Annotated in this window: 187 protein-coding genes, 2 tRNA genes, 4 pseudogenes and 1 riboswitch (1 of these 194 cut by a window edge); of the genes and pseudogenes, 111 read left to right on the forward strand and 82 right to left on the reverse strand. The window is 61.3% G+C overall.

Annotated features, from left to right (window positions below; translation table 11 throughout):
* Positions 1 to 147 precede the first annotated feature (147 nt).
* From hutI to ACK6BI_RS00055, 11 genes are all read left to right on the forward strand, one after another.
* Entirely contained in the window at positions 148 to 1,353 is a 1,206-nt protein-coding gene (gene hutI / locus ACK6BI_RS00005) for an imidazolonepropionase (protein WP_409315506.1), read from the forward strand.
* 10 nt (positions 1,354 to 1,363) lie between these two features.
* Positions 1,364 to 2,167 carry an N-formylglutamate deformylase gene (gene hutG / locus ACK6BI_RS00010; protein WP_409315507.1) on the forward strand — a complete coding sequence of 268 codons (804 nt, stop codon included), beginning with the start codon at positions 1,364 to 1,366 and terminating at the stop codon, positions 2,165 to 2,167.
* Positions 2,168 to 2,460: 293 nt separating this feature from the next.
* Complete coding sequence (locus ACK6BI_RS00015; protein ID WP_409315508.1) at positions 2,461 to 3,408, forward strand: choline ABC transporter substrate-binding protein; 948 nt, start codon at positions 2,461 to 2,463, stop codon at positions 3,406 to 3,408.
* The gene (locus ACK6BI_RS00020) at positions 3,408 to 4,325 is read left to right on the forward strand and encodes an alpha/beta hydrolase (RefSeq protein WP_409315509.1); all 918 of its coding nucleotides are present in this window, start codon (positions 3,408 to 3,410) and stop codon (positions 4,323 to 4,325) included. Before ACK6BI_RS00015 ends, ACK6BI_RS00020 begins: the two co-directional genes overlap by 1 nt.
* Positions 4,326 to 4,428: 103 nt before the next feature.
* A complete protein-coding gene (gene pip / locus ACK6BI_RS00025; protein ID WP_260521883.1) occupies positions 4,429 to 5,400 on the forward strand; it encodes a prolyl aminopeptidase in 972 nt (323 codons plus the stop codon).
* Positions 5,397 to 5,834 carry a D-aminoacyl-tRNA deacylase gene (gene dtd, locus ACK6BI_RS00030; RefSeq protein ID WP_065260939.1) on the forward strand — a complete coding sequence of 146 codons (438 nt, stop codon included), beginning with the start codon at positions 5,397 to 5,399 and terminating at the stop codon, positions 5,832 to 5,834. The genes pip and dtd overlap by 4 nt, the downstream gene beginning before the upstream one ends.
* A gap of 321 nt (positions 5,835 to 6,155) precedes the next feature.
* Positions 6,156 to 7,970 (forward strand): glucan biosynthesis protein, encoded by a 1,815-nt coding sequence (locus tag ACK6BI_RS00035; protein ID WP_409315510.1) that lies wholly within the window; start codon positions 6,156 to 6,158, stop codon positions 7,968 to 7,970.
* The gene (gene mdoH / locus ACK6BI_RS00040) at positions 7,963 to 10,533 is read left to right on the forward strand and encodes a glucans biosynthesis glucosyltransferase MdoH (protein ID WP_409315511.1); all 2,571 of its coding nucleotides are present in this window, start codon (positions 7,963 to 7,965) and stop codon (positions 10,531 to 10,533) included. The genes ACK6BI_RS00035 and mdoH overlap by 8 nt, the downstream gene beginning before the upstream one ends.
* 208 nt (positions 10,534 to 10,741) lie before the next feature.
* The gene (locus ACK6BI_RS00045) at positions 10,742 to 11,539 is read left to right on the forward strand and encodes a transporter substrate-binding domain-containing protein (protein ID WP_065260936.1); all 798 of its coding nucleotides are present in this window, start codon (positions 10,742 to 10,744) and stop codon (positions 11,537 to 11,539) included.
* A 184-nt stretch (positions 11,540 to 11,723) separates the two neighbouring features.
* Entirely contained in the window at positions 11,724 to 12,683 is a 960-nt protein-coding gene (locus tag ACK6BI_RS00050) for an amino acid ABC transporter permease (protein ID WP_409315512.1), read from the forward strand.
* Positions 12,676 to 13,410, forward strand: coding sequence for an amino acid ABC transporter ATP-binding protein (locus tag ACK6BI_RS00055; protein ID WP_409315513.1), 735 nt, complete (start codon positions 12,676 to 12,678; stop codon positions 13,408 to 13,410). Before ACK6BI_RS00050 ends, ACK6BI_RS00055 begins: the two co-directional genes overlap by 8 nt.
* Positions 13,411 to 13,557: 147 nt before the next feature.
* On the opposite strand, the gene ACK6BI_RS00060 is transcribed toward ACK6BI_RS00055, so the two are convergent.
* The 11 genes and pseudogenes from ACK6BI_RS00060 to ubiE form a co-directional block, all read right to left on the reverse strand.
* Positions 13,558 to 14,430, reverse strand: a complete 873-nt coding sequence (locus tag ACK6BI_RS00060) for a methyl-accepting chemotaxis protein (protein WP_409315743.1) — start codon at positions 14,428 to 14,430, stop codon at positions 13,558 to 13,560.
* Positions 14,413 to 15,474: pseudogene (locus ACK6BI_RS00065) on the reverse strand (methyl-accepting chemotaxis protein); the annotation flags it as partial. The pseudogene ACK6BI_RS00065 and the gene ACK6BI_RS00060, both read right to left, overlap by 18 nt.
* Positions 15,475 to 15,716: 242 nt before the next feature.
* A complete protein-coding gene (locus tag ACK6BI_RS00070; protein ID WP_409315514.1) occupies positions 15,717 to 16,424 on the reverse strand; it encodes a 16S rRNA (uracil(1498)-N(3))-methyltransferase in 708 nt (235 codons plus the stop codon).
* Positions 16,421 to 17,209 carry a twin-arginine translocase subunit TatC gene (gene tatC / locus ACK6BI_RS00075; protein ID WP_065261773.1) on the reverse strand — a complete coding sequence of 263 codons (789 nt, stop codon included), beginning with the start codon at positions 17,207 to 17,209 and terminating at the stop codon, positions 16,421 to 16,423. The genes ACK6BI_RS00070 and tatC overlap by 4 nt, the downstream gene beginning before the upstream one ends.
* Positions 17,206 to 17,658 carry a Sec-independent protein translocase protein TatB gene (gene tatB, locus ACK6BI_RS00080; RefSeq protein WP_409315515.1) on the reverse strand — a complete coding sequence of 151 codons (453 nt, stop codon included), beginning with the start codon at positions 17,656 to 17,658 and terminating at the stop codon, positions 17,206 to 17,208. The genes tatC and tatB overlap by 4 nt, the downstream gene beginning before the upstream one ends.
* A 10-nt stretch (positions 17,659 to 17,668) precedes the next feature.
* Positions 17,669 to 17,947, reverse strand: coding sequence for a twin-arginine translocase TatA/TatE family subunit (locus ACK6BI_RS00085; protein WP_007952423.1), 279 nt, complete (start codon positions 17,945 to 17,947; stop codon positions 17,669 to 17,671).
* A gap of 25 nt (positions 17,948 to 17,972) precedes the next feature.
* Positions 17,973 to 18,305 carry a phosphoribosyl-ATP diphosphatase gene (locus ACK6BI_RS00090; RefSeq protein WP_007952422.1) on the reverse strand — a complete coding sequence of 111 codons (333 nt, stop codon included), beginning with the start codon at positions 18,303 to 18,305 and terminating at the stop codon, positions 17,973 to 17,975.
* Positions 18,306 to 18,574: 269 nt separating this feature from the next.
* A complete protein-coding gene (gene hisI, locus ACK6BI_RS00095) occupies positions 18,575 to 18,967 on the reverse strand; it encodes a phosphoribosyl-AMP cyclohydrolase (RefSeq protein ID WP_409315516.1) in 393 nt (130 codons plus the stop codon).
* Between the two features lie 80 nt (positions 18,968 to 19,047).
* Entirely contained in the window at positions 19,048 to 20,652 is a 1,605-nt protein-coding gene (gene ubiB, locus ACK6BI_RS00100; RefSeq protein WP_409315517.1) for a ubiquinone biosynthesis regulatory protein kinase UbiB, read from the reverse strand.
* Positions 20,649 to 21,272: an SCP2 domain-containing protein gene (locus ACK6BI_RS00105; RefSeq protein ID WP_409315518.1), complete on the reverse strand. Its 624-nt coding sequence runs from the start codon at positions 21,270 to 21,272 to the stop codon at positions 20,649 to 20,651. The genes ubiB and ACK6BI_RS00105 overlap by 4 nt, the downstream gene beginning before the upstream one ends.
* Positions 21,272 to 22,042, reverse strand: coding sequence for a bifunctional demethylmenaquinone methyltransferase/2-methoxy-6-polyprenyl-1,4-benzoquinol methylase UbiE (gene ubiE / locus ACK6BI_RS00110; protein ID WP_065261768.1), 771 nt, complete (start codon positions 22,040 to 22,042; stop codon positions 21,272 to 21,274). The genes ACK6BI_RS00105 and ubiE overlap by 1 nt, the downstream gene beginning before the upstream one ends.
* 165 nt (positions 22,043 to 22,207) lie before the next feature.
* Here ubiE and ACK6BI_RS00115 point away from each other — a divergent pair, with 165 nt between their 5' ends.
* The 3 genes from ACK6BI_RS00115 (at position 22,208) to ACK6BI_RS00125 (ending at position 23,917) form a co-directional block, all read left to right on the forward strand.
* Positions 22,208 to 22,483: a polyhydroxyalkanoic acid system family protein gene (locus tag ACK6BI_RS00115; RefSeq protein WP_065261767.1), complete on the forward strand. Its 276-nt coding sequence runs from the start codon at positions 22,208 to 22,210 to the stop codon at positions 22,481 to 22,483.
* Positions 22,484 to 22,644: 161 nt separating this feature from the next.
* A complete protein-coding gene (locus ACK6BI_RS00120) occupies positions 22,645 to 23,067 on the forward strand; it encodes a phasin family protein (RefSeq protein ID WP_065261766.1) in 423 nt (140 codons plus the stop codon).
* A 10-nt stretch (positions 23,068 to 23,077) separates the two neighbouring features.
* Positions 23,078 to 23,917, forward strand: coding sequence for a phasin family protein (locus tag ACK6BI_RS00125; protein WP_409315519.1), 840 nt, complete (start codon positions 23,078 to 23,080; stop codon positions 23,915 to 23,917).
* Positions 23,918 to 23,975: 58 nt separating this feature from the next.
* Here the strand turns inward: ACK6BI_RS00125 and ACK6BI_RS00130 are convergent, their stop codons facing one another.
* From ACK6BI_RS00130 to ACK6BI_RS00175, 10 genes are all read right to left on the reverse strand, one after another.
* Positions 23,976 to 24,596, reverse strand: coding sequence for a TetR/AcrR family transcriptional regulator (locus ACK6BI_RS00130; protein WP_409315520.1), 621 nt, complete (start codon positions 24,594 to 24,596; stop codon positions 23,976 to 23,978).
* Positions 24,597 to 24,624: 28 nt separating this feature from the next.
* Positions 24,625 to 26,307, reverse strand: coding sequence for a class II poly(R)-hydroxyalkanoic acid synthase (gene phaC, locus ACK6BI_RS00135; protein WP_409315521.1), 1,683 nt, complete (start codon positions 26,305 to 26,307; stop codon positions 24,625 to 24,627).
* 150 nt (positions 26,308 to 26,457) lie between these two features.
* A complete protein-coding gene (gene phaZ / locus ACK6BI_RS00140) occupies positions 26,458 to 27,312 on the reverse strand; it encodes a poly(3-hydroxyalkanoate) depolymerase (protein ID WP_409315522.1) in 855 nt (284 codons plus the stop codon).
* A 154-nt stretch (positions 27,313 to 27,466) separates the two neighbouring features.
* Positions 27,467 to 29,146 carry a class II poly(R)-hydroxyalkanoic acid synthase gene (gene phaC / locus ACK6BI_RS00145; RefSeq protein WP_409315523.1) on the reverse strand — a complete coding sequence of 560 codons (1,680 nt, stop codon included), beginning with the start codon at positions 29,144 to 29,146 and terminating at the stop codon, positions 27,467 to 27,469.
* Positions 29,147 to 29,404: 258 nt separating this feature from the next.
* Entirely contained in the window at positions 29,405 to 29,776 is a 372-nt protein-coding gene (locus ACK6BI_RS00150; protein ID WP_260521895.1) for a DUF971 domain-containing protein, read from the reverse strand.
* A gap of 143 nt (positions 29,777 to 29,919) precedes the next feature.
* On the reverse strand, positions 29,920 to 31,257 hold the full coding sequence (hslU, locus tag ACK6BI_RS00155; RefSeq protein ID WP_085732563.1) for an ATP-dependent protease ATPase subunit HslU: 1,338 nt from the start codon (positions 31,255 to 31,257) through the stop codon (positions 29,920 to 29,922).
* 55 nt (positions 31,258 to 31,312) lie between these two features.
* Positions 31,313 to 31,843 carry an ATP-dependent protease subunit HslV gene (hslV, locus tag ACK6BI_RS00160; RefSeq protein ID WP_007968352.1) on the reverse strand — a complete coding sequence of 177 codons (531 nt, stop codon included), beginning with the start codon at positions 31,841 to 31,843 and terminating at the stop codon, positions 31,313 to 31,315.
* A 257-nt stretch (positions 31,844 to 32,100) separates the two neighbouring features.
* Positions 32,101 to 32,817, reverse strand: a complete 717-nt coding sequence (locus ACK6BI_RS00165) for an SPOR domain-containing protein (protein ID WP_409315524.1) — start codon at positions 32,815 to 32,817, stop codon at positions 32,101 to 32,103.
* 1 nt (position 32,818) lies between these two features.
* Positions 32,819 to 34,555, reverse strand: coding sequence for an arginine--tRNA ligase (gene argS, locus ACK6BI_RS00170; protein WP_409315525.1), 1,737 nt, complete (start codon positions 34,553 to 34,555; stop codon positions 32,819 to 32,821).
* Positions 34,556 to 34,697: 142 nt separating this feature from the next.
* Positions 34,698 to 36,917 carry a primosomal protein N' gene (locus tag ACK6BI_RS00175; protein ID WP_409315526.1) on the reverse strand — a complete coding sequence of 740 codons (2,220 nt, stop codon included), beginning with the start codon at positions 36,915 to 36,917 and terminating at the stop codon, positions 34,698 to 34,700.
* Between the two features lie 282 nt (positions 36,918 to 37,199).
* Between ACK6BI_RS00175 and rpmE the strand changes: the two genes are divergently transcribed.
* From rpmE to ACK6BI_RS00190, 3 genes are all read left to right on the forward strand, one after another.
* Positions 37,200 to 37,418, forward strand: a complete 219-nt coding sequence (rpmE, locus tag ACK6BI_RS00180) for a 50S ribosomal protein L31 (RefSeq protein WP_007952398.1) — start codon at positions 37,200 to 37,202, stop codon at positions 37,416 to 37,418.
* Between the two features lie 41 nt (positions 37,419 to 37,459).
* Entirely contained in the window at positions 37,460 to 38,242 is a 783-nt protein-coding gene (locus ACK6BI_RS00185) for a thermonuclease family protein (RefSeq protein WP_409315527.1), read from the forward strand.
* A 183-nt stretch (positions 38,243 to 38,425) separates the two neighbouring features.
* Positions 38,426 to 39,694 carry a malic enzyme-like NAD(P)-binding protein gene (locus ACK6BI_RS00190; RefSeq protein WP_409315528.1) on the forward strand — a complete coding sequence of 423 codons (1,269 nt, stop codon included), beginning with the start codon at positions 38,426 to 38,428 and terminating at the stop codon, positions 39,692 to 39,694.
* A 159-nt stretch (positions 39,695 to 39,853) separates the two neighbouring features.
* On the opposite strand, the gene ACK6BI_RS00195 is transcribed toward ACK6BI_RS00190, so the two are convergent.
* Positions 39,854 to 42,298 (reverse strand): penicillin-binding protein 1A, encoded by a 2,445-nt coding sequence (locus ACK6BI_RS00195; RefSeq protein ID WP_409315744.1) that lies wholly within the window; start codon positions 42,296 to 42,298, stop codon positions 39,854 to 39,856.
* Between the two features lie 219 nt (positions 42,299 to 42,517).
* Here ACK6BI_RS00195 and ACK6BI_RS00200 point away from each other — a divergent pair, with 219 nt between their 5' ends.
* From ACK6BI_RS00200 to hemE, 11 genes are all read left to right on the forward strand, one after another.
* Positions 42,518 to 43,582, forward strand: coding sequence for a pilus assembly protein PilM (locus ACK6BI_RS00200; RefSeq protein ID WP_409315529.1), 1,065 nt, complete (start codon positions 42,518 to 42,520; stop codon positions 43,580 to 43,582).
* Complete coding sequence (locus tag ACK6BI_RS00205) at positions 43,582 to 44,148, forward strand: PilN domain-containing protein (protein ID WP_409315530.1); 567 nt, start codon at positions 43,582 to 43,584, stop codon at positions 44,146 to 44,148. The genes ACK6BI_RS00200 and ACK6BI_RS00205 overlap by 1 nt, the downstream gene beginning before the upstream one ends.
* Positions 44,145 to 44,768 (forward strand): type 4a pilus biogenesis protein PilO, encoded by a 624-nt coding sequence (gene pilO / locus ACK6BI_RS00210; RefSeq protein ID WP_409315531.1) that lies wholly within the window; start codon positions 44,145 to 44,147, stop codon positions 44,766 to 44,768. Before ACK6BI_RS00205 ends, pilO begins: the two co-directional genes overlap by 4 nt.
* Positions 44,765 to 45,289 (forward strand): pilus assembly protein PilP, encoded by a 525-nt coding sequence (locus tag ACK6BI_RS00215; protein ID WP_409315532.1) that lies wholly within the window; start codon positions 44,765 to 44,767, stop codon positions 45,287 to 45,289. The genes pilO and ACK6BI_RS00215 overlap by 4 nt, the downstream gene beginning before the upstream one ends.
* A gap of 13 nt (positions 45,290 to 45,302) precedes the next feature.
* Complete coding sequence (pilQ, locus tag ACK6BI_RS00220) at positions 45,303 to 47,381, forward strand: type IV pilus secretin PilQ (RefSeq protein WP_409315533.1); 2,079 nt, start codon at positions 45,303 to 45,305, stop codon at positions 47,379 to 47,381.
* Between the two features lie 4 nt (positions 47,382 to 47,385).
* Complete coding sequence (gene aroK / locus ACK6BI_RS00225; protein WP_011332081.1) at positions 47,386 to 47,904, forward strand: shikimate kinase AroK; 519 nt, start codon at positions 47,386 to 47,388, stop codon at positions 47,902 to 47,904.
* 141 nt (positions 47,905 to 48,045) lie between these two features.
* The gene (gene aroB / locus ACK6BI_RS00230; RefSeq protein ID WP_409315534.1) at positions 48,046 to 49,146 is read left to right on the forward strand and encodes a 3-dehydroquinate synthase; all 1,101 of its coding nucleotides are present in this window, start codon (positions 48,046 to 48,048) and stop codon (positions 49,144 to 49,146) included.
* 10 nt (positions 49,147 to 49,156) lie between these two features.
* Complete coding sequence (locus ACK6BI_RS00235; protein ID WP_409315535.1) at positions 49,157 to 50,755, forward strand: AAA family ATPase; 1,599 nt, start codon at positions 49,157 to 49,159, stop codon at positions 50,753 to 50,755.
* Positions 50,756 to 51,104: 349 nt separating this feature from the next.
* The gene (gene gltB, locus ACK6BI_RS00240; protein WP_409315536.1) at positions 51,105 to 55,550 is read left to right on the forward strand and encodes a glutamate synthase large subunit; all 4,446 of its coding nucleotides are present in this window, start codon (positions 51,105 to 51,107) and stop codon (positions 55,548 to 55,550) included.
* 33 nt (positions 55,551 to 55,583) lie between these two features.
* On the forward strand, positions 55,584 to 57,002 hold the full coding sequence (locus ACK6BI_RS00245) for an FAD-dependent oxidoreductase (RefSeq protein WP_007909438.1): 1,419 nt from the start codon (positions 55,584 to 55,586) through the stop codon (positions 57,000 to 57,002).
* A gap of 253 nt (positions 57,003 to 57,255) precedes the next feature.
* Complete coding sequence (hemE, locus tag ACK6BI_RS00250) at positions 57,256 to 58,323, forward strand: uroporphyrinogen decarboxylase (RefSeq protein WP_409315537.1); 1,068 nt, start codon at positions 57,256 to 57,258, stop codon at positions 58,321 to 58,323.
* A gap of 71 nt (positions 58,324 to 58,394) precedes the next feature.
* Here the strand turns inward: hemE and ACK6BI_RS00255 are convergent, their stop codons facing one another.
* Positions 58,395 to 59,669, reverse strand: a complete 1,275-nt coding sequence (locus tag ACK6BI_RS00255; RefSeq protein ID WP_409315538.1) for an MFS transporter — start codon at positions 59,667 to 59,669, stop codon at positions 58,395 to 58,397.
* A gap of 119 nt (positions 59,670 to 59,788) precedes the next feature.
* On the opposite strand from ACK6BI_RS00255, the gene ACK6BI_RS00260 reads away from it, so the two are divergent.
* On the forward strand, positions 59,789 to 60,685 hold the full coding sequence (locus tag ACK6BI_RS00260) for a LysR family transcriptional regulator (RefSeq protein ID WP_409315539.1): 897 nt from the start codon (positions 59,789 to 59,791) through the stop codon (positions 60,683 to 60,685).
* On the opposite strand, the gene ACK6BI_RS00265 is transcribed toward ACK6BI_RS00260, so the two are convergent.
* The 22 genes from ACK6BI_RS00265 to ACK6BI_RS00370 form a co-directional block, all read right to left on the reverse strand.
* Entirely contained in the window at positions 60,686 to 61,123 is a 438-nt protein-coding gene (locus tag ACK6BI_RS00265; RefSeq protein WP_409315540.1) for an excinuclease, read from the reverse strand.
* 267 nt (positions 61,124 to 61,390) lie between these two features.
* Positions 61,391 to 61,831 (reverse strand): excinuclease, encoded by a 441-nt coding sequence (locus ACK6BI_RS00270; protein ID WP_409315541.1) that lies wholly within the window; start codon positions 61,829 to 61,831, stop codon positions 61,391 to 61,393.
* A gap of 20 nt (positions 61,832 to 61,851) precedes the next feature.
* Complete coding sequence (locus ACK6BI_RS00275; RefSeq protein ID WP_409315542.1) at positions 61,852 to 63,087, reverse strand: beta-ketoacyl-ACP synthase; 1,236 nt, start codon at positions 63,085 to 63,087, stop codon at positions 61,852 to 61,854.
* On the reverse strand, positions 63,087 to 63,815 hold the full coding sequence (gene fabG / locus ACK6BI_RS00280) for a 3-oxoacyl-ACP reductase FabG (RefSeq protein WP_409315543.1): 729 nt from the start codon (positions 63,813 to 63,815) through the stop codon (positions 63,087 to 63,089). Before fabG ends, ACK6BI_RS00275 begins: the two co-directional genes overlap by 1 nt.
* A complete protein-coding gene (locus ACK6BI_RS00285) occupies positions 63,808 to 64,272 on the reverse strand; it encodes a hotdog family protein (protein ID WP_409315544.1) in 465 nt (154 codons plus the stop codon). The genes fabG and ACK6BI_RS00285 overlap by 8 nt, the downstream gene beginning before the upstream one ends.
* Positions 64,269 to 65,465 carry a beta-ketoacyl-[acyl-carrier-protein] synthase family protein gene (locus ACK6BI_RS00290; RefSeq protein WP_409315545.1) on the reverse strand — a complete coding sequence of 399 codons (1,197 nt, stop codon included), beginning with the start codon at positions 65,463 to 65,465 and terminating at the stop codon, positions 64,269 to 64,271. The genes ACK6BI_RS00285 and ACK6BI_RS00290 overlap by 4 nt, the downstream gene beginning before the upstream one ends.
* Positions 65,462 to 65,944: a hypothetical protein gene (locus tag ACK6BI_RS00295; RefSeq protein WP_409315745.1), complete on the reverse strand. Its 483-nt coding sequence runs from the start codon at positions 65,942 to 65,944 to the stop codon at positions 65,462 to 65,464. Before ACK6BI_RS00295 ends, ACK6BI_RS00290 begins: the two co-directional genes overlap by 4 nt.
* 113 nt (positions 65,945 to 66,057) lie before the next feature.
* Entirely contained in the window at positions 66,058 to 66,783 is a 726-nt protein-coding gene (locus tag ACK6BI_RS00300; protein ID WP_409315546.1) for a class I SAM-dependent methyltransferase, read from the reverse strand.
* Positions 66,780 to 68,027: an NAD(P)/FAD-dependent oxidoreductase gene (locus ACK6BI_RS00305; protein WP_409315547.1), complete on the reverse strand. Its 1,248-nt coding sequence runs from the start codon at positions 68,025 to 68,027 to the stop codon at positions 66,780 to 66,782. The genes ACK6BI_RS00300 and ACK6BI_RS00305 overlap by 4 nt, the downstream gene beginning before the upstream one ends.
* On the reverse strand, positions 68,014 to 69,174 hold the full coding sequence (locus ACK6BI_RS00310; protein WP_409315548.1) for a sodium:proton antiporter: 1,161 nt from the start codon (positions 69,172 to 69,174) through the stop codon (positions 68,014 to 68,016). The genes ACK6BI_RS00305 and ACK6BI_RS00310 overlap by 14 nt, the downstream gene beginning before the upstream one ends.
* A complete protein-coding gene (locus ACK6BI_RS00315; RefSeq protein WP_409315549.1) occupies positions 69,171 to 71,510 on the reverse strand; it encodes an MMPL family transporter in 2,340 nt (779 codons plus the stop codon). Before ACK6BI_RS00315 ends, ACK6BI_RS00310 begins: the two co-directional genes overlap by 4 nt.
* Entirely contained in the window at positions 71,494 to 72,096 is a 603-nt protein-coding gene (locus ACK6BI_RS00320; protein ID WP_409315550.1) for an outer membrane lipoprotein carrier protein LolA, read from the reverse strand. Before ACK6BI_RS00320 ends, ACK6BI_RS00315 begins: the two co-directional genes overlap by 17 nt.
* A complete protein-coding gene (locus ACK6BI_RS00325; RefSeq protein ID WP_409315551.1) occupies positions 72,093 to 72,518 on the reverse strand; it encodes an acyl-CoA thioesterase in 426 nt (141 codons plus the stop codon). The genes ACK6BI_RS00320 and ACK6BI_RS00325 overlap by 4 nt, the downstream gene beginning before the upstream one ends.
* On the reverse strand, positions 72,511 to 74,055 hold the full coding sequence (gene hutH / locus ACK6BI_RS00330; RefSeq protein ID WP_409315552.1) for a histidine ammonia-lyase: 1,545 nt from the start codon (positions 74,053 to 74,055) through the stop codon (positions 72,511 to 72,513). Before hutH ends, ACK6BI_RS00325 begins: the two co-directional genes overlap by 8 nt.
* Positions 74,036 to 74,983 (reverse strand): glycosyl transferase, encoded by a 948-nt coding sequence (locus ACK6BI_RS00335; protein ID WP_409315553.1) that lies wholly within the window; start codon positions 74,981 to 74,983, stop codon positions 74,036 to 74,038. The genes hutH and ACK6BI_RS00335 overlap by 20 nt, the downstream gene beginning before the upstream one ends.
* Positions 74,980 to 75,714 (reverse strand): glycosyltransferase family 2 protein, encoded by a 735-nt coding sequence (locus tag ACK6BI_RS00340; protein WP_409315554.1) that lies wholly within the window; start codon positions 75,712 to 75,714, stop codon positions 74,980 to 74,982. Before ACK6BI_RS00340 ends, ACK6BI_RS00335 begins: the two co-directional genes overlap by 4 nt.
* Positions 75,707 to 77,386, reverse strand: coding sequence for an AMP-binding protein (locus ACK6BI_RS00345; RefSeq protein WP_409315555.1), 1,680 nt, complete (start codon positions 77,384 to 77,386; stop codon positions 75,707 to 75,709). Before ACK6BI_RS00345 ends, ACK6BI_RS00340 begins: the two co-directional genes overlap by 8 nt.
* Positions 77,383 to 77,928 carry a hypothetical protein gene (locus ACK6BI_RS00350; protein ID WP_409315556.1) on the reverse strand — a complete coding sequence of 182 codons (546 nt, stop codon included), beginning with the start codon at positions 77,926 to 77,928 and terminating at the stop codon, positions 77,383 to 77,385. The genes ACK6BI_RS00345 and ACK6BI_RS00350 overlap by 4 nt, the downstream gene beginning before the upstream one ends.
* Complete coding sequence (locus tag ACK6BI_RS00355) at positions 77,925 to 78,179, reverse strand: acyl carrier protein (RefSeq protein ID WP_007909503.1); 255 nt, start codon at positions 78,177 to 78,179, stop codon at positions 77,925 to 77,927. Before ACK6BI_RS00355 ends, ACK6BI_RS00350 begins: the two co-directional genes overlap by 4 nt.
* 9 nt (positions 78,180 to 78,188) lie before the next feature.
* The gene (locus tag ACK6BI_RS00360; protein ID WP_065259494.1) at positions 78,189 to 78,449 is read right to left on the reverse strand and encodes a phosphopantetheine-binding protein; all 261 of its coding nucleotides are present in this window, start codon (positions 78,447 to 78,449) and stop codon (positions 78,189 to 78,191) included.
* Positions 78,430 to 79,239, reverse strand: coding sequence for a lysophospholipid acyltransferase family protein (locus ACK6BI_RS00365; RefSeq protein WP_409315557.1), 810 nt, complete (start codon positions 79,237 to 79,239; stop codon positions 78,430 to 78,432). Before ACK6BI_RS00365 ends, ACK6BI_RS00360 begins: the two co-directional genes overlap by 20 nt.
* On the reverse strand, positions 79,215 to 79,940 hold the full coding sequence (locus ACK6BI_RS00370) for a beta-ketoacyl synthase chain length factor (protein WP_409315558.1): 726 nt from the start codon (positions 79,938 to 79,940) through the stop codon (positions 79,215 to 79,217). Before ACK6BI_RS00370 ends, ACK6BI_RS00365 begins: the two co-directional genes overlap by 25 nt.
* 369 nt (positions 79,941 to 80,309) lie before the next feature.
* Here ACK6BI_RS00370 and ACK6BI_RS00375 point away from each other — a divergent pair, with 369 nt between their 5' ends.
* Entirely contained in the window at positions 80,310 to 81,080 is a 771-nt protein-coding gene (locus tag ACK6BI_RS00375) for a ParA family protein (RefSeq protein ID WP_065259497.1), read from the forward strand.
* Between the two features lie 44 nt (positions 81,081 to 81,124).
* On the opposite strand, the gene trxC is transcribed toward ACK6BI_RS00375, so the two are convergent.
* Positions 81,125 to 81,559: a thioredoxin TrxC gene (gene trxC / locus ACK6BI_RS00380; RefSeq protein WP_409315559.1), complete on the reverse strand. Its 435-nt coding sequence runs from the start codon at positions 81,557 to 81,559 to the stop codon at positions 81,125 to 81,127.
* 231 nt (positions 81,560 to 81,790) lie between these two features.
* Here trxC and ACK6BI_RS00385 point away from each other — a divergent pair, with 231 nt between their 5' ends.
* Positions 81,791 to 82,060: a PbsX family transcriptional regulator gene (locus tag ACK6BI_RS00385; RefSeq protein WP_409315560.1), complete on the forward strand. Its 270-nt coding sequence runs from the start codon at positions 81,791 to 81,793 to the stop codon at positions 82,058 to 82,060.
* A complete protein-coding gene (locus tag ACK6BI_RS00390) occupies positions 82,060 to 82,422 on the forward strand; it encodes a type II toxin-antitoxin system PemK/MazF family toxin (protein WP_409315561.1) in 363 nt (120 codons plus the stop codon). Before ACK6BI_RS00385 ends, ACK6BI_RS00390 begins: the two co-directional genes overlap by 1 nt.
* A 6-nt stretch (positions 82,423 to 82,428) precedes the next feature.
* On the opposite strand, the gene selO is transcribed toward ACK6BI_RS00390, so the two are convergent.
* The 5 genes and pseudogenes from selO to ACK6BI_RS00415 form a co-directional block, all read right to left on the reverse strand.
* Entirely contained in the window at positions 82,429 to 83,892 is a 1,464-nt protein-coding gene (gene selO, locus ACK6BI_RS00395) for a protein adenylyltransferase SelO (protein ID WP_409315562.1), read from the reverse strand.
* Between the two features lie 48 nt (positions 83,893 to 83,940).
* A complete protein-coding gene (gene mscK, locus ACK6BI_RS00400) occupies positions 83,941 to 87,294 on the reverse strand; it encodes a mechanosensitive channel MscK (protein WP_409315563.1) in 3,354 nt (1,117 codons plus the stop codon).
* A 34-nt stretch (positions 87,295 to 87,328) separates the two neighbouring features.
* Complete coding sequence (locus ACK6BI_RS00405) at positions 87,329 to 89,071, reverse strand: potassium/proton antiporter (RefSeq protein WP_065259501.1); 1,743 nt, start codon at positions 89,069 to 89,071, stop codon at positions 87,329 to 87,331.
* 301 nt (positions 89,072 to 89,372) lie between these two features.
* The gene (locus tag ACK6BI_RS00410; RefSeq protein ID WP_409315746.1) at positions 89,373 to 90,245 is read right to left on the reverse strand and encodes a methyl-accepting chemotaxis protein; all 873 of its coding nucleotides are present in this window, start codon (positions 90,243 to 90,245) and stop codon (positions 89,373 to 89,375) included.
* A 30-nt stretch (positions 90,246 to 90,275) separates the two neighbouring features.
* A pseudogene (locus ACK6BI_RS00415) lies at positions 90,276 to 91,025 on the reverse strand (MCP four helix bundle domain-containing protein); the annotation flags it as partial.
* 251 nt (positions 91,026 to 91,276) lie between these two features.
* On the opposite strand from ACK6BI_RS00415, the gene ACK6BI_RS00420 reads away from it, so the two are divergent.
* From ACK6BI_RS00420 to ACK6BI_RS00435, 4 genes and pseudogenes are all read left to right on the forward strand, one after another.
* Positions 91,277 to 91,507: a hypothetical protein gene (locus ACK6BI_RS00420; protein WP_085685455.1), complete on the forward strand. Its 231-nt coding sequence runs from the start codon at positions 91,277 to 91,279 to the stop codon at positions 91,505 to 91,507.
* Positions 91,504 to 91,806 carry a cell division protein ZapA gene (locus tag ACK6BI_RS00425; RefSeq protein WP_065259504.1) on the forward strand — a complete coding sequence of 101 codons (303 nt, stop codon included), beginning with the start codon at positions 91,504 to 91,506 and terminating at the stop codon, positions 91,804 to 91,806. The genes ACK6BI_RS00420 and ACK6BI_RS00425 overlap by 4 nt, the downstream gene beginning before the upstream one ends.
* 145 nt (positions 91,807 to 91,951) lie before the next feature.
* Positions 91,952 to 92,977 (forward strand): annotated as a pseudogene (locus ACK6BI_RS00430) (cache domain-containing protein); the annotation flags it as partial.
* Positions 92,978 to 93,112: 135 nt separating this feature from the next.
* Entirely contained in the window at positions 93,113 to 93,844 is a 732-nt protein-coding gene (locus ACK6BI_RS00435) for a methyl-accepting chemotaxis protein (protein WP_409315747.1), read from the forward strand.
* An 81-nt stretch (positions 93,845 to 93,925) separates the two neighbouring features.
* On the opposite strand, the gene ACK6BI_RS00440 is transcribed toward ACK6BI_RS00435, so the two are convergent.
* Complete coding sequence (locus ACK6BI_RS00440) at positions 93,926 to 95,728, reverse strand: acyl-CoA dehydrogenase (protein WP_409315564.1); 1,803 nt, start codon at positions 95,726 to 95,728, stop codon at positions 93,926 to 93,928.
* Positions 95,729 to 95,984: 256 nt separating this feature from the next.
* Positions 95,985 to 99,938, reverse strand: a complete 3,954-nt coding sequence (gene putA, locus ACK6BI_RS00445; RefSeq protein WP_409315565.1) for a trifunctional transcriptional regulator/proline dehydrogenase/L-glutamate gamma-semialdehyde dehydrogenase — start codon at positions 99,936 to 99,938, stop codon at positions 95,985 to 95,987.
* 458 nt (positions 99,939 to 100,396) lie between these two features.
* Here putA and putP point away from each other — a divergent pair, with 458 nt between their 5' ends.
* The 5 genes from putP (at position 100,397) to ACK6BI_RS00470 (ending at position 106,438) form a co-directional block, all read left to right on the forward strand.
* Entirely contained in the window at positions 100,397 to 101,881 is a 1,485-nt protein-coding gene (putP, locus tag ACK6BI_RS00450) for a sodium/proline symporter PutP (RefSeq protein ID WP_409315566.1), read from the forward strand.
* Positions 101,882 to 102,109: 228 nt separating this feature from the next.
* On the forward strand, positions 102,110 to 104,125 hold the full coding sequence (locus tag ACK6BI_RS00455; protein WP_409315567.1) for a type VI secretion system tip protein VgrG: 2,016 nt from the start codon (positions 102,110 to 102,112) through the stop codon (positions 104,123 to 104,125).
* The gene (locus tag ACK6BI_RS00460; RefSeq protein WP_409315568.1) at positions 104,115 to 104,822 is read left to right on the forward strand and encodes a DUF4123 domain-containing protein; all 708 of its coding nucleotides are present in this window, start codon (positions 104,115 to 104,117) and stop codon (positions 104,820 to 104,822) included. Before ACK6BI_RS00455 ends, ACK6BI_RS00460 begins: the two co-directional genes overlap by 11 nt.
* 319 nt (positions 104,823 to 105,141) lie before the next feature.
* Entirely contained in the window at positions 105,142 to 105,462 is a 321-nt protein-coding gene (locus tag ACK6BI_RS00465) for a hypothetical protein (protein WP_409315569.1), read from the forward strand.
* A gap of 136 nt (positions 105,463 to 105,598) precedes the next feature.
* Positions 105,599 to 106,438, forward strand: a complete 840-nt coding sequence (locus ACK6BI_RS00470; protein WP_065258322.1) for a 23S rRNA (adenine(2030)-N(6))-methyltransferase RlmJ — start codon at positions 105,599 to 105,601, stop codon at positions 106,436 to 106,438.
* A gap of 66 nt (positions 106,439 to 106,504) precedes the next feature.
* On the opposite strand, the gene msrA is transcribed toward ACK6BI_RS00470, so the two are convergent.
* The 5 genes from msrA to aceE form a co-directional block, all read right to left on the reverse strand.
* Positions 106,505 to 107,170 (reverse strand): peptide-methionine (S)-S-oxide reductase MsrA, encoded by a 666-nt coding sequence (gene msrA, locus ACK6BI_RS00475; RefSeq protein ID WP_409315570.1) that lies wholly within the window; start codon positions 107,168 to 107,170, stop codon positions 106,505 to 106,507.
* Between the two features lie 104 nt (positions 107,171 to 107,274).
* Positions 107,275 to 109,971 (reverse strand): EAL domain-containing protein, encoded by a 2,697-nt coding sequence (locus ACK6BI_RS00480; RefSeq protein ID WP_409315571.1) that lies wholly within the window; start codon positions 109,969 to 109,971, stop codon positions 107,275 to 107,277.
* A gap of 239 nt (positions 109,972 to 110,210) precedes the next feature.
* Entirely contained in the window at positions 110,211 to 111,608 is a 1,398-nt protein-coding gene (locus ACK6BI_RS00485) for an alkaline phosphatase D family protein (protein ID WP_409315748.1), read from the reverse strand.
* 277 nt (positions 111,609 to 111,885) lie between these two features.
* Positions 111,886 to 113,859, reverse strand: coding sequence for a dihydrolipoyllysine-residue acetyltransferase (gene aceF, locus ACK6BI_RS00490; protein ID WP_409315572.1), 1,974 nt, complete (start codon positions 113,857 to 113,859; stop codon positions 111,886 to 111,888).
* Between the two features lie 11 nt (positions 113,860 to 113,870).
* Entirely contained in the window at positions 113,871 to 116,516 is a 2,646-nt protein-coding gene (gene aceE, locus ACK6BI_RS00495; protein WP_065258718.1) for a pyruvate dehydrogenase (acetyl-transferring), homodimeric type, read from the reverse strand.
* Between the two features lie 262 nt (positions 116,517 to 116,778).
* Here aceE and ACK6BI_RS00500 point away from each other — a divergent pair, with 262 nt between their 5' ends.
* The 18 genes and pseudogenes from ACK6BI_RS00500 (at position 116,779) to ACK6BI_RS00585 (ending at position 136,264) form a co-directional block, all read left to right on the forward strand.
* Positions 116,779 to 116,904, forward strand: coding sequence for a hypothetical protein (locus ACK6BI_RS00500; protein WP_256574488.1), 126 nt, complete (start codon positions 116,779 to 116,781; stop codon positions 116,902 to 116,904).
* Positions 116,901 to 119,840 carry a bifunctional [glutamate--ammonia ligase]-adenylyl-L-tyrosine phosphorylase/[glutamate--ammonia-ligase] adenylyltransferase gene (gene glnE / locus ACK6BI_RS00505; RefSeq protein WP_409315573.1) on the forward strand — a complete coding sequence of 980 codons (2,940 nt, stop codon included), beginning with the start codon at positions 116,901 to 116,903 and terminating at the stop codon, positions 119,838 to 119,840. Before ACK6BI_RS00500 ends, glnE begins: the two co-directional genes overlap by 4 nt.
* Positions 119,841 to 119,891: 51 nt before the next feature.
* Entirely contained in the window at positions 119,892 to 120,926 is a 1,035-nt protein-coding gene (waaF, locus tag ACK6BI_RS00510) for a lipopolysaccharide heptosyltransferase II (RefSeq protein WP_409315574.1), read from the forward strand.
* A gap of 1 nt (position 120,927) precedes the next feature.
* On the forward strand, positions 120,928 to 121,989 hold the full coding sequence (gene waaC / locus ACK6BI_RS00515) for a lipopolysaccharide heptosyltransferase I (protein WP_409315575.1): 1,062 nt from the start codon (positions 120,928 to 120,930) through the stop codon (positions 121,987 to 121,989).
* Positions 121,989 to 123,110, forward strand: coding sequence for a glycosyltransferase family 4 protein (locus tag ACK6BI_RS00520; protein ID WP_409315576.1), 1,122 nt, complete (start codon positions 121,989 to 121,991; stop codon positions 123,108 to 123,110). Before waaC ends, ACK6BI_RS00520 begins: the two co-directional genes overlap by 1 nt.
* The gene (gene rfaP, locus ACK6BI_RS00525) at positions 123,111 to 123,917 is read left to right on the forward strand and encodes a lipopolysaccharide core heptose(I) kinase RfaP (RefSeq protein ID WP_409315577.1); all 807 of its coding nucleotides are present in this window, start codon (positions 123,111 to 123,113) and stop codon (positions 123,915 to 123,917) included. It begins immediately after the preceding gene.
* Positions 123,917 to 124,651: a lipopolysaccharide kinase InaA family protein gene (locus tag ACK6BI_RS00530; protein ID WP_409315578.1), complete on the forward strand. Its 735-nt coding sequence runs from the start codon at positions 123,917 to 123,919 to the stop codon at positions 124,649 to 124,651. Before rfaP ends, ACK6BI_RS00530 begins: the two co-directional genes overlap by 1 nt.
* Positions 124,648 to 125,400 carry a lipopolysaccharide kinase InaA family protein gene (locus ACK6BI_RS00535; RefSeq protein WP_409315579.1) on the forward strand — a complete coding sequence of 251 codons (753 nt, stop codon included), beginning with the start codon at positions 124,648 to 124,650 and terminating at the stop codon, positions 125,398 to 125,400. Before ACK6BI_RS00530 ends, ACK6BI_RS00535 begins: the two co-directional genes overlap by 4 nt.
* A complete protein-coding gene (locus tag ACK6BI_RS00540) occupies positions 125,400 to 126,851 on the forward strand; it encodes a lipopolysaccharide kinase InaA family protein (protein WP_409315580.1) in 1,452 nt (483 codons plus the stop codon). The genes ACK6BI_RS00535 and ACK6BI_RS00540 overlap by 1 nt, the downstream gene beginning before the upstream one ends.
* Before the next feature lie 159 nt (positions 126,852 to 127,010).
* Entirely contained in the window at positions 127,011 to 127,346 is a 336-nt protein-coding gene (locus tag ACK6BI_RS00545) for a YceK/YidQ family lipoprotein (protein ID WP_409315581.1), read from the forward strand.
* 20 nt (positions 127,347 to 127,366) lie between these two features.
* Positions 127,367 to 128,143: pseudogene (locus ACK6BI_RS00550) on the forward strand (DUF3800 domain-containing protein); the annotation flags it as partial.
* 225 nt (positions 128,144 to 128,368) lie between these two features.
* Positions 128,369 to 130,126 carry a carbamoyltransferase gene (locus tag ACK6BI_RS00555; RefSeq protein WP_409315582.1) on the forward strand — a complete coding sequence of 586 codons (1,758 nt, stop codon included), beginning with the start codon at positions 128,369 to 128,371 and terminating at the stop codon, positions 130,124 to 130,126.
* Positions 130,110 to 131,240: a glycosyltransferase gene (locus ACK6BI_RS00560; protein ID WP_409315583.1), complete on the forward strand. Its 1,131-nt coding sequence runs from the start codon at positions 130,110 to 130,112 to the stop codon at positions 131,238 to 131,240. Before ACK6BI_RS00555 ends, ACK6BI_RS00560 begins: the two co-directional genes overlap by 17 nt.
* A complete protein-coding gene (locus ACK6BI_RS00565; RefSeq protein ID WP_409315584.1) occupies positions 131,240 to 132,136 on the forward strand; it encodes an antimicrobial resistance protein Mig-14 in 897 nt (298 codons plus the stop codon). Before ACK6BI_RS00560 ends, ACK6BI_RS00565 begins: the two co-directional genes overlap by 1 nt.
* A gap of 8 nt (positions 132,137 to 132,144) precedes the next feature.
* Complete coding sequence (locus tag ACK6BI_RS00570; RefSeq protein ID WP_409315585.1) at positions 132,145 to 133,590, forward strand: PIG-L deacetylase family protein; 1,446 nt, start codon at positions 132,145 to 132,147, stop codon at positions 133,588 to 133,590.
* Positions 133,587 to 134,741 (forward strand): glycosyltransferase family 4 protein, encoded by a 1,155-nt coding sequence (locus ACK6BI_RS00575; protein ID WP_409315586.1) that lies wholly within the window; start codon positions 133,587 to 133,589, stop codon positions 134,739 to 134,741. The genes ACK6BI_RS00570 and ACK6BI_RS00575 overlap by 4 nt, the downstream gene beginning before the upstream one ends.
* 14 nt (positions 134,742 to 134,755) lie before the next feature.
* Entirely contained in the window at positions 134,756 to 135,640 is an 885-nt protein-coding gene (locus tag ACK6BI_RS00580) for a glycosyltransferase (RefSeq protein ID WP_409315749.1), read from the forward strand.
* Between the two features lie 3 nt (positions 135,641 to 135,643).
* Positions 135,644 to 136,264 (forward strand): CatB-related O-acetyltransferase, encoded by a 621-nt coding sequence (locus ACK6BI_RS00585; protein ID WP_409315587.1) that lies wholly within the window; start codon positions 135,644 to 135,646, stop codon positions 136,262 to 136,264.
* Positions 136,265 to 136,268: 4 nt separating this feature from the next.
* Here ACK6BI_RS00585 and ACK6BI_RS00590 read toward each other — a convergent pair whose 3' ends face one another.
* Together ACK6BI_RS00590 and ACK6BI_RS00595 are read right to left on the reverse strand one after the other, a co-directional pair.
* A complete protein-coding gene (locus ACK6BI_RS00590; protein ID WP_409315588.1) occupies positions 136,269 to 137,489 on the reverse strand; it encodes an acyltransferase family protein in 1,221 nt (406 codons plus the stop codon).
* A gap of 2 nt (positions 137,490 to 137,491) precedes the next feature.
* Positions 137,492 to 139,357 (reverse strand): O-antigen ligase family protein, encoded by a 1,866-nt coding sequence (locus ACK6BI_RS00595; RefSeq protein ID WP_409315589.1) that lies wholly within the window; start codon positions 139,355 to 139,357, stop codon positions 137,492 to 137,494.
* 155 nt (positions 139,358 to 139,512) lie between these two features.
* On the opposite strand from ACK6BI_RS00595, the gene msbA reads away from it, so the two are divergent.
* The 4 genes from msbA to hldE all read left to right on the forward strand — a co-directional run bounded on the left by msbA (position 139,513) and on the right by hldE (position 144,309).
* Positions 139,513 to 141,315 (forward strand): lipid A export permease/ATP-binding protein MsbA, encoded by a 1,803-nt coding sequence (gene msbA / locus ACK6BI_RS00600; protein ID WP_409315590.1) that lies wholly within the window; start codon positions 139,513 to 139,515, stop codon positions 141,313 to 141,315.
* Positions 141,316 to 141,479: 164 nt separating this feature from the next.
* Entirely contained in the window at positions 141,480 to 142,184 is a 705-nt protein-coding gene (locus tag ACK6BI_RS00605) for a sulfotransferase family 2 domain-containing protein (RefSeq protein ID WP_409315591.1), read from the forward strand.
* Positions 142,177 to 142,785 (forward strand): adenylyl-sulfate kinase, encoded by a 609-nt coding sequence (gene cysC / locus ACK6BI_RS00610; protein WP_409315592.1) that lies wholly within the window; start codon positions 142,177 to 142,179, stop codon positions 142,783 to 142,785. The genes ACK6BI_RS00605 and cysC overlap by 8 nt, the downstream gene beginning before the upstream one ends.
* 102 nt (positions 142,786 to 142,887) lie before the next feature.
* On the forward strand, positions 142,888 to 144,309 hold the full coding sequence (gene hldE / locus ACK6BI_RS00615) for a bifunctional D-glycero-beta-D-manno-heptose-7-phosphate kinase/D-glycero-beta-D-manno-heptose 1-phosphate adenylyltransferase HldE (protein ID WP_409315593.1): 1,422 nt from the start codon (positions 142,888 to 142,890) through the stop codon (positions 144,307 to 144,309).
* A 160-nt stretch (positions 144,310 to 144,469) separates the two neighbouring features.
* On the opposite strand, the gene ACK6BI_RS00620 is transcribed toward hldE, so the two are convergent.
* The 4 genes from ACK6BI_RS00620 to ACK6BI_RS00635 form a co-directional block, all read right to left on the reverse strand.
* A complete protein-coding gene (locus tag ACK6BI_RS00620; protein ID WP_409315594.1) occupies positions 144,470 to 145,432 on the reverse strand; it encodes a metal ABC transporter ATPase in 963 nt (320 codons plus the stop codon).
* Positions 145,433 to 145,463: 31 nt separating this feature from the next.
* On the reverse strand, positions 145,464 to 146,276 hold the full coding sequence (locus ACK6BI_RS00625; RefSeq protein ID WP_409315595.1) for an aldo/keto reductase: 813 nt from the start codon (positions 146,274 to 146,276) through the stop codon (positions 145,464 to 145,466).
* Positions 146,273 to 147,448, reverse strand: a complete 1,176-nt coding sequence (locus ACK6BI_RS00630; protein ID WP_409315596.1) for an NAD(P)/FAD-dependent oxidoreductase — start codon at positions 147,446 to 147,448, stop codon at positions 146,273 to 146,275. Before ACK6BI_RS00630 ends, ACK6BI_RS00625 begins: the two co-directional genes overlap by 4 nt.
* Positions 147,449 to 147,649: 201 nt before the next feature.
* The gene (locus ACK6BI_RS00635; protein WP_065258738.1) at positions 147,650 to 147,982 is read right to left on the reverse strand and encodes a multidrug efflux SMR transporter; all 333 of its coding nucleotides are present in this window, start codon (positions 147,980 to 147,982) and stop codon (positions 147,650 to 147,652) included.
* Positions 147,983 to 148,084: 102 nt separating this feature from the next.
* On the opposite strand from ACK6BI_RS00635, the gene ACK6BI_RS00640 reads away from it, so the two are divergent.
* Positions 148,085 to 148,987 carry a LysR family transcriptional regulator gene (locus ACK6BI_RS00640; RefSeq protein ID WP_409315597.1) on the forward strand — a complete coding sequence of 301 codons (903 nt, stop codon included), beginning with the start codon at positions 148,085 to 148,087 and terminating at the stop codon, positions 148,985 to 148,987.
* Between the two features lie 11 nt (positions 148,988 to 148,998).
* Positions 148,999 to 150,279 (forward strand): lipid IV(A) 3-deoxy-D-manno-octulosonic acid transferase, encoded by a 1,281-nt coding sequence (waaA, locus tag ACK6BI_RS00645; RefSeq protein ID WP_409315598.1) that lies wholly within the window; start codon positions 148,999 to 149,001, stop codon positions 150,277 to 150,279.
* Positions 150,280 to 150,309: 30 nt separating this feature from the next.
* On the opposite strand, the gene ACK6BI_RS00650 is transcribed toward waaA, so the two are convergent.
* Complete coding sequence (locus tag ACK6BI_RS00650) at positions 150,310 to 151,743, reverse strand: TolC family outer membrane protein (protein WP_409315599.1); 1,434 nt, start codon at positions 151,741 to 151,743, stop codon at positions 150,310 to 150,312.
* 219 nt (positions 151,744 to 151,962) lie between these two features.
* Positions 151,963 to 152,068: riboswitch (TPP riboswitch) on the forward strand.
* A gap of 146 nt (positions 152,069 to 152,214) precedes the next feature.
* On the opposite strand from ACK6BI_RS00650, the gene thiC reads away from it, so the two are divergent.
* Positions 152,215 to 154,104, forward strand: coding sequence for a phosphomethylpyrimidine synthase ThiC (gene thiC, locus ACK6BI_RS00655; RefSeq protein ID WP_409315600.1), 1,890 nt, complete (start codon positions 152,215 to 152,217; stop codon positions 154,102 to 154,104).
* A gap of 181 nt (positions 154,105 to 154,285) precedes the next feature.
* On the forward strand, positions 154,286 to 155,578 hold the full coding sequence (gene cytX / locus ACK6BI_RS00660) for a putative hydroxymethylpyrimidine transporter CytX (RefSeq protein WP_409315601.1): 1,293 nt from the start codon (positions 154,286 to 154,288) through the stop codon (positions 155,576 to 155,578).
* Here cytX and ACK6BI_RS00665 read toward each other — a convergent pair.
* Positions 155,547 to 156,293, reverse strand: coding sequence for an RsiV family protein (locus ACK6BI_RS00665; RefSeq protein ID WP_065258744.1), 747 nt, complete (start codon positions 156,291 to 156,293; stop codon positions 155,547 to 155,549). The genes cytX and ACK6BI_RS00665 overlap by 32 nt on opposite strands.
* Positions 156,294 to 156,522: 229 nt before the next feature.
* On the opposite strand from ACK6BI_RS00665, the gene ACK6BI_RS00670 reads away from it, so the two are divergent.
* The 9 genes from ACK6BI_RS00670 to ACK6BI_RS00710 all read left to right on the forward strand — a co-directional run bounded on the left by ACK6BI_RS00670 (position 156,523) and on the right by ACK6BI_RS00710 (position 165,902).
* Positions 156,523 to 157,140 carry an NUDIX domain-containing protein gene (locus ACK6BI_RS00670; RefSeq protein WP_409315602.1) on the forward strand — a complete coding sequence of 206 codons (618 nt, stop codon included), beginning with the start codon at positions 156,523 to 156,525 and terminating at the stop codon, positions 157,138 to 157,140.
* On the forward strand, positions 157,131 to 157,583 hold the full coding sequence (locus ACK6BI_RS00675) for a DUF1249 domain-containing protein (RefSeq protein ID WP_065258746.1): 453 nt from the start codon (positions 157,131 to 157,133) through the stop codon (positions 157,581 to 157,583). Before ACK6BI_RS00670 ends, ACK6BI_RS00675 begins: the two co-directional genes overlap by 10 nt.
* A 126-nt stretch (positions 157,584 to 157,709) precedes the next feature.
* Positions 157,710 to 158,525 (forward strand): 3',5'-cyclic-AMP phosphodiesterase, encoded by an 816-nt coding sequence (cpdA, locus tag ACK6BI_RS00680; RefSeq protein WP_409315603.1) that lies wholly within the window; start codon positions 157,710 to 157,712, stop codon positions 158,523 to 158,525.
* A gap of 96 nt (positions 158,526 to 158,621) precedes the next feature.
* Complete coding sequence (locus tag ACK6BI_RS00685; protein ID WP_409315604.1) at positions 158,622 to 159,230, forward strand: YqiA/YcfP family alpha/beta fold hydrolase; 609 nt, start codon at positions 158,622 to 158,624, stop codon at positions 159,228 to 159,230.
* Positions 159,231 to 159,272: 42 nt separating this feature from the next.
* On the forward strand, positions 159,273 to 161,180 hold the full coding sequence (gene parE / locus ACK6BI_RS00690) for a DNA topoisomerase IV subunit B (protein ID WP_409315605.1): 1,908 nt from the start codon (positions 159,273 to 159,275) through the stop codon (positions 161,178 to 161,180).
* Entirely contained in the window at positions 161,180 to 162,169 is a 990-nt protein-coding gene (locus tag ACK6BI_RS00695; protein WP_409315606.1) for an esterase-like activity of phytase family protein, read from the forward strand. The genes parE and ACK6BI_RS00695 overlap by 1 nt, the downstream gene beginning before the upstream one ends.
* Complete coding sequence (locus ACK6BI_RS00700; RefSeq protein WP_409315607.1) at positions 162,166 to 162,690, forward strand: TIGR02281 family clan AA aspartic protease; 525 nt, start codon at positions 162,166 to 162,168, stop codon at positions 162,688 to 162,690. Before ACK6BI_RS00695 ends, ACK6BI_RS00700 begins: the two co-directional genes overlap by 4 nt.
* A 7-nt stretch (positions 162,691 to 162,697) precedes the next feature.
* Complete coding sequence (parC, locus tag ACK6BI_RS00705) at positions 162,698 to 164,962, forward strand: DNA topoisomerase IV subunit A (protein ID WP_065258752.1); 2,265 nt, start codon at positions 162,698 to 162,700, stop codon at positions 164,960 to 164,962.
* Positions 164,963 to 165,191: 229 nt separating this feature from the next.
* Positions 165,192 to 165,902 (forward strand): membrane integrity-associated transporter subunit PqiC, encoded by a 711-nt coding sequence (locus tag ACK6BI_RS00710; protein WP_409315608.1) that lies wholly within the window; start codon positions 165,192 to 165,194, stop codon positions 165,900 to 165,902.
* Between the two features lie 217 nt (positions 165,903 to 166,119).
* On the opposite strand, the gene ACK6BI_RS00715 is transcribed toward ACK6BI_RS00710, so the two are convergent.
* Positions 166,120 to 167,631 carry an AhpA/YtjB family protein gene (locus ACK6BI_RS00715; RefSeq protein WP_409315609.1) on the reverse strand — a complete coding sequence of 504 codons (1,512 nt, stop codon included), beginning with the start codon at positions 167,629 to 167,631 and terminating at the stop codon, positions 166,120 to 166,122.
* A gap of 134 nt (positions 167,632 to 167,765) precedes the next feature.
* Between ACK6BI_RS00715 and serB the strand changes: the two genes are divergently transcribed.
* Positions 167,766 to 168,980, forward strand: coding sequence for a phosphoserine phosphatase SerB (gene serB / locus ACK6BI_RS00720; protein ID WP_409315610.1), 1,215 nt, complete (start codon positions 167,766 to 167,768; stop codon positions 168,978 to 168,980).
* A gap of 39 nt (positions 168,981 to 169,019) precedes the next feature.
* Here the strand turns inward: serB and ACK6BI_RS00725 are convergent, their stop codons facing one another.
* Positions 169,020 to 170,774 (reverse strand): molecular chaperone, encoded by a 1,755-nt coding sequence (locus ACK6BI_RS00725; protein ID WP_409315611.1) that lies wholly within the window; start codon positions 170,772 to 170,774, stop codon positions 169,020 to 169,022.
* Positions 170,775 to 170,996: 222 nt separating this feature from the next.
* Between ACK6BI_RS00725 and ACK6BI_RS00730 the strand changes: the two genes are divergently transcribed.
* A complete protein-coding gene (locus ACK6BI_RS00730; protein ID WP_065258757.1) occupies positions 170,997 to 171,398 on the forward strand; it encodes a lectin OAA in 402 nt (133 codons plus the stop codon).
* A gap of 60 nt (positions 171,399 to 171,458) precedes the next feature.
* Here ACK6BI_RS00730 and asd read toward each other — a convergent pair whose 3' ends face one another.
* The 3 genes from asd to ACK6BI_RS00745 are packed head-to-tail and all read right to left on the reverse strand — an operon-like array spanning position 171,459 to position 174,731.
* Positions 171,459 to 172,319 carry an archaetidylserine decarboxylase gene (gene asd / locus ACK6BI_RS00735; protein WP_409315612.1) on the reverse strand — a complete coding sequence of 287 codons (861 nt, stop codon included), beginning with the start codon at positions 172,317 to 172,319 and terminating at the stop codon, positions 171,459 to 171,461.
* Between the two features lie 18 nt (positions 172,320 to 172,337).
* Positions 172,338 to 173,153 carry a rhodanese-like domain-containing protein gene (locus ACK6BI_RS00740; RefSeq protein WP_409315613.1) on the reverse strand — a complete coding sequence of 272 codons (816 nt, stop codon included), beginning with the start codon at positions 173,151 to 173,153 and terminating at the stop codon, positions 172,338 to 172,340.
* Between the two features lie 39 nt (positions 173,154 to 173,192).
* On the reverse strand, positions 173,193 to 174,731 hold the full coding sequence (locus ACK6BI_RS00745; RefSeq protein ID WP_409315614.1) for an HDOD domain-containing protein: 1,539 nt from the start codon (positions 174,729 to 174,731) through the stop codon (positions 173,193 to 173,195).
* 166 nt (positions 174,732 to 174,897) lie between these two features.
* Here ACK6BI_RS00745 and motA point away from each other — a divergent pair, with 166 nt between their 5' ends.
* A complete protein-coding gene (gene motA, locus ACK6BI_RS00750) occupies positions 174,898 to 175,749 on the forward strand; it encodes a flagellar motor stator protein MotA (protein WP_065258761.1) in 852 nt (283 codons plus the stop codon).
* A 3-nt stretch (positions 175,750 to 175,752) separates the two neighbouring features.
* Positions 175,753 to 176,841: a flagellar motor protein MotB gene (motB, locus tag ACK6BI_RS00755; RefSeq protein ID WP_409315615.1), complete on the forward strand. Its 1,089-nt coding sequence runs from the start codon at positions 175,753 to 175,755 to the stop codon at positions 176,839 to 176,841.
* A gap of 47 nt (positions 176,842 to 176,888) precedes the next feature.
* Here the strand turns inward: motB and rsgA are convergent, their stop codons facing one another.
* Entirely contained in the window at positions 176,889 to 177,920 is a 1,032-nt protein-coding gene (gene rsgA, locus ACK6BI_RS00760) for a small ribosomal subunit biogenesis GTPase RsgA (protein ID WP_409315616.1), read from the reverse strand.
* A gap of 107 nt (positions 177,921 to 178,027) precedes the next feature.
* Between rsgA and orn the strand changes: the two genes are divergently transcribed.
* The 6 genes from orn to ACK6BI_RS00790 all read left to right on the forward strand — a co-directional run bounded on the left by orn (position 178,028) and on the right by ACK6BI_RS00790 (position 188,241).
* Positions 178,028 to 178,570, forward strand: coding sequence for an oligoribonuclease (gene orn / locus ACK6BI_RS00765; RefSeq protein ID WP_065258764.1), 543 nt, complete (start codon positions 178,028 to 178,030; stop codon positions 178,568 to 178,570).
* 125 nt (positions 178,571 to 178,695) lie between these two features.
* Positions 178,696 to 179,307, forward strand: coding sequence for a trimeric intracellular cation channel family protein (locus ACK6BI_RS00770; protein ID WP_409315617.1), 612 nt, complete (start codon positions 178,696 to 178,698; stop codon positions 179,305 to 179,307).
* Between the two features lie 115 nt (positions 179,308 to 179,422).
* Positions 179,423 to 180,451 (forward strand): hypothetical protein, encoded by a 1,029-nt coding sequence (locus tag ACK6BI_RS00775; RefSeq protein ID WP_409315618.1) that lies wholly within the window; start codon positions 179,423 to 179,425, stop codon positions 180,449 to 180,451.
* Positions 180,452 to 180,803: 352 nt separating this feature from the next.
* Positions 180,804 to 182,156 (forward strand): leucine-rich repeat domain-containing protein, encoded by a 1,353-nt coding sequence (locus ACK6BI_RS00780; RefSeq protein WP_409315619.1) that lies wholly within the window; start codon positions 180,804 to 180,806, stop codon positions 182,154 to 182,156.
* A gap of 293 nt (positions 182,157 to 182,449) precedes the next feature.
* Positions 182,450 to 183,400 (forward strand): hypothetical protein, encoded by a 951-nt coding sequence (locus ACK6BI_RS00785; RefSeq protein WP_409315620.1) that lies wholly within the window; start codon positions 182,450 to 182,452, stop codon positions 183,398 to 183,400.
* 107 nt (positions 183,401 to 183,507) lie between these two features.
* Positions 183,508 to 188,241 (forward strand): RHS repeat-associated core domain-containing protein, encoded by a 4,734-nt coding sequence (locus tag ACK6BI_RS00790; protein ID WP_409315621.1) that lies wholly within the window; start codon positions 183,508 to 183,510, stop codon positions 188,239 to 188,241.
* A 22-nt stretch (positions 188,242 to 188,263) separates the two neighbouring features.
* Here ACK6BI_RS00790 and queG read toward each other — a convergent pair whose 3' ends face one another.
* Positions 188,264 to 189,346 (reverse strand): tRNA epoxyqueuosine(34) reductase QueG, encoded by a 1,083-nt coding sequence (gene queG / locus ACK6BI_RS00795; protein ID WP_409315622.1) that lies wholly within the window; start codon positions 189,344 to 189,346, stop codon positions 188,264 to 188,266.
* Between the two features lie 63 nt (positions 189,347 to 189,409).
* Between queG and ACK6BI_RS00800 the strand changes: the two genes are divergently transcribed.
* The 12 genes from ACK6BI_RS00800 to ACK6BI_RS00855 all read left to right on the forward strand — a co-directional run bounded on the left by ACK6BI_RS00800 (position 189,410) and on the right by ACK6BI_RS00855 (position 204,399).
* Positions 189,410 to 190,909 (forward strand): NAD(P)H-hydrate dehydratase, encoded by a 1,500-nt coding sequence (locus ACK6BI_RS00800; protein WP_409315623.1) that lies wholly within the window; start codon positions 189,410 to 189,412, stop codon positions 190,907 to 190,909.
* Entirely contained in the window at positions 190,897 to 191,367 is a 471-nt protein-coding gene (gene tsaE, locus ACK6BI_RS00805; RefSeq protein WP_065258770.1) for a tRNA (adenosine(37)-N6)-threonylcarbamoyltransferase complex ATPase subunit type 1 TsaE, read from the forward strand. The genes ACK6BI_RS00800 and tsaE overlap by 13 nt, the downstream gene beginning before the upstream one ends.
* 51 nt (positions 191,368 to 191,418) lie before the next feature.
* Positions 191,419 to 192,804 (forward strand): N-acetylmuramoyl-L-alanine amidase, encoded by a 1,386-nt coding sequence (locus ACK6BI_RS00810; RefSeq protein ID WP_409315750.1) that lies wholly within the window; start codon positions 191,419 to 191,421, stop codon positions 192,802 to 192,804.
* Complete coding sequence (gene mutL, locus ACK6BI_RS00815) at positions 192,801 to 194,702, forward strand: DNA mismatch repair endonuclease MutL (protein ID WP_409315624.1); 1,902 nt, start codon at positions 192,801 to 192,803, stop codon at positions 194,700 to 194,702. The genes ACK6BI_RS00810 and mutL overlap by 4 nt, the downstream gene beginning before the upstream one ends.
* The gene (gene miaA / locus ACK6BI_RS00820; protein WP_409315625.1) at positions 194,702 to 195,673 is read left to right on the forward strand and encodes a tRNA (adenosine(37)-N6)-dimethylallyltransferase MiaA; all 972 of its coding nucleotides are present in this window, start codon (positions 194,702 to 194,704) and stop codon (positions 195,671 to 195,673) included. The genes mutL and miaA overlap by 1 nt, the downstream gene beginning before the upstream one ends.
* Before the next feature lie 93 nt (positions 195,674 to 195,766).
* Positions 195,767 to 196,027 carry an RNA chaperone Hfq gene (gene hfq / locus ACK6BI_RS00825; protein ID WP_409315626.1) on the forward strand — a complete coding sequence of 87 codons (261 nt, stop codon included), beginning with the start codon at positions 195,767 to 195,769 and terminating at the stop codon, positions 196,025 to 196,027.
* 12 nt (positions 196,028 to 196,039) lie between these two features.
* A complete protein-coding gene (gene hflX / locus ACK6BI_RS00830; RefSeq protein WP_409315627.1) occupies positions 196,040 to 197,341 on the forward strand; it encodes a ribosome rescue GTPase HflX in 1,302 nt (433 codons plus the stop codon).
* A gap of 96 nt (positions 197,342 to 197,437) precedes the next feature.
* Entirely contained in the window at positions 197,438 to 198,607 is a 1,170-nt protein-coding gene (gene hflK, locus ACK6BI_RS00835; RefSeq protein ID WP_409315628.1) for an FtsH protease activity modulator HflK, read from the forward strand.
* A complete protein-coding gene (hflC, locus tag ACK6BI_RS00840; RefSeq protein WP_065258776.1) occupies positions 198,607 to 199,476 on the forward strand; it encodes a protease modulator HflC in 870 nt (289 codons plus the stop codon). Before hflK ends, hflC begins: the two co-directional genes overlap by 1 nt.
* Before the next feature lie 313 nt (positions 199,477 to 199,789).
* A complete protein-coding gene (locus tag ACK6BI_RS00845) occupies positions 199,790 to 200,977 on the forward strand; it encodes an ATP phosphoribosyltransferase regulatory subunit (RefSeq protein WP_114881212.1) in 1,188 nt (395 codons plus the stop codon).
* Between the two features lie 54 nt (positions 200,978 to 201,031).
* Positions 201,032 to 202,324, forward strand: a complete 1,293-nt coding sequence (locus ACK6BI_RS00850; RefSeq protein ID WP_085701309.1) for an adenylosuccinate synthase — start codon at positions 201,032 to 201,034, stop codon at positions 202,322 to 202,324.
* A 140-nt stretch (positions 202,325 to 202,464) separates the two neighbouring features.
* The gene (locus tag ACK6BI_RS00855; RefSeq protein WP_409315629.1) at positions 202,465 to 204,399 is read left to right on the forward strand and encodes a methyl-accepting chemotaxis protein; all 1,935 of its coding nucleotides are present in this window, start codon (positions 202,465 to 202,467) and stop codon (positions 204,397 to 204,399) included.
* A 40-nt stretch (positions 204,400 to 204,439) separates the two neighbouring features.
* On the opposite strand, the gene ACK6BI_RS00860 is transcribed toward ACK6BI_RS00855, so the two are convergent.
* The 4 genes from ACK6BI_RS00860 to ACK6BI_RS00875 form a co-directional block, all read right to left on the reverse strand.
* The gene (locus ACK6BI_RS00860) at positions 204,440 to 206,005 is read right to left on the reverse strand and encodes an ABC transporter permease (protein WP_409315630.1); all 1,566 of its coding nucleotides are present in this window, start codon (positions 206,003 to 206,005) and stop codon (positions 204,440 to 204,442) included.
* Positions 206,005 to 207,015 carry an extracellular solute-binding protein gene (locus tag ACK6BI_RS00865; protein ID WP_409315631.1) on the reverse strand — a complete coding sequence of 337 codons (1,011 nt, stop codon included), beginning with the start codon at positions 207,013 to 207,015 and terminating at the stop codon, positions 206,005 to 206,007. The genes ACK6BI_RS00860 and ACK6BI_RS00865 overlap by 1 nt, the downstream gene beginning before the upstream one ends.
* Positions 207,016 to 207,202: 187 nt before the next feature.
* A tRNA-Leu gene (locus tag ACK6BI_RS00870) sits at positions 207,203 to 207,289 on the reverse strand.
* Between the two features lie 182 nt (positions 207,290 to 207,471).
* Positions 207,472 to 207,558, reverse strand: a tRNA-Leu gene (locus ACK6BI_RS00875).
* Positions 207,559 to 207,783: 225 nt separating this feature from the next.
* Between ACK6BI_RS00875 and rnr the strand changes: the two genes are divergently transcribed.
* From rnr to dnaB, 7 genes are all read left to right on the forward strand, one after another.
* The gene (rnr, locus tag ACK6BI_RS00880; RefSeq protein ID WP_409315632.1) at positions 207,784 to 210,414 is read left to right on the forward strand and encodes a ribonuclease R; all 2,631 of its coding nucleotides are present in this window, start codon (positions 207,784 to 207,786) and stop codon (positions 210,412 to 210,414) included.
* Positions 210,411 to 211,178 (forward strand): 23S rRNA (guanosine(2251)-2'-O)-methyltransferase RlmB, encoded by a 768-nt coding sequence (gene rlmB / locus ACK6BI_RS00885; protein WP_409315633.1) that lies wholly within the window; start codon positions 210,411 to 210,413, stop codon positions 211,176 to 211,178. Before rnr ends, rlmB begins: the two co-directional genes overlap by 4 nt.
* 304 nt (positions 211,179 to 211,482) lie before the next feature.
* Entirely contained in the window at positions 211,483 to 211,911 is a 429-nt protein-coding gene (gene rpsF, locus ACK6BI_RS00890) for a 30S ribosomal protein S6 (protein WP_065258783.1), read from the forward strand.
* A gap of 28 nt (positions 211,912 to 211,939) precedes the next feature.
* Positions 211,940 to 212,170, forward strand: a complete 231-nt coding sequence (gene rpsR, locus ACK6BI_RS00895) for a 30S ribosomal protein S18 (RefSeq protein ID WP_002551829.1) — start codon at positions 211,940 to 211,942, stop codon at positions 212,168 to 212,170.
* A 36-nt stretch (positions 212,171 to 212,206) separates the two neighbouring features.
* Positions 212,207 to 213,097 (forward strand): hypothetical protein, encoded by an 891-nt coding sequence (locus ACK6BI_RS00900; RefSeq protein WP_065258784.1) that lies wholly within the window; start codon positions 212,207 to 212,209, stop codon positions 213,095 to 213,097.
* Positions 213,098 to 213,118: 21 nt separating this feature from the next.
* Positions 213,119 to 213,565 carry a 50S ribosomal protein L9 gene (rplI, locus tag ACK6BI_RS00905; RefSeq protein WP_260522003.1) on the forward strand — a complete coding sequence of 149 codons (447 nt, stop codon included), beginning with the start codon at positions 213,119 to 213,121 and terminating at the stop codon, positions 213,563 to 213,565.
* A 121-nt stretch (positions 213,566 to 213,686) separates the two neighbouring features.
* A complete protein-coding gene (gene dnaB / locus ACK6BI_RS00910; protein WP_065258786.1) occupies positions 213,687 to 215,084 on the forward strand; it encodes a replicative DNA helicase in 1,398 nt (465 codons plus the stop codon).
* A 6-nt stretch (positions 215,085 to 215,090) separates the two neighbouring features.
* Here dnaB and ACK6BI_RS00915 read toward each other — a convergent pair whose 3' ends face one another.
* The gene (locus ACK6BI_RS00915) at positions 215,091 to 217,685 is read right to left on the reverse strand and encodes a hypothetical protein (protein WP_409315634.1); all 2,595 of its coding nucleotides are present in this window, start codon (positions 217,683 to 217,685) and stop codon (positions 215,091 to 215,093) included.
* Between the two features lie 159 nt (positions 217,686 to 217,844).
* Between ACK6BI_RS00915 and ACK6BI_RS00920 the strand changes: the two genes are divergently transcribed.
* From ACK6BI_RS00920 to ACK6BI_RS00930, 3 genes are all read left to right on the forward strand, one after another.
* Positions 217,845 to 220,148: a YgiQ family radical SAM protein gene (locus ACK6BI_RS00920; protein WP_409315635.1), complete on the forward strand. Its 2,304-nt coding sequence runs from the start codon at positions 217,845 to 217,847 to the stop codon at positions 220,146 to 220,148.
* A 283-nt stretch (positions 220,149 to 220,431) separates the two neighbouring features.
* Positions 220,432 to 222,918 carry a circularly permuted type 2 ATP-grasp protein gene (locus ACK6BI_RS00925; RefSeq protein ID WP_409315636.1) on the forward strand — a complete coding sequence of 829 codons (2,487 nt, stop codon included), beginning with the start codon at positions 220,432 to 220,434 and terminating at the stop codon, positions 222,916 to 222,918.
* Positions 222,918 to 223,808 (forward strand): transglutaminase N-terminal domain-containing protein, encoded by an 891-nt coding sequence (locus tag ACK6BI_RS00930; RefSeq protein ID WP_409315637.1) that lies wholly within the window; start codon positions 222,918 to 222,920, stop codon positions 223,806 to 223,808. The genes ACK6BI_RS00925 and ACK6BI_RS00930 overlap by 1 nt, the downstream gene beginning before the upstream one ends.
* Positions 223,809 to 223,820: 12 nt before the next feature.
* Here the strand turns inward: ACK6BI_RS00930 and ACK6BI_RS00935 are convergent, their stop codons facing one another.
* Positions 223,821 to 224,408 (reverse strand): TIGR00730 family Rossman fold protein, encoded by a 588-nt coding sequence (locus tag ACK6BI_RS00935; protein ID WP_409315638.1) that lies wholly within the window; start codon positions 224,406 to 224,408, stop codon positions 223,821 to 223,823.
* Between the two features lie 338 nt (positions 224,409 to 224,746).
* On the opposite strand from ACK6BI_RS00935, the gene azu reads away from it, so the two are divergent.
* Complete coding sequence (gene azu, locus ACK6BI_RS00940) at positions 224,747 to 225,193, forward strand: azurin (RefSeq protein ID WP_409315639.1); 447 nt, start codon at positions 224,747 to 224,749, stop codon at positions 225,191 to 225,193.
* A 223-nt stretch (positions 225,194 to 225,416) separates the two neighbouring features.
* Positions 225,417 to 226,337 carry a hypothetical protein gene (locus ACK6BI_RS00945; protein ID WP_409315640.1) on the forward strand — a complete coding sequence of 307 codons (921 nt, stop codon included), beginning with the start codon at positions 225,417 to 225,419 and terminating at the stop codon, positions 226,335 to 226,337.
* Positions 226,338 to 226,413: 76 nt separating this feature from the next.
* Here the strand turns inward: ACK6BI_RS00945 and nadE are convergent, their stop codons facing one another.
* The 3 genes from nadE to ACK6BI_RS00960 form a co-directional block, all read right to left on the reverse strand.
* Positions 226,414 to 227,241 carry an ammonia-dependent NAD(+) synthetase gene (gene nadE, locus ACK6BI_RS00950; RefSeq protein WP_409315641.1) on the reverse strand — a complete coding sequence of 276 codons (828 nt, stop codon included), beginning with the start codon at positions 227,239 to 227,241 and terminating at the stop codon, positions 226,414 to 226,416.
* Positions 227,242 to 227,245: 4 nt separating this feature from the next.
* Positions 227,246 to 228,469, reverse strand: a complete 1,224-nt coding sequence (gene pncB / locus ACK6BI_RS00955; protein WP_065258794.1) for a nicotinate phosphoribosyltransferase — start codon at positions 228,467 to 228,469, stop codon at positions 227,246 to 227,248.
* Between the two features lie 107 nt (positions 228,470 to 228,576).
* Entirely contained in the window at positions 228,577 to 229,482 is a 906-nt protein-coding gene (locus ACK6BI_RS00960) for a LysR family transcriptional regulator (RefSeq protein WP_409315642.1), read from the reverse strand.
* Between the two features lie 162 nt (positions 229,483 to 229,644).
* On the opposite strand from ACK6BI_RS00960, the gene ACK6BI_RS00965 reads away from it, so the two are divergent.
* A protein-coding gene (locus tag ACK6BI_RS00965) for an aldehyde dehydrogenase family protein (RefSeq protein WP_409315643.1) crosses the window boundary here: on the forward strand, positions 229,645 to 230,686 show its 5' portion. 449 nt of this gene lie beyond the right edge of the window; the window shows 1,042 of its 1,491 coding nt (coding positions 1–1,042); it begins with the start codon at positions 229,645 to 229,647; its stop codon lies beyond the right edge, outside the window.

Consider the following 230,686-nt stretch of genomic DNA (forward strand, 5'->3'; position numbering starts at 1 on the left):
GGTTCTGACCGATCTGGTTCCGGCCAGGTTGCTGCCCAGCCTTTGATGGCCTCTTCGCGAGCAGGCTCGCTCCCACTTTGGAATACGTCCCCCTGTGGGAGCGAGCCTGCTCGCGAAATCGATTTTGCATACTGTGGAGACTAAGGGATGAAAACCCTCTGGCAAAACTGCCACGTCGCAACCATGGCGCAAGGCGTCTACTCGATCATCGAGGACGCGGCCATCGTGACGTCCGGTGCGCTGATCGAGTGGATCGGTCCGCGCAGCCAATTGCCGTCCGGCGAATACCCGGCGGTCAACGATCTGCAAGGCGCGTGGGTGACCCCCGGCCTGATCGACTGTCACACCCACACCGTGTTCGGCGGCAACCGCAGCGGCGAGTTCGAGAAACGCCTGCAAGGCGTCAGCTACGCCGAGATCGCAGCGGCTGGTGGTGGCATCGCCAGCACCGTGCGTGCTACGCGCGAAGCGTCGGAAGACGAGTTGTTCGCCAGCGCTGCCAAACGCCTGAAAAGCCTGATGCGCGACGGCGTGACCACGGTCGAAATGAAGTCCGGCTACGGCCTCGATCTGGCCAGCGAGCGCAAGATCCTGCGGGTCATCCGCCGCCTCGCCGCCGAGCTGCCGATCAGTGTGCGCAGCACCTGTCTGGCCGCCCACGCGATGCCGCCGGAATACAAGGATCGCGCCGACGATTACATCGATCACATCTGTGCCGAAATGCTGCCGGCACTGGCTGCCGAAGGGTTGGTGGATGCGGTGGACGCATTCTGTGAATACCTGGCGTTCTCGCCGGAGCAGGTCGAGCGGGTGTTCATCGCCGCGCAAAAACTCGGTCTGCCGGTGAAACTGCACGCCGAACAACTGTCGTCGCTGCATGGTTCCAGCCTTGCGGCCCGCTACAAGGCGTTGTCCGCCGATCACCTGGAATTCATGGATGAAGACGACGCCATTGCCATGGCCAGGTCCGATACCGTCGCGGTATTGCTGCCGGGGGCGTTCTATTTCCTGCGTGAAACCCAATTGCCGCCGATGGAAGCCCTGCGCAAGCACAAGGTGAAAATCGCCATCGCCAGTGACCTCAACCCCGGCACCTCGCCGGCGCTGTCGTTGCGCCTGATGCTGAACATGGCCTGCACCTGTTTCCGCATGACCCCTGAAGAAGCCCTGGCCGGCGCCACCCTTCATGCGGCGCAAGCCTTGGGCATGGCTGATACCCACGGCTCGCTGGAAGTCGGCAAGGTCGCGGATTTCGTCGCCTGGCAGATCGACCGGCCAGCGGATCTGGCGTACTGGCTGGGCGGTGAGCTCGACAAGCGCGTCGTGCGTCACGGCGTTGAATCAAGTCTGTAGGAGAGCGGTTGTGGAAAAGGTTCTGAACTTCAAACAAGGCCGCGTGCCGCTGCTGATCAGCATGCCGCATGCCGGCGTGCGCCTGACCCCGGCGGTCGAGGCCGGATTGATCCCGGATGCGAAAAGCCTGCCGGACACCGACTGGCACATTCCGCAGCTCTACGATTTTGCTGCCGAACTGGGCGCCAGCACCCTGGCAGCGGAATACTCGCGGTTCGTCATCGACCTGAACCGGCCTTCCGACGACAAACCGCTGTACGCCGGCGCCACCACCGGTCTGTACCCGGCGACGCTGTTCGATGGCATTGCGTTGTTCAAGGAAGGCAAGGAACCTTCGAAAGAAGAACGGGCGACGTACCTGGAGCAGATCTGGGCGCCCTACCACCGTACCTTGCAGGAAGAGCTGGCGCGGCTGAAGGCCGAGTTCGGTTACGCACTGCTGTTCGATGCGCACTCGATCCGTTCGGTGATCCCGCACCTGTTCGACGGCAAGTTGCCGGACTTCAACCTCGGCACCTTCAACGGCGCCAGTTGCGATCCTCAACTGGCTTCGCAACTGGAAGCGATCTGCGCCCGTCACGGCAATTACAGCCATGTGCTCAACGGTCGCTTCAAGGGCGGCCACATCACCCGTCACTACGGCAACCCGGCCGAAAACATCCACGCCGTGCAACTGGAGCTGGGCCAGTGCACGTATATGGAAGAGTTCGAACCCTATCGCTACCGCACCGATCTGGCGGAGCCGACGCGGGTGGTACTCAGAGAGTTGCTGCAAGGGCTGCTGGCCTGGGGCAAAAAGCACTATCAGCGCTGAAATACCTTTGTGGCGAGGGAGCTTGCTCCCGCCGGGCTGCGAAGCGGCCCCGAAACCGGAAACCGGGATTCGTCGGCTAAATCCGGCCACCCGGTTTTGCGACGGCCTCGCCATCGAGCGGGAGCAAGCTCCCTCGCCACAGGTTCGCTTCATTCCGGGTAGAGGGTCGCCACCGTGCAAATCCCGGTCGCCACAGTTCGCTTTTCCGTCTCGTCTGCTGCGTAATGTTTCGGCCACGGTGCAAGAAGACACCGATCAGAACAATAACCCGCTGCCGCACGAGACGATCCCACATGAAAAAACTGTTCACTCGTTGTGCGTTAATCCTCACCGGCAGTGCGCTGCTCAGCGCCGGCGCCATGGCTTCCGACGATGCCTCCTGCAAAACCGTGCGCATGGGCGTGGTCAACTGGACCGACGTGATCGCCACCAGCGGCGTGGCCGACGTGCTGCTCAATGGCCTCGGCTACGAAAGCAAACAGACCAGCGCCGTGCAGCAAATCATCTTTGCCGGCATCCGCGACAAGCGTCTGGATATCTTCCTCGGCTACTGGAAACCGGCAATGGACAAGAATATTGCGCCGTTCCTCGCCGCCAATCAGGTCAAGGTCATGGACAAGCCCAGCCTGGCGGATGCCCAGGCAACACTGGCAGTGCCGGACTACGTCGCGGCGGCAGGGCTGAAAACCTTTGGCGATATCGCAAAATTCAAGGATCAGCTCGGCGGCAAGATCTACGGCATCGAGCCCGGCAGCGGCGCCAATACCACGATCAAGACCATGATCGAGACCAACCATTTCGGCCTGAAGGATTTCAAGATCATCGAATCCGGTGAGGCCGGCATGCTTGCCGCCGTGCAACGGGCGGTGAACCGCAAGGAGTTCGTGGTGTTCGTCGGCTGGACCCCGCACCCGATGAACATCAACATGAAAATCACCTACCTGACCGGCAGCGAAGATGTCTACGGCCCGAACGAAGGCGCTGCCACCGTTTCCACCGTCACCGCGCCGGACTACGCCGAACGTTGCCCGAATGTCCATCGCCTGCTGGAAAACCTGACCTTCACCGCCGCCCAGGAAAGCCAGTTGATGGTGCCGATCATGGAGCGCAAGACACCTCAGGAAGTGGCGAAGGCCTGGTTGCGTGAGCATCCCGAAGACCTGCAACGCTGGCTGGCGGGTGTCAGCAGTTTCGACGGCAAGGACGGTGTGGCCACGGTTCAGGCCAGTCTGAAAAACTGATGGGCACTTATCCACTGTCGCCGGCGATGGCCGCGTTTGTCACCAGGACCGAAAGCTTTGCCAGCGATGACAGCAGTCTCGCGGGGTTGCGCAGGTCCTACGACGAGATGTGCCGGGCTTTCACGCCTTCGAGGCCGGCGGGGCTGGATGTCGTGGATTTTCAGTTGAGCGGGGTGGCGGTGCGCTCGTATCGCCCGCCCGTCAAACCAGCGTCCGGCGGCTGGCCGTGCGTGTTGTACCTGCACGGCGGTGGCTGGGTGGTGGGTGGGCTGGATTCTCACGACTTCATTTGCAGCGAACTGGCCATGACACTGGGGGCGATGGTGGTGGCGGTGGATTACCGGTTGGCCCCGGAATATCCGTTCCCGGCCGGGTTCGATGATTGCCTGAGTGTCTGGCGTGCCTTGCGCAGCGGGCCGTTCTGGTTCGATCCCGAACGCATGCTGGTGGCCGGTGACAGCGCCGGAGGCAATCTGGCAGCCGCGTTGTGCGTGGCCTTGCGCGATGCCGGCGAGCCGCTGCCCACGGCCCAGGTGTTGATCTATCCCGGGCTGGGTGGTGATGAAACGCTGCCGTCGCGCAGCGAATGCGCCGATGCGCCGCTGCTTTCCAGTAGTGACGTGGATTGTTATCACGCGTTGTACCTGCGCGGCACGCCACAATCCAATGCCCGCGCCATGCCGTTGCTCGTCGATGACTTCAGCGGACTGCCCCCGGCCTGGATCGCTGTGGCGCAGTTCGATCCGTTGCGCGACGACGGTGTGCTTTACGCCGAACGACTGTCCGCCGCCGGGTGCGAAGCCACGCTTTATTACGGTGAAGGGCTGGTTCACGGTTGCCTGCGGGCCCGCCATCAGGTCGCCGAAGTCGATCGTCTGTACGAAAACCTGCTGGCGTTCATGGCTGACAAAATGTGACAGCGCACGGGCATGCTCATTGACGTAAATCGGGTTTATGATGCCGGACGGCAGAATAATAGAAGTCCCCCCAGGGATGACCTCGACCCTTACGGAGCGCGCAATGCAGACTTTGTTTCCGCAGATCAAACCTCACGCACGGCACGATCTGGCCGTCGACGACACCCACACGCTGTACGTCGACGAAAGCGGTTCACCGGAAGGTTTGCCGGTGGTGTTCATCCATGGTGGTCCCGGCGCCGGGTGCGATGCCCAGAGCCGTCGCTACTTCGATCCGAATCTGTATCGCATCGTCACCTTCGACCAGCGCGGCTGCGGACGCTCCACCCCGCATGCCAGTCTGGAAAACAACACCACCTGGGATCTGGTCGAAGACCTCGAGCGCATCCGCAAACATCTGGGCATCGATAAATGGGTCCTGTTCGGCGGCTCGTGGGGCTCGACCCTGGCGCTGGCTTATGCGCAGACCCACCCGGAGCGCGTGCATGGTCTGATCCTGCGCGGGATCTTTCTCTGCCGTCCGCAGGAAATCGAATGGTTCTACCAGGCCGGTGCCAGCCGTCTGTTCCCCGATTACTGGCAGGACTACATTGCGCCGATCCCGCTGGACGAGCGCGATGACCTGCTCGGCGCGTTCCACAAACGCCTGACCGGCAATGACCAGATCGCCCAGATGCATGCCGCCAAGGCCTGGTCGATCTGGGAAGGACGCACCGCGACCCTGCGACCGAACCCGCTGGTGGTCGACCGTTTCTCCGAGCCGCAGCGCGCCCTGTCGATTGCGCGGATCGAGTGCCACTATTTCACCAACAACGCCTTCCTCGAACCGGACCAGTTGATCCGCGACATGGGCAAGATCGCCCATCTGCCGGGCGTGATCATCCATGGCCGCTACGACGTGATCTGCCCGCTCGACAATGCCTGGGAGCTGCATCAGGCCTGGCCGAACAGCGAGCTGCAGGTCATCCGTGATGCCGGGCACGCCGCGTCCGAACCGGGTATCACCGATGCGCTGGTGCGCGCCGCCAGCAAAATGGCCCGGCGCCTGCTCGACCTGCCGCCCGAAGAAGCATGAAGGGGCTTTTGCAGCGCGTGAAGGGCGCGCGGGTCGAAGTGGCGGGAGAGGTGGTCGGCAGTGTCGATCAGGGCCTGCTGGTGCTGGTGGCGGTCGAACCCGACGACACGCAGGCCAGCGCCGACAAACTTCTGCATAAGCTGCTTAACTATCGTGTATTCAGTGACGCCGAAGGCAAGATGAATCTGTCTTTGGCGGATGTGGGCGGCGGGCTGCTGCTGGTCTCTCAGTTCACCCTGGCTGCCGACACCAAAAGCGGGTTGCGCCCGAGTTTCTCGACCGCCGCCCCTCCGGCACTGGGCGAGGAATTGTTCGACTATCTATTAAGTAAAGCGAAACAGATGCATGGCACTGTGGCATCAGGTAGATTCGGCGCGGATATGCAGGTGCACCTGGTCAACGACGGCCCGGTAACCTTCCTGTTACAGACATGAAAGTGCTTGAAACAAGTTTTTAAGGGCTTTTCGACTGATAACAGGGAATTTTCGCGATAAATACTTTGTTACCCCTGATGCGTTGTCACGCGGGCTGCTAGATAATCGCGCGCTACGGGGATCAGCGTTCGTTGGTCCATTTTGACTTAGGTAGAGACTTGTCCGGATCCGATTGGGGAATCATTTTGCCCCAGCGGAGTCGGAACAATGCTCGCCAACTTGGCAAGGGTGTTCTGCAGGAGCGGTTTTTTTGTACCGGATCCCTGACAGACACTTCATCTGGCCGTTGGTTTTTTGATCTGTTTTCGGCGAGGGTTGCTCGTGATTGTTAGTCCCTGTAATGCAGCAAAATTGTCTGCCAAACGCTTGCGAAGCGCTCTGGTAGCGGGCTCGGCACTCGTCTGCCTGCTCAGCGCCGGTCAGCTTTGGGCATTCAATCTTGACGATGTGTCGGCCAAGGCCAAAGAGCTGGCCGGGCAGAAATTCGAAGCCCCGCGCAGCAACCTGCCAAACGAATTCCGCGACATGAAATTCGCGGACTACCAGAAAATTCGTTTCCGCACCGAAAAAGCCGAATGGGCCGATCAGAAGACGCCGTTCAAGCTGTCCTTCTATCATCAGGGCATGCACTTCGATACGCCGGTGAAAATCAACGAAATCACGGCGAACACCGTCGAAGAGATCAAATACGATCCGTCCCGTTTCGATTTCGGCGATCTGCAGTTCGATCCGAAGGCCACTGAACAACTGGGCTACGCCGGTTTCCGCGTGCTGTACCCGATCAACAAGGCCGACAAGCAAGACGAAATCATGACCATGCTGGGCGCGAGCTACTTCCGCGTTGTCGGCAAGGGCCATACCTATGGTCTGTCCGCCCGTGGCCTGGCCATCGATACCGCTTTGCCGTCCGGTGAAGAATTCCCGCGTTTCCGCGAGTTCTGGGTGCAGCAGCCAAAACCGGGCGACAAGCACCTGGTGATCTTCGCCCTGCTGGATTCGCCACGTGCCACCGGTGCGTACCGTCTGATCGTGCGTCCGGGCAGCGATACCATCGTCGACGTCAAGGCGCAGATGTTCCTGCGTGACAAGGTCGGCAAGCTCGGTATCGCGCCGCTGACCAGCATGTTCCTGTTCGGCGCCAACCAGCCGTCGAAAGTGCTCAACTACCGTCGCGAGCTGCACGACTCCAGCGGTCTGTCGATCCATGCCGGCAACGGTGAGTGGATCTGGCGTCCATTGAACAACCCGAAACATTTGTCCGTCAGTCAGTTCAGCGTCGAGAACCCGCGTGGTTTCGGTCTGCTGCAGCGTGGCCGCGACTTCAGCCACTACGAAGACCTCGACGACCGCTATGACAAGCGTCCGAGCGCCTGGATCGAGCCGAAGGGCGAGTGGGGCAAGGGTACTGTCGATCTGGTAGAGATCCCGACTGCCGACGAAACCAACGACAACATCGTTGCCTTCTGGAACCCGGAAAAACAGCCGGAGCCGGGCCAGCCGCTGGACTTCGCGTACCGCATGCACTGGACCAACAACGAGTCCAACATTCACGCCATCGACAGTGCCTGGGTCGAGCAGACCCTGCGTTCGACCGGTGACGTCAAGCAATCGAACCTGATCCGTCAGCCGGATGGCACCGTGGCCTACCTGGTGGACTTCGAAGGTCCGTCCCTGGCAGCGTTGTCGCCGGATGCCGATGTACGTAGCCAGGTCAGCGTCGGCGACAACGCCGAGCTGGTCGAGAACAGCGTGCGTTACAACCCGGAAACCAAAGGCTGGCGCCTGACCCTGCGTCTGAAGGTCAAGGACGCGAGCAAGGCTACCGAAATGCGTGCGGCGCTGGTGCAGCACGTGATTCCTGTGGATCTGGCCAAGACCTCGGTGCCGGCGTCGAACTCGTCCGTCGCCAAGGCTGACAAGGTTGCCGCCAAGCAACAGGAAAAAACCGACAAGGACGCCCAGGCGGCCGAGGCCAAACAGGCCGACGCCAAGCCAGCGGCACAAGCCAGGGACAAGGCCAACAAAGACGCCAAGCAGCCAGCCGCTGCAGAAGCGGCCCCAGCCACACCGGAACCGGCCGCGACTGAACAAGTCCTGACCGAGACCTGGAGCTATCAGTTGCCTGCCGATGAGTAATTCTCAAGTACAGCCAGAGTCTCTGTCCGAGTACCTGGCGCATCTGCCGATGACCGACGAGCAGCGCGCGGAACTCGCGGGCTGCCAGTCCTTCAGCGAATTGCATCAACGCCTGTCGTCCTCGACGTTCGACGCCCCGACCGAAGCCGCCCAGGCTTCGGTGGGCAAGCGCCTGACCCTGAGCACTGCCGAAGAGCTGGAAGACGCGGAAATGCTGGTGCTCGACGCCAGCGGCCGGGTCAGCCTCAAGGCCACGCCGCCGATCCGTCGGACCAAGGTCGTGCCGGAGCCGTGGCGCACCAACATCCTGGTGCGTGGCTGGCGCCGCCTGACCGGCCGGACCAATCCGCCGCAGCCGCCCAAGGACCAGAACGTGCTGCCGGCCGCCCGCTGGCGCACCGTCGGTTCGATCCGTCGCTACATCCTGCTGATCCTGATGCTCGGCCAGACCATCGTCGCCGGCTGGTACATGAAAGGCATCATGCCGTATCAGGGCTGGTCGTTCGTCGACCTGGAAGAAGTCCTGCATCAACCGCTGCTGCAAACCGCCACGCAAGTGCTGCCGTATGCGCTGCAGACCAGCATCCTGATCATGTTCGGGATTCTGTTCTGCTGGGTGTCGGCCGGTTTCTGGACCGCGCTGATGGGCTTCCTCGAGCTGCTCACCGGCCACGATAAATACCGGATCTCCGGTAAAAGTGCCGGTAACGAGCCGATTCCGAAAGACGCGCGCACCGCACTGGTAATGCCGATCTGCAACGAAGACGTGCCTCGGGTGTTCGCGGGTCTGCGGGCGACCTTCGAGTCCGTCGCGGCCACCGGTGACCTGGATCGTTTCGACTTCTTCGTGCTCAGCGACAGTAACGACACCGATATCTGCGTTGCCGAACAGCAGGCCTGGCTGGACGTCTGCCGCGAAGCCAAAGGCTTCGGCAAGATCTTCTATCGTCGCCGTCGTCGTCGCGTCAAACGCAAGAGCGGCAACCTCGACGACTTCTGCCGTCGCTGGGGTGGCGATTACAAGTACATGGTCGTGCTCGACGCCGACTCGGTAATGAGCGGCGAGTGCCTGACCAGCCTGGTGCGCCTGATGGAAGCCACGCCGGACGCCGGTATCATCCAGACCGCGCCGCGTGCTTCGGGCATGGACACGCTGTATGCGCGCATGCAGCAATTCGCTACGCGGGTTTACGGTCCGCTGTTCACTGCCGGCCTGCACTTCTGGCAGTTGGGTGAATCCCACTACTGGGGTCACAACGCGATCATCCGCATGAAGCCGTTCATCGACCACTGCGCCCTGGCGCCGTTGCCGGGCAAGGGTGCGTTCTCCGGTGCGATCCTCTCCCACGACTTCGTCGAAGCCGCGCTGATGCGTCGCGCCGGCTGGGGCGTGTGGATTGCCTACGATCTGCCGGGCAGTTACGAAGAACTGCCGCCGAACCTGCTCGACGAGCTCAAGCGTGACCGTCGCTGGTGCCACGGCAACCTGATGAACTTCCGCCTGTTCCTGGTCAAAGGCATGCACCCGGTGCACCGCGCGGTGTTCCTGACCGGCGTGATGTCCTACCTGTCGGCGCCGTTGTGGTTCTTCTTCCTGGTGCTGTCGACGGCGCTGCTGGCGGTGAACACGCTCATGGAACCGCAGTACTTCCTCGAGCCGCGCCAGCTCTATCCGCTGTGGCCGCAATGGCACCCGGACAAGGCCATCGCGCTGTTCTCGACGACCATCGTGCTGCTGTTCCTGCCGAAGCTGTTGAGTGTCATCCTGATCTGGGCCAAGGGCGCGAAAGAGTTCGGCGGCAAGTTCAAAGTGACCCTGTCGATGCTGCTGGAGATGCTGTTCTCCATGCTGCTGGCGCCGGTGCGGATGATTTTCCACACCCGTTTCGTTCTGGCCGCGTTCCTCGGCTGGGCCGCGACCTGGAACTCGCCGCAGCGTGACGACGACTCCACGCCATGGAGCGAAGCGATCAAGCGCCACGGTCCGCAGACCCTGCTGGGCTTTTTCTGGGCGCTGCTGGTGATCTGGCTGAACCCGAGCTTCCTGTGGTGGCTGGTGCCGATCGTCGGTTCGCTGATGCTGTCGATTCCGGTGTCGGTGATTTCCAGCCGCGTGGGCCTGGGCCTCAAATCCCGTGACGAGAGCCTGTTCCTCATCCCCGAGGAATACAATCCGCCACAGGCGCTGCTGGCCACCGATCAGTACACCCACGAAAACCGCTGGCATGCGCTGAACGACGGCTTCGTCCGCGCCGTGGTCGATCCGCAGCAGAACGCTTTGGCGTGCTCGCTGGCGACCTCGCGTCACGGTCAGGCCGAGCCGATCGAGTGGTTGCGTCAGGAACGTGTGCGTCACGCGATCAAGGTCGGCCCGGCCGGGCTGAACAACCACGATCGCCTGCAACTGCTGAGCGATCCGGTGGCCCTGTCCCGTCTGCACGAGCAGGTGTGGGCCGAAGGTCACGCCGAGTGGCTGGACGCGTGGCGGGCCTCGGTGAAAGCCGATCCCCATGCGCCGCTGCTGCCGCTCAAGCCTGTGAGCCTGCAGGCGCAACCGGCCTGATGAAGAAACCCCGCGAAAGCGGGGTTTTTTTTGATCTCGATAAAAGAGCCCTTTAACCAGGCCCTTGATTGTTAAACAAATCGTCCATTAAACCTTGTGCAAAAAATCGAGTGCGTTAGCATCCGTCCCCGAATTGGCGCACCCGGACACTTTTGTCCATCTCTGTCGGTTTTCGCGCCGCAAACGCAATGGTTTTGGGGACTTGAAGATGAAGAAGTATCTGTCGATGCTGCTGGTCGGCGTCACGGCACTGGTTGCAGTCAATGCGGCGCAGGCCGGCGCAATCGATGACGCGGTCAAGCGCGGCACGTTGAAAGTCGGCATGGACCCGACCTACATGCCGTTCGAGATGACCAACAAGCGCGGCGAAATCATCGGTTTCGAAGTCGACATCCTCAAAGCCATGTCCAAGGCCATGGGCGTCAAGCTGGAACTGGTGTCCACCGGTTACGACGGCATCATCCCGGCACTCATGACCGACAAGTTCGACATGATCGGCAGCGGCATGACCCTGACCCAGGAACGCAACCTGCGCCTGAACTTCAGCGAACCGTTCATCGTGGTCGGCCAGACCCTGCTGATCCGCAAGGAGCTGGAAGGCACCATCAAGTCCTACAAAGACCTGAACACCGCCGACTACCGCATCACCTCCAAGCTCGGCACCACCGGCGAAATGGTCGCCAAAAAACTTATCGCCAAGGCCAAGTACCACGGCTACGACAACGAGCAGGAAGCCGTGCTCGACGTGGTCAACGGCAAGGCCGACGCCTTCATCTACGACGCGCCGTACAACGTGGTCGCGGTGAACAAGGTCGGCGCTGGCAAACTGGTGTTCCTCGACAAGCCGTTCACCTACGAGCCGCTGGCCTTCGGCCTGAAGAAGGGTGACTACGACAGCCTCAACTTCATCAACAACTTCCTGCACCAGATCCACGAAGACGGCACCTACGATCGCATCCATGACAAGTGGTTCAAGAGCACCGAGTGGCTCAAGGACATGGAATAAGCCCGGTCATTGTGGCGAGGGAGCTTGCTCCCGCTCGGCTGCAAAGCAGTCGAAGTCCCCGGTTGACTCGTTCTACCCGATGTTGCGCAGAGGCCGGTTTCAGGGCTGCTTCGCAACCCAGCGGGAGCAAGCTCCCTCCCCACAGAGGGAGTGAGCGCCCTGATCGTTATGGATTTACCTCTAGATGAAACAGAAAAAAGCCCAATGGCCCTGGCACGTCCTGACCGTGCTGGTGCTGGTCGGCCTGGCGGGCGCGCTGTATTACGCCACGTCGCTGATGTCCTACGAATGGCGCTGGAACCGCGTGCCGCAGTACTTCGCCTATCAGGCCGAGGAAACCCAGCGCGCCACTGACATTTCCACCGTCAGTGAACTGGTGCGCAAGGGCGGCAGCGCCCAGGTCACCCTGCGCAATGATGCCGGTGACGAGCAGCACCTGACCGTCGACGAAAACAGCCTGCAATTCGCCCAGGGCGACGATGTGGCCGAAGGCGACGTCGTGGGCGTGACCCGGCACTGGGCGGCGGGTCCGCTGCTGTGGGGCCTCTGGACGACACTCTGGCTGTCGGTGGTGTCCGGTGTCCTCGGTCTGCTGATCGGTCTGGCCACCGGCCTGTGCCGGTTGTCGAGCAACCCGACCCTGCGTGACCTGTCGAACATTTATGTCGAACTGGTGCGCGGTACACCGTTGCTGGTGCAGATCTTCATTTTCTATTTCTTCATCGGCACGGTGATGAACCTGTCTCGGGAGTTCGCCGGGATCGCCGCGCTGTCGCTGTTCACCGGCGCCTATGTGGCGGAAATCATCCGTTCCGGCGTGCAGTCGATTGCCCGTGGGCAGAACGAAGCGGCGCGTTCGCTGGGTCTGAGCGCTGGCCAGTCGATGCGTCATGTGGTGCTGCCGCAAGCGTTCAAACGCGTGCTGCCACCGTTGGCCGGGCAGTTCATCAGTCTGGTGAAGGACACTTCGCTGGTGTCGGTGATCGCGATTACCGAGCTGCTGAAAAGCGGTCGTGAAGTCATCACCACCTCGTTTTCGCCATTCGAAATCCTGTTCTGCGTGGCCGGCCTGTACCTGTTGATCAACCTGCCGCTGTCGAAAATCGCCAGCCGGCTCGAGCGGAGGCTCGCGCAAAGTGATTGAAGTCCGCGATCTGGTAAAAGTCTTCGACACCCGTGGTCAGGTGGTGCGTGCGGTGGATAACGTCAGCACCAACGTCGCCAAGGGCGAGGTGCTGGTGGTGCTCGGCCCGTCCGGTTCCGGCAAGTCGACCTTCCTGCGTTGCCTCAATGGGCTGGAGGAATTCGATTCCGGTTCGGTGAGCATCGACGGCCTGCAGCTGGCCGACCCGAAAACCGACATCAACGCCTATCGCCGTGAAGTCGGCATGGTGTTCCAGCACTTCAACCTGTTTCCGCACATGACGGTGCTGGAAAACCTCTGCCTGGCACAGAAAGTCGTGCGCAAGCGTGGCCAGAAGGAAAGCGAGGCCAAGGCGATGGCGTTGCTGGAAAAAGTCGGCATTGCGCAGAAGGCCCGCGAATACCCTTCGCGTCTGTCCGGCGGTCAGCAGCAGCGCGTGGCGATCGCCCGGGCGCTGGCGATGGACCCGAAGGTCATGTTGTTCGATGAGCCGACCTCGGCCCTCGACCCGGAAATGGTCGGTGAGGTGCTGGATGTGATGAAGAACCTGGCCGTGGAAGGCATGACCATGGTCTGCGTGACCCACGAAATGGGCTTCGCCCGGGAGGTAGCGGACCGGGTGCTGTTCTTCGATCACGGCAAACTGCTGGAAGACGCCTCGCCGACGGAATTCTTCGATGCGCCGAGGGATCCGCGAGCCCAGGCCTTCCTGCGGCAAGTCCTGTAACTGCGACGTCTCTCGGGACGCCTTCGCGAGCAGGCTCGCTCCCACATTGGACCGCGTCCGCTCGGACAACTCAGTCAACTGTGGGAGCGAGCCTGCTCGCGAATGGCATCACCTCGGTCCACACTGAGCCGAGGCAGATGAATCACCTCAAACCTTGAACCGGCCCACCAGCGCTTGCAGGTGAGTGCCCAGGCGTGCCAGCTCGACGCTGGAGGCCGCCGTCTCTTCACTGGCCGCCGAGGTCTGGTCCGACACATCCCGCACGTTCAGCACGCTGCGGTTGATCTCTTCGGCCACGGCACTCTGCTGTTCGGCGGCCGCGGCGATCTGCTGGTTCATCGCCTGAATCGCCGAAACGGTGCGAGTGATGCTGTCCAGCGAGCCACCGGCGCGGCGGGTCAGCTCGACGCTGCTGTCGGTCAGCGTGCGGCTGTTGTCCATGATCGTCGCCACCTGCTGGGTGCCGTTCTGCAGGCCGACGATCAGTTCTTCGATCTCTTCGGTGGACTTCTGGGTGCGCTGGGCGAGGCTGCGCACTTCATCGGCGACCACCGCAAAACCACGTCCGGCCTCACCGGCACGGGCCGCTTCGATGGCGGCGTTGAGGGCCAGCAGGTTGGTTTGCTGGGCCACGGATTTGATCACGTCGAGGACGCTGCCGATCTTGTCGCTTTCGCGCTTGAGCTCGCCCATGGCCTCGGTGGAGTGGCCGACTTCAGTGGCCAGACGTTCGATCTGGGCAATGGCTTCACCGACCACCTTGTCGCCTTCGCGGGCCTGCTGGTCAGCCGCGACGGCGGCTTCCGAAGCTTCCTCGGCGTTGCGCGCGACTTCCTGCACGGTGGCGGCCATTTCGTTCATGGCGGTGGCGACCTGATCGGTCTCGACTTTCTGATTGTTCACGCCGGCGCTGGTCTGCTCGGTCACGGCGGACAGCTCCTCGGCGGCGCTGGCGATCTGGGTCACGCCGTCGCTGATGCCGCTGATCAGCTCCCGCAGGCCCTGGGTCATGCTCTGCATCGAACGCTGCAACTGGCCGAGTTCGTCGCGACGCAGGGAGATCAGGTTGTGCGTCAGGTCGCCGGAGGCTACGCGCTCGGCCACTTTCAGGGTCTGGTTCAGCGGAATGATGATCTGCCGGGTGATCGCCCACGCCGCCAGCAGGCCGAAGGCCACGGCCAGCAGGGTGGCGATCAGCAACTGGCGCTTCGCGCTGGCGGCATCGGTGTCGCGAACGACGGTCTGGGATTCGGTAAGTTGCTTGCTGACATCGAGCAGGATGTCACCCTGCACCGACATGCGGGCCAGAGCCTTGGCGCTGGCCACCTGGGAGTCGCGGAACTGGCTGACGGCGGCACGATAGGCCTTGAGTGAGTCAGTGGCCTGCTGGAGGTTGGCGATGTGTTGCTCAGGCAGCTTGGCCGGCAGGGTCTCGAGGTTTTTCAGGGCGTTGTCGATGGCGTCCAGGGCCGGCTGCTCGGCTTCGGTCTTGCCGCTGTAGGTGTACCCGCGAACCTGGAAGCGGGCCTGCTGGATGAGTTTGCTCAGGTCGATCACTGCGTTGAACTGGGCAACGCTGTCGCCCTGCAACATGGATTTTTCGACTTCGGCGACTCTGGCCACGGCGTTGTCGGCGGTGGCGCCGAGCTTGCTGCGAGCGTCTTCACGGTTGGCCCCGGCCTGCACCATGTCGGCGAAGGCGCGTTTGTACTCGGCGACAGCCGCCAGTTGCTGATCGACTTTCGCCGCGTCGGCGGGTTGTTCGATCAGACCGCGAGCAGTCTGCAGGCCGCTGTCGAGTTTGCCCAGCAGGTCGTTGACCGTGCCCGGACCTTGTTCGCCTCGACGCATTTCGTAATCCAGGCGCGCCAGGCGCAGGTCCTTGGTCAGCTCGTTGAGGCTGGAGATGAAACCGAGTTTGTCGCCGCGGCTGATGATGCCGCTCATGCCGGTCCAGCCGGTGAAGGTGATCAACAGCGTCAGCAGCAACACCAGGCCGAAACCGATACCCAGCTTGCGTTTGACGCTGACGTTTCCAAGATTCTCGGCTAACCAACGGTACATGCGACGACTCCCCTCGGACCACTAATTGGACTTATGGAGACTGTATCGGCTGGATGATGGCAATCTGTAACTTCATTTATTTGGTGTGATGCCGGGTTTTGTGGCGAGGGAGCTTGCTCCCGCTTGGGCGCGAAGCGGCCATCGCTCTTTCTTCAGATGAGCAAGAAGTGGTTGCCGTTTTTGCGACGGCTACGCCGCCGAGCGGGAGCGAGCTCCCTCGCCACAGTGGCTTCGTGTGAGCTTTAGAAAAGGCGAGCGAGCAGGGCGGTGACGGCGGTTTCTACGCGCAGGATGCGCTCACCCAGTTGTACCGGTTGCAGTCCGGCCTTGGCCAGCAGGTCGATTTCGTAGGGAATCCAGCCACCCTCGGGGCCGATGGCCAGCGTCACCGGTTCGTTCAGTGCGCGGGGGCAGGGCGGGAAGTTGCCCGGATGACCGACCAGACCAAGGGTGCCTTCGGTGATGGCCGGCAACCGATCTTCAACAAACGGCTTGAAGCGCTTCTCGATGATGATCTCAGGCAGAACAGTATCGCGGGCCTGTTCGAGACCGAGGATCAGATTCTCGCGAATCGCCTCCGGCTCCAGGAACGGCGTCTGCCAGAAACTCTTCTCGACCCGGTAGCTGTTGACCAGAATCACCTTCGACACACCCATGGTCGCCACGGTCTGGAATACCCGACGCAGCATTTTCGGGCGCGGCAGGGCCAGTACCAGCGTCAGCGGCAGCTTGGCCGGTGGTGGCTGATCGAGCGACACGCGCAGTTCAGCTTCATTGGCATCCAGGCGCAGCACTTGCGCCGAACCCATCAAACCATCGATACGCCCGACCCGCAGGCTGTCGCCGACTTCCGAGCGGTGGACTTCCTGCATGTGGATCAGGCGCCGGTCGCGCAGCACGACGCGGTCGGCCGCAATGAAATCGGCCTCTTCGAGCAGCAGCAGGTTCATGGCTGGGTCGCTGGCGGCTGGTCGTTGTGGTCGTCGACGGTTTCGTCCGGGCGCTCGCGCTTGCTGACCAGGCTGCCGAACAGGATGCCGACTTCAAACAGCATCCACATCGGTACGGCCAGCAGGGTCTGGGAGAAGATGTCCGGCGGGGTCAGGATCATGCCGACCACGAAGCAGCCGATGATCACGTACGGGCGGATCTTCTTCAGGTATTTGACGTCGACCACGCCGATCCACACCAGCAGCACCACGGCCACCGGGATTTCGAACGCCACGCCGAAGGCGAAGAACAGCGTCATGACGAAATCGAGGTAGCTGGTGATGTCGGTCATCATTTCCACGCCGGCCGGGGTGGCCGAGGCGAAGAACTTGAAGATCAGCGGGAATACGAAGAAGTAGGCGAACGCCATGCCGGTGTAGAACAGCAGGATGCTGGAAATCAGCAGCGGCACCGCGACACGCTTCTCGTGCTTGTACAGACCCGGCGCGATGAAGCCCCAGATCTGGTGCAGGATTACCGGTATCGCCAGGAACAGCGATACCATCATCGTCAGCTTCAACGGCGTCAGGAACGGCGACGACACGTCGGTGGCGATCATCGTCGCGCCGGCCGGCAGGTACTGGCGCAGCGGCGTCGAGACGAAGGTGTAGATCTGCTGGGTGAAGGCGAACAGCCCGGCGAAGATGATGAAGATCGCCGCGACGCAACGCAGCAGGCGGGTGCGCAACTCGGTGAGGTGCGAAACCAGCGGCATGTGCTGGTCGTTTTCGGGGAGATCGCTCATGGGGCTCGCGGCGGCAAAGTGGAGTCTTGAGGAGCTGGCGCAACAGGCGCAGCCGCAGGTGCAACGGGGTCAACAGGCTTCATGATCGGCGCAGCTTCAGCGGCTGCGGCAGAGACGTGTTCGACACTCGCCGGCTGCTCCGCAACGGGAGCCGCAGGCGTCTGTTCTGCCACTGGCTGCACCGGCGTCGGCTCCTGCTGAACCGGTGGCGTGAAGATTTTCCGCGCCTCCTGCTCCAGCGACAGGATGTGTTCGTTGTGCAGTTGCCGACGGATTTCGTCGGCACCGATTTCACGTTCAACTTCCTGTTTGATCGCGTTGAAGCTGCGCTTCAGCCGCCCGACCCACAGGCCGGCGTTGCGCGCAGCGCCCGGCAGGCGCTCGGGGCCCAGCACCAGCAGGGCAACGAGGCCGACGAGCAGCAGTTCAGAGAAGCTGATACCAAACATTAGTCAGTGCTCACACGTCTTTGCGGATCGGCTCTTCGACTTTCTGCGCCTGCACGTCGATGGTGTGCGGCGGGTTGGCCTGAGCGGTGGCTTGCGGCTGGACCGGTGGTACCGGTTGCGCAGGCGTGACGGTCGGATCGGCCGGTTTTTCGTCGTCGTTCATGGCTTTACGGAAGCCCTTGATCGACTCGCCGACATCGGTGCCGAGGTTTTTCAGTTTCTTGGTGCCGAACACCAGCACCACGACAACCAGAATGACGATCCAGTGTTTCCAGTCAAAAATGCCCATGTTGCTGTTCCTCTCTAAAAGTTGTTCAGGCGGACGGACGCGAGGCTTTCTCGACGTGTCCGGACAGGCCGAAGCGACGATCCAGTTCGTCGAGTACAGCCTGCGGGTGCTGCCCCAGCTGGGCGAGCATGACCATGCTGTGGAACCACAGGTCGGCGGTCTCGTAGATCACGTCGCTGCAGTCACCGCTGACGGCGGCGTCCTTGGCGGCGATGATCGTTTCGACCGACTCTTCGCCGACCTTTTCCAGAATCTTGTTCAGGCCCTTGTGATACAGACTAGCTACATATGAGCTGTCGGCCGCTGCGCCTTTGCGCTCTTCGAGCACTTGGGCCAGACGAGTCAGGGTGTCACTCATAGGAGGATGTGTCATCAGTCATTTCCTGAGCTGCGCCGGAGCCTGATTTTGTGCAGGGCAAGGCGCGAGGAGTGTAGTTTGGCATTTCAAATAAACGACGAGTAACGCAGCCCTGCACAAAATCAGGCCCGGCCCTTCGGGTTGCCGGCTGAAAGCGCGCCATGCTGCGTTGCAGGCCTTGGCAAGGAAAAGACATTCCCTGCGGCCTGCGCCTTGCCTGGCGCGCTTTCAGCCGGCAACGCAGCTCATTAAATGACTGATGACACATCCTATTGTCCTGCGGAATAGATAGCGTGCGGGTCTTTCAGGACCGGGTCGACCGTTTTCCAGTCGCCGTTTTCGAAGACGCGGTAGAAGCAGCTCTGACGACCGGTATGGCAAGCGATGTCGCCGATCTGTTCAACCATCAGGATGATCACGTCGGCGTCGCAGTCCAGACGCATTTCATGCAGGGTCTGCACATGGCCGGACTCTTCGCCCTTGCGCCACAGCTTGCCACGGGAACGTGACCAGTAGATGGCACGGTTTTCGGATGCGGTCAGCTCCAGGGCTTCGCGGTTCATCCAGGCCATCATCAGCACGCGTCCGGTCTTGTGATCCTGGGCAATCGCCGGCACCAGGCCATCGGCGTCCCACTTGATCTCGTCCAGCCAGTTTTTCATCTTCGACTCCGACAGCGAACCCACACTTCAATAGTCGGGTTCAGGCGTTGAAACAGTGTGCCAGCCGATTACGCAACTGGCTATCGGCGAACGACCAGATACAAGCCGACTGCCACCATGATCCCGGCGGGCCAATGTCCCAGTTCGTTCAACGGACCGCCGGCGGCGAGGATCGTGCCGCCCGCCAGATGGGCGCTGCCGAGCAGGCGCAGGAACCAGTCGTCCTTGCGTTTCTGCCACGGTGGCGGCGGGTCGCTGGCGTGGGGCTGGGACATGCGTTCGAGCAGGTCGCGGGCCATGTTGGCCAGGTGCGGCAGCTGTTCGAGCTGGCTCTGCACATTGCCGATCAAGGCTTTCGGGCTGACACGCTCGCGCATCCAGCGCTCGAGGAACGGCTGCGCGGTGTTCCACAGATCCAGCTCCGGGTACAGCTGACGGCCCAGGCCCTCGATGTTCAGCAGGGTCTTTTGCAACAACACGAGTTGTGGCTGCACTTCCATGTTGAAGCGGCGCGCGGTCTGGAACAGGCGCATCAGCACCTGGCCAAATGAAATATCTTTTAACGGTTTTTCGAAGATCGGTTCGCACACGGTACGGATCGCCGCTTCGAATTCGTTGAGCTTGGTTTCCGCCGGCACCCAGCCCGAATCGATGTGCAATTGCGCCACGCGACGGTAATCGCGCTTGAAGAAGGCGAACAAGTTGCGCGCCAGGTAGTCCTGGTCTTCCGGGGTCAGGCTGCCGACGATGCCGCAGTCGATCGCAATGTACTGCGGGCTCCACGGGTTGACGGTGCTGACGAAGATGTTGCCCGGGTGCATGTCGGCGTGGAAGAAGCTGTCGCGGAACACCTGGGTGAAGAAGATCTCCACGCCGCGCTCGGCGAGCATCTTCATGTCGGTGCGCTGGTCGGCGAGGGTCGCCAGGTCCGTCACCTGAATTCCGTAGATGCGCTCCATCACCAGCACTTTCGGCCGGCACCAGTCCCAATAGACCTGTGGCACGTAGAGCAGCGGCGAGCCTTCGAAGTTGCGCCTCAGCTGGCTGGCGTTGGCCGCCTCGCGCAACAGGTCGAGTTCGTCGTAGATGGTTTTTTCGTAGTCGCTGACCACGTCCACCGGGTGCAGCAGGCGGGCGTCGGCGGAGAGCTTTTCGGCGGCGCGGGCGAGGATGAACAGCCACGCCAGATCCTGGGCGATCACCGGTTTCAGGCCAGGGCGGATCACCTTGACCACCACTTCTTCGCCGGTCTTCAGCTGTGCGGCGTGCACCTGCGCCACCGAGGCCGAGGCCAGCGGCTCGACGTCGAAACGGCTGAACACTTCGTTGATCTTCTTGCCCAGTTGCTCTTCGATCAACTTGACCGACAGCTGCGAATCGAACGGCGGCACGCGGTCCTGCAACAGCATCAGCTCATCGGCGATGTCTTCCGGCAGCAGGTCGCGGCGGGTCGAGAGGATCTGCCCGAACTTGATGAAGATCGGTCCCAGGTCCTGCAAGGCCAGGCGCAAGCGTGCGCCACGGCTCAGGTCCAGCGACCTGCGCGGGAACCAGCGCCATGGCAGGACGTAGCGCAGCGCCAGCAGGAACCACGGCAAGGGCAGATCGAACAGCAGGTCATCGAGGCGGTAGCGGATCACGACGCGCTGGATGCGCAACAGACGGCGGACGGCGAGCAGCTTCATGCGTTATCGCTTGGGTCGAGGGATCGGGAAAGGCGCTCGAAGCGCGCCTCGAGACGTTCCAGATCGAGTTTGATCCGGTCCAGTTCGCTGAAACGGGCTTCGGCTTCGCGCTGCCCGACGAGGGTGCGCGATTCTTCGGCCAGGTATTCGGCGAGGTTCTGGTTGAGGCTGGCAAATCCTTGTTGATACCAGCGAGCGCGGCTGCGCAGGTGACCGCCGATCAGTTGCGTGGCGACCGGGCCGAGCCAGCGCGAGAGTTCGTACTCCCAGTCCAGCTCAAGGTCCTGCAGCACGTTCGCCAGATCCAGCAGCACGCCGCTGTCGCCGTCGAGTTCGACTTCCGGCGCGTGCAGCACTGCGGTCTTGTCCTTGCTCAGGGCCAGTTTCAACAGGCTCGAAGCCGGGGCGCGCAAGGTGCAGTCGACGCCGGTTTCCCAGTGAGAGGCCAACATCAGGCCTTCGTCGCTCGGCAGGATGAACAGTTGCAGCGCCGGGCTGCGGCAATCCACGGCAATCACTTTGCCGGTCAGATGCGCCAGCCTCGGCAGCGCGGTGCTATCGAGACGCAGCACCCGATTCAGGCCGAGTTCGACGCTGGCCAGCAGCCCGGTCAGCAGCATCAGGGCTTGATGCCGCGGTGCAGGGCGACGATGCCTGCGGTCATGTTGTGATAGGTCACGCGGTCGAAACCGGCGTCGACCATCATCGACTTCAGGGTTTCCTGATTCGGGTGCATGCGGATCGACTCGGCCAGGTAGCGATAGCTTTCCGAGTCGTTGGTGATCAGCTTGCCCATCAACGGCATGAAAGCGAACGAGTAGGCGTCGTAGGCCTTGGACATCAGCGCGTTGGTCGGCTTGGAGAATTCCAGCACCAGCAGACGTCCGCCCGGCTTGAGCACGCGCAGCATCGAGCGCAGGGCGTCTTCTTTATGCGTTACGTTGCGCAGGCCGAAGGCGATGGTCACGCAATCGAAATGGTTGTCCGGGAACGGCAGTTTTTCCGCGTCCGCCTGGACGAATTCGACGTTGCCCGACACGCCTACATCCAGCAGGCGGTCACGGCCGACCTTGAGCATGGATTCGTTGATGTCCGCGAGAACGACCTGACCGGTGGGGCCGACCAGGTGCGAGAATTTCTTGGTCAGGTCGCCGGTGCCGCCGGCGATGTCCAGCACGCGGTTTCCTGGGCGCACGCCCGACAGTTCGATCGCGAAGCGCTTCCACAGACGGTGCATGCCGCCCGACAGAAGGTCGTTCATCAGGTCGTACTTGGCGGCCACGGAGTGGAACACCTCAGCGACTTTTTCCGCTTTCTGGCTTTCCGGAACGTTTTTGAAGCCGAAGTGAGTGGTGGGTTCGGCATCGCTGCCTTTGCGCTGATCAGTCATATCGCTGTCACCAAAAGAGAATGCGCGACATTCTAATCCCCAAGCCATGCTTTGTCTTGGAATGGCTAAAGGTAAGATGGGCAACCTTCGGGACGATTTGCCGCAGTGGCGGTCAAGATTCGTTGCAGGCATTCATAGCCCCATTCAAAAAGCAGGAGTCATTCAATGGCCCAAATCAGTGTTGAGCGTGCCCACAGTCTGGGCAAGGAAGCGGCCCGCGAGAAAGCCGACAAACTGGCGAAGAAACTCTCCGATCAGTATGGCCTGGAGCCGCAATGGTCGGGCGACACCCTGAACCTCAAGCGTTCGGGCGTGAAGGGCGCGGTGCATGTGGCCGAGGATTCGATCCGGGTCGACGTGGAACTGGGCCTGATGATGTCGGCCATGAGCGGCATGATCAAAGCCGAGATCGAGAAGGCGCTGGATAAAGCGCTGGTCTGAACGATGCCATGGGGGAGCTTCGAGTTCCCCCGTTTGTTTTTGTTGCCCCTGCCTTTTATGTCAGTTGTTAGGGTGCCGTTTCTAATTTTTCTCCCTACTTTGTGCCTGAGCCCGACACTCGTCAGGGCAGTTCCTCAAACCTTCTGCGCGTGAGGTGCACCATGGCCAAAGCTGTTTTGAAGAAAAAAATCGACGCCTCGACTTCCGCCTTGAGCGACGTCAAATCCTATGCCCGCAAGATCTGGCTGGCTGGCCTGGGTGCCTACACCAAGGTCGGTCAGGAGGGCAGCGAGTACTTTCAGGAGTTGATCAAGGCGGGTCAAACCGTTGAAAGAAAAGGCAAAAAAGCCGTCACCGAAAAACTCGAAGCGGCCAACGCCGAGATCGATGAGGCCAAGAGCGAAGTCAGCTCTTTCAAAGGTCGTGTCGAAGTTCAGCTCGACAAGGTCGAGAAGGCGTTCGACACGCGTGTCGCCAGTGCCTTGAATCGTATCGGCATTCCGTCTAAACATGACGTTGAGGCACTCTCTGCTAAGCTCGATGAGCTGACGGCATTGCTCGAACGCGCCGCGCGTAAATCTTAAGGAGAACGGGATGGCTGGTAAAAAGAACACCGATAAAGAAGGCAGCTCGTGGATCGGAAAAGTCGAAGACTATTCCCGCAAGATCTGGCTGGCTGGTTTAGGCGTGTACTCGAAGATCGACACTGACGGCAGCAAGCTCTTCGAGACATTGGTCAAAGACGGCGAGAAAGCCGAGAAGCTCACCAAGGCAGCGGTCGGCAAGAAAGTCGATGCCGCCAAGGACTCCGCTTCTTCGGCCAAGTCGCGCATCAGTGGCGTGAAAGATCGTGCGCTGGGTACGTGGGATCAACTGGAAGGGGCCTTTGACAAGCGCCTGAACAGTGCGATTTCGCGCCTGGGCGTACCGAGCCGCAACGAAGTGAAGGATTTGCACAAGAAGGTCGATGCCCTGACCAAGCAGATCGAAAAACTCACCGGCCTCAAAGCACAACCTGTGGCGGCCAAAACCGCAGCAGCCAAACCGGCGGCAAAACCTGCTGCCAAGCCATTGGCCAAGGCGGCTGCCAAGCCTGCAGCCAAGCCAGCGGCCAAAACCGCAGCCGCCAAACCGGCAGCGAAAGCCGCGGCCAAACCGGTTGCAGCCAAGGCCGCCGCCAAACCTGCTGCAAAACCGGCGACCAAGCCAGCAGCGAAGACCGCTGCCGCCAAACCCGCTGCCAAGCCTGCGGCCAAACCGGCAGCAGCGAAAAAGCCTGCAGTGAAAAAACCGGCCGCGCCGAAAGCCGCCGCGCCGAAACCGGTGAGCGTACCGCAAGCACTGGCCAGCACGTCGAACTCCGCCTCGGCTCCAACCCCGGCGCTTGTTTCGACGGTTGCATCGACCCCGTCGACGCCGACCAGTCAGTCCTGATTTTCAGGGCTCAGGAAAACGCCCGGCCTGTGAAGGTCGGGCGTTTTTGTATGTGCGGTTACTCGTGATCTTCAAGATATTGCAGCGCCATACGCTCCGTCGCCACCTTCACCGGCGGTAACAGATGCGGCGCCACCAGCATCATGATCTGGTAAACCACCAGCCGCACTTCGCCCTCGCGATCGAGAATCCGCTGATAGTCCAGCGAGAACAGCAGGGTCATGGTGATCTGTTCCACCAGTTGCCCTAACGCCTGGGTATCGCTGACCAGTTGCCCCGATGCTTTCAACCGCGCAAGCAGTGACGCCAGCGTGCGCTTCAGGATATTGAGGAACTGGCGAATGCCCTTGGCCAGTTTCGGCAGGCGTCCGGCCAGGTTCGACAGGTCCTGGAACAGGAACCGGTACTGAGCCAGGCGTTCGACGATCAGGTGCAGGAACAACCAGTAATCCTCTGGCGCCAGTTCGACATCGGCGGGCGGGTCGAGCAGTGGCGCCAGTTCGATCTGGAAACGCTCGAACAGCCCGAGAATCAGCGGTTCCTTGCCATGGAAGTGGTAGTAGAGGTTGCCCGGGCTGATCCCCATTTCATTGGCAACCTCCATGGTGGAGACGTTCGGCTCGCCCTTTTCGTTGAACAACTGCAGGGCACATTCGAGGATCCGTTCGCTTGTTTTCATCCAGTCTTCTTAACAGGGTCGGGGCCGGTCAGCGCACGCGCACGTAAGTGCCGGGCGCCGCCTCCATCGGTGGATAGTTCGCGTTGCCAAGGGTCATCTGGGTTTCGCGCAGGGTGCCGGAACGTTGCTGGATCCATTCCAGCCATTGCGGCCACCAGCTGCCGTCGACTTTTTTCGCGTCGTAGTACCAGGCGCGCGGGTCGCTGCTCAGCTTGCCGTTCTCGACGTAGGTGGCTTTCGGGTTGCTCGGCGGGTTGAGAATGCTCTGTACATGGCCGCTGCTGGACAGCACGAAACGCCGCTCGCCGCCCAGCAGCAGGGTCGAGCGATACACCGCGTCCCACGGCGTGATGTGATCGTTGATGCCGGCCACGCTGAAACTGTCGACCGTGACTTTCTGCAGGTCGATCGGCGTGCCGCAGACTTCCAGGCCTCCTGAATGAATCAGCGGGTTGTGCTTGAAGAAGTCCAGCAGATCGCCATGAAACGCCGCCGGCAGGCGAGTGCTGTCGTTGTTCCAGTAGAGGATGTCGAACGCCGGCGGCTCCTTGCCCAGCAGGTAGTTGTTGACGAAGTAGCTCCAGATCAGATCGTTGGGTCGCATCCAGGCGAATACCTTGGTCATGTCGCGACCATCCAGCACGCCTTTCTGATAGGAGCGACGCTTGGCCGCTTCGAGGGTCTGTTCATCGGCGAACAGTGTCGCCGGAGAGTCGATCTGACTGTCCAGCAGGCTCACCAGATAGGTGGCGCTGGAGACCCGCCGCAACTGCCGCTTGGCCTGCAAGTGCCCTTGCAGCGCGGCGATGGTCAGCCCGCCGGCGCAGGCGCCCATCAGGTTGACCTCGCGGGCACCGGTGATCGCCCGGCAGATGTTCATCGCTTCTTCCACGGCCTCGACGTAGGTCGACAGGCCCCATTCGCGATGGCGCACGTCCGGATTGCGCCAACTGATCATGAAGGTCTGCAAGCCGTTTTTCAGGGCGTACTGGACGAAGCTGTTGTTCGGGCTCAGGTCGAAAATGTAGTACTTGTTGATTTGCGGCGGCACTACCAGCAACGGTTTCGAGTACTGCTTTTCGCTCATTGGCCTGTACTGGATCAGCTCGAGCAATTCGTTGCGAAACACCACCGAACCGGTAGTGGTGGCAACCGTCTTGCCGACCTCGAAAGCCTGTCTGGTTACCTGGCGCGGCAGGCCGTCGTTGTGCAGCAGGTCATCGAACAGATGACTCAAGCCGCGCACCAGGCTGTGGCCGCCGGAGTTGAACAGCTCCTTGATCGCCAGCGGATTGAGCAGCGTGTTGGAAGGCGCCATGGCGTCGTTGATCAGGGAAAAAGCGAAGTGCGCACGGGCGCGATCGTCGTCGCTCATGCTGCTTTCGTCGATCCAGCTCTTGACCTGTTTCTGCCAGCTCAGATAGGCCTGCAGGCTCCGGCGGTAGAACGGATTGAGGCTCCAGGCCGGGTCGGCAAAGCGGTTGTCGTTGGGGTTGGTCGGGTGCAGGGTTTCGCCGAGCAGCACGCGTCCCAGCGCGCCGCCAAGTTTCAACGCGTGTTTCGCGCTGTGGATCGGATTGCGCAGACCATGGTAGGCGACGCTGCGCAGCGTCGATATCAGATCGCGGCCACGCAGGCCGGCAATTGCACTCTGTGCATTGATGAACACGGCAGGACTGGGCACTGCACCCGTCGCTGGTTTGTCGCGCATGACTCAACACTCCTTCGTCTTCAGGTCAATAACAAACACACCGGACCAGAACACCATAGACGCTGTTGCGGGTTGTTGCCTGCGCGGCGTCCTGCCACGCACTTGCAAAAAGCCCTGCAAGGAACTGTCCAGAAAACCGTGTCCGAACGGTTATCCGCCCAGCGGTGTCGGGTGAGGATGCATCACTGCGCGAAGGCGTTCCTCCTGGAGAAATTTCATGATGATCGGCGCCACGGCTTCAGCACGGGTGATGAGGAACAGATGCCCGTCATCGATAATGTGCAATTGCGCGTTGGGAATGCGCCAGGCGAGCAGACGCATGTTGATCAGCGGGATCAGCGGATCGTCGTCGCCGGCCAGCACCAGAGTCGGCTGGTGGATCTTGTGCAGCCAGTGAATGCTGGTCCAGCCGAGGCCCGCAAACAGTTGCCAGTAGTAGCCGAGCTTGCCCGCCGAACGCACCTTGGCCGCATGGCTGGCGGCGAGGGTGGGGTCACGCCGGAACGAACCGCCGTAGATCATCGGTGCGATGCGGATCACATGGGACGGCTGGATGTAGCGGCGCGGACTGGCCATCATCCACAACACCTTCGGCTTGCCCGGCACCATCACCGCGCCCGCCGCCGTGGCGGCCAGTACCAGCTTCTTGCAGCGCTCGGGATAGTCATGGGCGAACTGCTGCGCCAGCGCGCCGCCCCAGGACACGCCGATGACGTTGACCTGACCGTAGTCGAGGTAATCGAGCATTCGCGCCGTGAGCTTGGCCAGCCCCGGGAAACGATACGGCCGGCTCGGCGTCGAAGAACCGCCGACACCTGGCACGTCGAAGGCGATCACCTCCAGGTCGGGGTCCAGCGCCGCGACAAAAGGAAACACCAGCTCCAGGTTGGCGCCGATGCCGTTGAAAATCAGCAAGGGCGTCAAGTGAGGCTTGCCGGGGCGTACGGCGGTCCGGATGGTCTGGCCATCCAGCTCGACGGTACGGAAGATGAACGGTTGCGGCATGCTTCAGGGCCCTGTGGGTCAATCTCGATATCACCTCGTCCCCCTTGTGGGAGCGGGCTTGCTCGCGAAGGCGTCGTGTCAGTCGCCATTGATGTTGGCTGATCAACCACTTTCGCCAGCAAGCCCGCTCCCACAGGGGAGTGAGATGCGTCAGTTACCGCTCGTGTACGTAAGTGCCCGGCGAGGCTTCGCCCGCCGGATACGCCTTGTTGCCCAGTTTCGTCGGCGCCTTTTTCAGCTCGCCCGAACGCGCCGCCTGCCAAGCCTGCCAGTACAGCCACCAGGAGTCGGTGTGCTTGGTCGAGTTTTCCTGCCAGTCATCGGCATTGGCGGTCATTTCGTCGCTGGTCATGTAACGGGATTTCGGGTTGCCCGGCGGGTTCAGGATGCTCTGGATATGCCCACTGCTGGACAGCACGAATTCCACCTTGCCGCCAAACAGCTGCGCCGACTTGTAGCAGGACTTCCACGGGGTGATGTGGTCGTTGGTGCCGGCCAGCGAGAAGATGTCGGCCGTGACCTTCTTGAGGTCGATCGGCGTGCCGCACACTTCCAGTGCATCGGGGCGGGTCAGTGGATTGTTTTTGAACATCTCGATCAGGTCGCCATGGAACGCGGCCGGCAACCGGGTGGTGTCGTTGTTCCAGAACAGGATGTCGAACACCGGCGGTTCGTTGCCCAGCAGGTAGTTGTTGACCCAGTAGTTCCAGATCAGGTCGTTGGGGCGCATCCAGGCGAAGACCTTGGCCATGTCTTTGCCTTCCAGGACGCCGGCCTGATACGAATGACGCTTGGCCATCTCCAGGGTCTGCTCGTCGACGAAGAGTGCGATGTCGCTGTCCAGGGTGGTGTCGAGCACGCTGACCAGCAGGGTCAGGGCATTGACCTTGTTCTCGCCGGTGGCGGCGTAGTGGCCGAGCAGGGCGGTGCAGGTGATGCCGCCGGAGCAGGCGCCGAGCATGTTGACGTCCTTGCTGCCGGTGATCGCGGTGACCACGTCGACCGCTTCCTTCAGGGCTTCGATGTAGGTCGACAGGCCCCACTCGCGCTGTTCCTTGGTCGGGTTGCGCCAGCTGACGATGAAGGTCTGCACATTGTTGCGCAGGCAGAAGCGCGCCAGGCTCTTGTCCGGGCTCAGGTCGAATACATAGAACTTGTTGATTTGCGGCGGCACCACCAGCAGCGGACGCTCGTGAACCTGCTCGGTGATGGGTTTGTACTGGATCAGCTCCAGCACATCGTTGCGAAACACCACTGCGCCTTCGCTCACGCCCAGGGTCTTGCCGACCTCGAACGCGCCCATGTTGACCTGGCTCGGCATGCCGCCGTTGTGCACCAGATCCTTGGCCAGATGGGAGAGGCCGTCGAGCAGGCTTTTGCCGCCGGTCTCGAAGAAGCGCTTGACCGCCGCCGGATTGGCCATGCTGTTGGTCGGCGCCATGGCTTCGGTCATCAGGTTGATCACGAAGTGGCCGCGCGCGATGTCCTTGGGCGAGAGGCTGCTGTCGTCGATCCAGGCATGGAGCTCCTTGCGCCATGCCAGGTAGGTTTGCAGGTAACGTTTGTACAGCGGGTTCTGGCTCCACGCCGGATCGACGAAGCGACGGTCATCGCCAGCCGGTTGCAGTTCTGATTTGCCGAACAGCACGTTCTTCAGTTCGAGGCCGAAATGAGTGACGTGTCTGACGCTATGGATCGGTTGTTTGATGGCCTGGGTCAGCACCATTCGAGCAGAGGCCAGCAGATCCTTTCCGCGTAGCCCAACGACGGGATTCAGCCCCAGGGTGTTCTCCGAGGCCTGGTACTTCAAATCATCGTTATTCTTGTTACTCATCTACGACGCTCCATTGTCCTGAGACGAGTACCCGGTTTTCTGCTGCGCAGTTCCACAGCCAATGCCAGGTACTACTGCTCGGGTGACCGTTGATTCTGCATAGCTGCTTTACAGTCGTAGAGCACTGCAGGGAACTTGCCAGTTCCATTGGTTACCCGAGATTGATTTTTTTCGCAAGCAGCCGATCCCGGGCCGCTTTAGCGGAGCATTCAAACAGATGAATCTAGAAAATGCCTTCTAAACAGTCCGAGGCGCGGACTAGAGCATCAGCTTGACGACGGACTGATCCGGGTCACGGGTTTTGCCGGCGGCCTTGAGCTCGGCCAGATAATCCGCCCAGAGTGCGTCATAACGTCGCCCCAGCTCGTACAGGTAATCCCAGGTGAACAGGCCGCTGTCATGACCGTCGTCGAAGGTCAGTTTCAGTGCGTACTGACCGGCCGGTTCTACCTTGGTCAGGCCGACGTGCAGCTTGCCGGATTGCAGGATCGGTTTGCCGTGGCCCTGGACCTCGGCGGAGGGGGAATGCACGCGCAGGAATTCGGCGGGCAGGGTGTATTCCTCGCCGGACGCGTATTTGAGCGACAGGGTTTTCGAGGCCTTGTGCAGTTTGATGTCGGTGGGCAGCATGATCAGGTATCCGTCTAGTGCGGAACCTTGTGGGAGCGAGCCTGCTCGCGAAAGCGGTGGTTCAGTCAACACAATGGTTGAGTGTACGGCCATCTTCGCGAGCAGGCTCGCTCCCACAGTTCCGTTACATCTGTAAGAGTTGCTTACAGGATATAACGGGACAGATCTTCGTTCTGCGCCAATTCACCCAGGTGGCTGTTGACGTACTCGGCGTCGATCAGGATCGCCTTGTCGTCATGGGCGCTGGCCAGGTCGCCGGCACTGAACGACACCTCTTCCAGCAGACGCTCGAGCAGCGTGTGCAGGCGACGGGCACCGATGTTCTCGGTCTTCTCGTTGACCTGCCAGGCGATTTCCGCCAGGCGCTTGATGCCTTCAGGCTGGAACTGGATGTTCAGGCCTTCGGTCTTCAGCAGCGCGCAGTATTGCTCGGTGAGCGAAGCGTGCGGTTCGCTGAGGATGCGTTCGAAATCTTCCGGGCTCAGGGCCTTGAGTTCGACGCGGATCGGCAGACGGCCTTGCAGCTCCGGCACCAGATCGCTCGGCTTGCTCAGGTGGAACGCGCCGGAGGCGATGAACAAAATATGGTCGGTCTTGACCATGCCCAGTTTGGTGTTGACGGTGCAGCCTTCGATCAGCGGCAGCAGGTCGCGTTGCACACCCTCGCGGGACACATCGGCGCCGCCGACGTTGCCGCGCTTGGCGACCTTGTCGATTTCGTCGATGAACACGATACCGTGCTGCTCGACCGCTTCCAGGGCCTTGGCCTTCAACTCTTCTTCGTTGACCAGGCGACCGGCTTCTTCATCGCGCACCAGTTTCAGCGCTTCCTTGACCTTCAGCTTGCGGGACTTCTTCTTGCCCTTGCCCATGTTGGCGAACAGGGACTGCAGCTGGTTGGTCATTTCTTCCATGCCCGGCGGCGTGGCGATCTCGATGCCGGCCATCTCGGCGACTTCGATCTCGATTTCCTTGTCATCCAGCTGACCTTCGCGCAGCCGCTTGCGGAACAACTGGCGGGTGTTGGAGTCCTGGGTCGGTGCATCTTCGTTGCTGAAACCCATGCGTGCTGGTGGCAGCAGGGCGTCGAGGATGCGATCCTCGGCGGCGTCTTCGGCGCGGTGGCGTACGCGGGTCATTTCCTGCTCGCGCAGCATCTTGATCGCGGCATCGGCCAGATCCCGGATGATCGATTCGACGTCGCGGCCAACGTAGCCGACTTCGGTGAACTTGGTCGCTTCGACCTTGATGAACGGTGCGTTGGCCAGCTTGGCCAGGCGACGGGCGATCTCGGTTTTACCGACACCGGTCGGGCCGATCATCAGAATGTTCTTCGGGGTCACTTCAACGCGCAGCTCTTCAGGCAGCTGCATGCGGCGCCAGCGGTTGCGCAAGGCAATCGCGACAGCGCGCTTGGCATCGTCCTGGCCGATGATGTGGCGGTTGAGTTCGTGGACGATTTCGCGGGGAGTCATGGACATAGTAATTGACGGTCCTCAAGCAGAAACAAGCCGTGGCACAGGGGCCGCGTCAGGCTCATTCAGCGAGATCCTGCTCCTCAATGGTCTGGGTGTGGTTGGTGAATACACAGATGTCGCCGGCGATGCCAAGAGCGGTCTCGACGATTTCGCGGGCCGACAGGTCGGTCTTCTTCAGCAGGGCGCTGGCGGCGGCTTGCGCATAGGCGCCGCCGGAACCCATGGCGATCAGGCCGTCTTCGGGTTCGACCACGTCACCGTTGCCGGTGATGATCAGCGAGGCATCCTTGTTGGCGACCGCAAGCATCGCTTCGAGGCGGCTCAGGGAACGGTCGGTGCGCCATTCCTTGGCGAGTTCGACGGCGGCGCGGATCAGGTGGCCCTGATGTTTCTCGAGCTGGCCTTCGAAACGTTCGAACAGGGTAAAGGCGTCGGCGGTGGCACCGGCGAAACCGGCAATGACCTGGCCGTGGTACAGGCGACGAACTTTCTTCGCGTTGCCTTTCATCACGGTGTTGCCGAGAGAAACCTGGCCGTCGCCGCCCATGACGACTTTGCCGTGGCGGCGGACTGAAACGATGGTGGTCAAGGGAAGAGTCTCCACACTGCGGGGCGAAAATGCCTTATGCCCCTTCATATGGGGGTGGTGGAGAGGATTTCAACTGCGCGGCGGGAGAGGGGACGAGCGGTGGTTTGTACATGAACGCTCCCACGCAGAGAGACATGATCGTTCCCATGCTCCGCGTGGGTGCCTCAATGGACGCTCCGCGTCCTTGCGGCAAGAGACGCGGAGCGTCCCGGGCTGCATTCCCACGCGGAGCGTGGGAACGATCAGTGGGGCGTTGTTTAGCGGCTCTGGCGTTGTTGTAACAACAGGTTGCTGAAACCGGCACCCGCCAGTTGCTTCTGCGCGGTGGTCAGCTGTTCGCGGTTGCTGAACGGGCCGACCAGTACGCGGTACCAGGTTTCTTCCTTGACCGTCCCGGATTCAACCGCCACCGCCTGGCCGAGCAGGATGATCTGCGCGCGAACCTTGTCGGCATCGGCCTCTTTGCGGAACGAGCCGGCCTGCAGGAAGAACTTGGTCACCGGCGCTGCCTTGGTTACCGGCGGCGCTGGCGGCGGAGTGATTCCGGCCAGAGCAGCCTGGGCGCGTGCGGTGTCGATCTTCGCCGCTTCGGCCGGGGTGACCGGCGTGGTCGGGATCGCCGGCACCTGCGGCGTCGGCAAGGTTTTCTCCGGCACAGCGTCAGGCGGAACGATCACTTCCGATTCCGGCAGCAGGGTGTAGAAGTCGTACTTCGGCTTCACCGGTTGCGTCGGGCTCGGCGGGGTCTTGTTGGCCTCGGCGATCTTGCTGGCTTTCTGTTGTTGCTGTTGCTCGACCTTCTCGCGCTTGACCGTGTCGCTGCCCTTGCCCGGCTCCAGTTTCATCAGGAACACGATGAACGCACCGACCGTCAGGCCGATGGCCATCCACAGCCAGCCCGGAATCGGTTGCTTCGCAGGAGCTTGGTAACGGCTGGCGCCACGCTTGGGTGCAGGTTTTTTCTTGGCAGCCAACTTACATACGCTCCAGGGTTTCCAGGCCGAGCAGTTCCAGGCCTTGCTTGAGGGTACGGCCGGTCAGCGCGGCAAGGCGCAGGCGGCTCTGCATTTGTGCCGGGGTGTCCGCGGCGAGGATCGGGCAGTTCTCGTAGAAGCTGGAGAACAGGCCGGCGACGTCGTACAGGTAGGTACACAGGGTGTGTGGTGTGCCCTTTTCCGCAACGTTGTTCAGCACTTCACCGAACTGCGCCAGTCTGGCCGCCAGTTCCTGCTCGTGCGCCGCTTCGAGGACGATCCGACCGTCGACTTCGCTGAAATCCTTGCCCAGCTTGCGGAATACGCCGGCCACGCGGGTGTAGGCATACAGCAGGTACGGCGCGGTGTTGCCTTCAAAATTGAGCATCAGGTCGAAGTTGAAGCTGTAGTCGCTGGTGCGGTGCTTGGACAGGTCGGCGTATTTCACCGCGCCGATGCCCACAACCTTGGCGATGCTGCGCAGTTCGTCGTCGGCCAGTGTCGGGTTTTTCTCTTTTACCAATGCGTAGGCACGTTCCTGCGCCTCGGTCAGCAAGTCGATCAGCTTCACGGTGCCGCCGTCACGGGTCTTGAACGGACGACCGTCGGCGCCGTTCATGGTGCCGAAGCCCATGTGTTCCATTTCCATCGGATGGGTCACGAAACCGGCCTTGCGTGCCACGGCGAACACTTGCTGGAAGTGCAGGGCCTGACGCTGGTCGACGAAGTACAGTGCACGGTCGGCCTTGAGTTTGCCGCTGCGGTAGCGCACGGCGGCCAGGTCGGTGGTGGCGTACAGGTAGCCGCCGTCGGCCTTGACGATGATCACCGGCAGCGGCTCGCCTTCGGCGTTCTTGAATTCGTCGAGGAACACGCACTGCGCGCCGTTGCTTTCAACCAGCATGCCGGCGGCTTTCAGGTCGTTGACCACATTGATCAGGTCGTCGTTGTAGGCGCTTTCGCCCATCACGTCTGCCATGGTCAGCTTGACGTTCAGCAGTTCGTAGATCTTCTGGCAGTGCGACAGAGAAATGTCCTTGAACTTGGTCCACAGCGCCAGGCATTCGGCATCGCCGGCCTGCAGCTTGACCACCAGGCCACGGGCGCGGTCGGCGAATTCCGGGGACTCGTCGAAACGCTGCTTGGCGGCGCGGTAGAAATTTTCCAGGTCCGACAGTTCGTCGCTGGTGATCGGGTTTTCCTGCAGATACGCCATCAGCATGCCGAACTGGGTGCCCCAGTCGCCGACGTGGTTCTGACGGATCACGGTGTCGCCGAGGAATTCGAGTACCCGGGCCACGCCGTCGCCGATGATGGTCGAGCGCAAGTGGCCGACGTGCATCTCTTTGGCCAGGTTCGGTGCCGACAGGTCGACCACGGTGCGTTGCGCCGGGCCGGCCTTGCGCACGCCGACGCGAGCGTCGGCCAGGGCCGCGTCGAGGCGCAAGGCCAGTGCCTGGGTGTTCTGGAAGAAGTTGATGAAGCCGGGACCGGCGATTTCGGCCTTGCTGACGTTCTCGTCAGCCGGCAGGGCGGCGATGATTTTTTCCGCCAGGTCACGTGGCTTCATGCCTGCAGGCTTGGCCAGCATCATCGCGATATTGCTGGCGAAGTCGCCGTGGGTCTTGTCTCGGGCATTTTCCACCTGGATCGCCGGCGTCAGGCCTTCAGGCAACACACCTTCGTTGACGAGTTGGGTGAGGGCTTGTTGGATCAGCTGGCGAATGGTGTCTTTCATGGTCTTCTCTTTCGACCGCAAGCGCGGCGGCGCATCGATGCGCGGGTGGAAAAACTGGGCATTATCCGTTGCGAAGACGGGCTTGCCAACCTTAGCAGGCAGGATGTGGATGTGTGGTGACAATTCGAGCGGTTTTGCCCGGTCAGTACAGATCCACCGGATCAACGTCCAGCGACCAGCGCACCGCCCGGCCGCTCGGCATCTGCTCCAGCACCAGCAACCAGCTCGCCAGCAACCGGTGCAGCGGCGCCCGGGCCGTGGCCTGCAGCAGCAGCTGCGCGCGAAAGCGTCCGGCGCGGCGTTCCATCGGTGCCGGCACCGGTCCCAGCAGCTCGATGCCGCTCAGGTTCTGTTCGGCCAGCAAGCGCTCGGCTTCGCTGCACGCCTCGTCGAGAAAACCTTCCGCTTGCCCCGGCTTGTGCGCTTCGGCGCGCAACAGTGCCAGATGAGCGAACGGCGGCAGGCCAGCGGCGCGGCGCTCGCTGAGGGCCTGTTCGGCGAAGGCGAAATAACCCTGCTCGGTCAATTGCACCAATAAAGGATGGTCGGCCAGATGGGTCTGGATGATCACCTTGCCCGGTTCCTCAGCCCGCCCGGCGCGCCCGGCAACTTGCACGATCAATTGCGCCATGCGTTCGCTGGCACGGAAGTCGCCGGAGAACAGGCCGCCGTCGGCATCGAGGATCGACACCAGCGTCACCCGGGGAAAGTGGTGACCCTTGGCCAGCATCTGGGTGCCGACCAGAATGCACGGCTGGCCTTTCTGGATCGTGGCGAACAACTGGTTCATCGCGTCCTTGCGCGAGGTGCTGTCGCGGTCGACACGCAGCACCGGGTAATCCGGGAACAGAATCGCCAGCCGCTCCTCGGCCCGTTCGGTGCCGGCGCCTACTGGCCGCAGGTCGACCTTGTTGCATTTCGGGCACTGGCGCGGCATGCGCTCGACGTAACCGCAATGGTGGCAGCGCAATTCGCCATAACGCTGATGCACGGTCATCCGTGCATCGCAGCGCTGGCACTCGGACATCCAGCCGCAATCGTGGCACAGCAGCGTCGGAGCAAAGCCGCGGCGGTTGAGGAACACCAGCACCTGCTGGCCGGCGGCGAGGGTCTGGCCGATGGCTTGTTGCATCGGTCCGGAAATGCCGCTGTCCAGCGGGCGACTTTTTACATCCAGGCGCAGGAATCGTGGCGGTTTGGCGCCGCCAGCCCTTTCGTTCATTCGCAGCAGTCCGTAACGACCGGTGTAAGCGTTGTGCAGGCTTTCCAGCGATGGCGTTGCGGAGCCGAGGACAATCGGGATGTCTTCCTGTCGTGCCCGCACCAGCGCCAGATCCCGGGCGTGATAGCGCAAGCCCTCCTGCTGTTTGTAGGAGCTGTCGTGCTCTTCGTCGATGATGATCAACCCCGGATTTTTCATCGGGGTGAACAGCGCCGAACGGGTGCCGATAATAATGTCGGCCTCACCATCACGGGCAGCGAGCCAGGCATCCAGTCGGTCGCGGTCGTTGACTGCCGAGTGCAGCAAAGCGATGCGGGCGTTGAAGCGTTGTTCGAAACGGGCCAGGGTTTGCGGGCCGAGGTTGATCTCCGGGATCAGCACCAGCGCCTGCTTGCCGGCCTCGAGGGTTTCGCGGATCAGTTGCAAATAAACTTCGGTCTTGCCGCTGCCGGTAACCCCGGCCAGCAGGAACGCGTGATAGCTGTCGAAACCGGCGCGAATCGCTTCATAGGCGGCGCGCTGTTCGCCGTTGAGCGGCAGTTCCGGCTGGGCCAGCCAGTGCTCGTGACGCACGCCGGGAGCGTGGCGGCGCACTTCGACCTGCACCAGATCCTTGGCCAGCAGCAGGTCGAGGCTGTCTTTGCTCAGCATCAGTTTGCTCAGCAACTGATGGGCGACGCCATGAGGGTGCTGGGCCAGCGTCGCCAGGGCTTCACGCTGGCGCGGGGCGCGGGCGATGCGCGGGTCATCGAGGCTGGCGCCGGGAGCGACGGACCAGAAGCGTTCCTGGCGCGCCTCGGCCAGTTCGCCCTGACGCAGCAGCACGGGTAGCGCCCAGCTCAATGTGTCGCCGAGGCTGTGCTGATAATACTGGGCGGTCCACAGGCACAGCTTGAACAGCGCCGGCGGCAGGGGCGCGGTGGTGTCGAGCAGGGCCAGTGCCGGCTTGAGTTTGTCCGCCGGGACTTCGCTGGTGTCGCTGACTTCCACCAGAATCCCGATCATCTCCCGACGACCGAACGGCACCCGCAGGCGCATGCCCGGTTGCAACTGCGAACGCCGGACACCGGCCGGGGCCCGGTAATCGAACAGGCGGCGCAGGGGCGAAGGCAGGGCGAGGCGCAGAATGGCGTCGGGCACGCGGGATCTCGATCAAACAGGAAGAAGGGTTTGGCTTATAACCCTGTGGGAGCGAGCTTGCTCGCGATGGCATTCTGTCTGTCAGCCTCTTTATTGACTGACACGGCGCCTTCGCGAGCAAGCTCGCTCCCAAAGGGATCGCGCAATGGCCGGGAGCCTAGCAGACGGTCGGTCTCAGTGACAGCTTGCGTGATTGGCATTGTCTGGTAGAATCCGCGGCCTAATTACGTGCGGTATTCAACAATCGTGTTGGATGGCGGCACGCCAGCTGAGGAAAACACCATGAAAGCCGATATCCACCCGAATTACCCAGAAGTTGCAGTAACTTGCAGCTGCGGCAACAAGTTCGAAACCCGTTCGACCTTCGGCAAAGCCCTGGCGATCGACGTTTGCAACGAGTGCCACCCGTTCTACACCGGTAAGCAGAAGACTCTGGACACCGGTGGTCGCGTTCAGAAGTTCGCCGACCGTTTCGGTGCTTTCGGCGCGAAAAAGGCCTGAGGCCCTTCATTCTGGAAAACCTCAGCGGCTTTTCCGGACTGATGAAAAAGGCGTCCCTTGCGGGCGCCTTTTTTGTGTCCGCGATTTGGCTGTCCGCTGCCCAAGCCTTTTGTCCGGCGCCTTCGGGCGTGTCCAGCGTTGTGGTGCAACAGGTCGTCGATGGCGACACGGTGCGCCTGAGTGATGGTCGCAGCGTACGCTTGATCGGTCTCAACACACCTGAATTGGGCAAACAGGGTCGCAGCGACGAGCCATTTGCCGTGGCGGCGCGCAAACGCCTGGAAGCCCTGGTGGCTGACAGTGGCGGACGGGTCGGTTTGCGCCTTGGTGCGCAAGAAAGAGACCATTACGGGCGTACGCTCGCCCATCTCTACAGCGTCAGCGGCGTCAGTCTCGAAGCGCAAATGCTCGCCGATGGCCTGGGTTTCCAGGTCGCGGTGGCGCCGAATGTCGATCTTGTCGATTGTCAGCAGGCCGCCGAACGCAGTGCGCGGCAAGCCCGGACGGGTCTGTGGAAGCGCTCGCCTGTACTGAAAGCGGAGCAGATCGAGCGCTCGGGTTTCGCCATCGTCAGCGGGCGTGTGAGCAAGGTTCAGCGCAATCGTGGCGGAATCTGGATCGAGTTGCAGGACAAGCTTGTACTGCGTGTTGCACCCAATCTGCTGGATCGCTTCGATGGAAATGCCTTGCAAGCGCTGAAGGGCAGGCAGATAGAGGCCCGGGGCTGGGTGGTCGATCGTTCGCGAAGGGGCGGACTGAAAGCGGGTCAGGCTCGTTGGCTGTTGCCGCTGAGCGATCCTTCCATGTTGCAGACATCTCGCTAAAGAAAAATTGTAGACATTTTTTCTGTTGATTGTGAACAGTCGAGCCCTTGTGCGCCGTGGCTCTTGGCCCAAAGTCGTAGGGCAGGGCGCTTGACAGGGGTGACCGGGCAGTCTTGTGGGGACTTTGCGAGGCGCGTATCCTCGCTGACCAGTCTGTCCAACAGTAAAAAGCGGAATGCCAAAATGTCTGATCTGAAAACTGCCGCTCTCGAATATCACGCCAATCCTCGTCCAGGAAAGCTGAGTGTCGAGCTCACCAAGGCCACTGCTACCGCCCGCGACCTGTCGCTGGCCTACAGCCCCGGCGTAGCTGAACCAGTGCGCGAGATCGCCCGCGATCCTGAGCTGGCCTACAAGTACACCGGCAAGGGCAACCTGGTTGCAGTCATTTCCGATGGCACCGCGATTCTCGGTCTGGGTAACCTCGGCCCACTGGCTTCCAAGCCTGTGATGGAAGGTAAGGGCGTGCTGTTCAAGCGCTTCGCCGGCATCGACGTGTTCGACATCGAAGTCGACTCCGAAAGCCCGCAAGCCTTCATCGACACCGTAAAGCGCATTTCCATCACCTTCGGTGGCATCAACCTGGAAGACATCAAGGCTCCGGAGTGCTTCGAGATCGAACGTGCCCTGATCGAGCAGTGCGACATTCCGGTATTCCACGATGACCAGCATGGCACCGCGATCGTGACCGCTGCGGGCATGATCAACGCCCTGGAAATCGCCGGCAAAACCCTCGGCGAAGCCAAGATCGTCTGCCTGGGCGCAGGCGCTGCCGCCATCTCCTGCATGAAACTGCTGGTGAGCATGGGCGCCAAGGTCGAGAACATCTACATGATCGACCGTACCGGCGTGATCCACGCTGGCCGCGACGACCTGAACCAGTACAAGGCTGTGTTCGCTCACGCTACCGAGAAGCGCACCCTGGACGACGCCATCGAAGGCGCTGACGTATTCGTCGGCCTGTCGGGCCCGAATCTGCTGAGCGCCGAGCAACTCAAGCGCATGGCGGCCAACCCGATCGTCTTCGCCTGCTCCAACCCGGATCCGGAAATCTCCCCGGAACTGGCTCACGCCACCCGCAACGACGTGATCATGGCCACCGGCCGTTCGGACTACCCGAACCAGGTCAACAACGTATTGGGCTTCCCGTTCATTTTCCGTGGTGCCCTGGACGTTCGCGCCAAGCGCATCAACGAGGAAATGAAGATCGCTGCCGCCAACGCCCTGAAGGACCTGGCCAAGCTGCCGGTGCCGAAGGAAGTCTGCGCCGCCTACGGCGTCGACGCGCTGGAGTTCGGCCGTGAGTACATCATTCCGAAGCCGATGGACGCACGTCTGATCACCATCGTCTCCGACGCGGTGGCCAAGGCCGCCATCGAGACCGGTGTGGCGACCCTGCCGTATCCGAAGCACTATCCGCTGAAAAGCGTGGATGACGTGTTCAACGGCTAAGTCGTTGTAACGCTTCAAACGAAAGCCCTGGCTCGTGAGAGTCGGGGCTTTTTTGTGCCTGAGGGTTTTGTATTGGGGCCGGTTCATCCACTGTAACTCCCTCAAGCAATAAAAAGCCCCGCACTTCTCACGAAGGCGGGGCTCTTTAGCGGATCCGGATCAGAACAAATCGATCGGCGCCTGTTCATCCGCCGGCAGCGGGCTGCCCGGCACGGCGCCGTTGCCGATCTCGTTGACCGACGGCGGCGTGTCTTCGGCCTTGAACAGTTCGAAGTAGGCGCCAGGAGTGCTCGGTGAAGCTGCACGGCCGCTGACCGGGTCTACCCGCAGGCTGAGGATGCCTTCCGGCTCCGGCTGGACATGCGGTGGCTTGTCCTTGAGTGCCGCGCTCATGTAGTTCATCCAGATCGGCAGTGCCACGGTGCCGCCGAATTCCCGTCGACCGAGGCTTTCCGGCTGATCGAAACCGGTCCACACGGTGGTCACGTAATCGGCGTTGTAACCGGAGAACCAGGCATCCTTGGATTCGTTGGTGGTACCGGTTTTACCCGCGATGTCGCTGCGGCCCATGGCCAGTGCACGACGGCCGGTACCGAGCTTGATCACGTCCTGCAACATGCTGTTGAGGATGTAGGTGGTGCGGCCATCGACGATGCGCTCGGCGACTGCCGGTGCTTGCGGCACAGCGGCGCTGCCCGGTGCTTCACCCGGAACCGGTGCTGCGTCGACGGTGATCGATTGGGTCGCCGGTGCCGCGATGCCGTCGGTGGCCGCGCCGCCCTGCGGTACGGTCGGCGGGTTGGCGACGAACAGCGTTTCGCCGTTGCGGCTTTCGATCTTGTCGATGATGTACGGGGTGATCTTGTAGCCACCGTTGGCGAAGGTGCTCCAGCCGGTGGCGATTTCCATCGGAGTCAGGGTCGCGGTGCCCAGCGCCAGGGACAGGTTTGGCGGCAGGTCCTGCTTGTTGAAACCGAAACGGGTGATGTAGTCGATGGTCTTGCCTACGCCCATGGCTTGCAACAGACGGATCGAAACCAGGTTGCGCGACTTGTACAGGGCCTCGCGCAGGCGGATCGGGCCGAGGAAGGTATTGGTGTCGTTCTTCGGACGCCAGACCTTGTCCAGGTACTCGTCGACGAACACGATCGGTGCGTCATTGACCAGGCTGGCAGCGGTATAGCCGTTATCCAGTGCGGCGCTGTAGACGAAGGGCTTGAAGCTCGACCCCGGCTGGCGCTTGGCCTGCAATGCCCGGTTGTAATTGCTCTGCTCGAACGCAAAGCCGCCAACCAGCGAGCGGATTGCTCCGTTCTGCGGGTCCAGCGATACCAGTGCGCCCTGGGCCTGCGGAATCTGGCTGAACTTCAGCGAATTGTTCGGCTGGCGCTGTACGCGCACCAGGTCGCCGACCTGCGCGACATCCGATGGCTGACGCGGTGCGGCGCCCATGCTGTTGGTATTGAGGAACGGACGGGCCCATTTCATGGTGTCCCAGGCCACGTGCTCTTCACCGGTGCGGGTCAGCACTTGCAGGCCGTTCTTGTCGACCTGGGTGACGATGGCCGGTTCGAGGCTGCTGATGGTGCGTTGTTTGGTCAATTCGACGGCCCAGGCTTCACGGGTCTTGCCTGGCAGGCGCGATTCGGGACCACGGTAGCCGTGACGCTGGTCGTAAGTCATCAAGCCTTCGTGCAGCGCGGTATTGGCCATTTCCTGCAGGTTGCTTGGCACCGTAGTGGTGACGCGGAAACCTTCGGTATAGGCGTCGCTGCCGTAGCGGCCGACCATTTCGGCACGGGCCATCTCGGCGATGTACGGCGCGTTCACTTCCGGAGTCGGTACGTGATAGCTGGCATTCAGCGGTTCGTTGATCGCGGCGGTGTAGTCGGCTTCGGTGATCTTGCCGAGTTTGTACATGCGCCCGAGGATCCAGTCGCGACGCTCCTTGCTGCGAGCGGGGTTGGCCAGCGGGTTGAAGCGCGACGGGGCTTTCGGCAGGCCGGCGATCATCGCCATCTGCGCCAGGCTGACCTCGCGGATCGACTTGCCGTAATACACCTGCGCCGCCGCCTCGATGCCGTAGGCGCGGTTGCCCAGATAGATCTTGTTCACGTACAGCTCGAGGATCTCGTCCTTGGTCAGCTGCCGCTCGATCTGCAGGGCCAGGAGGATTTCAGTCGCCTTGCGCGAGAAGCTGCGTTCGCTGGTCAGGAAGAAGTTCTTCGCTACCTGCATGGTGATGGTGCTGCCGCCGGACTGAATGTGCCCGCTCTTGACCAGTTGGGTCGCGGCACGCATCAGGCTGCTCGGATCGACGCCATAGTGGTTGGCGAAATTGTCGTCTTCAGCACTTAGTAACGCATTGATGAAATTGGGGGGAATGTCGGCGAAACGGATTGGTGTGCGGCGCATTTCGCCAAATTCTGCGATCAACTTGTTGTCGCTGCTGTACACCCGGAGCGGAATCTGCAACTGAATGCTTCTCAGCGCCTCCACAGATGGCAAACCCGGACTAAGGTAAAGAAATGCGCCGCTGAGAACTAAAAGCAGTCCGCAGAAAACGGCGACGATGGACCAACCGAAGAATTTCAGCAGACGAATCAAGGCTTTTGAACATCCAGGGCAAAGAATGAATTTGGCGCCAGGGTTCCGGGAACACACAGAACGGCCCGCGCTGGCGGTACAAAGCGGAAAAAATCGCTGGGCATTATAAGCACTTTTCCGCTGGGGGCGTCATTTGCGCTTCTGTCAAGACGGGGCGAGGGAACGCAATGCGCATTACAGAGTCCGTAACTCACGGAAAGTCATAGGGAATTGGTAGTGCTAGGACTCTTCAATAAAAAGACCAATACGTTGCTGGGGATCGATATCAGCTCCACTTCGGTGAAGTTGCTGGAGCTCAGTCGCCAGGGCGAGCGCTACCGAGTCGAGGCGTACGCGGTGGAGCCGTTGCCGGCCAATGCCGTGGTCGAGAAGAACATCGCCGAGCTCGAGGGCGTCGGGCATGCCCTGTCCCGGGTGCTGATCAAGGCGCGCACCGGGCTGAAATCCGTGGCAGTGGCGGTGGCCGGCTCTGCGGTGATCACCAAGGTCATCGAGATGGATGCCGGCCTGTCCGAGGACGAGCTGGAAAACCAGCTCAGGATCGAGGCCGACCAGTACATTCCCTATCCGCTGGACGAAGTGGCCATCGATTTCGAAGTCCAGGGCGTTTCGCCGCGCAACCCCGAGCGGGTCAATGTGCTGCTGGCCGCCTGTCGCAAGGAAAACGTCGAGGTCCGTGAGGCGGCCCTGGCCCTGGCGGGTCTGACTGCGAGGGTGGTGGACGTCGAGGCTTATGCGCTGGAGCGCTCGTTCGGCCTGCTGGCCACGCACCTGGCAACCTCGCAGGAGCGCCTCACCGTCGCGGTGGTCGACATCGGCGCCACCATGACCACCCTCAGCGTCCTGCATAACGGGCGGATCATCTATACCCGCGAACAACTCTTCGGCGGTCGCCAGCTGACCGAGGAGATCCAGCGTCGATATGGCCTGACCCTCGAGCAGGCCGGGCTGGCCAAGAAGCAGGGCGGCCTGCCGGACGATTACGTCAGCGAAGTCCTGCAGCCATTTCGCGAGGCGCTGGTGCAGCAGGTTTCGCGCTCCCTGCAATTCTTCTTCGCTTCCGGTCAGTACAACGCGGTCGATCACATAATGCTGGCCGGCGGCACGGCTTCGGTGCCTGGTCTGGACCGCTTGATCGAAGAGCGCCTGGGCACGCCGACCCAGGTTGCCAATCCGTTTTCCGACATGGCCTTGAGCAGCAAGGTCAACGCCGGGGCACTGGCCAGTGACGCGCCGGCCCTGATGATTGCCTGCGGGCTCGCGCTCAGGAGTTTCGACTGATGGCGCGGATCAACCTTCTCCCCTGGCGCGAGGAGCGCCGCGAAGAACGGCGCAAACGCTTTCTGCTGGCCCTGACCGGGGTGGTGGTCGGCTCGATCGGTGCTCTTTTCATTGCTGCGCAGGTGTTCAGTATGGCCATCGAGCATCAACAGGCTCGTAACGACTACCTCGGCAAACAGATCGCTGTGATCGATGAGCGGATCAAGCAGATCAGCGAACTGAAGGCGCGTCGTCAGCAACTGGTGGAACGCATGCGCATCATCCAGGACCTGCAGGGTAACCGGCAGGTCAGCGGGCGGATTTTCGATCAACTGGCGCGTACCCTGCCTGACGGTGTGTATTTCACCAGCGTGAAAATGGTCGGCAAGACCCTGTCGATCAGTGGTGCGGCGGAATCGAACAATCGGGTATCGGACCTGATGCGCAACCTTGAAGCGTCCGACTGGTTCGATGCGCCGACCCTGAATGAAGTCAAGGCGACCACGGCAGGGCAGCTGGATCAGGCCAACGTTTTCCAGTTGACAGTTCATCAGACCCGGCCGAAGAACCTGGAGGACGAGCCATGAAACCGTCCGAATGGCTGGCCAGCCTGCGCAATATCGATTTCAACGATCTGGACACCAGCAACATCGGCTCGTGGCCGCCGGAAGTGAAAGGCCTTGCCGGGGCGCTGCTGATGATTCTGGTGCTGGCGCTGGGTTACAACTTCTTCATCAGTGACATGGAAAGCGGGCTCGAAACCAAACGTACGGAAGAAGTCACGCTCAAGGAACAGTTCGCCAGCAAGGCGCGCATGGCGGCCAACCTGGAGCTTTACACGCAGCAGATGCGCGAGATGGAGAACTCGTTCGGTGTGCTGCTGCGACAATTGCCCAGCGATACCGAAGTGCCCGGGTTGCTGGAGGATATCACCCGCACCGGACTGGGCAGCGGTCTTGAATTCGAAGAGATCAAACTGTTGCCCGAGGTGACGCAGCAGTTCTACATCGAGCTGCCGATCCAGATCACCGTTACCGGGGCCTACCATGACCTCGCCACCTTCGTCAGCGGTGTGGCGGGTCTGCCGCGGATCGTGACCCTGCATGATTTCGAACTGGCGCCGGCCAACCCTGAGGGCGGGACGAAGCTGCGCATGAGCATCCTCGCCAAGACTTACCGCTACAACGACAAGGGGCTGCAGAAATGAGCCCGATCCGATTCCTTCTATTGTCGACATTGACCCTGGGCTTGTGCGGTTGCGGCGACAGTGACTTCAGCGATCTCGATGCCTATATGAATGAGGTGCGCCTGCGGCCGCCAGGCAAGATCGAGCCGACACCGACCTTTCGTTCCTACCCGACGTTCACCTACAGCGCAGCAAATCTGCGCAGTCCGTTCTCGCGTCAGGTTCGGGTCGATCTGGCCGGGCAGCAGCACGGTTCACGTAACGTCAAACCCGATCCGAACCGGGTCAGGCAATACCTCGAAGGTTTCAACATCGAGCAGTTCGAGATGGTCGGCACGATTGCCAATGCCTCCGGCTTCTATGCGCTGTTGCGCGGTGCGGGCGGGGTGCATCGGCTGAAAGTCGGCGATTACCTGGGGCGCAACGAGGGGCGGATCGTCGCCATCAGCGCCTCCCAGGTCGATGTGATCGAGATCGTTCCCGATGGCGAAGGCGCCTGGCTGGAGCGGCCGCGCACCATTCCTTTGAAAGAGCACTCATAGTGGAAGTCGAACAATGAACAGGATTTTCTCCACCCTCGGTTTTTCGCTATGGATAGCGCTGTTGTCGCCGATGGTTGAAGCGGCCAACCTGAAGATGCTGGACGTGGCGGCGTTGCCGGGGGATCGCGTCGAGTTGAAGCTGTCGTTCGACGGCCCGCCGCCGCAACCCAAGGGTTACACCACCGACTCGCCGGCGCGGATCGCCCTTGACCTGCCGGGAGTGGCCAGCCAGCTTGCGAGCAAGACCCGCGACCTTGGCAGCGGCAACGCGCGCTCCGCCACGGTGGTCGAGGCCAACGACCGTACCCGATTGATCATCAATCTGACGCAACTGGCACCCTATGACGCCCGGGTCGAGGGCAACACGCTGTTCGTGGTGGTCGGACAAGGTGCCAGGGCCACTGCGCCGCGACCCGCCGCGAAGACGCCGCGTGCCACGCCGGTCGCGGCGCCGGCGCGGGCTTACGCGCCAGTCGCCAGGGCCATCCGTGGTGTGGACTTCCAGCGCGGTACTGCAGGCGAGGGCAACGTCGTCATCGACCTGTCCGATCCGGCCATCGCGCCGGACATCCAGGAGCATGACGGCAAGATCATTCTCAACTTTGCCCGTACCCAGTTGCCGGAACCGTTGCGGGTGCGTCTCGACGTCAAGGATTTCGCCACCCCGGTGCAGTTCGTCAACGCCGCCGTCAGCGGGGATCGGGCGATCATTACCGTCGAGCCTGGCGGCACGTTCGACTATTCCACCTACCAGACCGACAACAAGCTGACCGTGAGTATCCGGCCACTGACCATCGACGATCTGCAAAAACGCAACGCCGACCGCAACAACTACAGTGGTGAGAAACTGTCCCTCAACTTTCAGGACATCGACGTGCGTTCGGTGCTGCAGCTGATCGCGGACTTCACCAACCTCAACCTGGTGGCCAGCGACACGGTTCAGGGCGGGATCACCTTGCGCCTGCAAAACGTGCCGTGGGATCAGGCGCTGGATCTGGTGCTCAAGACCAAAGGACTGGACAAGCGCAAGGTGGGCAATGTGTTGCTTGTGGCACCGGCAGATGAAATTGCCGCTCGCGAACGGCAGGAGCTGGAGTCGCAGAAGCAGATCGCCGAGCTGGCGCCACTGCGTCGTGAACTGCTGCAGGTGAACTACGCCAAGGCAGCGGACATTGCCAAACTGTTCCAGTCGGTCACCAGCGCCGAGGCCAATGTCGACGAGCGGGGCTCGATCACCGTCGATGAGCGCACCAACAACATCATTGCCTATCAGACCCAGGATCGCCTGGACGAGCTGCGGCGGATCGTGGCGCAGCTGGACATTCCGGTGCGCCAGGTGATGATCGAGGCGCGGATCGTCGAGGCCAACGTCGATTATGACAAGAGCCTGGGCGTGCGCTGGGGCGGTTCGATCCAGAACAAGGGCAACTGGAACACTTCCGGGGTGAGCAATGGTTCGTCGACCACCATCGGTACACCGGGCAGCACCAGTACCAACTCGCCGTTCGTCGACATGGGCACGGTCAACAACACCTCCGGGATCGGCATCGCCTTCATCACCGACAACGTCCTGCTGGATCTCGAGCTGACGGCGATGGAGAAGACCGGCAACGGTGAAATCGTCTCGCAGCCCAAGGTGGTCACCTCCGACAAGGAGACAGCGAAGATCCTCAAGGGCACCGAGATCCCGTATCAGGAGGCCAGCTCCAGTGGCGCCACGTCGGTGTCCTTCAAGGAGGCCTCGCTGTCGCTGGAAGTCACGCCGCAGATCACGCCGGACAACCGCATCATCATGGAGGTGAAGGTCACCAAGGACGAGCCGGATTACCTGAACAAGGTGCAGGATGTGCCGCCGATCAAGAAAAACGAGGTCAATGCCAAGGTGCTGGTGAACGACGGCGAGACCATCGTGATTGGCGGGGTTTTCTCAAATACTCAAAGCAAGGTCGTAGATAAGGTGCCATTTCTTGGCGATGTGCCGTATCTTGGCCGCCTTTTCCGGCGTGATGTGGTTTCGGAGAAAAAATCCGAGCTGCTGGTATTCCTCACTCCGCGTATCATGAATAACCAGGCGATTGCTGTGAGTCGTTGATTCTGTGCGAAATTTGATTCTTGTAGGACCGATGGGCGCTGGGAAAAGCACCATCGGCCGATTACTGGCCAAAGAGCTGCGCCTGCCGTTCAAGGATTCCGACAAGGAAATTGAACTGCGTACGGGCGCCAATATTCCGTGGATCTTCGACAAGGAAGGCGAGCCCGGTTTTCGTGATCGAGAACAGGCGATGATTGCCGAGCTGTGCGCGTTTGACGGTGTTGTGCTGGCAACCGGCGGCGGCGCGGTGATGCGCGATGCCAACCGCAAGGCGCTGCACGAAGGCGGGCGGGTGGTATACCTGCATGCCTCCGTCGAGCAGCAGGTCGGTCGCACCTCCCGCGATCGCAACCGCCCGCTGTTGCGCACGGCCAATCCCGAAAAGACGCTGCGCGATCTGCTGGCGATCCGTGATCCGCTCTATCGGGAAATCGCCGATCTGGTGGTGGAAACCGACGAGCGGCCACCGCGCATGGTGGTACTCGACATTCTTGACCGCCTGGCACAGCTTCCGCCCCGTTAAAGCCTCGCCGGAAATGCGCTATCCTCGGCGTCCTGTCGAGGGTTGTGGCGGATCGCACGCAAGCGGCGTCACACCCTCAAGACCGGGGACATCCGATAATTCAAGGCAGGACGCCTGCTTCCATCTTCACTGTGGGGACACATGCAGACACTCAAGGTCGATCTAGGCGAGCGCAGCTACCCGATTCATATTGGCGAAGGCCTGTTGGATCAGCCTGAACTGCTGGCTCCGCACATCCACGGGCGGCAAGTGGCAATCATCTCCAACGAGACCGTTGCGCCGCTCTATCTCGAGCGTCTGACCCGCAGCCTGGCGCAGTACTCGGTGATTTCCGTGGTACTGCCTGACGGCGAAGCCTTCAAGAACTGGGAAACCCTGCAATTGATCTTCGACGGTCTGCTGACCGCTCGTCATGATCGTCGCACCACAGTGATCGCCCTGGGGGGCGGTGTGATCGGTGACATGGCCGGATTTGCGGCCGCCTGCTACCAGCGCGGTGTCGATTTCATCCAGATTCCTACCACGCTGCTGTCCCAGGTCGATTCGTCGGTGGGCGGCAAGACCGGGATCAACCATCCGCTGGGCAAGAACATGGTCGGCGCCTTCTACCAGCCGAACGTGGTGTTGATCGATACGGCATCCCTGAAAACCCTGCCAGAGCGAGAATTGTCGGCGGGCCTTGCCGAGGTCATCAAGTACGGTCTGATCTGCGACGAACCGTTCCTGAGCTGGCTCGAAGACAACATCGACGCCCTGCGTGCGCTGGACCAGAAAGCCCTGACGTATGCCATCGAGCGCTCCTGCGCTGCCAAGGCTGCGGTGGTCGGTGCCGATGAAAAGGAAACCGGTGTGCGCGCCACGCTCAATCTCGGCCACACCTTCGGCCACGCCATCGAGACCCACATGGGCTATGGTGTCTGGTTGCACGGTGAAGCGGTCGCTGCTGGCACCGTAATGGCGCTGGACATGTCAGCGCGTCTCGGCTGGATCAGCGAGCAGGAGCGTGATCGTGGCATTCGTCTGTTCCAGCGGGCCGGCCTGCCGGTCATTCCGCCGGAAGAAATGACCGAGGCCGATTTTCTCGAACACATGGCAATTGATAAAAAAGTGATCGACGGTCGTTTGCGCCTGGTGCTGCTGCGCCGGATGGGCGAAGCGGTGGTGACCGACGATTATCCGAAAGAGGTTCTACAGGCCACGCTGGGAGCGGACTACCGCGCTCTGGCTCAGCTTAAAGGTTAATAAGATTCCGATGACTAGTTTGCATGCCGACGAGGCGTTTCTCGGCCATTTTCAGTTAAGTCACGACCCTTTCGCTCCACGGGTCCCGGGCTTCAAGTTTTTTCCGGCCCAGCGCAAACCCGTGCTGGGGCAACTGCATCATCTGGCGCGTTACAGCCAGTTGCTGCTGGTGGTCACCGGCCCTCAGGGCAGCGGCAAGACGCTGTTGCGCCAGGCACTGGTGGCCAGTACCAACAAACAGTCGGTTCAAAGTGTCGTCGTCTCCGCCCGTGGCGCCGGCGATGCGGCCGGTGTGCTGCGTCAGGTCGCCCAGGGACTGGACGTTGCCCAGGCCGAGGTCGGGGCGATTCTCGATCAGGTCGTACAGCTGGCGCTGACCGGCCAGGAAGTCTATCTGCTGGTGGATGACGCCGAGCAGCTCGACGAGTCTGCGCTCGAAGCCCTGATGGCGCTGGGCGCCGGCGCGCCGGAAGGTCGCCCGCATGTGTTCCTGTTCGGCGAATCGTCGCTGATAGCTCAACTTGAGGCGCTGCACCTTGAGGAAGAGCGCTTTCACGTCATCGAATTGCAGCCGTACACCGAAGAGGAAACCCGCGAATACCTCGATCAGCGGCTGGAAGGCGCCGGTCGGGGTGTCGAACTTTTCACCGCGGATCAGATCTCTGATATTCACGAAAGCTCCGAGGGCTGGCCCGGCAACATCAACCAGGTCGCCCGCGATGCACTGATCGAAGTCATGATTGCCAGCCGCTCTGCGGTGAAGCGTCCAAGTATGGGGTTCAACATGCCGAAGAAACACGTATTGGCGATTTCCGCCGTCGTCGTGGTGGCGGTCGCTGCCGCCTGGCTGATGCCCGGTCGCAACAAGGCGCCGACCGCCGGGGCGCCGGCCAATGAACAGGCTCAGCTGCCGCTGGGACAGGGCGGTGCGCCGAACGTGGAGTTCGCCGGTAACACCCAGCCGATGCCGTTGCCGCTGGTCGGCAATTCGCAACCGGTGATGCGCAAGCCATTGGCCGAAGCGGCGGGCGGGATTACCGAGGGTGACGATGGCGTGCCGCTGGAAGGTTCGAGCAATACGCCGCCGACCGTAACCACTACCGCGCCACCAGCCGGTGTGCCTGCCGGCCCTGCGCCAACACCGGTTCCGGTCCCTGCGGCCAAGCCGACGCCGGCACCGACCCAGGTTGCCACGGCCAAGCCAGCGCCTGCTCCGGCTGCGCCAGTCGCCAAGCCAGCCCCGGCGCCTGCCAAGCCTGTGGCTGCGGCCAAACCGGTCGAGAAAGCCGCCGAGAAGCCGGTTACTGTCGCCAAGGCCGCCGGTGGCAGCTGGTACGCAGGTCAAGCCCCGGGCAACTACGTGGTACAGATCCTCGGCACCAGCTCCGAAGCGGCAGCGCAAAGCTTCGTCAAGGAGCAGGGCGGCGAGTACCGCTACTTCAAGAAAGTCCTCAACGGCAAGCCGCTTTACGTGATCACCTATGGCAGCTTTGCCAACCGTGATGCGGCCGTTTCTGCCATCAAGGCCTTGCCAGCGAAGGTTCAGGCTGGTAAACCTTGGCCTCGCACTGTCGCCAGCGTCCAACAGGAACTGGCAACAACTCGCTGAAGATTCGGCGGCCTTACCCAGGCCGCCTCTCCAAGCACCTCAAAATTTCTACAAGTGCGCGCTTCCTTTCAGGTCGCGTGCCTTGTGGTGTCTGCGTCACAGTAGTCTTTGAGTCGTTGCGGTCAGAATTAAAAAAGTTTTGACTAGCACAGCAGATCGCTTTAAACCTTTCACAAATGCGACATGGATTTGCGACATTTCGTCGTCAAATTTGTGAGCGTCTGTGTCGCTGTGTACAATGACCACCCTTTTGCCCCCGCAAAGCCGGCGTACGTTCGGCGCGAGATGCAAGTGGTTGAATTGAAAAGAAATTTGCCTCGAAAAGAGGCAGCCTGGTGAGAAAGTGTCTATGAAAGCAGGTCTGTACCAACCAGATGAATTCAAGGATAACTGCGGTTTCGGCCTGATAGCCCATATGCAGGGCGAACCCAGTCATACCCTATTGCAAACGGCCATCGAGGCCCTGACCTGCATGACCCACCGCGGTGGGATTAATGCCGACGGCAAGACCGGTGACGGTTGCGGTCTGCTGATTCAAAAACCCGACGCCTTCCTGCGTGCCATTGCCCAGGAAGCCTTCAGCGTCGAGCTGCCCAGGCAATATGCCGTGGGCATGGTCTTCTTCAACCAGGATCCTGCCAAGGCCGAAGCCGCTCGCGAGAACATGAACCGCGAGATCCTCGCTGAAGGCCTGCAGCTGATCGGTTGGCGCAAAGTGCCGATCGACACCAGCGTCCTCGGTCGTCTCGCCCTTGAGCGCCTGCCGCAGATCGAGCAGGTGTACATCGGCGGCGAAGGCCTGAGCGATCAGGACATGGCGGTCAAGCTGTTCAGTGCCCGTCGTCGTTCGTCGGTGGCCAACGCCGCTGATACCGACCACTACATCTGCAGCTTTTCCCACAAGACCATCATCTATAAAGGCCTGATGATGCCGGCCGACCTGGCCGCGTTTTATCCGGACCTGGGTGACGAGCGCCTGCAAACCGCGATCTGCGTGTTCCACCAGCGCTTCTCCACCAACACCCTGCCGAAATGGCCGCTGGCCCAGCCATTCCGCTTCCTCGCCCACAACGGCGAGATCAACACCATCACCGGCAACCGCAACTGGGCCCAGGCCCGTCGCACCAAGTTCACCAACGATCTGATGGATCTGGAGGAGCTCGGCCCGCTGGTCAATCGTGTCGGTTCCGACTCCTCGAGCATGGACAACATGCTGGAGCTGATGGTCACCGGCGGCATCGACCTGTTCCGTGGCGTGCGGATGATCATTCCGCCGGCGTGGCAGAACGTCGAAACCATGGACCCGGATCTGCGTGCGTTCTACGAGTACAACTCGATGCACATGGAGCCGTGGGACGGTCCGGCCGGCGTGGTGATGACCGATGGTCGCTACGCGGTGTGCCTGCTCGACCGTAACGGTCTGCGCCCGGCGCGCTGGGTCACCACCACCAACGGTTTCATCACCGTCGCCTCGGAAATCGGCGTCTGGAACTACCAGCCGCAGGACGTGATCGCCAAGGGACGTGTCGGTCCTGGCCAGATCCTCGCCGTGGACACCGAAACCGGTCAGATCCTCGACACCGACGCGATCGACAACCGTCTGAAATCCCGTCATCCGTACAAGCAATGGCTGCGCAAGAATGCCCTGCGCATCCAGGCGACCATGGAAGACAACGATCACGGTTCGGCTTTCTACGACGTCGATCAGCTCAAGCAATACATGAAGATGTATCAGGTCACGTTCGAGGAGCGCGACCAGGTACTGCGTCCGCTTGGCGAGCAAGGCTACGAAGCCGTTGGCTCGATGGGCGACGACACGCCGATGGCCGTGCTGTCCCAGCGCGTGCGCACGCCGTACGACTATTTCCGTCAGCAGTTCGCGCAGGTCACCAACCCGCCGATCGACCCGCTGCGTGAAGCGATCGTGATGTCGCTGGAAATCTGCCTCGGTGCCGAGCGCAACATCTTCCAGGAATCGCCGGAGCACGCTTCGCGCGTGATCCTCAGCTCGCCAGTGATCTCGCCGGCCAAGTGGCGCTCGCTGATGAACCTCGACCGCCCGGGCTTCGAGCGGCAGATCATCGACCTCAACTACGACGAAAGCGTCGGTCTCGAAGCGGCTATCCGCAATGTCGCCGATCAGGCTGAAGAAGCCGTGCGTGCCGGTCGTACCCAGATCGTCCTGAGCGACCGCCATATCGCGCCGGGCAAACTGCCGATCCATGCTTCCCTGGCTACCGGCGCGGTGCATCACCGTCTGACCGAAAAAGGTCTGCGGTGCGACTCCAACATCCTGGTGGAAACCGCCACTGCACGCGATCCGCACCACTTCGCCGTGCTGATCGGTTTCGGTGCCTCGGCGGTCTATCCGTTCCTGGCCTACGAAGTGCTGGGCGATCTGATCCGTACCGGTGAAGTGCTGGGCGACCTCTACGAGGTGTTCAAGAACTACCGCAAAGGCATCACCAAGGGTCTGCTGAAGATCCTGTCGAAGATGGGCATCTCGACCATCGCGTCCTATCGCGGTGCTCAGCTGTTCGAAGCGATCGGTCTGTCCGAAGAAGTCTGCAACCTGAGTTTCAAAGGCGTGCCGAGCCGCATCAAGGGGGCGCGTTTCGTCGACATCGAAGCCGAGCAGAAAGCACTGGCTATCGAAGCCTGGAGCCCGCGCAAGCCGATCCAGCAAGGCGGTCTGCTGAAGTTCGTCCACGGTGGCGAATACCACGCGTACAACCCGGATGTGGTCAACACCCTGCAAGCCGCCGTGCAGCAGGGCGACTACGCCAAGTTCAAGGAATACACCTCGCTGGTGGACAACCGTCCGGTGTCGATGATCCGCGATCTGCTCAAGGTCAAGACCCTCGACAAGCCGCTGGACATCAGCGAAGTCGAACCGCTGGAATCGGTGCTCAAGCGCTTCGATTCCGCCGGTATCTCGTTGGGTGCCCTGTCGCCGGAAGCACACGAAGCCCTGGCCGAAGCCATGAACCGCCTCGGGGCGCGTTCCAACTCCGGCGAAGGTGGCGAGGACCCGGCGCGTTACGGCACCCTCAAGAGTTCGAAAATCAAACAGGTCGCGACCGGCCGCTTCGGGGTGACCCCGGAGTATCTGGTCAATGCCGAGGTGCTGCAGATCAAGGTCGCTCAGGGCGCCAAGCCGGGCGAGGGCGGGCAGTTGCCGGGTGGCAAGGTGAACGGCCTGATCGCCAGGCTGCGTTACGCAGTGCCGGGCGTGACCCTGATTTCGCCGCCGCCACATCACGATATCTACTCCATCGAGGACCTGTCGCAGCTGATCTTCGACCTGAAACAGGTCAACCCGCAGGCGCTGGTTTCGGTGAAACTCGTGGCTGAAGCGGGCGTCGGCACCATCGCTGCCGGTGTGGCCAAGGCCTATGCGGACTTGATCACCATCTCCGGCTACGACGGTGGCACCGGTGCTTCGCCACTGACCTCGATCAAATACGCCGGTGCACCGTGGGAACTCGGCCTGGCCGAAACCCACCAGACCCTGCGCGGCAACGACCTGCGCGGCAAGGTCCGGGTGCAGACCGACGGCGGCCTGAAAACCGGCCTCGACGTGATCAAGGCGGCGATCCTCGGTGCAGAGAGCTTCGGCTTCGGTACCGCACCGATGATCGCGCTGGGCTGCAAATACCTGCGCATCTGCCACCTCAACAACTGCGCCACCGGTGTTGCGACCCAGAACGAGAAGCTGCGCAAGGATCACTACATCGGCACCGTCGACATGGTGGTGAACTTCTTCACCTACGTCGCCGAGGAAACCCGTGAGTGGCTTGCCAGGCTGGGCGTGCGTTCCCTCGAAGAGCTGATCGGTCGTACCGATCTGCTGGAAGTGATCGAAGGCCAGACCGCCAAGCAACATCACCTGGATCTGACCCCGCTGCTGGGCAGCGATCACATCCCGGCAGACAAGCCGCAGTTCTGCGGCGTCGAGCGCAACCCGCCGTTCGACCAAGGCCTGTTGGCCGAGAAGATGGTCGAGATGGCATCGTCGGCAATCAACGATCTGAGCGGCGCCGAGTTCGACCTGGACATCTGCAACTGCGACCGTTCGATTGGTGCGCGGATTTCCGGCGAAATCGCCCGCAAACATGGCAACCAGGGGATGGCCAACGCGCCGATCACCTTCCGCTTCAAGGGCACGGCGGGCCAGAGCTTCGGCGTGTGGAACGCCGGTGGCCTGAACATGTACCTGGAAGGCGACGCCAACGACTACGTCGGCAAGGGCATGACCGGCGGCAAACTGGTCATCGTGCCGCCTAAAGGCAGCGTTTATCAGACTCAGAACAGCGCCATCATCGGCAACACCTGCCTTTACGGCGCCACGGGCGGCAAGCTGTTCGCCGCCGGCACCGCAGGCGAGCGTTTTGCCGTGCGCAACTCCGGTGCCCACACGGTCGTGGAAGGCACTGGCGATCACTGCTGCGAGTACATGACCGGTGGTTTCGTCTGCGTACTGGGCAAGACTGGTTACAACTTCGGCTCTGGCATGACCGGCGGTTTCGCCTACGTGCTCGACCAGGACAACACCTTCGTTGACCGGGTCAACCACGAACTGGTGGAAATCCAGCGGATCAGCGGCGAGGCGATGGAAGCCTATCGCAGCCACCTGCAGAACGTGCTGAACGAGTACGTCGCGGAAACCGACAGCGAGTGGGGGCGTGAACTCGCCGAGAACCTCGATGACTACCTGCGTCGTTTCTGGCTGGTCAAGCCGAAGGCTGCCAACCTGAAGTCGTTGCTTTCCAGCACCCGTGCCAACCCGCAGTGATATGCGCCTGAAGAGTTTGATGAGGTTTTAACAATGGCTGAACGTCTGAATAACGACTTCCAGTTCATCGATGTCGGGCGCAAGGATCCGAAGAAGAAACTGTTGCGTCAACGCAAGAAAGAGTTCGTGGAAATCTACGAACCGTTCAAACCCCAGCAGTCGGCCGACCAGGCCCACCGCTGCCTGGGTTGCGGCAACCCGTATTGCGAATGGAAGTGCCCGGTGCACAACTTCATTCCGAACTGGCTGAAGCTGGTGGCCGAGGGCAACATCCTCCAGGCCGCCGAACTGTCGCACCAGACCAACACCCTGCCGGAAGTCTGCGGCCGGGTCTGCCCGCAGGATCGTCTGTGCGAGGGTGCGTGCACCCTCAACGACGGCTTCGGCGCAGTGACCATCGGTTCGGTCGAGAAGTACATCACCGACACCGCGTTCGCCATGGGCTGGCGCCCGGACATGTCCAAGGTCAAACCGACCGGCAAGCGTGTCGCGATCATCGGTGCAGGCCCGGCGGGCCTCGGTTGTGCCGACGTGCTGGTGCGCGGCGGCGTGACCCCTGTGGTGTTCGACAAGAACCCGGAAATCGGCGGTCTGCTGACGTTCGGCATCCCCGAGTTCAAGCTCGAAAAGACCGTGCTGAGCAATCGCCGCGAAGTGTTCACCGGCATGGGCATCGAGTTCCGCCTCAACACCGAGGTCGGCAAGGACGTGACCATGGAGCAACTGCTCGCCGAATACGATGCGGTGTTCATGGGCATGGGCACCTACACCTACATGAAGGGCGGTTTTGCCGGTGAGGATCTGCCAGGCGTGTATGACGCGCTGGACTTCCTGATCGCCAACGTCAACCGCAACCTGGGCTTTGAAAAGTCGCCGGAAGATTTCGTCGACATGAAAGGCAAGAAGGTCGTGGTGCTGGGGGGCGGGGACACGGCGATGGACTGCAACCGCACGTCGATCCGCCAGGGCGCCAAGTCGGTGACCTGCGCCTATCGTCGTGACGAAGCGAACATGCCCGGCTCGCGCAAAGAGGTGAAGAACGCCAAGGAAGAGGGCGTGAAATTCCTCTACAACCGCCAGCCGATCGCCATCGTCGGCGAAGACAAGGTCGAAGGCGTGAAAGTGGTCGAGACCCGTCTCGGCGAACCGGACGCCCGTGGCCGTCGCAGCCCCGAGCCGATTCCGGGCTCCGAAGAGATCATCCCGGCCGACGCCGTGGTCATCGCGTTCGGTTTTCGCCCGAGCCCGGCGCCGTGGTTCGAACAGTTCGAGATCCAGACCGACAGCCAGGGTCGCGTCGTTGCGCCTGAGCAAGGTCAGTACAAGCACCAGACCAGCAACCCGAAAATCTTCGCCGGTGGCGACATGGTGCGCGGTTCCGACCTGGTGGTGACGGCGATCTTCGAAGGCCGCAATGCGGCGGAAGGGATCCTGGATTACCTGGGCGTCTAAGCCCGGATCCTGAGCCAAAAGCAATAACTCTGTGGGAGCGAGCTTGCTCGCGAAAGCGGCCTGTTAGTCAACTTCAATGTTGGATGTACAGGCCTATTCGCGAGCAAGCTCGCTCCCACAGTTGTTTCTCGCTGTTGCTGATGCCCCGTATTTATCGCGACAAATTGACCCGATAGACAAAAGGCTGACCTGCATCCGTGCCTTTTGCGTCGCGCTCTGAGAAAATGCCCGCACTTTTTTTCCGGATGCCGACATGACTGCCCTGAAGAACGACCGTTTCCTCCGCGCCCTGCTCAAGCAACCCGTAGACGTCACCCCGGTGTGGATGATGCGCCAGGCCGGCCGCTACCTGCCGGAATACCGCGCCAGCCGCGCCCAGGCCGGTGATTTCATGAGCCTGTGCATGAATCCGGAATTTGCCTGCGAAGTCACGCTGCAACCGCTGGACCGCTACCCGCAACTGGACGCGGCGATCCTGTTCTCCGACATCCTCACCATCCCCGATGCCATGGGCCAGGGCCTGTACTTCGAGACCGGTGAAGGTCCGCGCTTCAAGAAAGTCGTCAGCACCCTGGCCGACATCGAGGCCCTGCCGATCCCGGATCCGCAAAAAGACCTCGGCTACGTGATGGACGCGGTCAGTACCATCCGCCGCGAACTGAACGGTCGTGTGCCGCTGATCGGTTTCTCCGGCAGCCCGTGGACACTGGCTACCTACATGGTCGAAGGCGGCTCGTCGAAAGACTTCCGCAAGACCAAGGCGATGCTCTACGACAACCCGCAAGCCATGCACTTGCTGCTGGACAAGCTGGCGCAGTCGGTGACTGCGTACCTGAACGGCCAGATCCAGGCCGGCGCGCAAGCGGTGCAGATCTTCGATACCTGGGGCGGCAACCTGTCGGCGGCGGCGTATCAGGAATTCTCCCTGGCCTACATGAAGAAAATCGTCAGCGGCCTGATCCGCGAGCACGACGGTCGCAAGGTGCCGGTGATCCTGTTCACCAAGAACGGCGGTCTGTGGCTGGAAAGCATCGCCGACGCTGGCGCCGATGCACTGGGTCTGGACTGGACCTGCGACATCGGCAACGCCCGCGCCCGCGTCGGTGACAAGGTTGCCTTGCAAGGCAACATGGACCCTACCGTGCTCTACGCCAAGCCCGAAGCGATCCGTACTGAAGTGGGCCGCATCCTCGCCAGCTACGGCAAGGGCAGCGGCCATGTGTTCAACCTCGGCCATGGCATCACGCCGGAAGTCGACCCGGAACACGCTGGCGCGTTCCTGCGAGCGGTGCACGAGTTGTCGGCGCAATATCACGAGTGATCTTTGCCCTGCTCCAATGTTGGAAAACAAAAACGCCCGGCTTATGCCGGGCGTTTTTTATTGGGCGTGAATCAGGCTTTGACACCACTCAGCGGCGGCAACTTCGCGAGTTTCAGTGCCACCAACAGGGCGACCAGCAACAGCGTACCGATGAACAGCCCGATCCCGTTCCACCCGGCCAGGTGCCAGAACACCCCGCCCGCCGTCCCGGCGATGCTCGACCCGGCGTAATAGCTGAACAGGTAAAGCGACGAGGCCTGGCCCTTGGCCTTGAGCGCCCGGCGACCGATCCAGCTGCTGGCCACCGAGTGGGCGCCGAAGAAGCCGAAGGTGAAGATCAGCATGCCGACGATCACCAATGGCAGCGGTGTGAACATCGTCAGGGCGAGGCCGGCGAACATCAGGGCGATGATCGCCCACAGCACTTTGCGGCGGCCCAGTTTGTCGGCCAGTGAACCGATTTTCGCCGAGCTGTAGATGCCCGACAGATAGACCACCGAAAGCAGCCCCACAAACACCTGGTCCAGGTGATACGGCTCGGCCAGCAGGCGGTAGCCGATGTAGTTGAACAACGTGACGAACGCGCCCATCAGCACGAACGCCTCAAGGAACAGCAGCGGCAGGCCGGCATCGCGAAAGTGCATGGTAAAGCCGTCGAGCAGGCTGCGCGGATGCAGCGAGCGGGAGCGGAAGTTGCGCGACTCCGGCAGGATCTTCCAGAACACCGCCGCCGCGATCAACGCCAGACCGCCGATCACCATCATCGCCGTGTGCCAGCTGACGAAATCGATCAGTACACCGGTAATCAATCGCCCGCTCATCCCGCCAATCGCGTTGCCGCCGATGTACAGGCCCATCGCCAGACCGATGTGCTGCGGATGGATTTCCTCGCTCAGGTACGTCATCGCGACCGCCGCCAGCCCGCTCAGCGACAACCCGATCAGCGCACGCATGATCAGCACGCCGTGCCAGCTCGGCATCATCGAACTGGCGATGGTGCACAGGGCTGCGGCAAACAGCGCGGCGACCATCACCGGTTTGCGCCCGACCCGATCGGAAATCGGTCCGGTGATCAGCAGACCGAAGGCCAGCATGCCGGTGGCCACCGACAGGATCAGGCTGCTTTGCGCTGCGTTTATCGAATACTCCTGAGACAGCAGCGGCATCATCGGCTGCACGCAGTACAGCAGGGCGAACGTCGCGAAGCCACCGCTGAACAGCGCCAGCACCGTGCGCATGAACGCGGGCGTGCCTTTCTCGATGTAGATCTCTTGCAGTTCGGTCATCACATCATCCGCCGCAGCGGGCGGGACTTCATGGGCCAGTGGAGCGACGGCGGTTTTCACATCAGACCTCGGGGGGACGCGGGCAGGCAAGCAATGAAAAAATCATATAGCTGGCTAATGTTTCTATCCAATATATTGTTCGACCTGTTTGATAGCTTTTACGACTTAATGGGGTGTTCATGGAATTGCGTCACTTGCGCTACTTCATCGCCGTCGCCGAAGAACTGCACTTTGGCCGCGCCGCACAGGTGCTGGGCATCTCCCAGCCACCGCTGAGCCAGCAGATTCAGGCACTGGAACAGGAAGTCGGCGCCCGGCTTTTCGAACGTACCAATCGTCGGGTCGAGCTCAGTGAGGCTGGGCGGCTGTTTCTGGAAGAGGCGCGGCTGGCCCTCGCGCAAGTCGATAAGGCGGCGGATGTGGCTCGCCGCGCTCAACTCGGTGAACTGGGGGAGCTGAAGATCGGCTTTACCTCCTCGGCGCCGTTCAGCTCGACCATTCCCCAGGCGATATTCTCCTTCCGCCAACGCTTCCCCGCCGTGCACCTGAACCTGCGGGAGATGAGCAGCACCATGGTGGCTGATGCACTGGTGGACGAGTCGATCGAGGTCGGCATCATGCGCCCGCTCGGCCTGCCGGATTCGCTGAGTGTGGTCGAGCTGATGCGCGAGCCTCTGGTGGCGGTGCTCGGTTCCAAACACCCGCTGGCCCAAGGCAGCGAAGAAGGCTTGTATCTCTCGGCGCTGGCGCTGGAGCCGTTCGTGTTCTTCCCGCGCAGTTACGGCAGCGGTCTGTATTCGCAACTGATCAGTCTGGCCCGCGATGCCGGGTTCAGCCCGCACTTCGCCCAGGAGGCGGGGGAGGCAATGACCATCATCGGTCTGGTAGCGGCGGGACTGGGGGTGTCGGTACTGCCGGCGTCCTATCAGCGGATGCGCATCGACGGTGTGGTTTATCGACCGTTACTGGATCCTGAAGCAGTAACGGCGGTGTGGCTGGTACAGCGCAAGGATCAGAAATCGCCGATGGCCAAGGCCTTTGTCGAGTTGCTGACGCGCAAGGTCGAAGCCGGTTGATCAGGGCAGCCGCACCAGATCGCCCTTCAACGCCACCCGCGTCACAAACACCCCGGCCCGGCATTCGTACGTGTTCAGATCCTTGCGCACATGCTGGTCGTAGTAGCTGACAATATTGGTCACCGCATTGGCCCCGACGCGCTTGGCCTGTGCCTGCAGCGCAATCAGATTCGACTGCAACACCCACTCGCAGGAGTCGTGATCGCTCTTGTTGAAGCCGTTGGTCTTCAGATCGCTGACCACGCCGCGCTGCAATATCCGCTGAGTCCCCTGCGGGCCATTGCCGATCAGGTAGAACTTCACACTGCCATCCAGCCGTCCGGCGCGAATTGCATCCGACAGTACGGTTTCGAACGGCATGTACATCAGGTTTGTGGCGTGGCTGGTGCTGGGGAGCAGGCTGATAAGGGCGGCGGCGATCAGGGCTTTCGCTTGCATAGTCATCTCCTTGACGGTGAAAGAGAACTGCGAGTGCTCGACCGACCGGGCTCGCCGTTCCGGCAGGCGCTGTGCGATGGCCTGTTTGAGCGAGTGTAGATGGTCCATGCAGAGGTGCAGCGGAAGGCCGGCGTTCCCGAAAGGGGCTTGTGAGACTCTGAGGATCCTGGGCAACCAGCCATCGCAGAGCCAGGCAGGTGACAGGCGATGACAAGCCAACCTGTTTGTGAAAGGGCGCCGAAAGGCGCCCTTTGTCGTTTCCGGCGGTTACTGAACCGTCGCCAGATCACCCTTCAACGCAACACCGGCCATGATCGCGCCCGCATGGCATTCGTAGTTTTTCGCATCCTTGCGCTCGTTGCTCTTGTAGAAGCTGACGATGTTGGTCACGGCGTTGGCGCCGGCGTTTTTCGCCGCCTGGTGCAGGCTGATGATGGCCGATTGCACGACCCACTCGCAGGCTGCCTGGTCGGACTTGTTGAAGGCGTTGGTTTTCTTGTTGGTCACCGCACCCGGGCTGACGACAGTGACTTTGCCGGCAGGAGCGTTGCCCGCCAGATAGAACTTCACGCTGCCGTCGATCTTGCCGGTACGGGTCGCTTCGGCGACGGCCTTGTCGAAGGGCAGGTACACCGCCGTGTCACGGGCCTGGCTGACGGTCGGCAAGGCACAGATGAGCAGAGTGACGGCGAGTTGCTTGAAACGCATGGAGGTCTCCTTGACCTGGGTTAATTCGGTTGTGTCCAGCGGCGGAAGATCAGCGAGGTGTTGACCCCGCCGAACGCGAAGTTGTTGTTCATCACATACTCGTGATGCATCTGGCGAAACTCGCCGCGCAGGTAGTCGAGCTGGCCGCAGTGCGGATCGACTTCGTCGAGGTTGAGCGTGTGCACGTACAGGTCGCGGTTGAGCATTTCGATGCTGAACCAGGATTCCAGCGCACCGCAGGCGCCCAAAGTGTGGCCGAGGAAGCTCTTCTGCGAGCTGATCGGCATGTGTTCGCCGAACAGGCTGCTGGTGGCCAGGGTTTCGGCGATGTCACCCTGCTCGGTGGCCGTGCCGTGGCCGTTCACGTAACCGATGGCGTCTGGCGGGAGCCCCGCGTCTTCCAGCGCCAGCTCCATGGCCCGGCGCATCGTGATCTGTTCCGGACGGGTGGTGTGCTGGCCGTCGGCATTGCTGCCGAAGCCGACGATTTCGGCGTGGATGCGCGCGCCACGGGCGAGGGCATGTTCGAGCTCTTCGAGCACCAGCATGCCACCGCCTTCACCGATCACCAGGCCGTCACGGCCCTTGTCATAAGGACGTGGCGAGGTGTGCGGCGCATCGTTCTTCAGGCTGGTGGCGTACAGCGCGTCGAACACCATGGCCTCGGTCGGGCACAGCTCTTCGGCACCGCCGGCAAGCATCAGCGGCAGGCGACCGAATTTGATCGCCTCGTAGGCGTAACCGATGCCCTGGCTGCCGCTGGTGCAGGCGCTGGAGGTCGGGATCAGGCGGCCGGTGAGGCCGAAGAAGATGCTGATGTTCGCCGCCGTGGTGTGCGGCATCATCCGCACGTAGGAGTTGGCGTTCAGGCCTTCGGCCACCGAGTTGAGCAGCATGTTGCCGAATGCCTTGATCTCGTCGGTGCTGCCGGTGGACGAGCCGCAGGCAACGCCCATGCGCCCGTCCTTGATCGACTCGTCGTCGAGCAGGCCGGCATCGGCCAGTGCTTTTTCTGCTGCGCCGACGGCCAGCCGTGATACCCGGCCCATACTACGCAGTTGCTTGCGGGTCCAGTGCGCCGGCACCAGAAAATCATCGATCGGCCCGGCCAGTCGGGTGTTGAGCTCGCTGAAACGATCCCACTCGTCCATCCGGCGGATGCCGCTGCGGTTGGCCGCGAAGTTGCCGGCGATAGTGTCCCAGTCGCTGCCCAGCGAGGTGATGCCGGCCATGCCGGTGACGACAACACGCTTCATCAGCACAAGCCTCCGTTGACCGCCAGGACCTGGCGGGTGATGTACGACGCTTCAGCCGACATCAGGAAATTCACCGCACCGGCCACTTCTTCCGGGGTGCCCATGCGTTGTGCCGGGATCATCTTCATCAGTTCTTCCACCGGCACGTTCTCATCGAGCATGGCCGTGTCGATCAGGCCCGGCGCGACACAGTTCACCGTGATTTTGCGCTTGGCCAGTTCGATCGCCAATGCCTTCGCAGCGCCAATCACACCGGCCTTGGAAGCGCTGTAGTTGACCTGGCCACGGTTGCCGATCAGCCCCGAAACCGAGGTGATGCAAACAATGCGACCGGCGGCGCGGCGACGGATCATCGGCATCATCACCGGATGCAGGACGTTGTAGAAACCGTCGAGGTTGGTGCGCAATACCACGTCCCAATCGTCGTCGCTCAGGGCCGGAAACGCACCGTCGCGGGTCAGCCCGGCGTTCAGCACCACGCCGTAATAGGCGCCGTGAGTTTCGACGTCGGCTTCGAGGATGGCTTTGCAGGTTTCGCGGTCGGCCACGTCGAATTGCAGGATGCGCGCATGGCGGCCCAGGGCTTCGATTTCGGCTTTCACCGCTTGCGCTTCGGCCACGCCGCTGCGGCAATGCAGGACGATATCGTGGCCGGCCTGGGCCAGGCGCAATGCGATGGCGCGGCCGATGCCACGGCTGGAGCCGGTGACCAGTACGAATTCAGTCATCCTTCGACTCCTTCAATTGTTCAAGATATTGCGCTGCGTGCGGTGGGCGGAACACGTTCAGCCGGGCACTGGCTTCAATGCCGGGCGCCGTGATGTGGCATTCGAACACGCCCATGCCGTTGTCGTCTTCCAGCGAGCGGATGCCGTGAACGGTCAGCTCGCTGCCGACCGGAAACGCCTCGACATTGCATTCGAATTTGCGAGTGCCGAGCAGAAAACCCAACTCCACTGCGTTGCCTTTCTGCCTTGCATGGCAGCCGGCGAACGCAGCGACACTCTGGGCCATCAGCTCGACGCCGACCCACGCCGGCAGGCTGCCGTCGGGCAGGCTGAACAGGCCACCGGGTCTGACCGTCAGGGTGGTGTGGATCTGCTCGTCGTCGAAGCTGAGGATCCGGTCGATCAGAATCATGTCGCCAGCGTGGGGCAGCAATTCGGCGAGCGGCCAGTCAGTCATGGGGCGTCTCCGATAATCAGGCTGACGTTATTGCCACCGAAGGCAAACGAATTGCTCATCAGATAGCGGGGTGCAATGGACGCCAGGCGTTCGCTCGCGGTCACCCATTTCAGCGCGGGTATGTCCGGATCGGCCTGGCCGTCCCAGACATGTGGCGGCAAGGCGTGATCGGGGTTGTCGGCGCTCAGGCTCAGCCAGCAGAACGCGGCTTCCAGTGCACCGGCCGCGCCGAGGGTGTGGCCGGTCATCGGCTTGGTCGAGGAGCACGCCACGCCCTGCGGGAACAGGGTGGAAACGGCCAGACTCTCCATGGCGTCGTTGTGCTGGGTGGCGGTGCCGTGCAGGTTCAGGTAACTGATTTGTGAAGCTTGCAGTCGGGCGCGATCCAGCGCCTGTTGCATGGCCTGCAACGCGCCCCGACCGGACGGTTCCGGTGCGGAAATATGGTGTGCATCGGAGCTGGCACCGGCGCCCAGCAGGGCAATGGCCGGGCCGTCGTCGCGCTGTTTGCTCATCACGAACAGCACCGCTGCCTCGCCGATGTTGATGCCGTTGCGGTTGGCGGAAAACGGATTGCAGCGCTCGCCGGAGACCGCTTCCAGCGACGAAAAACCATTGAGCGTCAGTTTGCACAGGCTGTCGACGCCGCCGCACAGCACCGCGTCGCACAACCCCAGATCGAGCAGACGTCTGGCGCTCATCAAGGCCCGGGCGCTGGACGTGCACGCCGTGGAAATCACGTAGGCCGGGCCGCTCAGTTGCAGCCAGTCGGCGAGGAAGGTCGCCGGGGCGCCGAGTTCCTGTTGCAGGTAGTCGTAATCGGCCGGGAACTGTTGGTTGCGAATGTAATGCGCCAGACCCTGGCTGGCCTCGTCGATACCCGAAGTGCTGGTACCGAGCACCACGCCGATGCGGTCCGCGCCATAAGTCCGAATCGCAGCGTCGATGTCGTCGCGAATCTGCAACGCGGCTTCCAGCAGCAACTGATTGTTGCGGCTCTTGTGCGCCGCCATTTGCGGCGGGATGGGCGCCAGATCACCGCGCACGGCGGCTACCGGCAACTCGCGTTCCGGCACCCAGCCAGACTCGCGGCGCATGCCCGAGCAATCGCCGGCGAACAGGTGGCGTGCGACTTCTTGCTTGTTACGGCCCAGGGCGCAGATCACGCCGAGGGCGTTGAGGTAGGCGGTCATGGCGTCGATTCACCTAGGGGAGACACGCGATAGTGTGGGCCTTGGGGCAGATTCAATTCGAAGCTCGACGGTTGTGAATATCGGATGTCCCAGTGTGCCGGCAAGGTGCGTTGCCCGCCGCGCTGCTGCGCGGTGGGGTAATTGCGTGACAGCTCGCCGGCGGGCGTCAGGGCGAACAGCAGCGCGGCGAACAACTCCCGGGCTTCCGGATTGGGCGGCAACAGGCCGTCGGCCTGCCAGCGTCCGTCGATCAGTTGCTGACGGGCCTGGGGGATGCCCAATGGATCCATCATCGACCAGCGGATACCCGGTCCTTCACGCTGGATCACCAGCAGCCAGTCCTGACGCTGTCCGGCTTGCTGGCGCTCGATGTGCAGTTGCAGCGGCAAGGGCAGCGTCGGGTTATCCACAGGCAGCGGCGCCTGGCTGGCGCAGGCACCGAGCAGGCTGATGCAAGCCAGCAGAATAAGTCGTATCAATGCGGACAATGTGGGAGCGAGCCTGCTCGCGATGGCGTCTGCACATTCAGCACCGATGCAAGCTGATCTACCGCTTTCGCGAGCAGGCTCGCTCCCACAAGTAAAGTGCGACATCAGCAAGTTCCTTCCAGCGGTTTGCGCGCCACGACATTGACCAGGGTTTCTTCGCGCTCGCCAAACGGCTTCGGCTGGCGCAGGCCGAAACGCTCAAGCAGGCCGAAATCCTTCGCCCGGCTCCACCACAGGTACGGGTAGGAAACATTCCGTTCGCCGAACTCGAAGCCCTGCCGGCGGATCATTTCCAGATACTGCGCGGCACTTTTCTGCACATGCATCGGATGGCGGAACAACCAACGGATGACCCACGTATCAATGTAGGCCTCGGTGGACTCGGCGAACAGCAGATACCCCCCCGGCTTGAGCACCCGGTAGAACTCGGCCAGGGCTTTTTCCTGCTCCACCAGATGATGGAAGGTCTGGTGACAGAACAGCAGATCGACGCTCGCGTCCGGCACGTTCAGGGTCGCGCAATCGCTGCCGATCAGCTCGACGGCGAAACCCTGGCGCGCCGCCTCTGCGGCGCTCAGTTCCAGGCTGTGCGGGTCGGCATCGACGCCGATCAAACGCTGTGGGGCGAAAGTCTGGCGCAGGTGGCCGAAGGATTTTCCCTGGCCGCAGCCTGCATCCAGCAGCACCGGGTGGGCCGGCAGCGATTCGCTGAACAACCCGCGCAGATCATTGATCGCCACGCGCAACACATGATGTTGCCAGGTGTGGCTGCGCAGGAACCAGAAGCCGAAACGGGTTTCCTCGACGTAGCTGTCGCTCAAGTAATTCATGGGGCGTCCTTTGCACAGAGTTCGGAAATCGTCTTCAGCCGGCGGCGTGCTTCGCTGACGAACGGGTTGCGTTCATCCCAGGCATAACCGGCAAGGATGGAGCAGATCATGCGACGGATGTCCGGGGAGGCCTGCTCATGAAAAATCACGTCCTGAAAGGTGCCGGCGTACCAACCCTCGACGTAGGCGCGGAAGGTGTCGACGCCGCGTTTCAAGGGTTCGGCGAACTCGCTTTGCCAGTCCACGGTTTCGCCCTGCAACTGCCGGTGCAATACGCCAGCGGCCATGCTCGCCGAGCGCATGGCGATGGTCACGCCGGAAGAGAACACCGGATCGAGAAACTCCGCCGCATTGCCCAGCAGGGCAAAACCGCGACCGTGAAGGGTTTTGACGTTGGCCGCATAGCCGCCGAGAGTCCGCGCCGGAGTGTCCCACACGGCGTTGTTCAGCACCTTTGCCAGGCTCGGGGTTTCAGCGATGAAACCGCGCAGGCAGGCATCGAGGTCGGCATCGCGGCCTTCGAAATGTTCGGCAGCCGCCACTACACCCACCGAGCAGCGACCGTTGCTGAACGGAATCGTCCAGAACCAGACATCGCGATGCTGCGGATGGGTGGTGACGAGGATTTTCTCGCGGTCGAAGGCCGGGTGATCGATGTGATCTTCGATGTGGGTGAACACGGCCTGGCGCAGCGGGAAATTCGAGGGCGCTTCGAGATCCAGCAAGCGCGACAGTACGCGACCGTAGCCGCTGGCATCAAGAACGAAGCCGGCCTCGACACGGTACTCGCTGCCGTCCTCGCGGCGTACTTCGAGTAGCGGGCACGGGCGCTCGACATCGACGCTGACGATGGCATCGCCATAACGGATTTCCACACCCTGCAGCGTGGCTTGATCGGCCAGCAGTTTGTCGAAGTCGGCGCGTTGTACCTGGAAGGTGGTCGGTTTGCCGCCGCTGAACGTATCGCCGAAATCGAACGCGCTGTAGCGCTCGCCCCAGGCGAATGCTGCGCCGGTCTTGCGCTGGAATCCGGCGGCGTTCACCGCATCGAGCATGCCGGCTTCTTCGACGAAATCCAGGCAATGGCTGAGCAGGCTTTCGCCGATGGAAAACCGCGGGAAATGCTGACGCTCGATGACCAGCACATCGTGACCCTTGCGCTTGAGCAACGCGGCAGCGATGGCGCCGGAAGGGCCGGCGCCGATGATCACGACCTGACGGGATTCCATTTCAACGATTGGCACGCGAACTCCTGGGTGCGGCAATTGGGTTTTGCGATACGCGGTGCAGACCGATGAGGGCCGGCAACAGCGTCGCGATCAGCCCCATCAGCATCAGCGCAAAGTACAGCGCCGGGCTGATGAGCTGTTGTTGCAACAGCAGGTTGAGAAAAACGATTTCGCTCAAGCCGCGGATGTTCAGCAGCACGCTTTCGCGCCAGCGACTGGCGCCTTCGAACGAAGCACCGGCCCAGCCCAGGCCCAGCCAGTTGCCGAGCAGTTTGCTGGCGATCGGCAACAGCAGCAGCGCCGCCCATTGCACAGCACCGAGGCTGGCGAGGGCGCTGTGCACATCGATCTGCACGATGCCGAAGGTGAGGATCAGCGGAATCGCGATCCACGTCTGCAAACGGTTCATCCAGCGTGCCGGCAACGGCAGCACCAGCGGTACCTTCAGCGCGGCCATGCACAGCAGATAGCCGATGCCGAAAATCAGCGCATTGAGTTTGTAGTGTTCGGCCAGCACCAGCATCGCAAAAAAACCGAGGCTGTAAGTCAGTGGTCGGCGGATGCCGAACACCCTTAGCAGCAACGGCACACAGGCCAGCCCCAGCGGCAGCAACAGACTGCTCAGGTGCAGACTGCCCTGGGCGAGGCCGAACAGGGTCCAGCAGGTCAGGTCGATCAGGATCGCGGTCTGCACCAGACGCCGGGTTGCGGCGGGCGGATAGTCGATATACCGCAGGTACAGATACAGCACCGGGATCGCGGTGATGGCGAACACCAGACCGATGGCCAGCGAATTGATCCACGGTTGCGTCGGCAGCAGCCAGTACGCCGTCGCGAGACCGCAGACGAAGGGCACGGCGAAGCTCGGCAGGGCGATTTTCACACTCTGACGATCCAGACGCAGGTCGATCACGTCGCTGAGAATGTGTCCGAGCAACAGGGCGAAACCCAGGCTATAGAGGTTTTTCAGCCAAGCCGGCGCAATCAGATCGGCACCACTGAGCTGCCAGTCCGGCTCGATCCAGATATACATCAACAGCGGCAGCGCGAAGCTGGCCAGCAGCAACTGGCTGACAATCGGAATCAACCCGAAATGCCGGCCGATACGGGTCGCGATGGCGAACAACACCAGTGCCATCAGCCAGAACACCGCGATCATCATGCCGGACGCTCCGCAGCTCTCACAGCGTGAGCATGACGCCCGGCCCACGGCGCCAGCAGGAAGCTGAAGGCCAGCCCGAGGCTCACCGACAACCCGAAATTGCTCACTGCCGGCGTACTCGACACCGCCAGCAGGCCGAATGACAGCCATGTTGTGAGTGCCGCGAGCAAGGTGCCGAGCAGGCTCACCGCCGCGCCGCCGATCTGCTCACGCATGAGGATCGCGTAATCGACGCTGATCGCCGTGACCAGCAACAGGCCGAACAGGCTGAACAGGGTCAGCGGCTGACCGAGCCAGCCGAGGCTGGCCAGGCTGCACAGCGCCGCAAGCAGCGGCAGGGAAACGATGCGCAGCGCGCCGCCGAGACCGAACGGCAGAATCAACACCAGCACGATCAGCACGCAAGAGGCGAGTTTCAGTTCGGCGGCGCTGATCTGGGTTTCGGCAAACACCCGGTTAAGGTCACCGAGGCGATCCACCAGTTCCACGCCGGGCAGGTCCAGCGCCTGTACCCGCAGCAGCGCCGGATTGTTCAGGCCTTGCAGGCTGACCATCGCCGCCACGCCGCCTTCGACCGGACCGAGCCACAAAGTGCGGTAAGGCTCACCGAGCGGACCGCTGAGCGCGGTGTCGATGTCTTCGGCGGGCAGGGATTGCAACTGCGTCAGTTCGGCTTGCAGGGCTGCCGGCGGAACACCGACTTCAAGCAGCGGCTGCCAGAACTGCGGCAATTTGTTCAGCGCTTCGCGAACCTGCTGTTGCTGGCTCGGCGGGCTCACCAACTGGTTGAGCGCCAGAAAGCCCTGCAACTTGTCGAGGTTGACCAGTTGCTCCAGTCGCTCACTCAACGCAGCCTGACGCTCCAGCAGTTGCTCCTGGTTTTCCGCGCGCACCAGGAAGAACTGACTGGTCGGCTGATAACCGGTAATGCGGGCGATGGACTGCGCCTCATCGGTCAGATGCTGTGGCGCGCCGACCCACTGGCGGATGTCGTTCTTGCTTTGCAGTTGCACCAGACCGCCGGCGCAGAAGGCGATCAGCAGGGCGAACAGAATCGGCGTGCGCACATGTTCCAGCAAGGTCTCCCTAAGGCTGACCATGCGTTCGGCCAGTCGCAACGGCCATTGCGCCGGCTGGATTTCAACATTGCTCAACAGCGCCGGCAGCAGACACACCGCCGACAGGTAGGCGCCGAGCAGACCGGCGGCGGAGAACACGGCGATCTGGGTCAGGGCCGGAAACGGCGTCCACGCCAGCGCCAGATAGCCGATGGCGCTGGTGATCAGGCTCAGGGTCAGGCCCGAGACGGTCAGCCGCAGCGCCGGCCAGCTGCGCCAGGGCTTGAGGCTCCAGCTCTTGGACAGATAGTGCAGCGGGTAATCCACTGCCACGCCGATCAGGCTCGAACCGAGCACCAGCGTCATCACATGCAGGTGTCCGAACAGCGCCACGCAAGCCACCGCGCCGAACAGCATGCCCACCAGCACCGGAACGAACGCCAGCAACACCCGCCAGCGGCGGAAGGCGAGCAACAGCAGCAACAGAATGCCGAGTGTCGCGCCGCCGCCAACCCAGGAGATCTCCCGCGTGGCCTGTTGCTGGCCGTTGGCCGCATAGAGCAATCCGCTGGCGGCCAGCAGTTGCACATCGGCTTTCGCCGCTTGCTCGCGGCTGTGTTGCAGCAGCGCGGCGACCTGCAGCGGCAGGTTCATGTCGAAAGCGTTGCCGGTGGTGCGCGCCCGCAGCAGCACCCAACGCTTGCCGTCGGCATCGGCGATCAGCGCGCCGCTGCCGATGTCCAGTTGCACCGAACCGTGCTGCGGCTGGCTGTTCTGGATGCGTCCGGTCAGGCCCAGCCAGTCGTCCTGACTCGGCACCAGGCTGAAACCGGTGAACGGATCGAACAGTGCCTGCACCCGTTGCTGGATAAAGGCGTCCGGGTGTTCGATCAACAGTTGTCGATCATCGGCCGAGAGCATTGCCAGTCGCCCTTGCAGCAATTGCGTGCGCAGGGCAGGCAGGTCGGCTTGCAGATTCCACTGGACCTTTTCGAACAGCCCGCTGGCCTGCCACTGTTCGCCCAGAGTCCGGGCCATGGCAATGGCCTGCTGGCGATCGGCGTGACCGACCAGTACCAGCATTTCCCGGTTGAGCGGTTCCTGCATGCGTTGTTCGGCGCGCTGCTCGATGGCGTCCGGATGGGTGCCGGGCACCAGCTCCATCAGGTTCGCCGACAGCGGTGCGCCATCGCGCCACTGCCAGGCGCCCAGTGCGCCGACAGCCAGCAACAGGATCAGGAACAGCCAGGGCAGCCTGCGTTCACTCGGCAAAGTCATGTTGCTCCGCGTCGCTCAACGGTTGGCCGGCGGTGCTGTCCTGCATGCGCAGCACGGTGCTGTCGCCCTGGGTTTCCAGCAGTTCGATGGTGTTCACCAGCGTGCCGCCGGTGATGTTGATCTGGTTGAACACCTGCTTGAGCAGCACCGAGCGTGGGGTAAGCGTCAGATGCCATTGTTGTGCGTCGCCGCTCAGGGCCAGTTCGAAATCCCGTTGCAGACCGCTGCTGTCGCCTTGCAGCACAGCGAGGAACAAACGGTTCTGCTCGGCGCCGGCGCTCTTGCCCGGCAACAGTTGCCAACCGCTGACGTCACGACGGGCAATGCCTTTGCCATTGATGCGGTAATCCTGTTGCAGCGGAGTTTTCAGCAGCCAGAGCAGGCCGTGGTTTTTCGCCAGCACGAAGCTGCCCTTGCTGATCAGCGGTCGGGGCAGGGCGCGCAGGTGTTTTTCCTGGATGAATTGGCCGTGGATCACATCCGGTTTCGCCAGTTGATCGCTCAGCTGTTGCAGATCGAAGGCGTTGGCCAGCGACGACAGCGTCAGCAGCGCCAGGGCACCAAGAGATTTCATGAACGCATTCATCGCAGCATCCTTTCCACGGCATCGGTGAAGACTTTCGGCGACGCCAGTTGCATCTCGCGGCTGCTCACTTCGACGGCGACCTGCACCGAACTGGCGCGGGTCAGGCGCTCGCCGGTCTCGGCGTCAGTGATCAGGTAGTGAATCTTCAGACGGTTTTCCCACTCCACCAGGCTGGCGCGCACGTTCAGCCGCTGACCGAACACCGCGCCGCGCACGTAGCGCAGTTGCAGGTCGATCACCGGCCAGGCATAGCCCGAGTCGCCCATCTGGTTGTAGTTGTGGCCAATCTTGTCGAGCAGCGCGCAGCGCGCCACTTCCAGGTATTTCACGTAGTGGCCGTGCCAGACGACGTGCATGGTGTCGACGTCAAAGAACGGTACGAGGATTTCCGTATCGGCGTGAAGCACTCCGGCGCTACGCATGCAGCCTCCAGTGTTGTTCGGCGATGCGTTGCAGGCACAGGCGCAATTCGCCTTCCAGGGCGCGGTCTTCGATCACCGGCGGGAAGTCTTTGGCCAGTTCTTCATGCATGGCGGCCAGGGACGGAGGCAGTGGTCGTGCGTCTTCATCACGGCCACGCAGCCACACGCCCTGATTGGCCGCGAGCAGGGTGGCGGCAGCCACCTGTTCAGTCAGCTCGAGCACGCGAATGGCGTCGCGGGCGGCGATGGTGCCCATGCTCACCTTGTCCTGGTTGTGGCATTCGGTGGAGCGCGAGAACACGCTGGCGGGCATGGTGTTTTTCAACGCTTCGGCGGTCCAGGCACTGGCGCCGATCTGCACGGCCTTGAAGCCGTGGTTGAGCATCGCGCGGTCGGCGCTGGCGCCGGACAGGTTGCTCGGCAATCCATGGTTGTAACGCTCGTCCACCAGCAGCGCGAGTTGTCGGTCGAGCAGGTCGGCGACGTTGGCCACGAGGTTTTTCAGGCTGTCCATGGCGAACGCGATATGCCCGCCGTAGAAGTGCCCGCCGTGCAGCACGCGCTCGGCTTCGGCGTCGATGATCGGGTTGTCGTTGGCGCTGTTGAGTTCGGTCTCGATGAACGAGCGCAGCCAGTTCAGGCTGTCGGCCAATACGCCGAGCACGTGCGGTGCGCAACGCAGGGAATAGCGATCCTGCAGGCGATGCAGCGGCGCGGTCGGTGCGTCGATCGCCAGATCCTTGCGCAGCCACGCGGCGACCTGCATCTGCCCCGGGTGCGGCTTGGCGGCGAACAGGCGCTCGTCGAAGTGCTCCGGATTGCCTTGCAGCGCCACCACGTTCAGCGCGGTGATGCGGGTGGACAGTTGCAGCAGGTAATCGGCGCGGGCGTAGGCGAGGCAGGCAAGACCGGTCATCACGGCTGTGCCGTTCATCAGTGCCAGCGCTTCTTTCGGGCGCAGCACCAGCGGGGTCCAGCCCAGTTCGCAGTGGACGTCGGCAGCCTGACGACGTTCGCCACGGAACATCACTTCACGCTCGCCGGACAGGGTCGCGGCAACGTAGGACAGCGGCGTCAGGTCGCCGCTGGCGCCCACCGAACCCTCTTCGGGGATCAGCGGCAGTATGTCGTGTTCAAGGAAGGCATGCAGGCGCTCCAGCAGCTCGATGCGTACCCCGGACACGCCATGGCACAACGACTGCAAACGCGCCGCCAGCACTGCGCGGGTGGCCTGGGCGTCGAGCAGCTTGCCCAGGCCGCAACCATGGAACGTGTAGAGATGCTGCGGCAATGCTTCGACGTGATGCAGCGGCACCGCCACCACGCAGGAGTCGCCGTAACCGGTGGTCACACCATAGATCACGCCTTCCTTGTCCAGCAGCGAATCGAGGAACCGCGCACCCTTGGCGATGCGTTCGCGGTAGTCGGCGTCGCTCTGCAACTGCACGGGCGCCTGACGGTTGGCCAGGGCCAGCACGTCTTCGATGCGCAAGGGGCGTTCGCCGAAGGTTACCGGCTCAAGGGGTGGCGTCTTCATCGGTCTTCCAGAAAGGGTAAAAGTTGAACCATTGCTTCGGTGCTTCGAGGCAATAGTGACTCAGGCGTTCGGCGTAGCGGGTCGCCCACTGATGAATGACCTGTTCGCGGTCGCGGCGGGTCCAGGTCACGGCATCGGCGAACGGTTCGAGGGTCAGGCGATAGTGCCCGTCGGGTTGCTTGAGGCACATCAGCAGATTGATCGGGCATTTCAGCAGACCGGCCAGCAGCCACGGACCTTGCGGAAACCGCGCCGGATGGCCGAGAAAGTCCACGGTCACGGTGCGCCCGCCATGCAGCGGCACGCGGTCGCCGGCAATCGCCAGCCACTCGCCGCGCTCCAGACGCTCGTTGAGCTGCAGCATGATTCCCGGGTCCAGCTCGCTGACCTGGATCAGCCGCAGATTGGTCGCCCCGGCTTCGCCCAGCAGACGGTTGAACTGTTCGGCGTGCTTCGTATGCACCAGCACGTTCATGGTGACCTTTTCGCCGATCTCCGCCAGCGCGCGGCACACTTCGAGGTTGCCCAGATGCGCGCCGACCAGCATTTGCCCGCGACTGCCCCGCAGCTGATTGCGCAACAGCGCCGGGTCGATGATTTCGATCTGCTCGATGCTCAGTTTGCGGTTCCACACGTCGAGCTTGTCGAGCAATGAATCGGCGAACGCCATGAACTGCCCGAACACGCGCCACAGGCTCGGGCGCAACTCGCGGCGATTGCTCCAGTCGGCCAGACGCTGCTGGTACTGCCAGGCACTGCGCCGCGCCGTGCGGCCGAACAGGAAGAAGTACAGGACGATGCCGTACAGCAACGGGCTCAGCAGACGCCGGCCAAGGACTTTGGCGGCGAACGCGGTGAATTTCATCAGCAGGAAACTGCCGCGTTCTTCGCGGTCGGCCCAGTGCTTCTTGTCGGTTTCGACGGTCATGCGCGCCACCGTCGCCAGAGAATGACGGGCGAGCGCAGCAACATGCCGAAAAACAGGCGTGTGTGCATGCTCGAAATCAGCACGTTGTCGTGAAGCAGGCGAAAGTGCGACACGCCGTCCAGCGGGTAATGCACGCGGGTCTGCAGCCAGCGCATCGGCTGGTTGCGCCAGGACAGGCGCACGAGGATGTCCGAGTCGAAATCCATGCGCCTGCCGATCCGCGCCGAGTCGATCACTGCCAGTGTCGGCTCCAGCGGATACACCCGGAAACCGCACATCGAATCGCGGATCTGCAGCGACAGGGTGTTGATCCACACCATCACGTGAGTCAGGTAACGGGCGTACAGGCGCCCCTTGGGCACGCTGGCGTCGTACAGCGGATAACCGCAAATCAGGGCCTGTGGATGGGCGCGGGATTCCTCGATGAAGCGGCTGACATCCCGCAAGTCGTGCTGGCCATCGGCATCGACCTGCAAGGCATGGCTGAAGCCCAGTCGTGCAGCTTCACGCAGGCCGGTCATCACTGCGCCGCCCTTGCCTTGATTAGCGGTCAGGCGCACCAGATACACCCGCTCGCGTTCGGCCAGAACGTCCAGCACGGCTGCACAGGCCTTGCTGCTGGCGTCGTCCACCAGAATGCATGGCAAGCCCTGGGCGAGCAGGGCTTCGATCACGGTGGTGATGGCGGTTTCGTGGTTGTAGACCGGGATGACCGCGCAAGGATTATGCATTGCCGGCCCCCAACAGAATCCGCCCGCTGGAGCAGGTGGCGGTGTCGTTGCGGTAGGTGAAATACAGCTTGCCGCGTTCAGGGTCGAAGCGCAGGTGCAGCTGGATTTCATCGCCGGGGCGCACCAGTTGCTGGAATTTCAGGACTTCCATCCCGGCGAAGGCGCCGGACAGGTTCAATAGTTGACGACCAAGGTTCAGCGCCCACTCGACCTGCACCACGCCGGGCAACACCGGGGCCTTGGGAAAGTGACCGCTGAAGTAAGCGAGGTCTGGCGGCACGCTCAGTTGCAGGCTCCACTCGCCATCGGTTTCGGTCTGTTCCAGAACCTCCGGTGCCTTTGGTCGAGGCGCGAGCAGCAAGGCTTCGACCTCGGCCTGGGGCAGCTTGCCCTGAGGGTTAAGCGGCAGTTGGCGCAGCAGGCGCCAGCGCCGGGGCAGGGCAAGAGCTTCGCAATGCTCACCGAGATGACGGCGCAGGGTTTCGGTGAGGCTGCGCCGGCCGTGTTCACGCAAGGCAAACAGACCTGAATCGCTGAGCACCAGCAAGACGCCCAGGGAGGCACGGTTTTCCTGCACCACACCGAGTCGCGCTTCGGTGACCCATTCGTGAGCGACCAAGGCTTGTTCCAGCATCGGCAGGGAGATGCGTTTTTCTTCCAGTTTGACGATCCGGTCCAACCGCCCCAGCAGTTCGAAGCGACCATCGGCTTCGATGCGTGCGGCATCGGCGGTGTGTTCGACATGCCCGGCGGGCAGGTACGGCGAGGCGATCAACAGGGCGCCGTCGCCGTCCTGGCTCAGCTCGACGCCGGCAAACGGCTGCCACAGCTGTTGGCCCTGACGCCAGGCGATACCGCCGGTCTCCGAGCTGCCGAGGATTTCCGTCGGCCACTGCTGCAAGCGCTGGTGCAGGCTCTGCGCGGCATCTGCCGGCAGCGCGCCGCCGGAGGAAAACACCCGGCGCACGGCGCTCAGGGCCGGCCAGTCGAGGTTGTCGCCCATGCGCTTGAGCAGCGCCGGGCTGGCCACCCAGGCGAAGGCCGGGTGTTCGCGGCTGGCGCTCTGCATGTCTTCGGGAAAGGCCAGTTGCTTGCGCAGGAACGGGCGCCCGGCACACAGCGGCCAAAGCACACGGAACAGCAGACCGTAAATGTGCTGGGTGGCGACGCTGCCGATGATGCAGGCGTCGCCAAGATCCGCACCCCACAGTTGCTCGAGGGCTTCGACTTCGTTGGCCAGTTGCCGCAGGGATTTTTCGATGCGTTTGGGTTCGCCGCTGGAGCCGGACGTGCACAGGCTCAGGCGGCACTGGTCGAGATCCAGTTCGGCGCCCGCCAGTGCGGTTTGCTGCAAATCGCTCAGGTGTGCGTCATCCGCATGATCGGTCAGCCACAGGTCGACTTCGCTCGACCAGCGCTGGCGGGTCTGCGCCTGCAGGTCCGAGGGCAACAACACGCTGACGCCGGCGCGCCAGGCACCCAGCAGCGCGATCGCCAGCTCTGTGGCATCTTCCAGGTGCACGGCCAGACGTTGTACGCCCCGGGCCTTCAGGCTGGCGGCCAGGCTCAGCGCCTGCTCGCGCAGGTGTGCGTGATCGAGTGCCGGCGCGAAAGTGATTGCGCGTTGCGGCATGTCCTTGAGCAACAGCTGCTCAAGTTTTATCCAGTTCATGGGCGACCTCTTACCCGTTGTCGTATCAGCCATTCAATGGCAAACATCAGGCCGATCAATCCGTAGGAGATCAGGCCGGTGTACAACATCCACCAGTGCAGCGGCGCCCAAAGGGTCAGCAGGGCGGCGCACAGACCGTTGCAGAAGAAAAACACGCTCCAGGCCGCAGTGACCCGGCGGGTATAGCGGATCGCCTCGGGCGGCAATTGCGGCTCGCGTATCCGTGCCAGGCGCTCGACCATCGGCGGGCCGTATTTCAGGCTCAAGCTGAACAGCACCAGCATGAAACCGCTGATCAGCACCGGATACCAGCGCAGCAACAGCGGGCTGTCGAACAGCGCCAGCAGCAGGCAGAACACGATGGCCACGCAGGCCATCCACAGGCTGCCGGGCTTGCGCTCGCCGGTCAGGGCACGAGCCAGCCACAGGCTGCCCAGCAGCAGGCCGAACTGCCACGGCGCAAAGTGCTCCATGCCGAAATACACCGCGAAGGGATACAACAGGCCTGCCAGCAGCAGACCGAGGCCGATCAGTCGGCTCATGCGGCCGGTTGAACCAGACGGTAGACCGCCTCGACCACGTCGCCGACAGTACGTACCGACTTGAACTCTTCGGCGGCGATTTTTTTGCCGGTCTGACGCTTGATGTGATCGATCAGGTCGACAGCGTCGATGCTGTCGATTTCCAGATCCTGATACAGATTCGATTCCAGGCTCACGCGAGCCGGATCCAGTTCGAACAGCTCGACCAGGGCATCGCGCAAGGTGTTGAAAATGTCGTCACGAGTTTGCATGGTCCGGTCTCAAGCTGCCTGTTTTGCCGTGACGAACGCCGCGAGGCTCGCCACGTTGGTGAAATGGTTGCGGGTGTCCTTGGCGTCGGCGTCGATCTTGATGCCGTACTTTTTCTGGATCGCCAGACCCAGTTCCAGCGCGTCGACGGAGTCCAGGCCCAGGCCTTCGCCGAACAGCGTCTGGTTGTCGCCGATGTCATCGGCGCTGATGTCTTCGAGGCCCAGGGCGTCGATGATCAGCAGTTTTATCTCACGGTGCAGATCGCTCATCTTCGGCGAGCTCCTTGATGAAAAAATGGTGCAGAAAGTCGTTGAGCTTGCGCGAAGCCTGCGGGGCAGGGCCTTGCGCGGCAAAAGTCTGTGGGTCTATATCGGCCCCGACGCGAAAACTGAAGTGAACCCGGCGGCTCGGAATGCGATACCAGGGTTCGGCCTTGGTCAGGGTCGTCGGGCTGACCTTGATGATCACGGGTGTGACGATTTTCGCACCGCGCAGTGCAATGGCTGCAGCGCCCCGATGGAAGGCGGGTGCCTGCCCGGGCCGGGTACGCGTGCCTTCCGGGAAAATGATCAGGGTCTGGCCGTTTTGCAGCGCATCGGCGGCGGCATCGAGCATGTCCATGCTGCCATCGTTGCTGATGTATTCGGTGCTGCGCAGCGGGCCGCGGGTGAAAGGGTTTTCCCACAGGCTTTTCTTGACCACGCAATTGGCGTGGCGCACCAGGCCGATCAGGAACACCACATCGATCAGCGACGGATGGTTGGCGATGATCATCTGCCCGGGGCGGCCGAGGCGTTCCGCGCCCTGAATGTCATAGGTCAGCACCCCGGTTCGGGCCATGAACCGAACGAAAAACCAGAACAGCCGACTGACGGTCTGCCGTGCCCGTTCCCGATGAGCCTTCGCATCACCCGGCAGGCAGCCCAGCAGCGGAAATACCAGCAGACGCAGACACAGCCCGCCAAGGCCGAACAGGGCAAAGCTGAAGGCGGTGGCGAGCAGACGCCAGTAATAGGCATCGCGGTGCTTTTCGGTCACGGGTTGCGTTGCCAGGTCCATACACGATTTTTCCAGGCATGTTGGCAAAGGGTTTGCTGGCCGAGCAGGGTTTGCAGCAGATTCAGCGCATGGGGCCATTGCGCCTTGGACAGTGCTTGCGGGGCGCTGTTCAGGGTCAGCCGCCAGTCGGTACCGGGGGTCAGCAGCAAGCCCACCGCATACGGAAACGGCACATCATCGATCCAGGCCGAATAGGCTTCGGGAGGCTGTTCTTCGGTGATCACCAGTAGCACCGCCGGAGCGCCTTCATCGAGCAGGGCGGCAGCTTCCAGCATGCCGTGTTCGAGACCGTCGCCGGCGGCGGCAAGGGCGGTCATTTCGCTGGTTTCTCCACGCATGATCGACCAAAGGCCGATGATCGCGTTGTGCACGGAGAGGCTGAACTGGGTCGGCGACAGCGGCTGTTCACTGGCCAGATCGCTGAGGATCTCGAACGTACGCGGGGTTTCACCGTGGCGTGAAATGAACACCAGTGGCAGGTTTTCCCGCCCCTCGGCCAGCGGCCAGCCAACACTGAAGGCCATGCGCGCCAGGCGGCTGAGGCGGCGCCGCTGCATGGCCGGAAGGAACGACACATCGGGCGCGGCATCACTGCCGGGGAGCGCAACCGGCTGTCGGCTCCAGGCCTGCCAGGCGTCCACGCTGTCGAGCCCGGGAGCCCAGGCGCGCCATTGGGCGATGTTGAAGTTGATCTCGGACATTCATTCCGCCCCTGCGGGCTCATTTGACGCTGTTTTGCCAGCACCGCAAGTGTGCTGACCTTGCCGGAAGTGGCGTGGCGCTTGGCCCCGGGTGGCGCGCATTATCCCGGTGCGACGAGTGTGTAGCAAATGCTGGTTACATTTTGCGCGCTGAAATGGACCAAAGGGTACATGGCGAAAAATGTCACTTGGCCATTATCCAGATCACGCCGGGTTTGTCTGTCAGGCGTATCTGTGGTCAATGGCAGTCTTGACGGCGTGTTCATTAAGACATTTACGTCTGACTCTGTAGTCCGCATCCATGGAGGTAGCGAAGCAGGGCTGGGCGACACTACACTCGGTCATTCTTTGATACACGGAGGTTTTGTCATGCGGCGCGTGGTGTTCAATCAGAAAGGTGGCGTGGGCAAATCCAGTATCGCCTGCAATCTGGCGGCGGTCAGCGCCAGCGAGGGTTATCGCACGCTGTTGGTGGATCTCGATGCCCAGGCCAACTCCACTCAGTACCTGACCGGGCTTACCGGTAATGACATTCCGATGGGTATCGCCGACTTCTTCAAGCAGACCCTGTCCTCGGGCCCGTTCTCCAGAAAGAACCAGGCGGATATCTACGAAACGCCGTTCGACAACCTGCACATCATCACCGCGACGGCGGAGCTGGCTGACTTGCAGCCCAAACTCGAGGCCAAGCACAAGATCAACAAGCTGAGAAAGTTGCTGGATGAATTGGGCGAAGAGTACGACCGGATCTACCTCGACACGCCGCCAGCCCTGAATTTTTACGCGGTGTCGGCGTTGATTGCCGCTGATCGGGTATTGATTCCCTTCGATTGCGACAGCTTCTCGCGCCAAGCGCTGTACGGTCTGATGTCGGAAATCGAAGAGCTCAAGGATGACCACAACGAAGGCCTCGAAGTCGAAGGCATTGTGGTCAACCAGTTCCAGGCCCGGGCCAGCCTGCCGCAGCAGATGCTCGATGAACTGATCGCCGAGGGTTTGCCGGTGCTGCCGGTGTATCTGGCCAGTTCTGTGCGCATGCGCGAATCGCACCAGGCCAGCACACCGCTGATTCATCTCGATCCGCGACACAAGCTGACGCAGCAGTTCGTCGAACTGCACAACTTGCTCGAAGACGCCTGAAAAAAGCCGTGTGGGAGCCAGCTCCCACACGGGTTGGTGTTGTATCAGATGCCCTGGCTGCGCAGCCACGCCATCAGTTGCGGCAGCGGAAACGCCCCACTCTGACGTGCCACCTCACGGCCGTTCCTGAACAGGATCAGGCTCGGAATCGAGCGAATCCCCAACTGTGCCGACAACTGCTGATTGGCCTCGCTGTCCAGCTTGGCCAGCCGGCACTTGCCCGCCAGTTGCGTCGCCGCCTGCTCGAATACCGGCGCAAACGACTTGCACGGCCCGCACCAGTCCGCCCAGACATCCACCAGCAACGGCAGATCGCCCTTGATCTGGCTGGCGTAATCGCCCTGCTTGAGTTCGAAAGGCGTGTTCAACAACACCTCGGACTTGCAGCGCCCGCATTTCGGGTGGTCGCTGAGGCGCTCGGCGGGGATGCGGTTGAGGCCGTTGCAGGCGGGGCAGGGGATGAGGAGTGGGTCGGGCATGACAGGTCTCGATTGGGCAATTGATATCATTGATCTGGTGTCGAGGGACTCATTTATCAATGTCTTGAATCGTCACAGCGCCGGTTACCTTGCGATTGATGTCTAGGCTGAAAGCAAATTCCTGTTTTTAACGCTCGTCGTGAGTAGATCGCTTTGACTGTATCTGCGTGCTACTTTTGTTGCACAAATCAAGAGTTCGATGACTTCCATTTACCGGATCGGAGTGACTTCATGTCCGTAACTTCCAGAATTCGCCGTCAGGGAGGCGCTGCAGTCATAACGATTCCGCCAACGCTGTTGAAACTGTTGCATTTGGATGTGGGAGCTCAACTGGAGCTGAATGTGGTTGAAGGGGAGTTGATAGCTCGTCCCGTGGCGCCTGTTGTTCGCAAACGTTATAGCTTGGTCGAACTGCTTGAGGGTGCCGAGCAGTTGCAAGAACTGAATGCTCAAACTGCCGAAGCTCGCGAAGGTGAGCCTGTTGGCAGGGAGCTGGGTTGATGGTGCGTCGACAGCCCCCGCAACGGGGAGATGTTTACTGGATTGATCCAAATCCGGTGGCCGGGCGGGAGATGATAAACAGGCATCGTTTTGTAGTCATCACTCCTCGGGAGATAAATGCCCTGGGCGTCAGCATGACCGTACCGATCACCAGCGGCGGCAATTTCAGCCGAAGCTCGGGATTGGCGGTAACCATTTCCGGTCATGAGACCAACGGTGTTGCGGTGTGTAATCAGGTTCGTAGCTTTGATATCGAACAGCGCATACGAGAGGGAAACGCAAAGTTTATTGAGCGACTGGACGAAGTGACGATGGCTGACATCGTCGCTCGGGTAGTCAGCGCAATCGACCCCTTGGACTGAGCCTCCTCACGACGAACAACTGATCTCCAGATGCTTGCCCCACTCCGGCGGCCGCTCCGCATAGCTGTCCATTCCGGGCTGTTCCTCGAATGGATTGCTCAACACCGCATGCAGCCGGCGCACCTCTGAGTAGTCATCCCGCTCGGCAGCATCGATCGCTTTCTGCGCCAGGTAATTGCGCAGGATGTACAGCGGATTTACCGCGTGCATCCGCGCACGGCGCTGTTGCTGATCGGTCGCGTCATCGCGGGCGACGCGGTCGACATACCGCTCGCCCCACGCATCGAAACCTCGGATATCCACAAAGTCATCGCGCAGCCGGGCAACGGCCTGGTCTGCTGACTGTTCACCCAGGCGACGGAAGAACAGCGTGTAGTCGACGCCGCTGTTCTGCATCAGTTGCAGCAGTTGCTCCAGCAGTTGCTGGTCGTCGTCCTCGGCCGTGGTCAAGCCCAAACGGCGGCGCATCAGATCGAGGTAATGGGCCTGGAACAGCGGCAGGTACAGGCCGAGGGTTTCGCGCAGGGTTTCGACACTGATGAACGGCGTCAGGGCCTGGGCCAGGGCGCTGAGGTTCCACTGGCCGACCGGCACCTGATTGCTGAATGAGTAACGGCCCTGATCATCCGAGTGGTTGCAGATGAAGTTCGCGTCGAAGTCGTCGAGGAAGGCGAACGGGCCGAAGTCGAAGGTGATGCCGAGGATCGACATGTTGTCGGTGTTCATCACCCCGTGGCAGAAACCGTAGGCCTGCCACTTGGCGATCAGTTCGGCATTGCGCTCGACAATTTCGCGGAACATCGCCAGGTAAGGCTCCGGCTGTTCCAGGCACTCGGGGAAGTGCATCGCCAATACGTGCTCGCCGAGCTGCTTCTGCTGCTCGGGACGCCTGGTGTAATAGAAGTATTCGAAATGCCCGAAGCGCACATGACTTGGTGCCAGACGCAGCACCATCGCGGCGCGTTCCTGTTTTTCGCGCCAGACCGGAGTGTCGGAACCGATCACGCAGGCGGCGCGTGAAGACGGAATGTTCAGCGCATACAGCGCTTCGGACGCCAGGAACTCACGAATCGACGAACGCAGCACCGCACGACCATCGCCCATGCGAGAAAACGGCGTCTGTCCGGCGCCCTTGAGGTGCAAGTCCCAGTGTTCGCCCGCATCGTTGTAAACCTCGCCCAGCAACAGCCCGCGACCGTCACCCAGTTGCGGGGTGTAACCGCCGAACTGATGCCCGGAATAGACCATCGCCCGCGGCTCGGCGTCGGCCCATAGCTTATGCCCGCCGAACAGTTCAGCGAATTCCCGGGTTTCAGCCGTCGCCGGTTCCAGATCCAGCAACGCCAGGGCCGCTGGGCTGGCGACCACCAGTCGCGGGTTATCGATCGGTTCGGGCAGCACATGGGCCGAGAACGCGTCACCCAGGCGGGCGAAGCGGTTGTCGAAGGTCAGTTCGTCGAGGGCTTTCAAGGGCCGGCTCCAGCAGAATGTCCGAGCATTCTGCTGGGAATGGCCGGGTTAGTCGAGTTTGGCCGGCGGCGGCTCTTGCAACGGTTTTTGCTCGTCGCTGCTCGGGGCGGTGGCTTTGCTGTCGTCTTCGACCGGCACCAGTTTGTATTCCTGGCCGTGAAGGTTCTTCAGGTAAACCTCCATCTGCCGGAACGAGATGTTGATGTGCTGTTTCTTGAACTCGCGGTTGATGAAGCGATTGACCTCGTCGATGACCGGGTTGCGGTCTCCGAGGTCGCGCACGTGCATGCGCAGCTCGTGGTCGAGGGTGCTTTCGCCGAAGTTGAGGAAGTACACGTGCGGCTCGGGCTCTTTGAGCACACGCGGGTTTTCCCGGGCGGCCTTGAGCAGCAGTTCCTTGACCAGATCCAGGTTCGAGCCGTAATCGACACCGAGTTTCAGCGTCACGCGGGTGATGGTGTCGGTCAGCGACCAGTTGATCAGCTGGCCGGTGATGAACGTCTTGTTGGGGACAATGATGTCCTTGCGGTCGAAGTCGGTGATGGTCGTGGCGCGGATGCGGATCTTGCTCACAGTGCCCGACAGGTTGCCGATGGTGATGGTGTCGCCGATGCGTACCGGGCGTTCGAACAGGATCATGATGCCGGAGATGAAGTTCGCGAAGATCTCCTGCATGCCGAAACCAAGGCCGACGGAAAGCGCCGCCACCAGCCATTGCAACTTGTCCCAGCTCACGCCGAGGGTCGACAGGGTCGAGACGAAACCGACCCCGGCGATCACGTAGGACAACAGCGTGGTTGTCGCGTAGGCGCTGCCCTGGGCCAGATTGAGTTTCGACAGCACGAATACTTCCAGCAGGCCCGGCAGGTTGCGTGCGAGCGCAAAGGTGATACCGATGATGATCAGCGCGCCGAGCATGTCGCCGATGCTGATCGGCACCATGCTCATGTTGGCGCCGGTGCCGCTGGTGTATTCGTAGAGGGTGATGTTGTCGAGGTACGAGAACACCGTGATCAGGTCGGCCCAGACCCAGTACAGCGCGGCGATGAAACCGCCGAGCAGCGCCAGGCGAATCAGGCGCAGGGACTGTTCGTTGACCTTCTCGATGTCCAGGGTCGGTTCTTCGATCACCGCTTCGCCGTCGCCCGCTTCTTTCGCTGCCTGACGCTTGGCCAGGGCGCGCTGATAGGCCAGACGCCGGGCGGCAACCGCCAGACCGCGGACGAACGTGGCTTCGATCACCAGCCAGAACATCAGCAGGTACAGGGTGTTGATCAAGCGGTCGCTGAGTTTCAGTGCGGTGTAGTAATAGCCGAAGCACACCGCGACGAACAGCGCGATGGGCAGCAGGGTGAACATGATTCCCACGGCCTTGCGGAACAGCGAGGCGTTTTCGTGGGTCGGGCTGCTGATCAGCAGGCGGCTGAGCAGCCATGCCATCAGGGCGTAGCAGGTCAGCACCACCGGCATGCCGAGCACGTCATCGGCCAGCGCCGCCGGTTGCAGTTCGGCAACCGCCACCACGGCCACGAGCGCCATCACCACCAGGCCGAGGCGACGCACCCAGCCCTGAAGGAATTCGACCTGCGGCTTCTCCCAGCGGAAGTGCAATTCGGCCACGCCGCCGGGTGCGAGGATCCGGTAAGCGGTGTAGAACACCAGCCATGCCTGGCCCATTTGCAACAAGGCCGCGCCCATGTTGGCGTTCTGGCCCCGGGCGTCGATCTGCAGTGCCAGCCCGCAGAGTGCCAGGCCCAATGCCACGGGCATCGCCAGCAGGATGTTGATCAGAATCGCCTGCGGCGTATGCCACTGGCTGTCGCGCTTGAAATGGCCGATGTCCTGGTGAACCTTGTTCAGACGGGCATACAGTTGTTTGCGACGCCACAGCAGTGCACCGATCAACAGTGCCAGAGGCAGGAACAGCAGCGGGCGCTGAGTCAGGCCGTCGGTCAGTTCGCTCAGGCTCGAGGCCAGCGGCAGGGTGTCGATCTGGCGTTTCAGCCGTTCCGGCACGCCGCGAATCCATTCAGTGTCCAGCGGCTTGTTGCTGGGAATCCAGAACATCTGCTCGTCGAGGGTCGCGCGCAGGCTTTGCGCGGTACTCAGCAATTGCTTCTGGTTCAGTTGCAGGGTGATCGATTCATTGAGCATTGCGCTCAGTTCGCGACTCAGCCGTTCCAGCAGATCGACGCGGGTGTTGGCCAGTTCCAGCAGACTCTTGCGCAGTTGCGGCGTGACTTGCTCCGGCGGCTGGGTGGACAGCAGATTGTCGACGTAAGTCGCCGGATTGCTCAGCAGTTCGCGCTGCTGGTTGATTTCGAACTGGTACAGACGAATGTCGGCGATCTGGTCTGCCAGGTCGCGGTCGACCTTGAGGCGTGGCAGCGCCTGCTTCTGTTTGTAGAGAATCTTCGACAGCAGCAGACTGCCCTTGAGCACGTTGATCTGTTCGTCGAGGGCCGAGTCGCTCTGGGTCACGCTGTCCAGTTGCTGCTTGGTCTGCAGATTCTGCTGGGTGAGCTGGTTGAGACGGTCGGTGCTTTTGAGCAGGTAGTCGGAAAGCTTGAGGTTGGCCGCGCTTTCAGTGGCCAGCAGGGTGCTGCTGCCTGACTTCTGAGCCTCGATCGATTGCTGCGTCACCGTTTCCTGAGACAGGGTCAGACGCTTCTGGTTGATCAGTGTCTGCAGTTCCTGAATCTCATGGTCCAGACGGTCGGACTTTTCCGTGAGCAGGTCATGCTGGCTGTTGCCCAGATCCTGCAACTGGTTGTTGCCGGCCAGTTCCTGACGGCGCAGCGGAATCAGGGCATTGAGTGCGGACAGCTCGGCATTGAGCAGGTCACGTTGCTCGGCGCTCAGGGTCTTGCCGCTGTCCTTGCCGGTCTTGAGGATGCCGTTGATCTGCTGGATGCGGGTCTGGCTGGTGGAAATTTCGGCCTGTGCCCGCTCCGGTCGTGTCTGGGCGGTGATGATCAGGCTGTTGGCGTCCGCCAGGGCCTTTTGCAGATCGCTTTGCTGGGTCGAACGCTCGGTGAGTATCTGCTCCAGCTGCGGGATGCTTTCCTTGGTGAAGCGTTGCGCCACCGGTACCACGGCGGTGGCCTTGAGTCGTGCCAGTTCGCGCGTGTTTTCGATCGTCTGCTTCGGAGCGGTGGCCAGCAGCTGCTTCAGATCACTCAGTTTCTGCTCGTAGTCACGGCGGTTGTTGAGTTGGTTCAGGGTGTTTTGAAGCTGCGTTTGCAGGGTCTTCTTGTCAGCCTCGGGCAGCTTGCTGTCGGCAATCTTGTCCAGATTGGCCTGCACGGCATCGCTGGACGGCGGTTCGGCGGCCTGCAGCGGGCCGACAGTGAGACTCAGGCCCAGCAGGGCCGCGACGAAAAAGGAGCGCAGGGTAGGCATAGAGACCGGTCAAGCAAGTGAGGGTGGACGCAGTTTAGAGGAAGAGCCCGGGGCCCGGGCGACTTCCTTCGGGGAATCTGACGCCCACTTTGGCGATCTTGTTCCCGTCCATGACCGCAACCGTCCAGTGGGTGTTGTTCCATTCCACCTGGTCGCCGACGATCGGCGCGCCGCCGACTTTCTGGGCAATGAAGTGGCCCAGGGTCATGTCCGGATCGATACCGTCGGCCGACAGGCCGTAGAGGGCAGCAACCGCTTTGAGCTGGGCGTCTCCTTCGAGTACGAAGTCGCCGAAGAAGCGCAGATCGAGGCCCCGTTGCGGTGCCTGGCTGAACAGTTTTCCGAGGGCCGGCAGGTTGTGTTCATGGCCGATGACACACAGCAAATCATCGACTTCCAGCACCGTACTACCCGACGGATGGAGCAGTTGCTGGCCGCGAAACAGGGCTGCGATACGGGTGCCTTCGGGCATTTTCAGCTCCCGCAGGGGCGAACCGATGCACCATTTCTCCGCGCCGAGCTTGTAGACGAACAGTTCCCACTCGCTGGTGATGTGTACTTCCAGGGCCGAACGGGAGATCGGCGCAGGCTCCGGTGGCACCGTCACCTTGAGCAGCCGGGCCACCCACGGCAGGCTCGTGCCCTGCACCAGCAGCGACACCAGCACGATAAAGAAGGCGAGGTTGAAGTACAGCTGCGCATTCGGCAGGCCGGCCATCAGCGGGAATACCGCCAGAATGATCGGTACCGCGCCGCGCAGGCCGACCCAGGAAATGAAGGCTTTTTCGCGACCGTGGAAAGCCTTGAACGGCAACAGGCCGACCACCACCGACAGGGGCCGTGCGAACAGAATCATCCACAGCGCCAACCCCAGGGCAGGCAGGGCGATCGGCAGCAAGTCGTGGGGAGTGACCAGCAAGCCCAGCACCAGGAACATGCCGATCTGCGCCAGCCACGCCATGCCGTCGAGCATGTGCAGGATGCCGTGGCGACTGCGCACCGGGCGGTTTCCGATCACCAGGCCGCACAGGTAGACAGCGAGGAAGCCGCTGCCGTGCAGGGCGTTGGTCAGGGCAAACACCACCAGGCCGCCGGCGATCACCAGGATCGGATAGAGACCGGTGGCGAGGTTGATCCGGTTCACCAGTTGCAGCATCAGCCAGCCGCCGCCGAGGCCGATCACGCCGCCGATGCCGAACTCGCGGATCAGGTGGGTCAGCAGGCTCCAGTGCAGGCCGGTCTGGCCGCTGGCGAGCATGTCGATCAGGGTCACGGTGAGGAACACCGCCATCGGGTCGTTGCTGCCGGATTCGATTTCCAGGCTGGCGGTCACCCGCTCGTTCAGGCCCTTGCCGCCGAGCAGCGAGAACACCGCCGCGGCGTCGGTGGAACCGACGATGGCGCCGATCAGCAGGCCCTGGATCAGATTGAGGTCGAACAGCCACGCGGCGGCCATGCCGGTGAGGCCGGTGGTTATCAGCACGCCGACCGTGGCGAGCGACAGGGCCGGCCACAAGGCCACGCGGAAACTCGACACCCGGGTGCGCAAACCACCGTCGAGCAGGATCACTGCCAGCGCGAGGTTGCCGACCAGATAGGCCGTCGGGTAGTTATCGAAAATGATGCCGCCGCCATCGACCCCGGCGGTCATGCCGACCGCAAGGATGATCACCAGAATCGGGATGCCGAGGCGCGACGAAAGAGAACTGACAAGAATGCTCGCACCTACCAGCAACGCGCCGATCAAGAACAGGCTGTTGATGGTCGTCGCATTCAAAGGCAGTACTCCGGAAGCGGAAAGACGGGCGCAAACTGACCATGCAGTCTGCGTGCCAGCGATTCTAACCTGTTGAAATGTGATGCTGTCAAAAAGGTTTTTGCGTAGGCAGCACATTGAAAGCGCGCCGGGTGATAACTGTGGCGAGGGAGCTTGCTCCCGCTGGGGTGCGCAGCGCCCCAAAATCAGACGCTACGATTTCTTCAGGTGAAATTCGGTTGCAGGATTTACGACTGCTTCGCAGCCGAGCGGGAGCAAGCTCCCTCGCCACAGGGGGCTTGTCCACCTCGCGTCAGCGTGGTTACAGGCTGAACCGCCCGACCATATTGTTCAGATCCAGCGCCAGGCGCGACAGTTCGTTGCTCGCCGCACTGGTCTGATTCGCGCCGGTCGCCGATTGCACCGACAGGTCGCGGATGTTCACCAGGTTGCGATCCACTTCCCGTGCCACCTGCGCCTGTTCTTCAGCGGCGCTGGCGATCACCAGGTTGCGCTCGTTGATTTCGACGATGGCGGTGTTGATGGTATCCAGCGACAGACCGGCACCACGGGCGATGTTCAGGGTCGACTCTGCACGCTCGGTGCTGTTGCGCATCGAGTCCACGGCGTGCTCGGTGCCGCTCTGGATGCTGCCGATCATGCGCTCGATTTCGCTGGTCGACTGCTGGGTGCGGTGTGCCAGGGCGCGGACTTCGTCAGCCACCACGGCGAAGCCGCGACCGGCTTCACCGGCACGGGCCGCTTCGATGGCAGCGTTGAGCGCCAGCAGGTTGGTCTGGTCGGCCAGACCGCGGATCACGTCCAGCACCTTGCCGATGTCACGGGACTCGTTGGCCAGATCGCCGATCAGGGTTGCAGTGCTTTGTACGTCGGCGCTCATGCGTTCGATGGCGGCGACGGTTTCCTGTACCAGATCGCGACCGTCGCCGGCGGAAGTGGTGGCGTTCTTCGAGGCTTCCGAGGTGCTGACCGCGTTGCGCGCGACTTCTTCCACGGCGCTGGTCATCTCGTTGACGGCAGTGGCCGCCTGCTCGATTTCGTTGTTCTGCTGGGTCAGGCCACGGGCGCTTTCGTCGGTGACACTGTTCAGCTCTTCGGCGGCGGACGCCAGTTGGGTGGCCGAGCCGGAAATCCGTTGCAGCGTGTCGCGCAGTTTCGACTGCATCTTGGCCATGGCGGCCAGCAGGCGCCCGGCTTCGTCAGTACCGTCGACATGGACGGGCCGGGTCAGGTCGCCTTCGGCGATGGTTTCCGCTGCATCCAGCGCCTTGGCAATCGGCTTGGTGATACTCAGGGTCAGCAGCCAGGCGAAGAGCAAGGTCAGGCCGGTAGCGATGACCAGCAGCGTCACCACCAGACTGAATGCCGTCGAGTATTGCTCGGCGGCTTGCTGATTGGTGTTGCTGATCTGCTCGCCGTTGATCTGCATCAGACGGTTGAGCACGGTGTTCATCGCTTCGGAATTGTCGAGCAGCTGTGTGTTCAGCAGGTTGCGCAGCTCATCCACCTGATTGTTGCGCGACAGGGTTTTCATCCGGTCTTCGATCTGGCGGTACTGGTTCAGCAACTGCACGTATTGATCGTAGGCCGCGCGCTCCTGGGCGCTGCTGATCAACGGCTCGTAGTCCGCCTGCGCCTTGCGGATCTGCTGATTGCGCATCTCCAGCAGTTCGACGGTTTTCTGCTGGATATCCGGCTCGCGGTTCACCAGCAAACGGTAGGACAATACCCGCAGACGCAGGGTCAGCTGCGTGAATTCGTCGAGGTTCTTGATGCTTGGCACGCTGCTGGTGGTGATGTTCTCGGCGGCGCCGCGGATCTTGCTCATCTGGTTCAAAGCGAAGACGCCGAGAATCAGCATCAGGCCGCCGATCAGGGCGAAACCGGTGAACGCCCGGGGGGCGATGTTCATATTGCGAAGGGACATGGTGCGATTACCAGGGAAGGGCCGCATCCGTGCGGGCTGAGACTGCTGTTGGATGACTTATCGGTCATACGACTAAAGTCTTGAGGCGGTGCGCGTATTTGTCACACCGGGGGCCGGGCGACGAAGTGCGGGAACCCAATTGGCAGATCACAGTCTCTTGCACTCGCAGGAAGGGTCGACTGCCAGGAAAATCAAGGCTTTGCGCCGGTTTAACCCTGGCATCCACGACGACTTTTCTTTATCGTACGCGCCCTTTGAAAAAGCCCTGGAAGATCAAAATGTTGGAAGCATCCCTCAGCCAATTGGAACAGCTCGTCAGCGATCTGGTGCAACAGAACCAGACCCTGTCGGAAACCAACCAGACCCTGTCCACGGAACTGGCCCGGGCCAAGGATGAAAACGAAAGCCTGCAACTGAGCCTGATGGAGCAGGAAGAAAAGCACGGCGCCACCGCCGCACGCATCCAGGCTCTGGTCGATCGCGTCAACGCAGGCCCTGTCAGCGCATGAACCACGGCACAGCAGGGGTAAAAGTCATCTCCATCATGGGAGAGGACTATTCGATCAAGGCGCCGGCCGGGGAAGAACAGACCCTGCTGGACGCCGCATTGATGCTCAAGGCCGCGCTGGCCGACACCAAGCGCAAATACCCGACGCTGATCGGCGACCGTCTGCTGGTGCTGGCGGCGATGAATCTGTGTTCGCAGCAGATTGAAATGAAGAAACAGCACCAGCAGGAACTCGAGCGTTACCAAGAGCAAGTCAGCGCCACGGTCGAGTCCATCGCCAAGACCATCAATCAGGGTTGATGGGGCTGCGCACAACCAGAGAATAAGATTGTCGATTGCGTTGTATACAATCGGCACGGCTGTTGCAGTGTTTCAGCCTCTTATTCTTTGGGGGTGCTCCATGCAGTTCTGGCGTCGCAGTATTCAATGGCAGTTGATCCTCGGCATGGGCACCGCCCTGCTGCTCAGTATCCTGATCGTGGTTGGCATTTATACCCTGGTGGTCAACCGCCTCGCCCAGCGCTATCTGGTCGAACAGGCGTTGCCGTCGAGCATCGAAGCGACGCGCAACGACATCGAGCGAATCCTCGTTCAACCCCTCACCGCCGCGAAGGACATCGCCAGTAACACCATGGTCCGCGACTGGCTGGCCAATGGTGAAGACCCCGCCAAAACAGCGGGCTTCGCGCAGTATCTGGAAGGCATCCGCGCCGAACACAAGGCGTTTACTGCGTTGATCATCGGTACCGACTCCAATCACTACGTCACCGAAAAAGGCCTGGATCGCACCCTCAGTCGCACCAAGCCGGCTGATGCCTGGTTTTATTCGTTTCTTGACAGCAATCAGCCCCGGACCCTGAACATCGACAATGACGGGGCCACTGGAGAGCTGGCGCTGTTCATCGATCTGAAGGTCGAACAGGCCGGCAAAGTGGTGGGTGTCGCGGGTCTCGGGCTGAGCATGAAAGAGCTGTCGGAGCTGATCCACAACTTCAGCTTCGGCGACCGCGGAAAGGTCTATCTCGTGCGTTCCGACGGTTTGATCCAGGTTCATCCCGAGGCGCAGTTCAGTGGCAAGCGCACCCTCACGGAGCAGATCGGTGCCAGCGCGGCGCAAGCGGTCATGGGCCATAAAGTGGCGACCAGCAGCAGCTTCCAACGCGACGGCGAAGACTTCCTCGCCTTCAGCCTGCCCTTGCGCGACCTCGGCTGGACTTTGGTGGCCGAAGTGCCGCAGTCGCAGATCTACGCCGAAGCCCGGCGAGCAATGTGGATGAGCAGCGGCATCGGTCTGGCGGTGGCGCTGGTTTGTCTGGCGCTGGTGATTTGGCTGGCCCAGGGATTGGTGCGACCGATTCGTCAGGTAACAGCCGCACTGGTAGCAATCGGTAGCGGTGGTGGAGATTTGACCCATCGGTTAGATTCCAGCCGCGCTGATGAGCTGGGCGACCTCGCTCGCGGGTTCAACCGTTTCCTCGACAGCCAGCGCGGGATGATCGGTGAGGTGTTGACCACCAGCGAGCGGTTGCGTGTCGCCGTCGGCCAAGTGGCCAAGGTTGTGGATAACACCGCCGAACGCTCGGGGCGCCAGCAGGAAATGACCGACATGGTTGCCACCGCGGTTCACGAAATGGGCCTGACCGTGCAGGAAATCGCGCAGAACGCCGGCAATGCGGCGCTCGCCTCGCAAACGGCGCGAGATGAAGCGATGCTGGCGCGGGAAGTGGTCGGTGGTTCGATTCGCCATATAGAAAGCATGTCCGATGAAATCGGCGTCGCGGCGGGTGCGGTGGGTGAGCTCGCGCATCAGGTGGCGTCGATCGATCAGGTACTGGCGGTGATTCGCGGGGTTTCCGAGCAGACCAATCTGCTGGCATTGAACGCGGCGATTGAAGCGGCGCGGGCCGGGGACATGGGGCGTGGTTTTGCGGTAGTGGCGGACGAAGTGCGGACGCTGGCGCGCAGGACCCAGGCGTCTACCGACGAGATCCAGCAGATCATCGGCAGCCTCAAGCAGGGGGCGGAAAATGCCGTGTCATCGATGCGCACCGGACAGGCCGCGACGGGCACCGGAGTTGAGTCGAGCCAGCGTACCGGAGCCTCTTTGACGGCGATTACCGGGCAGGTCGAGCGCATCAGCGACATGAACCATCAGGTGGCGACGGCGACCGAAGAGCAGTCGGCGGTGACCGAGGAGATCAACCGCAACGTGCAGGGGATTTCCGATCTGGCCCGGGCGACGGCGGGGGAGGTTCGGGCCTGCCGCGAGGATTGTCAGATGTTGCAGCGACTGGCGGACGATCTGGCGCGGCAGATGGGTGGGTTCAAACTCACCTGACTGATTGTTCCCTGTCGAGGTACTGATCGTTCCCACGCAGACGGTTCGACGCCTCGACGTGGGAACGATCATGGTCAGGGGTTAGAACCACGCATCCTGCATTGCCAGACACGTATCATCCCTTGCCTCCAGCAACACCAGCTCATGCTGGCATCCCGGCACTTCCCACGTCAGGAAATATCGCGCCGCCTGCAACTTGCCTTTATAGAAGTCGACATCCGCCACATTTCCCTTGGCCAACCCTTCCTCGGCCCGAATCGCTTGCTCCAGCCAGCGCCAGCCGATCACCGCGTGCCCGAACACCTTCAGGTACAACGCCGAATTCGCCAGGCTGCTGTTGACCTTGCCCTGAGCCAGATCGGTCAGCAGACCGATGGTTACGCTCTGCAGACGCGCCACCAGTTTCTCCAGTGGCTCACGCAACGCAGTCAACGACTCGTGCGCCACCGCGCGTTCGACCGTGTCGGCAATCAGTCGGATCAGTTGCTTGAGCCCGGCGCCGCCGTTCTGCGCCAGTTTGCGTCCCAGCAAGTCCAGCGACTGTATGCCGTGGGTGCCTTCGTGGATCGGGTTCAGGCGGTTGTCGCGGTAATACTGCTCCACCGGGTATTCGCGGGTGTAACCGTGGCCGCCGAGAATCTGGATCGCCAGTTCGTTGGCTTTCAGGCAGAACTCCGACGGCCAGGATTTGACGATCGGCGTCAACAAATCCAATAGCTCGTGAGCCTGTTTGCGCTCGGCTTCGGTCTCAAGCGTGGTGGTGTCATCGAACAGTCGTGCTGCATAAAGACCGAGATCGAATGCTCCTTCGACGTAGGATTTTTGCGTCAGCAGCATGCGTCTGACATCCGCGTGCTGAATGATCGCCACGGGTGCCGTGGTCGGATCCTTGCTGTCCGGCACCCGACCCTGCGGGCGTTCGCGAGCGTATTCCAGCGAATAAAGATAACCGGCGTAACCCAGCATCACCGCGCCCATGCCGACGCCGATCCGCGCTTCGTTCATCATCTGGAACATGTAGCTCAAACCGTGATGCGGCTTGCCCACCAGATAGCCGACGCATTCGCCGTTATCGCCGAAGTTCAGCGCCGTGGACGTGGTTCCGCGCCAACCCATCTTGTGGAACAGACCGGCCAGCAACACGTCGTTGCGCTTGCCCAGGCTGCCGTCATCGTTGACCAGGAACTTGGGCACGATGAACAGCGAAATACCCTTCACCCCGGCCGGTGCGTCCGGCAGTTTGGCCAGCACCATGTGCACGATGTTCTCCGAGAGCGGGTGATCGCCGCCGGAAATGAAGATTTTGTTGCCCTTGAGGCGATAGGTGCCGTCGGACGCAGGCTCGGCGCGGGTACGAATATCCGACAGCGACGAACCGGCATGGGGTTCGGTCAGCGCCATGGTGCCGAAGAAGCGACCGTCGATCATCGGCTGCAGGAAGCGCCGCTTCTGCTCTTCGGTGCCGAAGCTTTCAATCAGGTTGGCTGCGCCCATGGTCAGGAACGGGTACGAGGTCGACGCCGCGTTGGCCGACTGGAAATGGGCGAAGCAGGCCTGAGACAGCAGTGTAGGCAGTTGCATGCCGCCAGCGTCGAAACTGCGCGCCGCGTTGAGGAAGCCGGCTTCAAGGAAGGCATCCACCGCCGGTTTTACTTCGGGAATCAGAATCGCCTGACCGTTCTCGTAGCGCGGTTCGTTCTCGTCACCCTTGCGATTGTGCGGCGCGAAGTACTTCTCGGCGATGTTGCGTGCCGTGCCGATGGCGGCATCGAAGGTTTCGCGGTTGTGCTCGGCAAACCGCTCGCGCCGGGTCAGGCCTTCGGCATCGAGGACTTCATACAGCTCGAAAGCCAGATTGCGGGAACTGAGCAACGTCTCGGACATGGCGGCCTACCTTTTTTTGGAATGGGCCGAGTCTAGGCGTGCGAATAAAGACTGAACAGGAAGATTGATAACGGTGATATTGGAGCCGAGCAACGGCTTAACAACCACCACAAAACAAATGTGGGAGCGAGCTTGCTCGCGATGACGGCGGCACATCCAATGAAGATGTGACTGACAGGCCGCTATCGCGAGCAGGCTCGCTCCCACAGGGTTATGCGCACCGTGCAGCCATCATGGCTGCACGGCTGATCGGGTGTTAACCGATGGTCATCAGGCTGGCGTTACCGCCCGCTGCCGCGGTGTTGACGCTCAGCGCACGCTCGATCACCAGACGCTCCAGCGCAATGTTGGTCTCGCCCTGGGACAGGCCCTGAACCCCGACGATGGCGCCGGCACGCTTGGCGATCTGCTGGCAGACCTCGCGCAACTGGTCGGAATGGCCGTGATGCAGAACCGCATCGAATACCACATCGTCCTTGTTCCAGTCGGAAACCAGTTTGATCCGCGCCTGAATCTCCTTCGGCAGGCGTGCGAACAATGCCTTGCTGGTGTCGGATTCCGGCCAGACCGCCGAACCGCCCACTGCCAGCACCGCCGCGAGTTGAGTCAGCAGGTCACCTTCGATGTCCGCCAGGCACAGCACGTGCTCACGCGGCAGGATTGCGTAGCTGTTTTTCTCGCCGGTCGGGCCGGCCAGTACGCGGGTGATACCGCTTTGCGACTGTGCTGCGTACTGCACGCACAGGGCGCTCAGGTCGGCGAACTTGTTGCTGTCGGCCCAGGCTTTCAGGGCAACCAGCGGTTTGCTTAGGGTGTCGCGCAGGCGAACATCCGGTGCCACGGCAGCATCACTGCGAGCGAAGGATTGTTCGATGGCGTCCGCAGGGCGTGTCGACAGCAGGCGGTACAGATACAGCGGGCCGCCGGCCTTCGGACCGGTACCCGACAGGCCTTCGCCACCGAACGGCTGGACACCGACCACGGCACCCACGATGTTGCGGTTTACGTAGACGTTGCCGGCGTTGACGTTGTCGATCACCTTGGCGATGGTCTCGTCGATGCGGGTGTGCACGCCGAGGGTCAGGCCGTAACCGGAGGCGTTGATCTGGGCGATCAACTGGTCGATCTCTTTACGCTTGTAGCGCACCACGTGCAGCACCGGGCCGAAGATCTCGCGTTGCAGTTCGTCGAAGCTTTCCAGTTCGATCAGGGTCGGCATGACGAAGGTGCCGCGTTTGACTTCTTCGGCATCGGCGATGGCCACCTGGAACACGTTGCGACCTTTGTCGCGCATGCCCTGGATGTGCTTCTCGATGCCGGCCTTGGCTTCGGCGTCGATCACCGGGCCGATGTCCACGCACAGACGCTCCGGGTTGCCGAGACGGCTTTCAGCCATCGCACCTTTCAGCATTTCGATGACCCGATCAGCGGAATCTTCCTGCAGGCACAGGACGCGCAGGGCCGAGCAACGCTGGCCGGCACTGTCGAAGGCCGACGACACAACGTCGATGACCACTTGTTCGGTCAGTGCCGAAGAGTCGACGATCATCGCGTTCTGGCCACCGGTTTCGGCGATCAGCGGAATCGGACGGCCCTGGTTGTCGAGGCGGCCGGCGATGTTGCGTTGCAACAGTCGTGCGACTTCGGTGGAACCGGTGAACATCACGCCTTTGACGCGCTCATCGCCAACCAGACCGGCGCCGACGGTTTCACCGCGACCCGGCAGCAGTTGCAGCACGCCTTCCGGAATCCCGGCTTCGAGCATCAGACGCACAGCTTGTGCGGCCACCAGCGGAGTCTGTTCGGCCGGTTTGGCCAGCACCGGGTTACCGGCGGCCAGTGCGGCGGCGACCTGGCCGCTGAAAATAGCCAGCGGGAAGTTCCACGGGCTGATGCACACCACCGGGCCCAACGGGCGGTGGGCGTCGTTGCTGAAATCGTTGCGGGCCTGCACCGCGTAGTAACGCAGGAAGTCGACGGCTTCGCGGACTTCGGCGATGGCGTTGGCGAAGGTCTTGCCGGCTTCGCGGGCCAGCAGACCCATCAGCGGCTGGATCTCGCCTTCCATCAGGTCAGCGGCGCGTTCCAGAATTGCGGCGCGCTCGGCCGGCGGGGTGGCCTGCCAGATCGGTGCAGCGTTCAGGGCGCATTGAATGGCGTTGTCGACGTCTTCGACAGTGGCTTCCTGCACATGGCCGACCACGTCACGCAGATCGGACGGGTTCAGCACAGGTGCCGGCGCTTCGTTGCTGGAGGCGCAACCGAGCATCGGCGCGGCTTTCCAGTTGTTGTGCGCAGTGGCCAGCAGGGCGCAGGACAGCGACGCCAGACGGTGTTCGTTGGCCATGTCGATGCCGCTGGAGTTGGCGCGCTCGGAACCGTACAGGTCACGTGGCAGCGGAATGCGCGGGTGCGGCAGGCCGAAACCACCTTCCACGGTCGCCATCTGCTCGATCTGCGCAACTGGATCGGCTACCAGTTCCTGGATCGAAATCGACTGGTCGGCGATACGGTTGACGAACGAAGTGTTGGCGCCGTTTTCCAGCAGACGACGTACGAGGTACGCCAGCAGGGTTTCGTGGGTGCCGACCGGGGCGTACACACGGCACGGACGGTTCAGCTTGCCTTCGGAAACCTTGCCTACAACCTGCTCGTACAAAGGTTCGCCCATGCCGTGCAGGCACTGGAATTCGTACTGGCCCGGGTAATAGTTCTGACCGGCAATGTGATAAATCGCCGACAGCGTGTGGGCGTTGTGCGTGGCGAACTGCGGGTAGATGACTTCCGGTACCGACAGCAGTTTGCGGGCGCAGGCGATGTAGGAAACGTCGGTGTACACCTTGCGGGTGTAGACCGGATAGCCTTCCAGGCCTTCGACCTGGGCGCGCTTGATTTCGCTGTCCCAGTACGCGCCTTTCACCAGACGGATCATCAGGCGATGACGGCTGCGGCGAGCCAGATCGATCACGTAGTCGATCACGTAAGGGCAACGCTTCTGGTAAGCCTGGATCACGAAACCGATGCCGTTCCAGCCGGTCAGTTGCGGTTCGAAGCACAGGCGCTCGAGCAGATCCAGCGACAGCTCCAGGCGGTCGGCTTCTTCGGCGTCGATGTTCAGGCCGATGTCGTACTGCTTGGCCAGCAGGGTCAGCGACAACAGGCGCGGGTACAGCTCGTCCATCACCCGCTCGTACTGGGCGCGGCTGTAACGCGGGTGCAGGGCCGACAGTTTGATCGAGATGCCCGGGCCTTCATAAATCCCACGGCCATGGGACGCTTTGCCGATCGAGTGGATGGCTTGTTCGTACGAGGCCAGGTACTTCTGGGCGTCGTGTTCGGTCAGCGCCGCTTCACCGAGCATGTCGTAGGAATAACGGAAGCCCTTGGCTTCGAACTTGCTCGCGTTGGCCAGGGCTTCGGCGATGGTTTCGCCGGTCACGAACTGCTCGCCCATCAGGCGCATGGCCATGTCGACGCCCTTGCGGATCATCGGCTCGCCGCTCTTGCCGATGATGCGGCTCAGGGACGATGTCAGGCCGGCTTCGTTATGGGTGGAGACCAGTTTGCCGGTCAGCAGCAAACCCCAGGTCGCCGCGTTGACGAACAGCGACGGGCTGTTGCCCAGGTGCGGTTGCCAGTTGCCGGTGCTGATCTTGTCGCGGATCAGCGCATCGCGAGTGCCTTTGTCCGGGATGCGCAGCAGCGCTTCGGCCAGACACATCAGCGCCACACCTTCCTGGGACGACAGGGAGAACTCCTGCAGCAGGCCCTGAACAATGCCTGCACGCCCGCCGGCACTCTTCTGGTTACGCAGTTTTTCCGCGATGGTCGCAGCAAGTTTGTTGGTGGCTTCGGCCATCGGCGCCGGCAGGCGAGCCTGCTCGATCAGCATCGGCACCACTTCCGGCTCAGGGCGACGGTAAGCGGCGGTGATCGAAGCGCGCAGCACCGATTGCGGCAGGATGCTTTCAGCGAATTCGAGGAAACATTGGTGGGCGTGATCGGTATGGACTTCACCTGCGTCGTCGGTGTCCTTGGCGGTCAAACCGTTCAGCTCGGTTAGGGTTGCACCACCCTCGAGTTTTTCCAGGTAATTGAAAATCGCCTGCTTGATCAGCCAGTGCGGCGTGCGATCAATCGAGGTTGCGGCGGCCTTCAGGCGCTCGCGGGTCGGGTCGTCGAGTTTGACCCCAAGGGTGGTGGTAGCCATATTTTTATCCTCATGGGTGCCGCAGTTGCGCGGCAGCAGCTGGCCGCAAGATTAGCCGCGAGCTGAAAGAGGTGCAACCGGGTGCAACCCATTTTTTGTCGGAATATTCGGCAGCTTGTCAGGAATAAATTTCAGCTTTTCGATGGCCGCTCTAAATCAGTGCTTTCACGGCGAGCGATCTGGTGTCGTTGCACCGGATGCGCGCAAAAACGGCGTTTTTCAGTAAAAAATCCGACGCAGGTGCAACTGATTCCCAAGAAACTGGTTGCACCTGTTTTGCTTTGTTGCATAGGATTCGCGCCCAAGGTGCAACCGGGAAACCCGGTTTACCGGCCAATGGCTTTCCTGGGGAAACATTGGTCATAAATGCGCGGCCGTGCGAATCGTCTGTCAGGCGTCAGTCTGCAAACGGTGCAACCGCCGCCGCTACATAAAAACAAAGCCAGGGCACGTACGTAATGAGCGCAAGCAATCCAACCCTGATCACGTTCGTGATCTACATCGCAGCAATGGTGCTGATCGGCTTCATGGCCTATCGCTCCACCAACAATCTCTCCGACTACATTCTGGGCGGCCGCAGCCTGGGCAGCGTGGTGACCGCATTGTCCGCCGGGGCTTCCGACATGAGCGGCTGGTTGCTGATGGGCCTGCCGGGCGCCATCTACATGTCCGGCCTGTCCGAAAGCTGGATCGCCATCGGCCTGATCGTCGGCGCCTACCTGAACTGGCTGTTCGTTGCCGGTCGTCTGCGTGTCCAGACCGAGCACAACGGCGATGCGCTGACCCTGCCGGATTATTTCTCCAGCCGCTTCGAAGACAAAAGCGGCCTGCTGCGAATCATTTCCGCAGTGGTGATCCTGGTGTTCTTCACCATCTACTGTGCGTCCGGCATCGTGGCCGGTGCCCGCCTGTTCGAAAGTACCTTCGGCATGTCCTACGAGACTGCGCTCTGGGCCGGCGCTGCGGCGACCATTGCCTACACCTTCGTCGGCGGTTTCCTCGCGGTTAGCTGGACCGATACCGTACAAGCGACCCTGATGATCTTCGCCCTGATCCTGACGCCGATCATCGTGCTGCTGGCTACCGGTGGCGTGGACACCACGTTCCTGGCCATCGAAGCCAACGATCCGAGCAACTTCGACATGCTCAAGGGCACCACCTTCATCGGCATCATCTCGCTGATGGGCTGGGGTCTGGGCTACTTCGGCCAGCCGCATATCCTGGCGCGCTTCATGGCCGCTGACTCGGTGAAATCCATCGCCAACGCCCGTCGCATCTCCATGACCTGGATGATCCTTTGCCTGGGTGGCACCGTGGCCGTTGGCTTCTTCGGTATCGCTTACTTCTCGGCGCACCCGGACGTCGCCGCGCCTGTGACTGAAAACCATGAGCGTGTGTTTATCGAGCTGGCGAAAATCCTGTTCAATCCGTGGATTGCCGGTGTGCTGCTGTCGGCGATTCTTGCGGCGGTGATGAGCACCCTGAGCTGCCAGTTGCTGGTGTGCTCGAGTGCCCTGACCGAAGACTTCTACAAGGCTTTCCTGCGTAAATCCGCTTCGCAGCTGGAACTGGTGTGGGTCGGTCGCGCCATGGTGCTGCTGGTTGCGCTGGTCGCCATTGCGATGGCGGCGAACCCGGAAAACCGCGTGCTGGGTCTGGTGTCCTATGCCTGGGCCGGTTTCGGTGCAGCGTTCGGTCCGGTCGTGCTGATCTCCGTGGTCTGGAAGAAAATGACCCGCAACGGCGCGTTGGCCGGCATCCTGGTCGGCGCGATCACCGTGATCGTGTGGAAGCACTTTGAAGTGTTGGGGCTGTACGAAATCATCCCGGGCTTCATTTTTGCCAGTCTGGCGATCTACCTGGTCAGCCTGATGGGCCAGCCGAGTACCGGCATGGTTCAGCGCTTCGAGGCGGCGGAGCAGGATTACCATCTGAACAAGTGATGGCAATGAGCTGAAGCTCACAAGAAAACGGCCCGTTTCCTGCCAGGAAACGGGCCGTTTTTTATTGCCTGTGATTTTTCTGAAAGAAAAGTCTGTAGTCGAATGCGCTGATTTTTGAAGGGGAGATCGAAGTTTCAAGTAGGGGAAATCTGATTTTTTAGTCACCTGTCCTGCACCTCTTGCCCCTCATGCAGAATCGCCCGCCTTCATATCGCAGAGAGACATCGGATGTTCGCGCCTGCCAATCAACCGCGTTTCACGTTGACCGTCGAAGGCGCCCGGTTTGACCTCAAAGTGCTTGAGTTCACGGGCAAGGAAGCCATCAGCCAGCCCTTTCGCTTTGACCTGGAACTGATCAGCGAGCGACCGGATCTGGACCTTGAAAGCCTGCTGCACTGTCAGGCGTTTCTGAGTTTCGATGGCGCGGGTTCCGGTATCCACGGTCAGATCTATCGGGTCGGCCAGGGGGACTCGGGCAAGCGTCTGACCCGCTATCACGTCAGTCTTGTTCCACGCCTGGCTTGTCTCGGCCATCGGATCAATCAGCGGATCTTCCAGCATCAGAGCGTGCCGCAGATCGTGACGCAGATCCTCAAGGATCACGCAATCCTGCGCGATGCCTTCGAGTTTCGCCTCGGCAGCGATTACCCGCCCCGTGAGTATTGTGTGCAGTATACGGAGAGCGATCTGGCGTTCATTCAGCGCCTGTGTGCCGAGGTCGGTATTCACTTCCACTTTCAGCACAGCCCGGACGGGCATCTGTTGGTGTTCGGCGACGATCAGACGGTGTTTCCGCGTCTGGCCGAGCCGACGAAGTACCTTCCGGGCAGCGGCATGGCCGCAGCCGCGCCAGCCATCAAGCGTTTCACCGTTCGGCTGGAAACCCGTACCAGCGTGGTCACCCGGCGTGATTACGACTTCACCAAACCGCGCCTGCCGCTGCAGAGTCGGGTGGAAAGCGAACAGCGCCCGGTGCTGGAGGATTACCACTTCCCCGGCCAGTTCACCGAGCGCGAAACCGGCAAACAACTGGCTCAGCGCGCCCTTGAACGACATATCGCCGACTACCGTCAGGCCGAGGGCCGCAGCGATCAATCCGGCCTGGTCAGCGGACATTTCCTGCAACTGACCGAGCATCCGCGTCAGGATTTGAATGACCTCTGGTTGCTGACCGCTATCGAGCACCATGGCCGACAACCGCAGGTGCTGGAGGAATCGGTCACCAGCGATAGTGAAGAATTTCAGGGTTACCGTAATACCTTTCTCGCCACGCCGTGGGACGTGTTCTTCCGTCCACCGATGGGGCCGGAAAAGCCACGGATGCTCGGTTATCAACCGGCGGTGGTCACCGGCCCGAAAGACAGCGAGATCCATTGCGACGAGTACGGTCGGGTCAAGGTGCAACTGGTCTGGGATCGCGAAGGTGAACTCAACGAGCATTCCAGTTGCTGGCTGCGGGTCGCCAGCGGCTGGGCTCATGACCGTTATGGCAGCGTGCTGATTCCACGGGTCGGGATGGAAGTGCTGGTGGGTTTCATCGACTCCGATGCCGACAAGCCTTTGGTCATGGGTTGCCTGCCGAACGCCGCGACGCCGGTGCCGTTGGACCTGCCGGCCGACAAGACTCGCAGTATTTTTCGCAGCCAGAGCAGTCCGGGTGGCGGCGGCTACAACGAGTTGCGCATCGAGGATCGCAGGGGCGCCGAGGAAATCTACCTGCGTGCGCAGCGAAACTGGACGCAGCATGTGCTGAACGATCAGCAGGTGCAGGTGGATAACCAGCGCAGCGTTATCGTTACTGGCCTCGCCAGGCACGAACTCAAGGCCGATGAACAGCGCATCACCCACGGCCAGCGCCAGACCGAAGTGAAGCAGGACGACCACCTCACGGTGACCGGTGACCGGCACATCCGCGTGAGCAATCAGGCGATCAACGCCAGTGCTCAATTCCACGTCAGCGCCGGCCAGCAGGTGGTGATCGACGGCGGGGCGAGCGCGACAATCCAGGCAGGCGGTCAGTGGATCAACATCGGCCCCGGCGGCATCTTCAGCAGCGTGCCGATTGTTGTGGGTGGTGCGCCGATGGCCGCGATGAGCGCAGCGCCGACCGTGCCGGGGTTGCCGGAAACGCTGACGGCGGCACCGCCAGCAATATTGACGGCCGCACAAATCATGAGTCTCAAAGGAGACGCGCCGTTCTGCGAAGAATGCGAGCGCTGCAAGGAGGGTGTCTGTGCGGCCTGACCAATGGTTGAAGCATGAGCCGCTGAAGTCGTCGGAGCAATTGTTTGCGATCTTCAGTGGTGCCAGTGCGGTGAATCCCTTGGAAGCCTGGCCACTGAATGCACAGGCGCCAAAGCCGGTTTGGGCGGAAACGATTTATGCCGGGTGGGATGCGGTGATGCCCTACGTGGGAATCGTCGAAGCGGGCAGTGAGTTTCTGGATTGGGTCGCGACCACCGAATCCCGTGACTGGGGCTGGCTGGCGGTTTCTTCGGCGGGGCTTGAGGCGGTGGTCGAGCACTTTCGCAGTTTGACCCAGGTGCTGATGCCGGACGGCACAGCGGTGTTCTTCCGGTTCTGGGATGGGCGGTTTTTGTTGCCGATCCTTGAGTCGTCCGAGGTGGATGCCGGGCAATTGCTGCCGGTTCTCACGCGAGCTTTGATCAACGGTCAGGCCGTCGAGATCGGGGGCAGGGCGCGGGTCTCGGGACGGGAGTTTCCTTGGTGGTCGGTGCCGGAAAAGCTGCTGGTGCAATTCGGTGGTGATGCCCGGACCAACAACACCTTGCAGTGGTTGAGCGAGGAGCAACCGGCATTGTTCGAGGCTTTCCCCGCCGATGTCTTGCGCTGCAAGGTTGTCAGGTTTTTTGCGGTTTCGGCGTCGGACGAATCGTCGGCTTCGGCGCTGCTGGACTACTTGCGGGACGAGTCAGAGTGAAATTTCCGGGCAAAGGCTTCGGACGTTTCCTGCGAGTTGCGGCGGTTTGCGTGAACTGGTGGGCGAGGTGGTGCGGAGATAGTCTTTTGGCTGTCACCGCAAATTCGGTGACAGGGCGTGGAAGCCCTTTTATCGTTAGGCGCGTCAAGCTGCACCAGTCAGACGTCTTTGTCGTTTGAGTTTTTGGTGGCTGTGCGCGGGGCGCTTTCGAGTGCGCCGGGTGCCTAACGTCCCGGTCTTCCACACCTGCGTACAGCCGCCACCTAATGCGTGGAAGTGAGAGTTGGCGGCTCCATCCAATACGTTAGGAGTTAGTCCAGTGCCAACATTGAAACCCGATCCACCCTACGAGCCTTTCATCCCTCACCCCAACAACCGCCTCATGGCGCTGACCAGCAACTGCAACGACATGCCCACCCTGTTCATCGACACCCACGCCCCGCTCGACATCCTGAAGGACGCCGCCAACTACCGGATCCGCGCCGTGATTCAGGTACTGGAAAACATGTGCATGCGCGGCTCGGTCGAGTGCGACTCGGTCATCTTCAGCGACTTCGCCCAGCTCTGTGTGATTCCGCTGCGTGACGGCTGTGATGTGCTGGATGTGATTGGCAAGCGACTACGCGCCATACCGTCCTGACTCGATCGTTCCCACGCTCTGCGTGGGAATGCAGAGCGTGGGAACGATCATCAGTGCAGCGGGACGCCACTCAGCTGCGAGCCCCTGACTTGCCGCACGGTAAAAGGTAAACTTCACGGCCCTCGCAGGAGCAGCCATGAATTATCGTCACGCCTTCCACGCCGGCAATCACGCCGATGTGTTCAAACACCTGACCTTGACCCGCCTCATCGCCCTGATGTCGCGCAAGGAGCAGCCGTTTGCCTATCTCGACAGCCACGCCGGCATCGGTCTGTATGACCTGCAGGGCGATCAGGCCAACCGCACCGGCGAGTACCTGGAAGGCATTGCGCGCTTGTGGGACCAGCCGGATCTGCCGGCGCTGACCGCTGACTATATGAAAGTGCTGCACGAGATGAATCCGGATGGCCAGTTGCGCTATTACCCGGGTTCGCCGGAGCTGGCACGGCGTCTGACCCGTTCCCAGGATCGGGTGTTGCTCAACGAGAAGCACCCGGAAGACGGCGTACTGCTCAAGGACAACATGAAGGGCGACCGTCGTGTGGCGGTGCATCTGGGCGAGGGCTGGCATGTGGCGCGGGCGTTGCTGCCGGTGGCCGAGAAACGCGCAGTGATGCTGATCGACCCGCCATTCGAGAAACTCGACGAGATGCAGCGTTGCGCAGCATCGTTGAAAGAGGCAATCGGTCGGATGCGCCAGACGGTGGCGGCGATCTGGTATCCGGTGAAGGATCAGCGGGCACTGCGGCGCTTCTATCAGGATCTGGCCGGCACCGGTGCGCCGAAGTTGCTGCGGGTCGAGCTGCTGGTGCACCCGCTGGACACCCCGAACAGCCTGAACGGTTCCGGGCTGGCGATCGCCAATCCGCCGTGGGGGCTGGAGGAAGAATTGCGTGAGCTGCTGCCGTGGCTGTCCAAAAAACTTGGGCAGACCCAGGGTGGGTGGCAGATGGATTGGCTGATCGCCGAGAGCTGATCACTGACCGATCGTTCCCACGCGGACGGTTCGACGCCTCGACGTGGGAACGATCGGCCGAGGTGGTCAGTTACCTGCCAGGCTCGGTGGCATGCACACGCCGGTGCCGCCAATCCCGCAGTAGCCTTCCGGATTTTTCGCCAGATACTGCTGGTGATAGGCCTCGGCGAAGTAAACGGTCGGGGCCTGTTCGATTTCTGTGCTGATTTCCCCCAGGCCGGCCTTCGACAGCTCGGCCTGATACACGGCCTTGCTCTTCAGCGCTGCATCCAGTTGCTCCGGCGTAGTGGCGTAGATCACCGAGCGGTACTGGGTGCCGATGTCATTGCCCTGACGCATGCCCTGCGTCGGGTTGTGCAATTCCCAGAACATCGCCAGCAATTCTTCGTAGCTGACCCTGGCCTTGTCAAACACCACCAGCACCACTTCGGCATGGCCGGTCAGGCCCGAGCAGACCTCTTCGTAGGTCGGGTTCGGCGTGTAGCCGCCGGCGTAGCCGACCACCGTGCTGACCACGCCTTCGCGCTGCCAGAAGCGCCGCTCCGCCCCCCAGAAACAACCCAGGCCGAAGATCGCGAAGTCGACGTCGTCAAAGAACGGGCCGAGCAGCGGCGTATCGGTAAAAACAAAGTGGGTTTCCGGCAAGGTCATCGGGGTTTCGCGGCCGGGCAGAGCTTGATCTTTTGTCGGTAGCACGTTTTTGTTCACCAGAATTTCCGAGCGCAGAACCATGATCGTTCCTCTCAGTCAGGATGGGATGTAAATAAGCAGACCACCAGTGTGCCCAATGATGCCAAGTTAATCACCAGGCAAAGTGTGCGGATAGTGCCAGTGGGTTACAGGCAGAGCGGGCCGCGCGGGTAGCGCTTGAGCGCCTGGATCAGCTCGCCACCCGGAATCGGCCGGTCGAACAGGTAGCCCTGGCCGACATCGCAGCGGTGCCGGCGCAGGAACGCCAGTTGCTCGGCGGTCTCGATGCCTTCGGCCACGACCTTGAGTTTCAGGTTGTGGGCCATGGCGATCACGGCGGAGGTGATTTCCATGTCGTCCTGGTTATCCGGGATTTCGTGGATGAAGCTGCGATCGATCTTGATGATGTCGATCGGGAATTTCTTCAGGTAACTGAGCGACGAGTAACCGGTGCCGAAGTCGTCCATGGCCAGGGTCAGGCCCAGATGCTTGAGCTGGTCGAGCTGCAAGTGAGTGTCTTCGGTGGCTTCCAGCAGCAGGCCTTCGGTCAGCTCCAGTTCCAGCAGATTGGCCGGCAGCGCTTCTTCCTTGAGGATGTTGGCGATGGAGGCCACCAGGTCCGGGTCGGAGAACTGCTTGGGCGACAGGTTGATCGCCACTTGCAGATTGCCCATGCCGGCGGCGGTCAGCGCCTTGCTCATGCGGCAGGCCTGGCGGGCGATCCACTTGCCGATCGGAATGATCAGGCCGGTTTCCTCGGCGACGCTGATGAACTGGTCCGGGCGGATCATGCCGCGTTCCGGGTGATTCCAGCGCAGCAGCGCTTCCATGCCCAGCAACCGACCGCTGCGCAGGCACAGCTTGGGCTGGTAGAACACGTCCAGCTCGTTCTGGGTCAGGGCGCGGCGCAGGTTGTTCTCGACGAACAGTTTGTAACTGGCCTCGGCGTTCAGCGCTTCGGTGAACACCTGCACCTGATGTTTGCCGTTGGCCTTGGCCTTGTGCAGGGCAAGGCCGGCGTTGCGCATCAGGGTCTGCGGGTCGCGGCCATGCAACGGCGCGCAGGCCAGGCCCACGGAGCCGGTGACGCTGATCAACTGGTTGTCGACGAACATCGGTTTGTCGAGTGTCATCAACAGTTGGCTGGCGATCTGTTGGCCGGCTTCGAGGTCGGTGTTGTCGAGCAACACGGCGAATTCGTTACTGGCGAACCGCGCCAGGCTGCCGCTCGGGCTCAGGCTGTTGCGCAGGCGCCGGGCCAGGCTGATCAACAGTTTGTCGCCGGTCTGGTGGCCAAGGCTGTCGTTGATGCGCTTGAAGTTGTCGATGTCCACCAGCAGCAGGCTGATCGGGGTATCGCTGTCTCGGGCGAAGCGTTCGTCCAGATTGCGGATAAATGCAGGCCGGTTACCGAGGTTGGTGAGGTTGTCGGTGTAGGCCAGGCGCTCGATGCGCTGCTGCGCCAGTTTGGTCTGGGTGATGTCTTCGTAGATGCCGATGTAGTGCGTCAGCTCACGGTTGTCGCCATAGACCTTGGAGATCGACAACTGGCCCCAATAGGGTTCGAGATTCTTGCGGCGGCTCTTGAACTCGCCCTGCCAGCTGTTGCTCTTGGCCAGCGAAGAGGGCGCGTCGAACAGCAGCTCGCTGAGGTTTTCCAGCGCCGGCAGTTCCGACAGGCGCTGGCCGTGGACTTCCTCGGTGGTGTACTGGGTGATGGCGGTGAAGCTCGGGTTGACGTACTCGACCACGCCGTCGCAATTGACCAGCAAAAAGGCGTTGGCGCTTTGCTCGACCGCCCGCTGGAACAGGTGCAGCGCACTGGTGGCGGTGCGGCGGTTGTGATTGTTGATGACCTGGGCGAACTGGTCGGCCAGTTCACCGGCAAAGGCGATTTCGTCGGACTGCCAGGCGCGGGTGACGCCGGTCTGCTCCAGGCACAGCACGCCGACCACCTGACCGTCGACGCGGATGCTGGCGTCGAGCATGGCATTGACGTCACGGGGACGCAGGGCTTCGGCCATCTCCCGGGTACGCGGATCGCGCATCGCGTTGTGCGCGTCGATAGCGCGACTGCCGTGCAGCGCTTCCATGTAATCGGGAAAACCGCTGACGTCGATGGCGTCCGGCAGGATGTATTCCTGGGTGGCGCGGTGATACGCCGAGATCGGCACCAGTTTCTGGCCTTCGAGGTTCCACAGGCTGGCGCAGTCGATTTCGTAGATATCGCAGGCGCAGCGGGTGATCAGTTCGGCGGCTTCCTGCAGGGAGTTCTGGCTGCTGTAGCGCTGGCGGGCCAGCAACAGGATCAGGTCCTGCTGGGCGCGCACCCGCTCCAGATGCTGCAGCTGTTCCTGCTGCGCGCGCTGATTGAGCTCAAGGGCGATTTGCAGGCGTGAATTCTGGGTTTCCAGGTCGACGGACGGCAGTGCCGGCGCCTCGTCAAATACGTCGTCGACCGCCAGCAGGTAACCGCGCAGCAAGTGGCGGTTGTGCTGTTTGTAGGCCTCGCCGAGTTCGAGAATGCTCAAGGCGCCGGCGGCGGTGTGCAGTGTGTAGCGCACCAGATAATGAGGGCTTTGGCCGAGTTGCTGCTGGATTGCGTCGTGCAACTGATAGCGTGCTTCGGGCTCCATCAGGCTGGCGTAGGGCGAGCCGACCAGAGCGCAGAGTTCGACGGCGGGCTGGCCGAACTGGCGTTCGCAGTTGGGATCGAGAAACAGCATCGCCCAACTGGCTTCATTCAGGCGCTCGAAACGCAGCATGCCGAGCCGCGAGGGCACAGGCAACTGCGTCACTACCTCGGCCGCCATACGGCTGGCGGCATCGGGTTGGCTCTTCATGAAGGGAACTCGCTTGGAAATTTGCTGAACGCGCCGGGCTCTCGCCCTCTTTACTGTTGTCTGCGGCAAGGTTGCATCATTGCGGCACCGACTGACAAGAGAGATGAAGGCCAAGTGCTATAAGAATATGTCGGCTGCGGCGGGCATTTCTCCAGCGAGTGGCGGAAAGTAATCGAGGGCTGCCCGGAAAGTGCCGTTCCAGAGCCATCGGTCGGTTTTTGGCGGTGACGCCGTTCCATTCAGCGAAGGGGAATGTTGACCGTTTGCAGGTGTTTGCCATCCCGGTCATGGTAGTTGACCTGGATGTGTCCTGGCTCGACCACCATGTGGGCAAAATTATCCTGACTGATGACCTGGCTGGTCAGCTCGTGTCGATACTCTCCCGTGTCAGTGCGCGTCAGCGGTTGATCGAGAATGAATGTCGAGGTCGTGGCATAGGGCAACAGTTTGCTGTTGTGCAGCGGTGAAGAAACGATGGTGTGCACTTCAAAGTCACGGTCCTGGCTGTGGGTGAGGCGGGCCGTCAGTGAGCCATGCACGTCGCCGCTGATGAACATGACATTGCGGATCCGGTGTCGGCGGATGAATTCCAGCAGACGCAAGCGTTGCTCGGGAAAGCCTCCCCAGGCGTCTTCGCTGTTGATCTTGCGGTCAGGGTAGAGCATGACGCTGGTGACCACGAACCGGACCCGTGCGTTGCTCTCGATCAACCACTTGCATAAGGCTTTTTCCTGCTCGTCATCGATCATCTGGCGGTTATCGTCCGACAAGTTGCGGCGGGTTCTACTGTCAGTGACAAACCATTCGATATCGCCGTCGCTGAATGGGTACCAGTAGTGCTTCAGCGAAGAGTGATCAACTTGCCCGTTAGTTGTCAGCGAACAGGCCGGGCCGTGACTGGCTTGATAAGTTTCGTAAGCGGCCATCGCATTCCGAAACAATGTTTCATCGAATGCATCGGCACGCGCTGGCCAGTTATCTTCTATTTCATGGTCGTCGAGAATCATGTAAGTCGAAGTGCCAGACATCAGTCGTCTAATATGGGGTTGGGAAAAGGCGGCACGATACTTTGCAATGAACTCCTTATATTCACGATCGGGCGCAATCAGGTTCAAGTCGTCGGCGTAGATCTGATCACCGCTCATCATGATCGCGCTCACCGGTGGTTGTGCACCTTCGATCAACTGGCTGATCGAAGCGAAGATCCGGTCACCCAGCTGGGGCAGTACAGGGATGCCCGCGGTCAGGCGAAGATAGCGGCAGGAGCCGAGGATGTAAGCGCGAGGCGTCAGGGGCTGGCTGCTGCGGGTACGCAGGCGGTACGTCTCCCGTGGCCATTGCAGCGGCAACTCCACCACGCTTTCAAGGGTGTGGGCCGGGTTCATCGGGCTGAACCATCCGGTCTGGTATTCGTAATCGGTGTCGGCGCTCAAGTTGTCCAGAATCAGTACGCCGGACATGTCTCGTTTCGCGTCCAACTGGATGAATCGACCCTTCTGCCATTGTGTTGAATCGGTAACCCGATAACGGATGCCGGCAAATGCGGCGGCATTACCTTGAAGTTCGCCCCGCAAGAATATGCGCGCCTGGTTAGTTGTGGTGTGTCCAATAATGGGGCCGACAGTGGGCTTCAGCATGTTCGATTCCATTCGAATAAATATTGATTGAACGTGGGTGATTGAATATTAAGTGGCTGACTTTGGTGATCCAAGGTTAGTTGGATGGTTATAAAAAATGTCGACTGGAAGTGGACTTGACTCGTGGCTGAAATCAGAAAAAGTTGTGGGAAAAATGTGGTCGATGGTGATTGCAGGCAAAAAAAAGCCCCGCCAGGTGACGGGGTTGAGGTACGAGCGTGTGGCGCTCGAAAACGTGGAACGCGGTCGGCCCTCCGTTGCCGGAGGGCCGAGCGCTTTACAGCAGGATGGTGCGGATGTCCGCCAGCAGGTCGCCCAGACGCTTGGTGAAGCGTGCAGCAGCGGCGCCGTTGATCACTCGGTGATCGTAGGACAGCGACAGTGGCAGCATCAGTTTCGGCTGGAAGGCTTTGCCGTCCCAGACTGGCTGGATGGTTGCCTTGGAAACACCGAGGATCGCCACTTCCGGCGCATTGACGATCGGCGTGAAGCCGGTGCCGCCAATGTGACCGAGACTGGAAATGGTGAAGCAGGCGCCTTGCATCTCGTCCGACGAGAGCTTCTTGGTCCGGGCTTTTTCAGCCAGGGAAGCGGCCTCGGCGGCCAGTTGCAGCAGGCTCTTCTGGTCGACGTTCTTGATGACCGGTACCAGCAGGCCATCCGGGGTGTCGACGGCGAAGCCGATGTTCACGTATTTCTTGCGGATGATTGCCTTGCCGCTTGGCGCCAGCGAACTGTTGAAGTCCGGCAGTTCCTTGAGCAAGTGCGCGCAGGACTTGAGCAGCAGCGGCAGAATGGTCAGCTTGACGCCGGCCTTCTCGGCCACGGCCTTCTGTGCGTTGCGGAACGCTTCCAGCTCGGTGATATCCGCCGAGTCGAATTGCGTCACGTGCGGCACGTTCAGCCAGCTGCGGTGCAGGTTGGCGGCGCCGACCTGCATCAGGCGGGTCATCGGCACTTCTTCGATTTCGCCGAAGCGGCTGAAGTCGACGACCGGAATCGGCGGGATGCCCGCGCCGCCGGTGGCGCCAGCAGCAGCGGCCGGTGCTTCCTTGGCCTTCTGCATCATGGCTTTGACGTAAGCCTGCACATCTTCTTTCAGGATGCGACCGTGCGGACCGCTGGCGCCGACAGCGCTCAGCTCGACGCCGAACTCGCGAGCCAGTTGACGCACGGCAGGGCCGGCGTGAACTTTCGCGCCCGGCTTGGCTGGAGCAGCGGCTGGAGCAGCAACCGGAGCGGCGGGAGCAGATGCGGCGGCCGCCGGAGCAGCAGCGGCTGGCGCCGGAGCGCTCGGTGCAGCGGCGGCAGGTGCCGGAGCAGCAGCCGGGGCGGCGCCTTTGACTTTCAGCTTGAGGATCAGGTCGCCGGTACCGACTTCGTCGTCCAGCTTGATGGAAACGCTTTCCACCACGCCAGCGGCAGGCGACGGGATTTCCATGCTTGCCTTGTCGGATTCCAGGGTGATCAGCGACTGGTCGGCTTCAACGCTGTCGCCGGCCTTGACCATCACTTCGATGATCTTGGCCTTGCCGGCCGAGCCGATGTCCGGAACGTGGATGTCCTGAACGCTGTCGGCAACCGGAGCAGCAGGTGCGGCAGCCGGTGCCGGCGCTGCGGCAGCGGCTAGAGCAGAAGCCTGGGCCGGAGCGGCAGCCGCAGGGGTCGCAGCACCCGCCACTTCCAGATCCAGGATCAGGTCGCCGGTGCCGACTTCGTCGTTCAACTTGACGCTGATGGCCTTGACCACGCCAGCGGCAGGCGACGGGATTTCCATGCTTGCCTTGTCGGATTCCAGGGTGATCAGCGACTGATCAGCCTCGACTTTGTCGCCGACCTTGACCTGGATCTCGATGATCTGGGCCTTGCCCGACGAGCCGATGTCCGGCACGTGCACTTGCTGGACCGAAGCGGCAACCGGAGCTGCGGCTGGCGCAGCCGGTGCAGGAGCGGCAGCCGGTGCAGCCTCAGCCTTGGCGGCAGGAGCGGCAGCCGGAGCAGGGGCCGCTTGCGCGGCGCCCTCGACTTCCAGTTCCAGCAGTTCGTCGCCTTCTTTCAGGCGATCGCCCAGCTTCACTTTCAGGCTTTTGATGACGCCGGCTTTCGGGGCCGGCACTTCCATGCTGGCCTTGTCCGATTCCAGGGTCAGGATGCTCTGGTCGGCTTCGATACGGTCGCCGACCTTCACAAACAGTTCGATTACTTCACCTTCACCGCTGCCGATGTCAGGTACGCGAATGAGTTCGCTCACAGAGTTTCTCCTCAGCAGTCCAGTGGGTTGCGTTTTTCCGGGTCGATGCCGAACCTGGTAATGGCCTCGGCCACGACTTTAGGTTCGATATCACCACGGTCAGCCAGTGCTTCCAGGGCTGCCAACACCACGAAATGACGGTCGACTTCGAAGAAATGACGCAGTTTCTTGCGGCTGTCGCTGCGGCCGAAACCGTCGGTGCCCAGGACCTTGAATTCCTTGGACGGTACCCACTGACGGATCTGCTCGGCGAACAGTTTCATGTAGTCGGTAGAGGCGATGACCGGACCCTTGCGGCCGCTCAGGCACTCTTCGACGTAGCTGCGCTTCGGCTTCTGGCCTGGTTTCAGGCGGTTGCTGCGCTCTACGGCCAGGCCGTCGCGACGCAGTTCGTTGAAGCTGGTGACGCTCCACACATCGGCGCCGATGTTGAACTCTTCACGCAGGATCTTCGCCGCTTCACGGACTTCACGCAGGATGGTGCCGGAGCCCATCAGCTGAACGTGGTGCGCCGCGTCGCGGGTGTCTTCTTCAAGCAGGTACATGCCTTTCTTGATGCCTTCTTCGGCACCGGCCGGCATGGCTGGCTGCTGGTACGACTCGTTCATCACGGTGATGTAATAGAAGATGTCCTGTTGCTCTTCGGTCATCTTCTTCATGCCGTCCTGAATGATCACCGCCAGCTCGTAGCCGTAGGTCGGATCGTAGGTGCGGCAGTTAGGGATGGTGGCAGCCAGCAGGTGGCTGTGACCGTCTTCGTGCTGCAGGCCTTCACCGTTCAGGGTGGTACGGCCGGCGGTGCCGCCGATCAGGAAGCCGCGGGTGCGGCTGTCGCCGGCCGCCCAGGCCAGGTCGCCGATACGCTGGAAGCCGAACATCGAGTAGAAGATGTAGAACGGCAGCATCGGCTGGTTGTGGCTGGAGTACGAAGTACCGGCGGCGATGAAGGAACTCATGGCGCCCGCTTCGTTGATGCCTTCTTCAAGGATCTGACCTTTCTGGTCTTCCTTGTAGAACATCACCTGATCCTTATCGACTGGCTCGTAGAGCTGGCCGACGGACGAGTAGATGCCCAGTTGACGGAACATGCCTTCCATACCGAAGGTACGTGCTTCGTCCGGGATGATCGGAACGATGCGCGGGCCGATTTCCTTGTCCTTGACCAATTGCGCGAGGATCCGCACGAAGGCCATGGTGGTGGAGATTTCACGGTCGCCGGAACCGTCGAGGATTGCCTTGAGGGTGTCCAGGTCCGGAGTCGGCACGCTGAAGCTCTGCGCACGACGCTGCGGAACGAAACCGCCCAGTGCGGCGCGACGCTCGGCCAGGTAGCGGGCTTCGGCGCTGCCTTCTTCCGGCTTGAAGAACGGCAGGTGTTCCAGATCGGCATCCTTGACCGGGATGTCGAAACGGTCACGGAAGTGTTTCAGGCTTTCGACGTCGACTTTCTTGGTGTTGTGCGCGGTGTTTTTCGCTTCGCCGGCACCGGTGCCATAACCCTTGATGGTCTTGGCCAGAATGACGGTAGGCTGGTCCTTGTGGTTGACCGCCTGGTGGTACGCCGCGTAGACCTTGTATGGATCATGGCCGCCACGGTTGAGTTTCCAGATCTCGTCGTCGGACAGGTCGGCAACCATCGCCTTGAGTTCAGGCGTGTTGAAGAAGTGCTCGCGAACGAACGCACCGTCTTTGGCCTTGTAGTTCTGGTACTCGCCGTCGATGACTTCGTCCATGCGACGTTGCAGGATGCCGTCGGTGTCCTTGGCCAGCAGCGGGTCCCAGAAGCGGCCCCAGATGACTTTGTTGACGTTCCACTGGGCACCGCGGAACACGCCTTCGAGTTCCTGGATGATCTTGCCGTTGCCGCGAACCGGGCCGTCGAGGCGCTGCAGGTTGCAGTTGATGACGAAGATCAGGTTGTCCAGCTTCTCGCGGCCGGCCAGGGAGATTGCGCCCAGGGATTCCGGCTCGTCGCATTCGCCGTCGCCCAGGAAGCACCAGACTTTCTGTTTGCCCGGCTGGATGAAGCCACGGTGTTCCAGGTACTTCATGAAGCGCGCCTGGTAGATCGCCTGGATCGGACCCAGACCCATGGACACGGTCGGGAACTGCCAGAAGTCAGGCATCAGCCAAGGGTGAGGGTAGGACGACAGGCCCTGACCGTCGACTTCCTGGCGGAAGTTGTTCATCTGCTCTTCGGTGATGCGGCCTTCCATGAACGCACGGGCGTAGACGCCTGGCGAGGTGTGACCCTGGAAGTAGATCAGGTCGCCGCCGTGTTCGTCGGTCGGGGCCTGGAAGAAGTAGTTGAAACCGATGTCGTACAGGGTCGCGCTGGAAGCGAAGCTGGAGATGTGACCGCCCAGGTCAGAATCTTTCAGGTTCGTACGCATTACCATGGCCATCGCGTTCCAGCGAACCAGCGAGCGAATGCGGCGTTCCATGAACAGGTCGCCAGGCATGCGTGCTTCGTGGGTAACGGGGATCGTGTTGCGGTAAGGCGTGGTGATGGCGTAAGGCAGTTGCGAGCCGCTGCGGGTCGCGAGTTCGCCCATACGGGTCATCAGATAGTGAGCACGGTCTTCGCCTTCTTTGTCGAGAACCGATTCCAGGGCGTCCAGCCATTCCTGGGTTTCGACGGGATCGAGGTCTTGCATGGCTTGCTCCAGGGCGGAAAGGCTTCCAGAATCGGTTGCCTGAGTTTGCGACTGGCCTTGTGGGCAGACGATTTAAAATTCTTGGATTGCCGACAGGTTGTTCCGGCGGCGTGTAGTTTTACTACAAATCATCTGGCATTTCAGCCTTTCGAATGTATAGACGAGTAGTAAAACTACAGATGAAAGGCTTGTGGCCTCCGACTGCGTTGTGAGAATAATCGTTAAGGTTGGTCTTTAGCCATCCGAAAAAGGTGAAAGTTTGATGCTGGCTGCCAAAGAAAAAGAAATTTCAGCTATTTCTCACTTTTGTTCGACAGTCCTTCGCGTAGCGGTTTTTCATTCATCACTACAAGCGGCCATTTATACGCCGATCAAGGATAGACCATGACCCTGCCCGCGCTTGCCGAACTGCCCGCCATTCTCCTGCCATTGGTCAGTCGATCGGAGCAGTCGTTCCGTACGGCCATCGCCGGACTTGAAGACGATCTCGGCTTCTCCACCTGGACGCCGGAGCGCCGGGCGCAATTCGACCGCGTCACCGCTGCCAGCGATTTCGTGATTGAACAGAGTGTTCGTGACCCTTTGATGTTGCTGTCGCTGGTTCAGTCCGGCGAACTCGACCGGCCGTTCGCCCCCGGCGAGTTGTGCGCGCAGATCGCCGCTGCGGTGAACACGGCACAAACGGAAGACGAACTGGGCCGCATCCTGCGTCGTCAGCGCGCCCGGCATCAGGTGCGGATCATCTGGCGCGACCTCACTCGTCAGGCCGATCTGGTGCAGACCTGCCGCGACCTTTCCGACATGGCCGACGCCAGTATCGACCAGGCTTATCAATGGTTGTACAGCCGCCATTGTCAGCAGTTCGGCGTGCCGACCGGTCGGCGCAGCGGCCTGCCGCAGCAGATGGTCATTCTCGGCATGGGCAAGCTCGGTGCGGTGGAGCTCAACCTGTCGTCGGACATCGACCTGATCTTCGCCTACCCCGAGGGCGGCGAAACCGTCGGTGTGAAGCGCCCGCTGGATAACCAGGAGTTCTTCATCCGCCTCGGTCAGCGCCTGATCAAGGCCCTCGACCCGATCACCGTCGACGGCTTCGTGTTTCGCGTCGACATGCGCCTGCGTCCGTACGGTTCGTCCGGCGCGCTGGTGCTGAGCTTCAATGCGCTGGAGCAGTATTACCAGGATCAGGGCCGTGACTGGGAACGCTACGCGATGATCAAGGCGCGGGTCGTCGCGGGCGACCAGGTGGCGGGCGCGCAGTTGCTCGACATGTTGCGGCCGTTCGTTTACCGGCGTTATCTGGACTTCTCGGCGATCGAAGCGCTGCGCACCATGAAGCAACTGATCCAGCAGGAAGTGCGGCGCAAGGGTATGGCCGACAATATCAAGCTGGGCTCGGGCGGCATCCGTGAAGTCGAGTTCATCGCCCAGGCCTTTCAGCTGATTCACGGCGGACGCGATCTGAGCCTGCAGCAGCGCCCTCTATTAAAGGTGCTGGGCACGCTGGAAGGGCAGGGTTATCTGCCGCCGGCGGTGGTCAGCGAGTTGCGCGAAGGTTACGAATTCCTGCGCTACACCGAACATGCGATCCAGGCGATTGCTGACCGTCAGACCCAAATGTTGCCGGACAGCCCCCAGGATCAGGCGCGCATCGCCTTCATGCTCGGCTTTGCCGACTGGGATGCCTTCCATGAAAAGCTGATGTTCTGGCGTGGCCGGGTGGCCTGGCACTTTGCGCAAGTGATCGCTGATCCCGATGAAGAAGAGGGCACCGATTGCGAGGTGGTGGTCGGCGGGGAATGGTTGCCGCTGTGGGAAGAGGCGCAGGACGAAGAAGCCGCCTGCCGCCAGTTGGAAGAGGCTGGTTTTGCCGATGCCACCAAGGCGTTGAAGGCGTTGGCCGGTCTGCGCAGCAGCCCGCAATTGCGGGCGATGCAGCGCCTGGGGCGTGAACGCCTCGACGCCTTTATTCCGCGTCTGCTCGCTCAGGCTGTGGAGCACGACAATCCGGATCTGGTGCTTGAGCGGGTACTGCCGCTGGTCGAAGCGGTGGCCCGGCGTTCGGCTTATCTGGTGTTGCTGACGGAAAACCCCGGCGCGTTGCGTCGCTTGCTGACCCTGTGCGCCGCCAGTCCGTGGATTGCCGAGCAGATCACCCGTTTCCCGCTGCTGCTCGACGAGCTGCTCAACGAAGGTCGCCTGTTCAAGCCGCCGCTGGCACCGGAACTGGCCGCCGAGTTGCGCGAGCGTCTGACCCGGATCCCGGAAGACGACCTCGAACAACAGATGGAAGCCCTGCGTCATTTCAAACTGGCGCACCGCTTGCGCGTCGCCGCCTCGGAAATCGCCGGCAGCCTGCCGTTGATGAAGGTCAGCGATTACCTGACCTGGCTGGCCGAAGCGATTCTGGAGCAGGTGCTGGCCCTGGCCTGGCGCCAGACCGTGGCCAAGTACGGCACGCCGCTGCGCACCGACGGCACGTTGTGCGATCCCGGCTTCATCATTGTCGGTTATGGGAAAGTCGGCGGGATCGAGTTGGGGCATGGTTCGGACCTGGATCTGGTGTTCATCCACGACGGCGACCCGCAGGCGGAAACCGACGGGGCAAAACCGATCGATGGTGCGCAGTTCTTCACCCGGCTCGGCCAGCGGATCATTCACTTGCTGACCGCGCAGACCAACTCCGGCCAGTTGTATGAAGTGGACATGCGTCTGCGGCCGTCCGGAGCGTCCGGGCTGTTGGTCAGTTCCCTCGGCGCGTTTGCCCGCTATCAGGAAAATGAAGCCTGGACGTGGGAGCATCAGGCATTGGTGCGGGCGCGGGTGCTGGTGGGCAGTCAGGATGTCGGCCAGGCGTTCGAGAACGTACGGGCCCAGGTGCTGGGCAAGACGCGGGATCTGGCGAAGTTGCAACAGGAAGTGAGCGAGATGCGCGCCAAGATGCGTGACAACCTCGGCAGCAAGAGCACGGCCGCCGGCACCGGGGCGAATGCCTTCGAGGCCACGGCGCCGTTCGACCTCAAGCAGGACGCCGGAGGTATCGTCGATATTGAATTTATGGTGCAATACGCGGCCCTGGCGTGGTCGCAAAGTCACCCGCCGCTGCTGCGCTGGACTGACAATATCCGCATTCTGGAAGAGCTGGAACACGAAGGGTTGATGCCCGTCGAAGACGCCAGCCTGTTGCGCGAGGCCTACAAGGCCTACCGTTCCGCCGCCCACCGGCAGGCCTTGCAGAAGGACGCCGGGGTGATACCGGGCGACCAGTTCGCGGACGAACGGCGGCAGGTGATGCGGATCTGGCGAGAGCTGGGGCTAAGCTGATTCTCGAGACGGGGAGGCGTAAGGCCTCCCCGGTTCGTTTATGGAAACCACATGAATATTCTGATCGTTGGGCCCAGTTGGGTCGGTGACATGGTGATGGCGCAGACACTGTTTCAGTGTCTCAAGCAGCGCCACCCGCAGTGCGAAATCGACGTGCTGGCCCCCGAGTGGAGCCGGCCGATCCTTGAGCGCATGCCCGAAGTGCGCAAGGCCTTGAGCTTCCCGCTCGGCCACGGCGCGCTGGAGCTGGCGACCCGTCGGCGGATCGGCAAATCCCTGGCCGGTCAGTACGACCAGGCGATCCTGCTGCCGAACTCACTGAAGTCGGCGCTGGTGCCGTTCTTCGCCGGCATCCCGAAACGCACCGGCTGGCGTGGCGAATTTCGCTACGGCCTGCTCAATGACGTGCGCACATTGGACAAGGCACGTTATCCGTTGATGATCGAGCGGTTCATGGCGCTGGCCTACGAGCCGAACGCCGAGCTGCCGAAACCCTATCCGCGCCCGAGCCTGCAGATCGATCCGGTGACCCGCGAGGCGGCGCTGGCCAAGTTCGGCCTGACCCTCGATCGCCCGGTGCTGGTGCTGTGCCCCGGCGCCGAATTCGGTGAAGCCAAACGCTGGCCGTCTGAACATTACGCCAAAGTTGCCGAAGCGCGCATTCGCGAAGGCTGGCAAGTCTGGCTGTTCGGCTCGAAGAACGATCATGCGGTCGGCGAAGACATCCGTGCGCGACTGATTCCGGGGTTGCGCGAAGAGTCCGTGAACCTCAGTGGCGGCACTTCACTGGCCGAAGCCATCGACCTGATGTCCTGCGCGGACTCCGTGGTCTCCAACGATTCCGGCTTGATGCACGTGGCCGCTGCGCTGAATCGCCCGTTGGTGGCCGTCTACGGTTCGACGTCGCCGGGCTTCACCCCACCGCTGGCCGAGCATGTGGAAATCGTCCGTCTGGGCCTCGATTGCAGCCCGTGTTTCGATCGGACCTGCCGATTTGGCCATTACAACTGCCTGCGCCAGCTGATGCCGGACGCGGTCAACGATGCCTTGCAGCGGTTGCAGGGCTCCGTGGTCGAGGTCCAATAAGTTGCGGGTATTGCTGATCAAGACCTCATCGCTGGGCGACGTGATTCATGCGTTGCCGGCGCTGACCGACGCGGCCCGGGCGATTCCCGGCATCCAGTTCGACTGGGTGGTGGAAGAGGGTTTCGCCGAAATCCCGACCTGGCACCCGGCCGTGGGCAAGGTGATTCCGGTGGCGATCCGCCGCTGGCGCAAGAACCTCTGGCAAACCTTCAAGAGCGGCGAGTGGAAACGCTTCAAGCAATCCGTTCGTGCCAGCAAATATGACCTGGTGATCGATGCCCAGGGCCTGCTGAAAAGCGCCTGGCTGACCCGTTACGTCAAGGCCCCGGTGGCCGGCCTCGACAAAGGCTCGGCCCGGGAGCCGATCGCCGCCCGCTTCTACGACCGCAAACTGGCGGTGGCCCGTGGGCAGCATGCCGTTGAACGTGTGCGCCAGTTGTTCGCTATCGCCTTGGGTTACGACTTGCCCAAAGGCCTGGGGGATTACGGCCTCAATGTCGAGCGTCTGGTGGAGCTGCCGCGCAAGACTGCCTATGTGGTGTTCCTGCATGGCACCACCTGGGATACCAAACACTGGCCGGAAAGCTACTGGCGTGAGCTGACCGAACGGGTCGGCTACCTCGGCGTGGGGATCAGGCTGCCATGGGGCAACCCCCAGGAGAAGGCCCGGGCCGAGCGCATCGCCGCCGGTTTCAAACATGCCGAAGTCTTGCCGAAGCTGAACCTGGCCGGGGTCGGCAAGGTGCTGGCCGGCGCCCAGGCCTGTGTCGCGGTGGACACCGGTCTCGGTCATCTCGCCGCGGCACTGGATGTGCCGACGATTTCCCTGTTCGGCCCGACCAATCCGGGCCTGACCGGCGCCTACGGCAAGCTGCAGATTCATCTCGCCAGCGATTTCCCGTGTGCGCCGTGCCTGCAAAAGAAATGTACGTATCAACCGACCGCGCAGGATGCCCGTCAGTTTGACCTGAAACGCGAGTGGCCTCTGTGCTTCACGCGTCTGAATCCCGAGCGTGTCGCCAGCCGACTGAGCACGTTGTTGATGGCTGAGGAGCTGCGTTGATGCAATTGGCATTTGTCCTTTACAAATATTTCCCGTTCGGCGGTTTGCAGCGCGATTTCATGCGCATCGCCCTCGAATGTCAGAAGCGTGGTCATCAGATTCGCGTCTACACCCTGATCTGGGAAGGTGACGTGCCGCCCGGCTTCGAAGTGCTGGTGGCGCCAGTGAAGGCGTTCTTCAACCATCGTCGCAACGAAAAGCTCAGCGCGTGGATGGAAGCGGACCTGGCCAAACGCCCGGTGGATCGCCTGATCGGCTTCAACAAGATGCCGGGGCTGGACGTCTACTACGCCGCCGACGGCTGCTTCGAAGACAAGGCGCAGAACCTGCGCCATTCGTTGTACCGTCGCTGGGGCCGCTACCGCCACTTCGCCGAATACGAGCGCGCAGTGTTCGCCAAAGACGCGAAGACCGAAGTGCTGATGATTTCCGAAGTCCAGCAGCCGCTGTTCATCAAGCATTACGACACGCCGCTGGAGCGTTTTCACCTGCTGCCGCCGGGCATCGCTCAGGATCGTCGTCGCCCGAAGGATGCCGACGAGATTCGCGCCGGTTTCCGCGCCGAATTCAACCTCAGGGACGACGAGCTGCTGCTGGTGCAGATCGGCTCCGGGTTCAAGACCAAGGGCGTCGATCGCAGCCTGAAAGCCCTGGCTGCGCTGCCGGCCGAGCTGAAGAAACGTACCCGGCTGTTTGTAATCGGCCAGGATGACCCCAAATTGTTCCAGATGCAGAGTGCAACATTGGGTCTGGGCGACAACGTGACGTTCCTCAAGGGACGCAGCGATATCCCGCGTTTCCTGCTCGGTGCCGATCTGTTGATCCACCCGGCCTACAACGAAAACACCGGTACGGTGCTGCTCGAAGCGCTGGTCGCCGGATTGCCGGTGCTGGTCAGCGCGGTTTGCGGTTACGCCCATTACATTGCCGAGGCCGATGCCGGGCGCGTGCTGGACGAACCGTTCGACCAGGCGCAGCTGACGCAATACCTGACCGACATGTTGAACGACGACGCTGCACGGGCGGCCTGGAGCCGCAACGGTCTGGCCTTTGCCGAGACGGCCGACCTCTACAGCATGCCGCAGCACGCGGCCGATGTGATTCTGGCGGAGCACGCATAAATGAAGTTGATGCTGGCTGAACCGTTCAAGAGCCTCTGGACCGGACGCGACCCGTTCGCCGAAGTCGAGGCGCTCAAGGGCGAGGTCTACCGCGAGCTGGAAGCTCGGCGGACGCTGCGCACGGAAGTCGACGGCAACGGGTTTTTCGTCAAGATCCACCGTGGCATCGGCTGGGGCGAAATCTTCAAGAATCTGCTGACCGCCAAACTGCCGGTACTCGGTGCGGGCCAGGAATGGAAAGCCATCCAGCGATTGCAGGAAGTCGGCGTGCCGACCATGACCGCCGTTGCATACGGCGAGAAGGGCAGCAACCCGGCAGAGCAGCATTCGTTCATCGTGACCGAAGAACTGGCTCCGACCATCAGTCTCGAAGACTTCAGCATCGACTGGGTCAGGCAGCCGCCACAACCGAAGCTCAAGCGTGCGCTGATCGCCGAGGTTGCGCGCATGACCGGCATGATGCATCGCGCGGGGGTCAATCACCGTGACTGCTATATCTGCCACTTCCTGCTGCACACCGATAAACCGGTGACTGCGGAAGATTTCAAGCTCTCGGTCATCGATCTGCACCGCGCCCAGACCCGCCCGGCGATCACCCGGCGCTGGCGCAACAAGGACCTGGCGGCGCTGTATTTTTCCGCGCTGGACATCGGTCTGACCCGTCGCGACAAGCTGCGCTTTCTCAAGGGCTACTTCCAGCAACCGCTGCGCCGGATCCTGGCTGAAGAGGCGCCGTTGCTCAGATGGCTCGAAGGCAAGGCCAACAAGCTCTATGAGCGCAAGCAGCGATACGGGGATGCGCTCTGATGGCGGGTTGGAATCTTGAGCCCGGGTACAGCGACCTCGCAGCGGATTTTGGCAGTCTTGAAGCGGTATTCGCGCTTCAGGGCGAGCGCCTGACCCGCGATCCGCTGTCCGAAGTCATCCGAGTGCAGCGCAATGGCGTCAATTACTACGTCAAGCGCTATTCCGGCGCCGGCAAGGGGTTGCGCCGTTACCTCGGCAAGCCGCGGGTAAAGATGGAGTGGCAGAACCTCAAGCGCTTCGCCAAATGGGGCATTCCCACCGCCGAAGTGGTGGCCTGGGGCCTGGAGCGCAAAGGCATGGCCTATGATCGCGGGGCGATGATCACCCGTGAGCTGCCGCGTACCGAGGACCTCTCGGCGCTGGCCGAGCGTAATGACCCCAAGTTGAAGAATCACGGCTGGGTCGATGGCATCAGCCGGCAACTGGCGGTCTACACCCGTACGATGCACGATCATCGCTTCACCCATAACGATCTGAAGTGGCGCAACCTGCTGATCGACGATCAGGCACAGCTGTTTCTCATCGACTGCCCGAACGGCGATTTCTGGCGCGGTTTCTGGCTCAAGTACCGGATCACCAAGGATCTGGCCTGTCTCGACAAGGTGGCCAAATATCACCTGTCGAATACCCAGCGCCTGCGCTTCTACCTGCAATACCGTCAGCGTGACCGGCTCAATGCCGCCGACAAGAAACGGATTCGTCACGTGGTGAGATTTTTCGAGGGACGCGAATGACTGATTTTCTCGCCGCTGAAGACCGCTCGCTGCTGGAGCGTCACGGTCTCGGCACGTTCGATGCGCTGTGGGCCAAGCAGCTCGACGCAGTGGATGAGCCGAACACCGACGGCGGCGGCTGGAGCAGCGTGTTCCGCCTTGAGCTCGAAGGTCGCGGCTATTACCTCAAGCGCCAGAGCAATTACCTGACTCGCACATTGCATGCACCGTTCGGCGAGCCGACCTTTGCCCGGGAGTTTCGCAACATCAGCCGCTATGGCGCCCTCGGCATTCCTGCATTGCAGGCGGCGTTTTTCGGTCAGCGCAAGGTCAATGGCGAGGTGCGCGCGATTCTGCTGACCCGGGCCCTCGACGGTTGGGATGATCTGGATTCGCTGTTGCAGCGCTGGTCGGACCTTGATGCATCGCAGCAGTCGGCGATTCTCAAGGCCTGCGGTCAACTGGCGCGGCATCTGCACGGCGTGCGCCAGGTGCATGGCTGCTTTTATCCGAAGCATATTTTCCTGCGTGCCGAAGGCGCCGGTTATCGGGCGCAACTGATCGATCTGGAAAAGACCCGGCCCTTGCTGTTCGGTCAGCGCGATCGGGTCAAGGATCTTGAGCCGCTGCTGCGTCGTGCGCCGGAGTGGAGCGAGGCTCAGTTGCGCGAGTTGCTGGCCGCGTACCTCGATCAGTCGGTCGACAGCTCGCTGGTCGATAGCTGGGTCTCGCGGCTGACCGCGCGGCGCAGTCGCAAGGAGACCCGCTGATGCAACTGTCCGACCTGAAAAACGCCGGACGTACGCCGAGCCTGCCTTTGACGGTTTCCCTGGCGGATGCTGCCGGTGCCGCTGATCTGCAATTGCTCAGCCTGTTAAGGGTGTTGCCGGGGCAGCGTTATGTGGGTGCCGGCGTGTGGCGGGGGCGCCCGGTGCTGGCCAAGCTGCTGGTCGGCAGCAAGGCGGCCCGACATTTTCAGCGTGAACTGGAAGGCGTGAAACTGCTTGCCGCCCAAGGCATGACCACGCCGTTGCTGCTGGCCGATGGCCTGAAGGACGGCGAGGGCGGCTGGCTGCTGTTCGAGTTCCTCGAAGGCGCTGAAAGCCTGGGCGATGCCTGGGGCAAGGTTGAATCCTTGCAGGTCTTGGCGGACGAACAGTCGGCAGTGCTGGCCGAAGCGCTCGGCGCCATCGGCCAGCTGCACGGCAAAGGCCTGTGGCAGGAAGACCTGCACCTGGACAACCTGCTGCGCCACGGCGGTCAGTTGTACCTGATCGATGGCGCCGGCATCCGTGCAGAAACTGCCGGCCAGCCGTTGTCCCGGCAGAAAGTGCTGGAGAATCTGGGCGTTTTTTTCGCCCAGTTGCCCAAATCCCTGGAGCCGTTCACCGAAGAACTGCTGGTGTATTACCTGCTGAGCAACAGCGAGCACGCGCTGCCACTGGAAGCCCTGCAAAAGCAGATCGACAAAGTGCGGGCCTGGCGTTTAAAGGATTTCCTGATCAAGGTCGGTCGTGAATGCACGCTGTTCAGCGTCAAGCGCGGCGCATTTGGTTTGCGCTCGATTCGCCGTGAGGAAGAGTCCACCCTGCTGCCGGTGCTGGAGCAGGCCGATGCCTTGCTCGATCAGGGTCATCTGTACAAGACCGGCGGCGCGGCGAGTGTCGGCAAGGTCCAGGTTGCCGGGCGTCCGCTGGTGATCAAACGCTACAACATCAAGAATTTTGCCCATTGGCTCAAACGCTTCTGGCGCCCGAGCCGCGCGTGGCACTCCTGGCGCGAAGGCAATCGCCTGGCGTTCCTCGGCATCGCTACTCCCAAACCGCTGGCGGTGCTGGAAACCCGGTTTTTCTGGCTGCGCAGCAAGGCGTATCTGGTCACCGAGTACCTGGCCGGGCCGGACATCATCGAGCGTTTTGCGCCGTATGTTGAAAGCGGCGAAGCGCCGGAAGCCGAGTTGCAGGCGCTCGATCAACTGTTTGCACGCTTGATTGCAGAGCGCATCAGTCATGGCGATTTCAAGGGACATAACCTGTTCTGGCACCAGGATCGCTGGGCGCTGATCGATCTGGACTCGATGTGCCAGCACGGCTCGGCCAGCAGCTTCGCTCCGGCCTATGCCCGGGATCGCGCAAGGTTCATGCGTAACTGGCCGCAGAGCAGTGCGCTGTATCAGGTGATTGATCAGCGTTTGCCAAAGGATGCATCGAGCGCTGCGTGATTGCTGTCTCAATCGAGTAAGACATTTCTGCAATAGAAATTGGGTAGGGCATGTGGCGACAGATCCTTGTGATTTGTCCTACGGCCTGGTCAGAAACCATGAACTGCCTCCCATAAAGCTCCGATGCTAGTTTGCCCCGACGTTCCCGGAGGGCAAACCTTGACCATCAAAACGGCTATCACCATCGGTGCATTTTCACTGGCCCTGACCGGCTGCGGCACCGCCGTCACCGTGTTTCAGGACGACGAAGACGCCACGCGCAGCTTGCGCAAACAAAAGACCTACTGCCTGTCGATTCCGCGCATCTACAGCGGGCTGGCCCATGACTTCTGCCTGCTACACGCGCCGCCCGATCCCACCGGCATTCTGGTGCCGGCCGTTCTGCTCGACATGACTCTGTCCGGGGTATTTGACACGGCTTTTCTGCCGTACACGATCTATCGTCAGGCGGCAGACGGGAATATCAGTGTTTATTGGCGGCCAGGTCGTGGGTAATTACTTTGCCCACAACCACTGAATACAGCGACGTCATCGTTTATGTCGATGAGAGCGGTGATCATGGGATGCAGACACTGGATCCCAACTATCCAGTCTTCGTGCTTGCGTTTTGTGCCTTTCATAAGAGGCATTATTGCGAGAAGGTCATTCCGGCACTGCAGAAATTCAAGTTTGCCCATATGGGACACGATCTGATCGGTCTGCATGAACTCGAAATTCGTAAAGAAAAAGGAGCGTTTTCTGGCCTCTTCATGTCGAGAGAGCACAAGAATGCTTTTCTTGAGGAGCTGACTTGCATCATTGAAGCCAGCAACTTCGTTCTGATCAGTTGCGTCGTGGACAAGGCTTCCCTTCGCGAGAAGCAGGGCACGGGACACAATCCTTATCACCTCGCTCTCGGCTTTTGTCTGGAAACGCTCTATGAGTTTTTGCAGGAGAAGAATCAACAAGAGGCACTGACGTATGTGATTTTCGAGCGCCGAGGAGGGCGAGAGGATAACGAGCTTGAGTTGGAGTTTCGCAGGATGTGTGGCGGGGCGAATCGATGGGGCATTCAACTGCCGTTTGACATCGTTTTTGCAACCAAGCAGGTGAACTCCACCGGCCTGCAGCTAGCCGATCTTGTTGCGAGACCCATTGGCATGAGCGTTTTGAGGGCGGATCAGGGAAACCGTGCTTTTGACGTGCTCAAGCGCAAGTTCTATTGCAGCGGAGGGAGGAGCAAGGTTGGAGAGGGTTTCGAGAATTGGGGTTTGAAGATTTTCCCATCCCCAGAAAGCGAAAAGCCCCGATGATCTCACCGAGGCATTAGCGCCGACCGGGATCTCCCAGTCCATTTGTGCTGGAGTCTATGTCGATGCTACTCGAGTGTCAACGCACCGGCCGGCCAGTTCCGCTAGAGGTTTGTCGGCGCTTTTAAGCTATAATCCCGCCCTTTAGCTGTCTCTCGCCCAGTGCGAGGGCACATCATTTTTCAAGGCGCATCGCGCCTGAATGCAGACTAAAGAGGCTAGACCCCTGTGGCATTGACGATTCTTGGCCTGTCCGGCGCCCTTAGCCATGATCCTTCCGCGGCCCTGTACATCGACGGCAAGCTGGTGGCGGCGGCTGAGGAAGAGCGCTTCGTACGCGATAAACATGCAAAGAACCGCATGCCTTACGAATCGGCGAAGTTCTGCCTGGAACAGGCCGGCATCAAGCCGTCCGACGTTGACGTGGTGGCGATTCCGTTCGCCCCGATCAGCATTTTCGGCAAGGCCCGCTGGCAGTACGCCAAGCGTTACTGGTACGCCCCGGACCGCGCACTCGACGCGATCCTGATGGGCAACCGTCGCTACAAGCGCTATCGCAACAAGATTGTCTGGTGCCTGGAGCAACTGGGCTTCGATCCGAAGAAAATCAAGATCGAGCCGGTCGAACACCACCTGGCCCACGCTTCCAGCGCCTACCACTGCTCGGGTTTCAAAGAGAAAACCGCGATCCTCGGCATCGACGGCAAGGGCGAGTACGCCACGACCTTCTTCGGTTATGGCGAAAACGGCAAGATCCACAAGATCAAGGAATTCTTCGATCCGGACTCCCTCGGCGGCCTCTACGGTGCGATCACCGAGTTCCTCGGTTTCGACATGCTGGACGGTGAGTTCAAGGTCATGGGCATGGCGCCGTACGGCGACGCCAGCAAGTACGACTTCTCCCGTCTGGCTTCCTTCGAGAACGGCGAGCTGGTGATCAACACCGACTACGCCAACGTGATCGGCCTGCGTCGCTACAAAGAAAAGGGCAAGGGTTACTACTTCTCGCCGAAGCTGATCGAATGGCTGGGTCCGAAGCGCGAAGGCGACATCGCCGACGAGCCTTACATCCACTACGCCGCCAGCATTCAGGCGCTGTTCGAAAAAATCGCGCTGCAGATGATCGACTACTATCTGGGCGACGTGCTCAAGGAAACCGGCAAACTGGCCTATGCCGGTGGCTGTGCGTTGAACGTCAAGCTCAACCAGAAAATCATCGCCCGTGACGACGTCAAGGAGCTGTTCGTACAGCCTGCCTCCGGCGATGCCGGCACCGCAGTCGGCGCAGCGGCCTATGTGTCCAACGCCCGTGGCGTACCGGTCGAGAAGATGGAGCACGTCTACCTCGGCCCGTCGTACAGCAACGAAGACGTGATCGCCGCGTGCGCCCGTCACGAGAACAAGCCGACCTGGCGCAAGCTCGACAACATGCCTGAGCAGATCGCCAAGATCATGGTCGACGGCAACCCGGTGGCCTGGTTCCAGGGCCGTATGGAATTCGGTCCGCGTGCACTGGGTGGTCGTTCGATCATCGGTTGCCCGAGCGTGACCGGCGTGGCTGACCGCATCAACCATCAGATCAAGTTCCGCGAGCGCTGGAGGCCTTTCTGCCCGTCGATGCTCGACACCGTGGCGCCACAGATGATCAAGATCGATCACCCGGCGCCGTTCATGACCTTCACCTTTGAAGTGGCGGAGGAGTGGAAGACCCGCGTGCCGGAAGTCGTCCACGAAGACGGCACGTCCCGGGCCCAGGTGCTCAAGCGCGAATACAACCCGCGCTACTACGACATGATGAAGGCGCTGGAAGTACTGACCGGCAACGGCGTGTCCCTGAACACCTCGCTCAACCGCCGTGGCGAGCCGATGATCTGCTCGCCGACCGACGCCCTGAACATGTTCTTCGGCTCGGATCTGCAGTACCTGATCATGGAAGACATCCTGGTGGTCAAAGAAGGCGCAAACGCTTATGACACGCTCGGCTGAACGCCATGTGCTGCAGTTCTGCCACGGCTATGACGGGCCGTTCCTGGACTGCGCGCGGCAGTACGCCAGCCTGTTCGCGGGCACCGGTTATCGGGTCACCACGGTCTTTCTGACCGGAGCGGCCGATAGCGAGGTGGCCGCAGCCTGCGCCTCCGACGAAGTGTTGTTCATGGAATACAGCTCCAAGGCCATTCGTGGCCTGAAGCTGGGCGCCATCGGCGATCTGCGCAAGATCGCCGCTTCACGCAATTTCAGTTTCTGCATCGCCCATCGCTTCAAGCCGATCTACATCGCCTTGCTCGGCACTTCGCTGCCGGTGATTGGCGTGCATCACGCGTTTGGCGATTACAAACGTGGTTCGCGCAAACTGTTCGCGCATATTTTCCGCAAGCGACTGAGCCTGCTCGGCGTGTCCGATGCGGTGCGCGACGACATGCGCCGCTGCCTGCCGAAATGGCCGGCGACCCGCATCCAGACCCTCTATAACCGCATCGATGTTTCAGCGTTGCAGATGAGTCAGGTGTCCGCCCGTGAAGCCCGCGAGACCCTGGGGCTTTCCGCCGATGCATTCATCGTCGGCAACGTCGGTCGTCTGCACCCGGACAAGGATCAGGCCACGCTGCTGCACGGTTTTGCCGCGGCGCTGCCCGGTCTGCCGGCCAACAGCCAACTGGTGATTCTCGGCAAGGGTCGTCTTGAAGATGAACTCAAGGCGCTGGCTCGCGAACTGGGTGTCGGTGATCGCGTGCTCTTTCTCGGTCAGGTGCCGGACGCGCGCAATTATTTCCGTGCATTCGATGTGTTTGCCCTGAGCTCCGATCATGAACCGTTCGGCATGGTGCTGCTGGAGGCCATGGCTGCCGGCGTGCCGTTGCTGGCGACCGCGTGCGGCGGGGCAAAGGAAGTGGTCGAAGGCGTCGGGATTCTGTTCCCGCTGGGCGATGCCGAACATCTGGCCCAGGGCTTGAAACATCTGGCCGGCATGGACGAGCAGCAACGTCGTCAATGCGCCGAGCTGATGTTCGACCGCCTGCGCGAGCGCTTCTCCGACCGCGCCGTACGCGACACCTTCTGGCATTTGCCGCAAGTTACCGATCTGGCACCGAGGGGCTGATGCTCAACCGATTTCAAGGCTGGCGCGAGCGTGGCTGGTCGCCCGTTGACGCCTCAACTTATGCACAGGCCTGGCAGCGATTTGGCGGCAGCGTCGCGACTCATCCCATGGTCGTCGAACGGCTGGCCGATCTGGCCGGCATTCCGGTGCGTTATCTGGCCTGGGAGCAGCAAGGCGAAGTCAAGGCGGCGATCCCGACCTGGGGCCGCGATCTGGCCTTGTCCAAGGACGTGCTCAAGCGCAGTGGCAAGAAAGGCCTGTTCGACCTCGGCAACGCCGAGCTGATCCTGCCGGCCGCCGCCGATGCCCGGGCCCCGCTGCGTCATCGCGGGCGCTACCTGTCGGCGCTCAACGAAAGTCGCTTCAGCGGCCTCAAGTTGCAGACCGAACAACTGGCCATGGCCCGTACCCCGGAAGAACTGTCGAAGAAGTTTCGCTACAACCAGCGCCGCGAACTGCGCCTGCTGGAAGAGGCGGGCGGCGTGGTGCGGTCGGTCGATGAGTTCTCCAGTGCCGAACTGGCCGCGATCTACTGCGATCTGTTCCAGCGCCGCTGGGGTTTTCCGGCCACGGGTGCGGCACGCATGGCCGAAGTCATCGAGCTGTTGCGCGAGCTGTTGATCGGTTCGGTGATCTTCCTCAACGATGCGCCGATTGCCATTCAACTGGTATACCGCGTCGAAGCTCCGGAGTGGATCAGCGTCGAGTACATCAACGGTGGTGTCGACCCTGAAACCCGCGAATTCAGTCCCGGCAGCGTGCTGAGTTTCCTCAATACGCAAAGTGCCTGGGAGCATGCGCGAGCCCTGAACAAGCCGCTGCGCTTTTCCTTCGGTCGTGCCGACCGTGAATACAAGGATCGCTGGTGCAATCCTGTGCCGGTCTTCACCGTATGAGTCAGCCCATGAGCCGCAAACAGCAACTGCTCAAGCGTCACCGGCGCAATAAACGAATCGGCCTGTTGATCGCGCTGATCGTGTTGATCGCACTTGGCGTGGTGGTGGCCTGGTGGCTGCCGCCGGTGCTGGCGGTGGTTGGCTGGATCGCTCATGAAGCGTGGTTTGCCGATCATTTGTTCTATTCGCCGAAGGACGATTACCAATACAGTTTTCCGCCGTTCACACCGCAGCCAAAAGTGCATCTGGACGGTGAGCAATTGCGCCTCGACGAGGGCGTGATGCTGGTGGACGATGCCACGCTGATCCTCGCCGTGAAGGTCAAAAGCAGCTTTTTGGGACGCTTCTTCGATCCTCGGGTCGAGTTGGCCGGTGGTGCCAATCCTGATGCGCAGACGTTCGAACGTGGTGTCAACGGTCTGCGTTATCTGAACCTCAGCGGTCAGGCGCAAGCCTTGTCGCAAGGCCAGTTGCGTCTGCGCGGGCGCTTTTGCCGGGTGTCCGGTGAGCCGATGCTGTGGGCGCTCGAACAACCGGACTACCGCCAGCAGCGGGTGATGGTCATCGCGCCTCACGCCGACGATGCCGAACTGGCCGCCTACGGTCTGTACAGCCAGGCCAAAGAAGCCTGGATCGTGACCCTGACCGCCGGCGAGATCGAAGCCGAACATTATCAACAAATGGGCATGAACAAGGCCGAGGCGGCGCGCCTCAAGGGCCGTTTGCGGGCCTGGGACAGCCTCGCCGTGCCGCGCTGGGCCGGCGTGCCGCAGGACCACTGCGTGCAGCTCGGTTACTTCTGTCTGCAACTGGCGGCGATGCAGGCTGCGCCGAATCGACCGGTGGGCTCGCGGGAAGCCGATCTGAGCGATACGCGCCTGTTCCGCCGGCTGAATCCGTTTACGTTGCCCGGCGATGCCGACGGCGCACCGACCTGGAACAATCTGCTGGCCGACCTGCGTGAGGTCCTGAATCGTGCGCGCCCGGACGTGATCGTGTTGCCACACCCGACGCTGGATCCGCATCCCGACCATATCTGCGCCCAGGAAGCCGTTCTGGAAGTCCTGCGCGGTCTGGACTGGCAACCGACGCTGCTCGGTTACGCCAACCACCTTCACGACAACGACCGCTGGCCGATGGGCGACAGCGGGCAGGGCATTGCCTTGCCACCGACATTCGATGCGACAGTCGCGATGCAGCCGTTGTGCCTGCCGCTGTCGATCGAGCTGCAACGGGACAAGGCCATGGCGCTGGGCATGATGCATGACCTGCAGCCGCCGGCACCGTTCAAGCGGCGTCTGCGCCGGCTGATTCAACGGCTGTTGGCCGGGCGCAGGCCGTCGGTCTACGGCGAGAACGAATTTTTCCGCAAAGCGGTCAGGCGCCAGGAGTTGTTCTGGGCGCTGAAGCAAAGTGAAACAGGCGCGACGGGTGCGCAACGGGGAGAGTCATGAGTCAACGTGCCAAGGTTCTGCAGCTGCAGCCCGACTACAACGTCAAATCCCATGATTTCGCCGACCTCGCCGAACAGATCGTCAAGGCCCTGCCGACGGATCGTTATGAGGTGACGGCGGCTTTTCTGCGTGGCAAACCCGGGCCGGGTGAAGCGGTCAGCCGGGCCGACCGTTCGGTGTATTTCGAGTTTTCCGACAAGTCCCTCAAAGGTATGCGCTTGCGGGCGATGTGGCAGCTGTACAAGTTCTGCCGGCGGGAAAAGTTCGACGTGGTGATCTGCAACCGCTTCAAACCGGTGAACATGATGCTGACGCTCAACCGCTGGTTGAAAGTGCCGTTGTGCATCGGTATTTCCCACGGTTTCGGCGAATACGACCGCTTCTACCGTCGTCGTCAGACTCAACGCCTGATCGACCGCCACTGGCGTTTCGTCGGCGTGTCGCCGGCGGTCAAACAGTACCTGCTGGACAGCGATTGCGGTTTTACCGACGAGAATACGTACGCGATCACCAACGCCATCGACATCGAACAGGCCGAAGGCCTGCAGCACAGCCGCGAGCGTGCCCGCGAGCTGCTGGGCATCGACCCGAATGTGCGCCTGATCGGTGCGCTGGGGCGGCTGGTATCGGTCAAGGGGCATACCTATCTTTTGCAGGCTTTCGCCCAACTGAAAGACAAATACCCGAACACCCAACTGGCAATCATCGGTGCCGGACGCCTGCAGGCGCCGTTGGCGGCCGAGATCGAACAACTGGGTCTGAGCGGTCGGGCGCACTTGCTGGGCTTCAAGGAAAACGCCCTGCAATACGTGCGCGCGTTCGATATCTGGACCATGCCGTCGCTGGCCGAAGGTCTGGGCCTGGCCCTGCTGGAAGGCATGAGCGGGCACTTGCCGGTGATCGCGTCGAACGTCCCGGCCATGTTGCCGCTGATCGAAGGTGCCGGTGGCCTGGCGATCACTCCCAAGGATGTATCGAGCCTGGTCGCCGCGCTGGATACCTACCTCGGGCTGTCGGATGACGAGCTCAAGGCCAAGGGCGAACAGGCCTACCGCTATTTGCAGGAACAGCACGATATCGAGGTCTTCCGCCAGGAATACCTTAACCTGATCGACTCCGGCCTTGAGCAGGCCCGCAAGGAGCAGCCATGAGTGACGAAAAAGCCATGAGCGAAGCCCAGCCCCTCGTCACCGTCATCATCGCGTCCTACAACCACGGACCGTACATCGAGGAAAGCATCCTCAGCGTCATCAACCAGAGCTACAAGAACATTGAGCTGCTGGTGGTCGACGACGGGTCGAAGGATGACAGTGTCGAGCGCATCAAGGCCTTGCAGGAACAGTACGGATTCGATTTCCGCGTGCAGCAGAACCAGGGCCTGACCAACACGCTCAACGGCGCGATCGCACGGGCCAGGGGCAGTCTGATCGTGCCGTTCGGTTCCGACGACATCATGTACCCGGATCGTATCGCGACCCAGGTCGCCTACATGGACGGCAAACCGGAAGTCGGCATCTGCGCCGGCAACATCGAATTGATGGACGCCGACGGCAACCTTTACCCGGAAAAGCGTCAGCGCCGGGACGTGCCGTTCCGGCGTCTGGACTTCGATGACATGTTCCTGGAGCGCAAACCCTACCCGCCGGCGCCCACGCTGATGATCCGCCGTGAGGCCCTGGACAAGGTAGGCGGATTCGATCCGACGATTCGTCTGGAAGACCTGTACATCGAGCTGAAAATCACCCGCGCCGGGTATTTCATCGACGGTCTGAACGTAGTGATGGCGCGCTATCGCAAGCACGCCACCAACTCCTACAAGAACCACCGCTTCATGATCGAAAACATCCTGCGTACCTACGCGCTGTTCAGCGATCATCCGCTGTACGACGAGGTACGCTACAAATCGCTCAATTCGATGTTCCTGAAGACCGCCAACCGCAATCGCAAACTGGCTCGGGAACTGCTGGCGCAGATTCCGTTCAAGGCCTGGAACAAGAAAACCTGGCGCGGTCTGGGCCGACTGCTGTTTTCACCGCTGGAAAAGGACTGAACCATGGGCTGGCTTCAGCGCTGGCGTGAGCGACGCGCCAAACGGGCGATTCGCAAGTTGCCGAAGATCGAGCGCGGCGCTGCACGGTTCGCCCAGACTTATCCTGATTACAGCTTTGGCCGGGGCAGCTATGGCCTGCCGATCGTTCATGACTGGAAGGAAGGCTCGACGCTGAAGATCGGTGCCTACTGTTCGATTGCCGAAGGCGTGCAGATCTTTCTCGGCGGGCATCATCGGGCGGACTGGGTGACCACCTTCCCGTTCCCGGCGATGCTGCCGCAGGCAGCTCACATCCGCGATTACAGCGGCACTCACGGGGATGTGACGATCGGCAACGATGTCTGGCTGTGTTCCAACTGCACCATCCTGTCAGGCGTCACGATCGGCAGTGGCGCGATCATCGCGGCCGGCGCGCTGGTCACTCGGGATGTCGAACCTTATGCGGTCATGGGGGGCAATCCCGCGAAATTCCTGCGCTGGCGCTTTCCCGAAGAACAGCGTCAGCAACTATTGCAGAGTGCCTGGTGGGACTGGCCGGAAGCCGAACTGCACAGCCTGGCGCAAACGCTGTGCAGTGACGACATCGATGGATTTCTCAGCTACGCCCGCCGCCGGCCCTCCTGACCACTCAACGTTCCCGGGCCGCTTCCTCGGCCAGTTTTTTGGGACGCTGTTTCTGGCGTAACCAGTGCAGAAAGGTTCTGCCGGCTTCGATACCAGGCTTCTCGATGTACAGAAATGTCAGGCTGGCGATGACGATCAGCAGGCAACTGCAGACGACCATCAGCAACAGATAGAAGACCGGGTTCTGCGGGTTGAAGGACATCAGGTGCGGCAGTTGCTGCACCATGATCCAGAGTACATAGCCGTGCAGCAGGTAGGTGCTGTAACTGATCTCTCCCAGCCAGCGGACGCTGCGCAGACGCAGGGCACCCCAAAGCGGGTTGCCCGATGCCACGACGACAAAAAACATGCCCAGCAGCAGAAGCGGCATCAGGCTGAAGGCGCGCTTGAACAGGGTCATCGCCAGAATCAGGGCCAGCAGGGCAACCGCCGTGGCGGCGTGGGTCTGCCCCCATGCAACCAGGTGCGGACGTCGTACCCAATAGGCCGCCGCGATGCCGCCAAGAAAACTCGCCAGAAAATGCTTCTTCAGTGAATGCTCCCAGCCGACGACCTGGTACAGGGCATAGACTCCGATCAGACACAGAACGACCTGCAGCCAGGGCCCGCGGTAGATGAACACCATTCCCAGCAGTGGCAGTGCCAGGTAGAAGAACACCTCGTAGGCCAGCGTCCAGGTCACGTTGGAGATCAACATGCCGCTCTGGTGGTATTGATTGATATCCGGCCGGTCGAAAGTCAGCCAGCCCAATACCTGCCCGACCAGTTCTACGGGAGAATCCTTCAGTTCCCAGTCCTGCAGATTGAACACGGTGACAAACACGATCAGCATCAGTGGCAGGTAAAGGGGATAAAGCCGAAACACCCGTGATACCGCAAACGCCAGCCAGTCATGCTGGCGCCCCTGTTTGAGCAGGCGGCTCCAGAACAGGAAACCGGTGATCATGAAAAACAGCGCGACACTGGCCTGACCCAGTTGCGAATAGAAGTTGCTCGGCGGAAAGTCGATCACGCCGGTGTGCAGGTAGAACCAGGTAATGATCGCGTGGTGTATGAAAACGCCGAAGGCCAGGTAGCCACGCAAGCCGTCAATGGTGCCGTAGCGGTTTTCACCATTGTGCTGCAGGTGCAGGGCGGCCTTGGGAACCAGGCGCAGGAACATTAGCGAAGTCGCGATGGCGAGCAGATACGCGACCGCGGCGAACACAGGATTGGTATCCATCATGGTCAGTGGGCCCGGGCAGGGCGACCTCCCTGTTGCACTTGCCTGTACAGATTATCGACAGCCGCCTGGGAAGCCGTCGTCGAATACCCCTGGAGCAGGGCATCGAAGTGGTCCTCGAACAGCCAGCGCTTGTCTACTGTGTAGCGCTGCATGTGGCGCAGGTTACGTTGACGCAAGGAAAGGCTCAAAGGGGACGGGTAGATGCGCAGATCCGCCAGGTCGATCAAGCCGAACTCACCGTCCTCCAGCACCAGTACGTTGCCCAGATGCAGCGAACGGAAATACACACCTTGTTCATGCAGGCGCGCCATGAATTTTCCGAAGCGCTCAACCAGAGCCTGCCGCACGGCCGGTGCGGTGATGCCCTGAAGTACCTGGCGCAAGGTGTGTCCCGGCAACGGGGCGTAATGCACCGCGCTGCTGCCGTCGTCGAGACGATACAGGTTCAGTACCTGAGGGGTCGGAATGCCCATGCGGCGCAATTGTTCGCTGTTGACGGCAAAACGTTCGGAGTACGGGTTGAAGTGACCGGAGGTGTACCAGCGACGGCGGCGGAACAGCTTGAGGAAGCTGCCGTCGGTCAGGCGCAGGACCTTGGGGCCGAGGCCGTCTTCTTCGATCACCTGGGCATTGACCGCCAAGGGTTGCAGACCGCTGGCCGACAGTTTCTGCACCGGTACGGTCAACAGGCGCCGGGCTCGCTGATTGATGCTCAGTGCAGCGATCAGCGCCAGTGGAATCCACAGCAGGAACCAGTGCTCTTTCGGGCGCGAGATAATGCCTCCGCCTTCGGTCAATCCGGCACCGATGCCGAAGACCAGCCAGGTGGACGCGATGATCAGCAGCGGCTGAACCCGTTGACGCCAGCTGCTCAGCAAACCCCACGCCTGGAGAAACAGCCAGGGCAGCAAACCCAGAACCCCGACGTAATACAGGACGCCCAGGGCAAAGCTGTGGGGTTCCTGAAAGTTGTAGCCAACGCCTGGATCGATCGCCAGATCGGCGTTGAAGCCATGACCGATCCACGGATGATCGGCAATTTTCTGCAAGGCGATCTGCCAGATTTCGAAACGGTAGGAGTCACCGCGTTCGGTGATCATTCTGGAAAAAAGACTGACGACCGTGGCGCCGACGACTCCCAGCGCGCCGAGCATCAACAGCGAGCGACGGTTCCAGCAAATGAAGCTCAGCCACAGGGCAGCCATGGTCAGTGCGACCAGAGGGGTTCTCGAGCCGGTGGCGATCACGGCGGCAAACATGATCAGCATCGCCGGCAGGCTGAGCCAGAGCAGACGACCATGCTTGCAGGACATGCTGATGCTCATCCAGTAGGCACAGAAGAAGCCGAACAGGTGGGAGCTGAGCAGTGGATTGTCGAACGCCCCGCCGCCGACCAGACGCAACCCGGGTTGGTAATGCTGGAAAAAGCGGATCAGGAACCAGGTGGTGGCGACCAGCGCGACCAGGGCGGCGACGAACAGTATTGGCGCAAGAATCTCACTGCGGTAACGCACGAGCAGATAGCAACCGACGAACAGCAACAGTGTGTGCAGCGGTGGCTTGAACATGCCGCCGAACGATTCGCCGTCGACCGGCCCCCAGTTCAGGCTGAGCATCGCCCAGGCGATGAACACAAGCAGTGCGACGATCATCGGTTCGCGCAACAGTTCCTTGAACGCCTGCGGTCGCAGGCAAAGGGCGATCAGTGCCGGGATGCTGAACAGGCCATAGAACAGCTTGTGATGCAGGCTGCGGCCAGGCAGAAAGAACAATGCGCACAGAAGCAGGAAATAGCCGGCTGGAAGTATCCACAGGCTGATGAAGTCGAAGATTCGACTGGACGTACTGCTGAAGCCGCGAAGTTGCATGCTGTGAGATTCATTCCTGAAATTGATCGGCCATTTCGTTGATGGCAGTTCGACACTGAAAAAAGACGCATAACAATAACAGCCTTTGTGCGATTGCCAGAACCCTGAGGAAGCTGTGCTAAAGTCAGCGTCCTTTTTATCGACTTTCCTGTGATATGACCGATTCCAGTCCCGCCGCAAGCCCTTCGAGCTTGAAAATCTACTTCCGACTGCTCGGCTACGTCCGGCCGTATATCAGTCTGTTCCTGATCAGCATCGTCGGATTCCTGATTTTCGCATCGACCCAGCCGATGCTCGGTTACATTCTCAAGTATTTCGTCGACGGGCTGTCCAACCCGGAGGCCGCACTGTTCCCCACCGTCCCTTACCTGCGTGACCTGCAACTGCTGCAGGCCGTACCGTTGCTGATCATCCTGATCGCGGCATGGCAGGGCTTCGGCTCCTATCTGGGCAACTATTTCCTGGCCAAGGTTTCCCTGGGGCTGGTGCATGATCTGCGGGTGCAACTGTTCAACAATCTGCTGGTGCTGCCGAACCGCTATTTCGACAAGCATAACTCCGGTCATCTGATTTCACGCATCACCTTCAACGTCACCATGGTCACGGGGGCGGCAACAGATGCGATCAAGGTCGTAATCCGTGAAGGCATGACAGTAATCTTCCTGTTCGCCTCGCTGCTGTTCATGAACTGGAAACTGACACTGGTGATGGTGGCGATCCTGCCGCTCATCGCCTTGATGGTGCGTACCGCGAGCAAGAAATTCCGCAAGCAGAGCAAGAAAATCCAGCTGGCCATGGGCGATGTGACCCACGTTGCATCGGAAACCATCCAGGGCTACCGCGTGGTGCGCAGTTTCGGCGGCGAGGCCTACGAAGAAAAACGCTTCTTCAATGCCAGCCAGAGCAACACCGACAAACAACTGCGCATGACACGCACCGGCGCGATCTACACGCCGATGCTGCAACTGGTGATCTACACCGCCATGGCGGTATTGATGTTCCTGGTGCTGTTCCTGCGCGGTGATGCCTCGGCGGGCGACATGGTGGCGTACATTACTCTGGCGGGCCTGCTGCCCAAGCCAATCCGTCAGTTGTCCGAAGTCAGCTCGACCATCCAGAAGGGGGTTGCGGGTGCCGAAAGCATTTTCGAGCAGCTCGACGTCGAGCCGGAAGTCGATACCGGCACGGTCGAGCGCGACTCGGTCACCGGTCGTCTGGAGGTGCGCAACCTCAGCTTCACCTACCCCGGCACCGAGCGTCAGGTGCTCGACAACATCAGCTTCTCGGTGGAGCCAGGGCAGATGGTCGCGCTGGTCGGTCGCTCCGGCAGCGGCAAGTCGACGCTGGCCAACCTGATCCCGCGTTTCTATCACCACGACAAGGGCGAAATCCTGATCGACGGTGTGGAGATCGAACAGTACAAATTGCTGAACCTGCGTCGCCACATCGCCCAGGTCACCCAGCATGTCACGCTGTTCAGCGACACCGTGGCCAACAACATCGCCTACGGCGATCTGGCCGGGGCGCCGCGTGAAGACATCGAAAAAGCCGCGCGTGATGCCTTTGCCATGGACTTCATCGCGCAGTTGCCGCAGGGGCTCGATACCCAGGTGGGCGAGAACGGTGTGCTGCTGTCCGGTGGCCAGCGTCAGCGTCTGGCGATCGCGCGTGCCTTGCTCAAGAACGCGCCGGTATTGATTCTCGACGAGGCCACTTCCGCCCTCGATACCGAATCCGAGCGCCACATCCAGGCAGCCCTGGACCAGGTGATGAAAGGTCGTACCACACTGGTGATTGCCCACCGTCTGTCGACCATCGAGAAGGCCGACCTGATTCTGGTCATGGATCAGGGACAGATCGTCGAGCGTGGCACTCATGATGAACTGTTGGCCCAGAATGGCTACTACGCGCGCCTGAATGCCATGGGCCTCGATGCCCCGGCCGAAGACATCGCCTGATCCGGCCATGAAGTCATCGGGTGCGCCATGCACCCGATGCTTTGTATCAAATGGCTTACCCTTCTTGACCAAACCTGCATAAAACCCGACACCGCGCTTGCTAAGGTTCCCGGAAGAATTCTGACTTCCATCGAAGGGGCCATCCCCGTCGCGCGGGTACTTTCATGCTGCAACGCTATCTGTGGAAGCTGCTGCCCAAACCGCAGCGAGCTTTTCTGCTGGGGCGCCTGTCCGTGGTCGATCGACAGGCGGTAAACAAATCCATGTCGGCGAACCTGCGCTTTCCCGAAGCCTTCGACCGGCGGTCCTGTCTGTTCATTCATGTTCCCAAGTGCGCCGGCAGCAGTGTGTGCGAGGCGATGTTCGATGGCTGGCGTCCCGGTCATCTGCCGTTGTACTGGTATGAAGAGCAGTTTCCTGCGGAGTTTGCCGCCGCCTTCAAATTTGCCTTCGTGCGAGATCCGTTGGAGCGTGCCTATTCGGCCTATGCCTTCCTGCACGGCAACGAACTGAGCGGGCGCGATCACGCCGCGCAGCAGTTGGTCAGGCATTACCGCGACTTCGACGACTTCGTTGCGCGCTGGCTGCATGCCGACACGATCGGGCGGCAATTGCACTTCGCCGCGCAAACCGACTTTCTCACTGATTCGCTGGGGCGGCTCGCCCTGGACTTCATCGGGTATCAGGAGTATCTGGCGCGGGATTTTCAACTGGTGTGCGAGCGTCTCGGGCTGGCAAGCCGGCTGCAACACGTCAATGGTTCCAGGCAGCGCCGCCCGCAGCCGGCGCGTGACTTCTGTACGCAACGCACCCGGCGCCTGGTACGGCGAGTCTATGTGCGAGATTACGAGATGCTCGGTTATGAGTGAGGCTCTGTCAGTACTGCCGCCGCCGGCGATCCGCCCCTATGCGCTGGCTCTTCCCGCCCGGGTGCGCGCCGCGCAGAAGGCGCAGCACCCCCGCTGCCTGTGGCTGACCGGGCTGTCCGGCGCCGGAAAGTCGACTCTGGCCAATGCGCTGGAGCTGTACCTGCATCAGTTTGGACTGCACACCTTTCTGCTCGATGGCGACAATCTGCGCAGCGGTCTGTGCCGGGACCTGGGCATGAGCGAAGCCTGCCGGCGCGAGAATATCCGGCGTACCGCCGAAGTGGCGAGGTTGATGACGGATGCCGGATTGATCGTGATCGTGGCCGCCATCTCACCGTTTCGTGCGGAGCGGGACACGGCGCGCGGACTGTTTGCCGAGGGGGATTTCATCGAAGTGCATGTCAGCACGTCTCTGGAAGTCTGCTCCCGACGCGATCCGAAGGGGTTGTACCGGGTGGCGCGGGAAGGGCGGATCAAGGATTTCACCGGGATCGACAGCCCGTATGAAGCTCCGCTGGCGGCCGAGTGCCGGATTGACACGGACGAGGTCGAACTGGCCGACGCCTGCCATCGACTGGCTGCCTTGTTGCTCAACAAATGAGCAGAAAAGCCCCTCGTTTCATCCAGTTGCAGCCGCCGCACAAGCCTTCGCCCACCCTGTGTTAATATCGCGCCCCTGTTCATTTTGTATGTGGGTTGCTCCATGAAGTTGTCCATGCCGCGATTCGATCAAGCCCCTGTCTTGGTGGTCGGCGATGTCATGCTCGACCGTTACTGGCATGGTGGTACCTCACGGATTTCCCCTGAGGCGCCGGTACCGGTTGTCAAAGTCGAGCAAATCGAAGACCGCCCGGGCGGTGCCGCCAACGTTGCCCTGAACATTGCTGCGCTGGGTGCGCCGGCGTCGCTGGTCGGTGTGACCGGTGACGACGAAGCCGCCGACAGCCTGAGCAACAGCCTCAAGGGGGCGGGCGTGCGCGCCTTGTTCCAGCGCATTGCGCACCAGCCGACCATCGTCAAGCTGCGGGTCATGAGCCGGCACCAGCAATTGCTGCGTATCGATTTCGAAGAACCGTTCGCCACCGACGCGCTCGCGCTCGCTTCCCAGGTCGACGACCTGCTGGAAGGCATCAAGGTGCTGGTGCTTTCCGACTACGGCAAAGGCGCCTTGAAAAACCATCAGGCGCTGATCCAGGCTGCCCGGGCCAAAGGCATTCCGGTGCTGGCCGACCCGAAGGGCAAGGATTTCTCGATCTACCGGGGCGCAAGCCTGATCACCCCGAACCTCAGCGAGTTCGAAGCCATCGTCGGTGGTTGCGCCGACGAACACGAACTGGTGAGCAAGGGCGCGAAACTGATGCACGACCTCGAACTCGGCGCGCTGCTGGTTACCCGTGGCGAGCACGGCATGACCCTGCTGCGTCCGGATCATCCGGCGCTGCACCTGCCGGCTCGGGCCCGTGAAGTGTTCGATGTGACCGGTGCCGGTGACACGGTGATTTCCACCCTGGCGGCGGCGATTGCAGCAGGCGAAGAGTTGCATCACGCGGTGGCACTGGCCAACCTGGCGGCGGGCATTGTGGTCGGCAAGCTGGGTACGGCGGCGATCAGCGCCCCGGAGCTGCGCCGTGCAATTCAGCGCGAGGAAGGTTCCGAGCGCGGTGTGCTGGGTCTGGAGCAACTGCTGCTGGCAGTTGCCGATGCCCGGGCGCACAACGAGAAAATCGTGTTCACCAACGGCTGCTTCGACATTCTGCACGCAGGCCATGTGACCTACCTCGAGCAGGCGCGAGCGCAAGGTGATCGCCTGATCGTCGCGATCAACGACGACGCTTCCGTCAGTCGCCTGAAAGGCCCGGGCCGACCAATCAACAGCGTCGACCGGCGCATGGCGGTACTCGCCGGACTGGGTGCGGTGGACTGGGTGATCAGCTTCCCTGAAGGTACCCCGGAAAACCTGCTGCGCGAAGTCAAGCCGGACGTGCTGGTGAAGGGCGGTGACTATGGCATCGACCAGGTTGTCGGCGCCGATATCGTCAAGGCCTATGGCGGCACCGTGAAGGTGCTGGGGCTGGTGGAAAACAGCTCGACCACGGCGATTGTGGAAAAAATCCGCGGTAATTGATTCAAGCCAATTGTGGCGAGGGAGCTTGCTCCCGCTTAAATGTGAAGCGCTCGCAAAACGGAAAATGTGCCTGGCCAACGGCGCGCATTGAACGAATCGGGGCTCCTTCGCAACCCGGCGGGAGCAAGCTCCCTCGCCACACAGGTCTACCGCTTGGCTTTCAGCCCGCCTTGCGCGGCACGATCTTCTTCAGCAGTTGTTTCGCCTTGCCGCGCAACCGCGCCAGCCCCGTGTCCTTGAGCGGCGGTGTCAGACCCTGTTGCCGCAGCCAGTCCTTCCAGCGAATCCGCTCATCGCGCACCAGCCAGCCGTCCTGCCGGGCGAAACTCTCTGCCAGATACAGGCCGCGAGTGCCTGCCGGGGATAGCTGACCTTTCTTCAGCGTATACAGCTCGGGCAGTGGCTCGCCGTCCTGCAACGGCATCAGGTACAGGTCGGGGCGTTTGCGGTCGAGCCGGGCGACCAGTTGATCGCCTTCCAGTCGTTCGTCGACATGGAACAGGCTCAGGTTCTTGGCTTCCTTCGGCACATCGAGCCGCAGGTCGTAGATCAATTGCAGGGACGCGGTCGGCAGGTGCACGTACGCCCGTGGCCGTTCGACCAGTTGCAGGTTGGCGCAGCGCACCGGCCGCGCCGAACCGGACAGCGGCGTCAGGCGAAAGGGCAAGGCCTCGCGATAGTGCAGCGCCGAGGCATAGGGCGCCGGCAGCCAGGTATCGTTGAAGCGCCCGCCGAGCCAGCCTTCCGGGGTTTCCAGCAGGCACTCCTCGGCGATCTCCTGGATCGCCGTGTGCAGCGGGATATTCAGTTCGTGCGCCGGCACGTAGCCGGAAATCAGTTTGAGCACCACGTCGCCGCGATCCTGTCGGCGCTGGCGCACCAGCACCCAGTAATCGCGGTTCTGCCAGTGCAGGGTCAGGCGTACCGAAACGCCGAGGTTGGCCAGTTCCAGCGCAAAGCGCTCGGCGTCGGCCACGCTGACCGGTTTGCGTCGCTGCAGGGTCTGGGCAAAATTCAGCGGCATGCCCACGCTCTGGTAGGTCAGGCCTTCGGGTGTCGCTTCGACGAACAGCGGCAGCGTCTTGAAGTTGCTCGGGTTCTTTCTGATGAGCGTACGCGGCATGTCGGCTCCTGCTTAAGGCCGCGGGGCGGCGTCAGTGACCACGAAGGACCCGGGCAACGGTCGCAACGTTGTGGGCGAGGTGCAGCGGATTGATCGTCCCGACAATGGCACTGGCCACGCCAGGCCCGGCGAACAGCAACTCGAAACTGGCGCGCACCGGATCCACCCCGGGACTCAGGCAGACGTGACCGCTGGCCAGGGCCTTCTTCACCAGAATGGCTTTGCCGTGGTCAGCAGCATAGTCAATGACTGCCTTCTCGCTTTGTTCGTTCAGATTGTAGGTGACCATCGCGCAATCGCCTTGCTCCAGTGCCTTGAGGCCACCTTCGACAGTCTTGCCGGAGAAACCGAAGCCGCGAATCTTGCCCTCGGCCTTCAGTGCCGCGAGGGTTGCGTAGACTTCGCTGCCGTCGAGAATGGCCATGTCGTTGCCATCCGAGTGCACCAGCACAAGATCGATGAAATCGGTTTCCAATCGCTTCAGGCTGCGCTCGACCGACATCCGGGTGTGGGCGGCGCTGAAGTCGTGGGTTGACTGGCCATCGGTAAACTCTTCACCGACCTTGCTGACGATGACCCAGTCCTTGCGCTCGCCGCGCAGCAGCGGGCCGAGACGCTCTTCGCTGCGACCATAGGCCGGTGCGGTGTCGATCAGGTTGATGCCCAGTTCCCGCGCCTGTTTGAGCAGCATGCGCGCGGCGTCGTCATCGGGGATCTGGAAGCCGCTGGGGTATTTCACGCCCTGGTCGCGGCCGAGTTTGACGGTGCCCAGGCCCAGTGGCGAAACCAGCAGGCCGGTACTGCCCAGCGGGCGATGCAGGTCGTGCAGGGTCGGCAGGCTCATGGCAGCAGTTGCTCCCATGCAGGTACGCCCATTGGTGGTTTCGGCAATTCCGGCAACGGCGCCGGATGGCCCGGCTGGATGCCGTCGCGCTCCAGTGAAGCGATCACCCGGTCAGCGAAGTCCGGGGCCAGGGCCAGTTTGGTCGGCCAGCCGACCAGCAGGCGACCTTCTTCGGCAAGGAACGCATTGTCCGGGCGAGTCAGGCCGGTTTGTAGCGGTTCGGCGCGGTCGACACGCAGGGTCGCCCATTGCACGTTGCTCAGGTCGATCCAGGGCAACAACTGGGCGATTTCCTTTTGTGCAGTGGCGATCTGTTCGGCCGGCTCACGGGCCACGCCTTCGGACTCGGCAATGTCGCCACCCATGTACCAGACCCACTGGCCATCGGCGGCCGGGTGCGTGGTCACGGTGATTCGCGGTTTGGTGCCGCCACCCAGGCAATGGGCGTACAGCGGTTTCAGGCCCGGGCCCTTGGCGATGACCATGTGCAGCGGTCGGCGCTGCATGGCCGGCTGGGTCAGACCGAGGGTTTCCAGCAGCGCTGCGGTACCGGCACCGGCGCTGAGGACGATGCGCTGGGCGTGGATTTCGCGACCGTCGACCTTCAGGCCGACCAGCACGCCGCTTTCCAGCAAAGGCTCGATGTTCTGGCCGGCGAGCAGCCCGTCACCGGCGAGGTCGGCCAGGCGCTGAATCACGCTGGGTACATCGACCACCAGTTCGGCGAGGCGGTAGACCTTGCCCTTGAAGCGTTTGTCTTGCAGGGCCGGCGGCAACTGGTCGCCCTTGACCTGATCGACCCGTCCGCGCACGGCTTTACTGGCGAAGAAACTGGTGAGGTTGCCGGCCAGCGTACCCGGCGACCACAGGTAATGGGCTTCGGACAGCAGACGCACGCCGGAAAGGTCGAGTTCACCATCGCCTGCCAAAGCTTCGCGCCAGCGACGCGGCATGTCGGCGATGGCTTCCGAGGCGCCGGTCAGCGCGCCGTGCAATGCGTACTTGGCGCCACCGTGGATGATGCCCTGGGATTTCACACTCTGCCCGCCGCCAAGGCTGGCGCTTTCCACCAGCACGGTCGAGAAACCCTGGCGGCGCAGGCGCGCGTTCAGCCAGAGGCCGGCGATACCAGCGCCGACAATCAGCACGTCGGTGGAAATGGGAGATGGCATGCAACGACCTCAGTGTTCAAGACGAGGGCGCAGTATACAGACTCGGGGATAAGGGGATTTGTCGATGATCAACAAGGCTGATGCAAATCCAGATGCGGGAGCGAGCCTGCTCGCGAAGAGGGCGTGTCAGTTGCCGGTGACATATCTGACACTACGCTTTCGCGAGCAGGCTCGCTCCCACCGGGATCTGTGTAATACAGGTCAATGGCCAGCGGTTTTCGAGAAGAGCTGGATGACCACCACACCGAGCACAATCAAGCCCATCCCGAGCATCGCCGGAATATCCAGCTTCTGCCCGTAAAGGAACAGCGCTGCAACGCTGACCATCACGATGCCCATGCCGGCCCACACTGCATACGCCACGCCCACCGGCACGCTGCGTACCACCAGCGTCAGCATCCAGAAGGCGATGGCGTAGCCGACGATGACCAGCACCAGAGGCAATGGCGTGCTGAAGCCTTTGACGGCTTTCATCGAAACGGTGGCGATCACTTCGGCGCAAATGGCAATAGCCAGATAGACGTAAGCGTTCATGTTCAAATCCTCGTGTGAAGCGTTGCTTTCTGAGGCGGCATTCTAGTGAGTGCCCAGATGGGGTAAAGTCATTACCTATCTGTTCTGGAGATGGGTTGCCTGATGGATATGCAGTGGAATCTGGATCAATTGCGCCTGTTTGTGGCGGTGGCCGAACAGCGTTCGTTCTCCGCCGTGGCGCGCCGGCAACACAAGGCGCAATCGGCGATCAGCAGCGCCATCGCGATGCTGGAGGACGACCTCGGCGTCAGCCTGTTCGTGCGCAGCAGCGGGCGTCAGCCGACTCTGACCGAAGCGGGCGAAGCCTTGCTTGAGGAGGCGCGTGAAGTGCTGCGTCAATGCGAGCGCCTGAACGGCCGGGCCATGGCCATGGTGCGCGGCCAGGAGGCGCAGTTGCGGGTCGCTCAGGATGAAGCGATGCCTTATCAGGCGCTGGTTGAAAGCTTCGGTGCGCTGGCCGAGCAGTTTCCGAGCCTGGAGGTGCAACTGACCAGCGCCGCCCAGGGCGAAGTGTCGCGCAAACTGGTGGAGCGCCGGGCTGATCTCGGGTTGCTGTTCTATCACGATGAAATCCCCGAAGCGCTGGAGCGCCGGGTGTTGGGCCGTGTGGAAATGGTCACGGTCTGTGGCGTCAATCATCCGTTGGCCGTGCAGTCTTACGTCACTTGTCAGCATCTGGCGCAACATCGCCAACTGCTGATGTCGACCCAGACCAGCGTCTACCCCGGCAACGAACCGGCCAGTCCGCAGGTCTGGCGCGCCGACAGTTTCTACGTCATGGCCGAATGGCTGGTGCGCGACCTCGGCTGGGCCTGGCTGCCCCGTCATGTGGTGCAGTACTCGGCGTATCAGGGCCTGATGGTGGAACTGGACAGCGAATGGACGCCACCGGCGCTGGTGGTGGAACTGGTCTGGCGTCGTGACGAACCGCTGGGGCCAGCGGCGCGTTGGCTGGCGGAGCGATTTGCCATACACCTGCGGGCGATCGGCGGCAAAAGTCGATAAACTCCGCCGCCATGAATAGAACTCTGTACACCGCGCTGTTTTACCTGGGGCTGCCATTGGTGGCGATTCGGCTTTGGCTGCGTTCGCGCAAGGCGCCGGCGTATGCCAAACGCATTGGCGAACGCTTCTCCTGCGGGATGCCGCCCCTGCAACCGGGCGGCATCTGGGTACACGCCGTGTCGGTGGGCGAAAGCATCGCGGCCGCGCCGATGATCCGCGCGCTGCTGCAACGTTATCCACAACTGCCGATCACCGTGACCTGCATGACGCCGACCGGCTCGGAACGCATTCAGGCGATGTTCGCCAATGAGTCGCGTATCCAGCATTGCTACCTGCCGTACGATTTGCCCTGCGCGGCGTCGCGTTTTCTCGATCGCGTGCAGCCCAGGCTTGCCGTGATCATGGAAACCGAACTGTGGCCCAATCACATTCATCAGTGTGCCAAGCGCGGGATCCCGGTGGCACTGGCCAACGGACGCTTGTCCGAGCGTTCGGCCAAAGGCTATGGCCGGTTCCGCAAACTGACCGCGCCGATGCTCGCCGAAATGAACCTGTTCGCCGTGCAGACCGAAGCCGAAGCCCAGCGCTTCCGCGATTTGGGCGCACGCCCGGAGACAGTCGAAGTCACCGGCTCGATCAAGTTCGACCTGACCATCGACCCGCAGCTGTTGCAACGCGCCGCTGAACTGCGCGGCCAATGGCAGGCGCTGGAGCGTCCGGTGTGGATTGCCGCCAGCACCCATGAAGGCGAAGACGAGGTGGTGCTCAATGCCCATCGCCGTTTGCTGGCCAACCATCCCGATGCGCTGCTGATTCTGGTGCCGCGCCATCCGGAGCGCTTCAACTCGGTGTTCGAGCTGTGCCAGCGCGAAGGTTTCGCCACGGTGCGTCGTTCGACTGGCGCAAATGTCTATGCCGCCACCTCGGTGCTGCTGGGCGACACCATGGGCGAATTGCTGTTTCTCTACGCCCTGGCCGACAGCGCGTTCGTTGGCGGCAGCCTGGTGCCTAACGGTGGTCACAACCTGCTGGAACCGGCGGCGCTGGCGAAACCGGTGATCAGCGGCCCGCACCTGTTCAACTTCCTCGACATCGCCGCGCAACTGCGCAGCGCCGGGGCCTTGGCCGAGGTGGATGACGCCGAAGGTCTGGCGACGCAAGTGCAGCAACTGTTCGAATTGCCCCGCGATGCACAGCGCATGGCGGAAGCCGGGCTGAACGTGATGCGCCGCAATCAGGGCGCGTTGCAGCGCTTGCTCGATGGCCTGGGAAGGTTGATCGACCGCCCATAAAAAACGCAGCCTCAGGGCTGCGTTTTTTGTTCAAGGCCGGGCCTTGAGCTGCTCTTCGGCGGCCTTGGCCAGATCCGGCGGCAGGAAGTCCTTGTCCGGGTTGTAGTCGGCTTTCAGATAACGGGTCAGGTCCTGCAGGTCACCCGGGTTCAACGTCCCCGCCGCCTGCTTCAGGCGCAGGTTATCGAGAATGTAGTCGTAGCGGGTGTTGTTGTAGTTGCGCACCGAGGTGTAGAGCTGACGCTGGGCGTCGAGCACGTCGACGATGTTGCGCGTCCCCACCTGATAACCGATTTCCGTGGCTTCCACCGCGCTCTGGTTGGAGATGATCGACTGGCGGCGCGCCTGCACCTGTTCGACGTCGGTATTCACCGCGCGGTGCAGGTTGCGGGTGTTTTCCACGATCTGCCGGCGCAGGCTTTCACGTTGCTGCTCGCTCTGATCCAGTTGTGCATAGGACTGGCGCACCTGGGAGCTGGTCAGCCCACCGCTGTAGATCGGGATGTTCAGTTGCAGGCCCACGGTGCTCTGCTCGACGTTGCCGTGATAAGGCGTGCCGAAAGCGTTCGGGTTGGAGAAACCGAGGGCGTCGTTGTCGCCTTTTTCGTATTTGGCCACGGCGTCGAGGGTCGGCAGGTGACCGGCCTTGCGCTGTTTCAAGGTCTGTTCGGCGGAGCTCACCGCATAGTTGCTGGCCAGCAGATTGAGGTTCTGTCTGGCGGCGGTGTCGACCCAGGCCTTGGCGTCGTTCGGCGCCGGCGGCAGGATCGGCAGGGTGTGGACGATGCCCTGGATCGAGTTGTACTGACGGTTGGTCAGGGTGATCAGCGCTTCGAACGCATCTTCGACCTGACGCTGCGCGACGATCCGGTTGGCGCGTGCGGTGTCGTAACTGGCCTGCGACTGCAGCACGTCGGTCTTGTCCGACAGGCCCACGTCGAAGCGCTCGTTGGACTGGTCGAGCTGGCGCTTGAACGCGGCTTCTTCAGCCTTGGTCGAGGCCAGGTTGTCCTGGCTGCGCAGGACGTTGAAGTAGCTTTCGGCCGATTGCAGGATCAGGTTCTGTTCGGTGGCCGACAGTTGCAGCGCGGCCTGCTCGTTGACGTCCTTGGCGGCCTGGTACTGGAACCAGCGATCGGCGCGGAACAAAGGCTGCGCCAGCGTCGCCTGATAGGAATGTGCGCTGCGGTTGGCAATGGCCGATGGCTGGTCGATCGAGGTGCGCACGGCGGCGGTTTCGGCACCGCCGGAGAGGTTCGGCAGCAGCCCGGCGCGGGCCTGTGGCACGACTTCTTTCTGGGCACCGTACTGGGCGCGGGCGGCGGCCAGATCGGCGTTGTTGTCGACCGCTTCCTGATAGACGCTGACCAGATCGGTCCGGGTCGACAACGGCGCTTCCGCTGCCCAGACCATTGCGTTGGACGCACAAGACACGGCAACAGCCAGTGAGAGTTTGCGCAGCATGAGGCGATCCCTAGCATGAATATTATGGAAATAATCCGGGCGCCAAAGGTAGGGCGCGGGCACTGCATCGTCAAGGCTTGGCGCCAGGGCGCAGCAGGGCAAAGCGAGTGTAGTTGTGCATTGAGGCGCTCACAATCCTGTCGGCGCCCGCAATTGCGCCATTCATCATGGTGTTTGCCGCGGTGTTGGCGTTCTTTGCCGGTTGTGTCTAGACTGGCCGGGTTCTTGTCGGGGTGCCTTGCTATGAGGCTGAGATCGAATAATTTCGGATCCCGTTGAACCTGATCAGGTTAGCGCCTGCGTAGGGAACAAGATTTCTCGTCACCCGGCGAGTCCTCTTGTGCTTCGTCCGGGAAATTGTTCGACAATCGAACGCTCGACGACGATGCACAGCACCAGTCCTGGTGCGTCCGTGCCTTTCAGGTTCTGCTCCGACAATCCACTGCCTGGATGCTGTCTGGAGAGCCCGTGATGACTACAAAATCTAAAAACGCGATCAACCTGAGTGACTCGGCCAAGGTCGACGAGCAGTCGGTTCAACCGTTCAACCGTTCGCAGAAAGTCTACGTTCAGGGCTCCCGCCCGGACATCCGCGTGCCGATGCGCGAAATCACCCTCGATGTGACTCCGACCGACTTCGGCGGCGAAATCAACGCGCCGGTCACCGTCTATGACACCTCGGGCCCGTACACCGATCCGAACGTGGTGATCGATGTCCGCAAAGGCCTGGGGGACGTGCGTTCGGCGTGGATCGACGACCGTGGCGATACCGAGCGTCTGTCGGGCCTGAGCTCGAAGTTCGGTCAGGAGCGCCTGGCCGATCCGGAGCTGACCAAGCTGCGCTTCGCCCACGTCAACAACCCGCGCCGGGCCAAGGCCGGGGCCAACGTCAGCCAGATGCACTATGCGCGCAAAGGCATCATCACCGCCGAGATGGAATACGTCGCCATCCGCGAAAACATGAAACTGCAAGAGGCCCGCGCTGCCGGTCTGCTGAACCAGCAGCACGCCGGCCACAGCTTCGGCGCGAGCATTCCGAAGGAAATCACCCCTGAGTTCGTGCGCGAGGAAATCGCCCGTGGCCGCGCGATCATCCCGGCCAACATCAACCACGTCGAACTGGAACCGATGATCATCGGCCGCAACTTCCTGGTGAAGATCAACGGCAACATCGGCAACAGTGCATTGGGTTCGTCCATCGAAGAAGAAGTGGCGAAACTGACTTGGGGCATCCGCTGGGGTTCGGACACTGTCATGGACTTGTCCACCGGCAAGCACATTCACGAAACCCGCGAGTGGATCATCCGCAACTCGCCGGTTCCGATCGGCACCGTGCCGATCTATCAGGCGCTGGAAAAGGTCAATGGCGTGGCCGAGGACCTGACCTGGGAGCTGTTTCGCGACACGCTGATCGAACAGGCCGAGCAGGGTGTCGACTACTTCACCATCCACGCCGGCGTGTTGCTGCGCTACGTGCCGCTGACCGCCAAGCGCGTGACCGGCATCGTGTCCCGTGGCGGTTCGATCATGGCCAAGTGGTGCCTGGCGCATCACAAGGAAAACTTCCTCTACACCCACTTCGAGGAAATCTGCGAAATCATGAAGGCCTACGACGTCAGCTTCTCGCTGGGCGACGGCCTGCGTCCGGGCTCGATTGCCGACGCCAACGACGAAGCGCAGTTCGGCGAACTGGAAACCCTGGGCGAGCTGACCAAGATCGCCTGGAAGCACGATGTGCAATGCATGATCGAAGGTCCGGGTCACGTGCCGATGCAACTGATCAAGGAGAACATGGACAAGCAGCTGGAGTGCTGCGACGAGGCGCCGTTCTACACCCTCGGCCCGCTGACTACCGACATTGCACCGGGTTATGACCACATCACCTCCGGCATCGGTGCGGCGATGATCGGCTGGTTCGGTTGCGCGATGCTCTGCTACGTGACGCCGAAGGAACACCTGGGCCTGCCGAACAAGGATGACGTGAAGACCGGGATCATCACCTACAAGATCGCCGCGCACGCCGCCGACCTTGCCAAGGGCCACCCCGGCGCGCAGATCCGCGACAACGCCTTGAGCAAGGCGCGGTTCGAGTTCCGTTGGGAAGACCAGTTCAACCTCGGCCTGGACCCGGACACCGCCCGTTCGTATCACGATGAAACCCTGCCGAAGGACTCGGCGAAGGTCGCGCATTTCTGTTCGATGTGCGGGCCGAAATTCTGCTCGATGAAGATCACCCAGGAAGTCCGCGAATACGCGGCCAACCAGCGGATCGACGCGGTCGACGTGGACGTCGCCCAGGGCCTGGCGGAACAGGCCGAGCGGTTCAAGAAGGAAGGCAGTCAGCTGTACAGGAAGGTTTGATCGGACCTGAGTCCGGCGGCGCTCGCGCCGCCGTCATCGTCGGAACGCCGCCCGGAGCAAGCCCGCTCCCACAGAATCATCGCTGAACACCAATCCTGTGAGCAGCTCAAAACACTGTGGGAGCGGGCTTGCCCGCGATGGCGATCAAAAAAACAACAAATGTCCCTCTGAGATAACACCCTTGAGCATTCAACCCGGTACCTATTCCCCCGATCTCGCCGTGCCCGCCGAAAAGCGTGTGTTCGGCGGTCGCGATCTGTTTTCCCTGTGGTTTTCCCTCGGCATCGGCCTGATGGTCTTGCAGACCGGTGCGCTGCTGGCGCCGGGGCTGGGCCTGTCGGGATCGCTGCTGGCGATCTTCCTCGGCACTCTGGTCGGCGTCCTGTTGCTGGCCGCCGTCGGCGTGATCGGCAGCGACACCGGTCTGTCGTCCATGGCAGCACTGAAACTCAGCCTCGGCAGCAAGGGAGCGAGCCTGCCGGCGCTGCTCAATCTGTTGCAACTGATCGGTTGGGGTTCGTTCGAAATCATCGTCATGCGCGACGCCGCCAGCCTGCTCGGCACCCGAGCGTTCAGCGAAGGTTCGCTGTGGGCGAGCCCGATGTTGTGGACGTTGTGCTTCGGTGCGCTGGCGACGTTGCTCGCCGTCAGCGGTCCGCTGACATTCGTGCGCAAGATCCTGCGCAAATGGGGAATCTGGCTGATTCTCGCCGCCTGCATCTGGCTGACCTGGAACCTGTTCGCCAAGGCCGATCTGGCTGCCTTGTGGGCACAGGCCGGGGATGGTTCGATGCCGTTCGCCGTGGGCTTCGACATTGCTATCGCCATGCCGCTGTCGTGGCTGCCGCTGATCGCTGACTACTCGCGTTTCGGCAAGCGGGCGAAGAACGTATTCGGCGGCACGGCCATCGGATTCTTCATCGGCAATTTCTGGCTGATGAGCCTGGGCGTCGCCTATACGCTGGCGTTCGCGCCGAGCGGTGAAGTCAACGCGCTGTTGTTGGCGCTGGCCGGTGCCGGCCTTGGGATTCCACTGTTGCTGATTCTGCTGGACGAGTCGGAAAACGCCTTTGCCGATATTCACTCGGCGGCGGTGTCCAGCGGGATTCTGCTGCGTTTGAAGGTCGAGCATCTGGCGCTGGTCATCGGTGTGATCTGCACCTTGATCGCGCTGCTCGCGCCGTTGGCGCAATACCAGAATTTCCTGCTGCTGATCGGCTCGGTGTTCGCGCCGCTGTTCGGCGTGGTGCTGGTGGATCACTTCATCCTGCGCAAGCGCAGCGCTCAGGTGGCATCGGCCGCATTGCGCTGGCCGGCGCTGTTGGCCTGGCTGGGTGGCATCAGCACTTACCACCTGCTGGCCAATCTCTATCCGGATGTCGGCGCAACCCTGCCGGCGCTGGTCCTGGCAGGGCTGCTGCAACTGGTGCTGGGCCGGGCTTTCAGTTACGGCCGGGAAACAGCTCGGGTTTGATGATGCCGTTCAGGCGCGGATAAGGGATCTTCAGTTCGACGTGGCCCAGCGCATAAGGCGCGATGGTGGTCACGTCGTACTTGAGGATCACGCCGCCATAGGTCAGTGCCACATGCGGGGTTTTGACGAACGGCCAGTTCTTCACGTACTCCGGTTCCTGATCAAGTTTGGTGCTGATCAGCCAGCTGTTATGCGCCACTTGCGCAGCTTTCCAGAAGGCGTCTTCCTGGCCTGGCACCAACATGTCCGAGAGGCTCAGCACCTTGTGCTGCTGGCGCGAATAGTTGATGAAACCACGGCCCGGCGTGCCGTGCGCGCCACCGGTGTCGAGGTAGCTCGAGACTTCGATAATCACCAGACCGTCATGCTGCTCGCGTACTTTCGCCTGCAAATAGCTGCTGTTGCGCGGCCCGGCGGTGCGCAGGAATTGCTCGCGGTAAGCCGCCAGAGTCGGCGCCACCGGTGCGTTCGGCTCGGTGCGGGTAAATTGCAGCAGGCGTTTTTCGATGATGCCGTCCAGCGCAGGTTCGGCCGGGAAGTGCAGGGTATCAATATTCACCAGCGGGCAGTCAGGGTTGGAACAACCGGGTTTCAGGGTTTCCGAAGCGTCGCGGGTGGTTTCCAGCGGCGTGCGGTAGTTGGGCTGGAACAGGCTGGCGCAGGCGCCCAGGGTCAGGGCGATGGCCGCCACGGAGGCGATTTTGAAAAGCGACATGGGCGTCCTTTCTGAAGCAGGGGAAGGCAAAAAGTTACCGCTTCGACTCTCAACGAAGCGGTCAGTTCGCCACTAAGCTAATTAGAGTGGGTTTCGCCTCCACCGTCCATCCCGCTGACGGTAAAGGGGCTGCATCAAACGTCGCGGGCGCGTTAGGATGGCGCGAAGTCGAGGTGGCCCGTCCCAAAAAAGGAACCTCGTATTGGATCTGCAGTAAACGAGGATGCCCATGACCGATCTTGCCAAAGCCACTCCAGCCGCCATCGACATCGTGCGGCGCGAGCAATGTTACAAGGGCTTCTACAAGCTCGACCGTGTGCATTTGCGCCACGAACTGTTCGCCGGCGGCATGAGCCGCGAGATCAATCGTGAAGTGTTCGTGCGCCATGACGCCGTATGCCTGCTGCCTTACGACGCGCAACGCGACGAGGTGGTGCTGATCGAGCAGTTTCGCGTCGGCGCCATGGGCAAGACCGCCAACCCGTGGCTGGTGGAGCTGGTCGCCGGTCTGATCGACAAGGAAGAAGTGCCGGAAGAAGTTGCTCGCCGTGAAGCGCAGGAGGAAGCTGGGCTCGACATCAAGGCGTTGTGGCCGATGATGCAGTATTTCCCGTCGCCAGGGGGCAGCAACGAGTTCGTGCATCTGTTTCTGGGGCGTTGCAGCACCGAAGGCGTGGGCGGCCTGCATGGGCTGGAGGAAGAAGCGGAAGATATCCGTGTCACGGTCTGGGCCTTCGAAGATGCCCTGCAGGCCGTACGCGACGGTCGGATTGCCAATGCGCCGGGCATCATCGCCTTGCAGTGGCTGGCGCTCAATCGCGCCGAAGTGAGGGGGCTATGGTCGTAAACAAACTGCGCGATCGCTATCGTGTCGACCTTGCGGGCCTGCAGGCCGCCTGCGAGGCCAACTACGCGCGCCTGATGCGACTGTTGCCGGACATGCGCCGCCATCCTGAAGCGCGGCGCATCGCCGTGACCCAGGGCGATCAGATGCTCGGCGTGCTGGCCATCGAAGTGTTGCAGACCTGCCCGTACACCACGACCCTGCAAGTGCGGCAGGAGCACAGCCTGCCGTGGCTGCCGGTGCCGCAGCTGGAAGTGCAGGTCTACCACGATGCGCGGATGGCCGAAGTGATCAGTGCCGAACATGCGCGGCGCTTTCGCGGCATCTATCCTTACCCGAACGCGGCCATGCACCAGCCGGATGAAAAATCCCAGCTCAATCTGTTCCTCGGCGAATGGCTGAGCCATTGCCTGGCCTGCGGTCACGAGTACGCCGCCGTTCGCTAGCGCCGATCGCTTCGATAACTGCGGCAAGTTGTGAACTGCGTCCGGTTCGGCGGTTTCTTCCCGGGGGCATCCCCCAGCATAATTGCGAACCTGTCCGATCCGGCGATTCAGCCCTGGGAGAACGCCTTGCCGAGCGTATCGACTCTGACCACCGCCGATGCGGCGATGCTGGTGCAACTGTCCGACAGTCATCTGTTCGCCGAGGCGGACGGTGCACTGCTGGGCATGAAGACTCGCGAGAGCCTGCAGAAGGTCATTGAGCTGGTGCTTGAGCAACAGCCGCGAATCGATCTGATGATCGCCACGGGCGATCTGTCCCAGGACGGCACACTGGAGTCCTATCAGCATTTTCGCCAGTTGACTGCGCAGATCCAGGCACCGACCCGCTGGATCCCCGGCAATCACGATGAACCGCAGATCATGCAAATGGCCGCGGTGCAGAGTGCGCTGCTGGAACCGATAGTGGACATCGGCAACTGGCGCGTGACCCTGCTCGATTCGGCTGTGCCGGGTTCGGTGCCGGGGTACTTGCAGGATGACCAACTGCAGTTGCTGGCCCGCGCCCTGAGCGAGGCGCCGGAGCGGCATCATCTGGTGTGTTTCCACCATCATCCGGTGTCGATCGATTGCGCCTGGATGGAGCCGATCGGCTTGCGCAATCCGGAAGCCTTTTTCGACGTGCTCGACCGTTTCCCGCAAGCTCGCGCCGTGCTCTGGGGGCATGTGCATCAGGAGATCGATCGCGAGCGCAACGGCGTGCGGCTGATCGCCTCGCCATCGACCTGCATTCAGTTCGAGCCAGGCAGCGAGGACTTCAAGGTCGGCGAACAGGCGCCGGGCTATCGCTGGTTGCGACTGCTGCCGGACGGGCGGATCGAGACGGGTGTGGAGCGTGTCACCGATTTCCGGTTCACGGTCGATTACGGCTCCAACGGTTACTGATTCCGGGGCACAGCGCTGATTTCCCCGGGTGCTGGCCCAACGACCCTCGACTCCCTGTAAACTCCGCTTTCTTTAGCCGACATCCAGGGAGCTCAAATGTCCGGTTCAATCCTCTATATCCACGGTTTCAACAGCGCACCGGCTTCGAAGAAGGCCTGTCAGCTGGTCGAGGTGATGGAGCGGCTGGGTCTGAGCGATCGACTGCGTGTCCCGGCATTGCACCACCACCCCCGGGAAGCCATCGGTCAGCTGGAGCAGGCAATCGCCGAACTGGGCCGGCCGTTGCTGGTGGGAAGCTCGCTCGGCGGCTACTATGCGACTCACCTGGCCGAGCGCCATGGCCTGAAAGCCCTGCTGGTCAACCCGGCCGTCAGTCCGCACCGGATGTTCGACGGATACCTGGGCACCCAGAAAAACCTGTACACCGACGAAACCTGGGAGTTGACCCACGACCATGTGACGGCCCTGGCCGAGCTGGAAGTGCCGGCGCCGCAGGAGCCGCAGCGTTATCAGGTATGGTTGCAGACCGGGGATGAAACGCTGGATTATCGCCATGCCCAGCAGTATTACCGCGCCTGTGCCTTGCGCATTCAGGCCGGTGGCGACCACAGTTTCCAGGGATTTGTTACACAATTGCCGGCATTGCTCAGCTTTGCCGGGATTGGCGCCGATACCTATCAGGCAATCGACTTCAACACACTGTGAAGCCTTGCCCCATTTTCATTGAATCACTGACGACGAGACCTTATGGCCACTCCCAGCGCTAGCTCCTATAACGCCGACGCCATCGAAGTCCTCTCGGGCCTCGACCCGGTGCGCAAGCGCCCCGGCATGTACACCGACACCAGTCGGCCGAACCACCTTGCCCAGGAAGTCATCGACAACAGCGTCGACGAAGCCCTGGCCGGCCACGCCAAGTCGATCCAGGTCATCCTTCACGCTGATCACTCGCTGGAAGTCTGCGACGACGGGCGCGGCATGCCGGTCGACATTCACCCGGAAGAAGGTGTGTCGGGCGTTGAACTGATCCTCACCAAGCTCCATGCGGGCGGCAAGTTTTCCAACAAGAACTACCAGTTCTCCGGCGGTCTGCACGGGGTGGGCATTTCCGTGGTCAACGCCTTGTCTACCCAGGTGCGGGTGCGGGTCAAGCGTGACGGCAACGAATATGAAATGACCTTCGCCGACGGCTTCAAGGCCACCGACCTGCAAGTGATCGGCACCGTCGGCAAGCGCAACACCGGCACCAGCGTGCACTTTGCGCCTGACCCGAAATACTTCGATTCACCGAAATTCTCCATCAGCCGTCTCAAGCACGTGCTCAAGGCCAAGGCCGTGCTGTGCCCGGGTCTGTTGATCAGCTTCGAAGACAAAGGCACCGGTGAAAAGGTCGAGTGGCATTACGAAGATGGCCTGCGCTCCTATCTGGTCGACGCGGTCAGCGAATTCGAACGCCTGCCGGACGCGCCGTTCTGCGGCAACCTGGCCGGCGCCAAGGAAGCGGTCGAGTGGGCCCTGCTGTGGCTGCCTGAAGGTGGCACCTCGGTCACCGAAAGCTACGTCAACCTGATTCCGACGGAGCAGGGCGGTACCCACGTCAATGGTCTGCGTCAGGGGCTGCTCGACGCGATGCGCGAGTTCTGCGAATTTCGCAGCCTGCTGCCGCGTGGCGTCAAACTGGCGCCGGAGGACGTCTGGGAACGCATCGCCTTCGTTCTGTCGATGAAAATGCAGGAGCCGCAATTCTCCGGTCAGACCAAGGAACGTCTGTCGTCCCGCGAGGCGGCGGCGTTTGTCTCAGGTGTGGTCAAGGACGCGTTCAGCCTGTGGCTCAACGCCAACCCGGAAACCGGTCTGGCGCTGGCGGAGCTGGCGATCAGCAACGCTGGCCGGCGTCTGAAAGCGAGCAAGAAAGTCGAGCGCAAACGCATCACCCAGGGGCCGGCGCTGCCGGGCAAACTGGCGGACTGTGCCGGGCAGGATCCGATGCGTTCCGAGCTGTTTCTGGTGGAAGGTGATTCCGCCGGCGGTTCGGCCAAGCAGGCGCGGGACAAGGAGTTCCAGGCGATCCTGCCGTTGCGCGGCAAGATCCTCAATACCTGGGAAGTCGACGGCAGTGAAGTGCTGGCGAGCCAGGAAGTGCACAACATCGCGGTGGCCATCGGTGTCGATCCGGGTGCCGAGGACATGAGCCAGTTGCGCTACGGCAAGATCTGCATCCTCGCCGACGCCGACTCCGACGGCCTGCACATCGCCACCTTGCTGTGTGCCTTGTTCGTCCAGCATTTCCGTCCGCTGGTGGAGGCCGGTCACGTCTACGTGGCGATGCCACCGCTGTACCGCATCGACCTGGGCAAGGAAATCTACTACGCCCTCGACGAAGCCGAGCGTGACGGGATTCTCGACCGTCTGGTGGCCGAGAAGAAACGCGGCAAGCCACAGGTCACCCGATTCAAGGGCCTGGGTGAAATGAACCCGCCGCAGCTGCGTGAAACCACCATGGACCCCAACACCCGGCGTCTGGTGCAGTTGACCCTTGGCGAAGACTTCACTCAGACCTCGGAGATCATGGACATGCTGCTGGCCAAGAAACGCGCCGGTGACCGCAAATCCTGGCTCGAGTCCAAGGGCAACCTGGCCGAGGTCCTGGTCTGATGCGCTTCGGCCCGGTCCTGGCGGGTGCGTTGCTGCTGGGCTCGATGACCGTATCGGCGGAGCCCGTGCAGGAACTGCGCGTGCTCTCCGAGCATCCGGTCGAAGGCATGCGTGGCGGCAACCTCTCGGGGCTGGCCTCGTGCGGCAACGAACTGTGGACGGTTTCGGACCGGGACGACGATCAGATCTATCGCCTCGACACCCGCAACCCGGTCTGGCAGGCCACGGCCGTGCGCATCGATCCGCCGCCGGTGCCCGACAGCGGTTTGCCGTGGGGCATCAAATCGCGGACCTGGGCGGCGTCGTTCGTTCGCGGCGGTGACCTGGATTTCGAAGGGATCACCTGCGACAGTGCCGGCAATCGCTACGTTGTCAGCGAAGGCCACGCCGCCGTATTGCAAGTGCCGCCGCAGGGGCCGTCATCGTGGCTGAAAATCTCGCCGATGATGGTCCGCGAGGCGCGGGCCAGCGGCATGCTGCTGCAGTTCAATGCGATCTTCGAGGGCCTGGCGATCAACCCGGCGGGGGATCAGATGTGGCTGGCCGCCGAACGGCAAAACCGTGGCTTGCTGATGATCAAACGCCAGCAAACGGTGTGGGACTGCGATGGCCGCTGCGTGCTCCTGACTGAAGGCGGAATGGAAATGCAGCCACCGCAGTTTCCCAAGGCCAGACCGGTCAATCGGGACTTTTCCGACCTGTCCCTGTTCAACGGCAAACTGTTCACTCTGGAACGCAACGCTTACCAGATTTGCCGCCGCGATCCGCAAACGGCCAAGGTCGAGCTTTGCTGGTCGTACGCGGCCGAGCTGCTGCAGAGCAATCGTCGTTACGCACAGAATTTCGGACTGGAAGAGGCATTGGTCATCGATGCCGATGGCGCATGGGTTGGCGTCGACAATAATTTCGGCCCCCGTGCCGATGGTGAAGTCCGCCCGATCGTCTGGCGTTTCGCCGCTCCCGAGGGTGGCTGGAGTGCCAGACCTTGAGTCAGCAGCCACCGGGCAAGCACGCCGGTCGGGTGTTGATGATTCTGGCCTGGTGCGCGGCCCTGTTTCTGGCCACACGGTTTTTCGGCCAGTGGGAAGACCGCCAGCGCAATCCCAATGTGGTGGTCAATTCGCAGCAGGTGGGCGGCGTGATCGAAGTGAAACTGGCGGGTAACGCCCAGGGACATTTCGTCGCCAGCGGACTGATCAATGGCCGGCCGGTGGAGTTCATGCTCGACACCGGCGCGACCGACGTGGCAATTCCGGCCGAGGTGGCTAAAGACCTTCGACTGGAAGAAGGTTTCGGTGTGACCCTGAGCACGGCCAACGGCCTGAGCCAGGGCTATCGCACCCGTATCGACCGCCTGCAACTGGGCGACATCGTGCTGCGGGACGTCCGCGCACTGGTGGCACCCGGTCTGCATGGCGATCAGGTGCTGCTCGGCATGAGCGCCCTGAACAAACTTGAATTTACCCAGCGCGGTGGCACCATGCTGCTGCGCCAGACAACGAACCGATGAGGCCCGCATGAGCGACTCCCTTGATCTCAGCCTGGACGGTGTAGAACGCCGGTCGCTGGCTGACTTCACCGAAAATGCCTACCTCAACTACTCCATGTACGTGATCATGGACCGTGCCCTGCCGCATATCGGCGACGGCCTGAAACCGGTACAGCGGCGTATCGTCTACGCCATGAGCGAGCTGGGGCTGGACGCCGATTCCAAGCACAAGAAGTCGGCGCGCACCGTCGGCGACGTGCTCGGCAAATTCCACCCCCACGGCGACTCGGCATGCTATGAAGCGATGGTGCTGATGGCCCAGCCGTTCAGCTATCGCTACACGCTGGTGGACGGCCAGGGTAACTGGGGTGCGCCGGACGATCCGAAATCCTTTGCCGCCATGCGTTACACCGAGGCACGGTTGTCGCGTTATTCCGAAGTGCTGCTCAGCGAGCTGGGCCAGGGCACGGCGGACTGGGGCCCGAACTTCGACGGTACTCTTCAGGAGCCGCTGGTGTTGCCGGCCCGGTTGCCGAACATCCTGCTCAACGGCACCACCGGTATTGCCGTGGGCATGGCCACCGACGTGCCGCCGCACAACCTGCGCGAAGTCGCCACGGCGTGCGTGCGCCTGCTCGATGAGCCGAAAGCCACGGTCGAACAGCTCTGCGAACACATCCAGGGCCCGGATTACCCGACCGAAGCGGAAATCATCACCCCGCGCGCCGACCTGCTGAAAATGTACGAAACCGGCAAGGGCTCGGTGCGCATGCGCGCCGTCTACCACGTCGAGGACGGTGACATCATCATCACCGCACTGCCGCATCAGGTCTCCGGGGCCAAGGTGCTGGAGCAGATCGCCGCGCTGATGCAGGCCAAGCCATCGAAGGCGCCGCAGATCGCCGACCTGCGTGACGAATCCGACCACGAGAACCCGTGCCGCATCGTGATCATTCCGGTCAACAGCCGCGTTGATCACGAAGCGCTGATGCAGCACCTGTTCGCCAGCACCGAGCTGGAGTCGACCTACCGGGTCAACGTCAACATCATCGGTCTGGATGGCAAGCCGCAGCTGAAAAACCTCCGTGCCTTGCTGGTGGAGTGGCTGGAGTTCCGCGTGCTGACCGTGCGTCGCCGCCTGCAATTCCGTCTCGACAAGGTCGAGCGTCGCCTGCACCTGTTGGACGGTTTGCTGATCGCTTATCTCAATCTGGATGAGGTGATCCACATCATCCGTACCGAGGATCAACCGAAAGCCAAGTTGATCGAGCGCTTTGCTCTGAGCGAAATCCAGGCCGACTACATCCTGGACACCCGTCTGCGTCAGTTGGCGCGACTGGAAGAGATGAAGCTGCGCGACGAACAGGACGAACTGCTCAAGGAGCAGGCCAAACTGCAAGCGCTGCTGAGCAGCGAAGCCAAACTGAAAAAACTGGTTCGCAGCGAACTGCTCAAGGACGCTGAAACCTACGGCGATGACCGTCGCTCGCCAATCGTCGAGCGCGCAGAAGCCAAGGCGCTGACCGAACACGATCTGCTGCCTAACGAGAAAGTCACCGTCGTGTTGTCGGAAAAAGGCTGGATTCGTTCGGCCAAGGGCCACGAGATCGACGCCACCGGCCTGTCGTACAAGGCTGGCGACGGCTTCAAGACTTCGGCGGCGGGACGTTCCAACCAGTCCGCCGTGGTCATCGATTCTACGGGTCGCAGTTATTCGGTGGCCGCGCATACGCTGCCTTCTGCGCGGGGCCAGGGCGAGCCGCTGACCGGTCGTCTGACACCACCGCCTGGCGCCACCTTCGAATGCGTACTGATGCCCGAGGACGATGCGTTGTACGTGATTGCATCCGACGCCGGTTACGGTTTCGTGGTCAAGGGTGAAGACCTGCAGGCCAAGAACAAGGCCGGCAAGGCATTGTTGAGCCTGCCGAACAACGCCAGGGTCATTGCCCCGCGTCCGGTGCCCGACCGTGATCAGAACTGGCTGGCTTCGGTAACGACCGAGGGTCGCCTGCTGATCTTCAAAATCAGCGATCTGCCACAATTAGGAAAGGGCAAAGGCAACAAGATCATCGGCATCTCCGGTGAGCGTGTGGCCAGTCGCGAAGAATATGTCACGGACATCGCCGTTCTTCCTGAAGGCGCCACGCTGGTGCTGCAGGCCGGAAAACGCACCTTGTCGCTGAAAGCCGATGACCTCGAACACTACAAGGGCGAGCGTGGTCGTCGTGGCAACAAGTTGCCGCGGGGCTTCCAGCGGGTGGACGCGCTGCTCGTCGAAAATCTCAATTAAGCGACCAACGGGCGTTCGCACTAACCTCATGCAGGAGAAAACAAGTGAGAACGCCTCTCTAGAGCGCCCGATCTACGATTTAACCCGTAGATCGGCGCTTTGGCGCTGGAGTCGGAGCGCATATTCACGGATGATATGGCCTTTCCAAACGCCGGCGTGGCCGAGCGATCTTCATATTTATTGAGTATTTTCACTGTGGTCAGCCTGCGGCGACCACCTGGACGGGATGATGACTTCTCTGCGCCCCCTTATTTTCCTGCTCGCCGGCGTGCTTGGCCTGGCGGGTTGCAGCGTACACCAGCCGGTGTCGCTGTATCAGCTGGACAGCGGAAGTCCGGCTCAGCCTGCGCAAAGCGCGGGCATGGCGGTTTTGCTGGGCCCTGTAATCGTTGCCGACTACCTGCAACGTGAAACCCTGTTGCAGCGCCAGCCCGACGGCAGCCTGCAGGCAGCGGTCGATGGTCGCTGGGCCGGCAGCCTGTCGTCGGATATCGATCAACTGCTGTTGCGTCAGGTCGCCGGTCGTCTGGACAGCCAGCGGGTGGTACTGGCACCGGCAACCACCGGGTTCACTCCGGATGTTCAGGTGTTGTTGACCATCACTCGCCTGGACTCCGGCGCAAAACAGCCTGCGATTCTCGATGCGCAGTGGCGACTGCTTGACCGTCGTGGCCAGGTGCGTGACAACCGCATTGTCCACTTGCAAGAGCTGCACAGTGGCAGTACGGCTTCCCAGGTTCAGGCGCAAGGCATTCTGCTGCAGCGTCTGGCCGAGCAACTGTCGGTCGCGCTCAAGCCGTTGGCCAATCAGCCACCGGTTGCCGAAGCACCACGCAAGCCGGCATCGAAACCGGCAGCGCCGGCGGTGGAAGCCGAGAAGCAACCGAAGATCCCGATGGCTTCGCCGATTCGTACGGATATGGAAGTGTTCCGCTTCTAAGGCTGGAACGAGTCAGGATAGAGCCCGCCTTGCGCGGGCTTTTTTGTGTCTGGGATTAGAAGATCAAAAGCTACCCTCACCCCTGCCCTCCCGAAACGTCGGACCGCCCGGAGGGTAGGGTGAGGGGCTCTTCAAGGTCAGGCGCAATCACGAAAACGCCACGCACAAAAAAGCCCGCAGACAATCACTCGTCTGCGGGCTTCTTCACATCAAGGCCTCAGGCCCGGCGCTCATGCATCCGCGCCAGTTGTCGCTCGAGCATCGATGGATAGGGCTCCATCAGACGCTCAACACAGCAAGCCCCCTCAGGGCTGGCAATCGGCCGGATCCGCGCCCGCTGGCGGATCAGCGCGTCGTCGCCGATCTTGCGTTCCACCAGCAACAGGTTGCGGCTGTGCTGCGACAGGGCCAGGGCGTCCTGGGCGGAGTCGGTCAGCAGCAAGTCGATCTGGCTCAGGCCGAACAGCTCGTCGCCCAGGGTCAGGCCCAATTGCAATTGCAGGGTGATGCCACTGTCGGCGACTTCGATCTGCAACTGATGACCCAGAGCCCGCAGGAGCTCGCCGCAGCAGATGGCGTTGGTCAGGTAATCGTCGCCGCTGTCTTCGGTGTGGAACAGCATCAGCGTGCTGCCGTCGTTCAGGGTTTCGATTTCACCCTGATACAGCGAAGCGGCCTGCTCCAGGCAATCGCGATAGCGCTCCTGCAGCTCTTCCAGGCGTGCCCGTGGCAGACGGCGCAATTGCTCTTGCGAACCCAGCTGCACCGCCAGTACCGCCGTGTGCTGCGGCACGCTCGGAGTCGGCCGGCGTACCGCCGGTTGTGCGGTTTCGTTCAACGATTCGTCACGCAGATCGGCAAACGGATCTTCGTCATCATCGTCTTCAACGGTACTGACCACATGGCGCGGCGCAGGCTTTTGCGCAGCCATCGGACGGCTCTCGTCGAAACTCGGGTCGCGCAGGTTGCGCACTTCGAATTCCGGCTCGATGTCGTCATCCTCGAACTCGGGTTCCGGTTCAGGTTTGGGGGCCGGTTCCGGGGCGTAGCTGGCGTGCAGTTGACGGGCAAGGTCGCCGATTTCGTCCTGACGCTCGGTGCCCGGGGTAAATTCGTCGATCCGGCGCAGCCATACGCGCAGCTGCAGCAGCGGTGTGGAGATATGCCGGCCGAGGCGCAGGCTCAGGGCCAGCGACAGTGCCAGCAGGATCGCACTCAGAATGCCCATGCTCTGCAGGCTGATGGTCATCGGCTGCTGGAACTGGTCCATGTCCAGGCTGATACGCAGTTGCCCGGCAGTCACGTCCTGGAAGGTGATTTTGCTCTCGTACATGCCCTCGGCTTCGCCCAGCAGGCCGTGTTTGGGCCGCTGACCGGATTCGGCGAGGATGCGGTTGTCCACGCTGTAGATGGCGGCGTGGGCCACCAGCTTGTTCTTGGTCAGGTTGTTGAGCAGCACATTGAGGCTGAGGATGTCGTTGGACACCAGCAGCTCGGTGGCAGAAGTAGCGGTCTGCGTGGTCAGGCTTTCGCCCAGGGCATCCGCCTGCTCGTGCATGGCCTGCTTGAACTGCAAGCCCATCACACAGGCATAGATCACCAGGGCCAGAGCGACCAGGATCACGTTATGGCTGGCAATGCGCAATGCAATCGGTACACGGCGGTGGCGCAGTGCACGGAAGATCAGCAGGAAGAAGTTATCGGTTTTAACTGGCGTGGGCCGGTTCACTGAGCTCGGCTCTTTTGTCCGTGAAGTTGACGCGCAGTATAGCGACAGGCCCTAGACCGGCAAAGCGCTGGCGGTGCCCGATGGTCACTGAAAGTGGGTAGAATGCGGTTTTTTTCCAGTTGCGGGGGTGCGCGTTGCGCGAAATCGTCCTGATTAACATCACCGGAGCCGACCGTCCGGGTCTGACTGCGGCCATTACCGGTGTCCTGGCACAGGGTGGTGTGAATATCCTCGACATCGGTCAGGCGGTGATCCACGACATGCTGTCGTTCGGCATCCTCGTGGAGATTCCCGAAACCGAGCAAGGCAAGTCGGTGCTCAAGGACATCCTGTTCAAGGGCTACGAGCTCGACCAGCAGGTGCGTTTCACCCCGGTGTCCGAAGAGGATTACCAGCAATGGGTGGGCAATCAAGGCAAGAAACGCCATATCGTCACGCTGCTGACCCGCAAGGTCACCGCCGGCCAGTTGCAGGCCGTCAGTTCGATCACCGCCAAATATGGTCTGAACATCGACCATATCGACCGTCTGTCGGGTCGCATGCCGCTGGACACGCCGGCCGACAAAGGCAAGGGCTGCATCGAGTTCTCCGTGCGTGGCGAAGCCGCAGATCCACAGGCCTTGCGCGCCGAATTTCTCAGCGTGGCCCAGGAGCTGGACGTCGATATCGCCTTCCAGGAAGACTCGCTGTTCCGTCGCAACCGTCGTCTGGCGGTGTTCGACATGGATTCGACCCTGATCGAAGCCGAAGTCATCGACGAGTTGGCCAAGGCCGCCGGTGTGGGCGACCAGGTTTCGGCGATCACCGAGCGGGCGATGGCCGGCGAGCTGGATTTCCGTGCCAGCTTCAAGGAGCGCCTGGCACTGCTCAAGGGCCTGGATGTGAGTGTGCTGGACTCGATCGGCGCCTCCCTGCGCCTGACCGAAGGTGCCGAAATCCTGTTCGCCGAACTCAAGCGTCTGGGCTACAAGACCGCGATCCTGTCCGGCGGCTTCACGTACTTCGCCAAGCAACTGCAGGCGAAACTTGGCATCGACTACGTGTTCGCCAACGAACTGGAAGTGGTCGACGGCAAGTGCACGGGCGTGGCGATCGAGCCGATCGTCGATGCCCAGCGCAAGGCCGATCTGCTGAAACAGCTGGCTGAAAAAGAAGGTTTGCGTCTGGAGCAGACCATCGCCGTGGGCGACGGCGCCAACGACCTGCCGATGCTGGCGATTGCCGGGCTGGGCGTGGCGTTCCGCGCCAAGCCACTGGTCAAGCAGTCCGCCAAGCAAGCGATCTCCACCCTCGGGCTGGATGGCGTGCTGTACCTGCTGGGCTTCCGGGATCGCGACGGGCAGCTCTGACCCGTGCACAGGATCGCAGCCCTCGGTTGCGATCCTGGCTCAAAGCGATTTCCACAACGAGTCGAAATCTTCTTCGCTCCCGCCATCCTGCGCGGCTTCCAGCGAGCGATAGGCAAACTGATTGAAACTGTGTGTGCTTGCCACCCGCCGATCCAGCCCGGCGCGGTGCTCTTCGCCCAGGGTGTTGATCAGCACTTTGCTGCCTTCCTGAAACGGCAGACGTGGCGCCAATAAGGTCGCAGGCAGATCGATTGCACTGATTTCCGGCAGCAGCAGACCACGCAGGTAGTGGCTGTGTTCGTCCCGCGAACGCACCAGTTGCAACCCGCAGGGCCGGGCGTGTGGCGCTACCAATTCGATGCCCATCTGTGTCCCGGCCCCGCGTACCTGGCGAATCCAGCGCACTACAGCAATGCTCCAGCCCTGATGGGTGGTGTCCTGAATACCGACCATTTCCCCGGTCTGCAGTTCGGCAGGCACCTCTTTGGGCCATGCCAGGCAATAACCGCCGGGGCTGTGGTTGATGACCGGCAGGGCATAAGTCGGATAGTGCGGCGGGCTGTCGGCGTCGTTTTCGTCATCGGCCAGCGGTTCGTAACGGATTTCCTCATAGGGCAGAAGTTCGTCGGCCTTGCTCTGGGGAGCAGCGTCGAAGGCCTGGCTCCAGCTGTCCTTCTCGCCTTGAGCCACTGTCCGGCTGAAATTCGCGGCGCGTGAGCCAGGATGCTTGAGCAGTTCGCTGAACGTGCGCTCGCCACCCAGATAGAAGTGCAGGGCGCTCATGCCGACACACACGGTCAGGGTGCCCTGGCCGACGGTGCGCTGAAAGTTGCGCTCGGCTGCCTCGCCCCAAGTGGCGTACAGATGTTGCAAGGTATCGAGGGTCAAGCCGGTGGGCACGGGCAGTGGCGTCGAAGTGTCCTGATGCAGCAGGTGAGCTTCGATGGCTTTCACCAGTGGTTGTGGATCGAAGCCAAGCAGACCGGGCTGTTGTTCGCTGCGAAACTTGCTGCGATAACGCGGGCCGGCGTCAATCTCCGGGGAAATGGCAAACAACCCTTCGCCCGAATGGCCGGGATGCAGTTTCAGCCATGCGCTCCAAGGCTCGATGACCTGTGCGAGTTGAGCGATCGGGTTCTGCCGCAGTTGATTGCAGCGAGCGCTGCCCAACAGCAGCGCGGCGATATAGGTCTGTTCGACGCTCAGTTCACCGGTGAGGCTGGCCAGTTCATCACGTATCCGACGATGCTGCAGCTGCAAGTCACAGGCGCAGCGAAACAACTGGTGCAGCTCAAACCACAGTTGCTCCGGCGCCGGGCTGTAGAGCTGCGTGGCGCGCACCAGTTGCCCTTTCAGCGCATGGACGGCGCGTTGCAGGGCCTCGCTCAACAGGGCTGCACGGTCCTTTGTGTATTTGGGGGTGATACGCAAAACGATCTGTTTGTAACCGATGGCCAGATGGCCTTGCAGGGCCTGGCACAGATTGCTGATCTTGCGTGAGCGCTCGTCGAGCATGATCGCCTGATGCAGAAAGTGCCGTTCAAGGTGCTGACAGACGAAATACACCTCGGGCCGCAGCAGCTCCAGCAGTTGCAGGCGGTTGCCGCTGCGCGTCAGCAATTGATTGAGTTCGCCCAGTCCCTGATAGAGCTGGCGTGCGGTTTCGCCGATGTTGGCCTTGGGCAGGCCGGCAATCCAGCGCTTGAGGTCGCGCGGGGTCGCGTCGCAGAAAGACAGGCGCAATTGAGTGGGCGTCGGGGCGCTCAGTTGAGGTGGTTGTCGAGTCTCACTCATGCCGTGACCAGCTCCGGCGGCGAATAGGGCAATGCCAAAGACTCTAGCAGTTGTGGTCTGTTTCGCAGGCGTTTGTCAGTCTTTTTTACCGTTGGTCTGCTGGCCTGATGCCATTTCCTCAGGCGCTACTAGGCTCTTTGGCGTGCGATCGGAAACGCACGGTTGCACGGCTTGCCGCTTACGTCGGGCAGGTCTCTGAACAACTTCAAGGAGATGAGGTTCATGTCTAAATACGCAGTTGCAAACCAGTGGGGCGGTAGTTCGGCACCCTGGCATCCGGGTGGAACCTGGGTACTGGGCGCGCGGGACAACCAGAAAGTCGTCGCCATCGATATCAAGTCAGGCGACGGTGGCAAAACCTTTACCGGCACCATGACCTATGCCGGCGAAGGCCCTATTGGCTTCAAGGCTCAGCGCACTGGCCAGAACCAGTACAACGTCGAGAACCAGTGGGGCGGTAACGATGCCCCTTGGCATCCGGGTGGCAAATGGGTGATCGGCGGTCGGGATAACCAGAATGTTATCGCGCTGAATGTCACCTCGAGTGACGGCGGGAAAAACCTCAGTGGCACCAATACCTACGCCAACGAAGGGCCGATCGGCTTCCGCGGGCAGATAGAGTAACGGCGCCGTTCAGGTCGTGTCCGCCCCTTCGCAGACGTGCGCAGGGGCGGATCAGCAGGTTCAGGCGTTCGACAGTGCCAGGGCCTGACCCATCTGTACCGGCGAGCCGGCTTTCAGTTCCTCGACCCATTTCACCTGATCCGGCCCGAACAGCACGATCGCGGTGGAACCCAACTTGAAGCGCCCCAGTTCGGCGCCTTTTTCCAGATGAATCGGCGCACGGGCGGCTTCGTCGTAGCGGAAGGTTTTCAGCTCGCGCTTCGGTGGCGTAACCAGACCGGCCCACACGGTTTCGATTGAGGCCACGATCATCGCCCCCACCAGCACCACGGCCATCGGCCCGCGCTCGGTGTCGAAGATGCACGCTACGCGCTCGTTGCGGGCGAACAGTTCCGGAACGTTTTCCGCCGTGGTCTGGTTGACCGAGAAGATCCGGCCCGGGATGTAGACCATTTCGCGCAGGGTGCCGGCCAGCGGCATGTGTACGCGGTGGTAATCCTTCGGCGACAGGTAAACGGTCGCGAACTCGCCACCCATGAACGGCGCGGCATTGGCGGCGTCGCCACCCAGCAGTTCGAGCACGCTGAAGCTGTGGCCCTTGGCCTGGAAGATGCGACCGTGTTCGATCGGGCCGAGCTGGCTGATCGCACCGTCGGCCGGGCTTAGGATCGCGCCCGGTGTCTGATCCAGAGGGCGTGCGCCGTCTTTCAGTGCGCGGGTGAAGAAGGCGTTGAAGTGCTCGTAAGCGGTCACGTCCTCAACCAGTGCCTGGGACATGTCCACCTGATAACGCTTGGCGAACCAGATGGTGAAGGCATTCTTGAACCAGCGCACGCGGCACTCGGCAATGCAGCCGGCCAGGCGCGACAGCAAGTGGTGAGGCAGCAGGTACTGACTGATGATAAACAAACGCTCTTTCATGACTGTCCTTGAAAATCCTTAAAGCTCGACAGGGGTGTCGGGGTGGTTGCCCCATTCGCCCCAGGAACCGGCGTAACCCTTGACCCGCGGATAACCGAGGGCCTTGGCCACCAGATAAGTGAAACCGGACCGGTGATGGGTCTGGCAGTGAGTGATGATTTCTTTGTCCTTGGTGATCCCGAGGTTTTCCAGGATCTGCGGCATGTCGGTACGAATGCGCAACTGACGCGTCTGATCCATGCCGGCTGTCCATTCGAAATTGACCGCGCCGGGGATGTGACCGCCCTTGGCTGCCAGCACTTTCTCGCCGGAGTATTCCAGCGGTCCGCGAGCGTCCCAGATCGCTAGGTCGGCGGCGCCGAGACGGCTTTGCAGGTATTCGCGGGTGGCCGTTGGTTCATCGTGCAGGGTCAGGGACACCGGGCCGCCGACCGCAGGCGGGACCTGGATCGACATCGGCGAACCTTCCGCCAGCCACGCCGGCAGGCCGCCGTCGAGGTAGTGATACTTGTCGTGGCCGATGACATCGAGCAGCCAGATGAAGCGCCCGGCCCAGCCACCGCCCTCGTCGTCATAGACCACGTAGACCGCGTCCTTGTTATGGCCCAGTTCGCCGAACAGCTCTTCGAGTTTTTCTTTTGTCGGCAACAGGCCCGGAGCCGGTGCCTGGCCCAGCTGGGTGCGCTTCGGGTCGACAAAGCGTGCGCCGGGAATGTGACCCTCGGCATAGCGGGCGGCACTGGTCAGATCCACCAGAATCAGGTTGCGGGCGTCGAGGCGCGGGAGCAGGTCGCTCGGCTCGATCACCAGCGCCAGGCCAGAGAAGTCAGACATGTGAGGTCTCCAGAGCACAAAGGGGAAGGATTGTAGCTGTCATTGGCCGCGCTGGCTAAAGCTGTGCAGGGCTTTCTCGATGCACTGCGCGGTTTTGCCGAAGGCTTGCACGGTGATGTCGGCGAACGGCCCGCCGCCCTGGTCGGCCACCACGATCATGATCACCCGGCCGTTATGGACCAGCGAGCGCAGAAACAGGTGTTCGCCCCGGAACAGTGTGCGCAGGGACGGCGGCAGCAGAGCGGAAAACTGGGCGTTGTTGTCCGGGGTGATTCGCACCTGTGCCTGCTGCGCGAGCAAACGTTGCAGTACCGTGCTCTGGCTGACGACGAAATTGAGCGCAGCGGCTTCCTTCGGCAAACCGGCAATCTGCTGCACCCGCAGACTCGACTGAGTGCGATCGGCCATCAGGATCATCACCCGGCGCATGCCGCTGGCCACCAACGCGTCGCGGGCGGCGATGGTCAGGTGCATGGCATTGGTGAAACGGCTCGGCTCGGCCAGCAGCTCGGCGCATTGCCGGCGCCATTTGGCGAGGTCTTCGGCATTGGGTGCTGCGGCAGGCAACAGGCCGGCAGGCAGACGATGAGTGCCCGACGGCCAAAGCAGCGAAACCGCCGGATGCCACAGATCCGGCATCGAATGCCGGCGTGCGCTGTTGGCAGCTTGCTGGTGCAGCTGTTGTTGCACTTCATCCAGGGAAATCTGCAGATAGAGGCTGGTCAGGTACTGCCAGCGTTCACTGTGCGGACTGTCCCAGGCCTGTTGCGCCGACAGCGCCAGACCGTTGGCCAGCAGCACGGTGTTGGCCGGCTGATTGAGCCAGTTGCGCAGGGTCGGGTCGTCATCCAGGCGATTTTGCTGGCGCAGCGGGTGATCGACGTCGCGGGCGATGCGCAAGACCTTGACCAGCTCGCGCTGTTCGGTGAGCAGCAGGCGATAACCCTGCTGCACCCAGATCGGCAGACGCCAGATGTCGACCAGTGCCTGACCGATCTTCAGCAGGCGCACGCCGAACAATTGTTTTTCCACGTCGCGGGCAGATTCGCCCTTGTGGATCACCCGCAGTTCCCATTCTTCGAGCAGTTTCGGGTAAGTCAGCGCCAACGGCCAAAGCGGCGACAGAAACAGCAGGCTGCCCCAGTGAATGTCCTGCCACAGGCGCGCCAGGCGACTGGCGAAAAAACCGTTGGCCTGTTGCGTGGCGTGCTGGCTGATCATCTGCAACTGGCGCAGGGCCTGGGGGATTTGCGCCTGGGGTTTGGCGGGCAGGCGTGCCAGCAGTTCCTCGGTGCGGGCCAGGCCCAGGCGGTTGATCGCCACTTCAAGGTTTTCCGCCGGTGCGGTCAGGCTGCCCTGGGTATGGCGGTTGGCTTCGCGAATGATGCTCAGGGCCAGCGCCGGGCTGTCCTGCATCAGGTCGGCAATGTCGCGCAACGAGCTGCGATTGTCGCGGATCGCACGGCAGACCTTGTCGTGAGCCTCTTGCGGCACCGGCAGGCGCACGCCGTCGAGCAGCTTCACCCAGCCATCGAGTGTGGTCGGTATTGCGTGTGGGACGTTCGTTTCATTAGCCATGTCTGGACGGGATCTTGATCTGCTGTAGACGCGCCCGGCACGGGCTAAATTGGCTTTTCGCCTGAACTGGCTATAGTCTGGCGCAGTTTTGCCGATAAGTAGAAGAAGAGATTTTTTAACTTCCGAATATGACCTTGAACCCGACTTAAACAAGTACTTTCTATCTATGGCTAAAATTATCGGCATCATCGTCGTATTCGCGAGCGTGCTCGGCGGATACGTGCTCTCCCACGGCAAGATTGCCGCCCTGATCCAGCCTTTCGAGGTGATGATCATCGGTGGTGCGGCACTCGGAGCGTTCCTCCAGGCCAACCCCGGCTACATGACGATGCACGTGCTCAAGAAAGCCCTCGGCATGTTCAGCTCGCGTTTCAGCCACACTTTCTATCTGGAAGTGCTCGGCCTGATCTACGAAATCCTAAACAAGAGCCGCCGCGAAGGCATGATGGCCATCGAAGGCGACATCGAAGATGCCGCTGCGAGTCCGATCTTCGCCAAATACCCGGCGGTGCTGAAGGACGAACGCATGACCGCGTTCATCTGCGATTACCTGCGCATCATGTCGTCCGGCAACATGGCGCCGCACGAACTTGAAGGCCTGTTCGACATGGAGCTGTACAGCCTCAAGGAAGAACTGGAGCACCCTTCCCACGCGGTCAACGGCATCGCCGACGGCATGCCCGGTTTCGGTATCGTCGCGGCGGTACTGGGTATCGTGGTGACCATGGCATCGCTGGGCGACGGCGACCAGAAATCCATCGGTCTGCACGTGGGTGCGGCACTGGTCGGTACCTTCTTCGGTATTCTGGCGGCCTACGGTTTCTTCGGCCCGCTGGCGCATTCCCTGGCCCACGATGCCAAGGAAGAGCTCAACGTCTATGAGGCCATCAAGGCTTCGCTGGTGGCTTCGGCTTCCGGCATGCCGCCGTCGCTGGCCGTTGAGTTCGGGCGCAAGGTTCTGTACCCGGCTCACCGCCCCAGCTTCGCCGAGCTGGAACAAGCGGTTCGCGGTCGCTAAGTCATGGAAAATAACCAGCCGATAATCATCAAGCGCGTCAAGCGCTACGGTGGCGGGCACCACGGCGGGGCGTGGAAGATCGCCTTCGCCGACTTCGCGACGGCGATGATGGCGTTCTTTCTGGTGTTGTGGCTGCTGTCCACCGCGACACCGGAGCAGAAGATCGCCATCGCCGGTTACTTCAAGGACCCGGTCGGCTTCTCGGAAAGCGGCACGCCGTACATCATCGATCTGGGTGGCACGCCGACCCTGGCGCCGGAGAACACCCTCAACCCTGAAGTGAAGTCTCAGCCGCAACCGGACAAGGTCACGGTCGACACCGATCAGGTCGAAGGCATGGCCGAACAGGTCGAGAAGGAACGTTTGGAACTGTTGCTGCAGGAACTGCAGAACAAGGTCGACGAGAACCCGCAACTGCAGAAGTTCAAGGATCAGATCCTGTTCGAAATCACGCCGAACGGCTTGCGCATCCAGATCATGGACGCCGAGAACCGGCCGATGTTCGACTCCGGTTCCGCACGCCTGAAGCCGTACTTTGAAGACATCCTGCTGGCCATGGCCGACACCATCAAGGCGGTGCCGAACAAGATCAGCATCAGCGGCCATACCGACGCCAAGCCGTACACCGGCACCGGCGACTTCGGTAACTGGGAGCTCTCGGCCAACCGTGCCAACGCCGCCCGGCGTGCGCTGGTGGCGGGCAGCTATCCGGACGGGCAAGTGGCACGGGTGGTGGGTTACGCCTCGTCGGCACTGTTCGACAAGGAGAATCCGTTCAACCCGGTCAACCGTCGTATCGACATTGTGGTGCTGACCAAGAAAGCCCAGGCGGCCATCGAAGGTTCGCAAGGCGCCGAGCCGGCGAAACCGGCTCAGGGGCAGAACGGTGCGGATGCGTCCAAACCGGTCGACCCGAATGCCTTGCCGGCGGATCAGCAACCGGTACCGGCGCACGAGTTGCGCGAACGGTTGAACCTGTTCGACGACCCGCTGCCGAAACCGGCCGAGCCGGGCAGCGCTGCGCCAGCGCCGGCGCCTGCTGCACCGGCGACTGCACCGGCGACTGCACCGGCTCCTGCGCCGAAACAGTGACCTGCAAAAAAGCCGCGAGATGATCGCGGCTTTTTGTCTCCGGTTGTCTAGTACCCGTTTTCGGGCAGGCTGGCGATGATCGAGCGGTAGCTGTTCATCCGCTGTTGCTGGATGCGTCCCTCTTCAAGGGCCTTGAGCAAGGCACAGCCCGGTTCGCGATCGTGCTTGCAGTCACGGAAGCGGCAGGTGCCGAGCAGGTCGTCGAACTCGATGAACCCTGCCTCGACATCAGCGCGACTGACGTGGCCCAGGCCGAATTCGCGGATACCCGGGGAGTCGATCAGTTCACCGCCGCCCGGGAAGTGGAACAGCCGTGCGGTGGTCGTCGTGTGTTGACCCTGACCGGACCATTCGGACAACGGACCGACACGGGTTTCGACATCCGGCAGCAGGCTGTTGACCAGCGATGACTTGCCGACACCGGACTGGCCGACGAACACGCTGATGCGCCCGTCGAGCTGCTTCTGCAGCTGTTCCATGCCGTTGCCGTGATGTGCCGACACTTCCAGCACCGGATAACCCAGCGTACGGTACACCGCCAGCAACGCGTTCAGCGCCGGGGCGTTCTGTTCGTCGATCAGGTCGAATTTGTTCAGCAGCAGCAGCGGGCGGATGCCGGCGTGTTCGGCCGCGACCAGATAACGGTCGATCAGGTTGGCGTGGGGCTCGGGCAACGGGGCGAAGACGATGACGATCATGTCGACGTTGGCGGCCACCGGTTTGAGCTGGCCACGGCTGTCCGGGCGGCACAGTTCGGTGGTGCGCGGCAGTTGCGCGACAATCACGCCGATGCCCTGGTTGCCGGCACGCCAGACCACTCGGTCGCCGGTCACCAGCGCGGGCAGGTTGGCCCGCAGATAGCAGCGGAAAACCTGGCCGGCCAGTTCACCATCAACGGCCTCGACCTCGACCTGCACACCGAAGTGGGCGATCACCAGGCCGTGTTGTTCCGGGCCCAGGTCGCCGCCTTCGAGCGCCTCGACCGCCGAGGACTCGCGTTTGGCGGCGCGGGCGGCGCGCTCGCCCTGAATCTTTTCGATGCGCCAGTTCTGGCGGCGATTGAGTTGGCGTTTGGCCATGGGTGTTCCGTCTGAAGAATGCAGCGATTAGGTAAAACGGCCGCGAGTTTAGCACGCCCGGGCATCGGCCTAGGCTAAACTGCGCGGCATTGCCTAGGAGTCGAAATATGCAGAACCCACAGAACCTGATCTGGATCGACCTGGAGATGACCGGTCTGGATCCGGAAAACGACGTGATCATTGAAATGGCCACCATCGTCACCGACAGTGACCTGAACACCCTGGCCGAGGGCCCGGTGATCGCCATCCACCACAGCGACGAAGTGCTCGCCCGCATGGACGAGTGGAACACTCGCACTCACGGCAACTCCGGCCTGACCCAGCGCGTGCGTGAAAGCCGCGTAAGCATGGCCGAGGCTGAAGCCGAAACCATTGCCTTCCTCGAAAAGTGGGTGCCGAAGGGCAAGTCGCCGATCTGTGGCAACAGCATCTGCCAGGATCGTCGCTTCCTCTATACCCACATGAAGTCGCTGGAAAGCTACTTCCACTACCGCAACCTCGATGTCTCCACGCTCAAGGAGCTGGCGGCGCGCTGGGCACCGGACGTGCGTGACAGCTTCAAGAAGGGCAGCACCCATCTGGCGCTGGATGACATCCGTGAGTCCATTGCCGAATTGCAGCACTACCGCAAGCATTTCATCAAGTTCTGAGATCGGCGGCCTTTGTGATGAGGGGGCTTGCTGTCGCCTTCCTCATCAAGGACGTTCAGCAAAGCCCTCTTCTGGTGCAGCCCTGAAATGGCTAGACTGCGCGCCTTCCCGCCAGGATCGCCACCATGTTGCTGATGCTCTACCTCGTCGCCATTACTGCCGAAGCCATGACCGGTGCCCTCTCTGCGGGCCGGCGTGGCATGGATTGGTTCGGTGTGGTGCTGATCGCCTGCGTCACGGCGCTGGGCGGTGGTTCGGTGCGCGATGTACTGCTCGGCCACTACCCGCTGACCTGGGTCAAGCACCCGGAATATCTGGTGCTGACCACAGTCGCGGCAATGATTACCGTGTTCACCGCGCGCTGGATGCGTCATCTGCGTTCGCTGTTTCTGGTACTCGACGCGGTCGGTCTGGTGGCATTTACCCTGATCGGCTGCATGACGGCTCTGGAAATGGGCCACGGCATGCTGGTGGCTTCGGTCAGCGGCGTGATCACCGGTGTGTTCGGCGGCATCCTGCGCGACATCTTCTGCAACGACATTCCATTGATCTTCCGTCGTGAACTCTACGCCAGTGTCTCCTTCGCTGCGGCGTGGTGTTATATGTTGTGTTTATATCTTGACGTGCCCAGTGAACAGGCAATTCTGATCACGCTGTTTGGCGGTTTCCTCTTGCGTCTGCTGGCAATCCGGTTTCATTGGGAAATGCCGAAGTTCATCTATAACGACGAAAATTGATCGGGCGGCTACAGCTTCTTACATTTCACTTTTAGTGACTCCCGCGATGGCGTGATATCAGTAATCGACTCCGTTCATGAAGTTCGGAGGTGATATCAGTCAAGGGAGTGAAAGTATGAATGACGCTAATGTGCTGGCGACGGATAACAAAAGTTCGGTTGTTCCCGACAGTGTCGAATTGAAAGTCAAGTTTGATTCGGGTGCATCCTTGCGGAGCAAGGTTTTGTACGGCAACGGACGGATGCAGGTGAAAGTTCAAGTGCTGGTGTCCGGTTACGATGAAAACGGCGACCCTGCTCCTGTTTCCGCGGATGTATTGGATACGGTTGAGCTGATCCACTACAACACCGGCGAAACATTGAGAAATGGCTGGAGCGCCAGCGCCGAACAGGGGCGGTTCACGCTCGAGGCACCCGCCTCCAAAAGTGTTGCGCAACAGCCGAATGAACAGTCGCAAAGCACCGGCCATCCACATGTACGTACGTTCTGGGTATCGTCATCGGGCGTTGGCACCACGCAGATTGCGGCGCGCATCTCGCTGCACGGAAATGTCATTCGAAGCAATGGCACCGGTGTTATCGGTCGCCAGGACAGCAGCGTCACGCTGGATGCGCAGCTACCGGTCAGCTGCTCACTCGAGCAATTTCATTTGCAACGGGTGCGGCGCGGGAATGAAGAGCCTGGCAACCGGATCTGGAACTACTATCTCGGACTGAATTACCAGGGCCAGCAGATCAAGTTGGTGGACTGGTTTTCGTCGAAAGGTTCGGATGACGTGGTGTTTGCCTACGGGAACTGGGTGAGGGCACAGAATACCAATTATTTGACAGGGGTTCTGGCAAGACCGGACAAGACCGATATTGCCGTGAGCTTGCCCGTGAATGACAACAGTCTGGTGAATTATATATTCCGGGATTCTGCCTTGGATTCTTCGAATGCAAGCAAGGAATATAGGGTGCGGGTCAATGATCGTCATGGTGAGTTGACGTTTGTGCAGGCGCTTTCCGAGTTTGCATACAATCATGCTGAATATCGTGCGGACGAGGTGTTTTATTTTTCCGCCATTGACCAATATGGAACGGAGCACAAGCTGGCCATTCGAATTGACTTCACGGAGTGCATCTTTGTTCTTGAGCGCGGATGAAGTTGCATGTGGAAGTAATTACATATGCACTTTGTAAAAGGACGAATCGGTAAGGTGTCATGTCAGTGTTCTTTGTTGGCCTGCATGCATTGACACTATAACTCGCCAGCGCCCGCAAGGGGGCTGGCCCAAAACGGCTCAAGGATGAGACTTCATGATCGGCAAACCGACAAAGGGCTCCGGCCCAAACTCCTCAACCCCCGCTGCCCGGACACCGGGATGTGACACGCCACCTCGAGTGGATGTCGTCCTGCCGCGGGGATCACGTCGACCTGCCTCGCCGTTAGCAAGACCTGAACCTGGCGACCCGGAAAGTGGAACCAGGGTTTCGTCGTCGGTTGTCGAGTCCGGCATGGTGGTATCCGAATCCGCGCCGATGGCGCCGGTAACCGAGCGGACGCTTACGGATTTGTCCGATTTCTGGATCAACGCTACCGTGCCGCTGCCCGGCGCTGATGAGCAAGGGATCAGAATATTCAAGCAACGCCGGTACATCGAGTTGGCTGACGGGCATTTTGTCCAGATCGCCAGGGATCCCGCTTCGGGTGACTGGCGAGCAGCTCTGCCGCGCGAAATTGCTCCTTCCGGGCCGGTTCTGGTACGCGACGAACGCAGTCGATACTGGCAGCCGAAAGATAACAGCAGAGTGAGAAAGGGCACGGGAGCGGACGACGCCGAGGTTGAGAGTCTTGCATTCGAATCGACCTCGACTCCCCTGATATCGCAATCATCCATCGAGCGCAGGGTGCGAGCGCTATATCCCGATCTGCCGGACGGCGAAGTGACGAGCTTCATCGCTGAGCGTTTGCAGGTCGATCCTCTCAACATACTGCGGCGACTGGAGCATGAGTCCGTGACGCTGCGTGAAGAGCTGGAACAGTGGCTGGCACATGCATCCGTCACTCGCGATGACCAAGCGGGGATGTCTTCCGAACTTCTCGTTGCCCAGCAACAAAGTCGCGAGAAATTCAGTCGGGATCTGCAGGCAGTCTGGCGAGGCGAATCGATACCGGGCCGGGATCTCGCCGATAACAGCTTCTCGACGTTCATTGATTTTTCGGGGGCGTTGCCGCACTTGTCCGCGCGGTTCGAACGGGTGACAGAACTGGTGCTGAGCGGGCGTAACGTCGATGCGACACTGGGGCGCTTTCTCGAGGGTTTTCCCAATGTCCGCTACCTGATCATTGAAGCCCTGCGGATGGAGGATTTTTCTCCGGCAATCTTTCAGATGCGGGACTTGCTGCACCTGACATTGAACGGATGTTCGTTGCGACTTACCCGGAACAGTGCCGAGGGCCTTTCGCGGATTGAAACCCTCACGCTGCTGGACCTCAGAGACAACCCTCTGCACATTGCCCCTTCTGTTGGATTCATGCGCGGGCTGCGTGAGTTGATGCTGCGAAACTGCAGTCTGACCGAGCTTCCTGACGGGTTGGAGCGTTTGCCGGCGCTGACGCGTGCGGATTTGCGGGGAAACGATATTGTCGTTGTCGGCGACGAATTGTCCGAAATTCCGGATACGCAGAATCTATACCTGGACTTGACAGATAACCCGCTCGGCGAAACGGCGCGACAGCGAATCACCCGCTATCTGGAAAGCGCGAGCCTGGATCGTAGAGTGCAGATACACATGGAAGAGGCCGATGCCGATGAATCTTCTGAGTCAAGTGATAGTTCCGACAGCGGGATGGAGTCCGATGTCTGAGTGATGCCGTACCGGCATCTGCAATTTTTGTTTTTTGTAATCAAGCATGGGTGTTAAGTTTTAGCCCGCCTTCTTCTTTGTCTTTCTCTGGACTTTGAAGGGGGTGGGTTTTTTGTCTTTTGTACTTGATTTTGAATGTTTCGCTTTCGATTTTCAGGTGGGTGTTTGAATTTTCTCTGTTTACATGCTGTCAGGTATTGGTGCTGTTGCAGGATGGGGGTCCTGTTTAATATCTGGTTGTCCCTTGGTTGTTATAAGAGATGAGGGCATATATTTATAAATGGAGTGTTCAAATGTTTGATGAAGTTACCAGTATTCAACGTCTCGAAGTAAAATTTGATTCGGCACCTACACTTCGACATAAACAACTGTATGCCAACGGCCGGATGCAAGTGCGGGTGCTGGTATTGGTTTCGGGGGGCGACTGGCAGGCCAATGAGGTGTCTTTGCATGGTCATCCGGCCATGGAGACTCTCCGCCTGATCTCCTATAACGGCGCCCGGCCTTTGACGGGCGACTGGAATGTCGAAACCCGGGAAAATCGATATGCCCATGACATGGAGGGTGGCATTGCTCGTGCCACTGCGCTGGTGCCTGCCCCGCACAACCGGATTTCCGCGCCTGAAGATCCACTCCAGGTATACGAATTCTGGGTCACGAGCTCCCGGCCCGGGTCGCTGCAAATTGCCGCCGAGATTACCTTTGGTGATGAAGTCGTCCGATGCAACGGGCAATCGAGCGGAGGCGACAGCAGCGTGACACTGGAAGCAATTGCACCGGTCCACTACCCGTCGAGCCACTTTTCCCTCGAGAAGATCAACGAGAGGGTCGTTGACCGATTCGATTCGATTCATCGATACAGCCTCGGGCTTTACGCAGGCCAGCGCTCGATTCATCTTCTGGACTGGACCAGCACCCAGGTGCAAAAGAATGACGAGGATGCCACGCTGTTTTTTGCTTCCGGCAACATTGATGACGCGCATCAGGGCGGAAGAACCTATTGCGGCTATATCGCGCCGGTCTATGGTGCCCGTGTAACCATTCAAGGTCCCAAGGGATATATCGGAACATCAGTGAATCAACAACCGGGAACATTGACAGTGTTGAGTTATCTTTCTCCCGACTATCAACGCCAGCCGGTTCGGGATCAGGATTTTGAGCTGACAGTGTATGACGTGTTTGGAACTTCACACTGGATTCGTATAAAGCCGTCTCCGGACGATCGTTCATTCAAGTTGGCTTGAGTTTTTCTTCGCAAATTTTATCGCGTATCTGTCGTTGTCTTTTTTGATGCCGCAAATGTCCATTTTCGGCTCTTGGGTTGTTTTTCTTTTTAATGAGGAAGTTGTTTATGGAGAACAATTCTCCGGGCTCCGTGCATTCCAATGCCTTCAACTTTGGCGGGTTCGTAACGGGTGGTGTCGATCCACGAACCGGCCTCTACACCTGTTCATTGTCGTTGGGGGATGTGCATTCTGCAGGTCTCAACGGGCCGTCGTTCGGCGTCGTCCTGAGTTTCAACCCGCTTGATATCCGAAACACCGGCTACGGAGTGGGCTGGTCGCTGGCGGCGACCCGTTATGACACACACAGCAAGATGATGACCTTGTCCAGCGGCGAGCGTTACAGGGCCGTTGAAACGGCGGCGGGTCTCCAGTTCAGAGAGATGAAACTGGAAAGTGTCAAGGTCGTGAAAATCGCTCCGGGACGTTTTGATGTTCGTTACAAGGACGGGCATCGGGAAGAGCTGACTGTACAGGGTGGCAGTCCGATTGCAGTCCCGACGCGGATTGTCGCGGGCAATGGTGCGGCCATTACGTTGGCATACAAAGTGGTCAATCAGTATCCGCAGCTGACCGAAGTCAGAGATGACACGCAGACGCTGCTGAAAATATCTCGCAAGGGCGCTCTGGTTACGCTGAGTCAGAATCCGGCTACATCATCCCGTGCCGACTTCACGATGGGGCTCGACAGTGATGATCGGGTTGTGACGATCGGCCTGCCCGAGGGGGGAGGCTGGAATTTCGAATATGCGCTTATCGATGAAGTCGGTTATCTGAAGCGGGTGGTGACACCACTGGGTGCAGTCGAAATCATCCGCTACATGGAACAGGGGCACCTGTTGCCCGCCGCTCAATCCACTGAAACGCGGACGCTGCCCCATGTCCTTGCCTATGACATTTATCCAGGACACGGTCAGCCGAAAGTGAGCAGGACCTACACATTCTCCGCTCGCAATTTTCTTGGACACGGTTTGAACGTGGAGCCAGGCGACGAAGGGGATCCGCTCTATTCGGCACCGTGGAGTTATCAATACGTCTCTGAGGAGCGCTTGTTGGTCGACGGTAAGGTCCACAGCCATATCAAGCGCACGTACAACAAATTCCATTTGCTGGTTTCGCAGGTGACGACGTGTGGGGAGGCGCTGACTTCGCAGTTCATCGAGTATCACCTGGCAGCAGGAAAACCGTTCAATGAGCAACCCGCGCAGTTTCGTTTGCCGCGCAAACAGACCTCGAGGTACGAAAACCGGCTCGGCAAAAAACAACGTGAGGAGACGACGATCACCGAGTTCGATTCCGTGGGCAATCTGCTCAGGCATGTAAGGCCTGACGGTGTAACAACGTTGTCCGAGTTCTATCCGGCGCTTGGATCGCCGGGTTGCCCGGCGGACCCGTTCGGTTTTGTCCGGTTCGAGAAGCAAAGGACGGTCATCCCTGCCTCCGGTGACGGGGCTTCGACCAAGACCCGTTTTCGCTATGCCTTGCACCCTCCCTTGCACGGTTCGCCATTGGCCGGCGTTGTGCCCATCGAAGAGAGTTTTTTCGAACAGGTGGGCGACAGCGAGGCCCTTTGCTCGAAAGTCGAGCACAGCTACGTCGACGCGCCCGTTGATCCGTTCAGACATGGTGCCTTGCAGGAGCGGCGCACCACCCGGAACGGACACGTCACACGCTCGGCTTTTTCCTGGCGGCTGGAGGGGGATCGCGTTCATCTGACAACCACCTTTCATGGGTTTGACGATACCTCGCAAACCACCGTGCAAGTCCTCTCGACACTCAGCGGCCTGATAATGTCCGAAACCGATGTGGACGGTGCGCGAATCGACTACAAGTACGACGCTATTGGCCGGTGTCTGCGCAAGACGTTGTCCGCGGACACTGTCCATGCGGCTTCGACGGTCTGGGCCTATCGATCACCCGGCAACAGATTGCCAGCGACGATGACCGTCACGGATCCGGCGGGGGGCAGGCAGCAGGTCAGTTACGACGGACTGGGACGTGTGATTGGTGTCGAGGAGCTTGATTGCGATCACGCAAATGGCGAGGCATCGAAAGCAGGCATGATGCGTGCGGTGTACTCCGCCCTTCATGACAAGGCCGGTCAACTGGTGCAGCAGATTCGGACTGACTGGTGGGACGGTGTGGCCCGTCCGGCCAGCACTCGACTGGTCTACGACAGTTGGGGGCAGGTCAGGCAGACACATTATGCCGACGGTCGTGTAGAGCACCGCGAGTTCGATCCGGTCTCGCTGCAGGAGCGGCGCTGGCGGGAGGGTATGGGCAAGACCGTGACCGTCTTCAACGCTTTTGGCAAACCGCAGAGTATCGAGTGGCGGAGCCTGGATGACGTGAGCCTGGGTAAATCTGTTTTTCAACATGACGGCTATGGCAGGACCTGCAGCCAGACCGATCCCGACGGCAACCAGACCCTCTATCGATACGACGTTTTTGACCGCCTGGTTCGCAGTGTCCTGCCGGACGGGCACACGGTCGACACCGAGTATGCCGGCCACGCTGAAGACACATTGCCGGTGAGAATCAAGGTCGACGATCTGGAGTTGGGCCGGCAGGTCTACGACGGCCTGGATCGCCTGACCGAAAGTACGGTCGGCGGGCGCACCTCCACGACGGCTTATGCGTCAGGCTCCTCCCGGGCCCTGTGGCAGACGGGGGCGGATGGCAAAAAGCTCGAGTTCATCTGGTCGCAGGGGCTGAACAGGCTGATCGGGCGCAAGGTCGATGGTCTGCTCACGCACTTCACCTTCGATGTCGTACATGCCAAGCCTGAATCCGGTATTGAGCAGGGGCACGCGCAACGCTTTGAGTATTACCCGTCGGGGCGCCTGAAATCGGAAGCAACAGAATTTGGTTTGCATCGACATACAACGTCCCACACCTGGTCACTCGGTGGCCGGCCGCTGGTTTTCACCGACGGTCTCGGCAACGAACACAAGAGCGAATACGACGATTGGGGGCGCAAGACCGCTTTTACGCAGGGTTCCCTGCGGGCCGAATACACCTACAACGCCGCAGGTTTGCTGAAGCTGATTGATGCCCGGGATAGCGCGACTGCCCGGCGGATGAGGACGCATCTGGCCTATGACGATATCGGGCGTGAGACCCTGCGTCGGTTTGAAGTCGAAGGATTGGAGAGCCAGACGCTGACGTCGAGCTACACCCTCTCCGGCAAGCTGGCGCAGAAAGTCTTGAAGCGCGGTGCTCAAATCCTGCGTGACGAACGTTTCACCTATGACATGCGCGGGCGACTGAGCCGCTATGCCTGCGAAGGGTCGCAACGGCCACGGGATCCCTACGGCAAGGAAATCGTCGAGCAGACATTCACCTACGATGCGCTGGACAACATTCTCACACTGCAAACCCGCTTCCCCCAGGGCGTCAATCTGACGACTTTCAGCTATAGCGACATTGATTTCACCCAGCTCACGCACGTCAGTCACTCCCACGCTGATTACCCGCAACCGGTCACTCTGCAATACGACGCCAACGGTCGAATGATCAGGGACGATCAGGGGCGTGCACTGACGTATGACGCGTTGGGACGTCTGACGGCGGTGAGCAATGCTCAAGGGCAAGTGCTGCGGGAGTATCACTACGATGCTTTCGACCGCCTGATGGCGCTGTCGCAGCCGGGCAGCGTGCAGACTCGGCGCTACTATCGTGATGGACACGTCAGCAGCGAAGTGCGCGGCAGCGATTCACGCAGTGTCGTGCGCCACGAAGGTCTGATGCTGGGGCTGCATGAAAACGGTCCCGTTACCGGCGTGCAAATGTTCGGCACGGATCAGCAGCAAAGTGTGCTGACGCAATTTCAAAGTGGTCAGCTTACGAATGTCGCTTATAGCCCCTATGGGCATCGGGACGCCGAAGGCGGTCTTTTCAGCCTGGCAGGTTTCAATGGCGAGCAGCTCGATCCCGTTACCGGTCTGTACCTGCTGGGCAACGGCTATCGGGCCTACAGCCCGACTCTGATGCGCTTTCTGTCACCCGACAACCTGAGTCCTTTCGGAGCGGGCGGGATGAATGCCTATGCGTATTGCCTGGGCGACCCGGTCAATCGTGTCGACCCGACGGGGCATTTTTCGTGGCAGTCGGTTCTGGGGATCGCGCTCGCCGGGATCGGGATCGTCGCGAGTATTGTGACCCTTGGCGCGACTACCCCGCTGGCGCTGCTTGCCATGGGGCTGGGTGTCGCTTCGGGGGTGACGGGGATTGCCAGTGAGCTGGCCAATGAGTGGGCGCCGGAGTCCGAAGCCGCATCAATACTTGGATGGGTGAGTCTTGGACTGGGCGTGGCTTCGGCGGGCGCCGGATGGCTGGCTGCCCGGCAAATCGTCACGCGGGGCGGGCGGATGCTGGGCAAGAACTTCAAGGGGCTTGCCGATGAACCGGCTATCGAATTTCACAAACCCGGCAAGAAGGTCAAAGGTGCTGGCAGAGCGAACGGCGAACCACCTGCGCCACCTGCACGCTGGACGCTTTCAGAAGATTACGCGGCCCACGATTACCTGCCCAACGGCAAGCCGGGGAACGCAGCGAGGGCCAAATACGCCGAGTTCAGAGATGACATCGCGATCAACAATAAGTCGCCGTATGAAGCTGCCAAAAGTTACCCCGGCAGTAAATTCGATCCTTATCCCAATTACGCGCCGGCCAAACCGTATACGGGCTATGAGCATGCCCATACTCGCCTCTCGCAAGCGGACCGGGTATTTTTCCTGACCAACAATGACACCCGTCACGTCATCATCAAACAGGTGGGCAGTCATGATCCGGCCTGGTAGTCGGTCACACTGGTTTGTCGGGCTATTCGTGGCTCTGGAGGGCGCGCTCCGAATGCTGCCTGAGTGCCCATTCGACATGTTCACGCACCAGCTCTGACGGATGTTCCCGTCGCGCCTTCAACGCTTCCAGCACTGGAATCGTCGAAGGCGCATTCCCCAGCCCCACGGCCAGATTGCGCAGCCAGCGCTCGTAACCGGCCCGGCGCAGAGGCGAGCCCTCGGTGCTGCTCAAGAACTTTTCTTCATCCCACAAAAACAGCTCGGCCAGTTCGGCGTTATCCAGATTGTGCCGTGGCTTGAAGTCGCTTTCGCCGGACGGGCTGGCGAAGCGGTTCCACGGGCAGCAGATCTGGCAGTCGTCGCAGCCGAACACCCGGTTGCCGATCAGCGGTCGCAGGTCTTCGGGGATGGCGTTCTTCAGTTCGATGGTCAGGTAGGAAATGCAACGTCGCGCATCCAGCACATACGGAGCGACGAACGCGTTGGTCGGGCAGATGTCGAGGCACGCGGTGCAGCGCCCGCAGTGTTCGGTGCTGTGGGGTTCATCCACCGGCAGCGGCAGGTCGACGAACAGTTCGCCGAGAAAGAAATAACTGCCGGCCTTGCGGTTCAGCACCAGGGTGTTTTTGCCGATCCAGCCCAGCCCGGCCTGTTCGGCGATGGCTTTTTCCAGCACCGGTGCGCTGTCGACGAAAGCGCGGAAGCCGAATGGTCCGATTTCCGATTGAATCCTGTCCGCCAGTTGTTGTACGCGTTTGCGGATCAACTTGTGATAATCGCGGCCCAGGGCATAACGGGAGATGTAGGCTTTTTCCGGTTTCGCCAGCATTTGCGCCATTTGCGTGTCGCCCGGCAGGTAGTCCATCCGCAGGGACACCACGCGCAAGGTGCCCGGCACCAGCTCATCGGGGCGCGAGCGTTTGCTGCCGTGGGCACCCATGTAGTCCATTTCGCCGTGATAGCCGGCCTCGAGCCAGCGTTGCAGGTGCCGCTCATGCTCGGCCAGGTCCACACCGCTGATGCCGACTTGCTGGAAGCCCAGCTCGCGGCCCCAGTCCTTGATGGATTGGGCGAGGGCGGGAAGATCTGTGGTAATGGCGGACATGAGACGAGAGAAACCGGAGCTGAGGTGCGTATAATTCTGCCAGACATCGGAGCCCGAAGACGCATGCCGCACACTAAAGATCCATTACCCGACGCACTGTACCGCGCCGCGCAGGTGCGGATTCTCGACGCGCGGCTGATTGCCGCCGGCACGCCGGGCTTCGAATTGATGCAACGTGCCGCCCATGCCACCTGGCGCGCATTGGTGCGCCAATGGCCTTCGGCGAACGAATTGACCGTTCTGGCCGGGCACGGCAACAACGCCGGTGACGGTTATCTGGTAGCGGTGCTGGCCCATCGTGCAGGCTGGGCGGTGCAGGTGCTGGCCGTCGGTGATCCGCAACGACTGCAGGGTGATGCGGCGCTGGCGCACGCCGAAGCGGTGGCCAAGGGGGTTGCGATTGCTGCCTGGACCGATTCCAGTGACCTGCGCGGGATTCTTGTCGACGCATTGCTCGGCACCGGTCTCAGTGGCGAGGTGCGCGAGCCATACGTCTCTTCGATTTCGGCCATCAATGCCAGCAATCTGCCGGTGGTGGCGGTCGATATTCCTTCCGGTTTGTGTGCCGATACCGGCCATGTGCTGGGCAGTGCCGTGCGGGCTGACCTGACCGTGACCTTCATCGGTCTCAAGCTTGGCCTGTTTACCGGGGACGCGGCGGATCACGTTGGCGAGCTGCTGTTCAACGACCTGCAAGCGCCGACCGAAACCTATAGTGACATTGCCGTTGCCGCCCGCCGGCTCGACACCGGTAATCTGCCGCGTCTGCCAGCTCGGGAGCCGGCTGCGCACAAGGGACGTTTCGGTCATGTTCTGCTGATCGGTGGCGATCACGGTTTCGGCGGGGCGATTCTGCTCAGTACCGAAAGCGCTTTGCGCAGCGGGGCCGGAATGGTGTCGCTGGCGACCCGTCCGGAACATGTCCCGGCAGTGTTGAGCCGGGTGCCGGAAGTCATGGCGCTGGGCACTTCGTCGGCCAATCAATTGATGGGGCTGCTGGAAAAGGTGTCCGTGTTGGTGGTCGGCCCGGGGCTCGGGCAGGCGAGTTGGGGCAGGGCGCTGCTGTCGGCCGCCGCCAATGCGCCGCTGCCGCAGGTATGGGATGCCGACGCGTTGAATCTGCTGGCTACCGGTTTCGTCAGTCTGCCCAAGGGCTGTGTGATCACGCCGCATCCGGGGGAAGCCGCACGTCTGTTGGGGCTCGGCACCGCCGAGGTGCAGGCGGATCGCCCGGCCGCTGCGCTGGCATTGAGCAAAAAATACGCGGCAGTGGTGGTGCTCAAGGGGGCAGGCAGTCTGATCGCCCACCCCGACGGTCGTCTGGCGTTGTGTCATCAAGGCCATCCGGCAATGGCTACCGCAGGCCTCGGCGATGTGCTGGCCGGTCTGGTCGGGGCATTGCTGGCCCAGGGCATGGACCCGTTCGACGCGGCGTGTCTGGCGGTCTGGCTACATGCCAACGCCGGGTCGCAACAAGGTAAATTCGGCCGTGGGCTGGCGGCCAGTGATCTGATTCCAGCCATTCGTCAGTTGTTGGAGGAACATGCACCGTGTCTGAAGTAACCCTGTACCTGGCCGATGAACAGGCGATGAGCGACTTTGGCGCACGGATCGCCCGCGTGACCGGGGGGCATGGCCTGATCTTCCTCGAAGGCAACCTCGGCATGGGCAAGACCACGCTGTCGCGGGGCATCATTCGCGGGTTGGGGCATGTCGGTGCGGTGAAAAGTCCGACCTTCACCCTGGTCGAGCCCTACGAGATCGGTGACATCCGTGCCTTCCACTTCGATCTGTATCGTCTGGTCGATCCGGAAGAGCTGGAGTTTCTCGGCATCCGCGACTATTTCGAAGACGACGCCCTGTGCCTGATCGAGTGGCCCGATAAAGGTGCAGGCTTTTTGCCAAAGCCTGACCTGACCATTACCATTAGTCCGCAAGACAGCGGGCGTTCGCTGACTATTTTGTCCCAGGGCTCGCGTGGCGAGGCCTGGTGTGCCGCTTTGGCGTTGGAATCCAAATAAATGATGGGGTTAGGTATGCGCTTTCGCGCGTTGGTGGCTGCCGCTGGACTGATGTTGATGGCAGTAACCGTCAACGCTGTGGCCGAGACAAAGGTCAACAGCGTGCGCCTGTGGCGGGCGCCGGACAACACGCGTCTGGTGTTCGACCTGACCGGCCCGGTGCAGCACAGCGTCTTCACCCTCACGGCCCCGGACCGTCTGGTGATCGACATCAACGGCGCTACCCTTGGCGCGCCATTGAAAGTCTCCACCGCCAACACACCAATCACCGCCATGCGTTCGGCCCAGCGTACGCCGACCGATCTGCGGGTGGTCATCGACCTGAAGAAAGCCGTCACCCCGAAAAGCTTCTCGCTGGCGCCGAACGCACAGTACGGCAACCGTCTGGTGGTCGACCTGTTCGACAACCCGGCCGATGCCTCGCCGCCACCAACGCCGGCCCCGACGCCAACGGTCGCCACTGTTCCCGCGGTGCCTGTGACGCCGGCTGAGCCTGCGATCAAACTGCCTCCGGCCCCTGCCGGCAAACGCGACATCATTGTTGTGATCGACGCCGGTCACGGCGGTGAAGACCCGGGGGCGTCCGGTTCACGCGGCCAGCGCGAAAAGGACGTGGTGCTGCAGATCGCCCGTGAACTCCAGCGCCAGGTCAACGGCATGAAAGGCTTCCGCGCCGAACTGACCCGTACCGGCGATTACTTCATCCCGCTGCGTGGCCGCACCGAAATCGCCCGCAAGAAGGGGGCCGACCTGTTCGTTTCGATCCACGCCGACGCCGCGCCATCGGCGGCGGCGTTCGGGGCTTCGGTGTTTGCCTTGTCCGACCGTGGCGCCACCTCGGAAACCGCCCGCTGGCTGGCCGACAGCGAAAACCGTTCCGACCTGATCGGCGGTGCCGGCAACGTCAGCCTCGACGACAAGGACCGGATGCTGGCCGGTGTTCTGCTCGACCTGTCGATGACCGCTTCGCTGACCTCCAGCCTCAACGTCGGCCAGAAAGTCCTGACCAACATCGGCCGGGTCACGCCACTGCACAAGCAGCGTGTGGAACAGGCCGGGTTCATGGTGCTGAAATCCCCGGACATTCCGTCGATTCTGGTGGAAACCGGCTTCATCTCCAATGCCAACGAAGCCTCGAAGCTTTCAGCGTCGAGCCACCAGCAGGCGCTGGCGCGCTCGATCAGCAGCGGCGTGCGCCAGTTCTTCCAGCAGAATCCGCCGCCGGGCACCTACATTGCCTGGCTGCGTGACTCGGGCAAGATCGCCCAGGGGCCGCGTGATCACCGAGTAAGTCCAGGTGAAACCCTGGCGATGATTGCCGTGCGTTATCAGGTGTCGGCAGCCACTCTGCGCAGTGCCAACAACCTCAGCAGCGATGAGCTGAAGGTCGGTCAGCACCTGACCATTCCAGGCACCGAGCTGGCGTCCAAAGAATGAATCAGGTTCTGAACGCTGCCCGTATCGAACTGCTCAGCCCGCGGCTGGCGAACCAGATCGCTGCCGGCGAGGTGGTGGAGCGCCCGGCCTCGGTGATCAAGGAACTGCTGGAAAACAGCCTTGACTCCGGCGCCAGACGCATCGATGTCGATGTCGAGCAGGGCGGCGTCAAACTGCTGCGGGTGCGCGACGATGGCAGCGGGATTTCCGCCGATGACCTGCCACTGGCCCTGGCCCGTCACGCCACCAGCAAGATCCGCAACCTTGAAGACCTCGAGCAGGTGATGAGCCTGGGCTTTCGGGGTGAAGCACTGGCGTCGATCAGCTCCGTGGCACGCCTGACCCTGACGTCCCGTACCCGCGACGCCGATCAGGCCTGGCAGGTCGAAACCGAAGGCCGCGACATGGCGCCCCGCGTGCAGCCGGCGGCCCATCCGGTCGGCACCTCGGTGGAAGTCCGCGACCTGTTCTTCAACACCCCGGCGCGACGCAAATTCCTCAAGAGCGAAAAAACCGAATTCGATCACCTGCAGGAAGTGATCAAACGTCTGGCGCTGGCGCGTTTCGATGTGGCGTTCCATCTGCGACACAACGGCAAGACCATTCTCAGTCTGCACGAGGCCCACGATGATGCAGCCCGCGCCCGGCGCGTGGCGGCGATCTGCGGTTCGGGTTTCCTGGAGCAGGCCTTGCCGATCGAGATCGAGCGCAACGGTCTTCACCTGTGGGGTTGGGTCGGTCTGCCGACCTTCAACCGCAGTCAGGCGGATTTGCAGTATTTCTTCGTCAATGGCCGCGCGGTGCGCGACAAGCTGGTGGCCCACGCGGTGCGTCAGGCTTATCGCGATGTGCTGTTCAACGGCCGGCATCCGACTTTCGCGCTTTTTTTCGAGGTCGATCCGGCCGCTGTCGACGTCAACGTACACCCGACCAAGCACGAAGTACGTTTCCGTGACGGACGCATGGTGCATGACTTCCTCTACGGCACGTTGCACCGTGCGCTGGGCGATGTGCGGCCTGAAGATCAGCTTGCCGGTTCTGTCACCACTGCTATCGTACGGCCGACCGGCCTCGAGGCGGGTGAATTCGGTCCACAGGGTGAAATGCGCCTGGCCGCCAACACCTTGCTGGAGCAACCGCAAGCGCAACCGGCGTTCAGTACTTCGTCGGGTGCCAGTGCTGGCGGTGCTTACCAATACACACCGCGTCCGCAATCTGCTGTGCCGGCTGCCGAGGCGCAGGCCGCGTATCGCGAGTTTTTTGCGCCACTGCCGGAAGCGAACGCCAATGCGTTGCCGGCCGGCCAGGAAGATATTCCGCCGCTGGGGTATGCGCTGGCGCAGCTCAAGGGCATTTATATCCTTTCCGAAAACGCCCATGGCCTGGTTTTGGTGGACATGCATGCCGCTCACGAGCGGATCATGTACGAGCGCCTGAAGATCGCCATGGCCAGCGAAGGTTTGAGCGGTCAACCGCTGCTGGTGCCAGAGTCGCTGGCGGTCAGTCAGCGCGAGGCCGATTGCGCTGAAGAGCACGCTGCCTGGTTCCAGCGCCTTGGCTTCGAGTTGCAGAGACTGGGCCCGGAAACCCTGGCGATCCGGCAGATTCCGGCCCTGCTCAAACAGGCCGAAGCCAATCGTCTGGTGGGCGATGTGCTGGCGGACCTGATGGAATATGGCACCAGCGACCGGATCCAGGCGCATTTGAACGAGCTGCTCGGCACCATGGCCTGCCACGGCGCGATCCGCGCCAACCGCCGCCTGGCCCTGCCGGAAATGAACGGTCTGCTGCGTGACATGGAAAACACCGAACGCAGCGGTCAATGCAACCATGGCCGACCGACCTGGACCCAGCTGGGCCTGGACGATCTGGACAAACTGTTCCTGCGCGGTCGTTGATGAGCCAGCTTCCTCCAGCGATTTTCCTGATGGGCCCGACCGCTGCGGGCAAGACCGATCTGGCTATCGAGCTGACCAAGGTACTGCCCTGCGAGTTGATCAGCGTTGACTCGGCCCTGGTCTATCGCGGCATGGACATTGGCACAGCCAAACCATCCAAAGAACTGCTGGCTGAATATCCCCATCGTCTGATCGACATTCTTGACCCGGCCGAATCCTATTCGGCTGCGGATTTCCGCCGTGATGCGTTGCAGGCGATGGCCGAAATCACCGCACGCGGAAACATTCCACTGCTGGTGGGCGGCACGATGCTCTATTACAAGGCGTTGGTCGAAGGCCTGGCGGATATGCCGGCGGCGGATCCCGAAGTTCGCGCACAGATTGAAGAAGAGGCTGCACGCCTTGGCTGGCAAGCCCTGCACAATCAGCTGGCGGCAATCGATCCAGAGTCCGCGGCGCGTATTCATCCGAACGATCCACAGCGCCTGAGTCGTGCTCTGGAAGTCTTTCGGGTCAGTGGTCAGAGCATGACCGAGCTGCGCTTGAAACAATCTCTGCAAACGACTGATGCAGCGGCATCGGGGCGGCAACAATTGCCCTATACTGTCGCGAACTTGGCGATTGCTCCGGCAAATCGTCAGGTACTGCATGAGCGCATTAAACAAAGATTCACAAATATGCTGGAACAGGGATTTATCGACGAGGTCGTAGCCCTGCGTAATAGAAGTGACCTGCATGTCGGGTTGCCGTCTATACGTGCGGTAGGCTATCGACAGGTCTGGGATTACCTGGATGGCAAGCTGACGGCGGCCGAAATGCAGGAGCGGGGCATTATTGCCACGCGCCAGTTGGCCAAACGCCAGTTTACCTGGCTGCGCAGCTGGAACGATTTGCACTGGCTCGACAGTCTGGATTGCGACAATCTGCCACGCACCTTGAAATACCTTGGGACCATCTCCATATTGAGCTGAGTCCTTGCAATTGCCGTCTATCCTTGGGGGAGTGGCGGCAAAAGCCATCTGATTACCTATTTTTTATATTGAATCCTTAAAGGAGTGCGGCACATGTCAAAAGGGCATTCGCTACAAGACCCTTACTTGAACACTTTACGTAAAGAGAAAGTCGGGGTTTCCATCTATCTGGTCAACGGTATCAAACTGCAAGGCACGATCGAATCGTTCGACCAGTTCGTCATCCTGCTGAAGAACACCGTCAGCCAGATGGTTTACAAACACGCTATCTCTACAGTCGTGCCGGTTCGTGTAATTCGTCTGCCAAGTGCATCCGAATCTGAAGCCGGTGACGCTGAGCCAGGTAACGCCTGATAGGAGTCTCCTTTGTTCTTTGAGCGCCACGGTGGTGGTGAGCGAGTCATTCTCGTTCACTTGGATGGACAGGACCCTGAGGCGCGCGAAGATCCGCAGGAGTTTCAGGAACTGGCAAATTCGGCAGGCGCCGAGACCGTTGCGTTTTTTAACGTGCCGCGTCATCGGCCAACCGCCAAATACCTGATCGGCAGCGGCAAGGTCGAGGAACTGCGCGACCTGGTACACGCCGAAGAAGCCGATCTGGTGATCTTCAATCACGTCCTTACGCCGAGTCAGGAGCGCAACCTCGAACGTGTCTTCGAGTGCCGCGTGATCGACCGTACCGGACTGATTCTCGATATTTTCGCCCAGCGCGCCCGTACCCATGAAGGCAAGCTCCAGGTAGAACTGGCCCAACTTGACCATATGAGCACCCGGCTCGTCCGTGGCTGGACTCACCTTGAACGTCAGGGGGGCGGTATCGGCCTGCGCGGTCCGGGTGAAACCCAGCTGGAAACCGACCGACGCCTGTTGCGGGTTCGTCTGCGCCAGATCAAGGGCAGGCTGGAAAAGGTGCGCAGCCAGCGTGAACAGTCTCGTCGCGGGCGTTCCCGTGCGGATATCCCTACCGTGTCTCTGGTGGGTTATACCAACGCGGGCAAATCCACGCTGTTCAATAACGTGACGAAATCGGAGGTGTACGCGGCCGACCAGTTGTTCGCCACGCTGGACCCGACCCTGCGCCGTCTGGAACTGGACGACCTGGGGCCGATTGTTCTGGCCGATACCGTGGGCTTCATTCGTCATTTGCCCCACAAGCTGGTCGAGGCATTTCGGTCTACGCTCGAAGAGTCGAGCAATTCCGACCTGCTGTTGCACGTGATCGATGCGGCCGAACCGGATCGCATGCTGCAGATCGAGCAGGTGATGGTGGTGCTGGGCGAGATTGGGGCCCAGGACTTGCCGATCCTCGAGGTCTATAACAAACTCGATTTGCTTGAAGGCGTTGAGCCACAAATCCAGCGCGACGAGAACGGCAAGCCTCAACGGGTATGGCTGTCGGCGCGTGATGGCACTGGTCTGGAGCTGCTTGAGCAAGCCATTGCCGAATTGCTGGGTAATGATTTGTTTGTCGGAACCTTGCGTCTGCCCCAGCGGTTTGCGCGTCTGCGTGCGCAGTTCTTCGAGCTGGGCGCGGTACAGAAAGAAGAATACGACGAAGAAGGTGTCAGCTTGCTGGCCGTGCGATTGCCACGTTCGGAGCTCAATCGACTGGTCAGCCGTGAAGGCGTTGTGCCGACGGAGTTCATCGAGCAACACACTTTGCAATAAAAGCCTGAAAAAGCGGTTGTGCCGCAACGGCAGGCATTCTGTAGCATTGGTCGGCGCGCCGTGGGTGCGTCTTTGCTTTATCAGATGGAGAGCGCTATGGCTTGGAATGAGCCGGGTGGCAACTCGAACAATCAGGATCCCTGGGGTGGCAAGCGTCGCAACAATGGCGACCGCAAGGGGCCGCCGGATCTCGACGAGGCCTTCCGAAAGCTGCAGGAAAGCCTGAACGGGTTGTTCGGTGGTGGAAAGAAACGGGGTGACGACGGGGGTGGTCCGGGCAAGAGTGGCGGCTTCGGCGGCCTGCTAGGCATTGGCCTCGTCGTGCTGGCGGCCGTCTGGCTCTACAGCGCGGTATATGTAGTGGACGAGCAGGAGCAGGCCGTGGTGCTGCGCTTCGGCAAGTACTACGAGACGGTCGGCCCAGGCCTGAATATCTATTTCCCGCCGATCGACAGGAAGTACATGGAAAACGTCACGCGTGAGCGTGCCTACACCAAGCAGGGCCAGATGCTGACCGAAGACGAGAACATCGTCGAAGTGCCGCTGACCGTGCAGTACAAGATCAGCAACCTGCAGGACTTCGTGCTGAACGTCGATCAGCCGGAAATCAGCCTTCAACATGCAACCGACAGTGCACTGCGCCACGTGGTGGGCTCCACTGCGATGGACCAGGTGCTGACCGAAGGTCGTGAGCTGATGGCGAGCGAAATCAAGGAGCGTCTGCAACGTTTCCTCGATACCTATCGCACCGGTATCACCGTTACCCAGGTCAACGTACAGAGCGCAGCCGCACCGCGTGAAGTACAGGAAGCCTTCGATGACGTGATCCGCGCCCGTGAAGACGAGCAGCGTTCGCGCAACCAGGCTGAAACCTACGCCAATGGCGTGGTACCGGAAGCTCGTGGTCAGGCCCAGCGCATCCTGGAAGACGCCAATGGCTACCGTGACGAAACGGTCTCGCGCGCCAAGGGTGAGGCTGATCGCTTCACCAAGCTGGTGGCCGAGTATCGCAAGGCTCCGGAGGTCACTCGTCAGCGTCTTTACCTGGACACCATGCAGGAAGTCTTCAGCAGCACCAGCAAGGTTCTCGTGACCGGCAACAAGAACGGCCAGAGCAACCTGCTTTACCTGCCGCTGGACAAGATGATCCAGAACAGTCCTGGCAATAACGCACCGGTTACCGGCTCTGCTGCTGCCGGCAACAACACGGATGTCGTGCCGCATGTCACCGACCTGCCGCAGACACGTACAAGGGAGACCCGCTGATGAGCAATAAATCGCTGATCGCCCTGATCGTTGGCGTTGTTGTGGTGCTGGTTGGCTGGAACTGCTTCTACATCGTGGCTCAGACCGAGCGCGCGGTGCTGCTGCAGTTCGGTCGTGTGGTTCAGGCCGATGTTCAGCCAGGTCTGCATGTGAAAGTGCCTTACGTTAACCAGGTGCGTAAATTCGACGCGCGTCTGATGACGCTGGATGCGCCGACACAACGCTTCCTGACCCTGGAAAAGAAGGCCGTGATGGTCGATGCCTACGCCAAGTGGCGCGTGAAAGATGCCGAGCGCTTCTACACCGCGACTTCCGGCCTCAAGCAGATCGCCGACGAGCGCCTTTCCCGTCGTCTGGAGTCCGGTCTGCGTGACCAGTTCGGCAAGCGCACCCTGCATGAGGTGGTATCGGGTGAGCGTGATGCGCTCATGGCTGACATCACGGCTTCGCTGAACAAGATGGCGGAAAAGGAGCTGGGTATCGAAGTGGTCGATGTCCGGGTCAAGGCCATCGATCTGCCGAAGGAAGTGAACCGCAGTGTGTTCGAGCGTATGAGCACCGAGCGTGAGCGTGAAGCTCGCGAGCATCGCGCCAAGGGTAACGAGCTGGCCGAAGGTATCCGTGCCGACGCCGATCGCCAGCGCCGTGTGCTGCTGGCCGAGGCCTATCGCGAATCTGAAGAAATTCGTGGTGACGGGGATGCCCAGGCCGCTGCTATCTACTCGAAGGCCTACGGCCAGGATCAGGATTTCTACGCGTTCTACCGTAGCCTGCGTGCCTACCGTGAAAGCTTTGCGAACAAGTCCGACGTCATGGTGCTCGATCCGAGCAGCGACTTCTTCAAGTACCTGGAGAAGTCCAGGCCTTGATGCGACGTTGACCTGAATCAGTCCGCCCGGCGGCTAAAACCTCGGGCGGGGTGATCCTTTGGGAAAACGTGTGTATGATGCGGCAGCCGGGAAATTCCCGGCTTTTTTGCGTCTGCACGTTTGATTGCTGTTTTTGTTGCAGAAGATCGGGTTGAATGGCCCGACAGTTATTCGAGGAAAGTGATGGACGAAGCCGCTAACAGGCCTTTCGTCGCGTCGTTCATGCGCGTGCGTTTTGAACGGACCGGTCATTTTCTGCTTCACTCAAGGCTCGCCCTCGGGCTGGCCGCCCGGATCTAAGGGGAATGGCGTAATGGCAACGGTAGACCGCTGGCTGCTGCCAGATGGCATCGAAGAAGTACTGCCACCGGAAGCGGCGCGCATTGAAGTCGCGCGTCGCCAGGTGTTGGATCTGTTCCAGAGCTGGGGTTACGAGTTCGTCGTGACTCCCCATATCGAGTACCTGGAATCCCTGCTGACCGGCGCGGGCCAGGACCTGGATCTGCGTACCTTCAAGGTCATCGACCCGCAGTCGGGCCGGCAGATGGGTTTCCGTGCCGACATCACGCCGCAAGTGGCGCGTATCGATGCACACACCCTGCGTCGTGAAGGCCCGAGCCGTCTGTGCTACGCCGGCAGCGTGTTGCATGCCCAGCCGCGTGCCTTGTCGTCCTCGCGCAGCCCGATCCAGCTGGGCGCCGAGTTGTACGGTGATGCCAGCCCGAGCAGCGACGTTGAAGTCATCAGTCTGATGCTGGCCATGCTGCAACTGGCCGATGTGCCGGATGTGCACATGGACCTGGGGCATGTCGGCATCTACCGCGGTCTGGCGCAGGCGGCCGGCCTGTCGGGTGAAGTCGAGCAGCAACTGTTCGATGCCTTGCAACGCAAGGCCATCGACGAGGTCATTACCTTGACCGAAGGCTTGCCGGCCGATCTGTCCGGCATGCTGCGGGCACTGGTCGACCTGTGTGGCGGCCGTGAAGTGCTGAGCGCCGCCCGTGAGCGTCTGGCCAATGCGCCGGCGCCGGTATTGGCGGCGCTGGAGGATCTGCTGGCGATCGCCGAGCGGTTGTCGGCGCGCTTCCCGGAGTTGCCGCTGTACTTCGATCTGGGCGAGCTGCGCGGTTACCACTATCACACCGGAGTCGTGTTCGCGGTGTTCGTGCCGGGTGTTGGCCAGTCCATCGCTCAGGGCGGTCGCTATGACGACATCGGCGCCGACTTCGGTCGCGCCCGTCCGGCAACCGGTTTTTCCACCGATTTGAAAACCCTGGTGACCCTGGGGCGTGCTGAGGTCGAGCTGCCGTCTGGCGGTATCTGGATGCCTGACAGTACGGATGCGGCACTCTGGCAGCAGGTTTGCCAGTTGCGCAGTGAGGGTCAGCGTGTCGTTCAGGCATTGCCTGGACAACCTTTGGCCGCCGCCCGTGATGCGGACTGCGACCGGCAATTGATCCAGCAGAACGGGCTTTGGCAAGTATCGCCACTGGCTTCCTGAGTTTTCCTGCCGGCCATCGCCGGCACCAAGTTTGCGCGAATGAGGACAAGTGTTATGGGTAAGAATGTCGTAGTCCTGGGCACCCAGTGGGGTGATGAGGGCAAAGGCAAGATCGTTGATCTGCTGACCGAACATGCTGCCGCCGTAGTGCGCTACCAAGGTGGCCACAACGCTGGCCACACCCTGGTGATCGACGGTGAGAAAACCGTCCTGCACCTGATCCCGTCGGGCGTGCTGCGCGAAGGCGTGCAGTGCCTGATCGGCAACGGCGTGGTGGTTGCACCTGACGCCCTGCTGCGGGAAATCACCAAGCTGGAAGAGAAGGGCGTACCGGTGCGCGAGCGCCTGCGCATCAGCCCGTCCTGCCCGCTGATTCTGTCCTACCACGTGGCACTGGACCAGGCCCGTGAAAAGGCCCGTGGCGAGATGAAGATCGGCACCACCGGTCGCGGCATCGGCCCGGCGTACGAAGACAAGGTTGCACGTCGCGGCCTGCGCATCGGCGACCTGTTCCACCGTGAGCGTTTCGCCGCCAAGCTGGGCGAGTTGCTGGATTACCACAACTTCGTACTGGTCAATTACTACAAAGAGCCGGCCATCGACTTCCAGAAGACACTGGACGAGTGCATGGAATACGCCGAACTGCTCAAGCCGATGATGCTCGACGTCACCGCCGAGCTGCACGACCTGCGTCGCGCCGGCAAGGACATCATGTTCGAAGGCGCTCAGGGTTCGCTGCTGGACATCGACCACGGTACCTACCCGTACGTGACCAGTTCCAACACTACTGCCGGCGGCATTGCGACCGGTTCGGGTGTCGGCCCGATGTTCATCGACTACATCCTCGGTATTACCAAGGCCTATACCACGCGCGTCGGTTCGGGTCCGTTCCCGACTGAACTGTTCGACGATGTTGGCGCGTTCCTCGCCAAGCGTGGTCATGAGTTCGGCGCGACCACCGGTCGTGCCCGTCGTTGCGGCTGGTTCGATGCCAACATTCTGCGTCGCGCCATCGACGTCAACAGCATCTCGGGCCTGTGCCTGACCAAGCTGGACGTGCTGGACGGTCTGGAAACCATCAACATCTGCGTAGGCTACAAGAACGCTGATGGCGCCATGATCGACGCACCGACCGATGCTGACAGTTACATTGGCCTGGAGCCGGTGTACGAGCAGATGCCGGGCTGGAGCGAATCGACCCTGGGTGCCAAGACCCTGGAAGAGCTGCCACAGGCTGCACGCAACTACATCAAGCGCATCGAAGAGCTGGTCGGCGCGCCGATCGACATTATTTCGACGGGCCCGGACCGCAACGAAACCATCGTTCTGCGTCATCCGTTCGCTTGATAAGTCGTTGATGTAAAAACACAAAGGCCCCTTCATCGGGGCCTTTGTCGTTTATGCCTGTTGGACGGCATGACCTTTGCTGTGAATCTGTCTACAAGAATGCCATCAATTTAATGGCGTCAGACGTAGAGGGATTCACAGTGTCGGCCGTTCTCTCACTGTTACAAAGCCGTTTGTTGCGGCCCGTTTTCGTTACTCTTGGTATCGCCCTTTTGGTGCAGGTGCTGGTTGCCGTCGCCCTGACGCGGAGCACGGTCACTGCGCTGGAAGCCGACCTGGGGACTCGCCTGGGTGCCGACAGCCAGAAACTCTCCGGTGAGCTGGAGCAGGCCGGACGTGAAGTCACTTCGAGCCTCGATACCTTGTCCACCAATACGCGCCAGCGGTTGACTGCGGGGCTGTCCTCGCGTCTGAAGGAAGAGCAGGCACAACTGCGTACGACGCTGGAGAAAGACCTGAAGGACTCGGCCAACGACATGGCCCAGTTGCTGGCCTCGGTGGCGCCTCGAGCCATGTGGGACAGCGATGTGCCGACACTGTCGGAGTTCGCCCGCCGGGCCCAGCGCAATCCCAACGTACTGTTCGTGGTCTATGACGACGCTACCGGCCAGCATCTGACCCGCTATCTCAACCGCGAAAACCCCATCAACAAGGCCTTGCTCGAAAAGGGTCAGGGCGAGCGGGCGCTGGATAAAGTGCTGGATGCGGCTAAAAACGACCCTTCCGTTTATTACATCGAAGCGTCGATCAATCCCAACGGGGTGGAAATCGGCAAAGTGCTGATGGGGGTTTCGACAGCTTCGGTGGAAACCGATCTGGCAGCGCTCGATCAGCGCTTCTCGGCGCTCATTGCCAGCAGTGATCAACTGGTGGGCGATAGCCTCAAGGGTGCGGCGGCCGACAGTGCCACGGCCATGCGGGCGCGACTGCAGTCGGCGCAGTCCACCGCCGCCGAGATGAAAGCCAACACAGCCAGTACAGTGCAGGACGCCGCTGCCACGTTGCGTTGGCGCATCGGGATGGGCCTGGCGCTGGTCGGCGCCGGTGTGCTGTTATTGCTGGCGATCGTGCTCGGCCACCGCGTGGTCAATCGCCTGAAGATGCTCAACGCCGCCATGGATGATCTGGCAGCAGGCGAGGGGGATCTGACCAAGCGTGTGCAGATCAACAGCAAGGACGAAATCGGCGACATGGCCTCGGCGGTCAATCGCTTTGTCGACAAGCTGCAGCCGATCGTGCGCGAAGCCGGGGATGTGGCCCAGCGTACCGGTCTGGAAATCGGCGCCATGACCCTGCGCAACGCCGGTGCCGATGCGGCGGCGGGGATGCAGCGCGATGAAGTGGCCGAAAGTCTGCGGGCGCTGTCGCAAATGGCCGATGAAGCGCAGTCGGAAAGTCATGCGATGCAGGCGGCGCTGAAGCAGGTGGTCGATATTCGTCAGGCCACCGAAGAGAACACCCGCACTTCAGCCAGGGTCGGCAGTCTGATCGAGGCGCTGGCGGGGCAGGTCGATACCGGTGCCAAAGTCATCGAACGGCTGGCGCAGCAGAGTGAGCAGATCGAAGTGGTGCTGACCGTGATACACGGCATCGCCGAGCAGACTAACCTGCTGGCGCTCAACGCCGCCATTGAGGCGGCCCGGGCCGGTGAGACCGGGCGAGGATTCGCGGTGGTGGCGGACGAAGTACGGGCGCTGGCCAGCAAGACCCAAAGCTCCACTGGCGATATTCAGGCGCACATTGTGGCGTTGCAGCAGGGCGCACGCGAGGCGGTCGAGGCAATCGGTCAGGCCGGGCGTCAGGCCAGTGAAGGATTGCTGGTATTGCGTGACAGCGCACGTTTGCAGCAATCGGTGCAGGCGTCGGTCGAGCAGGTGCATACGGCGATCGGTCTGGCAACCCAGGCAGCGGCCCATCAGGCGCAGGGTGCGCAGGCTGTGCGCGGGCGGGTCGAGACGATTCATGCCCAGGCCGAGAAAGCCGCTCAAGCGGTGGTCGAAACCACGGCCAGCGGCAAGGTGCTCGATGGTCTGGCGGCGCAGCTCAAGGCCAGTCTGGGGCAGTTCCGGGCCTGATAGTGCGGGCAAAAAAATCGCAGCTTCGGCTGCGATTTTTTTATCGGCTCAAATACATTCGGGTGGTCAGCAGGTAGACGGGCAAGCCCGATACCACGATCAGCAACGCTGCATAAGGCGCCGCTGCGGCGAACTCGACATTCGCTGTGTGGGCCCATACCTCGGTCGCCAGAGTATTGAGCCCGGTCGGACTCAACAGCAGCGTTGCCGTCAGTTCTTTCATGGCATCGAGAAACACCAGCGCAAACGCTGCACCGAGTGCCGGAAAGATGATCGGCAGGGTCACTCGGCAGAACGCTGTGAACGACGACGCGCCAAGGGTGCGGGCGGCCTCCTCCAGTTGCGGTGCGGCCTTGTTCAATGCCGTACGGATCGGGGCTTGAGCCAGTGGTAGAAACAGCAGCGCATAAGCGATCAGCAGCAATGCGGAGGTCTGGTACAGCGCCGGCACGTAATGCAGGGCGAAATACACCAGCGTCAGGGCGATCACCAATCCCGGAAGGGCATGCAGCAGATAGGGCAGTCGCTCGGCCCAGATCGCCAGCTGGCCCTTGTAGCGCACCACCAGCAACCCGACCGGCACCGCCAGCACCAGACAGAGTCCCGCGCCACCCAGCGACAACGCCAGCGACGACAGCAATGCCTCGGTGATTGCTGCCACCGGGAAAGAGGCTGACGATCCGACCGCCAGCCAATAAGCCAGCATCCCCAGCGGGATTCCACTCCCGACAATCGCCAGCATCAGGCAATACATCTGACCGGCAATCGCCCACGGCCCGAGCTGCACTTGTTCGGCACGCCGCGCCGCGCCCTGGCCGGTGCGTACATGGCGGCCCTTGCCGCGCGCTCGCAATTCCAGCCACAGCAGCATCAAACAAAGCGCCAGCAACACCGCAGACAGCATCGCCGCGTTGGCATTGCTGAACTCCAGCTCGAATTGCTGGTAAATCGCTGTGGTGAATGTCTGCAGGCCGATGATCGACAGTGCGCCGAACTCCACCAGCATATGCAGCGCAATCAACAACGAGCCGGCCAGCAGCGAAGGCCAGAGCAAGGGCAGGGTGATGCGGAAAAACACGCCCCAGCGATTCTGTCCCAGCGTCCGTGCCGATTCTTCAAGTGAAGGATCAAGATTGCGCAGGGTGGCCGCCACCGGCAAAAAGATCAGCGGGTATTTCGACAGGCTCATCACCAGAATCGCCCCGCCCAGTCCTTCGAACTGCGCGCTGAGCGATACCCAGGTAAAGCTGCTGACGAAAGCCGGTACCGCAAACGGCAAACACAGAATCACGCCCCACAGGCGCCGGCCAGGCAGGTTGCTGCGCTCCAGCAGCCAGGCCAGCGACAGGCCGATCACAGCGCAAGTCAAGGTTACGCCGACCATCAGCGCCAGCGTGTTGCGCAGCAGGCCGAACACGTAGGGACGCCACAGCAAGTGCAGCGCCTCGCTCCAGCCTGCCTGCCAGGCTTTGAGCCCGACGTAGGCCAGCGGCAGCAGGCTCATCACCACCAGCAGCAAGACTGGCAGCACCAGCCAGACCGACGGGCGCTTGCGCCGTGGCATGTAACTCCCTCGGGCGGCGGGGGCGGATAACGAGGCGCTCATCAGTTCAGGCCAACTTCGCGTTCCAGTTCCAGCGCTTCCTCGGCATTGCCCAGATCGGCGGGCGTGACGTCCGGTGCTTCCAGTTCACTGAACGGCTTGAGGCCGCGATCCGATTTCATGCCGTTATGCAGCGGATACTCGGCGGTGGTCTGAGTGATCACGCGCTGGCCTTCCTCGCTGGCCATGTAGGCGAGAAATTGCTGGGCTTCTTTTGGATGCTTGCTGGACTTCAGCACGGCTGCGCTGGAGACGGTGATCAGGCCGCCGACATCTCCGCCAGAGAAGTAATGCAGTCGGGAGTCAAGCTTGCCCTTCTCCCGCTGCAGGGCGAACCAGTAGTAGTTGTTCACAAGTACAGTGGCGACTTCGCCGTTTTCCACAGCCTTGAGGGCAACCATATTGTTGCTGTAGGTCTTGCCGAAGGCGCGCAGTCCGGTCAGCCATTCTTCGGCGGCTTCGCGACCGTGCTTTTTGATGATGGCGACGGCCTGTTCCTGGAAGGCGCCGCTGGTGGGCACGAAACCGACCTTGCCTTGCCACTGCGGATCGGCGAAATCCAGTACCGATTCGGGCAGGTCTTTTTCATCGACCAGCTTCGGGTTGAACGCAACGACGCGAACCCGGGCGGTGACGCCGATCCAGGTGCCGTTGCCGGCGACATACTTTTTCGGCAGGACGGCCAGGGTGGCGTCCTCGGCCTTGGCTAGCAGGCCCAGTTCGCCGAGGTTGTTCAGCGGCGGGGATTCTTCGGTGTAAATGACGTCGACAGGGGATCGGTCGCCTTCCTCGATGATCTGGCTGGCGAGCTGGTTGCTGCTGCCCTTGCGCACATTGACATGAATGCCGGTCTTGGCTTCGAAGGCTTTGGCGATCGCGTCGCCGACTTCCTTGTGTTGGCCGTTGTAGAGGGTCAGGGAATCCGTGTCGGCAGCCTGGGTGAGGGGAGTGGCGAGTGCCAGGCCGAGCAGGGTGAAGGTCAAGCCGCGGCGCAGGGTATTTCGAAACATCATTCGCAGGGTTCCTCACTGTCGCATTGCAAAAACTTGCAACAATGATAAACGATATCGTTTCTCAAATGCTCCTTGCGAGCGAAGTAAGGGTCTGGTACGGAGGTTTGGAATTTCAGGAGGCCAGAAACGCAAAAACCCGCTTTCGCGGGTTTTTGTGAAATTCAAGATCGTAACCTTGAATTTGAATTGGTGCCCAGAAGAAGACTCGAACTTCCACGACCGTAAGGTCACCAGCACCTGAAGCTGGCGTGTCTACCAATTTCACCATCTGGGCTTCATCTTCAGCGTTGCCGCTGTTGATGTGGCGCACTATACGGAGCGCCTTTTGATCTGTAAACCCCTGATTTGATTTTAATAAATCAATTTCAGAAAAAATGCGGGGCGCAGAATGCAAAAAACCCGCTTTCGCGGGTTTCTGTGTGAGTCTTGAAACTGCTTCAGTCTCAAACTCGAAATTGGTGCCCAGGAGAAGACTCGAACTTCCACGACCGTAAGGTCACCAGCACCTGAAGCTGGCGTGTCTACCAATTTCACCACCTGGGCATCTCGACAGCGTCAGTACGTCGTCGATGGCGCGCACTATACGGAGCGTCTTTTTAACTGTAAACCCCTGTCAGCAAAAAAAATGGTTTTTTTTACCAGCGGTGTCCAAAACGCTTTTCGGACGTCGATAAAGGTCTCAAGACGCGCCTTATAGAGTCGGAAATTTCCCGTTTGATGGCGCCTATGCCAAACTAACCCGCATATAGACAAGGTGAAAACTCTCTAATGGCCGATTGGCAGTCCCTCGATCCCGAGGCCGCTCGTGAAGCGGAAAAATATGAAAACCCCATTCCCAGTCGCGAACTGATCCTTCAGCACCTTGCTGACCGGGGTTCGCCGGCTGCCCGTGAGCAACTGGTCGAAGAGTTTGGTCTGACCACGGACGACCAGATCGAGGCCCTGCGCCGCCGCCTGCGTGCCATGGAGCGCGATGCTCAACTGATTTACACCCGCCGTGGCACTTATGCGCCGGTGGACAAGCTCGACCTGATCCTCGGCCGCATCAGCGGTCACCGCGACGGTTTCGGTTTCCTGGTGCCGGATGACGGTTCCGACGACCTGTTCATGAGCCCGGCGCAAATGCGTCTGGTGTTCGATGGCGACCGCGCCCTGGCGCGTGTTTCCGGTCTGGATCGTCGCGGTCGCCGCGAAGGCGTGATCGTCGAAGTGGTGTCCCGTGCTCACGAAAGCATCGTCGGTCGTTACTTCGAAGAAGGCGGGATCGGTTTCGTTGTCGCGGACAACCCGAAGATCCAGCAGGAAGTGCTGGTCACGCCCGGCCGCAACGCCAATGCCCAGATCGGTCAGTTCGTCGAGGTGAAGATCACCCACTGGCCGACTCCCCGCTTTCAGCCACAGGGCGATGTGGTCGAAATCGTTGGCAACTATATGGCGCCGGGCATGGAAATCGATGTCGCCCTGCGTACCTACGATATTCCTCACGTCTGGCCAGAGGCCGTGGTCAAGGAAGCCCGCAAGCTCAAGCCGGAAGTCGAAGAAAAGGACAAAGAGAAACGCGTCGACCTGCGCCATCTGCCGTTCGTCACAATCGACGGCGAGGACGCTCGCGACTTTGACGACGCGGTTTATTGTGAAGCCAAACCGGGCAAGCTGCGCCTGTTTTCCGGCGGCTGGAAGCTGTATGTGGCGATTGCCGACGTTTCCAGCTACGTGAAAATCGGTTCGGCGCTGGACGCCGAGGCTCAAGTCCGCGGCAACTCGGTGTACTTCCCCGAACGCGTGGTGCCGATGCTGCCGGAAGAGTTGTCCAACGGCCTGTGCTCGCTGAATCCACACGTTGATCGTCTGGCGATGGTTTGCGAGATGACCATCTCCAAGTCCGGCGAAATGACCGACTACTGCTTCTATGAAGCGGTGATCCACTCTCACGCACGACTGACCTACAACAAGGTCAGCGCGATGCTGGAAACGCCGAAGGCTACCGAAGCGCGCAAGCTTCGCGGTGAATACACCGACGTTCTGCCGCACCTCAAGCAGCTCTACGCGCTGTACAAGGTGTTGCTGGCCGCCCGTCACGTACGTGGCGCGATCGATTTCGAGACTCAGGAAACCCGGATCATCTTCGGTTCCGAGCGCAAGATTGCCGAGATCCGCCCGACCACTCGTAACGACGCGCACAAGTTGATCGAAGAGTGCATGCTGGCAGCCAACGTGGCCACGGCAGAGTTTCTGCAAAAACATGAGATTCCGGCGCTTTACCGCGTTCACGATGGTCCGCCACCGGAGCGTCTGGAAAAACTCCGCGCGTTCCTTGGCGAGCTCGGCCTGTCCCTGCACAAGGGCAAGGAAGGTCCGACGCCGAAGGACTATCAGGCCTTGCTGGCGAGCATCAAGGATCGCCCGGATTTCCATCTGATCCAGACCGTAATGCTGCGCTCCCTGAGCCAGGCGGTGTACAGCGCTGAAAACGATGGCCACTTCGGCCTGAATTACGAAGCCTACACCCACTTCACATCGCCGATCCGTCGTTATCCGGACCTGCTCACCCATCGGGCGATCCGCAGCGTGATCCACTCGAAACAGGACACGCCGCACGTTCGTCGTGCCGGTGCGATGACCATCCCGAAGGCGCGCATCTATCCGTACGACGAGGCGGCACTGGAGCAGCTCGGCGAACAATGCTCGATGAGCGAGCGCCGTGCCGACGAAGCGACCCGCGACGTGGTGAACTGGCTCAAGTGCGAGTTCATGAAGGATCGCGTGGGCGAGTCGTTCCCGGGCGTCATCACCGCAGTGACCGGTTTCGGTCTGTTCGTCGAGCTGACCGATATCTACGTCGAAGGTCTGGTGCACGTCACGGCGCTGCCGGGCGACTACTACCACTTCGACCCCGTGCACCATCGCCTGGCCGGTGAGCGCACCGGTCGCAGCTTCCGTCTCGGCGATACCGTTGAAGTGCGCGTCATGCGTGTCGATCTCGACGAGCGCAAGATCGACTTCGAGATGGCCGAGAAAACCATCAGTGCCCCTATCGGTCGCAAGAAGCGGGGCGCGGAAACGGCTGCTCCGGCAACCAGAGCCGCGGAAGAAAAGGTCCCGGCAAAAACCGCCAGCCGTCGTCCGGTCAAGGAAAAGGTTTCCGACGCTTACCGCCCGAGCGATGCCGTGGCGAAAAACGCCGAGCTGCGCAAAAGCCGTGAATTGAAGAAAGCGTTGCTGGCCGAAGCCAAGAACGGTGGTAAAGCGGCGCCCTCGGGAAAAACCGGAAGGTCCATACCCGACAAGGCTTCCGGCGGCAAGCCAGGCAAGCCGAGCAAACACCGCAAGGGCCCGCCGAAGTCGGGTTCCGCTCCAGCCAAAAGCGGCGGGGCACGTAAACCGAAGGCGAAGTCATGAGTCAGTTGGAAAAAATCTACGGCGTTCACGCGGTAGAAGCGTTGTTGCGTCACCACCCAAAACGTGTCAAGCAGATCTGGCTGGCTGAAAGCCGCAACGATCCGCGAGTGCAGACGCTGGTCGAACTGGCCAATGAAAACCGCGTGCAGATCGGCCAGGCCGAACGCCGCGAGATGGATGCCTGGGTCGAAGGCGTGCATCAGGGCGTGGTGGCGGAGGTCAGTCCGAGCCAGGTCTGGGGCGAGGCGATGCTCGACGAACTGCTTGATCGGACCGAAGGCGCGCCGCTGCTGCTGGTGCTCGACGGCGTGACTGATCCGCACAACCTCGGCGCCTGCCTGCGTTCGGCGGATGCTGCCGGTGCGCTGGCGGTGATCGTACCGAAAGACAAGTCGGCGACCCTGACGCCGGTCGTGCGTAAGGTGGCTTGCGGCGCGGCGGAGGTGATACCGCTGGTGGCCGTGACCAACCTTGCGCGTACCCTGGAAAAACTCCAGCAGCGCGGTCTGTGGATTGTCGGTACGGCGGGTGAGGCCGAGGTCAGTCTCTATGACCAGGACCTGACCGGCCCGACCATCCTGATCATGGGCGCCGAAGGCAAGGGCATGCGTCGTCTGACCCGTGAGCATTGTGACTACCTGGTGCACCTGCCGATGGCCGGCAGCGTCAGCAGTCTCAACGTGTCGGTTGCGACTGGCGTATGCCTGTTCGAGGCCCAGCGCCAGCGCGGGGCCAAGGCCAAGGCTGCTGCCAAAAAGGCTTAAGCCTCACGCCGCCTAATGTGGGAGCGAGCCTGCTCGCGAAGCGGAGTTACATTCAGCATCATTGTTGGATGTTAAGCCGCCATCGCGAGCAGGCTCGCTCCCACAGTGTTTTCTGGTGTGGCAGAAAGTGTGGCTGTTCAAATAATCACCAATTACCTTGCGCCTCTTCTGTCCCTTCTCTACAATTGCGCCCCTTGCTGTGACGGCAGGCACCCATGTGCCCCGTGCCGGCAAGTCCATAAGTGTCATTCACTCCTTGTCTGACCGTTTTTGAGCGGCAGGCTACAACCCGTAAGGAGCATTCATGCGTCATTACGAAATCATCTTTCTGGTCCACCCTGACCAGAGCGAGCAAGTCGGCGGCATGGTTGAGCGTTACACCAAGCTGATCGAAGAAGACGGCGGCAAAATCCACCGTCTGGAAGACTGGGGCCGTCGTCAACTGGCCTACGCAATCAACAATGTTCACAAGGCTCACTACGTGATGCTGAACGTTGAGTGCACCGGCAAGGCCCTGGCCGAGCTGGAAGACAACTTCCGCTACAACGATGCTGTGATCCGTAACCTGGTCATCCGCCGCGACGAAGCCATCACTGGCCAGTCCGAGATGCTCAAGGCTGAAGAAAACCGCAGTGAGCGCCGTGAGCGTCGCGAGCGTCCTGAGCACGATGGCAGCGCCGATGGCGATGACAGCGATAGCGACAGCGACAACAGCGATAACGCTGACGAGTAATCCACGGACCTTTTAAGGAGCCTATCAAATGGCACGTTTCTTCCGTCGTCGTAAATTCTGCCGCTTCACCGCTGAAGACGTGAAGGAGATCGACTACAAAGATCTCAACACTCTGAAAGCTTACGTATCCGAGACCGGCAAAATCGTTCCAAGCCGTATCACCGGTACCAAAGCTCGTTATCAGCGTCAGCTGGCCACCGCTATCAAGCGCGCCCGCTTCCTGGCCCTGCTGGCCTACACCGACAGCCACGGCCGCTGAGACCGGGTAGTCGACAAGAAGTAAAGGATCGAATGCATGCGTGCCTTGGCTGAATTCATCATGCGGGGGCGTATGCAGGCCACGCTGGTCGTGGCCGGATCTGCGGCGTTGCCGCTGTTGTTCTGGTTGAGTGCCGCTGCAGGTTGCCTTGTGCTCCTGCGGCGCGGTTCGGACGCCTTGAGCGTCCTGGGTGTGGGCGTGTTGTCGGCGTTAGTGAGCTGGCACTACCTGAAGGACCCGACAGCACTGATCGTGTTGCTCGGGGCTTGCGGTCTGGCGCTGGTTTTACGCGCCGGACACACCTGGAATCGCGTGCTGCTGGTCAGCGTGGCCGTGGGATTGTTGATTGCCGTGAGCCTGGGGACCGTGTTCGGTTCCTTCACCGAAGCGCTGGCGCAGACGTTTGAACAAGTCCTGCCGCTGGCAATGGGTGAGGTCTACGAGAAATTCTCGGCAGACCAGAAAGCGATTCTCACGGGGTTGGCGGTTCCTCTGTCGATCATTTCGACAGCACTGTCGTTGCAGGTTTTTAGCGTGCTGTGCCTGATTCTTGGGCGCTATTGGCAGGCGTTGTTGTATAACCCCGGCGGTTTCGGTCGCGAGTTTCGCGCCATCCGACTGCCGAAAGGCGTTGCGCTGTCGCTTCTGGCCGTCATGTGTGTGGCACCGTTCTTCGGTCTGCATGCACTGGTCCTGATGCCGTTGTGCAGCGTACCGCTGTTCTTCGCCGGTCTGGCCCTGGTTCACGGGCTGGTGGCGCAGAAACGGTTGGCCGGCTTCTGGCTGGTGGGGATATACGTCACGCTCGTGCCTTTCATGCACTTGCTCGGTCCGTTGCTTGTGGTTCTGGCCATTGTCGACAGCCTGATTGATTTTCGCGGTCGTCACGTGTCGAAAGACATCGATAACGCGAACGGTGAAGGTTAAAAGTTAAGAGGTTAATACCAAATGGAACTGATCCTGCTGGAAAAAATCGCCAACCTGGGCAACCTGGGCGACAAAGTAAAGGTTAAGGCCGGCTACGGTCGTAACTACCTGCTGCCTTTCGGCAAAGCCACCGCTGCGACCGCTGCCAACCTGGCTGCGTTCGAAGCGCGTCGCGCTGAGCTGGAAAAAGCTGCTGCCGAGCGTAAAGCATCGGCTGAAAGCCGCGCTGCCCAACTGGCCGAGCTGGAAGTGACCATCACTGCCACCGCTGGCGACGAAGGCAAGCTGTTCGGTTCGATCGGTACTCACGACATCGCTGACGCACTGACCGCCTCTGGCGTTGAAGTGGCGAAGAGCGAAGTTCGTCTGCCGAACGGCACCATCCGCAACGTGGGTGAATTCGACGTAGCCGTGCACCTGCACGCTGAAGTCGAAGCTACCGTACGCGTTGTCGTTGTAGCTGCTTAAGCAACACCTGATCGGCTGGCGGCTTGTCCGTCAGGCGGTTAACATCGGGCACGATCCTGTTTACAGGTCGTGCCCTTTGTCTTTCTGCAAACCGTGCTTTTTCTGAATAAAACAAGTGGCCATGAACGAAATCTCCGCTCCTGAGCAATACGATCTGCAAACCGCTGCCCTGAAGGTGCCGCCGCATTCCATCGAGGCCGAACAGGCTGTGCTCGGTGGCCTGATGCTGGACAACAATGCCTGGGAACGCGTGCTCGATCAGGTCTCCGACGGCGATTTCTACCGGCATGACCACCGTCTGATTTTCCGTGCGATTGCCAAACTGGCCGATCAGAACTCGCCGATCGACGTCGTGACCCTCGCCGAGCAACTGGACAAGGAAGGTCAGACCTCGCAAGTCGGCGGCCTCGGTTACCTTGGCGAACTGGCAAAAAACACGCCGTCCGTCGCCAACATCAAGGCTTATGCGCAGATCGTGCGCCAGCGTGCGACGTTGCGCCAGCTGATCGGCATCAGTAACGATATTGCCGATGCCGCCTTCAACCCCGAGGGGCGTACCGCCGAAGAGATCCTCGACGAAGCCGAACGGCAGATCTTCCAGATCGCCGAGGCGCGGCCGAAAACCGGCGGCCCCGTGGGTGTCAATGACCTGCTCACCAAGGCCATCGATCGTATCGATACGCTGTTCAACACCTCGGATGCGATCACCGGCCTGTCCACCGGCTACACCGACCTCGACGAGAAGACCAGCGGCCTGCAACCGGCCGACCTGATCATCGTTGCCGGTCGTCCGTCGATGGGCAAGACCACCTTCGCGATGAACCTGGTGGAGAACGCCGTACTGCGCAGCGACAAGGCCGTACTGGTGTACTCGCTCGAGATGCCAGGCGAATCGCTGATCATGCGTATGCTGTCGTCCCTCGGCCGTATCGACCAGACCAAGGTGCGTTCCGGCCAACTGGAGGATGACGACTGGCCACGCCTGACCTCGGCGGTGAACCTGCTCAACGACCGCAAGCTGTTCATCGATGACACGGCGGGCATCAGCCCGTCGGAAATGCGTGCACGGACCCGGCGTCTGGTGCGCGAGCACGGTGACATTGCCCTGATCATGATCGACTACCTGCAGTTGATGCAGATCCCGGGCTCCAGCGGTGACAACCGGACCAACGAGATCTCCGAGATCTCCCGATCCCTGAAAGCCCTGGCCAAGGAATTCAACTGTCCCGTTGTTGCCCTGTCGCAGCTCAACCGCTCCCTGGAGCAGCGCCCGAACAAGCGTCCGGTGAACTCCGACTTGCGGGAATCCGGAGCGATCGAGCAGGACGCCGACGTCATCATGTTCGTGTATCGGGACGAGGTGTATCACCCGGAAACCGAACACAAGGGCATCGCCGAAATCATCATCGGCAAACAGCGGAACGGCCCGATCGGCTTCATTCGCCTGGCCTTTATCGGCAAGTACACGCGCTTCGAAAACCTCGCACCGGGCAGCTATAACTTCGACGATGACGAGTAGCGCAAGTCATGCCAGGTGATCGAACAGCTTCTGCGCGACCCGCGGACTGATGAGCTCCCGCCAGATCCGCTGGTGGGGCCGACCTGCCCGTTCTTCGCGCTGTTGAAACGCGCTGCCGAGCTTGCCTTGTTCCAGGGTCTTCATGTGCGCCCCCTTGAGCGTGTAGTCCAGCGCCTGGCGGTCTTGCCTGTCATAGTGAAAGTGCGCCTCCCATAACGGCGCGTTGTCTGAGCGGTCATTGATCGAGTAGACATCGAGGAACGACTTGTCCCTTCCCTTGCCCGTTTGTCTGCGCTCTACCGTTTTCACTACCTTCAGTTCCGAGTGATCGAGCAGGAAGTTCAGGCGCAGCACATCCAGCACATCCTTGTTTTTGTACATCCGGATCAGAATGGATTGCCCTTCGGCATCCATTGATGCAGCGGCGGTTCCGAGGCGGTTGATCAATCCAGTGACCTCGGCATCCTCTGCCGCCCGTTCAGTGGACTCCAGACGCTGTGCCAGATCCTTGAGGCGATCCGTCTCGGCACCCAGGAATTCGACAATATTGGTCGGATTGGCTTTGCGGGCTTCCATCAGTCGGGCCTGGTTAACGTGTTCACTCACCCGCGCCAGGCATTCGGTCGCGTTGCGCATGAGTTGTGGTCTGGGCGCAGGGGCGCTGGCGGGGCGGACGCGGCGCCATTCATCCCTGATTTTCCGGTAACGCTGAGGTGGCGCATCCGGCTTGAAAAGATCGGGAACCTTGAGCGTCACGCTGCCGTCCGCTGCGGTGTCCTTCACTCCGACCAGAACCCGGTAAGTACCATGATGACGTGTCCGGAACAGTTTTCGCGGGGCGGCTGCCTCGGTGGCTCCGGAGGACTGCTCCGGGAAAAAATCGAAATCGATATCCTGATCGTAGTGAGGCAATTGGCTGTTACTGGCAATCTGCTCATAGATATCGTTCAAGCGGTTGTCGATTTTCGATACGAACCTGTCCAGCAGGGACAACGCCTGGCTGACATACACGGCTTTTGCCGTAGTCGCTGAATTATCCAGAGATTCGAAGTCCAGAGATTCGAACGCCGCTCTGTCACTCCTGATGTTTTCCAGCGTCAATTGCAGGGCCAGCGGTTCGGAGTAGCCAGAAACTTCGTGCAGATCCTTATTCAAAAGGTGCATGGCCATTGCACTGCGCATGCCGAAAGGCGGCGGGTTTTCGGGGTCGTCGGAAATCAGGCGCAAGCAGATGTTGTATTGGCTGGAATAGATCTGGTCTACGGTAGGTACGCCACGGTTCAGCTCATCCAGTTCGGATGTGGCACTGCGGTCGGCTTTGCGAATCTGGTCCATCACCTCCTGACGATCGTCCATGATCTTCAGCTTTTTGTTGAGATGGGCGAAATTGCTCTTCAGCGACTCCACCGTGATTGCATGCACGGTCGGATATACCCTGCGATCCATCACGGCGATCAGCTTGTTGAAGTAATTGATTCTGTTCAACTGAAGGGTATGCAGCTCGCTTTTGTAGAGCCCGCCGGTCTTCAACAGAATCAACCAGTCCTTGTTGTCGATCAGTGACTTGACGTATTCGGCCTGCATTCTTGTGTGCTTGATGATATGCACTTCAAGTTTGATCAGCGCCTCTTTCTCGGCCTGGCTTCCCTCCGGAAGATCCCGGGCGCCGTCCCAGAGTTCTCCATAACGCCTGTTGGAGGCGGCCAAGGCATCGAAAGCGTTTCTGATGGGTTCATATCGTTGAAGCAAATAGGCTTTGTTGTCCTGGGTCTGTGCAGTGCGACGCATGCCTCCCTTGAGTCCATCAAGACTTGTGGTCCAGAGGCCTTCGGCATTGCGGGTGACGGCCAGCGTTTCGCCAGCCCGGCTGGCGCGATAGATGTTTTCACGGTCGGCTGCGACCGGGTCCTTCGGGTTGACGATGCGCCAGACCTTGCGTTCGGGAGAGGACGCGTCAACGTCGTGCATCACTTGATGGGCATGATTCTCGATGATGACGTAGCGTTTGCCTTCGAAACCGTGCAAACCGTCGCTGTCCGGAGCTGTTCCGGAGAAATCCAGCGTTGTCCTGAAGGTCGCCAGCCGGCGGGCGGAGAGCGGGAGGGCTCTCTCTTCGAAGTCGAGCAGTGGATGCCAACGGTTGCTATGAGGGTCATGCATAAGAATCGGGCCCGAAGGCCGCGATTCGCTTCCCAGGCTGGCCCGATAGAGCGCCAAGTCGGGATCCAGGCTGATTTGCAAGGTACTGCCATCATGCAAATCGACGAACAATCGCCCCTTGAATGCTCTGAAGCCGCTTGCGTCGGCGACGGGCAGTCGGGTGCCCGGACTGACCCGATAGGCTTCCAGTGCTGGTGCTGAAGGTATCGAAGGCGGGGATGAATGGATTTCGCTGACGCTCACCGATGGCGCCGCAGAGATTCTGTCAGGGTCTGCGCTGTCCGGGTTTCTGCCCGGTGTTTGTCCGTCGACGAGGCTTTGCGCGACGGAACCGATAGCGGGCGAGGTGCCGTGCCGTGGCGGCAGGTCTTGGGCCGATCGCGAAGGCTGGTTGTGCACTTCGGCGGTGATCGCACCTTTTGACGGTGGTTTTGCAGGCATCTTTATTCATCCTTGAATAAGTTGAAGGGCATCTTTGGGAGCGGTAGGCCGCAGGCGGGCGAAGGAGAGAGAATCCGACCACGGTCGTCGGAATTGGTCAAAATTTGTGCTATATTCCGCGCCCGCGAAATTCAATGAAAGCCAACACCGGTTATCGACATGCAAGCAGCCAAGCCGTTATTTGACTATCCAAAATATTGGGCCGAATGTTTCGGACCCGCGCCGTTCCTGCCGATGAGCAGGGAGGAGATGGATCAGCTCGGCTGGGATTCCTGCGACATCATCATCGTCACCGGTGATGCCTACGTCGATCATCCGTCGTTCGGCATGGCGATCATCGGCCGGCTGCTGGAGGCTCAAGGCTTTCGCGTCGGGATCATTGCGCAGCCGAACTGGCAGTCCAAGGACGACTTCATGAAGCTCGGCGAGCCGAATCTGTTCTTCGGCGTCGCGGCCGGCAACATGGACTCGATGATCAACCGCTACACTGCGGACAAGAAAATCCGTTCCGACGACGCCTACACCCCGGGTGGCATGGCCGGCAAGCGTCCGGATCGCGCGAGTCTGGTCTACAGCCAGCGCTGCAAGGAAGCCTACAAACATGTGCCGATCGTGCTCGGTGGCATCGAAGCCTCCCTGCGTCGCATCGCTCACTACGACTACTGGCAGGATCGCGTGCGCAACTCGATCCTGATCGACGCCAGCGCCGACATCCTGCTGTACGGCAACGCCGAGCGGGCGATTGTCGAAGTCGCCCAGCGTCTGTCCTACGGCCACAAGATCGAAGACATCACCGATGTGCGCGGCACCGCGTTCATCCGTCGCGACACGCCGGCGGGTTGGTACGAAGTCGACTCCACGCGCATCGACCGTCCGGGCAAGATCGACAAGATCATCAACCCGTACGTCAACACCCAGGACACGGCGGCTTGCGCCATCGAGCAGGAAAAAGGCCCGGTTGATGATCCGCAGGAAGCCAAGGTCGTGCAGATCCTGGCCAGCCCGAAGATGACCCGCGACAAGACCGTGATCCGCCTGCCATCGATGGAGAAGGTACGTAACGACCCGGTCCTGTACGCCCACGCCAACCGCGTGTTGCATCTGGAGACCAACCCGGGCAACGCCCGTGCGCTGGTGCAGAAGCATGGCGAGGTCGACGTCTGGTTCAACCCGCCGCCGATTCCGATGACCACCGAAGAAATGGACTACGTGTTCGGCATGCCTTACGCACGCATTCCACATCCGGCGTATGGCAAGGAAAAGATCCCGGCCTACGACATGATCCGTTTCTCGGTGAACATCATGCGTGGCTGCTTCGGCGGCTGCACCTTCTGCTCGATCACCGAGCACGAGGGCCGGATCATCCAGAACCGTTCCGAAGAATCGATCATTCGCGAAATCGAAGAGATCCGTGACAAGGTACCTGGCTTCACCGGCGTCATTTCCGACCTCGGCGGCCCGACCGCGAACATGTACCGCATTGCCTGCAAGAGCCCGGAAATCGAATCCGCGTGCCGCAAGCCGTCCTGCGTGTTTCCGGGCATCTGTCCGAACCTGAACACCGACCATTCGTCGCTGATCCAGCTGTATCGCAGCGCCCGTGCGTTGCCGGGTGTGAAGAAGATCCTGATCGCCTCCGGCCTGCGTTACGACCTTGCGGTCGAGTCGCCGGAGTACGTCAAGGAACTGGTGACCCACCACGTCGGCGGTTACCTGAAGATCGCCCCGGAACACACCGAGGAAGGTCCGCTCAACCAGATGATGAAGCCGGGGATCGGTACTTACGATCGCTTCAAGCGCATGTTCGAGAAGTTCTCGAAGGAAGCGGGCAAGGAGCAATACCTGATTCCGTACTTCATCGCGGCCCACCCGGGTACCACCGACGAGGACATGATGAACCTGGCCCTGTGGCTCAAGGGCAACGGCTTCCGTGCCGACCAGGTGCAGGCGTTCTATCCGTCGCCGATGGCCTCGGCCACCGCCATGTATCACTCGGGCAAGAACCCGTTGCGCAAGGTCACCTACAAGAGCGACGGCGTGACCATCGTCAAGAGCGAGGAGCAGCGCCGCTTGCACAAGGCGTTCCTGCGTTATCACGATCCGAAGGGCTGGCCGATGCTGCGTGAAGCGCTGATCCGCATGGGCCGTGGCGACCTGATCGGTCCGGGCAAGCACCAGTTGATCCCGCTGCACCAGCCGGCCAGCGACAGCTATCAGAGTGCCCGTCGCAAGAACTCGACACCGGCCGGCAGCCACAAGGTCGCGAAAGACAAGAGCACGAAGATTCTCACCCAGCATACCGGTCTGCCACCGCGCGCAAGCGACGGCGGCAATCCGTGGGACAAGCGTGAGCAGGCCAAGGCCGCGGCATTTGCCCGCAACCAGCAGGCTGCCAAGGAGCGCAAGGATGCGGCGAAAGGCAAGGGGCCGAAGCCGGCCCGCAAGCCGGTCGTTCCGCGCTGAAACGCACTTGAACTGAACAGAACGCCAACCTTCGGGTTGGCGTTTTGCATTGTGCCTCGCGACATTTGCGTGCAGGCGTATCAGCCCCTTTCACTGCATGCCCGATTTTGGTGCTGTACTGCCTTGAGCATCCTGGAAACGCGCGAGGACCGCTGCATGGCATAAGTCTTGCGCGCTTTCGAATACGCTCAGGCTCGCCCACAGCCGCAGATGGATTTTCGTATATCCCGGCGTCATGTGCCTGCGTTAGTCTGACCCCAACCTGCTGGCTGCCGAGCTTTCCATGCCTGATCTGCTTGACCGCTACCCGCTGACGGCGGGCTCATACCACGAACTGCTCGACACCGGCGGCGCGGTGCGCCCGCACTGGCAGCGCTTGTTCGACCAGTTGCAGCGCAGCACCGCGGCGCAACGGGCGCAGCGTCAGGCGCTGCTGGCCCGACAGATTCAGGAAAACGGTGTCACCTACAACGTGTATGCCGATCCCAAGGGCGCGGATCGTCCATGGGAGCTGGATCTGCTGCCCCACGTGATCGCTGACGTTGAATGGCAGCAACTGTCGGCCGGAATCGCCCAGCGAGCGCGTCTGCTCAATGCAGTGCTGGCGGATCTGTATGGCCCTCAGCACTTGATCCGCGAAGGCTTGCTGCCGGCAGAGCTGGTGTTCGGCCACGACAATTTTCTCTGGCCCTGTCAGGGCATTGCGCCGCCGGACGGGGCCTTTCTGCATCTGTATGCGGTGGATCTGGCGCGCACGCCGGACGGGCGTTGGTGGGTGACGGCGGATCGTACCCAGGCGCCATCGGGTGCCGGTTATGCGCTGGAGAACCGCACCATCGTGTCCCGGGCCTTTCCCGAGTTGTACCGGGATCTGAAGGTGCAGCACCTGGCCGGTTTCTTCCGTACCTTGCAGGAAACCCTGGCCCGTCAGGCGCCTTGCGACGACGATGCGCCGCTGGTGGTATTGCTGACCCCGGGGCGCTTCAACGAAAGCTATTTCGAGCATCTCTATCTCGCGCGTCAGCTCGGTTATCCGTTAGTGGAAGGTGGCGACCTGACGGTGCGCGACGCCACGGTCTACCTGAAAACCCTGAGCGGCCTGCGCCGGGTTCACGCGATCATGCGTCGGCTCGACGATGATTTCTGTGACCCGCTGGAGCTGCGCACGGATTCGGCACTGGGTGTTCCGGGATTGCTCGAGGCTGTGCGTCAAGGCCGGGTGCTGGTGGCCAACGCGTTGGGCAGCGGCGTGCTGGAGTCGCCGGGGCTGTTGGGATTTCTGCCGAAGATCAATCAATACCTGTTCGGCGAAGAACTGATCCTGCCCTCCATCGCCACCTGGTGGTGCGGAGAGGCGCCGGTGCTGGCCCAGGCACTGGAGAAACTGCCGGAACTGTTGATCAAGCCGGCTTTTCCGTCGCAGAGCTTTGCACCGGTCTTCGGGCGTGATCTGAGCGACGAGCAGCGCCAGGCGCTTGCCCGGCGCATTCAGGCCCGGCCCTATGTCTATGTGGCGCAAGAGCTCGCGCAGCTGTCCCTCGCGCCGGTCTGGCAGCCCGAGGACGGCCGGTTGCAACCGCGGGCCATCGGCATGCGCATGTATGCGGTGGCCAGTCATGACGGTTATCGGGTGTTGCCCGGAGGCCTGACCCGGGTGGCGGCCGAAGCCGATGCCGAAGTGGTGTCGATGCAGCGCGGTGGCGCCAGCAAGGACACCTGGGTGCTGGGTGACCGGCCACCCAGTGGCGAGCAGTGGAAGTCCCAGCGCAACATCGGCGTGCCTGATCTTGTGCGGCGCGATCCCTACCTGCCGTCGCGGGTGGTGGAAAACCTGTTCTGGTTCGGCCGTTACTGCGAGCGTTGCGACGACAGCGCGCGGCTGTTGCGGATCATGCTGGCGCGTTACGTCGACGGCGACGATCCGCAGGCCCTGCAGGCGGCGGTGGAACTCGGCGAGCGGCTGATGCTGCTGCCGGACGAAGGCGAGCTGCCGGAGCGCTTGCTCGCGGCTGTGCTGGGCGAGAACTGGTCGTTCAGCCTGCGCTCCAACCTGCAACGCTTGCAATGGGCGGCATCGCAGGTGCGCGGCAAGCTCTCGCGGGAGAACTGGCAGGCGCTGATGGAGTTGCAGCGCGAGGCGACGGAACTGGACACCGCCGAACCGGACTTCGGCCAGTTGCTGGATTTTCTCAACCGGCTGGTGATGTCGCTGGCGGCGTTGTCCGGGTTTGCCCTGGACGACATGACCCGCGACGAAGGCTGGCGTTTCCTGATGATCGGTCGACGGATCGAGCGTCTGCAATTTCTTGGCAGCAGCCTTGCAGGCTTCCTGAGCGGCGCCGGTGCGTTCGATCAGGCCGGGCTGGAGTGGTTGCTGGAGCTGGGCAACAGCAGCATCACCTATCGCTCGCGCTATCTCGCGATGGCACAGCTGATCCCGGTGCTCGACCTGTTGCTGCTGGACGAGCAGAACCCCCACGCGGTGTTGTTCCAGTTGAAGCTGGTGACGCGCACGCTCAAACGCCTGAGCGACGATTTCGACGCGCCTCGGGACGTCGTATTGTCAGCGTTGGTCGAGCGTCTGGCGCGTTTCGACCTGGCTTGTCTGGAGAATCCCCTGTTCGGCGAAACCAGCGTGCGGGCCGCACTGGATGGTCTGGCGGATCTGCTGCAAGACATTGCCGATGCCTGCAGCCAAGTGTCCGATCGTCTGGCGCTGCGCCATTTCGCCCATGTCGATGATGTCAGCCAGCGCACGGTGTCCGTCTGATGAATGCCCTTTACCAGATCCTTCACGACACGTGTTATCGATACGACAACCCGGTTTCGCTGGCGCAGCAGCTGGCTCATCTGTGGCCCCGCGAGTGTGCCTGGCAACGTTGCATCGAGCGGCAGTTGCTGATCAGTCCGCAACCGACCACCCGTCGTGACGAACAGGACGTGTTCGGCAATCCGCTGACACGCCTGGCGTTCGAACGTCCCCATGATCAACTGCAGGTCAATGCCCGGCTGACGATCGAGGTGATGGCGCGGCCGGCACCGGATTTCAATCTGTCTGCGGCCTGGGAGCTGACGCGCAATGCGCTGAGTTACAGCAACCAGCCGTTGTCGGAGGAATGGCTGGAGGCTTGTCGTTATCGTTTTCAGTCACCCTACGTTCACCTCAAGCGCAGCTTCGTCGAGTTTTCCGAAAGCTGTTTTCCGCCAGGGCGACCACTGCTGCTGGGTGTGCAGGCGTTGATGGAAAAGATCTTCAACGAGTTCACCTTCGATGCCGAGGCGACGCAGGTTGCGACGCCGTTGGTCGAGGTACTGGAGCGGCGGCGCGGAGTCTGTCAGGACTTCGCCCATCTGATGCTGGCCTGCGTGCGTTCCCGAGGATTGGCGGCGCGTTATGTCAGCGGTTACCTGCTGACCCGGCCGCCACCGGGGCAACCGCGCCTGATCGGTGCCGATGCGTCCCATGCGTGGGTGTCGGTGTTTTGCCCGGTGCTGGGCTGGGTCGATTTCGATCCGACCAACAACGTGCAACCGGCACTGGAGCACATCACCCTGGCCTGGGGCCGGGATTTTTCCGATGTGTCTCCTTTGCGCGGAGTGATTCTGGGAGGCGGTCGCCATGATCCCGAGGTGCGGGTCACTGTGATGCCGCTGGAGTGACAGGCGGCAGGATCAACCGGGTTTCTGATCAACCCATTTGGGCGTGACGGTCGGCTTCCACTGGTCGAGTGCATCGAGCAGCGATTGCGGCGACTCACTCACTTGCAGCATGTCGCGGTGCGGAGCGCGAACGAAGCCTTCGCCGACGATGTGATCGAGAAATGCGGTGAGTTTGCTGTAGAACCCGTTCACTTCCAGCAGCCCCAGCGGCTTGCCGTGGTAGCCGAGCTGGCCCCAGGTCCAGACTTCGAACAGTTCTTCCAGGGTGCCGAGACCGCCGGGCAAGGCGATGAACGCATCGCTGAGTTCAGCCATCCGCGCCTTGCGGGCGTGCATGCCGTCGACCACTTCCAGGCGCGTCAGGTTCTTGTGACCGATTTCCTTGTCCATGAGGCTCTGCGGAATGATGCCGATCACTTCGCCACCGGCGGCCAGCGCAGCGTCGGCGACGATCCCCATCAACCCTACGGCGCCACCGCCGTAGACCAGCTTCAGGTTGCGCTCGGCAATGGCTGTGCCGAGGGCGATGGCGGCTTCGGTGTAGGCCGGGGTGGTGCCGGCGTTGGCACCGCAAAATACACAAACGGATGTGAGAGACATGCCTTCCTCCTGGGTCAATCCGTCACAGGGTAACGGCTGGCAGGTCTCGCTCCAAGGGCTAGACTTCGCGCTTCGGGGTTTCACAGGTGCCGCTGGCGCCACAGGCATAGGCGGCGAGCAGGCTGCACAACAGGCTGTTGTAGGACATGACGGATGCTCCAGTTGAGTTGAGCCCTGAAGATACGGCCCGGCCAGACGTCTGGCTGTTAGATTGTTTCGATGAATGTCATAGCCTGAAAGTTGTATACAATTTTTGACTCAAGTCATAGGAACTTGCGAAGATTTCAGGCAGTCTTCCAACCACTCGTGTTTTGTTAACCCTGCCTTGGAGATTCACCATGTTTTCCAAAGTTGTTGCGGTATCCCTGCTGGCGCTGGCCAGCAGCCAATTGATGGCTGCCGAGTGCAAAACCACCGTCGACTCCACCGACCAGATGTCCTTCAACACCAAGGAGATCGTGATCGACAAGAGCTGCAAGACCTTCACCGTCGAACTGACCCATTCCGGCAGCCTGCCGAAGAACGTCATGGGCCATAACCTGGTGGTCAGCAAGACCGCCGACATGCAGCCGATCGCCACCGACGGCCTGGCCGCCGGCATCGACAAGAACTACCTGAAGGACGGCGACGAGCGCGTCATCGCCCACACCAAGATCATCGGCGCCGGCGAAAAGGATTCGCTGACCATCGACGTATCGAAACTGGCAGCTGGCACCGATTACGGCTTCTTCTGCTCGTTCCCGGGCCATATCTCGATGATGAAAGGCACCGTGACCCTGAAGTAATACGACTCACGCCTGACACGAAAAACGCCGCTGCAAGTGATTGCAGCGGCGTTTTTTCTGCTGATCAAGGATGCTTCAGCTTTCTCATTTCTCTGACGATAACCGTCTGTCTGAAATGCACCCGAACCTGTAATTTCTGACAGTAGACGCGAATTTCGAAGAAGCCTCAGATGGGGGGCGCTCAGATGACTGTGCGCACCTAATCCGAAAAAGGAGTTTTCGTATGACCGATCAAGAGAAATTACCCCAGCAGCGTACCTTGGTTCAGGGGCCCGACAGCAAAGCTCTGTTAAGCCAAACCGGCATTGAGAGCGTTACCAATGGCAATGGTGAACTCCTCGAAAATGGCGGGATCAGCACAAATGCAGATTTGTCTTTTGTTGGTTTCGCTGCTCCCAATCAAACGGCGCAGCTTTTCGACAACGGTGCCCCTGCGCATTCCCCGGTAAATGTTGATCGCAATGGTCACTTCAGTTTGATCGTGACTGATCAGCAGAACGGTCCACATGAGTACACCGTGCATACCAGTGATGGACATGTGTCAGAACCGTTTACGGTTCACATGCACTTGCCGGCACGTGCCTCTATTTTCTGGGTAAACGGTCCCGACGGAGTCGTCATCGAAAATGGTGGAAGCACTACGTTTGTCGATCTGAGTTTTGTAGGCGAGGGGGAGCCCAACCAAACGGTAAATCTTCTGGATAATGGAATTCTCGTTGCCACCCTCAACATTGATGCAAATGCTCATTGGAGTGCTGTGCTGAACGGAGTTGCTCCAGGGCAGCATGATTTCACCGTGGTAGGACAAGACGGTGTTGAGTCTCCACCCTGGAGCATTGAGATTAAGCCCTCCGTACTGCTCAGCATCCAGTTTCTCCTGGGAGAAAGCGGGCAGTTGATCGGCAATCACGAGCAAACGACCGATACATCGTTAACGGTTGTCGGTACGGCAAACCCAGGTGAAAAAGGAAAAATAGTCGACTACGAGAACGACCTGGCTCCATTCACGGCCGACTCGATTGGAATCTACACGGCAAAGATTTCGAATCTGGCTGAAAAGGTTCATACCATCAGAGCGATAACGGATGGTGGTCGAATCTCGTCCCCTAGGGCATTCAGGGTGGTTGCAGCAAAAGCGCACTAAATCTGCCATTGAGTTCTGCTCAAAGAAAAGCCCGCTGAGGATCACTCCTCAGCGGGCTTTTTCATTCACTCACCGATCACGGCGCAAACGGCATCACGCGTTTGTGATGGGTCTTCTTATACGTATTGACGATGATGTCGAACGCTTCCTGACGCACAGGGTGGCCGTGCAAGAACGCGTCGATTTCGGCGTAGGTGACGCCGTGGGACGCTTCGTCCGGTTTGCCCGGCGACAGGTCTTCCAGATCCGCCGTCGGCACTTTTTCCACCAGCGATTCCGGCGCGCCGAAGCTGCGGGCGATGGCCCGGACCTGGTTCTTTACCAGCCCGCTGAGCGGTGCGAGGTCGCAGGCGCCGTCGCCGAACTTGGTGAAGAAACCCATCACCGCTTCCGCAGCGTGGTCGGTGCCGATCACCAGCCCATGGGCGGCACCGGCGATGGTGTACTGGGCGACCATGCGCATCCGCGCCTTGGTGTTGCCGAGCACGAAATCTCTCGACACTGCGTGTTTGCCTTCGAATGCCGCGACTTCGCCAGCCAGGGATTTCACCGCCGGGCCGATATTGACGGTGTGGCGCTCGTCCGGGGCGATGAAATCCACCGAGGCCTGGGCATCATGTTCATCGAACTGCACGTCGTACGGCAGGCGCACGGCGATGAACTTGTAGGCCTCGTCGCCGGTGCGCTGGCGCAGTTCACGCATGGCACGCTGGGCCAGGAGGCCGGCGGTCAGCGAGTCGACGCCGCCGCTGATGCCCAGCACCAGGGTCTTGAGCCCGGAACTGGTCAGGCAATCCTGGATGAAGGTGATGCGTCGGGCAACTTCCGCTTCGAGGGCCTGGTAATCGGCGAACGGCGGCTGAACGTTGAGCTGTTCAGCAATCTCACGCTGTACGGCTTGCATGAATTCACTCCTTGCTAGATAGGCTGGAAACGGCAGGAACCTGGAAAACGTGTCGCAAGTAGGCGACGAAATTCGGGTCTTTGCAGTGGGTCTTGCCCGGCTCGTCGGAGATCTTCGCCACCGGCTGGCCGTTGCAGGCGGTCATTTTAAGCACGATGCTCATCGGTTCGACACCCGGAATGTCACAGGTCAGGTTGGTGCCGATACCGAAGCTGACATTGATCCGCCCGCGCAACGCCCGGAAGATCTCCAGCGACTTGGGCAGCGTCAGACTGTCGGAGAACACCAGGGTCTTGCTCATCGGGTCGATGCCGAGCTTGTGATAGTGGGCGATGCATTTTTCGCCCCACTTCACCGGGTCCCCGGAGTCATGGCGCAAGCCGTCGAACAGCTTGGCGAAGAACAGATCGAAGTCGCCGAGGAAGGCATCGGTGGTGATGCAGTCGGTCAGGGCGATCCCCAGCAGGCCGCGATATTCGCGAACCCAGCAATCGAGGGCGGCGATCTGGCTGTCGATCAGCCGTGGCCCGAGTTGCTGGTGGGCCATGATCCATTCGTGGGCCATGGTGCCCAGCGGTTTCATGTCCAGTTCGCGGGACAGGTGCACGTTGCTGGTGCCGACAAAACGCCCGGGGAAATCATGCTTGAGCACGTTCACCACTTCTTCCTGTACGCGGTAGGAAAACCGCCGGCGGGTGCCGAAGTCGGCGACCTGCAGGTGCGACAGCTCTTCGGCCGAAGCGTTGGCGGTCAGCCAGTCGAATTTGCGGTAAAGCTGTTCGCGGGCCTGTTCCAGAGCGGTTTCGCGGTATCGATAGCGATTGCGCACCTCGCTGACGATCGCCAGCAGCGGCACCTCGAACAGAATCACATGCAGCCACGGCCCGCGCAGGCGGATGAACAACTCGCCGTTCTCGATGCCGGTATGCAGGTAGCGCAGGTTGAAGCGGAACAGACCGAGGAATCGCAGGAAATCCGGCTTGAGGAACGAGATGCGCTCGAGAAAGCTCAACTGATCGGCGCTCAGACTCAATTCGGCCAGACGCTCGACCTGGAAGCGGATCTCCGCCAGATACGGGCGCAGATCTTCACTGTTACGGCAACGAAACTCCCATTCGACTTCGACGTTGGGGTAGTTGTGCAGCACCGCCTGCATCATCGTCAGTTTGTAGAAGTCGGTGTCGAGCAGGTTCTGCACGATGCGATCGGCAAACACACTCTCGCTCATAACGGGGTCTCCAGGCGGGCCGCGCGTTGGCACGGTATCAATCAATGGCGCTAGTGGCGCATATCCGGGGTGTGGATTGCCAGCGATTTTTATCCCGGCACGGGCCTTCAGACCGCATCAGGACTGTCGATCTGCTCCAGCATCCACTTCACGAAATCCCGCACCTTGGGTACTTCCGCCGCGTGTTCCGGGTAGGCCAGGTAATACGCATCGCTGCTGGGCATTGCATGTTGCCAGGGAATGACCAGTTTGCCGTCGGCCAATTCCTCTTCCACCAGAAACCTCGGCAGCAGGGCGACGCCGCAGCCGACCTGCGCGGCGCGGATGCACATATAAAAGGTTTCGAAGCGCGGGCCGTGGTAGCTGTGTTCGGTCTGGTAGCCCTGGCTGTCGAACCAGTCGTGCCACGCTTGCGGGCGGGACGCATTCTGCAGCAACACCAGATCAGTGAGTTGCGTTGGATCAGTCAACGGCGTGTCCGGCAGGCTGCCGGGCGCGCAGACCGGCACCAACTCTTCGCCGAACAGCTTCAGGCACTCGGTGCCGGGGCGTGAACCCTGGCCGAAATAGAACGCCAGGTCGCTGCGCCCTTGCAGCAGATCATCGGCTTCCTGCTCGTTGCACAGGTCCAGGTGAATCGACGGGTGGCGCAGACGCCAGCCCTTGAGGCGCGGCACCAGCCAGCGGGCGCCGAAGGTGGACGGCGTGGAAACGCGCAGGACTTCGGTCTCGCCGCCGTAGGAACGCAGGTAATGGGTCGACATCTCGACCTGGGTCAGGATTTTTCTGACTTCCACCAGGTACAGATCGCCAGCCGGGGTCATCTGCAAACGGCGGCGTATCCGACGGAACAACAAGTGCTGCAGCAATTCCTCAAGTTGCGCCACCTGCTTGCTGACGGCGCTCTGGGTCAGGTTCAGTTCCTCGGCGGCCCGGGTGAAACTCAGGTGCCGGGTCACGGCCTCGAAGCACTGCAACGCGGTGATCGACGGCAAGTGGCGTTTGTTCAGCATGGGCGATCCTTTTTCTTGTCTTTCTGCGCAGCATGAATAAACGGAATGATATCTCGCGTAAAGGTCGTTTGTTGCCTGGCCTTCCTGAAGCTACAACTAAAGGCCTGCCCGGGCGTGAACACGCGTCCGCACACATTCAGTTTTCTGCTTGAGGAGTGACCCATGGTTGCCGCATTGCTTGATCGTCTTGGTGTGAACCCGGCCCTGTACCAGAACGGCAAAGTGCCGGTGCATTCGCCCATCGACGGCAGCCGCATCGGCGCCGTGAACTGGGAAGGCCCGGCCGAAGTCGAGCAGCACATCAGTCGCGCAGATCATGCGTTCGAACACTGGCGCAAAGTGCCGGCCCCGCGTCGCGGCGAACTGGTGCGTCAGTTCGGCGAAGTCCTGCGCGAATACAAGGCCGATCTCGGGGAACTGGTGTCGTGGGAAGCGGGCAAGATCACTCAGGAAGGTCTGGGTGAAGTGCAGGAGATGATCGACATCTGCGACTTCGCCGTCGGCCTGTCGCGACAGTTGTACGGCTTGACCATCGCCTCCGAGCGTCCGGGCCACCATATGCGTGAAACCTGGCACCCGCTGGGCGTGGTCGGCGTGATCAGTGCGTTCAACTTCCCGGTCGCGGTGTGGGCGTGGAACACCACGCTGGCGCTGGTCTGCGGCAACCCGGTGGTGTGGAAGCCGTCGGAAAAAACGCCGCTGACCGCGCTGGCCTGTCAGGCGTTGTTCGAGCGCGTACTGAAGAACTTCAGCGATGCCCCGGCGCACTTGAGCCAGGTGATCATCGGCGGCCGCGATGCCGGCGAAGCGCTGGTGGATGACCCGCGTGTCGCGCTGATCAGCGCCACCGGCAGCACCCGCATGGGGCGCGAAGTGGCGCCGAAAGTCGCCGCACGCTTCGCCCGCAGCATCCTCGAACTGGGCGGCAACAACGCCATGATCCTCGGCCCGAGCGCCGATCTGGACATGGCCGTGCGCGCCATCCTGTTCAGCGCCGTCGGCACCGCCGGTCAGCGTTGCACCACGTTGCGTCGGCTGATCGCCCATGAGTCGGTGAAAGAAGAAATCGTCACCCGCCTCAAGGCCGCCTATTCCAAAATCCGCATCGGTCACCCGCTGGAAGGCAACCTGATCGGCCCGCTGATCGACAAGCACAGCTTCGAAAACATGCAGGACGCGCTGGAGCAGGCGCTGAGCGAGGGCG

The organism is Pseudomonas sp. KCJK9016 (genome assembly GCF_046231795.1).
GTDB classification, from domain to species: domain Bacteria; phylum Pseudomonadota; class Gammaproteobacteria; order Pseudomonadales; family Pseudomonadaceae; genus Aquipseudomonas; species Aquipseudomonas bananamidigenes.

Excerpts from the sequence above, each read along its gene's own strand:
- hutI (WP_409315506.1), top strand. The coding sequence starts at position 148 with ATGAAAACCCTCTGGCAAAACTGCCACGTCGCAACCATGGCGCAAGGC.
- ACK6BI_RS00015 (WP_409315508.1), top strand. The coding sequence starts at position 2,461 with ATGAAAAAACTGTTCACTCGTTGTGCGTTAATCCTCACCGGCAGTGCG.
- ACK6BI_RS00020 (WP_409315509.1), top strand. The coding sequence starts at position 3,408 with ATGGGCACTTATCCACTGTCGCCGGCGATGGCCGCGTTTGTCACCAGG.
- pip (WP_260521883.1), top strand. The coding sequence starts at position 4,429 with ATGCAGACTTTGTTTCCGCAGATCAAACCTCACGCACGGCACGATCTG.
- dtd (WP_065260939.1), top strand. The coding sequence starts at position 5,397 with ATGAAGGGGCTTTTGCAGCGCGTGAAGGGCGCGCGGGTCGAAGTGGCG.
- mdoH (WP_409315511.1), top strand. The coding sequence starts at position 7,963 with ATGAGTAATTCTCAAGTACAGCCAGAGTCTCTGTCCGAGTACCTGGCG.
- ACK6BI_RS00045 (WP_065260936.1), top strand. The coding sequence starts at position 10,742 with ATGAAGAAGTATCTGTCGATGCTGCTGGTCGGCGTCACGGCACTGGTT.
- ACK6BI_RS00050 (WP_409315512.1), top strand. The coding sequence starts at position 11,724 with ATGAAACAGAAAAAAGCCCAATGGCCCTGGCACGTCCTGACCGTGCTG.
- ACK6BI_RS00060 (WP_409315743.1), bottom strand. The coding sequence starts at position 14,430 with ATGCAGAGCATGACCCAGGGCCTGCGGGAGCTGATCAGCGGCATCAGC.
- ACK6BI_RS00070 (WP_409315514.1), bottom strand. The coding sequence starts at position 16,424 with ATGAACCTGCTGCTGCTCGAAGAGGCCGATTTCATTGCGGCCGACCGC.
- tatC (WP_065261773.1), bottom strand. The coding sequence starts at position 17,209 with ATGAGCGATCTCCCCGAAAACGACCAGCACATGCCGCTGGTTTCGCAC.
- tatB (WP_409315515.1), bottom strand. The coding sequence starts at position 17,658 with ATGTTTGGTATCAGCTTCTCTGAACTGCTGCTCGTCGGCCTCGTTGCC.
- ACK6BI_RS00085 (WP_007952423.1), bottom strand. The coding sequence starts at position 17,947 with ATGGGCATTTTTGACTGGAAACACTGGATCGTCATTCTGGTTGTCGTG.
- ACK6BI_RS00090 (WP_007952422.1), bottom strand. The coding sequence starts at position 18,305 with ATGAGTGACACCCTGACTCGTCTGGCCCAAGTGCTCGAAGAGCGCAAA.
- hisI (WP_409315516.1), bottom strand. The coding sequence starts at position 18,967 with ATGAAAAACTGGCTGGACGAGATCAAGTGGGACGCCGATGGCCTGGTG.
- ubiB (WP_409315517.1), bottom strand. The coding sequence starts at position 20,652 with ATGAAGCTGCTCGCCGTCCGCCGTCTGTTGCGCATCCAGCGCGTCGTG.
- ACK6BI_RS00105 (WP_409315518.1), bottom strand. The coding sequence starts at position 21,272 with ATGCTGCTGACCGGGCTGCTGGCCAGCGTCGAACTCGGCCTGAATCGG.
- ubiE (WP_065261768.1), bottom strand. The coding sequence starts at position 22,042 with ATGACTGATCAGCGCAAAGGCAGCGATGCCGAACCCACCACTCACTTC.
- ACK6BI_RS00115 (WP_065261767.1), top strand. The coding sequence starts at position 22,208 with ATGGCCCAAATCAGTGTTGAGCGTGCCCACAGTCTGGGCAAGGAAGCG.
- ACK6BI_RS00120 (WP_065261766.1), top strand. The coding sequence starts at position 22,645 with ATGGCCAAAGCTGTTTTGAAGAAAAAAATCGACGCCTCGACTTCCGCC.
- ACK6BI_RS00125 (WP_409315519.1), top strand. The coding sequence starts at position 23,078 with ATGGCTGGTAAAAAGAACACCGATAAAGAAGGCAGCTCGTGGATCGGA.
- ACK6BI_RS00130 (WP_409315520.1), bottom strand. The coding sequence starts at position 24,596 with ATGAAAACAAGCGAACGGATCCTCGAATGTGCCCTGCAGTTGTTCAAC.
- phaC (WP_409315521.1), bottom strand. The coding sequence starts at position 26,307 with ATGCGCGACAAACCAGCGACGGGTGCAGTGCCCAGTCCTGCCGTGTTC.
- phaZ (WP_409315522.1), bottom strand. The coding sequence starts at position 27,312 with ATGCCGCAACCGTTCATCTTCCGTACCGTCGAGCTGGATGGCCAGACC.
- phaC (WP_409315523.1), bottom strand. The coding sequence starts at position 29,146 with ATGAGTAACAAGAATAACGATGATTTGAAGTACCAGGCCTCGGAGAAC.
- ACK6BI_RS00150 (WP_260521895.1), bottom strand. The coding sequence starts at position 29,776 with ATGCTGCCCACCGACATCAAACTGCACAAGGCCTCGAAAACCCTGTCG.
- hslU (WP_085732563.1), bottom strand. The coding sequence starts at position 31,257 with ATGTCCATGACTCCCCGCGAAATCGTCCACGAACTCAACCGCCACATC.
- argS (WP_409315525.1), bottom strand. The coding sequence starts at position 34,555 with ATGAAAGACACCATTCGCCAGCTGATCCAACAAGCCCTCACCCAACTC.
- rpmE (WP_007952398.1), top strand. The coding sequence starts at position 37,200 with ATGAAAGCCGATATCCACCCGAATTACCCAGAAGTTGCAGTAACTTGC.
- ACK6BI_RS00185 (WP_409315527.1), top strand. The coding sequence starts at position 37,460 with ATGAAAAAGGCGTCCCTTGCGGGCGCCTTTTTTGTGTCCGCGATTTGG.
- ACK6BI_RS00190 (WP_409315528.1), top strand. The coding sequence starts at position 38,426 with ATGTCTGATCTGAAAACTGCCGCTCTCGAATATCACGCCAATCCTCGT.
- ACK6BI_RS00205 (WP_409315530.1), top strand. The coding sequence starts at position 43,582 with ATGGCGCGGATCAACCTTCTCCCCTGGCGCGAGGAGCGCCGCGAAGAA.
- pilO (WP_409315531.1), top strand. The coding sequence starts at position 44,145 with ATGAAACCGTCCGAATGGCTGGCCAGCCTGCGCAATATCGATTTCAAC.
- ACK6BI_RS00215 (WP_409315532.1), top strand. The coding sequence starts at position 44,765 with ATGAGCCCGATCCGATTCCTTCTATTGTCGACATTGACCCTGGGCTTG.
- pilQ (WP_409315533.1), top strand. The coding sequence starts at position 45,303 with ATGAACAGGATTTTCTCCACCCTCGGTTTTTCGCTATGGATAGCGCTG.
- aroB (WP_409315534.1), top strand. The coding sequence starts at position 48,046 with ATGCAGACACTCAAGGTCGATCTAGGCGAGCGCAGCTACCCGATTCAT.
- ACK6BI_RS00235 (WP_409315535.1), top strand. The coding sequence starts at position 49,157 with ATGACTAGTTTGCATGCCGACGAGGCGTTTCTCGGCCATTTTCAGTTA.
- gltB (WP_409315536.1), top strand. The coding sequence starts at position 51,105 with ATGAAAGCAGGTCTGTACCAACCAGATGAATTCAAGGATAACTGCGGT.
- ACK6BI_RS00245 (WP_007909438.1), top strand. The coding sequence starts at position 55,584 with ATGGCTGAACGTCTGAATAACGACTTCCAGTTCATCGATGTCGGGCGC.
- hemE (WP_409315537.1), top strand. The coding sequence starts at position 57,256 with ATGACTGCCCTGAAGAACGACCGTTTCCTCCGCGCCCTGCTCAAGCAA.
- ACK6BI_RS00260 (WP_409315539.1), top strand. The coding sequence starts at position 59,789 with ATGGAATTGCGTCACTTGCGCTACTTCATCGCCGTCGCCGAAGAACTG.
- ACK6BI_RS00265 (WP_409315540.1), bottom strand. The coding sequence starts at position 61,123 with ATGCAAGCGAAAGCCCTGATCGCCGCCGCCCTTATCAGCCTGCTCCCC.
- ACK6BI_RS00270 (WP_409315541.1), bottom strand. The coding sequence starts at position 61,831 with ATGCGTTTCAAGCAACTCGCCGTCACTCTGCTCATCTGTGCCTTGCCG.
- ACK6BI_RS00275 (WP_409315542.1), bottom strand. The coding sequence starts at position 63,087 with ATGAAGCGTGTTGTCGTCACCGGCATGGCCGGCATCACCTCGCTGGGC.
- fabG (WP_409315543.1), bottom strand. The coding sequence starts at position 63,815 with ATGACTGAATTCGTACTGGTCACCGGCTCCAGCCGTGGCATCGGCCGC.
- ACK6BI_RS00285 (WP_409315544.1), bottom strand. The coding sequence starts at position 64,272 with ATGACTGACTGGCCGCTCGCCGAATTGCTGCCCCACGCTGGCGACATG.
- ACK6BI_RS00290 (WP_409315545.1), bottom strand. The coding sequence starts at position 65,465 with ATGACCGCCTACCTCAACGCCCTCGGCGTGATCTGCGCCCTGGGCCGT.
- ACK6BI_RS00300 (WP_409315546.1), bottom strand. The coding sequence starts at position 66,783 with ATGAATTACTTGAGCGACAGCTACGTCGAGGAAACCCGTTTCGGCTTC.
- ACK6BI_RS00310 (WP_409315548.1), bottom strand. The coding sequence starts at position 69,174 with ATGATGATCGCGGTGTTCTGGCTGATGGCACTGGTGTTGTTCGCCATC.
- ACK6BI_RS00315 (WP_409315549.1), bottom strand. The coding sequence starts at position 71,510 with ATGACTTTGCCGAGTGAACGCAGGCTGCCCTGGCTGTTCCTGATCCTG.
- ACK6BI_RS00320 (WP_409315550.1), bottom strand. The coding sequence starts at position 72,096 with ATGAATGCGTTCATGAAATCTCTTGGTGCCCTGGCGCTGCTGACGCTG.
- ACK6BI_RS00325 (WP_409315551.1), bottom strand. The coding sequence starts at position 72,518 with ATGCGTAGCGCCGGAGTGCTTCACGCCGATACGGAAATCCTCGTACCG.
- hutH (WP_409315552.1), bottom strand. The coding sequence starts at position 74,055 with ATGAAGACGCCACCCCTTGAGCCGGTAACCTTCGGCGAACGCCCCTTG.
- ACK6BI_RS00335 (WP_409315553.1), bottom strand. The coding sequence starts at position 74,983 with ATGACCGTCGAAACCGACAAGAAGCACTGGGCCGACCGCGAAGAACGC.
- ACK6BI_RS00340 (WP_409315554.1), bottom strand. The coding sequence starts at position 75,714 with ATGCATAATCCTTGCGCGGTCATCCCGGTCTACAACCACGAAACCGCC.
- ACK6BI_RS00345 (WP_409315555.1), bottom strand. The coding sequence starts at position 77,386 with ATGAACTGGATAAAACTTGAGCAGCTGTTGCTCAAGGACATGCCGCAA.
- ACK6BI_RS00350 (WP_409315556.1), bottom strand. The coding sequence starts at position 77,928 with ATGAGCCGACTGATCGGCCTCGGTCTGCTGCTGGCAGGCCTGTTGTAT.
- ACK6BI_RS00355 (WP_007909503.1), bottom strand. The coding sequence starts at position 78,179 with ATGCAAACTCGTGACGACATTTTCAACACCTTGCGCGATGCCCTGGTC.
- ACK6BI_RS00360 (WP_065259494.1), bottom strand. The coding sequence starts at position 78,449 with ATGAGCGATCTGCACCGTGAGATAAAACTGCTGATCATCGACGCCCTG.
- ACK6BI_RS00365 (WP_409315557.1), bottom strand. The coding sequence starts at position 79,239 with ATGGACCTGGCAACGCAACCCGTGACCGAAAAGCACCGCGATGCCTAT.
- ACK6BI_RS00370 (WP_409315558.1), bottom strand. The coding sequence starts at position 79,940 with ATGTCCGAGATCAACTTCAACATCGCCCAATGGCGCGCCTGGGCTCCC.
- ACK6BI_RS00375 (WP_065259497.1), top strand. The coding sequence starts at position 80,310 with ATGCGGCGCGTGGTGTTCAATCAGAAAGGTGGCGTGGGCAAATCCAGT.
- trxC (WP_409315559.1), bottom strand. The coding sequence starts at position 81,559 with ATGCCCGACCCACTCCTCATCCCCTGCCCCGCCTGCAACGGCCTCAAC.
- ACK6BI_RS00385 (WP_409315560.1), top strand. The coding sequence starts at position 81,791 with ATGTCCGTAACTTCCAGAATTCGCCGTCAGGGAGGCGCTGCAGTCATA.
- ACK6BI_RS00390 (WP_409315561.1), top strand. The coding sequence starts at position 82,060 with ATGGTGCGTCGACAGCCCCCGCAACGGGGAGATGTTTACTGGATTGAT.
- mscK (WP_409315563.1), bottom strand. The coding sequence starts at position 87,294 with ATGCCTACCCTGCGCTCCTTTTTCGTCGCGGCCCTGCTGGGCCTGAGT.
- ACK6BI_RS00410 (WP_409315746.1), bottom strand. The coding sequence starts at position 90,245 with ATGGCCAAGATGCAGTCGAAACTGCGCGACACGCTGCAACGGATTTCC.
- ACK6BI_RS00420 (WP_085685455.1), top strand. The coding sequence starts at position 91,277 with ATGTTGGAAGCATCCCTCAGCCAATTGGAACAGCTCGTCAGCGATCTG.
- ACK6BI_RS00425 (WP_065259504.1), top strand. The coding sequence starts at position 91,504 with ATGAACCACGGCACAGCAGGGGTAAAAGTCATCTCCATCATGGGAGAG.
- ACK6BI_RS00435 (WP_409315747.1), top strand. The coding sequence starts at position 93,113 with ATGGTTGCCACCGCGGTTCACGAAATGGGCCTGACCGTGCAGGAAATC.
- ACK6BI_RS00440 (WP_409315564.1), bottom strand. The coding sequence starts at position 95,728 with ATGTCCGAGACGTTGCTCAGTTCCCGCAATCTGGCTTTCGAGCTGTAT.
- putA (WP_409315565.1), bottom strand. The coding sequence starts at position 99,938 with ATGGCTACCACCACCCTTGGGGTCAAACTCGACGACCCGACCCGCGAG.
- putP (WP_409315566.1), top strand. The coding sequence starts at position 100,397 with ATGAGCGCAAGCAATCCAACCCTGATCACGTTCGTGATCTACATCGCA.
- ACK6BI_RS00455 (WP_409315567.1), top strand. The coding sequence starts at position 102,110 with ATGTTCGCGCCTGCCAATCAACCGCGTTTCACGTTGACCGTCGAAGGC.
- ACK6BI_RS00470 (WP_065258322.1), top strand. The coding sequence starts at position 105,599 with ATGAATTATCGTCACGCCTTCCACGCCGGCAATCACGCCGATGTGTTC.
- msrA (WP_409315570.1), bottom strand. The coding sequence starts at position 107,170 with ATGGTTCTGCGCTCGGAAATTCTGGTGAACAAAAACGTGCTACCGACA.
- ACK6BI_RS00480 (WP_409315571.1), bottom strand. The coding sequence starts at position 109,971 with ATGAAGAGCCAACCCGATGCCGCCAGCCGTATGGCGGCCGAGGTAGTG.
- ACK6BI_RS00485 (WP_409315748.1), bottom strand. The coding sequence starts at position 111,608 with ATGCTGAAGCCCACTGTCGGCCCCATTATTGGACACACCACAACTAAC.
- aceE (WP_065258718.1), bottom strand. The coding sequence starts at position 116,516 with ATGCAAGACCTCGATCCCGTCGAAACCCAGGAATGGCTGGACGCCCTG.
- ACK6BI_RS00500 (WP_256574488.1), top strand. The coding sequence starts at position 116,779 with ATGCTGGCTGCCAAAGAAAAAGAAATTTCAGCTATTTCTCACTTTTGT.
- glnE (WP_409315573.1), top strand. The coding sequence starts at position 116,901 with ATGACCCTGCCCGCGCTTGCCGAACTGCCCGCCATTCTCCTGCCATTG.
- waaF (WP_409315574.1), top strand. The coding sequence starts at position 119,892 with ATGAATATTCTGATCGTTGGGCCCAGTTGGGTCGGTGACATGGTGATG.
- ACK6BI_RS00520 (WP_409315576.1), top strand. The coding sequence starts at position 121,989 with ATGCAATTGGCATTTGTCCTTTACAAATATTTCCCGTTCGGCGGTTTG.
- rfaP (WP_409315577.1), top strand. The coding sequence starts at position 123,111 with ATGAAGTTGATGCTGGCTGAACCGTTCAAGAGCCTCTGGACCGGACGC.
- ACK6BI_RS00530 (WP_409315578.1), top strand. The coding sequence starts at position 123,917 with ATGGCGGGTTGGAATCTTGAGCCCGGGTACAGCGACCTCGCAGCGGAT.
- ACK6BI_RS00535 (WP_409315579.1), top strand. The coding sequence starts at position 124,648 with ATGACTGATTTTCTCGCCGCTGAAGACCGCTCGCTGCTGGAGCGTCAC.
- ACK6BI_RS00540 (WP_409315580.1), top strand. The coding sequence starts at position 125,400 with ATGCAACTGTCCGACCTGAAAAACGCCGGACGTACGCCGAGCCTGCCT.
- ACK6BI_RS00560 (WP_409315583.1), top strand. The coding sequence starts at position 130,110 with ATGACACGCTCGGCTGAACGCCATGTGCTGCAGTTCTGCCACGGCTAT.
- ACK6BI_RS00565 (WP_409315584.1), top strand. The coding sequence starts at position 131,240 with ATGCTCAACCGATTTCAAGGCTGGCGCGAGCGTGGCTGGTCGCCCGTT.
- ACK6BI_RS00570 (WP_409315585.1), top strand. The coding sequence starts at position 132,145 with ATGAGCCGCAAACAGCAACTGCTCAAGCGTCACCGGCGCAATAAACGA.
- ACK6BI_RS00575 (WP_409315586.1), top strand. The coding sequence starts at position 133,587 with ATGAGTCAACGTGCCAAGGTTCTGCAGCTGCAGCCCGACTACAACGTC.
- ACK6BI_RS00580 (WP_409315749.1), top strand. The coding sequence starts at position 134,756 with ATGAGCGAAGCCCAGCCCCTCGTCACCGTCATCATCGCGTCCTACAAC.
- ACK6BI_RS00585 (WP_409315587.1), top strand. The coding sequence starts at position 135,644 with ATGGGCTGGCTTCAGCGCTGGCGTGAGCGACGCGCCAAACGGGCGATT.
- ACK6BI_RS00590 (WP_409315588.1), bottom strand. The coding sequence starts at position 137,489 with ATGATGGATACCAATCCTGTGTTCGCCGCGGTCGCGTATCTGCTCGCC.
- ACK6BI_RS00595 (WP_409315589.1), bottom strand. The coding sequence starts at position 139,357 with ATGCAACTTCGCGGCTTCAGCAGTACGTCCAGTCGAATCTTCGACTTC.
- msbA (WP_409315590.1), top strand. The coding sequence starts at position 139,513 with ATGACCGATTCCAGTCCCGCCGCAAGCCCTTCGAGCTTGAAAATCTAC.
- ACK6BI_RS00605 (WP_409315591.1), top strand. The coding sequence starts at position 141,480 with ATGCTGCAACGCTATCTGTGGAAGCTGCTGCCCAAACCGCAGCGAGCT.
- cysC (WP_409315592.1), top strand. The coding sequence starts at position 142,177 with ATGAGTGAGGCTCTGTCAGTACTGCCGCCGCCGGCGATCCGCCCCTAT.
- hldE (WP_409315593.1), top strand. The coding sequence starts at position 142,888 with ATGAAGTTGTCCATGCCGCGATTCGATCAAGCCCCTGTCTTGGTGGTC.
- ACK6BI_RS00620 (WP_409315594.1), bottom strand. The coding sequence starts at position 145,432 with ATGCCGCGTACGCTCATCAGAAAGAACCCGAGCAACTTCAAGACGCTG.
- ACK6BI_RS00625 (WP_409315595.1), bottom strand. The coding sequence starts at position 146,276 with ATGAGCCTGCCGACCCTGCACGACCTGCATCGCCCGCTGGGCAGTACC.
- ACK6BI_RS00630 (WP_409315596.1), bottom strand. The coding sequence starts at position 147,448 with ATGCCATCTCCCATTTCCACCGACGTGCTGATTGTCGGCGCTGGTATC.
- ACK6BI_RS00635 (WP_065258738.1), bottom strand. The coding sequence starts at position 147,982 with ATGAACGCTTACGTCTATCTGGCTATTGCCATTTGCGCCGAAGTGATC.
- ACK6BI_RS00640 (WP_409315597.1), top strand. The coding sequence starts at position 148,085 with ATGGATATGCAGTGGAATCTGGATCAATTGCGCCTGTTTGTGGCGGTG.
- waaA (WP_409315598.1), top strand. The coding sequence starts at position 148,999 with ATGAATAGAACTCTGTACACCGCGCTGTTTTACCTGGGGCTGCCATTG.
- ACK6BI_RS00650 (WP_409315599.1), bottom strand. The coding sequence starts at position 151,743 with ATGCTGCGCAAACTCTCACTGGCTGTTGCCGTGTCTTGTGCGTCCAAC.
- thiC (WP_409315600.1), top strand. The coding sequence starts at position 152,215 with ATGACTACAAAATCTAAAAACGCGATCAACCTGAGTGACTCGGCCAAG.
- ACK6BI_RS00665 (WP_065258744.1), bottom strand. The coding sequence starts at position 156,293 with ATGTCGCTTTTCAAAATCGCCTCCGTGGCGGCCATCGCCCTGACCCTG.
- ACK6BI_RS00670 (WP_409315602.1), top strand. The coding sequence starts at position 156,523 with ATGACCGATCTTGCCAAAGCCACTCCAGCCGCCATCGACATCGTGCGG.
- ACK6BI_RS00675 (WP_065258746.1), top strand. The coding sequence starts at position 157,131 with ATGGTCGTAAACAAACTGCGCGATCGCTATCGTGTCGACCTTGCGGGC.
- ACK6BI_RS00685 (WP_409315604.1), top strand. The coding sequence starts at position 158,622 with ATGTCCGGTTCAATCCTCTATATCCACGGTTTCAACAGCGCACCGGCT.
- parE (WP_409315605.1), top strand. The coding sequence starts at position 159,273 with ATGGCCACTCCCAGCGCTAGCTCCTATAACGCCGACGCCATCGAAGTC.
- ACK6BI_RS00695 (WP_409315606.1), top strand. The coding sequence starts at position 161,180 with ATGCGCTTCGGCCCGGTCCTGGCGGGTGCGTTGCTGCTGGGCTCGATG.
- parC (WP_065258752.1), top strand. The coding sequence starts at position 162,698 with ATGAGCGACTCCCTTGATCTCAGCCTGGACGGTGTAGAACGCCGGTCG.
- ACK6BI_RS00710 (WP_409315608.1), top strand. The coding sequence starts at position 165,192 with ATGACTTCTCTGCGCCCCCTTATTTTCCTGCTCGCCGGCGTGCTTGGC.
- ACK6BI_RS00725 (WP_409315611.1), bottom strand. The coding sequence starts at position 170,774 with ATGAGTGAGACTCGACAACCACCTCAACTGAGCGCCCCGACGCCCACT.
- ACK6BI_RS00730 (WP_065258757.1), top strand. The coding sequence starts at position 170,997 with ATGTCTAAATACGCAGTTGCAAACCAGTGGGGCGGTAGTTCGGCACCC.
- asd (WP_409315612.1), bottom strand. The coding sequence starts at position 172,319 with ATGAAAGAGCGTTTGTTTATCATCAGTCAGTACCTGCTGCCTCACCAC.
- ACK6BI_RS00740 (WP_409315613.1), bottom strand. The coding sequence starts at position 173,153 with ATGTCTGACTTCTCTGGCCTGGCGCTGGTGATCGAGCCGAGCGACCTG.
- ACK6BI_RS00745 (WP_409315614.1), bottom strand. The coding sequence starts at position 174,731 with ATGGCTAATGAAACGAACGTCCCACACGCAATACCGACCACACTCGAT.
- motA (WP_065258761.1), top strand. The coding sequence starts at position 174,898 with ATGGCTAAAATTATCGGCATCATCGTCGTATTCGCGAGCGTGCTCGGC.
- motB (WP_409315615.1), top strand. The coding sequence starts at position 175,753 with ATGGAAAATAACCAGCCGATAATCATCAAGCGCGTCAAGCGCTACGGT.
- rsgA (WP_409315616.1), bottom strand. The coding sequence starts at position 177,920 with ATGGCCAAACGCCAACTCAATCGCCGCCAGAACTGGCGCATCGAAAAG.
- orn (WP_065258764.1), top strand. The coding sequence starts at position 178,028 with ATGCAGAACCCACAGAACCTGATCTGGATCGACCTGGAGATGACCGGT.
- ACK6BI_RS00770 (WP_409315617.1), top strand. The coding sequence starts at position 178,696 with ATGTTGCTGATGCTCTACCTCGTCGCCATTACTGCCGAAGCCATGACC.
- ACK6BI_RS00775 (WP_409315618.1), top strand. The coding sequence starts at position 179,423 with ATGAATGACGCTAATGTGCTGGCGACGGATAACAAAAGTTCGGTTGTT.
- ACK6BI_RS00780 (WP_409315619.1), top strand. The coding sequence starts at position 180,804 with ATGGTGGTATCCGAATCCGCGCCGATGGCGCCGGTAACCGAGCGGACG.
- ACK6BI_RS00785 (WP_409315620.1), top strand. The coding sequence starts at position 182,450 with ATGTTTGATGAAGTTACCAGTATTCAACGTCTCGAAGTAAAATTTGAT.
- ACK6BI_RS00790 (WP_409315621.1), top strand. The coding sequence starts at position 183,508 with ATGGAGAACAATTCTCCGGGCTCCGTGCATTCCAATGCCTTCAACTTT.
- queG (WP_409315622.1), bottom strand. The coding sequence starts at position 189,346 with ATGTCCGCCATTACCACAGATCTTCCCGCCCTCGCCCAATCCATCAAG.
- ACK6BI_RS00800 (WP_409315623.1), top strand. The coding sequence starts at position 189,410 with ATGCCGCACACTAAAGATCCATTACCCGACGCACTGTACCGCGCCGCG.
- ACK6BI_RS00810 (WP_409315750.1), top strand. The coding sequence starts at position 191,419 with ATGTTGATGGCAGTAACCGTCAACGCTGTGGCCGAGACAAAGGTCAAC.
- mutL (WP_409315624.1), top strand. The coding sequence starts at position 192,801 with ATGAATCAGGTTCTGAACGCTGCCCGTATCGAACTGCTCAGCCCGCGG.
- miaA (WP_409315625.1), top strand. The coding sequence starts at position 194,702 with ATGAGCCAGCTTCCTCCAGCGATTTTCCTGATGGGCCCGACCGCTGCG.
- hfq (WP_409315626.1), top strand. The coding sequence starts at position 195,767 with ATGTCAAAAGGGCATTCGCTACAAGACCCTTACTTGAACACTTTACGT.
- hflK (WP_409315628.1), top strand. The coding sequence starts at position 197,438 with ATGGCTTGGAATGAGCCGGGTGGCAACTCGAACAATCAGGATCCCTGG.
- hflC (WP_065258776.1), top strand. The coding sequence starts at position 198,607 with ATGAGCAATAAATCGCTGATCGCCCTGATCGTTGGCGTTGTTGTGGTG.
- ACK6BI_RS00845 (WP_114881212.1), top strand. The coding sequence starts at position 199,790 with ATGGCAACGGTAGACCGCTGGCTGCTGCCAGATGGCATCGAAGAAGTA.
- ACK6BI_RS00850 (WP_085701309.1), top strand. The coding sequence starts at position 201,032 with ATGGGTAAGAATGTCGTAGTCCTGGGCACCCAGTGGGGTGATGAGGGC.
- ACK6BI_RS00860 (WP_409315630.1), bottom strand. The coding sequence starts at position 206,005 with ATGAGCGCCTCGTTATCCGCCCCCGCCGCCCGAGGGAGTTACATGCCA.
- ACK6BI_RS00865 (WP_409315631.1), bottom strand. The coding sequence starts at position 207,015 with ATGATGTTTCGAAATACCCTGCGCCGCGGCTTGACCTTCACCCTGCTC.
- rnr (WP_409315632.1), top strand. The coding sequence starts at position 207,784 with ATGGCCGATTGGCAGTCCCTCGATCCCGAGGCCGCTCGTGAAGCGGAA.
- rlmB (WP_409315633.1), top strand. The coding sequence starts at position 210,411 with ATGAGTCAGTTGGAAAAAATCTACGGCGTTCACGCGGTAGAAGCGTTG.
- rpsF (WP_065258783.1), top strand. The coding sequence starts at position 211,483 with ATGCGTCATTACGAAATCATCTTTCTGGTCCACCCTGACCAGAGCGAG.
- rpsR (WP_002551829.1), top strand. The coding sequence starts at position 211,940 with ATGGCACGTTTCTTCCGTCGTCGTAAATTCTGCCGCTTCACCGCTGAA.
- ACK6BI_RS00900 (WP_065258784.1), top strand. The coding sequence starts at position 212,207 with ATGCGTGCCTTGGCTGAATTCATCATGCGGGGGCGTATGCAGGCCACG.
- rplI (WP_260522003.1), top strand. The coding sequence starts at position 213,119 with ATGGAACTGATCCTGCTGGAAAAAATCGCCAACCTGGGCAACCTGGGC.
- dnaB (WP_065258786.1), top strand. The coding sequence starts at position 213,687 with ATGAACGAAATCTCCGCTCCTGAGCAATACGATCTGCAAACCGCTGCC.
- ACK6BI_RS00915 (WP_409315634.1), bottom strand. The coding sequence starts at position 217,685 with ATGCCTGCAAAACCACCGTCAAAAGGTGCGATCACCGCCGAAGTGCAC.
- ACK6BI_RS00920 (WP_409315635.1), top strand. The coding sequence starts at position 217,845 with ATGCAAGCAGCCAAGCCGTTATTTGACTATCCAAAATATTGGGCCGAA.
- ACK6BI_RS00925 (WP_409315636.1), top strand. The coding sequence starts at position 220,432 with ATGCCTGATCTGCTTGACCGCTACCCGCTGACGGCGGGCTCATACCAC.
- ACK6BI_RS00930 (WP_409315637.1), top strand. The coding sequence starts at position 222,918 with ATGAATGCCCTTTACCAGATCCTTCACGACACGTGTTATCGATACGAC.
- ACK6BI_RS00935 (WP_409315638.1), bottom strand. The coding sequence starts at position 224,408 with ATGTCTCTCACATCCGTTTGTGTATTTTGCGGTGCCAACGCCGGCACC.
- azu (WP_409315639.1), top strand. The coding sequence starts at position 224,747 with ATGTTTTCCAAAGTTGTTGCGGTATCCCTGCTGGCGCTGGCCAGCAGC.
- ACK6BI_RS00945 (WP_409315640.1), top strand. The coding sequence starts at position 225,417 with ATGACCGATCAAGAGAAATTACCCCAGCAGCGTACCTTGGTTCAGGGG.
- nadE (WP_409315641.1), bottom strand. The coding sequence starts at position 227,241 with ATGCAAGCCGTACAGCGTGAGATTGCTGAACAGCTCAACGTTCAGCCG.
- pncB (WP_065258794.1), bottom strand. The coding sequence starts at position 228,469 with ATGAGCGAGAGTGTGTTTGCCGATCGCATCGTGCAGAACCTGCTCGAC.
- ACK6BI_RS00960 (WP_409315642.1), bottom strand. The coding sequence starts at position 229,482 with ATGCTGAACAAACGCCACTTGCCGTCGATCACCGCGTTGCAGTGCTTC.